Here is a 187453-nt window from a genome sequence, read left to right as displayed (position 1 = left end):
CAATCGAGGACACGTGACTACTCCCGGCAACGCCGTTTCTTATGTGGGGTGTTAAAGCGAAGTTAACCCGATCGGCTTCACAAAAGCCAATAGGCACAAGGGTTTGACGCGAATTTGTTAGGTGTCTATGTTACCGGCGTTTGGGCCCGCGTTCCCGGGTCAGCCAGAGACCGACATCTGATGCTCAATTCCGATCAAGGCCGCGCACGCAAGCAGCGCTTCCAGGAACGACTCCATGTCCTGCACGACAACGCCCTGCACCGGAAGCTGAGGCAACACCTCCCCACTGCGTTCAATGAACGCTGGACAAGGCGTCATTGGATGCACGCCAGCCTGTTTGTGACCATCGGCGCACTGGTGGCCACGATCGTGCCAGGCTTCTCGCACACCATCGATGCCCCCTACGCCGACAGCCACACCAGCCTGGCACTGCCGTTGCCTCCGTTGGCAATGGCCCGCCAGCAGCAGATCCCCGGTGACAGCTGGCAGGTGCTGCGGGTACAGCGCGGGCAGACCCTGAGCGATCTGTTCGACAAGGCCGGCATCTCGGCAACCACCCTGCACCGGGTGCTGGACCATCCGGGTGCGCGCGAATCGTTGACCAAGCTGCGCCCGGGCGCCGAGATCGCCTTCGACATGCCGCTGTCCGGTGACCTGCGCAGCATCCGCTTCGACCGCGACGCCGACAACCGGGTCGAACTGAGCCTGAGCGGCGATGACATCAAGGAAAAGGTGACCAAGCGCGAGACGTCCACGCGGACGGTGGTCACCAGCGGCGAGATCATCAGTTCGCTGTATGCGGCTGCACGCCGCGCAGGACTGTCGCCATCGGCAATCGCGACGATGACCGACGACATCTTCAAGTACGACATCGACTTCTCCAAGGACCTGCAGCCGGGCGACCGCTTCAGCGTGGTGATGGATGAGACCTGGCGCGAGGGCGAGAAGGTCGATACCAGCAAGATCCTGGCAGCGACCTTCACCACCGGCGGCAAGACCTATTCCGGCTTCCGCTTCGACCGCAACGGCAAGTCCGAGTACTACGACATCAGCGGCCGTTCGCTGAAGAAGAGCTTCATCCGCATGCCGATCCCGTTCGCGCGCCTGAGCTCGACCTTCGGCGCGCGCAAGCACCCGGTGCTGGGCAAGATGCGCATGCACAAGGGCGTGGATTACGCCGCGCGCACCGGTACCCCGATCATGGCCGCCGGCGATGCGCGGGTGCAGTTCGTCGGCGTGCAGCGCGGTTACGGCAATGTGGTGATCCTCGACCACGGCCGTGGCCACACCACCCTGTACGGCCATATGTCGCGCTTTGCCGGGATCAAGAATGGCCAACGCGTGGCCCAGGGCACGGTGATCGGCTACGTCGGCTCGACCGGCCTGGCGACCGGCCCGCACCTGCACTACGAATTCCGCGTCAATGGCGAGCACCGCAACCCGCTGACGGTGACCATGCCGCCGCCGGAGCCGCTGAAGGGCGCCGAGCTGGTGGCCTTCCGGGCGCAGACCGCGCCGGCGATGGCCCGCATCCAGGGCATGGAGAAGCTGATCTACGCCGACGCCAGCCCCGCCCCGGCCGCCGAAAGCGCGAGCACCGAGGTAGCCGGCGCCAAGGACAAGGCACCGGCAGGCCGCAAGCGCGGCTGAGGCCTGCGTTGACGAAGGAGGACACGGCAGCACAAGCTTGCCGTGTCCTTTTTTTATGCCCGCCATGAACCCCACTGCCGACCCGTCTCTTCCCCTCTACCTGGGCCTGATGTCAGGCACCAGCGCTGACGGCATCGATGCCGCGCTGGTGCAGTTCCCGGCCGACGGGGGGTGCCGCTTCGTGCATGGGCTGACCGCCCGTTGGGAGCCGGTACTGCGGGCGCGGCTGGTGGCCCTTGGCGAGGGCGGCCCACTGCAGTCGCTGGAGGAGCTGGGCGAACTGGACGCGCGGATTGCGATCAACTTCGCCGCCGCCGCCAACCAGTTGCTGGATGAAGCCGGTGTCGACCGTTCGCAGGTACGAGCCATCGGCTCGCACGGGCAGACGGTGCGCCATCGACCGCTGGCCGACCCGGCCTTCACCCTGCAGCTGGGCGACGGCAACCGCATCGCCGAACTGACCGGCATCACCACCGTGTGCGATTTCCGTCGCCGCGATGTTGCGGCAGGCGGCCATGGCGCGCCGCTGATGCCGGCCTTCCATCTGGGCATGCTGGGTGCGGCCGATGAAGACCGTGCGGTGCTGAACCTGGGCGGGATCGCCAATCTGACCCTGATTCCGCGCGAAGGCGTCGTGCGTGGCTTCGATACCGGCCCAGCCAATGCGCTGATGGATGCCTGGTGCCAGCGCCATACCGGGCGCAGCTTCGACGCTGACGGTGCCTACGCGGCCAGTGGTGCGGTGGATGACAGCCTGCTGGCCGGCTGGCGCGCCGACCCGTGGTTTGCGCTGCCACCGCCCAAGAGCACCGGGCGCGAGCAGTTCCACCTGCCGTGGGCTGAAGCGCACATGGAGGAAGGCCAGTTTGCCGCCGCCGATGTTCAGGCGACGCTGCTGGAGCTGACTGCGGCGACAGTGGTGGATGCGCTGCTGGCCCAACAGCCGCACACCCGACGGGTGCTGGTGTGCGGCGGTGGCGTGCACAACGCACAGCTGATGCGGCGGCTGGTGGCGCGACTGCCGGGCGCGGTGGTCGAGTCCACGGCGCTGCACGGACTGGACCCGGAGTATGTGGAGGCGATGGGGTTTGCCTGGCTGGCACAGCGGACGATGGACGGGCTGCCGGGCAACCTGCCGGGCGTGACCGGGGCGAAGGGGCCGCGGATTCTCGGGGCGATCCATTTGGCGTGAGGGTAGGCGCCATCCACGCACGGCGTGGATCTACTGGGCAGTCGCGGGGGCTAATCGAAGCCTTGGCCGGCAGGGAGGGCCTGCAGTGCGGCGATCGCATCGGACAGGGCGTCGACTTCGGGGTCGCCGAAACCGGAGCGGACTTCCAGTTCACTGCTGAACAGGCCCTGCTCCAGCAGGACCGCGCAGGTTTGTTCATGGGTCCAGCCTCGGGCAACCGAGACCCGTTTGATGCGTTCCAGCAGCAGCGGGTCCAGGTCCCGCAGCACTACGTCGGCCATGCTCACTTCCCCGTTCGCAAGGCACCGCCCCCTCGGCGCGTCGGGGCGATCATCCCGCACGCCGAGGGCGCCGGCAACTGTCAGGTCACGGCGCGCCGGCGCTGCTGCACAATCAGCATCGCGCACAGGATCACCACCGGGATCGCCACCAAGGCAGTACCGATGAAGAACAGCGCATAGCCTTCCAGCAGCGTGCGGCCCTGTGCGAGGGTCTGTACCGACCAGCCGGAAAAGCCCTTCAGCGCCTTGCCGGGCATCGCGTAGAACGAGCTGAGCAGGGCGTACTGGGTGGCGGTATAGCCGATGCTGGTCAAGCTCGACATGTAGGCGATCAACGCGGTACCCGCGAAACCGCTGGCGAAATTGTCGATCGCCATCGCGACAGCAAAGTGGGTGGTATCCGGCCCTGAATAGGCCAGCCAGGCGAAGGCGAGGTTGGAGGCCGGGCCAAGCACGGCGCCAGCCAACAGCGCTGCCAGCACCCCCCAGCGTACGGACACCAGGCCAGCAGCGGCGATGCCGATGAAGGTGGCCACCAGACCGACCGAACCACGCACGGCACCCACAGTATCCTCGTCCAGGCCGAGATCGACGTAGAACGGATTGGCCATCGGCCCCATGACGAAGTCGGCCATTCGGTAGACGCTGATCGCCACCAGGATCAGGATCGCGCCACTGCGATGCTCACGTACGAACGCTACGAACGGGCCGACCACAGCATCAAACAGGCCGCGCGGTGTCCACAACGAGGCGGCCTGCGCCTGCACTGCCTGGATCTCGCGGGCCGGCTCGCGGGCCATGACCACCGCCACCACGCCCAGCGCCATCAGCGCGGCCATCAACTCATAGGACACCTGCCAGCCGACGCGGGCAGCGATGATCAGGATCAGGGCATCAGTGACCAGCAGCGCGGTGCGATAGCCCAGCGCCGACGATGAAGTCAGCAGGCCAAGCTGCTCACTGTTGTCGGCGCTCTCGATGCGCCAGGCGTCGATGACGATGTCCTGGGTGGCGGAGGCGAAGGCCACCACCACGGCCATCGCGCCAAAGACCACCACATGTTCCCAGGCGATTCCCAGCAGCAGCAACTGGCCGCCCTTGGGCTGTATCAACGCCATGCCGACCAGGCCCACCGCAGCGACGATCTGCGACAGCAGCATCCAGCCGCGACGACGCCCCAACCGCCCGAACAGTGGCACGTCGGCCTTGTCGACGATCGGTGCCCACAGGAACTTCATCGTGTAAGCAAGACCCACCCACGACAGGAAGCCGATGGTGCTCAGCTCGATGCCTTCCTTGCGCATCCAGAAGCCAAGCGTGTTGCCCACCAGATAGATCGGCAGACCCGAACTGAAGCCCAGCAGCAGCATCGCCAGCACCTTGCGCTGGCGCAGGTTGGCCAGCACCTGCCGCCAGGAACGGCGCGGCTTGGCAGCCTCGGTCACAGGTCGTAGTCCACGATGAACGGTGCGTGGTCGGAGAAGCGCTGGTCGCGGTAGATCGAGCAGCTGCGCAGGCGGTCACGCAGGCCCGGGGTGATGAACTGGTAGTCGATGCGCCAACCCACGTTGTTCGCGCGGGCGGCACCACGGTTGCTCCACCAGGTGTAGTCCTCGCCGGTCGGGTTGAGCAGGCGGTAGGCATCGGCCCAGCCGCGACCGGCGCCCACATCGGTGGCCTGGCCATGGTCGGCACACAGCGCATTGAGCCAGTCGCGTTCCTCGGGCAGGCAGCCGGAGTTCTTCTGGTTGGACTTCCAGTTCTTGATGTCCAGCGCCGAGCGGACGATGTTCCAGTCGCCACACAGCACGTAGTCGCGGCCGCTGCGCGCCCATTCCTCGAGGATCGGCCGCAGCCACTCCATCACTTCGAACTTGAAGCCCTGGCGCAGGTCGCCCGAACTGCCGGACGGGATATAGAAGGAGACCACGCTGAGGTTGCCGAAGCGGGCCTCGATGTAGCGGCCTTCGTCGTCGAACGGGCCCCAGCCCAGCGAGGTGATGACCTGGTCCGGTTCGCGCCTGCTGTAGATCGCCACACCGCTGTAGCCCTTCTTGGTGATGGCATCGCGGTAGAAGCAATGGTGGCCGTCCGGGCGGAACATCGGGTCGGTCAGCTGGTCTTCCTGGGCCTTGGTCTCCTGAATGCAGAGGACGTCGGCGTCCTGGCCACGGAACCAGTCGAGGAAGCCCTTGGTTGCGGCCGAGCGGATGCCATTGGCGTTGAAGCTGATGATGCGCATGCGGAAGAACCTACGGCGGGAAACCGGGCAAGCATACCGGTTGCCTGCCGGGCTGAGCAGCCCGCGGGGCCGCCCCGGATACCCGCGTGAAGGGGCTGGACGAGCGCAGAAAGCCCAGCTGGATTAGGATTTGCGCTCCAAATGAAGATGAATCGAGTTTTGATGAGCGACCACCGTCACCGTTTCCTGCAGCTGGCCCTGACCGCCGATGCCCTGCGCTTCGGCCAGTTCACCCTCAAGTCCGGCCGGCTGAGCCCCTATTTCTTCAACGCCGGCCGTTTCGACTCCGGTTCCCTGCTGTCGCAGCTGGGCGCGTGCTATTCCGACGCCATCGACGCCACCGGGATCAAGTACGACGTGGTGTTCGGCCCGGCCTACAAGGGCATTCCGCTGGCCACCGCGATGGCCTGCGAGCTGGCCCAACGTGGCCGAGACCTGCCGCTGTCGTTCAACCGCAAGGAAGTGAAGGACCATGGTGAAGGCGGCCAGTTGATCGGCGCCGACATGACCGGCAAGCGCGTGCTGATCGTCGACGACGTGATCACCGCCGGCACCGCCATCCGCGAGGCGCTGGCGATCATCCGCGCTGCGGGCGGTATTCCGGCCGGCATCGTGGTGGCCCTGGACCGCCAGGAGATCGCCTCGGACACTGACCATCGCTCCGCCGCACAGGCCGTGGCCGAAGAGGCCGGCATCCCGGTGATCGCCGTGGCGACGCTGGCCGACCTGCTTGATTTCGCGTCCGGAAATCCGGAACTTGTAGGCTACCGGCAGCCGCTGGAGGCCTATCGCGCCCAGTACGGCGTCCGTTCCACGCGCTGACCATCAGGGGGAAGGTCGCATGTTCCGAGTTCCTGCCATCGTTGCTGCCAGCCTGCTGCTGGCGATGCCGCAGACGCTGCTGGCACAGTCCAGGGGCAAGGCCGCAGACAAGAAGCTGTACTGCTGGAACGAGGGCAAGGAGCGGATCTGCAGCGACGCGCTGCCGGCCGATGCGGTCAACCACGCCCGTGATGAGTTCAGCGCCAACAGCGGCCTGCGCAATGCGCAGGTGCAGCGCGCGTTGAGCGATGAGGAACGCGCTGCCGCCAGCACGGCGGCAGCGCAGGCCCAGCTGGACCAGATGGCCGAGCAGACCCGGCAGCGCACCGAACAGGCGATGCTGACCACCTACGGCGATGAGAATGTGCTGCGGCGTGTGTTCGCCGAGCGCCAGGAAGTGCTCGACAACAACCTCAAGACGGCCCAGTACAACGTGGCCAGCCTGCGCGAATCACTGGTGGCTCTGCTTGCTGCCGCCGGTGACCGCGAACTGGCCGGCGGCAAGGTGGCCGACAAGCAGGCCCAGGCGATCGCCCAGCGCCATGCGCAGTTGAAGTCGCAGCAGCGGCTGCTGGCCAGCTTCGAACAGCAGCAGCAGGCATTGAAGATCGAGATCGAAAGCAGCCTGCAGCGCTATCGGCAGCTGAAGGGATTGGCGCCGGGGACGGCTCCGGCACAGACCCCGGCGGGTTGAGCGCCGCGCTGCTCGCTGGGCATGGCCCGGCGCTACCGCATGCCGGGTTACGGCCTGGACCCTGGAATTTATGCACTCTTTACGCGTCGGCCCTGTCCGGCGCGTAGTGCGTTTATGGGGGTCGGGACGACGATGACGGCCTGAGGTGGAGGGGTTCCACCAGGTCTCAAATTCCATGTCCCCCTGGTTGTCGTTGCTGTGTGGCGTGCTGGTGCTGGTTGCCGCCGCCTATCTACTTTATGTCGTGCTGCGGCCCGAGTCGTTCTGAGCGGAGCCTGCCATGACTGAAATTCTTGCCATTCTTGCCGCCAGCCTGCTGCTGGCATGGCCCTTGGGCCTGTACCTCGCCCGGGTGATGCGCGGCACGCCGATGAAGGTCGACGTGCTGTTCCACTGGATCGAAAAGCCGTTGTACAAGGTGCTCGGCGTCGATCCCTCACGTTCGATGTCCTGGCGGGGCTACGTGCTGGCGTTCGTGCTCAGCAACGTGGTGATCGCGGTGCTGACCCAGACCGTGTTCATGACCCAGGCGTGGTTGCCGTTGAACCCGGACCAGATCCCGAACATGCGCTGGGACACGGCGCTGCACACGATGATCTCGTTCCTGACCAACACCAACCAGCAGCACTATTCAGGCCAGGCACAGCTGTCCTACTTCTCGCAGATGACCGGCATCACCGGCCTGCAGGTGGTGACGCCGATGATGGGATTGGCGCTGGCCGTGGCTACATTGCGTGCGTTGTTCTCGCGTGCGCCGAAGACCGCCACTGCACCGGCCGCGGGCGATGACCGGCAGGTGGCGGTGGGTAACTACTACGCCGACGTTGTGCGCCTGTGCGTGCGCTTCATGTTGCCGCTGTGCCTGCTGTGGGCGCTGCTGCTGACCAGCCAGGGCGTGCCCTCCACGCTGGCCGGGGGCCCGCAGGCCACGCCGATCGATGCCAGCGCCGGCATGGCGCAGCAGAAGCTGCCGCTGGGCCCGGTTGCGGCGATGGTCGCGGCCAAACAGCTGGGCGCCAATGGTGGCGGCTGGTATGGCCCCAACAGCAGCTTCCCGCTGGAGAACCCGACCCCGATATCGAACATGCTGGAGGTGATCGGCATCCTGATGGTGCCGATGGCGGTGATCTTCATGATCGGTGCGTTCACCGGGCGCCGTCGTTTCGGCGCGCTGGTGTTCAGCTGCATGCTCGGCATGTCGCTGCTGTCCACCGGTGCGATGGTGTGGAGCGAGGGCCATAGCGCCAGCGCGGCTACGCCGCTGTTGATGGAAGGCAAGGAAGTACGCTTCGGCGCCGATGGCACCGCGCTGTGGGCGGCGGTGACCACCCAGGTCTCCAACGGTTCGGTCAACGGCATGCACGATTCGCTGAGCCCGCTGTCTGGCGGCCTGGCGATGGTCAACATGCTGGTCAGCGCGATCTGGGGCGGCATCGGCTGCGGTCTGCAGCAGTTCATCGTGTACCTGCTGCTGGGTGTGTTCCTGGCCGGGCTGATGACCGGCCGTACGCCGGAACTGTTCGGCCGCAAGCTGGAAACGCCACAGGTGCGCCTGCTGGCCCTGCTGGTGCTGCTGCAGCCGATCACGCTGCTGCTGTTCACCGCGATCACGCTGGCCGTACCGGGTCTGGCGGGTACCTCCAATCCAGGCTTCCACGGCATCAGCCAGGTGTTCTACGAGTACGTCTCGGCCTACGCCAACAACGGCTCGGGCTTCGAGGGCCTGGGTGACGCCACGCCCTGGTGGAACCTGAGCTGCTCGCTGGTGCTGCTGCTGGGACGCTTCCCGCTGCTGATCATCCCGCTGGTGGTGGCCGCGCAGCTGGGCGCCAAGCGGCAGGCCCCTGAATCGGCTGGCAGCCTGCAGATCGAAACGCCGACGTTCGCCCTGACCCTGGTCTCGGTGATAGTCATCCTGACCGTGCTGCAGTTCATGCCGGCGCTGGTACTCGGCCCGATCGCCGACCACCTGAGCCTGGGACTGCACTGAGGACACCCCATGAGTAGTCACGCAACCGCAAACCGTTCCTCCTCCGTGGCGTCCCGCCCGGCCCTGCTTGATGCCGCCGGCCTGCGCCGCGCGCTCATCGAGGCCGTACGCAAGCTGTCGCCGATGCATCTGGTGCGCAGCCCGGTGATGGCCGTGGTGATGGCCGGCACGATCGTCGCCGCAATCATCACCCTGACCGGCAATGCGCCACTGGGCTTCGGCCTGGCGGTGACGGCGATCCTGCTGGTCACTGTGCTGTTCGGCAATTTCGCCGAAGCCGTGGCCGAAGCACGTGGCCGTGGCCAGGCCGCCTCGCTGCGCCGCGCCCGCCAGGACCTGGTGGCGCGTCGTCTGGCGTCGGCGCAGGCCGGTGCCAGCGAAACCCAGGTGCCCGCTGCCGAACTGCGCCCCGGTGACCACGTGATCGTCAGTGCTGGCGAGCTGGTGCCGGCCGACGGCGAGATCGTGCAGGGCCTGGCCACCATCAACGAAGCGGCGGTGACCGGCGAGTCGGCACCGGTGCTGCGCGAGGCGGGTACTGATCGCTCCGGCGTGATCGGCGGCACCAAGGTGCTGTCCGACCAGATCGTCGTACGCATCACAGCCGAGCCGGGGCACAGCTTCCTGGACCGGATGATCGCGCTGGTGGAAGGCGCCAACCGGCAGAAGACGCCGAATGAGATCGCGCTGACCCTGCTGCTGGCGGCGATGACGCTGACCTTCCTGGTGGTGGTGGCGACACTGCCGGCGATCGGTGCCTCGGTGGGCGTCAAGGTGGATCCGCTGCTGCTGATCGCGCTGCTGGTGTGCCTGATCCCGACCACCATCGGTGGCCTGCTGCCGGCCATCGGCATCGCCGGCATGAACCGTGCGCTGGCGGCCAACGTGCTGGCCAAGTCGGGCAAGGCGGTGGAAGTGGCTGGTGACGTCGACGTGCTGCTGCTCGACAAGACCGGCACCATCACCTACGGCGACCGCCAGGCCAGCCACTTCCATGCACTGGCCGGGATAGACGCCGACCAGCTGCGTGAGGCGGCGCTGCTCTCTTCGCTGGCCGACCCGACGCCGGAAGGCAAGTCGATCGTGCGCCTGGCCCGCGAACAGGGCTGCACCACCGCCGAGCCGGACCAGGCCGACTACCTGGCCTTCAGCGCGCAGACCCGCATGTCCGGTGTCGACCTGCTGCACGGCCGGCAGATCCGCAAGGGCGCTGCCGACGCGATCCGCGCCCATGTGCTGGCGCTCGGCGGCACCGTACCGGCGGAACTGGCCGGTCGCGTGGATCAGGTCGCACGCAACGGTGCTACGCCGCTGGTGGTGGCCGAGGGTCGCCATGTGCTGGGCGTGATCGAACTGTCCGACGTGGTCAAGCACGGCATGCGCGAGAAGTTCGCACAGCTGCGGGCGATGGGTATCCGCACGGTGATGATCACCGGCGACAACCCGCTGACGGCTGCTGCGATCGCCGCCGAAGCCGGCGTGGATGACTACATCGCCGAAGCGCGGCCGGAGGACAAGCTGGCCCGCATCCGTGCCGAGCAGGCCGGTGGCCGCCTGGTGGCGATGGTCGGCGACGGTACCAACGATGCGCCGGCGCTGGCCCAGGCCGACATCGGCCTGGCGATGAATTCCGGCACGCAGGCGGCCAAGGAAGCCGGCAACATGGTCGATCTGGATTCGGATCCGGCCAAGCTGCTGGCGGTGGTGGAGGTGGGCAAGCAGCAGCTGATCACGCGCGGCGCGCTGACCACGTTCTCGCTGGCCAACGATGTGTCCAAGTACTTCGCGATCCTGCCGGCGCTGTTTGCCGCCACCGTGCCTGCGATGGCCGCGTTGAATGTGATGCAGCTGTCGAGCCCGCGCAATGCGGTGCTGGCGGCGCTGATCTTCAATGCCCTGGTGATTCCGGCCCTGATCCCGCTGGCGTTGCGCGGCGTGCGCTTCCGCCCGGCCACCGCAACGGCGCTGCTGCGCCGGAACATGCTGGTGTACGGCCTGGGTGGCGTGCTGCTGCCGTTCGCGGCGATCAAGTTGATCGACCTTCTTCTTGTCCTGGTATTCGGCGCATGAACCGTTCTGACTCCCCTTCCCTTTCCCGCGAACTGAAAAGCGAGGCGCGCGTGGCCACGCTGCAGGATGGCGCCAGCTGGCGCCCGGCCATCGGCCTGGGCGTGGCTACCCTGCTGCTGGCCGGTGCGGTCTACGCGGGCATTGCTACCGGTTTCGCCGGCCTGTCCTTCCCGGCGCAGGCCGAAGGCAGCCTGCTGCGCGATGGCAGCGGCCAGGTGCGTGCTTCGGCATGGCTGTCGCAGCCCTTCACCGGCGATGGCTACTTCCAGGCGCGGCCGTCGGCGGCCAACTACGACCCGATGGCGGCGGCCGGCTCCAACCTGGCCCGCAGCAACCCGGCGCTGGCCGAGCGTGTGGCGGCTAGTACTGCGGCAGTGGCCGCGCGCGAAGGCGTGACGCCTGCGCAGGTCCCTGCCGATCTGGTCACCCAGTCCGGCGGCGGCCTGGACCCGCAGTTGTCGCCGGCGGCAGCGCAACTGCAGGTGGCCCGGGTGGCGCGTGCGCGTGGCCTGTCCGTCGAGCAGGTGCAGGCACTGGTGAAGGCCAACACGCAGGGCCGGCAATGGGGCGTATTCGGCCAGCCACGGGTGAACGTGGTGACGCTGAACTTCGCACTGGACCACGCGGCACGCGCGCCGTGATGCAGGGCTGCACCCGCTGCGCGCACAATGGCGGCCATGACAGCGGCTCCCATGACTGATCTGCGGACCCGCCAGGCCAACGCCCTGGTGGAAGGACTGCAACGCGAAGCCGGTGGCAAGCTCACCGTGTTCCTGGGCGCTGCGCCCGGCGTCGGCAAGACCTACGCCATGCTGACGCGCGCGCAGGAACAGCTGCGCCGTGGCGTGGACCTGGTGGTCGGGCTGGTGGAGACCCACGGCCGTGCCGACACCCAGGCTCTGCTGGAAGGCCTGCCGCGGTTGCCGCTGAAGGACGTGGCCTACCATGGCCACGACCTGCAGGAGATGGATCTGGACGCCGTGCTGGCACGCAGGCCGGCGCTGGTGCTGGTGGACGAGTTGGCCCATCGCAATGCGCCGGGCAGCCGCCATGAACGGCGCTGGCAGGACGTGATGGAACTGCTGGACGCCGGCATCGACGTCTGGACCACGGTCAACATCCAGCATCTGGAAAGCCTCAACGATGTGGTGATGCGCATCACCGGCGTACGCGTCAGCGAGACCGTGCCCGACGGCGTGCTCGACCGCCTGCACGACATCGTGCTGGTCGATCTGCCACCGCGCGAGCTGATCGCGCGCCTGCAGCAGGGCAAGGTGTACGTGCCCGAGCAGGCCGCGCAGGCACTGCAGGCGTTTTTCTCGCCGGCCAACCTGACCGCGCTGCGCGAACTGGCGATGCAGGAAGCGGCCGACCGCGTCGACAGCAGCCTGCGCGAAGCGCGCGCCGCGCGCGGTGAGAGCAATCTGCCGCTGCGACGTGGTGTGCTGGTGGCGATCGATGGCGGCGGCCAGAGTGAATACCTGGTGCGGGTGGCGCGACGCATCGCCGAACGCCGCGATGCACCGTGGACGGTGGTGACGGTGCAGGGACGCCGCCAGGACGAAGCAACCCGGCGCGAGATCGATGCGGCGTTCGCGCTGGCCCGCCGCCTCGGCGGCGAAGCCGAGCTGCTGCACGGCTCCAGCATCGCCGACGCATTGCTCGACCACGCCGCGCACAACGGCGTATCGACGCTGGTGCTGGGGCGTACCCGCGAACGGCCGCTGGCGCGGATGTTCAACCGTACCCTGACCCAGCAGTTGATCCAGCGCGGCGCGCACTACGAGATCACCATCATCAGCACGCCGCAGGCGCGTGCCCGTTCCCGTCGAGAGGGCCTGCTGCCACCGATGCGCGGTATCAGTCACGAGCCGTTGCAGGCGCTGTTGGCTACTGCGCTGGCCTGCCTGGTGGCGTGGCTGGCCGAACGCTGGGTAGGCATGGCCGATCTGTCGATGGTGTTCATCGTGGCCGTTGTGCTGGTGGCCGCGCGCACACGTGCCAGCGTCGCGGTAATGGCGGCGATCCTGTGTTTCCTCGCTTACAACTTCCTGTTCATCGCGCCGCGCTTCACCTTCGCCATCGGCGCACGGCAGGGTGTGATCACCGTGTTCCTGTTCCTGGCGGCGGCGCTGGTCGCCGGACGCCTGGCGTCGCGCCTGCGCATGCAGGTGATCGCCCTGCGCGCGGCCAACCGCCATGCGCGCGCGCGCCAGCAGCTGGGCCGGCAGCTGGCCAGCGCGGCCGGCAACGGTGAAGTGGCACAGGCCGGCCGGCATGCGCTGGAACAGGCCATGGATGTTCCGGCATGGCTGCGGATCGGCTCCGATATCGCGGCCGGTGGCCGTCACCTGCCCGGTGACACCGACCTGGCGGCGGCCGACTGGGCCCTGCGCCATGGCCAGCCCAGTGGCCGTTTCACCGATACCCTGGCAGGCGCGCAATGGTGGTTCCTGCCACTGCTGGACGGCGAAGACCGTGCGATCGGCGTGGCCGGACTGTACCTGCCAGGTGCGCAGGCGCGGCTGCTGCCCGAACAGCGCCAGCTGGCCGAAGCGATGGTCGATGACATCGCCCAGGCCGCGTTGCGCACGCGCCTGGTGGCCGAGCTGGAACAGGCGCACGTCAGCAACGAGACCGAGCGGCTGCGCTCTGCCCTGCTTTCCTCGGTATCGCACGACCTGCGTTCGCCGCTGGCGGCGATGATCGGCTCGGCCGACAGTCTGGCCAGCTACGGCGCGGCAATGGATCTGACCGATCGCCGGGCATTGCTGGACACCATCCTGGTCGAAGGCGAGCGCCTGGACCGCTACATCCAGAACCTGCTGGACATGACCCGGTTGGGCCACGAGGGCCTGAAGATCAACCGCGACTGGATAGGCGTGGATGAGCTGATTGGTTCGGCCGCCCGCCGCCTGCAGCGTTACCAGCCGAAGGTGCGACTGGAGCTGGATATTCCGGCAACGCTGGCACCGATCTGGGTGCATCCGGCACTGGTCGAGCAGGCGGTGTTCAATGTGATGGAGAACGCCGCCAAGTTCTCGCCAGCCGATGCCGCCGTGCAGGTGCTGGCGCGCGAACTGGATGGTCAGCTGCGTATCGACGTGATCGATGCCGGCCCCGGTATTCCCGACGACGAGCGCGCGCGGATCTTCGACATGTTCTACAGCGTCGAGCGCGGCGACCGCGGCCGCCACGGCACCGGCCTGGGCCTGACCATCTGCCAGGGCATGATCGGCGCGCACGGCGGCAGCGTACAGGCGCTGCCCGGGCGCGACGGTCGCGGTACCCTGATCCGCATCACCCTGCCCCTGCTCAAGCCAGCCTCCCACGATGAGTCCGACCCCGACTGACGCCAGCGCGCCGGCCCCGCGCGTGCTGGTGATCGACGATGAAACCCAGATCCGCCGGTTCCTGGACATCAGCCTGCGCGCGCAGGGCTATCAGGTGCGCCAGGCCGCGACCGGCCAGGAAGGCCTGCAGATGGCCGCCAGCGAGGACATGGACCTGGTGATCCTGGACATCGGCCTGCCGGACATGGAAGGCCACGAGGTACTGGAGCAGCTGCGGCAGTGGAGCCAGGTGCCGGTGATCATGCTGACCGTGCGTGCCGGCGAAACCGAGAAGGTGCGTGCACTGGACAACGGCGCCAACGACTACGTGACCAAACCCTTCGGCACCCAGGAGCTGATGGCGCGGGTACGTGCGCTGCTGCGCACACGCAGCGTACCGACCGATGGCACGCCGCCGGTGTTCGACGATGGCCACCTGCACGTGGACCTGGTGCGCCGCGAAGTGGCGATCAATGGCGAGCTGGTGGCGTTGACCCGCAAGGAGTACGCGCTGTTGTCGCTGCTGCTGCGCAATGCCGGTCGGGTGGTGACGCAACCGCAGATCCTGCAGGAGATCTGGGGACCCACCCATCAGCATGACACCCACTACCTGCGCATCCTGGTCGGCAAGCTGCGGCACAAGCTGGGCGACTCGGCGCTGGATTCACGCTACCTGTTTACGGAACCGGGCGTGGGGTTGCGGTTCAAGGGGTGAGGCGTGCCGACCAACGGTCGGCACCCACCGGACAAGTAGATCCACGCATGGCGTGGATCTACCGTGTCGACCAAGGTCGACACCTACCAAGAGCAGGCCATACCATTCCGACAGATCGCGGAGATCTGTCGAAGGCGGGGTGGGTCCGGTTGCGGAGGCGTGAGCCGCATGGATGCGGCGACCGAGCTTACATGGACGTACTTGCAGCGTCCCCCGCGACCGGACCCACCCCGCCATCCCGCAGGAAGCCAGCGGTTGAATTTGACGTTGACGTGGATTCGGCGGGTGCCGGGCGCAGCCCGGCATCACCTCAGAATCCCAGCGGGGCGTCGCCCAGCACCGGCTGCAGCTGGCTGCGGAACAATGCCTGGATACGTTCCAGTGCCGCTTCGTCGTTGCCTTCGAAGCGCAGCACCAGCACCGGCGTGGTGTTGGACGCGCGAACCAGGCCCCAGCCGTCGGCGAAGTCCACCCGCAGGCCGTCGATGGTCGACAGGCGACCGCCGACATACGGGTTGTCCGGCGACTGCGCAGCGGCCACCAGCATCGCCACCAGCGCGTGCGGGGTTCCCTCGGCCACCGGCACCTTCAGCTCCGGCGTCGCCACCATTTCCGGCAGCTCGGCCAGCACTTCGTCAGGTGTCTCTTCGCGCTGGGCCAGGATCTCCAGCAGGCGCGCAGCGGCGTACAGGCCGTCGTCGAAGCCGAACCAGCGCTCCTTGAAGAAGAAGTGGCCGCTCATCTCGCCCGCCAGTTCGGCGTCGGTCTCGCGCATCTTCGCCTTCATCAGCGAGTGCCCGGTCTTCCACATCAACGGGCTGCCACCATTGCGCAGCACGTGATCAGACAACTTGCCGGTGCACTTCACGTCGTAGATCACCATCGCGCCCGGGTTGCGCATCAGCACGTCGGCGGCGAACAGCATCAGCAGACGGTCGGCGTAGATGATCTTGCCTTCACCGGTGACCACACCGAGGCGATCGCCATCACCATCGAACGCCACGCCGAGGTCGGCGCCGAAGCGCTTGACCGTCTGCACCAGGTCTTCCAGGTTTGCTGGCTCGCTGGGATCGGGGTGGTGGTTGGGGAAGGTGCCGTCGACATCGCAGTACAACGGAATGACCTCGGCGCCGATCGCTTCCAGCAGCTGCGGCGCGAAGGCACCGGCCACACCGTTACCCGCGTCGGCGACCACCTTCAGCGGGCGGTCCAGCTGCACGTCATCGGCAATACGCTGGATGTAATCAGCGGCGACCTCGCGCTGCTGGTAATCACCCGGCTCCGCCGCCTGCACCAGACGTCCTTCGACAATGCGCTGGTAAAGGTCGGTGATCGCATCGCCGGACAGGGTCTCACCACCGATGACGATCTTGAAACCGTTGTAGTCCGGCGGATTGTGGCTGCCAGTGACCGCTACACAGGTACCGGTGCGCAGATGGAAGGCGGCGAAATACACCACCGGGGTCGGCGCCAGGCCGATATCGATCACCGCACAACCGGCTCGCCGCAGGCCTTCGGCCAGCCCCGCCGACAGTTCGGGACCGGACAGGCGCCCATCGCGGCCGATCACCACCTCGCGCAGGCCCTGCTCAAGGGCGACGGTGCCGATGGCCTGGCCGATCAGCGCGGCGGTGCGCGCCGTCAGCTCGCTGCCGACCACACCGCGGATGTCGTAGGCACGGAAGATGCCCGCAGCCAGTTCCTCGGCGGGAACCGGTGGCGGCGGTGGCGGTGCAGCCTCGGCGACCGCCTCGCCAGGCACCGCCGGCGGGACCATCTGCAGGCTTTCACGCAGGGTCGGGCCGTGATCGGTGTCGGCCACCGCGCTGCGCCGGCTGGGCAGCGGCAGTGACTTCGGCAGCCGGCCACGGCCTACCACCAGCAGTACCGCGATGAAGGCCAGCAGCAGGGCGACAATCGCGCTGGCCAGGGCTCCCAGCCCCAGCGGGCCGGGTTCCACATTGGGCACTCCGGCGGCCAATCGCAACGGGGTTCCGGCCACCGGGCGCGCCATTGCTTCGGCGCTCTCGGACAGGCCGGTATCGCCCTGCACCACGATGTTGTGTGCTCCTTGGCGCAGCGCCAGGAAGCCGTTGCCGGGGACGCGCACCTGATCCAACGGCGCGGTCAACCTCAGCAGCGGCTGGCGGACATAGACCAGCGCCGGTCCAGCACCGGCCAGCTGTACCGGCGCGGCCAGACCCAGACGGTTGCCACCGCCATCGCGGACCACGCGCAGGGTTGCCTTGCCCTCGGCCAGCGCCGATTCCAGCAGGGCCAGGCGTGCATATCCAAAGGTGGCCGCATCGGCATAGCCCACGGCCAGGTCAGCGCCCAGCACGTCCACGTGCTCGACGCCGGTCCAGCTCTCCCGCAGCGCCAAGGCAGCGCCGGCGGCATCACCGGCCTGCAGCGCCTGCTGCACGCGGTCACCCTTCAACTGCTGCTGCAGCTGCTGCAACTGGCCGGAGGCAGCCTGCTGCAGCCCTTGCACGGCCTGGTCGCGCGCCTGTTCCAGCGCGTCCCCGCTGGCCGCCTGCCGCCACTGCTGCACCGCGCTCCAGCCGAACCACGCGGCCAGCAGTACCAGCAGCACGCCCAGCAATGGCGCGCTGCGCCCCAACGTCTTGCCCCGCTGTGCTTCCCCGATGCCGCTCATCGATGTCCCCTGTCAACGCACCCCGGTATGGCCGAATCCACCCGTTCCCCGCACGCTGTCGGTGAAAGTATCCACCACCTGCAGGCTGACGCGGGCAATCGGCACGACCACCAGCTGCGCGATGCGATCGCCCGGCTCGATGGTGAAGGCCTCGCGGCCACGGTTCCAGACACTGATCAGCAGCGGCCCCTGGTAATCGGCGTCGATCAGGCCGGTGCCGTTGCCGAGCACGATGCCATGGCGGTGGCCCAGGCCCGAACGCGGCAGGATCACCGCGCACAGATGCGGATCGGCGATATGGATGGCCAGGCCGCTGGGGATCAGTGCGGTGTCGCCCGGCTGCAGGGTCAGCGCGGTTTCCAGCGCCGCGCGCAGGTCCATGCCAGCACTGGCTTCGGTGGCATAGGCCGGCAGCGGCCAGCTGTCGCCGAAACGCGGGTCGAGCAGCTTGACCTGCAACGGTTGCGGGGAGAATACGTGGGTGTTGCTTGCCTGGGTCATGCCTGAAGCCTCCGCGCGATCAGCGCCAGCAGTTGTTCGGCCAGCTCACGCTTGGAAGTAGCCGGGAATACCTGTTCGCCATCCTGCCAGAAGGCCGTGGCGGCATTGTTGTCGCTTTCGAAACCGCCGCCGCTGATGCCCACCTGGTTGGCGATCACCAGGTCCAGGCGCTTGTCGACCAGCTTGCCGCGCGCATATTTCTCCACGTCGTGGGTCTCGGCGGCAAAGCCGACCACCAGCTTCAACGACTGCGTCTGCGCGGCAACCTCGGCCAGGATGTCCGGGGTGCGCACCAGCTCGATCACCAGCGACTGGCTGTCGGCGGTCTTCTTCAGCTTTTGCGCGGCCACCTGGCGCGGGGTGTAATCGGAAACGGCGGCAGCACCGATGTAGATGTCGGCCGGCAGCGCATTCAGTACCGCCTCGCGCATCTGCGCGGCAGAGCGCACATCGATGCGCTGCACGCCGGGCGGCGTCGGCAGCTGCACCGGCCCGCTGACCAGCACCACCTGGGCACCCAGCCCAGCGGCAGCGGCGGCCAGCGCGTACCCCATCTTGCCGCTGCTGCGGTTGCCCACGTAACGCACCGGGTCGATGTCTTCATAGGTCGGGCCGGCGCTGATGAGCAGGCGCAGGCCCTGCAGCGCGTGCGTCTCCGGCGCTGCAGCGACGGCGGCAGCAGTGCCGTTGGCGGCCAGTGCGGCGACGATGTCGGCCGGCTCGGCCAAGCGGCCGGGGCCGGACTCGCCTTCCGCCAGCGGCCCATCGACCGGACCGATCACCTGCGCGCCACGCTGGCGCAGCAGAGCGATATTGGCCTGGGTAGCCGGATGCAGCCACATCCGATGGTTCATCGCCGGGCACACGGTCAGCGGCGCGGTGCTGGCCAGGCACAGGGTGCTGACCAGATCGTCGGCGTGGCCCTGGGCCAGGCGTGCCAGCAGGTCGGCGGTACCCGGCGCGATCACGATGCGATCGGCCCAGCGTGCCAGTTCAATGTGGCCCATGGCCTGTTCGGCGGCGCTGTCCCACAACGTGGTGCGCGTCGGCTGGCCGGAAAGGGCCTGGAAGCTGAGTGGCGTGACGAACTGCTGGGCGCCGGCTGTCATCGCCACCTGCACCAGCGCACCGGCATCACGCAGGCGTCGAACCAGTTCCAGGGCCTTGTAGGCCGCGATCCCGCCGCCGACACACAAGAGCAGTTTCTGGCCTTCCAGCGCGCGGATCCGCGTCGGGGAAGCGTTGGGAGAATCAGCCACCTGGAATTCCTGTGCAAACGAGGGCGTTAGCTTACCCGAAGGCCAGCAACCTCCCGGTGCACGCGGCACATAGCGGGCGGCTATCAGCACATGGACTGCCCCCAGGGAGTTTTCCGGGTTTGCTGCATGCCGATTCGGAACTTTCCTATACCTCTTCGCGTCCCCGCTTTGCAGAATCGTCGCTGGCACACCCAGGTGTGCCGTTCGATTTCCCAGGAGTTCCCCGTGCAACCGCGCATCATCATTGCCGACGACCATCCGGTCGTCCTGCACGGCATCCGAATCGTGCTCGAGCGTCACCAGATGGACGTGGCCGGTGCCGCTGCCGACGGCGCCGGACTGCTGCAGCTGCTGGTGCAGCAGCCCTGCCATGCCGTTCTCACCGACCTGTCCATGCCCGGCCCGGGCCCGGATGGTCCCGAACTGCTGGCCGTGCTGCGCCAACGCCATCCCGAACTTCCCGTGGTGGTGCTGACCGGGGCCAGGCACCCGGGGTTGCTCGATGGCCTGCTACGCGATGGCGTACACGGACTGGTCGACAAGAGCGCCGACTTCGCCGAGCTGCCGCAGGCCCTGCATGCCGCCATGGCAGGGCAGATATTCGTTTCCGATCAGCTGCGGCGCCACCTGCAGGCCCGCGATCTGCTGTTCCCCCATCCACCGGCTGCGTTGTCGATACGCGAACTGGAAGTGCTGCAACTGCTGACCGACGGCCTGAACATCAATGCCATCGCCGACCGCAGCGGACGCAGCCCGAAGACGATCAGCCGGCAGAAGGCAGAAGCCATGCGCAAGCTGGGCCTGCAGAACAACCAGGAGCTGTACGACTACCTGCAGACCCGGCGCGACTGAGGACTTGGCCGACCCACGGGTACGGCAAGCGCTTATGGGAGCGGTCGGCGATGATCGCCATGATGGGCACCATGCCCATCCATGAATGGCCCGAAGAAGAGCGCCCCCGCGAGAAGCTGCTGGCCCGGGGTCCCACGTCACTGTCCGACGCCGAACTGCTGGCCCTGTTCCTGGGTTCCGGCATTGGCGGCCGGGACGCCGTCCAGACTGCGCGTGACCTGTTGCTCGCCCACGGTCCATTGCGGGTGCTGCTGGACCGCCCCGCCCGCGAGCTGTCGAAACTCCCTGGGTTGGGGCCGGCTCGCAGCTGCACGCTGGCCGCCGGGCTGGAGTTGGCCCATCGCTACCTGGCTGCTGAACTGCAGCAGGGTGAAGCCGTCGGCAACAACCCTTCGGCCGTCGGTCGTTACCTGCAGCACCGCCTGCGCGGGCAGGCGCGGGAGCTGTTCGTGGTCCTGTTCCTGGACAACCGCCACCGTATGATCGCCTGCGAGGAACTGTTCGCAGGCACCATCAACGCGGCCCCGGTCTACCCCCGCGAAGTGGTGCGCAGAGCCCTGCTGCACAACGCCGCCGCGGTCATCCTCAGCCATAACCATCCCTCCGGCGACCCGGAACCCTCGGCCGCCGACGCGCAGATCACCGAGGAGCTGCAGCGGGCCCTGGCACTGGTCGACATCCGCCTGCTGGACCACTTCGTGGTGGGCGAAGGGCGTCCCGTTTCGTTTGCTGAACGGGGTCTTCTACCGCCGCTTCAGGCCCGCCTGGTCGGATGAGCCCCGCAGCAACAGGCAGCCACGCGTGCCCTGGCAGGCAGGCCTCGGTCAGCGTTGGGGCCGGCATCTGCGCTAAAATGGGCGATTCCGCCGCTCATTCTCACAGCAGGCCTCGTGAAAAATCTCCTCCGCGCCCTGATCAGCCAAGGCATCGAAGCCTTGCGCGCCAATGGCACCCTGCCCGTCGACTCCCTGCCGCCGGACTTCGTGGTCGAGCGCCCGAAGACCCGTGACCATGGCGACTTCGCCACCAACGCCGCGATGCTGCTGGCCAAGGCCGCGCGCAGCAATCCGCGCGCCCTGGCACAGGCGCTGGTCGAGGCACTGCCGCGCAGTGAAGATGTCAGCAAGGTCGAGATCGCCGGCCCCGGTTTCATCAATTTCCACCTGGCACCGGCCGCGTACCAGCGTGAAGCCGCCACCGTGATCAAGGAAGGCGCCGATTACGGCCGCAACCTGTCCGGCAATGGCCGCACGGTGGGCGTGGAGTATGTGTCGGCCAACCCGACCGGTCCGCTGCATGTCGGCCACGGCCGCGCCGCGGCCATCGGCGATTGCGTGGCACGCGTCCTCGATGCCAACGGCTGGAACGCCAAGCGCGAGTTCTACTACAACGATGCCGGCGTGCAGATCGAGAACCTGGCGCTGTCGACCCAGGCACGGGTGAAGGGCATCGCGCCGGACCAGGAAGGATGGCCGGAAGGTGGCTACCGTGGCGACTACATCGCCGATGTGGCACGGGCCTACATGACCGGCGCCAGCGTCGACCTGGAAGGCACCCTCGTGGTCGGCGCCAAGGACCCGGACGATATGCAGGCGATCCGTCGCTTCGCCGTGGCCTACCTGCGCAACGAGCAGAACCTGGACCTGGCCGCGTTCGGCGTGGATTTCGACATCTACTTCCTGGAAAGCTCGCTGTACGCCGATGGCAAGGTTGCCGAGGCGGTGGCCAAGCTGCAGGCGTCGGGCCATACCTATGAAGAAGGCGGCGCGCTGTGGCTGCGCAGCACCGACTTCGGTGACGACAAGGACCGCGTCATGCGCAAGTCCGACGGCACCTTCACCTACTTCGTGCCGGACGTGGCCTACCACCTGTCGAAGTGGCAGCGCGGCTACGAGCGCGCGATCACCGAACTGGGCGCGGACCACCACGGTTCGCTGGCGCGCGTGCGTGCCGGCCTGCAGGCCATGGAAGTGGGCATCCCGCAGGGCTGGCCGGAATACGTGCTGCACCAGATGGTCACCGTCATGCGCGGCGGCGAGGAAGTGAAGCTGTCCAAGCGTGCAGGCAGCTACTTCACCCTGCGTGACCTCATCGAAGAGGCCGGCCGCGACGCGACCCGCTGGTTCCTGATCGCGCGCAAGCCCGATTCGCAGCTGACCTTCGACATCGATCTGGCCCGTCAGCAGAGCAATGACAACCCGGTGTTCTACGTGCAGTACGCGCATGCCCGCGTCTGCAGCCTGCTGCGCCAAGCGCAGGAGAAGGGTCTGGTCTACGAACAGGGCACCGGCCTGTCCAACCTGGGCCGTCTGGCCGATGATGCATCGCTGGCCCTGATGAACGAGATCTCGCGTTATCCGGAAGTGGTGGAAGCGGCCGGCGTGGCGCTGGAACCGCACCTGGTCGCGCAGTACCTGCGCGAATTGGCGCACGCCTTCCACACGTGGTATCACGGGACGCCGGTGCTGGTGGACGACGCGACCGATCGCAATGCCAAGTTGACCCTGGCCTGCGCGGCGCGCCAGGTGCTGGCCAACGGCCTCGACCTCCTGGGCGTTTCCGCCCCGGAAAAAATGTAAGTCTCAGGAGACGCAGTAGACATGGCAGCACGACGCGGCAAGACACAGGCTCGGCGCAACAGCAGCCAAGGCACGCCCGGATGGGTGTGGCTGGTTGCCGGCGTGGCGATCGCCGCCGTGGTGTTCCTGGCGGCGCCGAACCTGTTCAAGGGCGAGGGCGATGGCTTCCTGCGCGCCGGCCCGCAGCCGAACCCGAACGCGCAGCCGGCGCCGGTGGCCGATGGCGAAGGTGATGTCGGCACCCAGCCGGCCGCACAGCCGGCCACGCCGAAGCCGGCTGAGCCGGAAAAGCCGGCCGCCACCCAGTACGACTTCTACACCCTGCTGCCTGGCAAGGAAGTGGAGATGTCCGACGCCGAACTGGCTGCCAGCGCGCGCGCCGAAGAACAGCGTCGGAGCAAGGCCGAAGCGCAGCGCGCGCAGGCGGCACTGGAAGGCAAGCCAGTGCCGGCGGCGACGGCGAGCGTTGCCAGCACCGCCCCGGTGACCGCCACCAGCCGTCCGCTGCCGACACCGGTAAGTGAACGCCCGGCGGCGCCGGCGCCGGCGGCCAGCACCAGCACCGCTGCCGCCGCTCCTGCGGCACGCAGTGAAGCCGCGCCGGCCGCCGCCAGCGCTGCAGCCCCCCCGGCACCGGCCGACAACGCCCGCTACATCCTGCAGGCAGGTGCGTTCGGCGCCTCCGGCGATGCCGAGGCGACCAAGGCCAAGCTGGCGATGATGGGCCTGGCCGCACGCGTGGAGTCGGCGCAGATCAACGGCAAGACCGTGTACCGCGTACGCATGGGGCCCTATGGCAGCGCTGGTGAACTTTCCGAAGCCAAGCAGAAGCTGGATGGCACCGGCCTGCAGGCGATGGCGATCAAGGCACAGTAAGTCTGCGGGCATGAATGGAAAAAGCCGGGCATTGCCCGGCTTTTTTTTGCCTGCGCAGCGCTGGGCTCGACGCTGCAAAGCGCAGATCAGCCCTCGCGGGCAACCTGGAAGCCGGCGAACGACTGGCTGACCGGCATCAGTTCCAGGCGATTGATGTTCAGGTGCGGCGGCAGGCTCGCCACCCAGAAGATCTGCTCGGCGATGTCCTCGGCGGTCATCGGATTGGCGCCGGTGTACAGCTTGTCCGACGCGACCTGGTCGCCATGGGTGCGGACCACGGTGAACTCGGTTTCGGCCATGCCCGGCTCGATGGTGGTCACACGTACGCCGGTACCGTGCAGGTCCGAACGCAGGCCCAGCGAGAACTGGCTGACGAAGGCCTTGGTGCCGCCATAGGCGTTGCCGCCCGGATACGGATAGACACCGGCCACCGACGAAATGTTGATGATGGCGCCCTTGCGCTCCACCAGCTGCGGCAACAGGCGATGGGTCAGGGTGACCAGCGCGGTGATGTTGGTGTCGATCATCGTCGTCCAGTCCTTCAGGCTGGCGCTCTGCGCCGGCGCGGTGCCCTGGGCGAGACCGGCATTGTTGACCAGCAGGTCGATGTCACCGAAGGCCGGCGGCAGGGCCAGCAGTGCCGCTTCCATCGCAATAGGATCACGCACGTCAAACACGGCCGCGTGCACCACCTCCTTGCCGTAGCGCTCGACCAGCGGCTGCAGGCGTTCGCTGCGACGGCCGGTGGCGATCACTTTCCAGCCCGCCTGGGCGAAGCGGTGTACGGCAGCGGCGCCGAAGCCGGAAGTGGCGCCGGTAATCAGGACGGTTCGGGTCATCAGACAACTCCGTGGGAAACCAGACCGCCATTCTGGCACCGTCGGTCCACGGCTGCGTTGCCTGATCGGCCCGCTGTGGCGCGCGCGGTCAGCGCAGGCGGAACACGCGAGCCTTCGGCAGATCTTCGTCTACCTGCAGGAACCAGCGCCCGGCGATACCCGGAATCACCTCGATCTGCGGTGCCTGCAGGGTCTTGCGCAGCTTCATCTGGCCCTTCATCACCTGCCACTGCTGGCCGTTGTCGAGGCTGAACACCGTGCCCGGTTCCCAGCCCGCAACGTCGCCGACCACGCGGGCGCTGACCGGCCCCTCTTCCAGGCCCAGGTGCATCGCCGCCGGGGCGGGAACGTTGGCTGGCAACGGTGCGCCGGTGCTGGCGGCAACCGGTGCCCGGGTGGAGGCAGGCGTCGATGCTTCGGCCTCGCGCAGCACGCGGTTCAGGGCCTGCAGCTGGGTCGCGTCCAGGCCCACTTCGGCCAGCTGGGCCGCGCTGAGACGCTGCTCCACGGGTACGTAGCGGTCCTGGGCGGTGGCGGCGAAGCTGCTGGCGACCAGCAGAATGGAGAGGAGGTACCGGCGCATCGAAGGGAATCCCTGCAGAACAGCGCTCACGATGCTGCAATCCGGTGACAGTCCGGTTACAGCCGCCGGGCCGCTACAATGGGCCATGATCAATAATGATGTACTGCGCAGCGTGCGCTATTCCCTGGACCTCGGCGACCACCACGTGGTGACCCTGTGCCAGATGGCCGATCCGGCATTCGACGTGGATGTCGAGCAGGCCAAGGCCTGGCTGCTGCGTGAAGACGAGCCGGGTTTCCAGCCGATGAGCGACAGTGCGCTGGCGCACTTCCTCGATGGCCTGATCCTGCACCTGCGCGGTCAGGATGAGGGTCAGGCGCCGCGCCCGGTGGAAACCCGCATCGACAACAACCTGGTGCTGAAGAAGCTGCGCGTGGCCTTCCAGCTGCGCGACGTCGACATGATGGAGATCTTCACCAGCATCGGCTTCAATGTTTCCAAATCCGAACTCGGCGCGCTGTTCCGCCAGCCCGGCCACAAGAACTATCGGCGCTGTCTGGACCAGATGCTGCGCAACTTCCTCAAGGGCCTGAGCCTGCGCCTGCGCGGCTGAGCACGGCATCGACGAAGGCGCGTGCGGCCGGGGTCGGCAGGCGCTGCCAGACCAGATGCACGCGCCGGGTCGGGGTCGGTTGCAGAGGCATCTGCACCACCCCTTCGAAACCGTCGGCGATCTGCACCGGCACGATGCCCACCGCCAAGCCGTGGCGGACGAAGCGCTCGACCAGTTCCATCAGGTTGACCTCGAAACGCACCTGATGCGGCAGGCCCGCTACGGCGAACGCATCATCGGTCTGCCGGCGCGCGCCGGTACCCCGCGGGAAATCGACCAGGGCCTCCTCCTGCAGCGCCGCCAACGGCAACCGACGGCGCCTGGCCAGCCGATGCTGCGGTGACAGCACGGCCACCAGATCCTCTTCCTGCAGCATCTGGTGACAGACGCCTTCAAGATCGGCCGACGGTACCAGCCCCACCAGCGCCACGTCCAATGCACGTGACTGCACCTGCTCCAGCAGGGTCTCGCTCTTGTCCACCCGCAGCTGGAATTCGACCTGCGGGTGCTGCTGCTGGAAGGCCGCCAGCAACGCCACCACGTCGATGCCGGTCAGCGACGATATCTGCCCGATCGCCAGCAGCCCGCGCACCTCACCACTGACGGCAGCGACGTCTGCACGCAGGTGGCGCAGGCTGGCCAGTACCTGTCGCGCGTGCACCAGCAACGCTTCGCCCGCGGCCGTAGCGCGCACCTGGCGCGGCAGCCGCTCGAACAAAACCGTACCCAGCTCCTGCTCCAGATGGGCGATCTGGTGGCTCAAGGCGGACTGCACCACGTGGCAGCGCGCGGCGGCACGGGTGAAGTTGCCCTCTTCCGCCAGGGCCACGGCGAACTCGAGCTGCTTGAGGTTCACACAGGTATCTCAATTCCAGATGACAGGGATGATGATGATTCATTTCCATCATGCCCGCAGCAGGCGGACACTGTGCTGCCCTGCTTCAACGGAACATCGCGTGTCCCCTTCCCTTCCTCCCCTGCAGCGCTGGCAGATCCTGCTGATGGCGGTCGCCACCGGCGTCGCGGTAGCCAGCAACTACTACGCGCAGCCATTGCTGCATACCATCGCCGATGCCTTCGGCGTGCCGTTCGGCCAGGTCGGCATGGTGGTCACCGCTGCCCAGTTGAGCTACGCGGCCGGCCTGATCCTGCTGGTGCCGTTGGGTGATCTGTTCGAGCGCCGCCGGCTGATCGTGGTGATGACGTTGTTGTCGGCCAGCGGACTGGTGATCAGCGCGTGCGCGCCGTCGTTGCCGTGGCTGCTGGCCGGGACCGCGATCACCGGCTTGTTCTCGGTGGTGGCGCAGGTACTGGTGCCGTTCGCCGCCACCCTGGCCGCACCGGAGCATCGCGGCCGCGTGGTCGGCACCCTGATGAGCGGACTGCTGCTGGGCATCCTGCTGGCACGCACCGTGGCCGGGCTGCTGTCGAGCCTGGGCGACTGGCGACTGGTCTATGCGATCGCCGCAGGTACGCTGGTGCTGACCGCACTGGCGCTGCAGCGCGGCCTGCCGCGTTTCCACCACACCGCCGGGCTCGGCTACTTCGCGTTGCTGCGCTCGATCGGCACGCTGTTCGTACAGGAACCGGTGCTGCGCCAGCGCACACTGCTCGGCGCGTGCAGCTTTGCGATGTTCGCGATCTTCTGGACGCCACTGGCCTTCCTGCTGGCGCAGCCGCCGTATGCCTACAGCGACGCCACCATCGGCCTGTTCGGGCTGGTCGGTGCCGCCGGTACGCTGGCCGCCGGCCTGGCCGGGCGCATGTCCGACCGTGGCCAGAGCGGCCGGGCCACGGCCATTGCACTGGTGCTGTTGCTGCTGTCCTGGCTGCCGCTGGGGCTGTCGGCGCACTCGCTGCTGGCGCTGCTGGTCGGCGTGGTGGTACTGGACCTGGCCGCGCAACTGCTGCATGTCAGCAACCAGAACCTGATCTACGCACTACAGCCCGAAGCACGCAACCGCCTCAATGCCGGTTACATGACCGGCTATTTCATCGGGGGCTCGCTGGGCTCGCTGCTGTCGGCCCAGGTCTACCAGCGCTTCGGCTGGACCGGCGTGTGCGTGGCCGGTACCGCGGTGGCGGTACTGGCCCTGCTTGTGTGGCTGCCCAGTGCCTGGCGTACCCACCAGGCAGCATCGGCCGACTAGAAGCTGCCCTGCAGCGCCAGTTCCCAGCGTCCACCGGCATTGCCCGGGAACAGCCGCTTGGCGGCGCTGTCGGTGTCATGCACGGTGGCGCGCAGTTCCCAGGCCGGCGTCAACGTGGCGATGGCACTGAGCTGGCCATGCAGGTAGTCCGGCCCCTGCGCGGTGGCCAGCCAGTACTGCCCCACCGCCGCTTCCAACCGCACGCGCTCGTTCAACGGCACCCGCACGCCCAGCTGTGCGTAGGTGCCGCGACGGCCGCCGGCCAGGGCATCGTTGGAGTGGGCGACCTGCAGCCAGGCGCGTTGCTTCCAGGTGGTGGTGACATTGAGTTCGGTCCAGTCCAGCGCGCGGCCAGTGCCCGGATAGACATACCGGGTTAGGTTGGCATCCAGGCTCCAGTCCGGCGACAGCGCGCCCGACCAGCCGGCGACGAGATCGAACTCGCTGCGTGCCCCGCTGTCCGGCGTGAACGAGACATTCGAGCCCCATGCGCTGGCATACCAGCCCGCACCCACCGTCACCTTTGCCCCCACTTGCGCGGCCGGATCGCCGCCGCTCTGCGAGCTGCCGCGCCACACATAGTCGCTGGTCAATGCCGCCGTGCCACTCACCTGCACCTGCGCCTGCACGCTGCCGGCGCACAGCAGCCCCGCCAGTGCTGCCGCGCTGGCCACGATCATCCCCTTGCTCTTCACTGCACTCACTTCTCGTCGAAGGCGGTCTTTCCGCCGGGACGGCAGTGTCGATGGCATGGCCGTAACGGTTCGATGGCGATGTCACCGTGCCAGCGCAAATTCAGCGTAAATCCGCGCCGCAACGAGCGCGGTATCATGCAGGCCTATTTCCAGGAACCAACCACGTGGACGCCATCCTGACCCCGGTATCGATCGGCGAGCTGATCGACAAGATCACCATTCTCGAGATCAAGGCCGAGCGCATCGACGATGCGACCAAGCTGGCCAACGTGCGCACCGAGCTTGACGGCCTGCTGCCGCTGCTGCAGCAGCAGCTTGACGCGCAGCCGGCACTGGCCGCGCTGAAGACGCAGCTGAAGGCCATCAACGAGCGCATGTGGGAGATCCAGGACCAGCTGCGCGACAAGGAAGCGGCGCAGGTATTCGACGAGGCGTTCATCCAGCTGGCGCGCGGCGTGTACGGCACTAATGGCGAACGCGTGCAGGTGAAGAACGAGATCAACCGTGTCGCCGGTTCGGCGCTGGTCGAGGAAAAGCAGTACCAGGGCGAGTAAGCGCGCTCGTCAGCCACACTCCAGCAGGTGGCGGATGCGGAACAGTTCGACATCGCTGCGGATGCCAAGCTTCTGGTAGGCCGCTTTCTTCTGCGTGCTGATGGTGCTGGCCGAGCGCTGGAAGCGCCGGGCGACTTCGCCGGTGCTGCAGCCTTGCAGCACCAGCCGCAGCACTTCGCTTTCACGCCGGCTCAATGGCGCCAGGGTGGGCGCCAACATGCGCCGCGAGCGTGATCGATTCAGCTGCGTGCGCAGATCCGGGGGCACGAAACGCCCACCGCGGGCGACCACGTCCACCGCGCGCAGCAGCATTTCCGGCGTGGTCGCCTTGGACAGGAAGCCGCGTGCACCGGCCTGCATCGTCGTGGCCACGGTGCTGGCATTGCAGTGCGCGGACAGCACCAGTATCGGCACGCTGGGCCAGCGCCAGGACAACCCGCGCAGCAGCTGCAGGCCATCGCCAAGATCGCCCAGCGGCAGTGCGTCGATCACCAGCAGGTCAACGCAGCCCGGTTCGCTTTCCAGCAGTTGCAACAGGTCACGTTCGTTGGCGTAGCTGCCCCGCACGTGCACGCCGCTGTGTTGGCGCAGCAATACTTCCACCCCCAGCCGCAGCACCGGATGCGGATCCAGCAGTGCCAGCCGGCGCGGCCGATCGGGGAGCAGCGGTGGGAGTACGGGCGGCATCGCGGTGTATCCGGCAGCACGGGATATCCACCGTAGGCGGCCACCGGCGGTGGCGGAATCCAATTCATTGCAATGCAACATGACGCCACGCATCGCAGTCAGGCTCTGTTTTGATTCCCCACAACGCAACAGGCCCGGCAATGCCGGGCCTGTTGCAGCATGAACAGCGCGCGGGCGCGCCGTGGATGCAATTACCAGCTGAAACGCGGGCCGACGGTGTATTCCTTGTCGCCGTGGCGGTTCATCTTCAGCTCGCCGTTCAGGCCCCAGTTCTGGTTCAGCTTGACCTGACCACCCAGACGGCCGTACCACTGGCTGTCGATGTCGACGCCGTGCTTCTTCGAATAGTCTTCGTAACCGACCAGGCCGTAGACCTCAGCGTGGGCACCGAACGCGGTACGGATACCGGCTTCAGCGCTGTAGCCGTTGAAATCCAGGCCGTGCTTCTGGTCGAACTTCTGGTAGGCAACGCGGGCAACGAAGTCGGTCGACGGAGCGATTTCGACGTTGTAGCCGGCACCGACCTTCCACTGGTCAACCTTGATGTTGGTGTGGTCGACTTCCTGACGGCTGTATTCGCCGAACGCGTGGAAGTTCGGCAGGAAGCCGTAGGAACCCTTCACGCCCCAGCCATCAGCCTTGATGCCGTCAACGTCGGTCTTGGCGTAATCAGCCTCGGCGTAGTTGTAGGACAGGTTCTCGGCGGCCGAAGCGGTGAACGGCAGGGCAGCGGCCAGAGCCAGAGCAATCAGCGAATTCTTCATGGGGGTACACCTTTACTTTCTTATGGTGTGCAGCAGCGCCAGGGCGCCATCGCATCGGGAATGTAAATTCTCCGTTATTCGCCACAACGCTCCCTGAAAACAGCGGTCTTCGCATTGCTGAATTTTTTGCATTGATTCAGCAAGGCTCAGGCATACGCGCGCGGTACGCGCACGCGCTTCGATTCAACGGTGCGGCAATCGATGTCGATTTCCCGCGCCCTGAAGCGTCGACTCAATGAAGGCCGTGCACCTGGCATGGTCCATTCCGGAGGCAAGCGATGAGTTACATCGATGGTTTCGTACTGGCGGTGCCTACCGCCAACAAGGAGAAATTCCTCGCCCACGCCCGCAGCGCCGATGTGGTGTTCCTGGAATACGGGGCGCTGCGGGTGGTCGAAGGCTGGGGCGATGACGTGCCGCATGGCAAGACCACCGACTTCTTCGGCGCGGTGAAAGCCACGGCGGAGGAAACGGTGGTGTTTTCCTGGATCGAGTGGCCGGACAAGGCCACCCGCGATGCAGGCATGCAGAAAATGATGGAAGACCCACGGTTGGACCCGACGAAGAATCCCATGCCGTTCGACGGTGCGCGGATGATCTACGGCGGATTCGAGCCGATCTTCGAACTCAAGCGCTGACCCGGGCGGGCGTCCTCAGCGGGCGCCCGCTTCATCCTCGCCGGCCGCATGGCCGGCACCCAACGCAGCACCCGCGCCAACACCCAGCCCGCCCATTCCGGCGCCCATGCCACCGCCACCACCACCGGCGCGACCGCCCTTGCCTTCGCCCTCGTTGCGGCCCTTGCCACTTCCGCCACCGCTGCCTGCGGGGCGGGTAGGTCCCTGACGCGGGATCTCCAGGTCGGCCGGCACCGGCGCAAGATCCAGCGCCTCGCGGACGAAGTCGCGCAGCGAGATCACCAGTTCGTGTGTGTGCACCGGACGGCCCTGCGCCAGTTCACTGGCAGCGCGCGCAGCCAGTCGTACCTGCTCGTCGGTCCCCAGCAGCAGAATGTCCGACAGGGCCGCTTCGACCGCATCGCGGATGCGCCTGGCCCGATCCGAGCCCGGCTCGGCGATGCCTTCTTCGTGCGCGCGCTGGCGCAGGTCGCGCAGATGGGCCGGATCGACCCCCAGCTCACCGGTGAAGGAACCACCCAGCGTCTTGTAGGCCGCCATCAAGGTACGCAGCCGCTCGTTGATCTGGCGGTTCTCGCGTTCGCGGCGCTGCTGCAGGGTCTGCATCACCAGCAGGCGGATACCCACGCCCAGCAGGGTGATCAGGACCAACCCGGCCAAGGTGGACAGCACGCCCTGCCAGGAACTGAAATCGATGCCGCGCATGGTCACAGCTCCTGCGGAAGACCTTCATCTTGCCCCAGCCTGCGGCCGCAGATCCACGTCAGGCGCGGATGAGCGCCCCCGAAAACGCAGAAGGCCCTCCCGCCCGATGAGCGGAAGGGCCTTCGAACCACGCGCGATTACTTGCGCTTGGCAGCCTTGCGCACGGCCTTCTTGGCCGGAGCCTTCTTGGCCACGGCCTTCTTCAGCGGTGCAGCCTTCTTGGCCACGGTCTTGCGGGTAGCGGCGACCTTCTTGCCGACAACCTTCTTGGCGACGGCGGTCTTCTTGCCGACGACCTTCTTGGCAGCGGCAGTCTTCTTGCCGACGACCTTCTTGGCAGCGGCGGTCTTCTTGCCGACAACCTTCTTCGCAGCGACGGTCTTCTTGCCGACAACCTTCTTGGCGGCGACGGTCTTCTTGCCGACGACCTTCTTGGCAGCGACGGTCTTCTTGCCGGCGACCTTCTTGGCAGCAACAGTCTTCTTGGCCACAGCCTTCTTGCCGACAACCTTCTTGGCGGCCACAGTCTTCTTGGCTACAGCCTTCTTGGCGGTCGCAACCTTCTTGCCGACAACCTTCTTGGCAGCAGCGGTCTTCTTGGCCACAGCCTTCTTGGCGGTCGCAACCTTCTTGGTGGCGGCCTTCTTCACGGTGGCGACCTTCTTACCGGCAGCCTTGGTGGTCTTCTTGGCAGCAGCAGCCTTCTTGGTCACGGTCTTGCCGGCAGCCGCCTTCTTCTTGGCCACTTCCTTCTTCAGGGCAGCAGCTTCGGCCTTGGCGTTCTTCTTGGCCGTTTCCAGCTTTTTCTTGGCGTTGGCAACGGTCTTGCCGACCGACTTGGCGGCCTTCTCGGCCTTCTTGGCAACGGTCTTCTCGACCTTGGCCACGACCTTCTTGGCCTTGGCGACGCGGGTGGTGGCAGCCTTGCGGGCGCGCTTGACGGTCTTCTTGACCGACTTCACTGCGTCTTCGGCGGCGTGGGCGATGGTCTCGCCGACGTTGGTGGCGGTTTCTTTCACGTTCTCGACGGCGTCGGTCACGACCGACACACCATTACCGTTGCTCATGTTGCCCTCCTAGGGGCCTGGATTGTCAAAACGGGGCGATGCTATACCGACAATGGCTATCGTGGAACGGGCACGGCCGGTCAATCGCATCTGCTGCGACGCAACTGATGTAAGCGATGGCGGCGACTGACGCGCCCCGCAGTCAGGAAATCCCTTTTTTTAAGCAGTGTGCTGCGCAGCCCGCCTGCTGCCGGCCTGCCGGTGCAGGCACTGGCAGCAGCAACGCATCCGCGCAGCAATGAACGTCATCGCAAGGTCAGGATGCGCGGAACTGCGCAAGTGTCCTGGTGTATCCCGGCGCTGTCGGCCTGCCTTGCGGCGCTCGCGCGCGGCTGTCGCGAACAGCGGCACGACGCGCGCGCCACCTTTCCGGCGCCCTCGGCACGGGTCGGATTTTCATGGGGCATTTATCCAGATCGCGACACACTCATTCAGCTTGTTCTACCGTATACGTCAACGGCCCCCATCCCAGCCTGCGAACCGACTCCCATGCGACCGCTTCCCACCCTGCTTACGCTCGCAATCGCTGCTGCCTTCGGCGGCTTCGTTGCCACTGGCCTCAACGCGCATCTGGACAACCGAGCCGACGCCGCTCCACTGCCGGCGGTGTTGCCCACCAGCGCAGCACTGCCGGCATCGGTTGCCGGGCAGGCAGTGCCATCGCTTGCACCGATGCTGGAAAAGGCGATGCCTGCGGTGGTCAGCGTCAACACCAAGCAGGTGGTGCGGGTGCGCAACCCGTTCTTCAACGACCCGTTCTTCCGCCGCCTGTTCCCGGACATTCCTCAGGAGCGGATCAACGAGTCACTCGGTTCGGGTGTCATCATCGATGCAACCGAAGGCCTGGTGCTGACCAACCACCACGTCATCGACAACGCCGATGACGTGCAGGTGACACTGGCCGATGGGCGCACGGTCAAAGCCGAATTCCTCGGCTCGGACCGCGACACCGACATCGCGCTGATCCGCATTCCGGCGCAGAACCTGACCGACATCAAGTTGGGCAACAGTGACCAGCTGCGGGTGGGCGACTTCGTGGTCGCCATCGGCAATCCGTTCGGTTTCAGCCAGACGGTCACCTCGGGCATCGTCTCGGCGGTGGGCCGCAGTGGCATCCGCGGGCTGGGCTACCAGAACTTCATCCAGACCGATGCATCGATCAATCCCGGCAATTCCGGTGGCGCGCTGGTCAACCTGCAGGGGCAACTGGTGGGCATCAATACCGCCAGCTTCAACCCGCAGGGCAGCATGGCCGGCAACATCGGCCTGGGCTTGGCGATTCCATCGAACCTGGCCCGCAGCGTGGTCGACCAGCTGGTCAAGCATGGCGTGGTGGTGCGTGGCACGCTGGGCATCGAAAGCCAGAACCTGAGCGCGCAGATCGCACAGGGCCTGGGCCTGGGCGAAACCCGTGGCGCATTGGTGACCCGCGTGCTGGCCGGCTCGGCCGGTGCCGCCGCAGGGCTGAAACCGGGCGACGTGGTGGTCTCGGCCAACGGCCAGCGTGTGGACAGTGCCGAAGCACTGCACAACGTGGAAGGCCTGGCGGCGGTGGGCAGCGTGCTGACCCTGGACGTCCGCCGCGAAGGCAAGCCGCTGCAGATCAAGGCAACGCTGAAGGAACAGGCGCGCGTGGTCAGCGGCGAGAGCCTGGACCCGCGCCTGACTGGTGCCAGCTTCGTCGACCTGCCCGAATCGCTGCGTCAGTCCGGCGTGGGCGGCGTGCTGGTCAGCGAGGTCAAGCGCGGCAGCCGCGCAGCCGACAATGGCCTGCAGCAGGGTGACATCATCACCGATGCCACGGTGGGCGAGTTCGCCGACCTGGCCAGCTGGCGCGCCAATTTCCAGCAGCGCCCGCCGACCCTGGTGCTGCGCGTCCTGCGCAACAATGGCCAGCAGCAGGGCCAGTTGGTGATGCGGTGATCGCCTGGCCGTAACGCCCCCTATACCCGCGTGATGCTATCTCTGTATGTCCAGGTCGGCTGAGCCGATCGCCCGTTTCCCCATCGCAACAGGAGTGATTCGATGAGCCCCACCAATACCGAAAACCTGAAGGACCACCTGGGTGAAGCCGGTTCCCACCTGAAGCAGGCCGCCAGCGCTGCCGGCGGTGCGATCAAGGGCGCTACCGGCGCCGCGACGGACGAACTGCGCATCGGCAAGGCCAACGTCAAGGCTGAACTGTCCGACAGCGCGCTGTCGGGCCTGGCGGCTGCCGAGTTCGGTGGTGCCGCCGCCAAGGAACAGGTCGACGCACTGATGGACAAGGGCAAGGACCTGATCGACAGCGCCGCTGAACTGATCCGCGAGCGTCCGCTGGCCTCGTTCGGCGTGGCCTTTGCTACCGGCTGGATCATCGCCAAGCTGGCCCGCGGCAGCGACAAGTAAGCTGCGGCGTGAGCGAAGACACCACGCAACGTCCCGATCCGGCGGCCACGCCGCCGTTGGACGAGAGCATCCGCCAGGTCGGCGCTGCCGGCCGGGCGACCGTCGATTCGGCCAAGCACTCGCTGCGTTCGCTGCGCCGGTTGGCGTCGGCGGACTTCGCGCTTGCACGCAGTGCGTTCGGGCGTGCGTTGGCCTGGGCGGGCGTCGCCATTGTGTTCGGCGCCTCGGCCTGGTTGTTGATGGCCGCCACCCTGATCGCCCTGCTGCAGAGCTTCGGCCTGAGCTGGCTGCAGGCGCTGCTGATCACCTCGTTGCTGAGCCTGGCCGTCACCGGCTATGCAATCTGGCGGGTTTCGTACTTCTTCCACCACACCGGCATGCACGCCACCCGGCGCCAGTTGTCCCGGTTGGGCCTGTTCGATGAGCCCACCGATGATGATCCCGATGCCGGCGTGCAGATTCCGGAGGGCAAGCCATGAAGTTCGGTGCACTGCAGCGGCGGGTGAAGCGCTGCGAACAGGTGATGGCCGTGCGCATCGGCGAAACCCAGGGCAACTGGGGCGTGCTCAGCCAAGTCTGGCGACAGGGCTGGTCGCCACTGCGCATCGTGGTGGTCGGCCTGGCCGGCGGTTTCATCGCTGGCAAACTGGAGGTTCCGGGCAAGGTCAACGGCGCGCGGTGGCTGCAGATGGTGGGTTCGGTGTCCAGCCTGTTCGCCAGCGCGCAGGCCGCGTTTGCCACCGTGGTGGCGGCGCAGGCAGCGGAAACCGCAGACGATGCCGCCGACCAGGCGGATGAGGCCACCGTGCAGCCACCACCCGCAGCTGCACGACCGGCAGCCCAGCCGGCGCCGGCGCCCGAGCCCGACTCGGAGCTGCGTGGGCCGCGTCCGGCCGAAGCGGCCACCGAGATGTCCGAACGTTGACGATCCTTACCCGCCGCGTTGATCGCGGCGGGCCGATAATGGGCTTCTTTTCCCGGTCGGTGCGTCGATGAGCGAGCCCCTGTTGTCCCCGTCGTCGCCTGCGCCGGACGCCCCCGCACCGCTACCTCCCGCACCGCGCCCACGTGGCCCGATGTCGCTGGTGATACTGGCGACCCTGGCCGTGGCGTTCACCCTGTGGGCGGCGCAGGACATCATCCTGCCGGTCCTGCTGGCGATGTTCTTCGCCCTGGTCGGCAACCCGATCCTGCGGCTGCTGCAGAAGCTGTGGATTCCGCGCGCGCTCGGCGCTCTGCTGGTGCTGGGCGCCGGACTGGGCGTGACCGGTGCATTGGCGGTGCAGCTGATCGGCCCGGCGATGGACTGGGCACAGGAAGCACCGCAGCAGCTGCGCAAGGTCGCGCGCCAGGTGCAGGACCTGACCAAGCCGGTGCAGCAGGCCAACCAGGCAGCGGAGAACTTCGCGCGTGTAGCCGGTGGCGACGGCAACCGCAAGGTGCAGGTGATCCGCACCCAGCTGGACGATCCGTACCGCATGCTGACACGCGCGCCGCGGCTGGCCGCCTCGGTGCTGGCCGTGGTGCTGCTGACATTGTTCTTCATGATCTATGGCCAGAGCCTGCAGCGCGCGGCGATCGCCCTGTTCCCGAACCGGCAGCAGCAGCGATTCACCAGCGATATCCTGCGCTCGATCGAACATGAGGTATCGCGCTACGTGTTGACCATCAGCGTGATCAACACCGTGGTCGGCCTGCTGTTGGCCGGCGTGCTGATGCTGCTGGGCATCGGCCTGCAGGAGGCCCTGCTGTGGGGCACCGTGGCGGCGCTGCTGAATTTCGCTCCCTATGTCGGCCCGCTGCTCGGCGTGGCGTTGATGCTGCTGATGGGCTTCGTCGAGTTCCGCGACCCGCTGCAGGCGCTGCTGCCTGCGGCCGCCTATCTGACCCTGCATACCCTGGAAGGGCAGCTGGTGACGCCGATCGTGCTTGGCCGGCAGATGAAACTGTCACCGCTGGTGCTGATCCTGGCGCTGATGGTGTTCGGCTGGGCCTGGGGCATGATCGGCCTGCTGCTGGCGGTGCCACTGCTGGTCTGCATCAAGCTGGTGCTGGCACGACTGGAAGGCATGCAGGGCTGGGCGCGCTTGCTGGAGTGAGCCGGCCAGGACAATGATCGCGCCGATGGCAGGGCCGGAAACAAGGGCAGAACTGGCAGAATGGTCCCCCTTTTTTCGGATGGATCCGTTCGGATGACCTCGTTCGCCACACGTTGCCTCGCCCTCGCCGGCCTCGTCACCCTCTCGGCCCCGGTGCTGGCCGCCCCCCTGCCGAGCGCCGACGCGGCCGGCAGCCAGCTGGTCGAGGCGGTCACCTGCAAGCGCCACCTGACGCCGGCGCAGTTCGCCACCCTGGTGAAGGTGCTCAAGCCCACCGAACTGCAGGCTTACGACCAACTGTCCGATGGCGATTATGCGTTGACCACGCCGCTGGTCGTACTGGGCCAGCCGGTGAACCGCCTGTATCTGCACGACGGCGACAGCGGCGAGGACGGCATCGACAGCTACACCGCGTACTTCAGCACCGCCGGTATCGACCAGATCGCGGCGCTGGCGAAGATCCCGCGCAACGAAGCCGACGACTACACCCTGGAGGTGGGCCGCCATGACCTGAGCGTGCGGCTGGAGGATGGCCAGGCAACCATCAGCTGTTCCTACGACCTGCGCTGAGGGGCGTTAACCCACTTGTCTGCGCGCGCCATGAAAGCGCGCGCGGGCAGGCGTAGAATGGCGGGGTGAAATTCCCTGTCCTTGCCATTACCCTCGACCTCGACGATACGCTGTGGCCGTTCGCTCCGATCGGCGCCCGCATCGACCAGGTCCTGTTCGACTGGATGCGTGAACACAGCCCCGCCACCGCCGCGATGTATCCGGTGGCGGCCATGCGCGAACTGCGCGAGCGCTCGTTCCGCGACAACCCCCACCTGCATTTCGACCTGAGCGCGCTGCGCCGGCTGACGATCCAGGAGGCGCTGGAAAACAGTGGCGCCAGCCTGGACCTTCTGGAACCGGCGTATGAAGTGTTCTATGCCGCGCGCAACCAGGTGGAGTGCTACCCGGATGCGCTCGACGCTCTGGCGCGGATCGCCGCGCGGGTGCCGGTGGCCGCGTTGAGCAACGGCAACGCCGACCTGGAACGGATCGGCCTGGCCCATCACTTCAGCTTCCAGCTGGGCGCGCGCGAGCATGGCGCGGCCAAGCCCGAAGCAAGCATTTTCCACGCGGCCTGCGACCGCCTGGGCGTCGCCCCCGCGCAGGTGCTGCACGTGGGCGACCACGTCGAGATGGACGTGGCCGGCGCGATGGCTGCCGGCCTGCGCGGCTGCTGGATCAACCGCGAAGCGGCCACCTGGAACCATCCGCAGCTGCAGCCTGACCTGCAGTTCGACACCCTCACCGGCCTGGCCGATTGGCTCGATGCCAACCTCGACGCCGCCGACGCTGACGAATCCCGGAGTACCTGACGCATGAGCGAGATCACTGGTTTCACCGCCGACACCACCGCCGCGCTGCCGTTGCACGTGCTGGACCGCAGCCAGTTCGAGGCGTGGAAGAACAGCCAGTCCGCTGCGACCCAGGCGTGGTTGAAGTCGCAGGGCTTCACTGCCGGCGCGCATTCGGTTGCGCTGCTGCCCGGCGCCGATGGCCTGGCGGGCGCGGTGATCGGCGTCGGCGATCGTGCCGATGCCTACAGCTACGCCCATGCACCGCATGCCCTGCCGGAAGGCAGCGTGTGGCAGCTGGCCAGCGAACTGCCGGCCGCCGAACAGGCGCTGCTGCAGCTGGGCTGGGGCCTGGGCAGCTACCGCTTCGACCGCTACCGCAAGCGCAACCGCACGCCGGCCCAGCTGATTGCGGCACCGACCGGCGAGGTGGCCGCCCTGATCGCCGCCAGCCTGCGCGTGCGTGACTGGGTCAACACGCCGACCGAAGACATGGGCCCGCAGCAGCTGGAAGACGCCGCGCGCGCCCTGGCTGAAGCGCATGGTGCGCAGGTTGAAGCCATCACCGGCGACGAACTGCTGGCGCAGAACTTCCCGGCCATCCATGCGGTGGGCCGTGCCTCGCACCGCGCGCCGCGGCTGATCGTGCTGCGCTGGGGCAAGGAGTCCGACCCTGCGCTGGCGCTGGTCGGCAAGGGCGTGTGCTTCGATACCGGCGGCCTGGACATCAAGCCGGCCGATGGCATGCGCAACATGAAGAAGGATATGGGCGGCGCCGCCCACGCGCTGGCACTGGCCGGGCTGGTGATGGCCCAGCAGTTGCCGGTGCGCCTGACCCTGCTGGTTCCGGCGGTGGAAAATGCGATCGGCCCGGATGCCTTCCGTCCGGGCGAAGTGATCGCCACCCGCAAGGGCCTGAGCGTGGAGATCGACAACACCGACGCCGAAGGCCGGGTGATCCTGTGCGACGCGCTGACCTTCGCCGGTGAGCAGAAGCCGGACCTGGTGCTGGACTTCGCCACCCTGACCGGCGCGGCGCGCATCGCACTGGGCCCCGATCTGCCAGCGCTGTTCAGCAACGATGACACGCTCGCCCAGCAGTGGCTGCAGGCTGGCGACGCCACCCGCGATCCGGTGTGGCGCATGCCGCTGTGGCGCCCGTACCTGCGTTATCTGAGCAGCGGCATCGCCGACCTGGCCAACGCCGGTTCGCGCATGGCCGGCTCGGTGACCGCCGCGCTGTACCTGGAACGCTTCCTGGAAGATGGCCAGCGCTGGGCACATCTGGACGTGTATGCCTGGAATGATGGGGAACGCCCGGGCCGCCCGGCCGGTGGCGAAGCCCTCGCCCTGCGTTCGGCCTGGGCAATGCTGAAAGCGCGGTACACCTGATGCAGCCGCCGGGCATGGCCCGGCGCTACCGATGCCGGTGCGGGTACTGATCCGCAATTCCGGTGGGTGCCGACCTTGGTCGGCACTGCATCGCGGGGCAGATTTGACGAAAATTTGAATACCGGGCCTGGAAGGGTTCTGCGAGGATGTGGTGGTCGCCCCCCCACACGTCCGTGAAGGCAGGACTCCGACCATGTCGCTCTTCCGCTACACCCGCGCCGGCCAAGGGCCGCAGTCACCGCGCAAGCATTCACCGCTGCCCTGGATCGCCCTGATCGCACTGATCCTGGGCCTCGTCGCCCTCGCTTTCGCCTGGTTGGCCGGCTGGATCGGCCGCGACCGGCTGACCGCGCAGCGCTTCACCGACACGATCGAGGCCACCGGCCCTGCGCATCCCGGGTTCCGCCGCGCGCACAGCAAGGGCGTGTGCGTCAGCGGTTGGTTCGAACCCAGCGCGCAGGCGCCAACACTCTCCAGTGCACGGGTGTTCTCGCAGTCCAAGGTACCGGTGATGGGCCGGCTGTCGATCGGCGGCGGTGACCCCTACGGCGCCGACAACACCGCACGGGTACGCAGCATCGCGGTGCAGATGGTCAGCGATGACGGCCAGGAATGGCGGATGGCGATGAACAGCTTCCCGTTCTTGGCCGTGCCCACTGCCGAGGCCTTCTACGAGCAGACCCGCGCGCAGATTCCGGACCCGGCCACCGGCAAGCCCGACCCGCAGAAGATGGCCGCCGTGCTGGCGAAATACCCCAGCGCGCAGGCCTTCCAGCAGTGGGCCAAGAGCGCACCGTGGACCAGCAGCTGGGCCAACACCACCTTCAACAGCGTCAACAGCTTCTGGTTCACCAACGCGCAGGGGCAGAAGCGCGCGGTGCGCTGGCGCTGGCAGCCGCATGCACCGGTGGTGGAAATGGATGCAGACGCACGCAAGCAGGCCAACGTCGATTTCCTCAGCCAGGAACTGCAGCAACGCCTGGCCACCGGGCCGGTGCGCTGGAACCTGGTGGTCAGCCTGGCTGCACCCGGCGATGCCATCGATGACCCCTCGGTACCGTGGCCGGAATCGCGCGATCAGGTGGTGGCCGGTGTGCTCAGCCTCGACCGCATGCAGTCGCAGGAAGAGGGTGCCTGCGGCCAGCTCAACTTCGATCCGCTGATCGTGCCCAGCGGCGTGCGTGGCAGTGATGACCCGATCCTGGCCGCGCGCTCGGCGGTGTATTCGCAGTCGTTCAACCGCCGCGAACGCGAACGCGCCAGCGGCAACGTCGAGCAACCGAAGGAGGCTGCGCAATGAACACCGGCAACGGCCACTTCAACCTGCTCGCCCGGGTGCTGCACTGGTCCATGGCGCTGATGATCATCGCCATGCTGTTCGTCGGCGTGACCATGGTCGCCTCGCTGCATCTGCGGCCCCTGCTGATCGACCTGCACCGGCCGCTGGGCATCGCCATCCTGCTGCTGGTGGTGCTGCGCCTGTACAACCGCCTGCGCCACCGTCCACCACCGCTGCCAGCGGATCTTCCCGCGTGGCAGGTGCTGGCGGCGAAGGCTTCGCACTGGATGCTGTACGCGTTGATGCTGGCGATGCCGCTGATCGGCTGGGCGATGCTGTCGGCGGGCGGCTACCCGATCGTGCTGGGCGGTGGCCTGCACCTGCCACCGATCGTGCCGCACACTCCAGCGCTGTACGCCGCGCTGCGCAATGCGCACAGTCTGCTGGCCTACGTTCTGTTCGCCACGGTATTGATGCACGTGGGTGCGGCGCTGTTCCACCTGTGGGTGCGGCGCGATGGCGTATTCCAGGCGATGGCGCGCGGGAAGGATTGATTGGGTTCGCCGGTTGTTCCCGGCGGGTCATTTCCGCGACTGCGCAGGGGTGTCACTTTCTTGCTCGTGCAAGAAAGTAACCAAAGAACACGCCGCCAGGTCGCGAGCCGGTGCTGCGCACCGGTGCCCTGCGCTTCTCGGCGAATCAGGGGACGGCGCCGAACTCGCTGCGCTCAGACATCGGCGCCTCTGCGCCCCTGATTCCCCTGCGATGCTCGGCTCGCTGGAAGGCGGACCCAACGTCAAACGCCACACCTGCACCCAGTAGGTCCACGCCATGCGTGGATGCTTTTGTTGTTGATCTTGACCTTCCAGTCCGCCTTGAACGAGCCGAGCACCGCAGGTCCGGCGAGGGCGAAGAGGCGCGGGTGTCTGAGCGCAGCGAGTTCCCGCGCCGTCCCTCGACGGACCGAGGAGCGCAGGGCACCGGCGTGCGAAGCACGTCGGCTCGCGGCCGGCGGAGCGTTTCTTTGGTTACTTTCTTTGCGCGCAAAGAAAGTGACACCCCCCCGCGGTCGCGGAAATGACATCACCGGGAAAAGCAGGCCGCCGCTACAACCACCCCTTCTGCCGCGCCAGCCGATACGCCTCGATCCTGTTGGCCACGCCCAGCTTGCCGATGCATTCGGACAGGTAATTGCGCACTGTGCCGTGCGACAACCCCAGCTGCTCGGCGATCTCGCTGGCGGTACGGCCTTCGCCCGCCAGGCGCAGCACGCGGCGCTCGCGGTCGGTCAGCGGGTCGGCCTGCGACCAGGCATCCAGGGCCAGTTGCGGGTCGATCGCACGGATGCCCTGCTTCACCTTGCGCAGCGCCTCGGCCAGGTTCTCGGCCGGTGCATCCTTCAACAGATAGCCCAGCACGCCCGCTTCCAGCGCACGGCGCAGGAAACCGGCGCGGGCGAAGGTGGTCACGATCACCACCTTGATCGGCAGTTCATGGCGGGCGATGCGCTGGGCAAGTTCCAGTCCGCTCAGCCCCGGCATTTCAATGTCGGTGACCAGGATGTCCGGCTGCAGCTGCTGCAGCATGCGCCAGGCGGCTTCGCCATCAGCGGCACTGCCAAGTACCTCGATATCCGGCTCCAGACCCAGCAGCGCCGACAATGCGCCACGCACCATCGCCTGATCCTCGGCCAGCAGTATGCGGATCATGCCGCGCCTCCCTGTGCCAGCGATGCCGGCGACAGCGGCGTAGTCGCGGCCGCCAGGGGAACGCGCACGGTCAGCAGCGTGCCTTCCCCGCGCGGCGACTGCAGCGTCAACTGGCCACCCAGCGCCGCTGCCCGCTCACGCATGCCACACAATCCATTGCCCTCGGCCTGCACGCCACCACGGCCGTCGTCGCGTATCTGCATCGCCAACTGTCGGTCCTCAAGCATGAAATCCACCTGCACCCGGGTCGCCTGCGCGTGGCGCACGATGTTGGTCGCCGCCTCGCGCAGCAGCAGTGCCAGCCCACGCTCTACCTCCACCGGCATCGGCGGCGGCGGCATGTACTGCAGGTGTACCTGTTGGCATTCCAGCAGCAGGCGAGCCGAGGCCAATTCGCCGGCCAGGTCACTGGCACGGATGCCGGTGACCGCACTGCGCACCTGCGCCAGCGCCTCGCGGGCAATGTCCTCGGCCTCACCGATTTCCTGCCGGGCACGCGCGTCATCGCGGTCGTACAGCTTGCGCGCCAGTTCCAGCTTCAGCGTGATCAATGACAGCGTATGCCCCAGCAGGTCATGCAGATCACGGCCGATGCGCTCGCGCTCGGCGGTGGTCGCCAGGCGCCGTACCTCATCCTGGGACAGCTGCAGGGCGACGTCGCGCTGCTGGCTCAAGGCCTCCACGTTCACCACCAGCCCGACAATGAACGACACCGCCGGCATCCACACCATAGCCTGCCACGGATAACCGAAGTAGAGCGCGGTGCTGCAGAACAGGAGATTCAGACCAGTGAGCTGCAACAGGTACACCCACCAACCGCCGCGGCTGCTCATGCGGATCATCACGCAGCCGAACACGAAGTAGCTCAGTCCCGACGGATACCACGGCAGCAGTACCAGGGCCATCGCAATCATGCCCAGCGCGTAGCGCCAAGCGTGGTGCCGTGGCGCCAGCATCACCTTGGCATAGAACAGCAGGAACAACGGATAGCTGGCCAGCGTCAGCAACAACCAGCGCAGCGTGAAGCCATTCCCGAGCACCGGGGTGAGGAAGATCCAGACCGACCACAGCAGGTGGATCGCACCACTCCAGGGCGACTTGCCACGCCGCAGCAGTTCGGCCACCGCCGAATCCGGTGCGGGGCGCAGCAGGGACGCAATCCAGCTCGACGACACGGAAGATTCCAGGCGGGGACGATCGCTGCCGATCATGCCAGTTCAGCCGACCCGGCGCAGGCGGCGGCGCGCCTGCGCCACCAGTTCATCCACCTGCAGCATCGGCGGCAGGCTGGTGCTCTGCAGCATCACGCCGAGGCCGAGCCGATGATCGCGTTGCTGCGGATCACCGCCCAGCAGCTCGACCTGGCCGCCGTCGGCGCGACGCAGGCCCAACAGCACGCTGATCGCGGTACTCTTGCCGGCACCGTTGCGGCCCAGCAGGGCCAGTACCTGGCCAGCGCGGACCTGCAGGTCGATGCCGTGCAGGGCGGTATGGTCGCGGTAACGCACCTGCACCTGCTGCAGGCGGGCCAGCGACGGGGCGATCGGATCCATGGGCAGTACCGGTAGCGGGGACGTTGCCATCCTGTGCCGCCGTGGTCACATTTCGCAGTTGCCGCCGTCAATGACATCGGATGACAGCTGTCACTGCCATCGCCGATGCACCTGCCTTCATGCTGTGCCGCACGCTCCACCGCCGGAACCGCCGCTGCTTGCCCTTCCGGTCACACCCGCCCGAACGCCTGTGATGGAACGAATGAACGCTTCTGCCGAGCTGTTGAAGGAACTCCGTATCGACCGCAAGTCGCCGCCGCCTGCCTCCAGTGGTGGCAGTGGTGGCCGCCGCTGGCTGTGGATCGCCGTGGTCGTGATCATCGTGCTGCTGGCCGGCGGTGCGTTCGCACTGTTCGGCCGTGCGCCCACCGTGGAAGTGGACACCGCACCCGCCGTGGCCATCCAGCAGGGCAGCGCCAGCAGTTCGGTGCTCGATGCCAGCGGCTACGTGGTCGCCCGGCGCATGGCCACGGTGTCGGCCAAGATCACCGGCAAGGTGCGCGAGGTGATGATCGAAGAAGGCATGCGGGTGGAACAGGGGCAGATCATGGCCACCCTGGACCCGATCGATGCCGACGCGCAGCGCAGCCTGTATGCCTCGCAACTGCAGGCCGCGCGCAGCCAGGTGGTCGGTCTGGAAGCCCAGCAGAAGCAGGCCGCCGCCGAGGCCAGCCGCCTGCAGGCACTGGTCGGCCAGCAGCTGGTCTCGCGTTCGCAGTACGACCAGGCCGTGGCCCAGCGTGACAGCCTGCGTGCGCAGCTGGAAACCGCACGGCGCAACGTCAAGGTGGCCAACGACCAGCTGTCCATCGCCGATCTCGGCGTGGACAACAACATCGTGCGCGCGCCGTTCTCCGGCGTGGTCACCGCCAAGGCCGCGCAGCCCGGCGAGATCGTCTCGCCGCTGTCGGCCGGCGGTGGCTTCACCCGTACCGGCATCGGCACCATCGTCGACATGGAATCGCTGGAGATCGAAGTCGAGGTCGGCGAAGCCTTCATCGGCCGCGTGCAGCCGAAGATGCCGGTGGAAGCCACGCTCAACGCCTACCCGGACTGGAAGATCCCGGCCGAGGTGATTGCCATCATTCCCACCGCTGACCGCGGCAAGGCCACGGTGAAGGTGCGGGTGGCGCTGAAAGTGAAAGACCCGCGCATCGTGCCGGAGATGGGCGTGCGGGTCAGCTTCCTGGAACAGGCGCAGCCGCAGGCAGCCAGCAAGCCGCAGGGCGTGCGCGTGCCGGGCGGTGCCGTGGTCCAGCGCGAGGGCGTCTCGGTGGCTTTCGTGCTGGGTGACGAGAACCGCGTGCAGCAGCGTACGGTCGAAGCCGGCCAGGCGATGGGCAAGGACCGCCAGATCCTCAAGGGCGTGAGCGCGGGAGAGTCGGTGGTGGTCAACCCGCCGGACACCCTGCGCGATGGCGCCAAGGTGCAACAGAAACAAGCGCAGTAACGGCCTGGCGCCCACGGGCGCCGCCGGCAGCACCGCTCGACGCACGCCCGCGGCCTCCGCCGGTGCGCTTCCCTGTTTCCCGCCTCCCGTGGAGAACCACCCATGTCGACCCTGGTTTCACTGCGCAACATCACCAAGACCTACCAGCGTGGCCCCGAAAAGGTGCAGGTGCTGCACGGCATCGACCTGGATATCGCCAGCGGCGATTTCGTCGCGCTGATGGGCCCGTCCGGTTCCGGCAAGACCACCCTGCTCAACCTGATCGGCGGCCTGGACAACCCCACGGGCGGCGAGATCAGCATCGAAGGCGAGCGCATCGACCAGATGAGCGGCGGCCAGCTGTCGACGTGGCGCAGCCATCACGTCGGCTTCGTGTTCCAGTTCTACAACCTGATGCCGATGCTGACCGCGCAGAAGAACGTGGAACTGCCGTTGCTGCTGACCCACCTCAGCGCGGCGCAGCGCAAGCGCAACGCCGAGATCGCACTGACCCTGGTCGGCCTGGCCGACCGCCGCAGCCATCGCCCCAACGAACTGTCCGGTGGCCAGCAGCAGCGCGTGGCGATCGCCCGCGCGATCGTCTCCGACCCGACCTTCCTGATCTGCGACGAACCGACCGGCGACCTCGACCGCCAGTCCGCCGAAGAGATCCTGGGCCTGCTGCAGCAGCTCAACCGCGAACACGGCAAGACTATCATCATGGTCACCCATGACCCGAAGGCCGCCGAGTACGCCACCCACACGGTGCACCTGGACAAGGGCGAGCTGGCCGACGCGCCGCTGGCCCACTGAAGGAGGCCACAGCGATGAAATACTTCTCGTTGGTCTGGGCGCAGCTGTTCCGCAGCCGCACCCGCACCCTGTTGACCCTGCTGTCGGTGGTGGCCGCGTTCTTGCTGTTCGGCATGCTCGACTCGGTACGCGTGGCGTTCTCGTCCGGTGGCAGCGTGGAAGGCGCCAACCGGTTGGTGGTGGCCTCGCGCCTGTCGATCACCCAGTCGCTGCCGATCCGCCTGGAAACGCAGATCCGCCAGGTCAGCGGCGTGCGCGATGTCACCTACGGCATGTGGTTCGGCGGCATCTACCAGGACCCGAAGAACTTCTTCCCCAACTTCTCGGTGGCGCCGAACTACTTCGATGTCTACCGCGAGCTGCAGATCGACCCGGCGCAGCTGCAGGACTGGCAGCAGACCCGCACCGGTGCGATCGTCGGCGAGACGCTGGCCAAGCAGTTCGGCTGGAAGGTCGGCGACACCATCCCGCTGCAGGCCACCATCTTCCCGCGTGGCGGCAGCAACGACTGGCCGCTGGAACTGAAGGGTATCTACCGCTCGAAGGATCGCGCGTTGGCAGCCAACGAAGAACGCCAGTTGATGATGAACTGGAAGTACTTCGATGAATCCAACGACTACATCAAGAACCAGGTGAGCTGGTACACGGTGACGCTGGACAACCCGGAGCAGTCGTCGCGGGTGGCACAGGCCATCGATGCGATCTCGGCCAACTCCGACCACGAAACCAAGACCCAGACCGAATCGGCGTTCCAGCAGGCGTTCGTCAAGCAGTTCGCCGACATCGGCATGATCGTCACCTCGATCATGGGTGCGGTGTTCTTCACCCTGCTGCTGTTGACCGGCAACACCATGGCCCAGGCGGTGCGCGAGCGCGTTCCGGAACTGGCGACGCTGAAGACGCTGGGCTTCAAGGACAGCACGGTGCTGACCCTGGTGATGGTCGAATCGGTGCTGCTGATCGGCCTCGGCGGACTGATCGGCATGGGCCTGGCGGCGCTGATCCTGCCGGCCATCAGCCCCAAGAGCATGGGCATGCTGCCGCCGCACGTACCGACGCCGACCTGGCTGGTGGGCATCGTCCTGATCGTGGTGATCGGCATCGTGGTCGGGCTGCTGCCCGCACTGCGCGCCAAGCGCCTGAAGATCGTCGACGCGCTCGCCGGCCGCTGAAGAGGACACCGACATGAACAAGCTCAAGAAGTGGCTGGGAAACGCGGTGACCGTGCTGTTGCTGGTCGTTGGCCTGGTGGTTTGGATCGGCCTGCCGTGGATCGGCGTCGCTGCCATCGCGGTACTGCTGGGGCTGTGGCTGGCGCTCACTCGCAGTGGCCGGCTGGCGCTGGCCGCCACCCGCATCGGTGTTGCCAGCCTGCCGCAGCGCTGGGGTGCGTCCTCGGTGATCGTGGTCGGCATCGCCGGCGTGGTCGGCGTGCTGGTGGCCATGCTGGCGATGGGTGAAGGCTTCCAGGCCACGTTGAACAACACCGGCAATGACACCACCGCGATCGTGCTGCGCGGCGGCTCGCAGGCCGAAACCAACTCGGTCATCACCCGCGAACAGGTGCCCACGCTGTCCACCCTGCCCGGCATCAGCCGCGATGCGCAGGGGCGGCCGCTGCTGTCGCCGGAGCTCTCGCAGGTGGTCAACCTGGTGTCCAAGGCCGATGGCACCGACGTCAACGCGCAGTTCCGCGGTGTCGGCCCGCAGGCGTGGGCCGTGCATGACAAGGTCAAGATCGTCGAAGGCCGCCGGTTCGCCGCCGGACTGCGTGAGATCGTGGTCGGCCAGGGCGCCAAGAGCCAGTTCCGCGACATGGACGTTGGCAAGACGCTCACCCTGGGCAACCAGACGTGGACCGTCGTGGGCGTGTTCGCCACCGGCGATGCGCATGATTCGGAACTGTGGACCGACGCCGACACGCTGGCCACCACCTACCAGCGCAGTGCCTGGCAGTCGATCAGCGTGCGCACCGACGGCAAGGCCGGCTTCGAGCAGTTCAAGGCCGCCGTCGCCGCCGATCCGCGCCTGAAGCTGGACGTGGAAACCACCCGCGTCTACTACAGCAAGCAGGGTGGCGGTCTGACCAAGCTGATCGACATCCTCGGCAAGGTGATCGGCACCATCATGGCGGTGGGTGCGGTGTTCGGCGCGCTCAACACCATGTATGCCGCCGTGGCCACGCGTGCACGCGAGATCGCCACCATGCGTGCGATCGGCTTCCGTGGCCTGCCGGTGGTGACTGCGGTGTTGCTGGAAACCATGCTGCTGGCCCTGCTCGGTGGCCTGCTCGGCTGTGCGGTGGCATGGCTGCTGTTCAACGGCTACAGCGTGTCCACCATCGGCAGCAATTTCAGCGCGGTGGTGTTCAAGTTCCATGTATCGCCGGAACTGCTGTGGAGCGGGCTGAAGTGGGCGCTGGGCATCGGCCTGGTCGGTGGATTGTTCCCGGCGCTGCGTGCGGCACGGCTGCCGATCACCACGGCGCTGCGCGAGACCTGAGCATCACGCAGCGATACAACGCGCATCCTGCAGGGGACGGAGCGAAGGCTCCGTCCCTTTTTTTGTTTGCGCGCCATCCACGCATGGCGTGGATCTACCGATCTGGCGCGTGCGGGATCCAGCAGATCCACGCCATGCGTGGATGGATGCGTGTACGCACACAACAACGATTACAGATTGCGCAAACACCGCCGCTATCGATGCCTCTGCCCATCGCATGCGCAACGCGCGTGACGTTGCGCACAGTGCACCTGTGGATTGTTGGTTGCGATTCATTTTCGCGGCGTTACAGCGCGCGCGGACAAACAGTTACCAATGAAAACACTCTAGAATCCGGCCCCCACGTTGGTTTGCAGCACCCCACGCGTCCATAGAACGGACGCATGTTTTTTCTGAAACACGAGATTTCACGGATGTCCCTGAAGACCACCCCGCTGCGCAACGCGATCGTCATCGCGCTGGCCGCCAGCTGCACCACGCCCGCTTTCGCACAGGAAGCCGGCGATACCCCCACCAACCTCGACCGCATCGAGATCACCGGCTCGCGCATCCGCCAGGCCAGTGTCGAGACCGCGCAGCCGGTGGTGTCACTCAACCGCGCCGATATCGAGAAGAAGGGCTACGTCAACGTTGCCGACATCCTGCAGGACGTTACTGCAGCCGGCTCACCGAGCCTGAGCCGTTCGTCCTCACTGAGCTCCTCGCGCGATTTCGGCGGCATGTATGTCAGCCTGCGCAACCTCGGCCCGGAACGCAGCCTGGTGCTGATCGACGGCCGCCGCATGGGCGTCAGCGCCGGCGGTTACTCCGACCTGGCCTCGATTCCGTCCGCCATCGTCGAGCGCGTGGAAGTGCTGACCGATGGCGCCTCGGCGCTGTACGGCTCGGACGCCATCGCCGGCGTGGTCAACATCATCACCCGCAAGAACTTCGACGGTGGCGAAGCCAGCGTCTATGTCGGCCAGTACGGTGAAGGCGACGGCCAGAAGCGCTCCTACAGCGCTACCTTCGGCAAGACCTTCGACCGCGGCTGGTTCAGCGTCGGCGCCGAGCGCACCAAGGAAGACGAAATCCTTGGCGATGCGCGCGAGTTCAGCCGCTACCCGGGCGGCCCGCGCCATGCCGACGACGTCGACGCGCTGAGCCCGACCACCCAGTGGGGTACCGTCACCGTCGGTGGCAAGCCGCTGACCGTCGGCCCGGGCGGCGACCCGAGCAGCGCTGGCAACTTCCACACGCCGAACCCGGCCGACGGCGCCAACGCCAAGACCAACATGAGCCTGCTGAGCGGCCTGGAGCGCACCTCGGTGTTCGCCAACGGCGGCTTCTCGATCACCGACAACCTGCGCATCGTCGCCGACGCGCTGTACAGCAAGCGCGAGTCGACCAAGCACCTGGCCGGCTACCCGTATTCGGTCTCGGCTGCGCAGTCCCGCAACGGCACCCGCGCTGCGTTGTCCAAGGACAGCACCTTCAACAAGTGGGGCCAGGACGTGCTGTTCTCGCACCGCACCGAAGAGCTGCCGCGCGGTACCGAGAACACGCTGGAAACCAAGCGTGCCAGCCTCGGCCTGGAAGGCAGCTTCGAAACCGGTTCGCGCTACTGGGACTGGAACGTCAGCTACATGTACAACCGCAATGAAGGCGAGCGCGTTGGCACCGGCAGCATGTACCAGCCGAACGTCAACCTGGCCGTCGGTCCGTCCTTCATGGACGGCGACGTGGCCCGCTGCGGTACGCCGGGTGCGGTGATGGCCGGCTGCGTGCCGTGGAATCCGGCTGCGCCGATGGGCTACACCGGCCCGGGCTCGCTGGGCAACCAGGACGTGCAGGACTACCTGTTCACCCGCTTCGTCGACAAGATGCGCAGCACCACCAAGGTCGCCAGCGCCAACATCTCCGGCTCGCTGTTCACCCTGCCGGCCGGTGACATCATGGGCGCGATGGGCTTCGAGCACCGCAGCGAAGAAGCCAGCTACACCCCCGACCTGATGGTGCAGAAGGGCCAGATCGCCGGTACCACCGGCCAGCCGACCCGTGGCGACTACTCGCTCAACGAGGTCTACCTGGAAATGCAGGTGCCGCTGCTGGCCGACATGGCCTTCGCCCGCGAGCTGTCACTGGACCTGGCCGGTCGCTACACCGACTACAACACCTTCGGCTCGACCACCAACAGCAAGTTCGGCCTGAAGTGGAAGCCGATCGACAGCCTGCTGGTGCGCGCCACCTACGGCACCGGCTTCCGTGCACCGACCGTGGACGATCTCTACGGCGGCGCAGTGTCCAGCCGCGATTCGTTCACCGATCCGTGTGATACGAAGTTCGGCATCGCCGCCAGCAGCCCGACCGTGGCGGCACGTTGCCAGGCGCTGAACGTGCCCGCCAACTTCCGTCAGCAGACCGGTTCGGACGGCAACCTTGCCAACCGCCCGGGCCAGCAGGCCACCTCCGATTTCAACTCCGGCTCCAACCCGGAACTGAAGCCGGAAACCGCCAAGACCTGGACCGTCGGCCTGGTCTACAGCCCGGAATTCGTGCAGGGCCTGGACGTCAGCCTGGACTGGTGGAAGATCCGCATCGACAACGCCATCGTGGGCGAGTCGGCCACCGACATCCTCAACCAGTGCTACGTGCAGGGCGTGGATTCGGCCTGCGGTCGCTTCACCCGTTCCACCGCTGCGGCCACCCGTGGCCAGGTTTCGGCGCTGGATCGCTCGCTGGTCAACGCCGGCTACCGCGAAACCGCCGGCTATGACATCGGTGTGCGTTACCGCCTGCCGGAAACCGCGTACGGCAAGTTCGCCATCAACTGGAACACCACCTACACCGACTACCTGGAGCGGCGCAACGACAGCGCCGCCACCACCCCGGTGGAACAGCGCGTGGGCTGGGCCGGCGACTTCCGCGTGCGTTCGACCGTCAACCTGGATTGGCAGTACGGCAACCTGGGCATCGGTTGGACCGCCCGTTACTACTCGGGCATGAAGGAAGCCTGCTCGTACGATCTGGGCGGTGGCCCGGACTGCAACATGGCCGACTTCTCCTCGCCGTATACCGATGCACAGCCGAGCCGCAAGGTGGGTTCCAACACCTTCCACGACCTGCAGGTGCGTTACAGCCTGCCGTGGGATGGCACCGTGTCGCTGGGCCTGAACAACGTGTTCGACCACCAGGGTCCGATCATGTACAGCCAGCCGAACAGCAGCTTCACCTACTACGGTGGCTTCGACATCGGTCGTTTCATGTACATGAAGTACCAGCAGCGCTTCTGAGCCTGCAACCGCGTTCCCGCCCCGGCCAACTCTCTCCTGGCCGTGGATGGAAGCAGAACGGCGCTCCTCGGGGCGCCGTTCTTTTTTTGCGGGGTCGGATCCCTTCGCTCCGCGAAGGGCTCTGACCCCATCGCTTTTCCAGGGTTCGGGGTCAGAGCCCTCCGCGTTGCGCAGGGATCCGAGCCCGCGCCGCGCGCATCGCACGCACGTTGTCTGCGACGAACAGGATCAACCCGGCCCAGATCGCCGCAAAGCCGATCGCCTTGCCGGTGTCGAAGGCCTCGTGGAAGAAGAACACGCCCAGCAGCAGCTGCAGGCTCGGCGCGATGTACTGCAGGATGCCGACCAGCGACAGCGGAATGCGCTTCACCCCGTAGGCGAAACCGATCAGCGGCACCGCCGTGACCACGCCACCGAAGATCAACAACAGATCGTTGCCCCAGCCCCAGCCACCGATGAAGCCGCCGCCATGGCCGTTCTCGGCCCACAGCGCAAAGCCCAGCGCCGGCAGGAACAGGTACAGGCTTTCCACGCCCAGCCCCGCCACTGGGTCGACCGACACCAGCTTGCGCAGCAGGCCGTACAGCCCGAACGAGCAGGCCAGGCCCAGCGCGATCCACGGCGGCGTACCCGCATCGATGGTCAACCAGGCCACGCCCACCGCAGCGATGGCCACGGCCACCCATTGCACGCGGCGCAGGCGCTCTTTCAGCACCAGCACGCCCAGCAGCACGTTCACCAGCGGGTTGATGAAGTAGCCCAGGCTGGTCTCGATCACATGCCCTGCGTTGACCGCCCAGATGTACAGGCCCCAGTTGAAGGCGATGGTCAGGCTCGACACCGCCAGGATCGGCAGCGCGCGCGGCTGCGCGGCGATCTTCTTCCACCAGCCCAGCCGTGAGGCGATCAGCAGCCAGGCCACCACCAGCACCGTGCTCCAGATGATGCGGTGGGCGATGATCTGGAACGACGGCACTTCGTTCAGCAGATGCCAGTAGACCGGCACCAGCCCCCACAGCACGAAGGTGGACGCGGTGACCAGCAGGCCCCGGCGTTGTTCTTTCTCGTCCATGCTCATCGCTTGCGTGTCCTTGCCATCGTCAGTACCACCACACCCAGAAGTATCACTGCCATGGCCAGGAAGTCGCGCCAGCCGAAACGTTCGCCGTTCAACGCCGCCCCCAGCAGCACCGCAATCACCGGATTGACGTACGCATAGCTGCCGGCCAGCGCCGGGCGCACGTTCTGCAGCAGCCAGACGTAGGCGGTGAACGCCACGATCGAACCAAACACGCACAGATAGGCCATCGCCAGCAGGCCACCGGTATCAGGCAGGGTGGTGGGGCGCTCGCCGACGATCAGGCCGATCAGCACCAGCAGCACACCACCGCAGATCATCTGCCCGGCGGCCGTCATGAACGGGCCCGGCAGGTCCTGCCCGCGTGCCCACACCGAACCGAACGCCCAGCCGACCGGCGCGATCAACAGCAGCACCAGCCCGCTGGGCGAGGCAGCCAGGCTGCTGCCCGCGTTGAGCCAGACCACGCCGACGAAGCCGACGGCGATGCCCAGCCATTCACCCTTGCTGGCGTGCTGGCCGCGCAGTGCGGAGAACAATGCCATCCACAGCGGCACCGAGGCCACCGCCGTGGCGGCCAGGCCGGATGACACCTCGCGCTCGGCCAGCACCACCATGCCGTTGCCCAGCACCAGCATGGTCACGCCCATGATGGCCAGGTTGCGCCACTGCCGCAGGGTGGGCCTGGGCATCTTCCAGAACAGGCGCAGCGCCAGGTACATCAGGCCGCCGGCAATGATGAACCGGCTGCCGGAGACCATCGTCAGTGGCAGCGCGCCGCCATGCAGGGCCTTGGCGATACCCAGGTAGGTCGAGCCCCAGACCACGTAGACCAGCAGCAGCGCCAACGCGACAAGGCCACCCCGGGGGGCAGCCGCAGACGGAACGGGGGGAGCCGACATGACACACCAGGGAGCCGGGGGAAGACGGATTTTAGGACGTTTTGGTTATGGTCCGGCAGCCCATGTGGTGGCACGCTGTCATCCATCCATGTCCCGCCCGCCCTTCCGGCACCCGGCGTTGACGTGGGATGCAGTACCCAGGAGGCTGGCCGGCAGCGCAGTGCGCTCCCCTGGCACCGATCTTTCCCGCATGGACGCACCGCATCGAGGATCCCCACCCGGATGAGCACCACGTCCCAATCCGCTGTCCCAAGTACCGACGGCGCCGCACTGCGGCGTTCCATCTCCAACACCCTCAAAGGCTCCGCCGGCAATCTGGTGGAGTGGTACGACGTCTACGTGTACTCGGTGTTCGCCGTGTACTTCGAATCGCAGTTCTTCTCACCGGATGACAAGAACTCCACGATGTACGTGTGGGCGATCTTCGCCGCGACCTTCCTGATGCGCCCGATCGGCGCATGGTTCTTCGGCCGCTTCGCGGACCGTCATGGCCGTCGCCTGGCGTTGACCGTGTCGGTCACGCTGATGGCCTTCTGCTCGTTCATCATCGCCATCACCCCCACTGCTGCCAGCATCGGCATCTGGGCGGCGATCATCCTGTTGTTCGCGCGTCTGCTGCAGGGCTTCGCCACCGGTGGCGAGTACGGTGCCAGCGCCACGTACATGTCAGAGGCCGCCATTCCCGGTCGCCGCGGCTTCCTGTCCTCGTTCCACTACGTCACCCTGGTAGGCGGCCACGTGCTGGCCCAGCTGACCCTGCTCGTGATGCTGACGTTCTGGGCCAAGCCGGAAATCTCCGAGTGGGGCTGGCGCATCGCCTTCGGCATCGGTGGCATCGCCGCCGTGGTCGTGTTCTGGCTGCGCCGTGGCATGGACGAGTCGCTGTCGGAATCCTCCATCGAAGCCGCGCGCGAGGGCAAGGACAAGAAGTCCGGCTCGATGTACGAACTGTTCGTACACCAGTGGCGTCCGCTGCTGCTGTGCTTCCTGATCACCGCCGGTGGCACCATCGCCTTCTACACCTATTCGGTGAACGGCCCGAAGATGATCCAGAGTGCGTTCGCCGGCAACGATCCGATGACCGGCACGCTGATCAACCTGGGTGTGTTGGCCTTCCTGATGGTGTTGCAGCCGGTGGGCGGTTGGCTGTCGGACATCATCGGCCGCAAGAGCCTGCTGGTGTTCTTCGGCGTGGGCGGTGTGCTGTACAGCTGGTACCTGATCACCCAGCTGCCGCACCAGCACGATGCCACCCTCGCCTTCCTTACCCTGGCACTGGGCTTTGTCATCCTCACCGGCTACACCTCCATCAATGCCGTGGTGAAGGCAGAGCTGTTCCCCACCCACATACGTGCGCTGGGCGTGGGCTTCGGCTATGCATTGGCCAACTCGCTGTTCGGCGGCACCGCGCCGCTGCTGTACCAGGGCGCATTGAAGACCGGCCACGTGGACTGGTTCGCCATCTACGTCACCGCAACGATCGCGGTATCGTTGGTGGTCTATGTGTTCTTCCTCACCAACAAGGGCCCCAACTGGCTCGACGGCACTCGCAAGTAAGCGCGCCGTAGTGATCGCGGCCACCGGTGCAATGCCGGTGGCCGTTTTGTTTTCCGCCTGGACGCTGCAGCGGCAGCACGGCTGAGGACGTGGTAGTGCCGGCCGCTGGCCGGCAACTGCGCATCCCTTCGGAAGGTTCATGAGGTTGCCGGCCAGCGGCCGGCACTACCCGTGCGTTCAGAGGTTGTCGGCCAGCAGAGGCCGGCATTGCCGTGCGCTTACCGGCGGGCGGCTTCGCTCTTCTCGCGGGCGCCGTGGAATTCCGATTCCTTTTCCCACTGCGGCCAGCGACGGCTGTTGGCCAGCTCGGCGCCCAGGTCGTAGACCAGCAGGGTATCGGCCGCGTGACCTGCCGGGTCCCAGCTAGGCGTCCACGCATCGCAGGCCTGGTGGTAGCAGTCGGCGAAGTACTTTTCGCGCAGCGCACGGCCAGCGTCGACACCGCCGTCCAGCTTGTCCAGGCCCGGGCCGATGGTGATCGCCGGCACGCCCAAGCGGGCGAAGGCGAAGTGGTCGGCACGGTAGAAGAAGCCGGCTTCCAGGTTCGGATCCGGGCTGTAGCTGCGGCCACGGGCCTTGGCCACGCGTTCCAGGTCGCCTTCCAGCGACACCCGGCCCTTGCCCCACGACGCGATGTCACGGGTGGCACCATCCGGACTGAACATCTCGATGTTCAGCACAGCAGCCGTCTTGTCCAGCGGCGCCAGCGGGTGCGCAGCGTAGTAGCTGGCGCCCAGCAGGCCCTTCTCTTCGGCGGTCAGGGCGACGAAGTACAGGGTGCGCTGCGGCTGCGGACCGGCGGCGAACACCCGGCCCAGTTCCAGCACGGTGGCCACGCCGGTGGCGTTGTCGATCGCACCGCGGCGGATGCGGTCGCCCTTGGCGTCGGCCTGGCCGATGCCGAAGGCATCCCAATGCGCCGAGAAGATCACCGCCTCATCGGCGTGCTCGCCGCCGGGCAGCTTGGCCACCACGTTGCGGGTCACCACCTGCTCGCGCTTGAGCGCGAAATCGACGCTCAGCTTGGCGTTGTCCAGCGCAACCGGACGGAAGTCCGCGCTCATCGCCTTGCGCTTCTCGGCATCGAAATCCAGGCCGGCGTCGGCGAAGATCTGTTCGGCCAGCTCACGTTGCATCCAACCACGCAGCGGCGTGTGCTGGGCCATCGCTTCAGCCTGTCCACGCTCGATATCGAACAGCGGCGAGGTGCCCGAACTCTTCACCGTAGCCCAGCCGTAGGCGGCCGGTGCGGTCTCGTGCACGATCAGCACGCCTTCGGCACCACGGCGCGCGGCTTCCTCGAACTTGTAGGTCCAGCGGCCGTAGTAGGTCACCGCCTTGCCATCGAACGCACCTGGCGCGTCGGCTTCAAAATCGGCGTCGTTGATCAACATCACGGCGATCTTGCCGTGCAGGTCCACGTCCTTGTAGTCGTTCCAGTGGCGCTCGGGCGCGTCGATGCCGTAGCCGACGAACACCAACGGCGCCTCCTTGATCTGCACGCGCTTGCGCGGCTGCAGGCTCTGCAGGGTCACGTCCACGCCATTGGCCAGCGCCCGCTTGCCGCCCTTCAGGGCAAGACTGGCCTTGGCCGGGCCATCAAGCTGCGCGCGCACCAGCGGCACCGGCTGCACCCAGCTGCCGTCCACGCCACCCGGCTGCAGGCCGTAGCTGCGGAACTGCTCGATCAGGTACTGCACGGTCCGTTCTTCGCCTTCGGTGGCCGGTGCACGGCCTTCGAATTCGTCCGATGCCAGCACGCGCACATGACGCGACAGCGCCTGCGGATCGATGCCGCCGCCGGGCAGGTCATTGGCCGCATGGGCCAGGCCACCGACGAACAGGCAGGACGACAGCAGCAACACGCGCATCGGGTTCACGGCAGTACCACGGCAGGCTTGGGAATAGCCAGAGTGTAACGTGACAGTGCAATGACGGCGCGGGTCGCGCACGGCGTCATTCACGCGTGGCGTGGATCTACCGCGACGCGCGGTCCAGCCAGCAGGCCAGGCCCTGCGCGTTGAGCTCGATATCCATCGCCAGCACCTCGGTTACTGCAGCCTGGTCCAGTGCGCAGCCATGCTGCTGTGCACGTTCCAGGTACAGCGCCTGCAGCGCGGCCAGCAGGCAGCGATGACGGTCGGGACGGCCGTCGCACTGGCGGCCGATTGCCGTCATCGCATCGATCTGTTCGAACAGATCCTCGGCCAGCTTTTCGACCTGTTCGACACGACCGTAGTGGGTCAGGTACATCGCCTGTGGTGCGTAGCCGAGCATGCGTTGGATCGACGCCTTCATCGCGTCCGGGTCGAACTGCACCGGCGATGAGGTGGGGAAGATGAAAGCGCCCTGCGCACTGTCCAGTTCGCGGTAGGAGATACCGAAGGTATCGCCGGTGAACCAGCTGCGGCTGCGCGCATCCCATACGCAGTAGTGGTGCAGCGCGTGGCCCGGCGTATGCAGCAGCACCAGCTCGCGACCTGCCAGGTCGATGCGCTGGCCGTCCTCGGCCACCACCACACGATGCTCGGGAATTGCTTCGATGCGGCCATAGCTGCGCGCGATTTCCTCGGCGCCATAGACGGCGGTGGCGCCAGCGATCAGCCGGGTCGGATCGATCATGTGCGGCGCGCCGCGCGGGTGCAGCACCGCACGCGCACTCGGCAACTGCTGCATCAGCAGGCCAGCGCCACCAGCATGATCCAGATGCACGTGGGTCAGCAGCAGCCAGTCCACCGCCTCCACGCCCAGCCCGTTGTCGGTCAAGGCCTGCAGCATCGCCGGCAGCGACAGGCCGGTACCGCAGTCGACGAACGCGGCGCGACCGTTTTCGATGATCAGGTAAGCGGCATCGAAATCAGGCCGTTGGAAACCGGTATCGATGGTGTGGATGCTGGGATCGGCGGTCATTGACGCGCACCTGGCAGAATCGGGAACAGACGCCCATGGTAGGCGCGCCGGCAGGGCGTGATCGATGCGGCTTTGGTCGGATGGTGCCGGCCGCTGGCCGGCAACCCCGGTCAGCCTCAGCGCAATGCGAATCGCGGGCGCAGCAACAGGGCCATCACCAGCACTGCCAGGAACGCGCCATAGGCATACAGCACCGCCAGCACCTGCGGCCAGATCGGTCCGGCGCCCGGCTGTACCAGACCGATGTGGTGGCCCCACAGCATCGCCACGATGCTCAGGGCGAGCGCAAGCGCCAGGGTGGCGCCATCGAACAGGCGTCGCCGCGCGGTACGCGGCTGGCGCGGGAACAGCCAGTACAGGCTGCCGAGCAGAATGAACCAGGGCAGGAACAGCAGCAGCGACAACCAGGCCATTGCAGACTCCATGTCATCGCGCCTGAGGCGCGCGGACATCATGCCATGGCCGCTGTTCCCGGGTAGTGCCGGCCGCTGGCCGGCATCCCCAGGCGCGCCGGGTGATTGCAGTTGCCGGCCAGCGGCCGGCACTACCTTTTTACGCTTCGCGCAGCACGGCCAACGCCGCCAGCACCGCATCGACCTCGGCTTCCAGCTTGAACAGATCGCTCTGCAGCTGGTCGCCCTGCTCGGCCTGCTTCAGCACGGCGATCAGCTGGCCGGCATCGCGCGGCGAGTCGAAGCCTTCGCTCTGGATCAGCAGCGTGCCGTCACCTGCGGTCAGCTTGAAGTAGAAACGGCCGTCCTTCTCGCGGTACTGCTTGAACAGCGGCGGAGCGGCGCGGGCTTCACCGGCATCTTCGCTGGCGATGTCGCCTGCGTCGGACAGATCACGCAGGCCTACCGCATGGCGCAGCTCTTCCAGCAGCGGAGCCGCCAGCTGCTCACGCAGCTGCTGGCCACGGCGCTTGAGCAGCGCTTCGATCTTTTCCGGCTCGGCCATCAGCGCGTTGTAGCGCTCGCGCAGCGGCGACAACTCGCTGTCGATGCGCTCGAACAGCTGCTGCTTGGCATCGCCCCAGCTGATGCCGTCGGCGAAGGCCTTGGCGAATGCGGCGGTCTGTTCCGGGGTGGCGAATGCCTGGTACATCTGGAAGAGCGCCGAACCTTCGGTGTCCTTCGGCTCGCCTGGGGCACGCGAGTCGGTCAGGATCGAGAACACCAGCTTCTTCAGCTCCTCGCGCGGCACGAACAGCGGAATGGTGTTGTGGTAACTCTTGCTCATCTTGCGGCCATCAAGGCCCGCCAGGGTTGCCACCTGCTCATCGATCACCACGTCCGGCAGCGGGAAATACTCCTTGCCGTACACGTGGTTGAAGCGCTGGGCGAAGTCGCGCGCCATCTCGATGTGCTGGATCTGGTCACGGCCCACCGGTACCTGGTTGGCCTTGAAGATCAGGATGTCGGCCGCCATCAGCACCGGGTACATGAACAGGCCGGCGCTGACACCTGCGTCCTCGTCCTGGCCTTCCTCACGGTTCTTGTCCACCGCCGCCTTGTAGGCATGGGCGCGGTTGAGGATGCCCTTGCTGGCGATGGCGGTCAGGAACCACATCAGCTCGGTGGTCTCGCGGATGTCACTCTGGCGGTAGAACCACACGTGTTCCGGGTCCAGGCCACAGGCCAGCCAGCTGGCGGCGATCTCCAGGGTCGCGCGCTGGGTGCGCTGCGGGTCCTGCGACTTGATCAGGCTGTGCAGATCGGCCAGGAAGAAGAAGCTCTCGATGTCCGGCGCGCGGCTGGCCGCGATGGCCGGACGGATGGCGCCAACGTAGTTGCCCAGGTGGGGCGTGCCGGAGGGGGTGATGCCGGTAAGGACTCGGGTCGTCATGACTGCGTACGGAAACCTTCTATGAACGGCGCCAGTTTACCGTGCACACGGTCAACCCCGTCAGGGCCCCCGGCACGTTCATTCACCCAACCCCGCTGGAGACGCCCGATGAAATGCCTGCTGCCCCTGCTGCCCCTGCTGCTGATCCTGCCCCTGGCCGGCTTCCGCCCGGCCCCCCTGCCCCCGCCGATGCCGCAGGATGGCCCGGTGCGCGTGGCCTTGGTCGACCGCGACCGCGGCACCGAGCTGCGCAGCTACCCGGCCGACGGCCAGCGCTGGGTGGCCGGTGAGCGCGGCCACCGCTATGCGGTGCGCCTGTACAACGACAGCCCGCGCCGGGTGCTGGTGGTGCTGTCGGTGGACGGGGTCAACGCCATCTCCGGCGAAGATGCCGATCCCTCGCAGACCGGTTACGTGCTCAACCCCGGCCAGCGCGCCGACATCACCGGTTGGCGCAAGACCCAGGACGAAGTGGCCCAGTTCGTCTTCAGCAGCCCCAGCGGCAGCTACGCCAGCCGCACCGGCCGCCCGGACAACGTCGGCGTGGTCGGCGTGGCGGTGTTCGAGGAAGCGCGTCGCTGGTATCCGCGTGCCGAGCCGATCCCGCGGGGGCGCGCCGGGCCGGCACCGGCGGCGGCTGAAGCCTCGGCTGCCGCCGACGCCAGCGCCAGCCGTATCGAAGGCTACTCGGCCAAGTCGCAGGCACCTGCGCTGGGCACAGGCCACGGTGCACGTGAGAGTTCATCGGTGCGCGATACCAATTTCGAACGCGCCACCCGCAGCCCCGCACAGGTGATGCAGCTGCGCTACGACAGCGCCCGCAACCTGCGCGCACGCGGCATCCTGCTCGATTCGCCCTGGCGCCTGGACCGCCAGCCGCAGGCCTTCCCCAACCGTTACGTGCCCGACCCGCCGACGCGTTGATCTGCAAACAACAACACCCGCACCTTTCCGGCGCGGGCGTTGTCCATGCGGCAGAGCGTGGCCGTGCAACGCTCGGTTACTTGTAGTCCGGATAGTCCTTGCGCACGCTGGCCTCGAAGTCGCGGACCTCACTCTCGGCACGGTCCTTGGCCCAGCCGTAACGTTCCTGCAGGCGGCCCGCCAGGTACTCGGCATTGCCCTCTGCAACATCGAAGTCGTCGTTGGTCAGATCGCCCCACTTGGCCTGGGCCTTGCCCTTCAGCTGCGACCACTTACCGGAAATGATGTCTTTGTTCATTGCTGAGGCTTCCTTGGAATGCAACGGCGTTGTTACCGTGCATGCAGCTTCCCGTACCAGCTGTTGAAGCACGGTCAACCGACCATGAAAACGCTGCTCACCTGCTTGAATGGTTCACGACGCATCGACATGCTGCGTCCACACCCAGCAATCGCGCATGAAAAAAGGCCGGGAAGATCCCGGCCTTTTCCGTACTGCGCACCACCTCAGGCTCAGTTGCCCTTGGCAGCATCCTCAACCTTCTCACCAGCCTTCTGCACGTCCTTGCCGGCACCGGCAACGGTATTGCAACCGGCCAGCAGGGCCACCGAGAACATCGACAACAGCATCAGGGCAACTACGCGCTTCATGGGCTTCTCCTTGGGTTTGCCGCTACACCGCTCAATCACGGGGTTCGGTTGTAGTGATCGGGGCGGCAGGCTGGTGCGAAGCCAACACTGCCGCGTGAGGTGCAATCTGGCGGCAGGGGCGTGGAGCGCGTGTGAACGGTTCGTCCAACCGTTCAGGCTGGGCCGTCTCAGTCGCGCATCAGGGTCGATTTCCCGAACAGGCTTTCCACCAGGTCCACGGCCAGTTCGGCGGTGCTGTTGTGGTTGTCCAGCAGCGGATTGAGTTCGACGATATCCAGCGAGCCCATGCGGCCGCTGTCGGCGATCATCTCCATCACCAGCTGCGCTTCGCGGTAGTTCACCCCGCCCGGCACCGTGGTGCCCACGCCCGGGGCGATGCTCGGGTCGAGGAAATCGACATCGAAGCTGACGTGCAGGTGGGTGTTCTCATCGATGCCGGCCAGCGCCGCTTCCACGGTGCGCTTCATGCCGTTCTCGTCGATGTAGCGCATGTCGTAGACATCGACCCTGTGGGTCTTGATCAGGCGCTTTTCTTCCGGGTCCACCGAACGGATGCCGATCTGGTGCATCTGCGAAGGCTTGATGGCCGGCGAGGTGCCGCCCAGCTTGGTCAGCGCATCCGGGCCGAGGCCGCACAGGCAGGCCACCGGCATGCCGTGGATGTTGCCCGACGGGGTCACATCACTGGTGTTGAAATCCGAATGCGCATCCAGCCACAGCACGCGCAGGTCCTTGCCCTGCTCGCGGCACCAGCGCGCGACGGCAGTGATCGAACCGATGCCTAGGCAATGGTCGCCGCCGAGCATGATCGGCATGCGTCCGGCCTGCAGTTCGGCGTAGCTGGCTTCCATCAGCGCGTGGTTCCACGCCACCACTTCGTCCAGATGCCGGTAGCCTTGCACCGGCGCGGTCCACGGATTGCGTGGGCCGTCCAGGTTGCCGAGGTCGCGCACGTCCACGCCACGCGCTTCCAGTGCTTCAGGTAGGCCAGCCACGCGCAGGGCTTCCGGCCCCAGCCGGGCGCCGCGATGGCCCGCCCCGATGTCGGTGGGGACGCCGATCAGGGTAACGGTGGGATGATGGGCCATGGGTGCCTCCTGCGAACGAAAAAGAAGCACAGTCTAGCCAGACGCATGTGACACCACTCGCGGCGGTGCAGCAGGGCCATCGCATGGCATGATGCCGCGCGGACCCGACCGCCCCTCATGGAAGATTGCGATGTCGCCCTTCATCAACACCGGCTGGCCGCGCTTTTTCATCGGGGCGCTGCCCATCGCCGTTTTTGCGATTCTGTTGAGCAGCTCGATGGATGCGTCGCCGAATGGCTGGCTGATGCAGGCGACGCTCCTGCTGGTGCCGTTCTCGACCCTGGTATTCCTCGGGTTGGGTTGGCAGCGTCTGCGCAAGGCACACGCCGAATATCCGATTCTGAAAAGCGAGCTGCACCGTATGCTGACGGCGTTGATCGGCAACGTTAAGCTGGCGGCGCTATGGTTCGGCCTGACCTTCGTCGGCATGCTCGCCCTGATGCTGGCGTGGGTACTGCTGCTGAAGATCGGCGGCTGACATTGAAAGTCACCGTCAAAAAATAGCCGACGACCACTTTTCAATTCGGAACGGGCGCTTCTTCAACACGTCGATACGCCACTTTCCCCCCACCGGCTTGAGTACGAACAAGTGCTCGTAACGCAGTGAACGCGACTTCTGAGGGTTGTCGCGTACCAGTACTTCCGCCTTCGAGGCCCCGGGCTTCGCAATTGCCACCAGTAGGTCCTCCGGCATGTACCGTCGAGGACTCCCGACCGAAACACCAGTTGAGTAGACTCGTTTGCGATCGGTACACCAGGCCGCCAGAATGTCCGCTTTCTCCTGTCGGAAGCCTGAGCTGCGCAGAAGGTTGCCGCCGGAGCGGGAATCCTTGTAGCCACGCGTTTCCCACTCGTGATAAGCCAACAGGTAGCCGCGCACTACTGACGCGGGTTCACCTCCCGCATCTGGCTCGGGCCACTCAAGCGCCGGCGCCTCTACCAACACCGGCGGCAACCGCGCCCCCGCCACCTTCAAACGCGCTACTACGTCCTCGTGCTTGCGGGTATCGGCAATGGCGAGTGCGTTTCGCCCCTCGAAATTCAATGGTGCGATGGCAGCTCCACTGTCCAGCAATAGCTCGACCATCGCCAGATGCCCGCCCGAAGACGCCAACATAAGCGGCGTGTACCTCGATTGCGGCGAAGCGACATCCAGCAATGCGCCGCGTGCAATCAGCATGCATCCGATTTTGGTGTCGCCCGCATAGGCAGCCCAACCCAACGCGGTGTAACCCAGTGCAGCGCAGGCGTGCTGGATGTTGGCGCCACGGTCCAAAAGCCGCAACACCGAGTCAGCCTTTCCGGCGATCACAGCCGAAAGCAGCGAAGTACGTCCGGTGCCCTTGTGCTGCCACTCGATATCGCCACCCGCATCCAGCAATGCGTCGATTCGGTCAAGATCCTGTTTCTCGGCTGCCTTGGCCAGAAGATGGGACATGGTGGTGCCGCCAGACGGGTGTAAGGGGGGTCACCTTAGGGCTGCAGGCACGATGAGCTCAACCCCCGCGACGCCCTATCGGCGTCACGCTCTGCACCTGGCCGTTGTTGCGCATCATGCACAGGAAACGTCCATCGGGGTAGTCGATGATGAGTTCTTTGTAATCGCTGCCCACCGGCACTTGGGTCACCACCCTGCCCTGCGCACCCTTGCGCACGTTGCAGGCCTCCAGCGCATCGTCACCGCTGGGAGCCGTATACGACAGCGATGTGCGTTTCCCGCGCCTGCGCTCGTTGTCGATCTCCCCCACAGAACCGGCCGACCACAACATGTCGCTGGTGCAGCGCGCGGGCCCCATCATGGAAGAAGACGGCGAGATCGCCCGCTTCGTTTCCAAGGCGCCGCACCTGGGCGAGCTGGTGGTGCCGAATGCACCGGACACCGCGTTCTTCGAGGTGCCTCTGCCGCACCTACACAGCCTGCGCATTGGCGGTGGCTCGGACACCCAGCGCTTCATCGACAACCTCGCCGCATCACGCAACCTGCCTGCCTTGGGCCTGCTGGATTTCACCGAATCGACGGAGCTGCAGTTCGTCTGGGCTGATGCGCGCGACGCTGATGTGGTTACGCCTCTCGCGGCCTATGAGCACTTGTTTGCCAGCCATGCCTTCGATGCGCTGCACACTTTCCGGCTGCGCAACAGCGCGTTGGATGTGGCGCAGCTGCAGACGCTGCAGGCCATGCGTCCGCGGTTGTCGTTCATGGTCATCCAGGCAGCAACGGGGGGCTACGTCAGCCATTTCGCCAAGGATGTGTTCCCGTGGCGGCACCTGGTGCCGGGTGACCCGGGGCGGCGTTGATCGCCGCGCGGGTGCGTATGATGGTTGAGTGGATTGCTTGGTGACGTGGTTAAGCTGGCTTGACACGCCGAGTTGACTTTGCGCCGCACGATAGCGGCGCTACAGCCTGTTTCAGGCTCCAATAGCACGCCGCGCAGAATGTCGTTTGTGCCTTGGGATTGGCCACGACAAGCCAATTGCGATAGTTCATTTTCCCTTTCAAACAGCGCGATGCCATCGGAATAATCGACTGGCAGCGCGTGATTCTGCGTGCGCATGATGAATTGCCATCGACAACGGATGGCCGGGGCTTCCAACCCTGAGTGCTTGATGTATTTACGCTTGCCAGCCGGCGTCGCTGCTTCTTGAACGGCGCCGGCTGGCAATCCGTCTGCTGCCTTATGGCGGGCTGTGCGTGGGGGCCTTGTGCCCGCCGGTTTCATCAAGCGCCGGATTGGAAACCACGCATCGCCCGCCACCCTCTGCCGGTGGCGCCTCTGCTGCACCCGAGGATGCCCACATGTCCGCCCCTGACTATCCCTATCTGACCGCCACGCTGGGCGACGCCGCCGAACGTCTGCCCCCCGAGCTTGCGCAGCCACTGGAGGCTGCGTTCGCCGCTACCGTCGATGTGCCGGACCCGATCACGTTGCAAGGCTGCCTGCAGCGCATCCGCAGCGGCGATGGTGCCGACGGTCAGCCGTGGCGCGGACCAACGCTGACACCCGGCCAGGGCATGGCCATGGCACGCGCCAACCGTGCAGCTACCGGGCTGACCACCTTGCTGGAAATTTTCCACGCCGCCGAACGCGTGCGGGTGGATGGAGACGACGGCCAGCAGATCGGCGACGGAACGCGCGAGGGGCTATTGCTGGCGTGTCGGGGATTGGCGGAGTACGTCGAGCTGCAGCTGCAGTCTGCGTGACAGGGCTGCGGAGCGCGCCGGCATAGCACCGCCGGTGCGCTGTCTTACGCCGCGCTGGCGTGCAACTGGACGCCCAGTGCCCGCATCACTTTGAGGATAGTCGCGAAGTCAGGACTGCGCTCGCCCGACAGTGCGCGATACAGGCTCTCGCGTGACAGACCGGTCGCGCGCGCGACTTTGCTCATTCCCTGCGCGCGCGATATCACCCAGCGCCTTGGCAATGAATGCCGAATCACCGTCGCTTTCAGCGATACAGGCGTCGAGATAGGCCGCCATTTCTTCGGGAGTCCGAAGGTGCGCAGCCACGTCAAAATCTTCGAGTTCGATCTTCTTCTTGACGGCCATGGTTGTGCTGCTCCGGTACTTCGTGACTGGATAGGTTCGTCGTTGGCGAGCTCAACTCCTTAAAGCGCGCGCCAATTCTCTGGCCTTTTCGATGTCGCGCTGCTGGGAACCCTTGTCTCCTCCGACCAGCAGAATCACCACCCGCCTGCCTCGTTTCGTGTAGTACACCCGGTAGCCAGGGCCTACATCAACGCGCAACTCCGAAACTCCGTCCGTCAGGTTCCGATGATCACCCGGATTGCCATCGGCGATGGCGACCAATGCGGGCCAGGATACGGACGCGCGCGGTCACATCCCTGAGAGCGTCAATCCATGTCGCGAACTGACGAGTACGCTTGATCTTCATGGCGGAATGTAGCCTACAGGCTACACCCTCTCAAGAGATCCGACGGACAGCGGACTAAAGGCTGATGGCTGAAGTGAAGTGAAGTGAAGTGCCCACAGGAACAGACTGCGCCCGCCGCGAGGGCGACGATGAAACTGAAATGAGGGGAAGGCTGCTGATCCATGGGTTCGGAGGAGCCTGCCTGGCGTGCTACCTCTCGCCCCCTGCTTGGCAGAGATGTCGGCAATTGGTTGATGGTGCCGCTTATCCGAATCGAACGGATGACCTACTGTTTACAAGACAGTTGCTCTACCAACTGAGCTAAAGCGGCACGGGGTGAAACGCCGACGGCAGCGCCGTGGTTTGGGAATTCTAGCGCAGTCGCGTGCATTCCAGCGACCGTTGCTGCGCGGCGCCACTGCGCTGCTGCGCCTGGGCCGGTTCGCTGCCGGTGGCCAGCTGCCCTTCCAGCCACCATTGGCCGGCATCACCACTGGCCACCAGACGCGGCTGGAAGCCGGCGGCCTGTACCGCGGCCATGCGCCGTTCGGCGCCCTCGCGGTTGCGGTACTGGCCCAGCGCAATGGCGTTGGTCTCTTCGCCCTGGCTGATGATGTAGTAATCGCTGAGGCCGGCGGCGACGATGCGCTTGACTGTGGCCTGCGCGTCATCGCGGCTGGCGGCGGCGGGCAGCAGCACGCGGTAACGGGCGCTGCCGCTGGCGGCGGGCTGCTCGCGCAGGCGCACTTGGCTCAGCAGGTTGCCGGCACGGCCTTGTGCGGCGGTGGCGGCGGCACGGTCGGCGAACGGCCCCAGTGCCAGGCAGCGCGGCGGTGCAGCCGGGGCCGCGGGTTTCTCGGCCACCGGTTCCGGCGCTGGCTTGGCGATGGCGGCGACCGGCTCAGGCACCTTCACCGGTTCGGCTGGCTTGCTGGATGCTGTTGGCGTCGCCGCTGCCGGTGCGGGCGCAGCGGCCACTGCAGTAGCCGGCGCGGCCTCACGCTCCACCAGTGCTTCCGTAGGTGCCGCCGCCGAGGCCTGCGCGGCCACGGCCGCATCGGTCCCGCCGGGCAGCCAGCGCAGTTCGGCCACGCCGGTCGGGGGCGGCGGCAACGGCGCACGCGCCGGCTCATCGCGCAGCAGCCACCAGGTGGCGACACCAAGATTGAGGATCGCCAGCACGACGATCAAGGCACGGGTCAGCATGCGCCGATACTAGCCTGCGGGCTGGTGCACCGCCCAGCGGGCGAGGCCATCCAGCACCAGCGACGGGTGGTAGTCAGCACCGTCCAGCAGCGGCATCAGCGCGGGCGCGCCACCGCCATGCACCAGCAGCGACGGCATCACGCCCAGCAGCGCCTGTGCCTGGCGGGCACTGCGTTCGACCAATGCGACGGCGGCACCATCGCAACCCGACGCCAACGCATCAGCGGTGTCGTTGGCGAATTCGCTGTAGTCACCACCGCTGGCCGGCAGCTGCACCGCGCGCGCGTGCAGCGCTTCGCGCATGGTGGTCGGCGAGGCGGAAATGCGTCCGCCGTGATGTTGTCCAGCGGCATCAAGCAGGTCGATGGTCAGGGCCGTGCCGACACCGACCACCAGCACCGGCCGTTGCGCCTTGGCGGCAGCCAGCAGGGCCAGGAAACGGTCGACACCGAATTTTTCCGGCTTGGCGTAGGCAATGCGTACGCCTGCACACTGAGCGCTGGTGCGCACCACATGCACGTGCTCGAAGCGGCGCTGCAGCTGATCCAGCATGGCGCTGGTCAACGATGGTGCGGCGACGCTGGCGACAAACGCGGTTTCACCACTGGGCAGGCTGTGCGGCGGTTGCCCGGCCATGCCTTCGGCGCCATGCGCCCAGGCCTGCACATCACCGGCACGGTCGCCATGCAGGGGAGCAAACTTGAAACGCGAATTGCCCAGGTCGAACAACCAGTCGCTCATGCTTCTCTCACACTGACTTCGCCGGCATGCAGCAGGCGCTCGCGGCCATCGATGTCCACGCGCAGCGCGCCATCGTCGGCCAGGCCGAGCGCGGTACCGTGCTGCCACTGGCCATCCAGCTGCACGCGCACTTCGCGTCCGGCCAGCATGTCGAACGCTGCATAGCGCGGCAGGAACGGCGCCAGCCCTTCGCGATCGAATTCTTCCAGCGCCGGCAGCAGGCGTGCCAGCACCGCGGCCACCACCGTGTTGCGATCCACCGATGCGCCGGCCAGCGTGTCCAGGTCCACCCAGGGCTGGGTGATCTGTTCGGCGAAGGCCGGCGGCATGTGCACGTTGATGCCGATGCCGATCACTGCACGCGCCGGGCCGGCGTATTCGCCACCACCCTCGGCCAGCAGGCCCACCAGCTTGCGGCCATCGACCAGCACGTCGTTCGGCCACTTCAGCTGCGCCTGCGTATAGCCCAGGTCGTGCAGCGCTTCGGCCACGGCGACGCCGGCGACCAGGCTCAGCCCGGCCAAGCGGCCGAGGCCACCCTCGAACAGGCGCAGCACCGACAGATACACATGCGCGGCCAGCGGCGACGCCCAGGTGCGCCCGCGACGGCCACGGCCGCCGGTCTGGCGCTCGGCCAGCAGGACGCTGACACCGCGCTGGGGCGCGCTGCAGCGCAGCAATTCGGCGTTGGTGGAGTCCACCGTCCAGGCCACCTGCAGGTCGTGCAGCAGTGCTGCGGCCTCCTTGGGCAGGCCGGCGCGGATGGTCTTGGCCTCCAGCAGGTCGACCGGCCGGGTCAGCCCGTAGCCCTCGCCTGCGCGTCCTTCAACCTCGACACCGGCGGCCCTAAGCCCTTGAATACGCTTCCAAATGGCGGCCCGGGTCTGGCCCAGCTCACGGGCCAGGGCGTCGCCGGACAGGCGACCGGCAGCGAGTTTGGCCAGCAATTGGCGATCGTCCACGGCAGCTTCCACAAGGTCAGAACGGAATTATGCGGGAAAGCCGCCAGCGACGCCCGCTGGGCCTGGTTCCGGCGGGCTTCCAATCTGGCGCCGGGTTCGGGCTAGAATCGAGAGCTCACCTTCCCTTAACGTGGATGTCGTCAATGCGCCGTTATGCCCATTGCCTGATCCTGCTGACGATGCCCTTCGCGGCGTCTGCCACAGCAGCGCTTGATGACAGCCGTGGCGCCTGCGTCTACTCGGCGAGCGATGCGGCCTCGCAGCGCACACCGACCACGGCGCCTGCCGCAGCTGCCGCCAAGCCGGCACCGGTACGCCCGGCCGCCACGACCAGCAGCGGCGGTGGCGGTGACGACGATGTACTGCAGCGCATCCGCGCGCCGAAGTGGCACAGCTACCTGCCGGGTATGTTCCGCTGATCAAGTCGTTGCTGCAGTGGCTGCGGCCTGCGCCGCGGCCGATTGAAGACGAACACTGGAACGATGCCCTGCGCCGTGCAGCCTGGCTGCGCGGACTGGATGATGCGCGCCGTGCGCGGTTGCGCACGCTGGCCACGCGCTTCCTGCACGAAAAGACCATTACCCCGATTGGCGAGCTGCAGCTGCAGGTGGCCGACGGCGTGCTGCTGGCTGCCCTGTGCTGCCTGCCGCTGATGGAGTTCGGCGAGGTGGGGCTGGAGGGCTGGTCGCAGCTGATCGTCTACCCCGATGCGTTCCGCGTGCAGAACAGCCACATGGACGCAGATGGCGTGCTGCACGAATGGAATGACGAGGTGATTGGTCAAGCGTGGGACAGCGGTCCGTTGATCCTGTCCTGGGCCGATGTGCAGTCCGAACTGGCCTCACCACATGATGGGTTCTGCGTGGTGGTGCACGAGATGGTGCACAAGCTGGATGCGCTGGATGGCGCAATGGACGGCACGCCGCCGTTGCCGCGCGCATGGCAGCGCGAGTGGGCAGCGGACTTCCAGCAGTCCTACGATGCGTTCTGCGCGCAGGTGGATGCAGGCGTGGAAACAGGGATCGATCCGTATGCGGCCGAGGCACCGGAAGAGTTCTTTGCGGTCGCCAGCGAGTACCACTTCTCTGCGCCGGATCTGCTGGCCGAAGCGCTGCCGGAAGTGGCTGCGCATCTCAGGCGGTTTTACGGCGAGCCGCCGGTGATCGAAATACGGTAGTGCCGGCCGCTGGCCGGCAACCTGGCAATGACACCGAAGATCATGAGGTTGCCGGCCAGCGGCCGGCACTACCGATTGCGGAGGCTTACGGCCCCGGCGGCAGCCGCACTTCGAAACGGGCGCCGCCCAGTTCGCTGGAACGGGACACCTGCAGCTCGCCGCGGTAATCCTTGATCAGATCCTGCACGATCGACAGACCGATGCCGTGGCCCTGCACGCGCTCATCGCCGCGCACGCCACGCTGCAGCACCTTGCCGATATCCTCCGGTGCGATGCCCGGGCCATCGTCATCCACTGCCAGCAACAGACCGGCGCGACGCGCGTTCGGCGCTGGCAACGGCTGCGCGGTCAGCAGTACGCGGCGCTTGGCCCACTTGAACGCGTTCTCCAGCAGGTTGCCCAGCAGCTCCTGCAGGTCGCCCGGTTCGCCGTGGAAGCGCGCGGCCGGGTCGATGTCGAATTCGCACAGCACGCCCTTGGACGCATAGACCTTCTCCAGGCCGCGCACGATTTCCTCGGCGTTGGATTCGATCGGCAGCGGCGCCGAGAACAGCTTGTGGCCCGACGAGGCCGCGCGTGCCAGTTGGTAAGACACCAGGTTGTTCATGCGCTGCAGCTGCACGTCCAGTTCTTCGCGCAGCGCGCCATCGCCGGCGCCGCTGTCCATCTGCGTACGCAGCACCGCAATCGGCGTCTTCAGGCTGTGCGCCAGGTCGGCCAGGGTATTGCGCTGGCGCTCGAGGTTCTCACGCTCACCTTCGATGAAGGCATTGATGCTGTCGGTCAACGGCTCCAGCTCGCGCGGGTGGCGCTCGCTCATGCGCTCGGTCTCGCCGCGCTGGACCTTGGTCAGCTCGGTGATCACCCGCCGCAACGGGCGCAGGCTCCACTGCAGGATGACCGTCTGCAGCAGCAGCAGGATCAGGCCGATGCCGCCCAGGTAGAACCAGACCCGGCTGCGGAACACGCGCAGCTGCGCACCCAGCGCGCGCGAGTCTTCCATCACGTAGATGGTGTACGGGAATTCGGTGGCCGGGTCGGCGTCGGCATCCCACACCAGGCCCAGGCCGTATCGATACACCGAGCCCTGGCTGCCGTCGATCTGGATCATCGGCAGCGGGCCTTCGAAGACTTCCTGGCGCGGAGCCAGCAGGCCACCGCCGATGGTGGGCAGCATTGGGCCTTCGGCGGACATTGAATTGCCCTTGCCGTCAGGCATCACCACCTGCAGATACAGGCCACTGCCGGGCACGTCGAAACGCGGATCCGGTGGCTGCTCGCGGATGTACAGCGAGCGGTCGCGGGTGAAGTCGATGCCGGCCGCGTAGGCGGTAGCGTAGTTCTTCAGGCGCTCACGCAGATTAGCCTTCGCCGTATCGGCGAAGGCGGCATCGAGCGCGTACCCGGCCAGCGCCAGGAACGCGACCAGACCCACGGACGCGGCGAACATCTGGCGCGCCTGCAGAGAGCGCGGCCGCCAGCGTCGGAAGAACCACAGACGGCCGGACATCGTTTATCGCCTGCTGAAGGCCTCAGCCCTCGTTGCGCGGAATCGCGAAACGGTAGCCACGACCGCGCACGGTCTCGATCGGCTTCAGTTCGCCATCCGGGTCCAGCTTCTTGCGCAGGCGGCCGATGAACACTTCCAGCACGTTCGAGTCGCGGTCGAAGTCCTGCTGGTAGATGTGCTCGGTGAGGTCGGCCTTGGAGACCAGTTCACCGGCATGCATCATCAAGTACTCCAGCACCTTGTACTCGTAGCTGGTGAGGTCGACATTGCTGCCGGCCACGCTGACGGTCTGCGCTGCCAGATCCAAAGCAACCGGACCGCATTCCAGGGTCGGCTTGCTCCAGCCTGCGGCGCGGCGCAGCAGCGCGTTGACGCGGGCCAGCAGCTCTTCCACATGGAACGGCTTGACCAGGTAATCGTCGGCGCCCTGCTTCAGGCCCTCGACCTTGTCCTGCCAGCTCGAACGCGCGGTCAGGATCAGCACCGGGAACTTCTTGCCTTCGTCGCGCAGGGCCTTGATCAGCTCCATGCCCGACATCTTGGGCAGGCCAAGGTCGATGATGCCGACGTCGAACGGGACTTCGCGGCCCATGTACAGGCCTTCTTCGCCGTCCTGCGCTGCATCGACGGCAAAACCTTCGCGCTTGAGCCGGGCTGCCAGGGTCTCACGCAGCGGGGCTTCGTCTTCGACCAGAAGGATACGCATGAACTCTCCCTAGTGTGCTGGGTGCGGCCCGGAGGCCTGTGGGTACGGGTTGATAGCGACAACTATCCCTGTTCAGGGGTTATCGCCGCGTAGTGATGACATATCCGACCGCGGCGTGCGCGGCTGTGAACGTGCCGGAGCGGGGTCGTCCATGTAGCGGACCCGACCGCGGTCGTCCATGTATTTGACCCGGTTGATGTCACGACCATCGAACGGCACCCGCTCGGCGCCCAGGATGTGGCCACCGGTGGTGCGCTGCACGCGGCGCACGGCATCGGACAGCGAGCGCTCGTTGTTGGCCGCACGGCCCCCGCGCTCCATCATTTCTGCGCGCCCCTGTTCCCGCTGCGGGTCCTGCGCCAGCGCCGAAGACAGCGGGGCAGCCGCCAGGACCACGCAGGTGGCCAGGGCAATACAGCGGTGGAAGGGAGCGGAAGACATCGATGCGATCCTAGCCGAGCACGGCGATTCGTTCAAAAGTCGTAAATCCGGGCACCGGAATGGAACCCGGCGTTTTACAAATCTTTTGCAAATTCTTGGTTTCGGGCAGTGAATCCGGTCTGAACTTTTCCAGATGCTCCAGACCGTTGTTCAGCTAAGTGAACATTCGGGACGAAATGGCCGCGCTTGTCAAGCCAGGAATGTGACTGACGTCACGCAGCGGCGCGGTCGGTTTCGCGTTCGATGACGGACAGTGCCTGCTCGATCAGCGTCCAATCGGCGCCGGGGCGGTGTGCGCCCTCGCTCAGCACTTGGCGGAATGCGCGGCCACCGGGCTGTCCGTGGAACAGGCCGAGGATGTGGCGGGTGATGTGCTTGAGGGCCAGGCCCTCGCCCAGGCGGGCGTCGATGTACGGGCGCAGGGCGCGCAGCAGCTCACCGCGCGGACGCAGCGGCGCGCCAGTCTGCAGCGCTTCCAGCTGATGCAGCAGGTAGGGGTCGTGGTAGGCCGCGCGACCGAGCATCACGCCATCGACGTGCGCGGCCTGCGCCTGCACCGCCTCGATGCTGGCCAGGCCACCATTGAGCACCACCGGCAGTGCTGGGCGCTCCTGTTTCAGCCGGTAGGCCCAGTCGTACTTCAACGGCGGAACCTCGCGGTTCTCCTTCGGCGACAGGCCCTTCAGCCAGGCATTGCGGGCGTGCACCACCACCATCGCGGCACCGGCATCGACCTGGCGGTCGACGAAGCTGGCGAATACGTCGTAGTTGTCGTCCTCGTCCACGCCCAGGCGGCACTTCACCGTCACCGGGATGTCCACCGCCTCGACCATGGCCGATACGCACTCGGCCACCAGCGCCGGCTCGCGCATCAGGCAGGCGCCGAAACGCCCGGCCTGCACGCGGTCGGACGGACAGCCGCAGTTGAGATTGACCTCGTCGTAGCCCCAGTCGGCGGCGATGCGCGCGGCCTGCGCCAGCAGGGCCGGATCACTGCCACCGAGCTGCAGCGCCAGCGGCTGTTCGCTGCCATCGAAACCGAGCAGGCGCTGGCGATCGCCGTGGATGACCGCATTGGCGTGCACCATTTCGGTGTACAGCCGCGCACCTGGCGCCAGCAGGCGGTGGAACACCCGGCAATGGCGATCGGTCCAATCCATCATCGGGGCGACGGACAGGCGCAGGGAATCAGCGTAACGGGCGGTGGCGGACGTCATCGGGCGGTTGATCGTGGAGACTGGCATTGCCAGTGAGATCAATAGTTTACACCGGGCGGATGAATGCGCCCGGTCAGCCGCGCTGCGAGCGCCGGTTGGGCCCGGTTCCGGCTGGCGGCCGGGGCGGGCTGGGCGGCGGCGGCGGGCGCTTCCCGCCCTCGGGGAGCTTGGGGTTCGCGTTCTCCATGGATGCGACCAACTGGTCCAGTGGCGGGTTGGAGCCCTTCCTCAACTTGTCCATTGCCTGTCTCCTGGAGAATCTCGACCCGGTGGGTGATGTTGATCACTTCCAGGGCCCGTACCGGTGGCACGCGCGCCCGGAAATGGCAGGCACCTGTTCTACCCTGAGCGCTCCCTATGCAATCCGTACGTGCCATCCATAGTCGGTCTGCCGCCAGTGCGCGTCCGGACCATCTCCGGTCCACGCGAACGTCCAGGTCTCGCTCCCGCATCCCTGAAGATCGTTGGTGATGGTGATCTTGTCGCCGGGCGAACCGTCGCGGGGCAGCTCGAGGGGGCGGGCGTTCGCGGACGAATGTGGATCCTGCAGCCGATCGCAGCGATGTCGAACGGTCAGTTTTCCGAACGCAAGAGTCCTTCGATGAGCGTCCTTGTGTGAATCCAACCATTGGGCAACTGCGACCGTCTCAGCACTCCCAGCGCGATACGTCATGGTTCGCTCCACGGCGGCAGAGAGGCGATCCAACGCCGCCAATCCAGGCCATGTCGTCGAGCCGAGCGCCAGCGCAAAGGTCAGCAGGCACTTGAATGACAGCGGAAACTTCGACTTCATCGACGCAACTTCCCCTGAAGAACGCAGAATCGCGCGTCTTCAATCTGCTTCTATCCCAAAGTATTGGCAATGAGAAAAGCTGCAATCTGCATGATGCAATCCGGGCTATACCGCAATCCACGAATCGGTACATAGCGGCCACAAGACTGACGACAGATGTGACATGTCCCGGCGCCAATGCCAATTGTCCCTTCCACTTCAGTCGATAAGCTCAGCATCTCGCCGTAGCACACCAGTTCTGACGTTCTCCACAATCGGCACACGCAGTGAGGTCCTGCAGGCTCAATGCCCGCCGCCGCGCCCTCCCACCTGTTCGATCAGCGTCTGGCTGGCGGCGTTGAGGCCGACAGCGCTGACCTCGGCACCGTGCGCGGCCAGTTTTTCCTGCGCGCGTTGCAGCGCGGCGACGGCAGTCAGATCCCACAGGTGGGCGTCGCGCAGGTCGATCTCAACCTTCTGTGCCACGCGTTGGTAATCAAACGCCGCACCCAGCTGTCCGGCGGAGGCGAAGAACACCTGGCCGCGCACGCGGTAGACCTGCGTATCACCGGCCTCCTCGCACTGCACGTCGAGCATGCGGCCCACCTTGCGGGCAAAGAACAGCGCCGACAACAGCACGCCGCTCAGCACGCCCTTGGCCAGATCATGGGTGGCCACGGTGACCACCACGGTCAGCAGCATCACCGCCGACGAACTGCGTGGATGCGTGCGCAGGTCGCGCAGCGAGCGCCAGCTGAAGGTGCCGATGCTGACCATGATCATCACCGCCACCAGCGCGGCCATCGGAATCTGCCGCACCAGGTCGCTGCCGTACACCACCAGCACCAGCAGCAGTACGCCGGCCACCAGGCAGGACAGGCGCCCGCGGCCACCGGAGGTCACGTTGATGACCGACTGGCCGATCATCGCGCAGCCGGCCATACCACCGAGGAAACCGGTGACCGTGTTGGCCACCCCCTGGCCGACGCATTCGCGGTTGCGTTCGCTGGGCGTCTCGGTGATGTCCTCGACGATCTGCAGGGTCATCATCGATTCGAGCAGGCCGACCACCGCCAGCGTCGCCGATACCGGCAGCAGGATGCGCAGGGTGTCCCACGTCAACGGCACGTCGGGGATGAAGAAGTACGGCAGGCTGTCGGGCAGCTGGCCCATGTCGCCGACGCTGCGTACGTCGATGCCGAACCCCATCACCACCGCTGTCAACACGGCAATGGCCACCAGCGGCGAAGGTACAGCGCGGGTAACCCGTGGCAGCAGGTAAATGATCGCCAGCGCGGCGGCGCACAGGACGTAGACGGTGGGGCCGCGGCCGATCAGTTCCGGCATCTGCGCCAGGAAGATCAGTATGGCCAGTGCGTTGACGAAGCCGGTGATGACCGAGCGCGATACGAAGCGCATCAACGAACCGAGTTTGAACACGCCGGCCACTACCTGCAGCAGGCCGGCCAGGATGCTGGCGGCGAACAGGTACTGCAGGCCGTGATCACGAACGAGATCAACCATCACCAGCGCCATCGCACCGGTGGCGGCGGAGATCATTCCCGGACGGCCGCCGGCGATGGCGGTGATCACGGCGATGGAGAAGGCGGCGTACAGGCCGACCTTGGGATCGACGCCAGCGATCAGCGAGAACGCGATGGCTTCGGGAATCAGCGCCAGGGCAACAACGGCACCGGACAGCAGATCACCACGGACGTTGCCGAGCCATTGCTGGCGCAGGGGATAGGACGTTTGCATGGGAAAACTCCGCGCACACACGGGCGGGGCCACGTGGCGCTGCAGTGGAAAGACACGGATTTCCTGAGCCGGATGGGCCGGCTGCCGATGGGCGGCAAGGGTCAGGGTGGCGTGATCACTGCAGTGCGTCGTCGGGGAGCTTGGGAGGGGCGGAGTTTACTGCAGCCGGTGACCCGGCGGTAGGCCAGACTGCGTGAAAGGCAGCGGTGCATGGCTCCGCTCTACAATGCTGCATGGTCACGGTCCCGCCCCGCTTCTTCGATCCACGCACCGAACAAGGCGTTCTGCGCCTGTCCATCGTCGGCTCGCTGCTGTTGGCTGCAGCGGCGGTGGTGTTCGGCCTGCTGGCCAATTCTTCGCTGATCATCTTCGACGGCATCTACGGCCTGATCGACGTGGTGATGACCTGGTTGTCGCTGCTGGTCGCGCGGCTGATCGCGCTGTCCACCCAGACCGACGCCCTGCAGTCGCGCCTCAACCAGCGCTTCACCATGGGGTTCTGGCACCTGGAACCGATCGTGCTGGGAGTGAGCGGTACGTTGATGATCGGCGCAGCGCTGTATGCACTGGTCAATGCGGTCGATGCGCTGATGTCGGGTGGGCGGCAGATCGCGCTTGGCCCCGCGATCATTTTCGCGGCACTGTCGATCGTGGCCGAGAGCGCGCTGGCCTGGTTCGTGCTGCGTGCGAACCGGCGCATCGGCTCGGAGTTCATCGCACTGGATGCGAAGAACTGGGTGATCGCCGCGAGCATGTCGGCCTGCTACCTGGCGGCCTTCCTCGGCGGTGTGCTGGTTCGCGGCACGTCATGGGCATGGGTCGGGCCGTACATCGATCCGGCCATCCTGGCGTTCGTCTGCGTGCTGGTGATGATCGCGCCGCTGGGCACGGTACGGCGCGCGCTGGCCGGCATCCTGCTGGTCACGCCGCCGGAACTGCAGGCACACGTCGATGCGGTGGCGCGGGTGATCGTTGCAAAGCACGGCTTTGTCGAACACCGCAGCTACGTGGCCCAGGTAGGCCGTGGCGAACAGATCGAGCTGTTCTTCGTGGTGCGCGAGGACGACCCGCCGCGGCCCCTGCTGGAGTGGGATCACCTGCGCGACGAAATCGGCGATGCGCTCGGCGAATCATCGCCGGACCGCTGGCTGACCATCATGTTCACCACTGACCGGGAATGGACGATCTAGGCCGACAGGACGTTGAATCAAGTTTTTAGGACGTGTTGTAACCCAACGTGTGCAGAATCCGGGCAAAGTAGGCTCCAACGCACCACCCACCCACTGACCAGGAGCATCCCGATGTCCATCGAAAAGGTTCTGTACACCGCCCAGGCCACCTCCACCGGCGGCCGCGAAGGCCGTTCCGTGTCCTCCGACAACGTGCTGGACATCCAGCTGTCGACCCCGCGCGAGCTGGGCGGCGCCGGCGGCCCGGGCACCAACCCGGAACAGCTGTTTGCTGCGGGCTATTCGGCCTGCTTCCTCGGCGCGCTGAAGTTCGTCGCCGGCCAGGCCAAGGTCGCGCTGCCGGCCGACACCACCGTGACCGGCAAGGTCGGCATCGGCCAGATCCCGACCGGTTTCGGCATCGAAGCCGAGCTGACCATCAACGTGCCGGGCGTGCCGCGCGAGCAGGTGGAAGAGCTGGTGCAGAAAGCGCACGTCGTCTGCCCGTACTCCAATGCTACCCGCGGCAACATCGACGTGACGCTGATCGTTGCCTGATGCAACGAGGGGGTCAGAGCCCTTTCGCGTTGCGAAAGGGATCCGACCCCGGGGATCTGACCCAAAAAAATGGGCGGATGCCGGTCGAAACCGGGCATCCGCCCATCCCACCCCGGGTGGGCCCCGGCACGTGGCCGGGGACGCATTCGTTTATTTCTCGCTCGTGATCAACTGCACGACGCTGGAGAAATCCAGCTTGCCGCGCCCGGCCTGGTGGTTCATCGAGTACAGGTTGCGGGCCACTTCACCCAGCGGGATCGAGGCGCCGACACTCATCGCCGCTTCCACCGCCAAGCCCATGTCCTTCAGCATCAGGTCGCTGCCGAAGCCGCCGCTGTAGCCGCGCGACGCCGGTGCGTTTTCCAGCACGCCCGGCCACGGGTTGCACACTTCGGTGGCCCAGCTGCGGCCGGTGCTGACCGCCATCATCTGCGACAGCACCTTGGGGTCCAGCCCGTGCGCCACGCCAAGCGCGATGGCTTCGCCGGTGACGGCCATGATCACGCCCAGCGCCATGTTGTTGCACAGCTTGGCGACCTGGCCGGCGCCACTGGCGCCCACATGGAAGATGTTCTTGCCCATCGCCTGCAGCACCGGGCGGGCACGTTCCAGCGCGTCCTCTTCACCGCCGACGATGAAGGTCAGCGTGCCGGCCTGTGCGCCAGCAGTACCGCCGGACACCGGCGCGTCGATCATCTGCAGGCCACGTGCGGCGGCCGCTTCGGAAACCTTGCGCGCGCTGGCGGGCGCGATCGTGCTGCAGTCGATGACCAGCGCTCCGGCGGGAATCGCGGCAAGGATGCCGTCGTCGCCCAGGTACACGCCTTCGACGTGGCGGCTGGCCGGCAGCATCGAAATCACCACCTCGGCATCGGCCAGGGTTTCACGTGCCGACGGCGCGGCGCTGGCGCCTGCATCGACAGCAGCCTGTACAGCGGCCGGCACCAGATCGAACACGCGCACGGTGTGGCCGTTCTTGACCAGATTGGCGGCCATCGGGCCACCCATGTTGCCCAACCCGATGAATGCAATGCGGCTCATGCAAGGCTCCTTTCAGCAATGGAGGTGCCTAGGTCGGCCAGCGGATGCGCGGCGTCGGCCCAGGGAGAAGCGAAGAACGTATCGGCCCATGCGCGGTTGGCCTCGACCAGCGTGGCCGGGTTCCACGATGGAGTGCGGTCCTTGTCGATCAGCAGCGCGCGGATGCCTTCGGCAAAATCGCCATGCGCAGCACAATGCAGGGCCGTGATGTATTCCAGCCGGTACACGCTCGCCAGGTCCTGGCCGGCGCAGCGGCGCTGCAGTTCGAAGGCCAGCCGTGCCGAACCCGGCGCACCAGCGGCGAGCGTCTTCTGTGCGGCCTGCAGCCAGGCATCATCGGTCTGCAGGGTACTGATGCGTTCGACGATGGCGGCGAGATCATCGCCTTCGCACAGGGCATCGACCTGCGCGGCATTGGCCAACAGCGGGCCGGTAGCCGCGTCGCTGGCGAACGACAGCAGCAGCTGTGACAGGCGTTCGTGGTTGCGTGCGGCATCGGCCGACCACGCCACCTGCAGCAGCGCATCGAACACCGCACTGCGACGCTCTTCGGCCACGTGCACATCGGCCAAGCCGGCATAGATCGCATCGCCGGGGTTGAGCAGCGCACCGGTCAGGGCCAGGAACAGGCCGCCCTTACCCGGTACGCGCGGCAGCAGCCAGCTGCCGCCCACGTCAGGGAACAGGCCGACAGTGATTTCCGGGAACGCCAGCTTGGAGCGCTCACTGACCACGCGATGGCTGGCGCCGGACATCAGGCCGATGCCGCCGCCCATCACGATGCCGTGGCCCCAGCACAGGATCGGCTTGGCGTAGGTATGGATCAGGTAGTCGACGCGGTACTCGACGTCGAAGAACTCGGCGGCGTAGTCGTTCTCGCGGATGTCCGTGCGGCCGGCCTCGCGGTAGGCGAGCATGCTCTGGTACAGGCTGTGCAGGTCACCGCCGGCACAGAATGCCTTCTCACCGGCGCCCTGCAGCACCACCATGGCGATGCCGTCGTCGTCGGCCCACGCGTTGAGCTGTTTCAGCAACAGGTGCGCCATCGGCAACGAGAAGCCATTGAGCGTGCGCTGTGCGTTGAGCGTGGCGATGCCGATGCGCGTGCCGTTGCCGGCCACGCGCTCTTCGAACAGCACCGGTGCGTCGTCGGCAACGGTGTCGGTGCTCATGCGTTCTTCCACTGCGCGGCGCGCTTTTCAAGGAAGGCACTCACGCCCTCGACCTGATCGGCAGTGTCGAACAGATCGACGAAGGCCTCGCGCTCGGCCACCAGTGCCGATGCATGGGTACCGGTGCGGGTGGACTGCACCAGGGTCTTGCAGGCGGCGATGCTGGTCGGGCTCTGCTTGCCAGCCTTCTTCGCCCATTCCAGTGCCAGCGCCTTGGATTCGCCCTTGCCGACCTTCTCTTCAGCAAGACCAATCCGCACCGCGGTCTCGGCGTTGATGCGCTCGCCGAGCAGGATCATGCGCTTGGCCCAGCCTTCGCCGACCAGGCGCGGCAGGTTCTGGGTGCCACCGGCGCACGGCAGCAGGCCAACGGTGGCCTCCGGCAGCGCGACCTGAGCATGGTCTTCGATGATGCGCAGATCACAGGCCAGCGCGCATTCCAGTCCGCCGCCCATGGCGTAGCCGTTGATCGCGGCAATCGATACGCCACGGAACGCGGACAGCGCCTCGAAAGCTTCACCGAAACGGCGCGCCGCTTCGCGTGCAGCGGCCTTGTCACCGGAAGCGAACTGGTTGAGGTCGGCACCTGCGGAGAAGAACTTCTCGCCGTCACCGGTGATCACCAGCGCGTAGATGTCGCGGTCTGCGTTCAGCGCGCCCACGAGGTCGCGCAGCGCCGACAGGCTGTGCACGGTCCAGGTATGCGCCGGCGGGTTGTGCAGGGTGACCACGGCGGTGTGGCCATCGGCCTCGACCTTCAGGCCCACGTGCTCCTGGGTACGCCAATCCTTCATCGCAGTTCCTCTTCGGTGTTGAGCAGGTGACGGGCAACGATCACCCGCATGATCTCGTTGGTGCCTTCCAGGATCTGGTGCACGCGGCTGTCGCGCAGCAGGCGCTCGATCGGATATTCGCGGATGTAGCCGTAGCCACCGTGGATCTGCAGGGCTTCGTTGCAGATGTTGAAGCCGGCATCGGTGGCGAAGCGCTTGGCCATCGCGCACCACACGTTGGCATCGCTGGCACCGGCATCGAGCTTGCGCGCGGCGGTATGCACCATCTGCCGTGCCGCGACCAGCTCGATGGCCATGTCGGCCAGCTTGAACTGCAGTGCCTGGAATTCGGACAACGCCTTGCCGAACTGACGGCGCTCGCCCATGTAGCGGCGCGCTGCATCCAGCGCACCCTGCGCAGCACCCAGCGAGCAGGCGGCGATGTTGATACGGCCGCCATCGAGCCCCTTCATCGCCAGCTTGAAGCCGCCGCCTTCCTCTCCCAGAAGGTGGCTGACCGGCACACGGACGTTTTCGAAGGTGATGCCGCGGGTGGGCTGGCTGTTCCAGCCCATCTTCTCTTCCTTGCGGCCGTAGCTGATGCCCGGCAGGTCGGCCGGCACCGCGATCGCGCTGACCCCGCCTGCACCGGCACCGCCGGTGCGTGCCATCACCACCAGCAGTTCGGTGGCACCGGCGCCGGAAATGAAGGCCTTGGAGCCATTCAACACGTAGAACTCGCCATCGCGCACGGCGCTGGTCTTCAGCGAGGCCGCATCCGAACCGGCGCCGGGTTCGGTCAGGCAGTACGAGGCCAGCTTGCTGCCCGATGACAGGTCATTGCCCCATGCATCGCGCAGGGCCGGCTGGCCCCACTTGGACACCATCCACGACGCCATGTTGTGGATGCTGATGTAGGCCGCGGTCGACGGGTCGACGTTGGCGAGCTCCTCGATGACGACGGCGGCGTCCAGTCGGCTCAGGCCGCTGCCGCCCACTTCCGGGTCCATGTACAGACCACAGAAGCCCAGTTCACCGGCCTTGGCGATCGCCTCGCGCGGAAAGATGCCCTCCGCATCCCATCGCGCGGCGTGCGGCGCCAGTTCGGCCTGTGCGAAGTCGCGCGCCGCCTCGCGGTACGCCTGCTGCGCTTCTTCCTGTTCCGTCGTCATCGAGTGGCTCATGGCTGCTCCCTGCTGTTACTTCAGGCTGATCGTGGTGTTGACGCCGTGGCTCAGCGTCTCGTCGTCGAACCAGCGCGCGGTGACGGTCTTGGTCTGCGTGTAGAACAGCACCACCTGCTTGCCGTACGGACCCAGGTCGCCGAGTTTGGAAGCGCGCGAACCGGTGAACGAGAACAGCGGCACCGGCACCGGGATCGGCACGTTGATGCCGACCTGGCCGACGTCGATGTCTTCCTGGAAACGGCGTGCAGCAGCGCCGGACTGGGTGAACAGCGCAGTGCCGTTGCCGTTCGGGTTGCTGTTGACCATGGCGATGGCCTCATCCAGCGTTTCCGCTTCGAGGATGACCAGCACCGGCCCGAAGATTTCTTCCTGGTAGATGCGCATGTCGGTGGTGACACCGGCAAAGATGGTCGGGCCAACGAAATTGCCCTTCTCGAAACCATCGACCTGCGGCTTGCGGCCATCCAGCACCAGCTTGGCGCCCTGCTCCACGCCCGAAGCGATCAGGCCTTCGACGCGATCACGCGCGCTGCAGGAAATGACCGGGCCGACGTCGGTGCCGGCGACAGTGCCACCGCTGACCTTCAGGGTCTTGGCCTTTTCGACCAGGTCCTGCACCCAACCGCGCGCTTCACCGACCAGCACCAGGGTGGAGGCGGCCATGCAGCGCTGGCCTGCCGCACCGAAGGCCGCGCCGACCATCGCGTTGAGGGTCTGCTCCTTGTTGGCGTCCGGCAAGACCACGGCGTGGTTCTTGGCGCCCATCATGCACTGCACGCGCTTGCCGGCCAGCGAGGCGCGGTTGTACACGTGGGTACCGACGCGGGTGGAACCGACGAACGAAACGGCCTTGATATCCGGGTGGTCGCAGATCGCGTTGACCACTTCCTCACCGCCGTGGACCACGTTCAGCACGCCCTTCGGAATGCCCGCTTCCAGCGCCAGTTCGACCAGGCGCATGGTGACCATCGGGTCCTGCTCGGACGGCTTGAGGATGAAGGTGTTGCCGGTGGCAATGGCCATCGGGAACATCCACAGCGGGATCATCGCCGGGAAGTTGAACGGGGTGATGCCTGCGCACACGCCCAGCGGCTGCATGATCGAGTAGGTGTCCACGCCGTTGGCCACGTTGTTAGCCAGTTCGCCCAGCTGCAGGTTGCCGATGGCGGCCGCATGCTCGACCACTTCCAGGCCGCGGAACACATCGCCTTCGGCGTCCGGCAGGGTCTTGCCCTGTTCGGCGGTGAGGATGTGCGCCAGCTCGCTCATGTTTTCGCGGATCAGCTGCTGGTACTTCAGGAAGATGCGCGCGCGAGTACCAATCGGGGTCTTGCGCCAGGTCTTGAAAGCTTCCTTGGCGGCAGCCACGGCCGCGTCGACTTCACCCGTGGTGGCGAACGGCACCTGGGCCAGCACGTCCTGGGTGGCCGGATTGATCACGTCCTGCCAGTGGGAGGTGGCCGATTCAACGAACTGGCCATCGATCAGCATGCGGATACGGGGCGCTGCAACAGTCATGACGACAATCCACGGGGTGCGAAAGATGCTTGGCATTATTCACAGCACCCGCCTCGATTTCCGGGCTGAATCCGCTTAATCTGGCCAATGCCCGCCACGATTCCTGTTAATTCTGTGAATTATTCAGCCCCCCAGCGCCAACTCGGTCTGCGTCTGCTGCGCCTGCGCGAGCAGCGCGGCTACAGCCAGGCCGACCTTGCCCGCGCACTGGGGCTGTCGGCCAGCTACCTGAACCAGATCGAGCGCAACAAGCGCCCGCTGACGCCTGGGGTGCAGAAGAAGCTGGGCGAGGTATTGGGCGATGTTTCCGCCCTGTTCGACGACAATGAACCCGCCGCGCTGCAGGAGTCGCTGGGCGAGACCCTGCGCGACCTGGGTCTGGCCGACGTCAGCGCCACGGAACTGCGCGCGCTGGCCGGCAACCTGCCGCAGGTCAGCCGCGCGCTGCTGGACCTGCACCGCCGCCACCTGGCATTGCGCGAGCATGCCGCCGCGCTGGAATTCCAGTTGGGCGAGCCAGGCGCGGGCAGCACGCTGCCGGCCGGTGACCAGGTGCGCGAGTTCTTCAACCGCATGCACAACCACATCCCCGAACTGGATGAACTGGCCGAGCAGCTGTTCGCCGAATGGGGGCTGGCGCCGGGACACGTGGCACCACGGCTGCGCCAGTTGCTGGCCGACCGCCACGGGGTGCTGGTGGAAGTGGCCGCGCTGCAGGCCGGGCGCGAGAAGCGCCATTACGATGCCGGCAGCCGTACGTTGTGGCTGCCCGACTACCTGGAGCCGGGCCAACAGGCGTTCCAGATGGCGGTCGAGCTGGCACTGCGCGGCTACCTGCCGCAGATCGATGCGGTGATCGCGCGCACCGGCTTCACCGACGAAGCCCGCATCGCACAGGCGCGCATCGGCCTGTCCAACTATTTCGCCGGCGCGCTGGTGATGCCGTACATGCGCTTTCTGCGCGCGGCGGAAGCAAGCAGCTATGACATCGAGCTGCTGGCGCATCAGTTCGGCGTGGGATTCGAGGCGGTCTGCCATCGCTTGAGTACGCTGGCACGCCGCAGCGCACCCGGCCTGCCGTTCTTCTTCATCCGCGTGGACCGCGCCGGCAATGTGTCCAAGCGCCATTCGGCTACCGATTTCCACTTCTCGCAGGTGGGTGGTTCGTGCCCGTTGTGGATCGTCTACGAGGCGTTCAACCAGCCCGGACGCATCCTCACCCAGACCGCACGCATGCCCGATGGCCGCCGCCATTTCTGGCTGGCACGGCAGGTCAGCAGCGGCCCGGTGGGCCACGGCCAGCCACGCAAGACCTTCGCGGTGGCACTGGGCTGTGACCTGCAGCATGCCGACAGGCTGGTGTATTCGCTGGGGCTGGACGTGCAGAGCCCGGGTAACTCGGTGTCGATCGGGCCGGGCTGCCGGGTGTGTCCACGCGAGGACTGCATGCAGCGAGCGTTTACCCAGTTGCCGGGAAGATAGGGTTGGGTTCGGCAGGGCTGCGCCCTGCCCCTGCGCGTGGGAAGGCGGGGCGGCGGCCGGTTCGCGCCGCTGTTGGTGGGTGTCGACCTTGGTCGACACGATGGATCCACGCCATGCGTGGATGCGTCCGCTCAATAGATCGGCGTCACCTTCATCTGCGGCAACGGCCGTGGTGAGCCGTCGGTGAGGTCGGGACCAAGGTCATCCCAACTGCGGCCCTGCTCCACCATCAACCCCCACAGCTGCTGCGATGCCAGCCGCTTGTCTTCCGAGCCCAGCTTGTAGGACGGCGGTGGCGGCGTGCCGGTGGCCACCATCGCATAGGCCGCGCGATAGGCCAGCACCTGCTGCGCCGGATCATCGGTGCGCGATATCTCCAGCGTGTAGCGCTGGTAGGCCGAGGCCAGGTTGCGCCAACGGATCCAATAATGGTTCTCGAACGAGAACGAACAGAAGCGTGCACCGGCCAGACTGCCCTTGTCGGCAATGCGGGTCAGCACTTCCTGTGGCATGTCCAGGTTCATGCCCCCCTCGTCGCCCTGCAGGCTCACATGCACGATGCGGTCGCGATAACCGGGCGCACGCGCCTGCAACAGGTCGCGCCAGTTCTGCATGGTGGCCACCACCGCAAACAGGAAGCGGCTCAGTTCGCCAGCCGCCAATGGCGTGGCAATGGACTGGTAATGACGCTGCCATCCATGGCGGTTCTCGGTGGGCAGGAACACCGAGCGTTCCAGCGCCTGGCGGCTGTCGCTCTCGAGCAGCACCGGCTCGGGGCGTTGCGGATAGACCAGATTGATGGCGAAGGTGGGCCAGCGCGGCAGCGCGGCATCGAACAGGTGGATCGGGAAGTTGCTGCTGATGCCGCCATCGGAGAACCAGCACACCCGGAAAGCGGTGATCACCGGGCCGCAGGCCTGGCCTGCGCTGGTCAAGCCTTCCATGCTGTCGGCTACGTTCTGCCCAGCCTCACCTGCAACCGTCGATGTCGGCTCGCAGCGACGCTCGCGACGCGAGGGCTCGTGCAGCGGCACTGCGCTGATCAGCAGCGGGAAGCTGAGGCTCATCCGCGTGGCCACCAGTACCGGCAGCGACGCGCCCTGCGGCAGGTGGTAATAGTTGCGGCCTTCAACCTCGCGCGGCGGACCGGCATGGTCGACCATCCACTGCACCACGCTGGCCGGAAACAGCTGCTCGAATTCCTCGCGCAGGAACCAGAACTGCGCGCCGCCCAGCGGCAATGTGCGCGGTTCATTGTGCGACACGCAGGTGGTGATCATCTGCAGGGTGATCGCATGCGGACTGTGCGGCTCGCCTGCATAACGCGGCGCGTCGTGCAGATCGGCGAAGGTCAGCGGTGCATCCATCGGTTTGCCTGACAACTGCTGCAGGCTTTCATGCAGCCACTCGGTCAGCGCTGGCGTGCCTGCGTTCCGGCTCAGTCCACTGCAAAGCCCCAGCAGGTTGCGCCGCGCCACCCGTGCCACGCGCAGCGCGGCGCCGGCTACACCTGCGCCATAAGCACACAACAGCGACGGCAGCAGGGTCGCCGCCACGCCGCTCCAGCCACCGCCCCACCAGCCCAGGCCGAGCAGTAGTGCAAGCGACACCAGCACTTCCAGCGGCGCGATCTGGAACACCGCGATGGCCAGGCACAGCAGTTTGCGCGGCCAGCCGGCGTTGCCGGTCAGCACCACCAGCAGCCGATACGCCGCGCGCGCGCCAGCGGCCGGCTGGAACAGGCTGTAGATGAACCCGCGCCGCGACAACTGTGCCGACACCGCCGACAAGCCACCGTACCCGGCGTCACCGGGCAGGGTTTCGCCTGCCTGCTGGCGCCGGTCGCCGTATGCCGCAGCGGCCGCCACGGCAGCGGCGATCGCACCGGCCGAGGTGCCGCCGATGCTCTTGAAACGGTATTCGCGGGCCAGTGCGAGCACCGCGTTGGGATACACGATGCCGCTGGTGATGCCGCCTTTCATGACCAGATCGCAGTACTTCGCCGCCACGAGCCACCTCCCATCTGTTGATGCCGAGTATGGCAAGACACGCTCTCACAGCCTGAGAAAGCAGCCACAGCTTCGGCGCGTGATGGTGTCCCTTGACCATTACCGCCAACGGGTCCACCTTGCACCTGCCGAAGGTATCCATCCTGGCGTTCACGCGAGGGGATGGATTTAAACGGGAATCCGGTGAAGGCGCCTCGCGCGCCCATTCCGGAGCTGCCCCGCAGCGGTGAATGGAAACGAATCCTGCCAACAGCACTGGGCTCGCGCCTGGGAAGCGGCAGGTAGTAGGTAGGCTGCGGCCCGTGTCCATCAGCCCGAATACCGGCCCCGGCCGGGGGACTCGACCGTCCCCTGATTCGACCTGGAATCTCCGCGGGGAGGTTGCCGGGGCCATCGTCGTCCTGCGCGCGCAGGTGGCGTGGTCGCGCGCGTCCTGTTCACGGTTTCCGGCCAGACCCGCTGCTGCCCACGCCCAGATGCACCCGACGATGACCGAGCTCCAACGCCCCACCCTGACCCTTCCCGACAACGGCCAGCGCCTGCTGCTGCACTCGTGCTGCGCGCCATGCTCGGGCGAAGTGATGGAGGCGATCACCGCCTCCGGAATCGACTACGCGATCTTCTTCTACAACCCCAACATCCACCCGGTGAAGGAGTACGAGCTGCGCAAGCAGGAGAACATCCGCTTCGCCGAGCAGCACGGCATTCCCTTCATCGACTGCGACTACGACACCGACAACTGGTTCAGCCGTGCGCGTGGCATGGAGAATGAACCCGAGCGCGGCATCCGCTGCACGATGTGCTTCGACATGCGTTTCGAGCGCACCGCGCTGTACGCGCACGAACACGGCTACGACACCATCAGCTCCTCGCTGGGCATCTCGCGCTGGAAGAACATGGCGCAGATCAACGACTGCGGCGTGCGCGCCGCCTCGCACTACGAAGGCTTGCAGTACTGGGACTACAACTGGCGCAAGGGAGGCGGTGCCAGCCGCATGGTCGAGATCAGCAAACGCGAGCAGTTCTACCAGCAGGAATACTGTGGCTGCGTGTATTCGCTGCGCGACGCCAACCGCCACCGTCGTGAGAACGGCCGCGAGCGCATCAAGATCGGCCTGCTGTATTACGGGCAGGACAACGACGCCGCCAGCAGCGATTGACGTGCGCGCGAGTGGCGGCCACGCTGGTCGCCCTTCTTCCGTTGTGCCGGACCTGCCATGACCGCCCTGCCCGCTGATGTCGCCCTGCTGGTGATCGACCTGCAGCCGGACTTCATGCCTGGTGGCGCCCTCGCCTGCGACCAGGGCGATGCGCTGGTGACACCGATCGCGGCGTTGCTGGCCGAGCGCCGTTACCGCACCGTGGTTGCGACCCAGGACTGGCACCCGGCCGACCATGCCTCGTTTGCCAGCCAGCATCCGGGGCATCTGCCGTTCGAAGCGATCCTGCTGCACGCGCAGCCGCAGACGCTGTGGCCGGACCACTGCGTGCAGGGCAGCGCGGGCGCCGCACTGCACCCCGGCGTGGACTGGACCGTAGCCGACCTGATCCTGCGCAAGGGCACGCGCCAGCAGGTGGATTCGTACAGCGCCTTCCGCGAAAACCACGGCCCCGACGGCACCCGCCCGGCGACCGGACTGGCCGGCTGGCTGCACGAACGCGGCATCCGCGAGGTGCACGTGTGCGGGCTGGCCCGCGACTACTGCGTGCTGTGGAGCGCGCAGGACGCGGTGAAGTCCGGCTTCCGGGTGAAATTCCTGTGGGAGCTGACCCGCCCGGTGACCGAGGCCAACGACGGCATGGTGCGCGAGGCCCTGGCGAAGGCGAAGATTGCGGTCGCCTGACGCGTGGCGGTAGTGCCGGCCGCTGGCCGGCAAACCCTGGATCCCCGCAGTTGCCGGCCAGCGGCCGGCACTACCGGAATACGACCGTGCGGTGCCCGTTGAGCAGGATGCGGTGCTCGACATGCCGGCGCACGGCACGCGCCAGCACCTGCGATTCGGTATCGCTGCCCAGCCGTACCAGCTCGCGCGGCGTCATCGCGTGGTCCACGCGGGCCACGTCCTGTTCGATGATCGGGCCTTCGTCCAGGTCTTCGGTGACGTAGTGCGCGGTGGCGCCGATGATCTTGACCCCGCGCGCGTGCGCCTGGTGGTACGGCTGCGCGCCCTTGAAGCTGGGCAGGAAGCTGTGGTGGATGTTGATCGCCCTGCCCGCCAGCGCACGGCACAGCGTGGGCGAGAGAATCTGCATGTAGCGCGCCAGCACCACCAGGTCGATGCACTCGCGCTCGACCAGATCGATGATCTGCTGTTCCTGCGCCGCGCGCGTGTCGGCGTTCACCGGCAGGTGGTGGAACGGCACCTGGTAGGACGCCGCCAAGGCGGCGAAGTCCGCGTGGTTGGAGGCCACCGCTGCGATGTCCGTCTTCAGCTGGCCGCTGTGTGCACGGAACAGCAGGTCGTTCAGGCAATGGCCCTGCTTGCTGACCAGCACCAGCAGGCGCGGCCGGCGGCGGCCATCATGCAGCTGCCAGTCCATGCCGAAGTCCGCGGCCAGTGCGGCCATCGCGGCGTGCACGGTGTCCAGCGGCAGGCCCGCATCGCGGTCGAAGTGCACGCGCAGGAAGAAGCGACCGCTCTCCTCGTCGCCGAACTGCTGGGCGTCGAGGATGTTGCAGCCGTGGTCGAACAACAGGCCCGACACGCGGTAGACGATGCCGGTACGGTCGGGACAGGAGAGAGTGAGGATGGAATCGGGGCGCATCGCCGGAGTGTAGGGCAGCACCGCTGCGCGGTGGACGATGGTCACCGATGCAACCGACTGCTTGGTACAGACCCAAGCGATACTTGGCCTTCCGCATGGCAAGCTGGTCGGTCATGAACCTGTTGCAGCTCATCCGCAGCTTCACCCGCACCGCAGAGACCGGCAGCATTGCCGCTGCGGCGCGCACCCTTGGCATCAGCGCCACCGCCGTGGGCCAGAACATCAACCGGCTGGAGGCCCACCTGGGCGTGCGCCTGCTGAACCGCAGCACGCGCCAGCTGGCGCTGAGCGAGGCCGGCACGGTGTACCTGGCGCAGGTGCGGCATATCGAAGCCGACCTGGCGCGCGCGCAGGCGATGATCACCGGCGATGTCGAACCGGCCGGCCCCCTTCGCATCGCCAGCAGCAGCGCGTTCGGCCGACACGTGCTGGCACCGCTGCTGCCCTCGCTGCAGCAGCGCTACCCGCAGCTGCAGCTGGAGCTGCGCCTGACCGATCGCGCCGTGCAGCACGGTGCCGAGGCGGTGGATGCCAGCATCCGCATCGGCGCGCAGCTGGAGGACGGGCTGGTGGCGCGCCCCTTAGCACGTATCCCGTTCGTGTTCTGCGCATCGCCGGACTACCTGCAGGCAAACGGCACGCCGCTGGAGCCGGCGCAGCTGGCAACCCATCGCGGCCTGCTGCACCGCTTCCCCACCGACGGCCGGCCACTGCGCTGGGGCCTGCTGAAAGATGGTCAACGCGTGGACGCGGTGCTGCCGCCGAGCATGGTCTGCGATGACATCGATGCGCTGGCCGAACTGGCCGCTGCCGGTGCCGGTGTCACGCGGCTGGCGGCGTTCGTGGCCGAGCCGTATCTGCGTGACGGTCGCCTGCAGTGCGTGTTCGGTTGCGGCACCGACTGGCAGCCGGAACCGATGGACGTCTATTTCTGCGTGAGCGACCGCCGCGATTTCACCGCCAAGATCCGCGCGCTGTTCGAGCACCTGCAGGCCGGCCTGCCGCCGGCCTGGCAGGTGTAGTGCTCAGCGCGGACTGAACACGCCGCGTGCGTCGCGCGGTTCGCAGCGCAGGTACTGCGGTGCCGGCACCACGCTGTCGCCCAGTGCAGCAGCGGCGTGCCACGGCCAGCGCGGGTCGTACAGGATGCCGCGGGCCAGCGCGATGGCATCGGCCTGGTTGTGGCGCAGGATCGATTCGGCCTGCTCGGGCTCGGTGATCATGCCCACCGCGATCACCGGCATGCGCACCTTCTTGGCCTTGATCGCCGCCGCGAACGGTACCTGGTAGCCCGGGCCGACGCTGATCTTCTGGCGCTCGTGCAGGCCGCCACTGGAGACGTGCAGGAAATTGCAGCCACGCGCGTCCAGCACCTGTGCCAGTGCCTCGCTCTGCACGATGTCCCAGCCACCCTCGACCCAGTCGCTGGCGGAGATGCGCACGCCTACGGCGACCTTGTCCGACACTGCTGCACGCACCGCATCGAACACCTCCACCAGCATCCGCAGGCGGTTCGGCAGCGAGCCGCCGTAGCCATCGGTGCGGCGGTTGCTCAGCGGCGACAGGAACTGGTGCAGCAGGTAGCCATGTGCGGCGTGAATCTCGATCAGCTCGAAGCCCAGCCGCTCGGCGCGCACCGCGCTGGCGGCGAAGGCAGCAACGATCTCGGCGATGCCGACCTCGTCCAGTTCCTGCGGCGCCGGGTCGGTGGCATGGAACGGCAGCGGCGACGGTGCGACCGTGGCCCAACCGCGCGCATCGTCGGCGGGCAACTGGCCGCCGCCATCCCACGGGCGCGCCGTAGAGGCCTTGCGGCCGGCATGGGCCAACTGCACACCCAATGGCATCGGCGACCAGCGGCGTACGCTGGCCAACACCTGTGCCAGTGCCGCTTCGGTGCCGTCATCCCACAGGCCCAGATCGGCCCAGCTGATGCGGCCGCGCGCTTCGACCGCGGTGGCCTCGAGGATCAGCAGGCCCGCACCAGACTGCGCCAGGTTGCCCAGATGCATGGCGTGCCAGTCGCTGGCGCGGCCGTCTTCGGCGGAGTACTGGCACATCGGCGCGACGACGATGCGGTTGGACAGGGTCAGGGGGCCCAAGGAGATCGGCGAAAACAGCTGGCTCACGGCAGTGGGGGTGTACCAAAGGGGGTGCGTATTGCACCGCTGTGCGGCCGATAGATCAACCGTGTGGGTGGATCGCTGTTTCGTGGGAAGTCCAGACGGTCAGCGCACCCAGCCGGCCAGCGCCTCGGCGCAGTCGCGCTCGTCCTTGAACAGCAGCAGGTCGTCGGCACGGGTGCGGCCACGGTTCAGCGCGGCCACCGGCAGACCCGCCTTGGCCGCGGCCTGCACGAAGCGGAAGCCGGAATAGACCATCAGCGAGGAGCCCACAACCAGCACCGCATCCGCCTGCTGCAGGTGGTCGTGCACCGCATCCACGCGCTCACGCGGCACGTTCTCGCCGAAGAACACTACGTCCGGTTTCAGCAGGCCGCCGCAGTGCGCGCAGTCCGGCACCGCGAACGCGGAGAAGTCGGTTTCCAGGTCGGCGTCGCCGTCGGGCGCGATACCCGCCTGCAGCGATTCCCAGCCGGGGTTGGCCTGCAGCAGCCGCTGCTGGAACGCCTCACGCTCGCTGCGGCGCTCGCAGCCCATGCAGCGCACCAGGTCCAGGCGGCCATGCAGGTCGATCACGTTCTGGCTGCCCGCGCGCTGGTGCAGGCCATCCACGTTCTGGGTCAGCAGCACCTGCAGCTTGCCGCAGTCCTCCAGCGCGGCCAGCGCCTGATGCGTGCCGTTGGGCCGGGCCTGGCCGAAGCGCGGCCAGCCCAGCAGGCTGCGCGCCCAGTAACGCTGCCGGGTGGCCGCCTCGCCCATGAAGGCCTGGTAGGTCACCGGCGGCGTGCGCTTCCACTGGCCGTCGGCATCGCGGTAATCGGGGATGCCCGAGGCGGTGCTGCAGCCGGCGCCGGTCAGCACGAACAGGCGTTGGGCGCGGTCGATGAAGTCGGTGAGCGGCAGGGTCATGGCAGCCAGATGGGGGCGCGCGGGCGCCCCCGCAAGCACGGGCTCAGGCCGCCGGCGCGCCGGGAAGCTGCGGCACGGTCACCGGGTGACCATCCTCGCCCAGCGCGATCATCACGAAGTGGCCGCGGGTGCACAGCTTGCGCTCGCCGCTGTGCAGATCCTCGGCGATCAGCTCCACCTCGACCTTCATCGAGCTGCGACCGACCTCGACGATGCGGCCGATGGTCTCGACCATCTGGCCGATGCGGATCGGCAGCTTGAAATCGACCTGGTCGCTGCGCGCGGTCACCACGGTGCGGCGCGAATAGCGGGCGGCGGCGAGGAAGGCTGCCTTGTCCATCCATGCCAGCGCCTGGCCACCGAACAGGGTACCCATGTGGTTGGTGTGGTTGGGAAAGACGATTTCGGCCATGCGCACTTCGGTCGGCGGCACGGTCTCGGGAATGGGGGTCATGGGGGCGGTTCGGGTGTGGGGTAGGACGGATTTTAAGGCAGGTGGCGTGCAGGCGGCGCTACACTTCGGCACCCCCACTGCGTGAACCCGCCATGCCCGCTACGTCCGACCTGCTGGCCTTCGCCCTTGTCTCGCTGGCCATGGTGCTGACACCCGGGCCGAACATGATCTACGTGATCTCGCGCTCGATCTGCCAAGGCCGCGTGGCCGGGCTGATTTCGCTGGGCGGGGTGGCGCTGGGCTTCGTGTTCTACATGCTGTGCGCGGCGCTGGGCATCACCGCGCTGCTGATGACCGTGCCGTTCGCCTACGACGCGCTGCGCATCGGCGGCGCGCTGTACCTGCTGTACCTGGCCTGGCAGGCACTGAAGCCGGGCGGCCGCTCGCCGTTCGCGGTGCGTGACCTGCCGGTGGACGGCCCGCGCAAGCTGTTCGCGATGGGTTTCCTGACCAATGTGCTGAACCCCAAGGTAGCGGTGATGTACCTGTCCCTGCTGCCGCAGTTCCTGCACCCCGACAGCGAAGGCGGCGTGCTGATGCAGTCGCTGGTGCTGGGCTCCACCCAGCTGCTGGTCAGCGTGAGCGTGAACGGCATCATCGCGATGATGGCCGGCAGCATCGCCGGCTTCCTGGCGGCACGTCCCACCTGGCAGGCGGTGCAACGGTGGTTCATGGGCACGGTGCTGGCCGGGTTGGCCGTGCGCATGGCGGTGGATGGGCGGCGGTGATGACCCTTCCGATGCTGCAGCGATACTCCTATCTCAAGATCGATGGGCCGTCCTGCGTTTGAACATGCTGTGCCGGCTGTAGTTCAAGGATCGCTGCTTGCGATTGAGTCAATGCATCAGCACGATGCAGCGACTCCGCTTCAGGCGCACGAAGCGCATCCATCGTATTCATGTGTCCTCGGCGATGGGCTGGATCATCCATTGCTCCCTCCACTATGAAGACCCTCTCACCCCGAGCCAGGCTTTCTGTCGGGTTGTTCAACACAACATGGTCAACCCGCGAAAGCCCCTGCTCCTTCGCCAGTACCAGCAGGCTTGCGGACATGCGCTGACTCGACTCGTCCCACGGCTTCCCATGCTCGGTGTCCAAGCGTTCCACACCAGCCCTGATCTGCATATGGAGAGCACGGTCTGCATCGCCAAGTTCAGCTGTTGAAGAAGGCACTCGATGCAGCGACGGTGAGTCGTCGGCGGGAGTGCCAACTCTCTCCGCAACTGCGGTGCGCTCGGCGTCAAGTTCTGGCTCTGGCCTGCGTCGTCGCTGCCGCTGCGAGGGCGCTATGTGCTGGTCATAATATGCGCCGTAGTAAAGCTCGTAGTTCGCATGAGGACCAACAGACGGAGTCTCCGTCTTGAAAACCTCGGCGATCTGATCTAGTGCTTGGCTACGGTTGATCCGTCCGGCCTGGAGTTCCGCCGCAATGGCTCCATATTGTTGTGGCCGGTTACCTGTGCCGGAAACGCCAATGTCCGGACCACCAGCGGCGACAATTTCGCGCTGGATCTGGACATTGCTGAGCGTCGCGGCGGCTTCTCCTCGCAACATGCTGTTTACATAGGATTGCTTGGAAGTCCGATCCGGGCCTTCGGTGAAGAGATGGTGTCCAACTTCGTGAGAAAGTGAACGTGCGATTCGGGAGCCTTGCCCAATCGCGTTTTCGTCAATAACGATCTTCTCACGGGGAACAAGATAGGTGCCCATACCGGCTTGTCCCCAGACGTTATCAAGATCGTCGCGTTCGGCCTGTGCGAGACCCGCTCGGAGTGTTGGGGATTTCGCCAGAAGCGGCGCCAACGAGGGGTCGGCCGATGGCGATGCTGGACGACGTGCGGCGCCAGGGCGCCCCCCCTCCTGCGACTGTGGCAGTCCAACTTCTTCAGTACGCTCCATGGCGCGGCTCCTTCGCAATGACAGGGGATCAGCGGTGACTGATCAGTACGCGGGTCAGTGTCACGTTGTCTGGGGCGAGACTGAGGACGACCTCAGCACCGTTCACCTTCGCGGACCAGTAAGGGCGGGAGCCAGGCGCATCGGGGTGAGGGGGGTATAGGGTGGAGTCCTCCCAGATGATCTCCTCGAGCAGAATGCTGGGTGGCGCGACATCAAATGTCAGCTTCGCATGCGCAGGATCGTCGGGAACACTTCTCAGGGTGATGTTCCGGACCTCAAGGTCGCCCAACCTTCCGCGTTCTGCGGTCCGCTCGTCCCGCAGGCCCTGTCGCGTCGGTGCACCCAGGTGCGTGTGAAGTTGTTCATTCAATGCGTCGACATCATCAAAACGCACGCCTGCCAAACGCTCGATGTCGTACTTGAATCGCTCCATACCAATTTCACTCCCTGATTTGACGGACTGTCTTTGATTCAAATGATGCGAGGGGGTTGGGCGTGCACCGCTCGAACACGCTGACAGTACCAACGCTGCAATAGTGATTGTGAGGCAGCGATACCCTGCTACCCAGGGGCGGCGCCGAAGTCCACCTTTTGATGAAGAAGCGCATTTCTCGACCGATGCATCCATGAAAGTACCTCTCGCGGGAGTCCCACTTTCGCGAATCTAGCACGACGTCGGAGTCAAGCAGGTCACTGGCCGTGGGCACTCAAGCGCCGATGTGGCACGTCGGCTCGGTATATCGATCCACAGTCTTCAAGGCTGACGATAATGGCATGTGAATCCATAATCCACGCGCCTGGTGGCAACGGCTCGGGCAAGGGCATGGGCATGCGTCCATGAAAAAACCTTCCGCGCTGCGCGCTCGCCGGGCGTGGCCCGGCGCTACCGTAAAAACGAAAAACCCCGGCGTTGGCCGGGGTTTCTCGTTGCGACAGACCTGACCGGATCGATCAGAAGTTCATGTCGAAGGCGACTTCGCCCTTCACGCCCACCTGGTAGGCCGAGGCGCGGCGTTCGAAGAAGTTGGTCAGTTCCTGCACGTCCTGCAGTTCCATGAAGCTGAGCGGGTTGCGCACGTTGTACTTGCGCTCCATGCCCAGGCGATGGAAATGGTTGTCGGCGCAGTGCTGCAGGTACTGGCGCATGTCACGGGTGGAGATGCCTGCCACGCCACCGGACAGCACGTCCTCGGCGAACTGCACTTCACACTCGATGGCCTCGGCCAGCATGTCATAGACATCCTGCTTCATCTTGTCGTCGAACAGGTCCGGCTCTTCCTCGCGGATCACGTCCACGCACTCGAAGGCGAATTCCATGTGCGCGCTTTCGTCGCGGAACACCCAGTTGGTGCCCGAAGCCAAGCCGTTGAGCAGGCCGCGCGAACGGAAGTAGTACACGTAGGCGAACGCGGCGAAGAAGAACAGGCCTTCGATGCACGCGGCAAAGCAGATCTGGTTCAGCAGGAACTGGCGACGCTCTTCGCGGGTCTCGATGCGCTTCAGGTCCTGGATCGAGTCGATCCACTTGAAGCAGAAATCGGCCTTCTTCTTGATCGAATCGATGTTCTCCACCGCAGCGAAGGCTTTGACGCGCTCGTCCGGATCCGGCAGGTAGTTGTCCAGCAGGGTCAGGTAGAACTGCACGTGCAGCGCTTCTTCATACAGCTGGCGCGACAAGTACATGCGCGCTTCGGGTGCGTTCAAGTGCTGGTACAGGTTCAGCACCAGGTTGTTGGACACGATCGAATCGCCGGTGGCGAAGAAGGCGACCAGGCGGTGGATCAGGTGGCGCTCGCCCGGCGACATCTTGCTGTGCAGGTCGCTGATGTCGATCTGGAAGTTGATCTCTTCCACCGTCCAGGTGTTCTTGATCGCGTTCCGGTACATGTCATAGAACTGCGGGTAGCGCATCGGGCGCAGGGTCAGTTCAAAACCGGGATCGAGCAGCATCTGCTTGGGCTTGTCGGCCATGGGTGTTTCCTTGAATTCTCGGGTCAAAACGCCGGGCGTGGCCCGGCGCTACCTTGGTATTTTCTGCAGTCGAGCAGCAGTGCCGACCAACGGTCGGCACCCACCGCGCGTTAATCCACCGCGCGGTATTACTGGCAGGCTTCGCAGGCTTCCGGGTTCTCCAGCGAGCAGGCGATGGCCTCCTCCGGGCTGAACACCTTTTCCGGCGCAACGCTGGCCGTGTGGCTGACGGTGGTCTTGGCGATCTTGGTGGCCGGACGCGAACGCAGGTAGTAGGTGGTCTTGATGCCCTGCTTCCAGGCGTACATGTACATGGACGACATCGCGCCGATGCTCGGGCTTTCCATGAACAGGTTGAGCGAGGCGGACTGGTCGATGAAGGCACCACGGTCGGCGGCCATGTCGATCAGCGAACGCATCGGCAATTCCCATGCGGTGCGGTAGACGTGGCGCAGCGTTTCCGGAATCTGGGTGAGGGCCTGGATCGAGCCGTCGGCCAGCTTGATCGCATCGCGCATTTCCGGGGTCCAGTGGCCCAGCTTCTTCAGCTCGTTCACCAGGTAACGGTTCACCTGCAGGAAGTCACCGGACAGGGTCTCGCGCTTGAACAGGTTGGACACCTGCGGTTCCACGCACTCGTAGCAGCCGGCGATGGAGGCGATGGTGGCGGTCGGGGCGATCGCGATCATCAGCGAGTTGCGCAGGCCGTGTTCCTTGATGCGTTCACGCAGGGCGTCCCAGCGCGCGGCATCTTCCGGCACCACGTTCCAGGCATCGAACTGCAGCTCGCCGCTGGCCGCACGGGTGTCGGCGAAGGACGGGTGCTTGCCGCGTTCCTGGGCCAGTTCGACCGAGGTTTCCAGCGCGTGGAAGTAGATGGTCTCGGCGATCTTCTTCGACAGCGCGCGGGCTTCGGCGCCATCGAACGGCAGGCGCTTGCGGAAGAACACGTCCTGCAGGCCCATGCAGCCCAGGCCGACCGGACGCCAGCGCAGGTTGCCGCGGCGCGCCGATTCGATCGGGTAGAAGTTCAGGTCGATCACGCGATCCAGCTGGCGCACGGCCAGGCGCACGGTGTCGGCCAGCTTGTCGAAATCGAATTCGCCGTTGCCGTCGAAGTGGTTGCCCAGGTTGATCGAACCCAGGTTGCACACCGCGGTCTCTTCAGCCGAGGTGACTTCCAGGATTTCGGTGCACAGGTTGGACAGGTGGATCACGTTGCCGGCGCGCAGGGTCTGGTTGCTGGCGCGGTTGCACTTGTCCTTGAAGGTCATCCAGCCGTTGCCGGTCTCGGCCAGGGTGCGCATCATCCGCGAGTACAGCTTGCGTGCGGAGATGGTGCGGTTGGCCTTGCCCTGTGCTTCGGCCTGCAGGTAGGCAGCCTCGAAGGCTTCGCCGAACAGGTCGGTGAACTCGGGCACCACGCGCGGATCGAACAGCGACCATTCCTGGTCCGATTCGACACGCTTCATGAACAGGTCCGGGATCCAGTTGGCCAGGTTCAGGTTGTGCGCACGGCGCGATTCGTCGCCGGTGTTGTCACGCAGCTCGAGGAAGTCCTCGATGTCGGCGTGCCAGGTTTCCAGGTACACACAGGCCGCGCCCTTGCGCTTGCCGCCCTGGTTCACCGCAGCCACTGACGAATCCATGGTCTTCAGCCACGGCACGATGCCGTTGGAATGGCCGTTGGTCGACTTGATCAGCGAGCCACGCGAACGCACGCGGGTGTAGCTGACGCCGATGCCGCCGGAGAACTTGGACAGCTGGGCGATGTCGCCGTACTTGGAGTAGATCGATTCCAGCGAATCCTGCGGCGAGTCCAGCAGGAAGCACGAGGACAGCTGCTCATGGGTGGTGCCGGAGTTGAACAGGGTCGGGCTGGACGGCAGGTAGTCCAGGTTGCCCATGCGCTTGTACAGCGCCAGGGTTTCCGGCACGTCCTCGCTCAGCGCGCTGGCGATGCGCAGGAAGAACTGCTGCGGGGTCTCGATCACCTTGCGGGTGTGCGGATGGCGCAGCAGGTAGCGGTCGTACAGGGTACGCAGGCCGAAGTAATCGAAGTTCAGGTCCAGCGAGATGTCGATGGCATCGTTGAGCTTGCGTGCGTTGGTCTGCACGAAGTTCAGCAGGCGGTCGTTGATCAGGCCCACTTCGTGGCCACGACCCACCGACTGCGAGAACGCGTGGATTTCCTGGTTGGACACTTCCTTGGCGATGAAGTTGGCCAGCAGGCGCGCGGCCAGGCGGCCGTACTCGGGTTCTTCGCCGATCAGCAGCGCCGCGGTGCGGATGGACAGTTCGTCCAGCTCCTGGGTAGTGGCGCCGTTGTACAGACCGGAAATGGTGCGGGTGGCCACGCGCATCGGATCGACGGCGTGCAGGCCTTCAGAGGAACGCTGCACCGCGCGGACGATCTTGTTCAGATCCACCAGCTCGGTCGTGCCATTGCGCTTGGTCACACTCATCGCGTTGGACGTCGGCGGCGACGTCAACAGGAACTCGCTTTCCTTCTCGATGGTGGCGCTGGTCTCGGTGGTCACGGCGTGTGTCCTCTTGGCGTGATGGATGGTGGCTCGGTGCATCGGATGACGCGGCCCGGGACGTGACACCCCAGGGTGGCAGGCCGGTGTCGCAGGAAGTGAGACCCTGCGCCTGTGGCTGCCGCTGGCAGTGCTGACCGGTGCCGCTGCGGGCATGGAGGGCGTATCACCGGATGGTCCGGCGATCCATTCCATGGACCCGGCGGCTTGGGGTCCCCACAACCGACAGCCACAAGATAGTGGGGGTAGTTGGGTCCGTCAACGCCAAATGTAGTGAAATTTGGCAATCCCTTGCGCCGCAAGGATCGTGCCATCGGCGCCCGGTTTGGACGCTTTGGACCTGCTGGATCGGGCTGCGCAGTCAAGCCCGAAAAGCGTCGTGGTGGCGGTAATCAGCGCCCCACCAGCGGAACAATGACAGCTTCACATGACAGGGCCATGCAGGCGAGGGACAACTCTGTGGATAGGTGGTGGGCAGCCAGTGGGAATCCGGTGGACGGGATGACTTCCGACCGGTGACGCCCACGCACAGGCAGCGGATGCTGGTCTTCCGGTTCCGGAGAAGGATGTTCCGATTCGCCTGCGCCTGTCCGCTCTGGCCCTGCTGCCCGCCCTGTTCATTGCTCCGGCGCTGGCCGCCGACGGGCCGGACCTGCGTTCGGACCAGTGCGGTATCCGTACCGACTACGACGTGCTGGTGGACAGCGGCGGCATCTGGCTGCGGCATGGCCCACAGGCGCCGCATGAGGTGGTGTTCCACGACGGCGAGCTGAGCCTGGACGGCACGATGGTGACGGTCAGTGCCGCCGACGCCGCCCGCCTGCGGCAGCTGGAGGCCGGTGCCCGCCAGCTGATGCCGGCCGCCACCGCGCTGGCCCACGAAGTCTCCGGGGTCACCTTCGATGCGCTGGACGCCGCCTTCGAGGCCATCACCGGCAAGTCCCGCAACCGCCAGATGCGGGCGATGCGTGGCGAGATGCAGGGCTGGATCGACGCCAGCCTGGGCCGCGGCTACTGGGAACAGGAGACCTTCGGCGATGGCTTCGACGCGCATATCGAGCAGATGGCCGAGACGATGGCCGGGTCGATGACCCGCAGCGTGCTGTGGCAGGTGTTCACCGGCCGCGCCGGAGCCATGGAGCGCCGCGCCGACCGTCTCGACGCCGAGGTCGACCGCCGGATGGAAGCGCGCAGCCAGCAGCTGGAGGCCAATGCGATGGCGCTGTGCCCGCTGGTGCAGTCGCTGGCGGCGGCCCACGACGCGCTGAAGGTGCGCTACCAGGGACAGCCGCTGCGGCTGCTGGGGGAGCACAGCGATGGCTCGGGCCTGCATGTGTCGGCCGGGCCGGATGAGCGGCCACGTGGTAATGCGGTGGCGCCGACCCGGTAACCACGTTGTGCTGTTGTAGCGCCGAGCCCATGCTCGGCTGCTTTTCGGCACATCCTTTAGAAGCAACCGAGCGTGGGCTCGGCTCTACAGTAAACCGCCCTCACGCCCGGTGCGGGGTGCCCAGGTACTCGGCACTCTGCATTTCGATCAGGCGCGAGGCCGTGCGCTCGAAGGCGCCTCTTACTCATGTTCTGCGCGAGCCCGAATTCTCAGACAGCCCAGCTGCCAGAAAAATCTGGGGCTTCTACAGATGAGCACACTACGCTTCGATCAACCCCAGCGCTTCGCCCAAGCCTTCAACAAACCCTGCCTGCTCACCTGAATATTCCATTGCGATGCTTTCAATCTGCACGCACAAAGCTGATTTGGACTCCAAGTCCATCATTTGCAATGTGGAAGCCAATCGTTCGAGCCCCTGCACCGCAGCATCTGGATCCAATACATCATCCATCGAAAACTCGAGAAAGATGGCAAGCTCAACGATGGCTCGCGCAACGTGCTTGTTGATTTCCTGGCTCACGAATCACCTTTGCTTGTACAGGCACTTCCCAGCGCGCAGTTGAGTCCTTCTGGACCTGGCATGTCAGGTAGAGCCGAGCCTACGCTCGGCAGCCTTTCGGCGCACCCGGCAGAAGCAGCCGAGCATGGGCTCGGCTCTACAACCAGCGGCACCCCTCACGCGCGGTGCGGGGTGCCCAGGTACTCGGCGCTCTGCATTTCGATCAGGCGCGAGGCCGTGCGCTCGAACGCGCCCTGCAGGCGGGTACCGGTGTACAGCTCGACCGGCGAGGTGCTGGCGGTGCAGACCAGGTTGACATGGCGGTCGTACAGCTCGTCGATCAGGTTGACGAAGCGGCGCGCGGCATCCTCGTTCAGCCGATCGAAGGCCGGAATGCCCCCCAGCAGCACGGTGTTGAACTCGTGCGCGATCTCGATGTAATCCGACGGCCCGCGCGGGCCTTCACACAGGGCGGCGAAGTCGAACCAGGCAATGCTCTTGCCACGCGCGCGCACCGGGATCTTGCGGCTCTCGATCTCGATGTTGCCCGCCTTGGCTGGTTGGCCGCCGCTCAGTTCGTCCCAGCGCGTGGCCAGCCAGGTGTCACTGTCGGCGGCCAGCGGCGCGCGGTACACCGGCGAACGGGTCAGCGCGCGCATGCGATAGTCCTCGGTGCCTTCGGCGTACAGCTCCACGCAGTAGCGCTGCAGCAAGCCGATGGCCGGCATGAAGCTCTCGCGCTGCAGGCCGTTGAGGTACAGGTTTTCCACCGCCGTGTTGGAGGTGGTGACCAGGGTCACGCCCTCGGCGAACATCCGCTCCAGCAGGCGCGCCAGCAGCATGGCATCGCCGATGTCGGTGACGAAGAATTCGTCCAGCACCAGCACGCGCAGGTTGCTGCGCCATTCCTGGGCGATCTTCGCCAGCGGGTCGCTCTGGCCCTGGTGCTCGCGCAGGCGCTCGTGGACGCTGCGCATGAAGCGATGGAAGTGGGTGCGGTATTTCTGCTTGATCGGCAGGCCGTCGTAGAACAGGTCCACCAGGAAGGTCTTGCCGCGGCCGACGCCGCCCCAGAAGTACAGGCCCTTGACCGGCTCGGGTTTCTTCCAGAACGAGGACAGGCGGTCCAGCCAGCCGTCCTCGGCGCTGTCCACCAAGGCCAGATGGATCCGGTCCAGCTCGGCCAGGGCCGCATGCTGGGCCGGGTCGTTCTGCCAATCGCCGCGTTCCACCCCGGCCGCGTAGCGCTGCGTCGGGGTCAGTTCCACCTCGCTCATGCCGCCGTGCCCAGCCAATGCTTGACGCCGTGGGTGAGCGCGCCGCGCAGGTCGATCAGCTTGCGGTGGAAGAAGTGGCTGGTGTCCGGCATGCGCACCAGCTCATGCGGCGCATCGAGGGTGTCCAGCCACTGGTAGACAGCCTGCGGGTCGACGATTTCATCCTGCTCGCCCTGGATCAGCAGCCAGCGCGCCGGCGGCGCGATGCCGCCGAAATCCCAACGACCCGCCGGCGGCGCGATCGAGATCAGCGCTTCGGGCTGCAGCTCGGCAGCGGCCTTCAGCGAAACGAACGCGCCGAAGCTGAAGCCGGCCAGCCACAGGCGGTCGTCCGGGCGCTGCTGGCGGACCCAGGCGGTGACGGCCTTCAGGTCCTCCTGCTCGCCCACGCCATGGTCGAATTCACCGGCAGAACCACCGACGCTGCGGAAGTTGAAGCGCACCGTGGCGATGCCCAGCTCGCGCAGGGTGGTGGCGGTCATGGTGACCACCTTGTTGTGCAGGGTGCCGCCTTCGGTGGACAGCGGATGGCAGATGACGGCCACGATCGGCTGCACCGGCACATCGGCCTTGGGCAGGTCGACGAGCACTTCCAGCGGGCCAACCGGGCCTTCCAGTGAGATGCAGGCGGTTTCGCCGGGGGCGACGGGGAACGAGGGCTTGTGCATGGCACCATGATAGCGTCCCCCGCCGCTGCCCTGTGCCCGCCCCATGCTCTACCTGTCCCTGGCCGTGATCTGCAGTGTGCTGGTTTCGGTGTTGTTGAAGCTGGCTGGCCGTCGCCAGCTGGATGTTGCGCAGATGGTGACCTGGAACTATCTGGTCGCCGCGACGATGACGGCGGTGGTGCTGCAGCCGCCGCTGGACGCCTTGCGCGCACCGCATGCACCGTGGGTTTCACTGCTGGCGCTGGCGGTGGTGCTGCCCTCGATCTTCCTGGTACTCGGCCGTGCGGTGGCGGTGGCCGGCATCGTCCGCAGTGACGTGGCACAGCGGTTGTCGCTGCTGCTGTCGCTGGCGGCGGCGTTCCTGTACTTCGGGCAGACCGCCACGCCGTGGAAGCTGGTCGGGCTGGGCCTGGGCCTGCTGGCGATGGTGGCCATCAGCCTGCGTCCACGCGGCCCCGCAGTGGCCGCTTCCGTCGGCGGCTGGGGCTGGTTGCTGGGCGTGTGGGCGGGCTTTGCGGTGGTGGATGTGCTGCTGAAGCAGGTGGCGCTGTCCGGCACGCCGTCGATGGCGGCGGTGCTGGCCAGTTTCAGCGTGGCTTTCGTACTGATGCTGGCGCTGCAGTTGTGGCGGCATTTCAGTGGGCGCAGCCGCCTGGCCTGGCGCAACCTCGGTGCAGGCGCGCTGCTGGGCCTGCTCAACGGCGGCAACATCCTGTTCTACGTGCATGCGCACCAGTCGATGCCGGACAGCCCGGCCACCGTGTTCGCCGGCATGAACATCGGCGTGGTGGTGCTGGGTGCGCTGGTGGGCGTGTTCGCCTTCGGCGAGGCAACCACGCGCTGGAACCGCGCGGGTCTGGCGCTGGCGGTGCTGGCGATCGGTTTGATCGCCTGGGGGTAAGTGATGCCTGGGGTCAGAGCCCATTCCGTGGGAATGGGATCCGACCCCGGCGCTGGGTTATCTGTCGAAGCCCAGCAGCAGCGGGTCATGGTCGGAGCTGCGCCACGGGCCCTGCACGTTGCGGCCCTGGTAGCCGCTGGCGTCCTGCTCGTCGGCGTTGCTGTGCCACTCGGCGGCGCCACGCAGGCGCTTGGCCATCGTCGGGCTGAGCAGCGCGTGATCGAGGCGACCGGTATAGCCGTTGTAGACGTAGCTGTAGGGCTGTTCGACCTTGGCCACCTTGAAGGCATCCTGCCAGCCCAGGTCGTGCAGGGTGCGGATCGGATCTTCCATGGCGTAGGCGTTGAAGTCGCCCATCAGCACCACGTCCTTCACCTTCAGGCGCGCGGCTTCGGCCTGCACCCAGGTATTGAGCTGCCTGGCCGATTCCACGCGGGTGGCGTTCCAGCAGCCCTGCCCGTCATTGCGGTCGGCGTCGGCGCCACTGGCCTCGCGGCAGCCCTTGGACTTGAAGTGGTTGGCGACCACCATGAATGGTGCGCCCTTGCCCTGGAACGCCTGTGCCAGCGGCGCACGGCTGTGTTCGACGAAGGGACCGTCGAGCTTGGTCAGCGGCGTGCCGAGCGGTTTGAATTCGCTCCTGCGGTAGATGATGCCGACGCGGATCGGATTGCTGCCAGGACCTTCACCGGCATCGACGAACGCCCACTGCTTGTCGGCCGCGAGACCGACATTGAGTGCGTTTACCAGTTCAGCGATGGCCGACTGCGGGCCGTAGCCGTCGTTCTCCAGTTCCATCAGCGCGGCGATATCGGCGCCCAGCGCGTTGACGGTGGCGACCAGCTTGCCGACCTGCGCCTTGTGCTCGTCCAGCGTGCGCGCGCCGCGCAGGGTCGGGAATCCGCCGCCCTGGCCGTCACCATTGAAGAAGTTCTCCAGGTTGAAGGCGGCGATATGCAGGCTGCCGGGTACGCTCGGCACGGCCGGCCGCTGCAGTTCCGGCAGCTTCACTGTGCCGTCGACCTGCAGGCTGGGGCGACCCTGCGCATCGACTCGCACGGTGCCTTCCACGTTGCGCAGCTGCATTCCGGTACGCAGCACCGGGTTGCCCGGCAGATAGGCGACGCTGGCCGGGTCACGTGCATCGCTGCCGTCGTCCAGCAGCAGGCGGCGGCGTTGGTTGTCGGCCATTACCTGTTCGATACCGGCGCTGCCGGGCACGGCCACTTCGGTCGGCTGCCAGAGGCGGCCATCGAAGGCGACGGTGAGCTGGCCGAAGCGTTCCAGGCCATCGGTGCCGGCCAAGGTGAGCGGCGCAGCGATGCGCACATGCTGGCCCTCCAGCGCACGCCAGTCGGCCGGCGCGGCGGCCAGGGTGACGGTGGCCGGGCTGCGCGGCGCGGTCGCCGAGGTCGGCGCAACCTGCGGCTGGGCCTGGGCGAAAGCGGATGTCGGCAGCAGCAGGGACAGGGCAAGGGCGAGGGAACGGCGACGCATCGACAGACGACTCCACGGAAGAGGCGCACAGACTAACCCTGAAATGCGAAACCCCGCCTGCGCGGCGGGGTTCCGGCCTCGGTGGGCAAAGGTAGTGCCGGCCGCTGGCCGGCAACCTCAGGACCTCTGCGCGATGCGTGGTTGCCGGCCACCTGACCGGGCACGCGTATCCGCAGTAGATCCACGCCATGCGTGGATGCGGCGCCCGCTATTTCAGATTGCCCAGCATCCAGTCCACCGTGGCGTGGATCTGCTCCTCGGTGAGCGCCGGGTTGCCGCCCTTGGGCGGCATGATGCCCCCGTCCGGGCCGGTGTAGCCCTCGACGGCGTGCTTGTAGAGGGTTTCCTTGCCCTGCGCCAGGCGCTTGTCCCAGTGCGAGTGGTCGAGCGTCGGCGCCATGCCCACCCCGGTGGTATGGCAGGCGGTGCACAGGTTGTCGAAGATCACCTTGCCGTCCTTGGTACCCCCGTAGGCCACCTGCGAGGCGGCCTTGGCCAGCGCGGCGGCATGCGCTGCAGCCTGCGCGGCGGCGCCGGTGCTACCGGCGTATACCGCGCCAGTGGGCGAAATGCGCTGTTCGGTGCGTTTGGCGGCGGTAGGCGACACCTCGGGCGGAATCCGGGTGTGGATGAACGCGGCCAGGAGGATCAGACCGAGAGTGATGGCCATCAACAGCGCGATCACCATGGAGAAGCGTTTCAGGAACTCCAGATCGTAATTCCGCACTCTTCGTTACCCCTGGCTGATAGTCGTTGGACCACGGCTGAGCGACTGCGTGATGGACCGAGTATAGAACGCACGCCGCGCCCGACAACAGGCGTCAGGGCTGGTGCGGCGCAGCATATGGAGAGGGGTCAGATCCCTTTTGCAACGCAAAAGGGATCTGACCCCGCAAGGATGCCGGCCAGCGGCCGGCACTACCGGATGACGGGGGCGCCAACAGCCCGCAGGCAGAAACTGCAGATGGCCTCGACCAGTGCGCCTTCGTCGCGGTGCGCTTCGCGGCTGGGCGCGGTCGGGCCGACCATGGCTTCGGTGAAGGCCCCCACCAGGCAAGCGGCGGCAGCATGCGCGTCCTGCGCTGGCAGCTCACCGGCCGCCACGCCCTCTTCCACCAGGCGCAGGAACACGTCACCGAAGGCACGGCGGCCGCGCATGCGCTCGGCTTCCACATCCGGATCCACCGGCTCGACGATGAAGGCGTGGGCCAGGCCCGGGCCGGCAAGGGCACGGCGGACGAAGGCGGTGATGGCCTGGCGCAGGCGCACGCTGGCCGGCTCCGGTGCGCTGGCGATGCGCTCCATGATCGCTACCTCGTGGGCCACGGCCGCATTGAGCACTTCCACGAACAGCTCGGCCTTGGACGGAAAGTGGCGGTAGATCAAGCCGGTGGAGACCCCGGCCTGGGTGGCCACGGCGGTTACCGGCGCGTTGCGCCAGCCGCCGGTGGCGACCAGTTCGCGGGTGGCCAGCAGGATCCGTTCACGGGCCCCGGCCAGGCGTTCTTCCATCAATGCTGAGCGTTTGTAGGCCATGTCCTGAGTCTAGTTTCAATTTTTGAATTTGTATTCACTTCTTACCCGAACCCCGCTACGCTGGGGTCCAATCGCCCGCGCGGGCCGCTGCTGTGAACAGCTGCCCGCTTCCCCCTTCCGGGTGCGTCCATTCCCCACCTTCCCTCGTGGAGCCATCGCAATGCACGTGCCATCCCTGAACTTCGACCTCGGCGAAGATATCGACCTGCTGCGCCAGAGCGTGGCCCATTTTGCCGCTGCCGAGATCGCGCCGCTCGCGGCCGAGACCGATGCGACCAACCAGTTCCCGTTGGCACTATGGCCCAAGCTGGGCGAGCAGGGCCTGCTGGGCCTGACCGTGGAAGAAGAATACGGCGGCACCGGCATGGGCTACCTGGCCCACGTGGTGGCGATGGAAGAAGTCTCGCGTGCTTCCGGCGGCATCGGCCTGTCCTACGGCGCGCATTCGAACCTGTGCGTGAACCAGCTGCGCAAGAACGGCACCGAGGCGCAGAAGCAGCGCTTCCTGCCGGACCTGTGCAGCGGCGCAAAGATCGGTGCGCTGGCGATGAGCGAACCCGGCGCGGGTTCGGACGTGGTGTCGATGAAGCTGCGCGCGGACAAGCGCGGCGACCGCTACGTGCTCAACGGCAACAAGATGTGGATCACCAACGGCCCCGACGCCGATGTGCTGGTGGTGTACGCCAAGACCGATGTCGAGGCCGGTGCCAAGGGCATCACCGCCTTCCTGGTCGAAAAGGGCATGAAGGGTTTCTCCACCGCGCAGAAGCTGGACAAGCTGGGCATGCGCTCCTCGCCCACCTGCGAACTGGTGTTCCAGGACTGCGAGATTCCCGAAGAGAACGTGCTGGGCGCGGTCGGTGGCGGCGTGCGCGTGCTGATGTCCGGCCTGGACTACGAGCGCGTGGTGCTGTCCGGCGGCCCGCTGGGCCTGATGGCTGCTGCGATGGACGTGGTGATGCCGTACGTGCACGAACGCCACCAGTTCGGTGAGCCGATCGGCAGCTTCCAGCTGATCCAGGCCAAGATCGCCGACATGTACGTGGGCCTGGGCGCCTGCCGCGCCTATGTGTATGCCGTGGCACGCGCCTGCGACCAGGGCCGCACCACCCGCCAGGATGCAGCCGGCGCGATCCTCTACGCCGCCGAGAAGGCGACCTGGCTGACCGGCCAGGCGATCCAGATCCTCGGTGGCAACGGCTACATCAACGAATACCCGACCGGCCGCTTGTGGCGCGACGCCAAGCTGTATGAAATCGGCGCCGGCACTTCGGAGATCCGTCGCATGCTGATCGGCCGCGAACTGTTCCAGCGCACCCTGTAAGGCACCCCATGAGCATCCTAGGCAGCCAGCTGCAACCGGGCAGCGAAACGTTTGAAAGCAACCGCGCGGCGATGCAGGCCGTAGTCGACGACCTGCACGCCACCCTCGCCCGCACCGCCTTGGGCGGCAGCGAAGCGGCGCGCGCCAAGCACACCGCGCGCGGCAAGCTGCTGGTGCGCGACCGCATCGATGCCCTGCTCGACCCGGGCAGTGCGTTCCTGGAAATCGCGCCGCTGGCCGCGCACGGCATGTATGACGACGCCGTGCCCGCCGCTGGCGTGGTCGCCGGCATCGGCCGCGTGAGTGGCGTGGAGTGCGTGATCGTGGCCAACGATGCCACGGTCAAGGGCGGCACCTATTACCCGGTGACGGTGAAGAAGCATCTGCGCGCGCAGGAGATCGCCGAGCAGAACCACCTGCCGTGCATCTACCTGGTCGATTCCGGTGGCGCCTTCCTGCCGCTGCAGGATGAGGTGTTCCCCGACCGCGACCATTTCGGTCGCATCTTCTACAACCAGGCCAACCTTTCCGCGCAGGGCATTCCGCAGATCGCCTGCGTGATGGGCAGCTGCACCGCCGGTGGCGCCTATGTGCCGGCGATGAGCGACGAGACGGTGATCGTGCGCGAGCAGGGCACGATCTTCCTCGGTGGCCCGCCGCTGGTGAAGGCAGCCACCGGTGAAGTGGTGACGGCCGAAGAACTGGGCGGTGCCGATGTGCACACGCGCATTTCCGGCGTGGCCGACCACATGGCAGACAACGACCTGCAGGCACTGGCACGGGTACGCGCGATCATCGCCCAGCTCAACTGGCGCAAGCCCGAAGCAGCGATGGCGCTGCAGCCGGTGGAAGAACCGCTGCTGCCGGCGGACGAACTGTACGGGGTGATCCCGGCCGATACGCGCAAGCCCTACGACGTGCGCGAAGTGATCGCGCGGCTGGTCGACGGCTCGCGCTTTGACGAGTTCAAGCCGCGCTATGGCGCAACGCTGGTCACCGGCTTCGCCCATCTGCATGGCTATCCGATCGGCATCATCGCCAACAACGGCATCCTGTTCTCCGAGTCCGCACTGAAGGGCGCGCACTTCATCGAGCTGTGCACCCAGCGCAACATTCCGCTGCTGTTCCTGCAGAACATCACCGGCTTCATGGTCGGCCGCAAGTACGAACAGGGTGGCATCGCCAAGGACGGGGCCAAACTGGTGATGGCGGTGGCCTGCGCCAAGGTACCCAAGTTCACCGTGGTGATCGGCGGCTCGTTCGGTGCCGGCAACTACGGCATGTGCGGCCGCGCGTACTCGCCCAACTTCCTGTGGATGTGGCCGAACGCACGCATCGGCGTGATGGGGGGCGAACAGGCGGCCAGCGTGCTGGCCACGGTCAAGCGTGATGGCATCGAAGCCAAGGGCGGGCAGTGGCCGGGCGAGGAAGAGGATGCGTTCAAGGCACCGATCCGCGACCAGTTCGAACAGCAGGGCCACCCGTATTACGCCAGTGCGCGGCTGTGGGACGACGGTGTGATCGATCCGGTCGATACCCGCCGGGTACTGGCCCTGGCCCTGTCGGCCAGCCTCAACGCTCCCCCGCAGCAGACGCGCTTCGGCGTGTTCCGCATGTGATCTGTGCCATGACCGAGTCTGTTGCCATGTTCAGCAAAGTCCTGATCGCCAACCGCGGCGAGATCGCCTGCCGCGTCATCGCCACCTGCCGTCGCCTCGGCATCGCCACCGTGGCGGTGTATTCCGATGCGGACCGCAATGCACGCCATGTGCGCCTGGCCGACGAAGCCATCCACATCGGCCCGGCTGCCGCGCGCGAGAGCTACCTGCGCAGCGATGCCATCCTCGACGCCGCACGCCGCACCGGCGCACCGGCCATCCATCCCGGCTACGGCTTCCTGTCCGAGAACGCCGACTTCGCCGACGCCTGCGTCGCGGCGGGGATCACCTTCATCGGTCCGCCCGCCAGTGCGATCCGCGCGATGGGCGACAAGAGCGCGGCCAAGGCCTTGATGGCCAAGGCCGGCGTGCCGCTGACGCCGGGCTACCACGGCGACCAGCAGGCGCCGGAGTTCCTGCGCACCCAGGCCGATGGCATCGGCTACCCGGTGCTGATCAAGGCCAGCGCCGGCGGCGGCGGCAAGGGCATGCGCAAGGTCGAGCGCAGCGAGGACTTCGTCGACGCGCTGGCCAGCTGCCAGCGTGAGGCGGCCTCGGCGTTCGGCAACGACCACGTGCTGGTCGAGAAGTATGTCGAGCGCCCACGCCATATCGAGATCCAGGTGTTCGGCGGCGGTCATGGCGAGGCGGTGTATCTGTTCGAGCGCGACTGCTCGGTGCAGCGCCGCCACCAGAAGGTGCTGGAAGAAGCGCCGGCCCCGGGCATGAGTGCCGACCGGCGCGCAGCGATGGGCAAGGCCGCGGTCGATGCCGCGCGCGCGGTGGGCTACGTCGGTGCGGGCACGGTGGAGTTCATCGCCGGCCCGGAGGGCGATTTCTACTTCATGGAAATGAACACCCGCCTGCAGGTCGAACACCCGGTCACCGAGTTCATCACCGGCACCGACCTGGTGGAGTGGCAGCTGCGCGTTGCCGCCGGCCAGCCGCTGCCCAAGCGCCAGGACGAACTGGCCATCCACGGCCATGCGCTCGAAGCGCGCCTGTACGCCGAAGATGCCGACCGTGGCTTCCTGCCGTCCACCGGCACCCTGCGCCGCCTGCGCCTGCCGACTCCATCGGCGAACGTGCGGGTGGATACCGGTGTGGAAGAAGGCGACAGCATCACCCCGTACTACGACCCGATGATCGCCAAGCTGATCGTCTGGGACGTGGACCGCGATGCCGCGCTGCGGCGCATGAGCCAGGCCCTGGCCGATTGCCAGGTGGTGGGCGTGACCACCAATGCCGGCTTCCTGCGCCGCCTGCTGCACACCGATTCGTTCGCCAACGCCAAGCTGGATACCGCGCTGATCGAGCGTGAGCAGGCCGCACTGGCGATGACCGGTGACGGCGAGCAGGCGCTGTGGGAACTGGCAGCGATCGCTGCGGTAGCAAGCACACCGGCCGCTGCCGCCGATGTGCGCGACCCGCATTCGCCGTGGCAGGCGCAGGATGGCTGGCGGCTGGGCGCGCCTGCCGCACGCGTGGTGCCGCTGCAGCAGGGAGAGCGGGCACACACGCTGAAGGTGTGGGCCACGGCCGATGGCTGGCGTGTGCAGTGCGATGACGCCGCACCGAAACAGGTCGTCGGCCATGCCGATGGCCACACCTTGTCGGTGCAGCTGGACGAGCGTCGCTGGCGTTTGCAGCTGCAGCGCGATGGCGACCAGTTGTACCTGTTCGGCGACGATGGCCAGCACCGCTTCACCCTGCACGACCCGGTGGGCGAATCGGAACAGGCCAGCGCCGACGCCGGCAGCCTGCTGGCACCGATGCCCGGCAGGATCGTGGCGACACTGGTGGCGGCAGGCACGCAGGTGAAGCGCGGCACGCCGCTGGTGGTGCTGGAAGCGATGAAGATGGAGCACACCCTGCAGGCACCGGCCGATGGCACGGTGAAGGGTTATCGCGCCAAGGCCGGTGACCAGGTGGGTGATGGTGCGGTGCTGGTGGATTTCGAAGCGGTGTGATGCATGGTGAGCCGGGCGCTGCCCGGCTCACCTGTTGCCCCGAGGTCAGGGTTGCGAAGCCGGATTTCCGCGCCAGACCTGCTGCAGTGGGTCGAATTCACTGGTGACCTGGGCGTCCGCGCGCCACCCCAGGCCACCTATCATCACCGGGCTGGCGTCGATGCCGTCCAGCCCCAGCGCCCTCTCCACATCGATCTCGTTGATCGCCGCGGTCACATAAGCGGCCAGCCCGAGTTCGGTAGCTGACAGCATCCATTGTTGCGAAAGGTGCCCCGCATCGATCAGCACGGCCCGGTAGGCCTTTGGATGGTGGCGATATTTCCAGAAACTGCGCGGGAAGCGTGCCACCTGGATGATGTGCAGCGGGGCGTCGGCGAACCAGTCCTGCCCGGAAACAAAACCCAGCACCATGGCGCGCAGGTCATCCGTGGCAACGGCAACCGGCCGCAATGCGTGTTCCATCGGATGATAGTGATAGACGCCCGGCGCAAGACCGTCGACGTCCAGGGCGACCACATAGGTTTCCAGCGGATGCAGACCGCCGCCCGAAGGAATGTTCTTCTTAAGGAACTCCATGCCATCCTCCGGCCGCAGTGCAGCGTGCGCCTGCACGGTCCGCTTGAGTACCTGCGCCAACAGCGGCAGCGCCAGCGCACGCTGCGCATCGAAGTTGCGGCAGGTTGCACGCTTTCGCAGCAGCTCGTCGCGCGCATCGTCAGGCGTATCGGGCAGCGCCACGGGGGCGGTGTCGGGGGCGTCGACCGCGACGGGCGGTGCACCGAACCTGGCATGCAGATCCTGCGCCGTGACCAGCTTGCCCTCACGCATCTCGCGCGCGCTGTTGATGCCACCCCAGCGCCCCATCCGATGCTGCAGCGCCGACAGAGGCCACCAGTTGGCGTCGCGCAGGCGCTGGTCGCGGTCCCGATGCGCTGCCTCACCAGGCTCCTGGCTGATCAGCAGACCAACCTCCAGCAGCCGTGCCAGCACGGCATCTTCGATGCCGACCTGTGCAGACTCCACCCAGCGATCCGACTCGATGCGGCCCAGCACGTCGATTTCCTCGATGCTCACTTCCACGGGTGCGCCCAGGTGGGCAGCAAGGGCCTGCCAGTGCATGCGCGTGGCCAAGCCCGCCTGGCCCTGCAACAGCAGGGAGAGGTCCAGCGAGACTTCGCTGCGGGGTTCGAACATCACGATCGCGCAACGTCGGATCTGCATCTTTCGTCATCCACCAGTGGAACCCGTAGTATGCGGGTTGCCCACACCGGCTGCGGTACTGCGGCGGTGTTCCTGTGCAATGCACAACGCTCTAAATGCCGAGCGCTGGTGGCCGATACCGTAAGTTCAACTCTGGATGATCGACATGGCTACCGACCCTCGCCTTTCCGCTGAAGACGCCGGCGTACTGCTGGACAACCTCATCAACGATGCCGCGTTCCGCGAACGCTTCGCCGAATCACCGGCTCAGGCCCTCTCCAGCATCGGCCTGGACGCCGCCTTCGGTGAGAAGGACTGCATGAAGATCGAGTCGCTCGCCTCGGTGGAGGAACTCACCCACGTTCGTGACGGCCTGCAGAAGCACCTGGCCAGCTCGCTGACCGCGATGAATGTGGTGTTCTGCTTCGAAGCCGGCAAAGTCGACGAGCGCATCGGCGGCTGATTACCGCCTCAGGGCGCGCCGACCGCTTTGGCCGGTGCGGCCCAGGTCGACACATCGTGCACGTTCAGCGGCTGCCAGACCTGCATCGCCGTGATTTCGGCAATGGCCTGGCCACGGTGGCGGGCCAGCCATTCCTGCTCGCGGCGCACGCCTGCTTCATCGCTCTGCGCACGTAGCGCATGCAGCAGTACGACGTGCGCCTGCACCGGCTCGCTGCCATCGAGCATCGGCTCGATCAGGGCCTGCGCAGCGTTCGGCCGTTGTCTCTGCAGTTCGCCCATCGCCGCAACCACGCGCATCCATTTACCGACCATCGGGCTGCGCTGAGCGCGCAGCAGCGCCTCGTTGGCATGCAGCCAGCCTTCGGCGACATCGGCCTGCCCCTGCCGCTGGGCCAGATAGACAAGGGCCAGCCACTGCAGGCTACGGGCCTGCTGCATGGGATCGTCGCGATCTTCCAGCAGCGGCTGCAGCTGCGCTGCGATGGCCTGCAGCTCAGCTTTGTCGCCCGTTGCGCACAACGTGGTCACGCTGGCGTGCTGCAATCGCTGCTGCACCTGCATGTCCGCAAGCTCAGGTGCCGGCGCGTCCTCGCGCACGGCTGCCTGCATCGACGCGCAATCACCCTGGTCGGCAGCCAATAGCAGCTGTGCGCGCAGCCGCATCCGCTGCGCCAGTGCATCACCGGTGCCCAGCTTCACAAGCAGCTGCCCGGCCTGCACATAACGGCGCTGCGCTACAAATACATCGACCCCGGTGTCATCGGGATCATTGCGACCACGCAGCCCTTGTGCCTGCAACAGCGTTTCGGCGGCCAGCTGCGGTTGGTTGTGCGCGATCTGGATGCGTGCCAGCTGCACCATCGGATACAGCCGCAGCGGATCCTGCGGTACGGACGCCGCATGTGCGTAGGATTCGGCTTCGCTGAAACGATTGTCCTGCAACAGGAGCCAGGACGTATTGGACAGCCCGGCGAAGGAATCGGGATAGACCTTGGCCAGCGTCCGCCATTGCTCCAGGGCCCAGCCGCCCGGTTCCAGTTCTTCCTGCCAGGCCTTCAGGTACAGGCGCTCGCGCGGTGGCAGGCGTTCCTGCTGGGCGAGCGCATGCTGCATCGCCTCGCGGGCCTGCCGCCCTTCTTCGGTGCGGGCCAGCAGCTTGGCCACGCCCATGTAGGCCAGCGCGAAACCGGGATCGATGTCGATCGCAGCCTGGTAGAGATTGCGTGCTTCCTCGAAGCGGCGCTGGCCCAGGGCATTCTCGGCCAGGGCATAGGCGCGCAAAGCGCGAAGGTCGCGGGTGGAGGCCTTCGGCAGCGGCAGGGACTGTTCCAGGCTGGCCACCGATTCGCCCAGGCCGCGGCGCAGACGACCGACCACATCGTCCACCGCGAACATCATCTGGTCAGGGCCGTCGGCGGCGACGGTGAAGCTGCGCACCACCTGCCCGCTGCCGGGTGCCACCACATCGATTCCCAGCTGATAGCCGCCTGCCTTGGGGCGTACGGTCGGCAGCAGGACAGCTCGTGCGCCTTCGCGCATGGCCACATCGATCGCTGCACCGCGGTTCAAGCGGGTATCGCCGGACAAGCGCGCCATTTCCAGGCTTTCGCGGATCTTGCCTTCGGACAGCACATTCACGTAGCGCGACTGTTCCAGTGCGATCAGGATCGCGTGGCGTGTCGATTCATCGAACACCGGCTCACTGGTGAAATTCTCAAGGTCGGCCAGCACCACCCAATCGCGCTCTGAGAATGCGATAGCCGGCTCCGGGCGCAGCAGGAACCAGCCCCCCACCACCACAGACGTCAGGATCAGGCTTTCCGCCAGCAGCACCACGGGCTGCCGCCACAACGGCAGATCACGCCGCGCCTTGGCGTTGGCGCGCGGCAGGCGCAGCGGAGCAAAGCCGATCTCGCCAACTTCAATCACTTCCTGGACGGTCGGCATGCCTTTGAACCGCCAACGCCCGTGCGACTTCCATAGCAAGCGTTGGCCACGCTCGCCCAAGGCATCGGTGGCGCGTCGGGTCAGCGACTCGGCAACCGCCGACATCAGGATCTGGCCCGGACGCGCCAGGGTCATCAGGCGCGCGGCCATCGGCTTGGCCAGGCCTTCGACTTCCATCGACTTGGCGCCGACCTTGACCGCTTCGGGACTGTTTTCCCAGGTCAGCACATCACCCACATGCAGACCCGCTCGTGCGCGCAGCTCAACCCTGCGCTGTTCGCCCAGTGCCTGCAGGTCGCGCTGGTAATCCAGTGCAAACCCGAGCGCATCCACCGGGCGTTCGAACAGCAGGAACAGACCGTCGGAACGGTCGATCAGCTGCCCGTTCCAGCGATGCTGCAGCACCAGCACCAGACGGTCGTGTTCCTGGAACAGGGTGGCGGCGGCAGCATCGCCGATACGCTCCACCAGTTGCAGCGAATCGCACAGGTCGGTGAACAGCAGCGCCCGCAGCTGGGCGTTATGCGGGGTCGACGTTCCGTTGTCGCCATTCATCGCCTGGATCTCCGCTCATTGTCCATCCGGACCATCGGTCCACCGCAGGCAGTTGCCGCCTGCGCGCTTGGCTTGGTACAGCGCACGATCAGCGCGAGCGTACCACTCGCTCCAGTCCGCGTCAGGGGCCAGCAGGCTGGCCCCGATGCTGGCCAGGCTGACGTGCGGGGTGCCATGGCTGCGCTCGAGCAGGCCGTGCACCGCACTGAGGATGAACTCGGCGGCGTGCTGCACGATCTCGGTGTTGCCCCGGCGCAGGATCAGGCAGAACTCATCTCCGCCCAGCCGGCAGGCCAGGTCATGCTCGCCAGCCATCGAGCGCAGGATGTTGCCCATGCTCTGCAGCACCCGGTCACCGGCCTGATGGCCGTGGCGGTCGTTGATCTGCTTGAACCGGTCGCAGTCGATCAGCAGCAATGCCTGCGGCGGCCCTCCTTCCTGCGTTTGGCATTCCTGCAGGTACAGGGCCAGGCCGCGGCGGTTGTGCAGGCCGGTCAGTTCGTCGGTGCGCACCAGCTCACGCGTGTGGGTCAGCTGGTGGGTGGTGATGTACAGGTTGTCCAGCGCGGCTTCCAGGTCATGGTTGCGCCGCCGCAGCTGGCTGATCAGGGCCTGCTCGTTGGTCAGCACGCGCAGGATCGTACGCCGCAGGAAGTAGGCCACCAGGCCCGGATCGGACTCGACCAGGCGATGGAAATCCGCCGGCCCCAGTTCCAGCACGTGGCAGTCGGCCATCACACACGCGCTGGCGCTGCGGGGATGGTCGCCCATCAACAGGCCGAGCTCACCGAAGAATTCATGCCGGCCGAGTGTCTTGAGTACCAGATCCTCGCCGAAATCGAGTTCGATCAGGCCTTCGAGGATGATGTACATGCACTCGCCGCGATGGCCGCGCTGGAACAGCCACTGGCCCGCTTCCAGCCTGCGGGGCCGGGCGAAGCGGGCGAACAGGGCAACCTCTTCTTCGGAAAGCAGCGCGTGCACGATCTCGGCCATCGCCACCTTGGCGATACCGGTTGTCGTGTCGATGTTCTCGGCCGCACCCCTGCCGGTCATTCCCTGCACCCGCCGCCAGCGTCCCCTGGTGAGCCGCGGAGCATAACAGTGAATCAAACTGTGCGCCGCATCTCATTTTTGTGAAGACGCGGTGCCCCGCCATACCTGTGGTAAAGACACCCGTTCACATGCGTTGGTGACAGGCGGAAAGCAAGTGATATCAATATCTTGCGGTGACCGCGACGCCGATTGTCGCAGCAGCCGCAGATACAACGACGCCGGCAGATCCCCCGATCTGCCGGCGTCGTCTGGCCCTTCCCTGGCCACCCTGATCGGATCCGCAGCCCGATAGAGCCGGCCCCTGGCCGGCTGCCACGCAGCGCCCGGAGCATCGTGTGGTTGCCGGCCAACGGCCGGCACTACCGGATCACGCGGCGCGTTCGCTGCGCTCGCCGTGGAACTGCTCTTCCTCGGTCGAGCCGGTCAGTGCGGTGGTCGAGGACTGCCCCTGCTGGATCGCCTGGGTGACCGCATCGAAGTAGCCGGTGCCGACCTCGCGCTGGTGCTTGACCGCGGTGAAGCCGCGCTCGGCCGCTTCAAACTCGGCTTCCTGCAGTTCCACGAAGGCGCTCATCTGCCGGCGCGCATAGCCGTGGGCCAGATTGAACATGCCGTAGTTCAGCGCATGGAAACCGGCCAGGGTGATGAACTGGAACTTGTAGCCATAACTTCCCAGTTCCTTCTGGAACTTGGCGATGGTGGCGTCGTCCAGATTCTTCTTCCAGTTGAAGCTGGGTGAGCAGTTGTAGGCCAGCAGCTTGCCCGGGAACTTCGCATGAATCGCCTCGGCGAACTTCCGCGCGAATTCCAGGTCCGGCTTGCCGGTCTCGCACCACACCAGGTCGGCATAGGGCGCGTATGCCAAACCACGGCTGATGGCCTGGTCCAGGCCATTGCGGGTCTTGTAGAAGCCTTCCACGGTGCGCTCACCGGTGGCGAACGGGGTGTCGTTCGCATCGATGTCGCTGGTCAGCAGATCGGCCGCTTCGGCATCGGTCCGCGCCACCAGCAGGGTCGGCACGCCCAGCACATCGGCCGCCAGTCGCGCGGCGTTGAGTTTCTCGATCGCCTCGCGGGTCGGCACCAGCACCTTGCCGCCCATGTGGCCGCACTTCTTCACCGAAGCCAGCTGGTCTTCGAAGTGCACACCGGCCGCACCGGCTTCGATCATCGCCTTCATCAGTTCGAAGGCATTGAGCACGCCACCGAATCCAGCCTCGGCATCGGCCACGATCGGCTGCAGGAAGTCGATGTCATCCTTGCCTTCTGCGTGGTGCAACTGGTCAGCACGCAACAGCGTGTTGTTGATGCGCTTGACCACTGCCGGCACCGAATCGGCCGGATACAGCGACTGGTCCGGGTACATCTGCCCCGCCAGGTTGGCATCGGCCGCCACCTGCCAGCCGGACAGATAGATCGCCTTCAGCCCGGCCTTCACCTGCTGCATGGCCTGGTTGCCGGTCAGCGCGCCGAGCGCGTTGACGAAGTCGCGCTCATGCAGCGACTTCCACAGCTTTTCCGCGCCCAGCCGGGCCAGCGAATGCTCGATATGGACGGTGCCGCGCAGGCGCACCACGTCGGCGGCGCTGTAGTTGCGCTGGATGCCTTCCCAGCGCGGATTGGTGTCCCAGTCGTGCTGGATCTGTTCGGCAGTGGGCAGCGTGCTCATGTCTATCTCCAGTTCGGTTCGTGCGGATGCAGCGGGGAAGGAAGCGGCGAGGAAAGTGGCGTGCAGCGATCAGTCGATGCGCGCGTACGCCGGCAGGGTCAGGAAATCGGTCAGTTCGTTGCTGCGGCTCAGCTCGGCCAGCAGGGTGATGGCTTCTTCGATGCGGCCGCCACCGGGCAGCGCGGAGGTATCGCCAAGGCGCGCGGGCAGCTGCGCCAGGGTGGTATCGAGCAGTGCCAGATCAATCGCGGTGCCGTCGTCCAGCTGCTGGCCCGGCGTGTGCAGCCACTGCCACAGCTGGCTGCGGCTGATCTCGGCGGTCGCTGCGTCCTCCATCAGATGGTGGATCGGCACGCAGCCGTTGCCATCCAGCCACGCGGCCAGGTAGCGCACGCAGACTTCGACATTGCCTTCGAAGCCCGCGCGGGTGATCGTGCCCGGCGGGCGCGCGATCAGTTCATCGCGGCCCACGCGCACGTCCTGGCGCAGCACGTGGTGCTGGTTGGACGTGGGCATGTGTTCGTCGAAGATCGCCATCGCCACCGGAATCAGCGCCGGATGCGCGACCCACGTGCCATCGTGGCCGGCGGTCACTTCGCGCAGCTTGTCGGCACGCACCCGCGCCATCGCCTGCTCGTTGGCGGCCGCATCGTTGTTGATCGGAATCTGCGCGGCCATGCCACCCATCGCATGTGCGCCGCGGCGATGGCAGGTCTGGATCAGCAGTTCCGAATAGGCCTTCAGGAACGGCTGGGTCATGGTCACCTGGCCGCGCTCGGGCAGCACGCGGTCAGCGTGGCGGCGGAAGGTCTTCAGGTACGAGAAGATGTAATCCCAGCGCCCGCAGTTGAGGCCGACGATGCGATCGCGCAGGGCATGCAGGATCTCGTCCATCTCGAACACCGCCGGCAGCGTTTCGATCAGCACGGTCACCTTGATCTGCCCGTGCGGCAGGCCGAGCATGCCTTCGATGTGCGACAGCGCGGTCTCCCACAGCGCCGCCTCTTCCATGCTCTGCAGCTTGGGCAGGTAGAAGTACGGGCCACGATCCCTGGACTGCAGCGCGCGCGCATTGTGGAAGGCGAACACCGCCGCATCGAACAGGCCGCCGGCGAGGAACTGGCCATCGACGCGCACATGCTTTTCGTCCAGGTGCCAGCCGCGCGGACGCACGATCAGCACCGCCTGCTCGTCGTAGGGACGCAGCGCGTAGTGCTTGCCCGCCTTGCCGTTGGACGCCGGTGCGGTGTACTGCAGGTCGCCGCGCACCGCGGCAGCCAGCGACTGCTGACCGGCCAGCAGGTTGCGCCAGGTCGGCGAGGTCGAATCCTCGAAGTCGGCCATGAACACCTTGGCGCCGGAGTTCAGCGCGTTGATGACCATCTTCGGATCGGTCGGCCCGGTGATCTCGACGCGGCGGTCCTGCAGCGCGGCCGGCAGCGGCGCCACGGTCCAGTCACCGCTGCGGATCGCGGTGGTGTCCTGGCGGAAGTCCGGCAGGCCACCCTGGTCGAAGAACGCCTGGCGCTCGCGGCGGGCCTGCAGCCGCGCCTGCCGGCCGGGTTCCACTGCCCGGTGCAGGGACACCAGCAAGGCCAGCAACGGCGCCGGCAGCACGGTGGCCTGGCCCGCCACCTGGGTCGCCAGGGCGATGCCCGGCGTGGCCTTGGCGGTGGTGGAGGGAACAGCGGAAGCGACGGCGGACATGGGAGGACTCCAGCGTGGGGAACGACTCCACCGTGCGGCTGCGACCCCGTATTTGGCAAAACAGTTTTTGCAATGCTTTACATAAATTGTGCTAATACTTGTGACGCCATGACCACGCGTGCCTCGCCAAGTCCCCGTTTTTCCTACAAATCCGATCGGCTGAAGCCGTTGCGTGCGTTCTGTCAGACCGTGCGGCTGGGCTCGGTCTCACGGGCGGCTGAGGCGCTTTTCGTCAGCCAACCGGCCATCAGCCTGCAGTTGCAGGCGTTGGAGCGTGAGCTGGGGGTACCGCTGTTCGAGCGCAGCGGCCGGCGCTTGGTGCCCAGCCGCGAGGGCCAGCTGCTGTATGAAATGGCGCAACCGCTGGTGGAGAGCCTGGACGGCCTGGAAGCGCGCTTCCGCGACAAGGTGCGTGGGCTGGACGCGGGCGAGCTGAACATCGCCGCCAACAGCTCGACCATCCTGTACCTGCTGCCGAAGATCGTCGAACGCTTCCGCCAGCATTACCCCGACGTGCGCCTGACCCTGCACAACGCCATCAGCGCCGACGGCACCGACCTGCTGCGCGAGGATGCCGCCGACCTGGCAATCGGCTCGATGACCGATGTGCCGGCCGACCTCAGCTACGCCCCGGCCTACCGTTTCGAGCAGGTGCTGATCGCCCCGCATGACCATCCACTTGCCAGCGGTGGCGAGCTGGAACTGGCCGACATCGCCCGTTACCCGCTGGTGCTGCCGCCGAAGCGGCAGATCACTTACCGGCTGGTGGACCAGGTGTTCCAGCGCCACCGCATCGCCTACACCGTTGCGCTGGAAGTGGGCGGCTGGGAAGTGATCAAGCAGTACGTGGCGATGGGCATGGGCATTTCCATCGTGCCGGCGCTGTGCCTGAACGATGCCGACCGCGAACGGTTGGCCGCACGGTCGATGAAGCGCTGGTTCCCGGAGCGGAGTTATGGGGTGATCGTGCGCCGCGGCAAGGCGTTGTCGGCGCAGGCGCGGGCGTTTGTCGAGCTGATCCAGCCGGAGTTGTTCAGTCCGCGCGATTACGACCAGAGCGGGCATTCGGAGCGGTGAGGGTTTGCCGGCAGGGCTGCGCCCTGCACCTGCCGAATCAACGGCAACGGCAACAGCGGGGATTCCATGGGATGGCGGGGCGATGTGGGTGGGCCGGACACGCCGTAAACCCGTCCTTGGGGGCTCGATGGCGCCATCCATGGCGCCAACGGTCCTGCCCACCCACACCGCCCCGCCTCTGACGGATTTCCGCGATCTGTCGGGGTCGGATCCCGTTGCTGCGCAACGGGCTCTGACCCCTGCCTCGTTCTGTGCTGCTGTTGGTGGGTGTCGACCTTGGTCGACACGGTAGATCCACGCCATGCGTGGATGGGGACTCGTGGGGTCGGGCTGGATAGACTGCATCCATGTCCATCGAACTTCGCCACCTGCGCTACTTCCTTGCCGTTGCCGATACCCTGCACTTCGGCCAGGCGGCCGAGCGGTTGGGGATGTCGCAGCCGCCGCTCAGCCAGCAGATCCGGCAGCTGGAGGAACTGATCGGTGCGCGTCTGTTCGTGCGCAGCCATCGGCGCGTGCAGCTGACGGCCGCGGGGGAACTGCTGCAGGAACGTGCGCGCGGCATCGTGCAGCAGGTGGAATCGGCGGTGGATGAAGTGCAGCGCGCGCAGCGTGGCGAGCAGGGTGAGCTGCGTATCGGCTTGACCCGGGCCACGCCGTTGTCGCCGCAGATTCCGCGTTCGATCCTGCAGTACCGCCAGCAGTATTCGCAGGTGCGCCTGCAGCTGAGCGAGATGAATACCCTGCAGCAGATCGATGCGCTGCTGGATGGTTCACTGGACGTGGGCATCATCCGCAAGCGCACGCTGCCGGCCGAGCTGGTGGCGCACAGCCTGTTCGTCGATCCACTGGCGTTGATCGTGCATGCCGGCCACCCTGCCCTGCGCCGACTGTCGAAAAGCGGCACGCTGGCGTTGCGGGATCTGGCGCAGGAACCGTTCGTGGCGTTCCGCCGCAGCGCCGGGGCAGGCATCCATGACCACATGATCGCGTTGTGCGCGGCGGCGGGCTTCACTCCACGCATCGTGCAGGAGGCCGGTGAGGCTTCGACGTTGATCAGCCTGGCTGCAGCCGGCCTCGGTGCGGCGATCCTGCCTTCGTCGTGCGACCACATCCGGGTGGAAGGTGCGCGCTTCGTGCCGCTGGCCGATGCCGGCGCGCATTCGGAAGTGCAGCTGGCGTGGCGCCGCGAGGGTGTGACCCCGTTGATCCGCAATTTCGCCGGGCTGCTGCGCGAGGCGTTTGCCGAAGAGTGAGCTGCATCGCACCCGGTAGTGGCCAACCTTGGTTGGCCCAGGAGCACAACGCCGACCAAGGTCGGCATCTACCAGAGCAGGATCAGGCCGTCACCGGCTGCGGCGCGCGCTGCTGCAGCGCCCAGACGATGCCACCGCCGATCAGGGTCAGCAGCGCGGCGAACGCGCACACGCCCAGCCAGTCCCACGCGGCATAGGCCAGGCCGCCCACGCCGCCCAGCACGCTGGAACCCAGGTAATAGGCGAACAGGTACAGTGCCGACGCTTCCGCACGCATCGAACCAGCACGGCTGCCGACCCAGCTGCTGGCCACCGAATGGCCACCGAAGAAACCGAACGTCACCAGCGCGATACCCACCGCCATCGCCGACAGCCACGGCATCGCCAGCAGCACGATGCCGGCGGCGATCAGGCCGAAGGAGATCGACAGGATGCGACCGCGCCCATGGCGCGTGGCCTGCTGGCCCATCCACGCCGAACTGAAGGTGCCGACGAGGTACACGCTGAAAATCAACCCGACCACGGTCTGGCTGAGGTGGTACGGCGGCGCCAGCAGGTGGTAGCCGAGGTAGTTGTAGAGGGTGACGAACACGCCCATCAGCACGAACGAAGTAGCGAACAACCACGGCAGGCCTGGGTCGGCGAACAGCGTGCGCCAGCGCGCGGGCAACTGGCGCAGGCCACTGCGGCTGGGCTGGAAGTGGCGCGACGGCGGCAGCTGCAGCCACAGCAGCACGGTGCTGGCCACGGCGATGATCGAGACCACGCCGATGCCCCAGCGCCAGCCCCAATGGTCGGCGATGATGCCGGCCAGCAGGCGCCCGCTCATGCCACCGATGGCATTGCCGCCGATGTACAGGCCCATCGCCAGGCCCAGCGCGCGGCTGTCCATTTCCTCCACCAGGTAGGTCATCGCCACCGCAGGTACCCCGCTCAGCGCCAGCCCCAGCAGGGTGCGCAGCACCAGCAGGGTGGTCCAGTCGTCGACCAGCGCGGTGCACAGCGACAACGTGGCCGAGGCCAGCAACGCAACGATCATCAGCGGGCGCCGGCCAACCGCATCGGACAGCAGGCCCGCCAGCAGCATGGCCACTGCCAGGGTGCCGGTGGTCAGCGACAGCGACATCGCACTGCCCGCAGCGGACACGCCGAAGTGGCGGCTGAACTCGGGCAGCAGCGGCTGCACGGTATACAGCAGGCCGAAGGTCGAAAAGCCGGCCAGGAACAGCGCCAGCGCGGTGCGGCGGAAGGCCGGCGTTCCCTGCTGGATGCGGGTGTCGGCGGGAGCGTGGTCAGTACGGGGACGGTCGACGAGGGCCGCCGGAGTTTCGCCAGTCATGGGGGCGGTGGGCCGTGGGGGCGGCCGGAATGGAGGGGACGGGCCTCAGACTAGGCCCGTCCATCCAGTCGATCCATAACCTGATAAGTCAGGATCGATACGCCTGCCGTATCGATTCAGTTTACAGCCGCTGCCACTCGAACCCGTCGCCACGGCGGTAATAGACCGCCACCGCGCGACCGTAGATCTTGCCCGCATCGACGAAGCCGAAGAAGCGGCCATCGAAGCTGTTGCCGCGATGGTCGCCCAGCACCAGCACCTTGCCGGCGGGCACCTGCAGATCCACGATGTCCGGGCCACCGCCCCTGTCCAGGTCGAGGCTGGCACGGCGATCACCGAAGGCTTCGGTGTCGGCCAGGTCAGCGATCTGCAGCGGCTGGCCGTTGATGCTCAGGTGACCATCGTGCAGTTGCACGTGGTCGCCGGCCACGGCGGCGACGCGCTTGATCAGGCGGGTGCCGTCGGCCGGTGAATCGAACACGGCCACCTCACCACGCTGCGGCGTGCCGGTACCCAGCAGTTCCTTGCTGGTGAACGGCAGGCGCAGGCCATAGGCACGCATGTCCACCACCACCCGGTCGCCCGGTTGCAGCGTCGGTTGCATCGAGCCGCTTGGCACGACGTAGTGGTTGGCGAGGGTATCGCGGGCGGCGGCGAGCAGCCCCAGCATCACCAGCAGCGGCAACGCCTCTTTCTTCAGCCAGGCAAGCGTGCGCTGCGAAAACGGGGGGCGGGCAACAGCATCCATGTCAGGCTCCGGGTGGTGGTAGCTGCATCTGACCACATCCGGGCTGAAGAGGTTCCCGGTAGCGCTGGGCCGTGCCCGGCGAGCGCACAGCGCGGCCGCTTCGACGTGTCGCCGGGCATGGCCCGGCGCTACCGATGCAGGGTTACGCAGGTTTTACGCCCAGGCCCGGCACGGGGCATCGCACCTTTACGGCCACCACGCGCATCGTGTGCCTACCGCGCCGCAGGGCGCTTTGCGCAAGGTGTTGTATGACCCTCCTGGTGATCCGGCATGCGTCGCCGTCGGTGCCGCGTCCGCTGCTGCCGGCCGAGTTGTCCGGCCATCCGGTGCTGTGCACCGACTGCGCCAGCCTGGCCGATGTGCGCCAGTGCCTGTGCCAGCCGCAGGCGCGCAGCGCGGACTGGGTGCTGCTTGATGTCGGCGTCGCCGACGAAGCGCAATGGCGCGCCGAGGGCGGTGCGCTGCAGGCGGCGCTGGACGGTCTGCCGGCGGAGTACATCGAACTGCAGTCGCCGCATCAGCCCGGCCTGGAAACACGCCTGCGCCTGCAGCACGGCCCGGCTGCCGTGGTGGTCGACCAACGCAGCCAGCAGGCGGGCTATCCGCTGTCATTGGCCATCGTCAGCCGTCGCCTGGCACGGGAGGGCTGAGCCATGTCGATCTTCATCATCCGTGGCCCGGAAGCGGCTGGCGCGTTGATCCGCACCGCCGCGCCGCTGCCGGCGCCGGTACTGAAATCACTGGTGCACCGTGCGATCGATGCAGGTACCAGCGTGGCAATCCGCGCCTGCGGTTCGGAACAGGAACTGCTGGACGCGCTGCGCGTGGCCGACCACAGCCGTGGCGAGGTGACGCTGCTGGATCCGGGCGCGTGTGCCGACAGCCTGCGCCTGCAGCGGCTGCTGCCCTACCTGCACAACGCGTACGTGGAGGTGCATGACGACGGCGCGGTGGCCGAGCCGTGCCTGCCGGCTGGCGTTGGCCAGCGCCTGGGGATCGCGGCCGGATATGGTGCGCAGAGCTATGTGCTGGCGCTGGATATCGCGCTGGATCACCTGGGGTTGGCCGAGCAGGCGAACCGGGTGCATGTAGGGACGTGATGGCCGGGCTGCGGCCGGCACCCGGTAGTGCCGGCCGCTGGCCGGCAACCTCAACAGCAACAGCCAAAGCCGGTTTCCTGTGGGATGGCGGGGTGGGTCCGCCTTATCTGTCGAGGGCATCGACGCAAAAAAAACGGCGGGGTCGCCCCCGCCGCTTTTTCTTTCGTACTTCAGGCCGCGCTTACTTCAGGCCGCGGAACTTCAACAGCGGTTCCACCGACGGATCCTTGCCGCGGAAATCGCGGTACAGGGTCGACAGCTCCACGCTGTTGCCGCGCGAGAGGATCTTGTCGCGGAATTCCTGGCCGTTGGCGGCGGTCAGGCCACCGTGTTCGGTGAACCACTGGTAGGCGTCATGGTCCAGCACTTCCGCCCAGAAGTAGGCGTAGTAGCCGGCCGAGTAACCGCCACCCCAGATGTGGTCGAAGTAGGTGGTGCGGTAACGCGGCGGCACCTGCGGCAGGTCGACCTTGAACTTCTTCAGCGCGCTGGCTTCGAAGGCGCCGACATCCTGCAGCGGGGCATCGGCCTTCTGCGTGTGCCAGGCCAGGTCGAGCAGTGCGGCCGACAGGTACTCGGTGGTCGCGTAGCCCTGGTTGAAGCTGCGTGCCTTGAGGATCTTGTCGACCAGTTCCTGCGGCATCGCTTCGCCGGTCTTGTAGTGCTTGGCGTAGTTGGCGAACACCTTCGGGTCCAGCGCCCAGTGCTCGTTGAACTGCGACGGGAACTCGACGAAATCGCGCGAGGTGGCGGTGCCGGCGATCGACGGATACTTCACGTTCGAGAACATGCCGTGCAATGCATGGCCGAACTCATGGAACATCGTGGTGACATCGTCGAAGCTGATCAGCGCAGGCTGGCCAGCGGCCGGCTTGGTGAAGTTGCAGACGTTGTAGACCACCGGCTTGGCACCGGTCAGGCCGTCCTGTTCGACGAACACGTCCATCCAGGCGCCGCCGGACTTGCTGTCACGCTTGAAGTAGTCGGTGTAGAACAGGGCCAGCGAAGTGCCGTCCTTGTCGAACACTTCGTACACCTTCATGTCCGGGTTGTAGGTCGGAATGTCGGTGCGCGGCTTGAAGGTGATGCCGTACAGCTGGGTGGCGGCGTAGAAGACGCCGTTCTGCAGCACGTTGTCCAGCTCGAAATACGGCTTGATCTGCGACTCGTCCAGATCGTACTTGGCCTTGCGCACCTGCTCGGCGTAGAAGTCCCAATCCGAGGCGGCTACCTGGAAACCGCCCTTCTGGGCGTCGATCACCTTCTGGATCTCACCGGCTTCGGCGCGGGCCTTGGCGGTGGCGGCCGGCACGGTGTCGGTCAGCAGCTTGAGTGCGGCGGCCGGGGTCTTGGCCATCTGGTCGCCCAGCTGGTAGTCGGCGAAGGTGTCAAAGCCGAGCAGCTTGGCCTTCTGCGCACGCAGCTGGGCCAGGCGCTGCACGGTCTGCCGGGTGTCATTGGCATCGCCGCGCTCGGCGCGGGTTTCCGAAGCCTTCAGCACGGCGGCGCGCTGGTCGCGGTCGGTCAGCGAACCGAGCACCGGCTGCTGGGTGGTGTTCTGCAGCGGCAGCAGGAACTTGCCATCCAGCTTGCGGTCCTTGGCAGCGGCGGCGGCATTGTTGACCGCGCCCTCGTCCAGGCCGGCCAGCTTGGCCTTGTCGTCCACCACCACCGCGGCAGCGGCGGTTGCCGCCACCAGACGGGTGTGGAACTGGGTGGACAGCGTGGTTTCTTCCACGTTGAGCTTGCGCAGGCTCGCCTTGTCGGCGTCGGACAGCTGTGCGCCCGAGCGCACCAGGCCGTCGTAGTAATGCTCGACCAGGCGCTTCTGCACCGGATCCAGGCCCAGCGTCTCGCGCTGGTCGTACAGCGACTTCACGCGCGCGAACAGCTTCGGATCGAGGTTGATCTCGTCCTGGTGCGCGGCCAGCTTCGGCGCCACTTCTTCCTGGATCTTCTGGCGGGCATCGTTGGTATCGGCCTGGACCAGGCCGAAGAAGATGCGCGACACGCGGGTCAGGGTCTCGCCGCTGCGCTCCATCGCCACGATGGTGTTGTCGAAGGTGGCCGGTTCGGCGCTGTCGGCGATCTTGCGCACGTCGGCCAGATGCAGGCGCATGCCTTCTTCGAAGGCCGGCAGGTAATCGCTGTCCTTGATCTTGTCGAACGGCGGTGCCTGGAACGGCAGGCTGCTGGCGGTCAGCAGCGGGTTGGTGGAGGCTTCGGCCGGCTGCTGGGCCGGTGCATTCTGGGCTTCGGACACGGGGGTGGACTCCTTGCCGGAACAGGCCGCCAGCGCCAGGCTGATGGCGGCGGCCAGGACTACGGTACGCGACATGTAAAACGCTCCTTGGGCAGACGGTACGGGATGGCAGCCGTCCACCCTACTCCTGTCACGGGCGCCCGGCATGTGCCGGACGTGGCGTCTACGCTGCCGGCAGCGATCGGCTCAGACCGTGCCGCGGGTCTTGCCGATCCACGGCCGGTAGAACTCGCGGATGGCGGCCATGTCGGCGGCGTCATCGCCGGTCGGCGTGAACACCGGACCGATGCCGATGATCTTCTCCGGGTAGTGGAAGTACGCCGCCAGGATCGGCACGTCGGCCATCCGCGCGATCTTCAGGAAACCGGCCTTCCATTCCTTGACGGCCTTGCGGGTGCCTTCAGGGGTGATCGCGAACCACATCTTCTCGTTGTCGCGCAGCAGATCCACGGCCTGGCCGACGGTGCCCTGCGGCGAGCTGCGATCGAGCGGGATCACGCCCAGCTTGTGCAGCAGCGGACCCAGCGGCCACCAGAACAGCGAGGCCTTGCCCAGCACCTTCACCTTCATGCCCAGCGCGATCTTCGCCGCCATGCCCCACAGGCCGTCCCAGTTGGAGGAATGCGGGGCGATGATGAACACCAGCCTCGGGATGTCCGGCAGGGTGCCGGTCACCTTCCAGCCGCCCATGCGCAACGTGCAGCGCGCCAGCCAGCGCAGGAAACGGTTGGGTCTGACCTGCGGCATGTTCGGCGGAATGGCCGGCAGCAACGGCGTCGGGTTGTTCAAGCAATCACTCCCAGTCACGTGATGAGCGCCCGCGCTTGATCTGCGCGCGCCCGCGTTTGGCGTCCAGACGACGCAGTTTCGACCCGAAGGTCGGCTTGGTGGCCTTGCGTGGTTTGGGCACGCTCAGCCCGGCCTGGATGAAGGCCGCCAGCCGCTCGCGCGCATCCTCGCGATTGCGATCCTGGGTCCGGAAACGTTGCGCGTCGATGACCAGCACACCTTCGCCGGTCATTCGCCGGTCGCGCCGCGCCAACAGGCGCTCGCGCAACGGTTCGGGCAACGAGGGCGAACCGGCCACATCGAAACGCAGTTCCACCGCGGTGGAGACCTTGTTGACGTTCTGGCCACCGGCACCACTGGCGCGCACGAAACGCTCGACGATCTCGCCGTCGGGGATTTCAAGCTGCGCGCTGATGGTGACCGGTCCATTGCCCATCCGCGCATTGTAGCGGCAGGCGCGTTGCCGTGGCTGCCATCGCGCACCGTATGCCGCCGATCAGGCACCGAACACGCCGCCTTCGCCTTTGCCGGGGGTATGCTTGCCGTCCCGTGTACTGCAGGACGCTCCGCATGATCCGCTTCGTTCCCTCCGTGTTGCACCGCGCAACCCTGCTGCTGGTGCTGGCCGCAGCAAGCGCGCCGGTGCTGGCCGCAGCCCCCACCGATGGCGACATCAACCGCCTGCTGTCGGCCTCGCGTGCGCAGAGCATGATCGACACCATGCTGCCGCAGATCGAAGCGATGCAGCAGCAGCAGTTCCAGCAGGTGGCCGCACAGCGCCAGCTCAATGACCAGCAGCAGGAACAGCTGCAGCGCATCCAGGCCCGTACCAGCCAGACCCTGCGCCAGGCACTGTCGTGGCAGCAGCTGCGGCCGATGTACGTGGACCTGTACAAGAAGACCTTCAGCAAGGAAGACGTGCTGGCCATGGCCGAGTTCTACGAGAGCCCGGCTGGGCAGAGCCTGCTCGACAAGACCCCGGCACTGATGCAGAACGTGATGGTGGCGATCCAGACGCGCATGCAGCCGCTGTTCGCAGATCTGCAGAAGGATCTGGAAGTGATCGTCAACGAGCCTGAAAAGAAGTGAGGCGGTAGCGCCGGGCCATGCCCGGCGAGCGCGAAGCGCGGCCGTTTCATCGCAGAAGCCGCCGGGCATGGCCCGGCGCTACCGCTACGGCACCTGCCAGCCGAACAGGTCCAGCGCCTTCTGGAATTCACCATCAACCGGGGCGCGCACGTCCACCGTGCCGCCATCCGGATGCGGGAAGCGCAGCCGCTCGGCATGCAGCAGCATGCGGTGCACACCCTGCATGCGGAAGTTGCGGTTGTGCCGGCCATCACCATGGCTGGTATCGCCGATCAGGTGATGTGACAGGTGCTTCAGATGTCGGCGGATCTGCCGGAAGCGCCCCGTCTGCGGCTGGCAGCGCAGCAGCGCGTAGCGCGAACTGGCGAACTCACCCACCGGCACCGACAGTTCGCCGGCAGCCAGACGCTGGAAGTCGGTGACCGCCGGCTTCTTCACCGGCTTGCCCGGACCGCCGTCCAGATCATGGTCGACCTGCCAGGTCTCCTCGGCCGGCCAGCCGCGGCAGATCGCCAGATAATCCTTGCTCACCTCGCCGCCCATCAGCGCCTTGCCCAGCATGCTGGCGGCGTCGCGGTCGAAAGCCAGCAGCAGGCAGCCGCTGGTGGCGCGATCCAGACGATGGACCAGGAAGATCGGCCGACCCAGCTGCTCGCGCAGGCGATCGGCGAGGAAATCATCTTCGCCACGGGCCAGCTTGCTGTCGTGGACCATCAGCCCGGCCGGCTTGTTGACCACGGCCAGCCGTTCATCCAGGTGCAGCAGCTGCAGGGGCGCGGTTTCAATCTCGACCGCAGCGAGGGTGTCAGGTTCGGTACTCACCGCGCGATTATCCGGATGGCACGCTGAATAGGGTAGTGCCGGCCGCTGGCCGGCAACGTTGGGGTCACACGATGAAAGCGATTGCCGGCCAGCGGCCGGCACTACCGGAGCAGGCGAGCGGCCGGCCGTTGGCGGGGCGACGCCAGGTCAGGCGCTACGCAGCGCCAGCAGCTCGCCATTGCCCATCGGCACCAGACTGGTGGTGAACGCCGCATCGACAGCCAGCAGCGCGCGCAGCGGCTCCATCTGCTCTGCATGCGAGGTGGCGTTGTCGACCACCAGCAGACCCCCGGGACGCAGTACACGGCGCAGCTGCGGCCACCAGCCTGCGTACTGCGCGCGATCCGAATCCAGGAACAGCAGGTCGATGCAGCCATCGGCCGCCTGCGCCAGCCACGGCCCGGCATCAGCGTGGACCAGGTCGATGCGCTCACCCAATCCACTGCGGGCGAAATTCGCGCGGGCCATCGCCACCTTGTCGGCGGCGAACTCCAGCGTGGTCACCCTGCCATCAATGGCAGCGGCGGCCTCGGCCAGCCACAACGTGGAATAGCCATTGGACGTGCCGATCTCCAGCACGCGACGGGCATTGCCGAATCGCACCAGCACCGACAGCAGTTCACCGGTATCGGCGGTGATGTTCAGCATGCGCCGGCCACGCTCGGTTTCGCGCGCATCGTTGTCGCTGCCGAACTGCGCGAGCTCGTGTTTGAGCGCGCTCAGCGCATCACTCATCGCCACCACGCGCGTGCCAGTGCGAACACGCCAACCGCACCGGACACCCAGCTCCACGCCGGCACCTCGCCCCAGTACCAGCCCGGCGGCTGCAGCACGTACATCAATGCGGCGATCGCCAGCAGGCCGACGCCGGTGATCGCACCGACCGCATGCTTCTGCAAGCGCTGCACGCTGGCGTCCAGCGCAACCAGATCACGCGAGCGCATCGCCAGTTCATGGCGACCTTCCACCTGCTGGGTCAGCCAGGCGTGCACCAGGCGCGGCATGTCCGGCGCATGGGTCATGATTTCCGGCAGGCGCTTGCCGATCTCGCGCACGACACGGCGCGGGCTGTAGCGCTCGCGCAGGATCTTCGCCAGCACCGGCTTGGCCACCGCCCAGATGTCGATCTGTGGATCGAGCTGGCGACCGACGCCTTCGATGTTGAGCAGGGTCTTCTGCAGCAGGATCAGCTGCGGCTGCAGCGTCAACTGGTAGCGCTGGGCCACGCGGAACAGCTTCATCAGCACTTCGGCCAGCGAGATCTGCGACAGCGGGCGGGTGAAGTACGGCTCGCACACCGAACGCACTGCCGCTTCCAGATCATCGATGCGTACGTTGTCGGGCATCCAGCGCGCCTGCACGTGCAGTTCGGCGATGCGGCGGTAGTCGCGGTTGAAGATGGCCATGAAATTCTCGGCCAGGTAGTACTGATCTTCCTGCGAGAGCTGGCCCATGATGCCGAAGTCCAGCGCGATGAAGCGCGGGTTGTCGCGGCGTGCCGGATCGATGTCGACCCAGATGTTGCCGGCGTGCGCGTCGGCATGGAAGAAGTTGTCGCGGAACACCTGGGTGTAGAACACCCGCACGCCCTTGGCGGCCAGCGCCTTGCGGTCGATGCCGGCTTTGTCCAGCGCGGCGATGTCATCGGAGGGAATGCCCCACACGCGCTCCAGGGTCAGTGCACGCTCGGCGGTATGACTCCAGATCACTTCCGGCACGTACAGGTCGTCGGAGTTCTCCCAGAAACGGCGCAGCACGCTGGCATTGGCGCCTTCGCGCTGCAGGTCCAGCTCGGCCGCCAGGGTGTTCTCCACCTCGGCGACCACTTCGCGCGGGCGGATCTTGTCGGCGCGCGGATGCGTGCGTTCGACCAGCGTTGCCAACGAGTTGAGCAAGGCGATGTCGGCGTCGATCTGCTTCTCGATACCTGGGCGCAGCACCTTGACCACCACCTGGCGACCGTCGGCCAGGGTGGCCGCGTGCACCTGCGCGATCGACGCCGAGGCCAGCGGCTCGGTATCGAAACTGGCAAAGGCTTCGCTGACCGGCAGGCCGAGTGCTTCCTCGACGATGCGGCGCGCCGCGTCACCGTCGAAGGGCTTGACCCGGTCCTGCAGCAGGGTCAGCTCATTGGCCACGTCCGGCGGCACCAGGTCGCGGCGGGTGGACAGGATCTGCCCGAACTTGACGAAGATCGGCCCCAGGTCCTGCAGCGCCAGGCGCAGGCGCGCACCGCGCGACTGTGCGGCGATGTCGGCCGATGCGCGCGGCACGAACGGCTTGGCCAGACGCAGCCAGCGCTCTGCAGGCGTGTCCTGCAGCAGATCGTCGAGGCGGTAACGCAGGATCACCCGGCCAATGCGGCTGGCCCGCAGCAGCGCCTTCATGCGGCACCCCGCAGGCGCTGCACGCGTGCGCCGAGGCGCTCGACATCATCGCGCAGCACGTCCACGTCATCGTGGAAGGCATCCAGTTCGGCACGTGGCACCACGTCGCGCGATTCCTCGGTGATGAATTCAGCGGCGCTGTGCGCCAGATCGATCGCGCCCTGGCGGGCGTGCTGCAGGGCGCTGCGCAGGGTGTTGGCCACCTGCACGCCCAGCACGTCGCCGAACACGCTGACGAACGGCTGCTGCCAGTCCGGGTCGAAGCCTTTGGCCAGCTGCTGCAGGCGGCGCGCCAGCTCGGCGTCGCCGGCCACGCGTACGCGGCCCTTGCCATTGTCAGCGCCTTGGCGGGCGCGCGCCAGCAGCGGCAGCTGCGCCAGCACGCCGGCCAGGCTGCTGCGCACGGCCAGGTCGGCTTCCTGTGCATCCACCGGGCCCACCCGCAACTGGCTGCCGTCGACGCTGATGCGCATCGCCAGCGGCGGTGCGTCCAGGGTCAGGTCGATATGGCGACCGTCGAGGCTGGCCAGTGCATGGCGGGTATCCGGATCCAGCGCCAGCGCGCGGTTCAGGGCGATCTGCAGCGCGCGGCCAGCGACCGGCTTGAGGGACTTGAGCAGGGAAAGAGCCATGTGCGCATTCTACCTGCGTGGGTGGTGAGCTTGGGCCGGGCTGCCGCCCGGCACCCGCAGATGCAAGGTCAACGTCAGAAGCAGTCTGCTGAGGGAGTCGGGGTGGGAGGGGCAGGCGGGACACGCCGTAAACCCATCCATGGGGGCTCGTAGGCGCCATCCATGGCGCCTGCGATCCCGCCTGCCCCTCCCACCCCGACTTCGACAGTTCTCCGCGATCTGTCGGAACGGCACGGGGTCGGCTGCTGTTGGTGGGTGTCGACCCTGGTCGACACGGTAGATCCAGGCCATGCGTGGATGACACGCGCGACTGGATTTCTGGTTCATCTGTGCCTCACGCGGAAGGCCGATGAAGGTTCATGCTATGCAGCCACGCAACGCACAGGACATCGCACTTCCATGGCACGGACCCGGGTCGGCATCATCTTCGGTGGCAGGTCTTCCGAACACGAAGTTTCGCTGCAGTCGGCGAAGAACATTCTCGATGCGCTCGATCGGGAGCGCTTCGAGCCGGTGCTGGTCGGCATCGACAAGCAGGGCCAGTGGCACCTGAGCCAGCCGGACACCTTCCTGCTCAATGCGGATGATCCGGCGCGCATCGCCCTGCATGCTTCCGGTACCGCGCTGGCGGTGTTGCCTGGCACCGAGCAGGCGCAGCTGCAGCCGACCGATGCGGGCAGCGCGCTGGGGCAGATCGATGTGGTGTTGCCGATCGTGCACGGCCCGCTGGGCGAGGACGGTGCGCTGCAGGGGCTGCTGCGCATGGCCAACCTGCCCTTCGTCGGCTCGCCGGTGCTGGGCTCGGCGGTGGCCATGGACAAGGACGTGACCAAGCGCCTGCTGCGTGATGCGGGCCTGCAGGTGGCACCGTGGGTGTGCATCCGTCGCCATGAAGCCGGTGCGGTCGATGTCGCGGCGCTGATCGAAGCGCTTGGCCTGCCGCTGTTCGTCAAGCCGGCCAACCAGGGCTCATCGGTGGGCGTGAGCAAGGTCAAGGATGCAGAGGGTTTCGCCGAGGCATTGCAGACCGCGCTGCGCTACGACCACAAGGTCCTGGTGGAATCGGCCGTGGTCGGCCGCGAGATCGAATGTGCGGTGCTCGGCAATGAGCGGCCGCAGGCCAGCGTCTGTGGCGAGGTCGTACTGCACGACGAGTTCTACGCCTACGACACCAAGTACATCAACGAAGACGGAGCTGAAGTGGTGGTGCCGGCCGCAATCGATGCGGCAACGCAGGCACGTATCCAGCAGATCGCGTTGCAGGCCTATCAGGCGCTGGAGTGCGCTGGCATGGCACGGGTCGATGTGTTCCTTACCGCCGATGGCCAGATCGTCATCAACGAAGTGAACACACTGCCGGGCTTCACCCGCATCAGCATGTATCCGAAGTTGTGGGGTGCCAGTGGCGTGGACTACACCACGCTGATCACGCGCCTGATCGAACTGGCGCTGGAACGGCACCAGGCCGATCGCGGGCTGCATAGCGCGGTGCGGTAACAGCCCGCTGGTAGTGCCGGCCGCTGGCCGGCAACCCGGTAACTGTCGAGGTTGCCGGCCAGCGGCCGGCACTACCATTCAAGCGATCATGTGCGCTTGCGGAACATCGAGATCACGGCCAGCACCAGGAACACCACGAACAGGATCCAGGCGATGTTGCTGGCGGCGCCGGCAATGCCGGAGAAGCCGAGCACGGCGGCGATGATGGCGATGACAAAGAAGATGACGGCGTAATGCAGCATGGTGCTCCTCGCAGGTGGTCGGCCGTGGGTGGCGTTGTGTCCATCCTGCGCATCTGCCGGTGTGCAACCGGTGATGGCGATCTCTGTGCGTAATGAAGGCTTCAGCGCGGTGATGCCAACGTCATGATGCAGCCTTCAGCCGTCGCAGTCCTTCTTCGATGCTGACCTGCGGCACGTAGCCGAAATCACGGCGTGCCGGTTCCATGCTGTACCAGTGCGGCGTGCACAGCTGCTCGGCCAGGAAGCGCGTCAGCGGCGGCTCGCCACGCAGGCGCAGCAGCGGCCACAGCCGCTCGCAGATCGCGCCGATGCGATACGCCGTCTTGAAGCTGATCGCCTTGTCCACGGTGGGAGCACCCACCGCCTGCAGCAGCTTGTTGACCAGCTCGCGCATCGGCAGCGGCTCGCCATTGGAAATGAAGTACGCCTTGCCGGCGCAGGCCGCGCCCGGTGCCAGCGCCTCGAAGGCGAGGAAATGCGCCAGCGCGGCATTGTCGATGTAAGTGGTATCGACCTTGTTGTTGCCATCGCCCACCAGGCGCAGGCGGCCAGCGCGTGCACGCTCGGCCAGGCGCGGCACCAGCTGCTGGTCACCCGGGCCCCAGATCAACCGCGGACGCAATGCCACGGTTGCCAGGGTCGCATCGTTGGCGGCCAGCACCCGCTGTTCGGCAATGGCCTTGGTCGCTGCATACGGCGCCTGGAAGTCCTCGCCATAGGGGACTTCGTCCGCACCCAGTCCTTCCACCGGGTGCGTGGCACGATGGGTCACGCTTGGCGTGGAGGTGTAGACCAGCTTGCCGATGCCATGGGCGCGGCAGGCCGCGATGACGTTGTCGGTACCGACCACGTTGGCCTGGTGGTAGCTGTCATAGCTGCCCCAGGCACCGGCCTTGGCACCGTTGTGGAACACCGCATCGACGCCGGCCACTGCATGCAGCACCGCCTGCGGGTCGGCCAGGTCGCCGCGGATCTGGCCCACGCCCAGCGCCTGCAGTTCCGGGTAATGGCTGCGGTTGAACGCCAGCACCTGGTGGCCACGTTCGACCAGGCCACGGCACAGCGCCTGGCCAAGGAAACCACCACCACCGGTGACCAGGATCTTCATGCGCGCTTCTCCAGTTCGGCGCGTGCCCAGACGGCGAGCTTCTCGCGGCCGATCTTGGCGTTGTGACGGATATCGACGGGGAACGCCGGATGCATCAGCACGTGTTCCAGCTTCAGCTCGGGCAGCCGCGCGGCGGCCGTGGCATGCAGCGCCTCGCGCAAGGCAGGGCTGTCGGACTGGCCACGCTGCAGCTCCACGCACAGCACCGGCACCTGCGCACCGGCTGCGCCGACGCCGACCAGCGCCGTGCGTGCCACCCCGGGCACGGCGTTGAACACCGGCTCGACCTGTTCGGTGTACAGCGGCCCGTACGCGGTTTCCACGCGATGGGTCTTGCGGCCACAGAACCACAGCCGCCCCTGCGCATCGAAGTAGCCGACATCACCCATGCGATGCACGATGCGGACGCTGCCATCGGCCAGGGTTTCGCTGATCTTCGCCGCCGCCGTCGCCTGCGGACGGTTGAAGTAGCTGTCGGTGGCGGTCGGCCCGGCCACGGTGATCTCGCCGACTTCGCCCACGGCCAGCACGCGCGCCTGCGACCAGTCCGGCAGCGGCGCGTCGTCGATGGCGATGATGCGTACCTCGTTCGGTGCGACCACGCTGCCGACGCAGGTGCCGGCGCCGCCCTCGGTGGCCGCGCGCGTACGCTCCAGCTCACGCCCCTCGACCACCGCCACCGGCAGGCACTCGGTGGCGCCATACGGTGTCCAGAACTGGGCATCGGCCGGCAGCAGACTGCGGATGGTGGCGACCACGTCCGGCGGCACCGGCGCACCGGCGGAGGTCACCCGGGTCACCGACGGCAGCGGCCGCCCATGCCGCGCCAGCACCCGCATCAGCGCAGGCGAGCCGAACAGCTGGGTCACCCCGAAACGCTGGATGGCGTCATGCAGGCGCGCCGGGTCGGCCTGTGCCGGCCGGGTCGGATCCATGTCCGGAATCACCGAGGTCAGGCCCAGCGCGGGATCGAACAGGGCAAACGGCGGGAAGGTCGGCAGATCCACCCCACCCGCCTCCATGCCGAATGCGCTGCCCAGCAGCTCGATCTGGCCGACGAAGTGGCGGTGGCGGTAAACCACGCCCTTGGGCACGCCGGTGGAGCCGCTGGTGAACAGGATCGCTGCCGTGTCCTCGCCATCGGTATCGGCCAGCATCGCGCCGCTGTTGGCGCCGGCACGCTCCAGTGCGGCCAGGGTGGTACCGCCCCAGCCCAGGCGGCGGCCGACCGTGACCAGGCGGGTCGCCGAAGGTGCCCAGCGCAGCGCCAGCCGTGCCACGTGGGCCAGCGGGATGCCGATGAAGGCCTGCGGCTGTGCCTCGTCCAGGCACTGCTTCAGCGCGCGCTTGTCGATGCCCGGATCGACCAGCACCGGCACCGCGCCCAGCTTGAACAGGGCGAACATCAACAGGAAGAACTCCGGCGACGGCCGCACCATCACCACCGTACGCACCCCGCGGCCGATCCCGTAGCCGGACAGGCCGGCCGCCATCGCATCGCTGCGGGCGTCCAGCTGGCGGTAATCGAGGGTCACGTCGTAGGCCGCCATGCCGTTGCCGGCGCCGCGGCGGCCCGGGCAGCGGATGGCGATCTGGTCGGGGCGTTCACGCGCCAGCTCGGGCAGCCGCGCGGCGATGTTGCAGGATCGGTTCATCCGTTCATTGTCGCCGCTTACGGAATTTCTTGCGCGGCGGCCGCCAGCGTGGAAAATCCGCATCCTCGTCCCTTTCCCGATGCCGCCCGAGGCGGCTTGCCCATGCAACATCCCTGCATGACCTGCGGCGCCTGCTGCACCCAGTACCGCGTGGCCTTCCACTGGATGGAATCGGACGAGGTCACCCCCGGCGGCGTGCCGCACCAGCTCACCGAGGTCCTCGACCCGCATCGCCTGTGCATGCGCGGCACCCATTCCAAGCCGGTGCGCTGCGTGGCGCTGGATGCGCAGATCGGCGTCTATTCGCGCTGCACGATCCACCCCAACCGGCCCAGCGTGTGCCGCGAAGTGGATGCGTCATGGGAGTACGGCAAGGCCAGCCCGCAGTGCGACAAGGCGCGCATCGCCTATGGCCTGGATCCGCTGACCCTGGCCGACTGGCGCTGGCGCGATGGCGCGGACAACGACGACGACCACCCCGACGACAACGGCAACAGCCCCTCGCCACAGGCCCCGATCGCGGCGTAGTGGTAGTGCCGGCCGCTGGCCGGCAACCTCATGAACCCGGCGCGCATTGCGCGCTTGCCGGCCAGCGGCCGGCACTACCGGGATCCGACCCCGGATCCGGTTACATCGGGTTCGCGTCCAGGAACGCCCGGATCTCCGGCACCAGCACTTCATGCTTGTCTTCCAGCACGTAGTGGCCGGCATCCTCGAAGGCATGCACCTGCGCCTTCGGCAACGCCGCCTGGAAGCCCTTCAGGAAATGGTGGTCGAACACGAAATCGCGCAGGCCCCAGCCGAGGAAGGCCGGACGATCGGCGAACGACGGCAGCGCCTTGCCGGCGCGCTCCAGCAGTGACCACGCCTTGTCGGCCGGCGACAGCGGGATGTCCTGCATGAAGCGGATGGTGCTGATGCGGTTGGCGTAGCTGTTGTACGGCGACACGTAGGCGCGACGCACATCGGCCGGCATCTTCCGCTCCACGCCCAGCCACGATGCACCGGAGGAGAACGCATTGAAGGTGCGGATGATCCACTCGCCGATCTTCCAGTGCCGCCCCAGCGCGATCTGCCACGGCATCTTCTTCGCCGCCGGCATCGGGAACGCGGCGGTGTTGAGCACCACCAGGCGCTTGACCTGGTCGTGGTGCGACAGCGCCCAGCCGAAACCGATCATGCCGCCCCAGTCGTGCACGGCCAGGGTCACCGGGCCGGTGATGCCCAGATGCTTCAGCAGCGCATCCAGATCATCCACGCGCGACTGCAGCGTGTATTCGTAGCGGCTGTCGTCGGGCTTGTCCGACAGGCCCATGCCGATATGGTCCGGCACGATGCAGCGGTAGCGGTCCGACAGGCCGGCCACCAGCGTGCGCCAGTAATAGCTCCACGACGGGTTGCCGTGCACCATCACCACCACTTCGCCATCGCGCGGGCCTTCGTCGAGATAGTTCATCGACAGGCCGGGGCGAACCTCGAAACGTTGCGGGTGGGCGGGGTAACCGGGAAGCTGGGACATCGGATCGCACCTGTAGAAAGGGCCGGTAGAACCGGCCCTTGGACACTTGGAAACATCATCGCTGTCCGTCGCGAGCGATTGGCTGGCACGTGCGGACGGCGCGCAGCAGGTCAGCGGTGACTTTTTTACCAGACCACTTCGGCCATCGAGCAGTTCAGGCCCGAGCCGATGCCCAGAAGCGCGATGCGATCGCCCTTCTTCAGCTTGCCCAGCTGCTTGAGCTTGCTCAGCACGATCGGCACCGAGGCCGGACCGATGTTGCCGTGCTCACCGAAGATGGTCATGACCTTCTTCGGGTCGATGCCGAAATTCTTGATGAACGCCGCGGTGTGCGGCTGGCTGACCTGGTGGATGACAAACTGGTCCAGCTCTTCCACGGCCCAGCCCAGTGCGATCTTGGCGGCGGTGAAGGTCTTCTGGGCCAGCTTGATGCCCTCGATCAGCAGCATGCGGGTGTCGGTGACCATGCGGTCCAGGTTGCCCAGGCACAGCTGGTTCCACTCGGTGGCCGAGCGGGTCACGCCACCCTTGTAGCGCGGTGCGTCGGGCACCAGCTCCGAACGGGCCATCACCATCGCGGCCGCACCGGAACCGGTGGTCAGCGCCGCCAGCTCGTTGCGGAAGTCGTCGGCGGTGACGTCCGGCGCGGTCATCCGCTCCAGGGTCTTTTCGTACACCAGGTTGGCGGTCTCGCCATCCACCACCAGCGCGTAGTCGATCTCACCGCGCTCGAGCATGCGCGCCGCGATGTCCATGCCGTTGATGAAGGCCAGGCAGGCATTGGCGACGTCGAAGGTCATGCACTCGTCGCTGACGCCGAGGTTGCCGGACACGATGGACGCGGTGGACGGCTCCAGGTAGTCACGGCTGACCGAGGTGTTGATCAACAGGCCCACCTGCGTCGCATCGATGCCTGCGTCTTCCAGTGCCTTGCGGCCGGCCATGGTGGCCGCATCGGACGCCAGGACACCGTTGTCCCACAGGCGGCGCGCGTGGATGCCGGCGATGTCACCGAGGACATCGGTACGGATACCAAGGCGATCCAGCGTCGGCTGCAGCCGTTCGTTGATTTCCTTGGTCGTCAGCGTGTGCGGCGCATCAACGTGAGCCAGGCCGGCAATCGAGACATTCTTGAAGAGCATCGAGGTTAGCGCCAAGGCTCAGGCAAAGGGGGCGCTATTCTATAACCCCCCGGGCCTTCACCGCATCTTTACGAATTCAGCCTTGGCCGTATGGTGAAGGATTCAGCGCGGCGGGCACTGGAAAGCGGCGAAGCGCTGGCTGCCATCGGCCGGGGCCGCAGCGGCCTGCACGGCGTTGGCGCCGGTGGTCGGGGCTTCATTGCGGGCCAGGGTTTCCAGCTCTTCCTGCACGCGCAGCGGGTTGCGGTTGTAGAAGCCGACCTTGCTCTTCACGGTCACCACCACTTCGCCCTTGGAGATGCAGCCCGCCGGTACCGGGCCTGCCGGCAGCACGCGGGTCGCCTTGCCGGCCGGTTCGATCGGCACCCAGGTACAGGCGGTGACGGTGAGCAACAGGGACGACAGCAGCAGAACGCGCATGGGCAGGATCCTGGAAGGGAATGACAGGAGTGTGCCTGAACCGTCTGAATCAGGGATAGCCGGGGCGGGGTCGGATCCCCCGCAGGGGGCTCTGACCCCAGAGCACGACGGGGTCGGAGCCCTCCCGAGGGGAGGGATCCGACCCCTGGCCGGCGCATTGCCTTATTTCTTGACCGGGTTGCCTTCGGCATCGATCACGGTCACTTCGCCCAGGTTCAAGGCGCGTACGGCCGCTTCGGTCTGCTTGAGATCACCCACCACCACCCAGGTCAGCGCCTGCGGCTTGATCTCCGCCGCCGCCTGCTGCACCTGTGCCGGGGTCATCGCTTCGATCTCGGCCTTGCGGCGCAGCACGTAGTCGTCCGGGCGCTTGAACTGCACGATCGTGCCGATGGTCGAGGCCACCGCGCTGGCGGTCTCGTAGGCGCCGGGCAGGCTCAGGGTCTGGATGTTGCGGATGCGGTTGACCTCGGCCTCGGTGGCCGGCTTGCTGCCATCGGCAAATGCAGCGATCTCCTTGCGCATTTCCGCCATGGCCGGGCCGGTCTTGTCGATCTGCACCGGTGCCATCGCCATCCACGGGCGCTGGCCCACGGTGTTGCTGGCGCTGGTGCGGGCGCCGTAGGACCAGTGCTTGTCCTCGCGCAGGTTCATGTTCAGGCGCGAGGTGAAGTCGCCACCGATCACACCGTTGGCGATGTCGAAGCGGGTCGAGCTGGCGTCGCTGGACGGCGGCACGACCTGGCCGGCGAACAGGTTGGCCTGCACCGCGCCCGGCTGGTCGATCAGGAACACGCGCGGGCTCTTCGGCAGCGCCACGGCGGTGGTGGCCTTGATCGTCGGCGCATCACCGGTGGCCTTCCAGTCGCCCAGCTGCTTGTCCAGCAGCGGCACGATTTCGGCCAGGGTGGTATCGCCGACCACGATCAGGGTGCCGTCCTGCGGACGCAGCCAGTCGCGGTGGAAGTCGACCAGGTCCTCGCGGCCCAGGCTGCTGATCGCCGCTTCGTCACCGCTGCCGGTGAACGGGATCGCATAGGGGTGGCCCTTGCCGTACAGCAGCGGCGGCAGCACGCGCATCGCCACCGCACCCGGGTTGACCTTCTCCTGCTGGATGCCGGCGATCCAGGTCGCCTTGACCCGGTCGATCTCGCTCTGCTCGAAGCGCGGCTCGCGCAGCAGGCTGGCATACAGCGCCAGCGACGGCACCAGGTTCTCCTTCAGCGCGGACAGTTCCACGTCCACCGAATCCAGGCCGGCGGACGCATCGAGGTCCGCACCCAGCGCGTCGGCTGCATCGGCGAAGGCCAGCGAGCCCAGCTTGCCGGCGCCTTCGGTCATCAGGCTCATGGTGAAGTTGGCGGTGCCCGGCTTGCGCCCCTGGTCAGCGGTGAAGCCGCCCGGGAACTGGTAGCTGAACTGCACCACCGGAATTTCATGGCGTTCGGCCAGTACCACCTGGGTGCCGTTCTTCAGCGTGGCGCGCTGCAGTGCCGGGAACTTCAACTGCGGGAATTCGCGGGTCTGCGGCACGCCGGCCTTGCGGTCCACCTGCTCGGGCAGGGTGCTGTACCTGCTGTCCACCGCCGGCACGTTGAACGGCTTCGGCGCCTGCGAGGGATCTTCCTTCAGCGCAACGCGTTCACCCGGCTCGACCACCAGGGTGTGGCTGCCCTTGTCCAGCCACTGCGCGCCCAGGCGCTTGAGGTCGGCAGCGGTGGCCTTGTCGATGTTGGCCAGCGAGGTGCGGAAACAGCCCGGGTCGCCGGTGTAGACCGTGCATTCGGCCAGCGCGTCGGCCTTGCCGCCGAAGCCGCCGATGCGCTCGATGCCGCGGATGAAACCGGCACGGGAGCCGGTCTTGGCGCGTGCCAGCTCTTCGGCGGTCGGGCCCTCCTTGAGCAGGCGCTCGATTTCCTCATCGATGATCTTTTCGACCTTGGCCGGATCCTGGCCCTGCTTCACCGTGGCCATCACCATGAAGTTGGAACCCAGCTGCGAGGCGTAGGCGCCGGCGCTGATGTTGTCCACCAGCTTGTCCTGGTGCTGCAGGCGCTGGCTCAGGCGCGAAGACTTGGCGCCGCCGAGCACATAGGCCAGCAGCTGCAGCTGGTCGACGTCGGTGGTGCCAACCTGGGCCACGTTCCAGGCGCGGTAGATGCGCGCCTGCGGCACCTTGTCGGTCATCACCTCGCGGGTGTCGGCCGGGCGCTTGGCCACGTCCACCTTCGGCTGCGCCATGCTCGGGCCGGCCGGGATGCTGCCGAAGTACTTGGCGGCCTTTTCCTTGGCGGTGGCCAGATCGATGTCACCGGCCAGCACCAGCACCGCGTTGTTCGGGCCGTACCAGGTGCGGAACCAGGTCTTGACGTCATCCAGCGAGGCGGCATTGAGATCGTTCATCGAGCCGATCACGCTGTGGTGGTACGGATGGCCCACCGGATACAGCGCGCGGTTGAGCTGTTCCCACACCTGGCCATAGGGCTGGTTCTCGCCCTGGCGCTTCTCGTTCTGCACCACGCCACGCTGCTCGTCGAGCGCGGCCTGGTCGATCGCGCCGACCAGATGGCCCATGCGGTCCGACTCCATCCACAGCGCCATGTCCAGCGCGGTGGTCGGCACGTTCTCGAAGTAATTGGTGCGGTCGGTATTGGTGGTGCCGTTCTGGCCGGTGGCGCCCACCTGCTTGAAGGGCTCGAAGTACTCGCCGTCGTGGTTCTCGCTGCTCTGGAACATCAGGTGTTCAAACAGATGCGCGAAGCCGGTACGGCCGGCGGGCTCGTCCTTGCTGCCAACGTGATACCAGATGTTGACCGCAACGATCGGTGCCTTGCGATCGGTATGCACCACCACCCGCAGGCCGTTGGGCAGGGTGAACTGCTCGAACGGGATGTCGACCTTGCTGGTCGCGGCCGGCTTGGCCGCCAGCGCGTAGGTCGGCGCGAGCGTGCCGAGAGCAGTACTGAGAGCAACAGCGAGCAGCGCGGCGCGCGGGCGCAGGGTGAGCGACATATCCGGGTCCTTGGTCACATAGGTGAATCCCGATCCTAGCGCGGGCGTGCGGCCACCGGTATCGGCCACCAGTCACTGGGGGTGATTGGCCGCATCGGCCATCGCGATCGACTTTTCGGGGTCACGAACCGCGGTGATTCACGTCCGGACAGTGTCCGCAGCCCCCCGAATGGACAGGTGTCCGCCCTGCGGACACTTTCGGCGAGCCATAAAACCCTTATGAATCAATGATTAAAAGTTGGCACGGGGATTGCTCTGTCCTTCCTGCGCCAGCAAGGGCTTCAGACAAAACCTGACTGAAGACTGAACAAAAGCCGGAAATCGAAAATTCCGCTTGCATCCCCAGAACTGGTGTTCTACCTTACTACCACACCACTGCTCACCAACACTAAACAGGCCCCGTCATGAACGCCAAGACCATTGCCATCGCCATCGCCCTGATTGCCGGCACCGCGGTTGTTTCGTCGGTGCAGGCCTCCGAATCCATCAAGACCCTGTCCACCGTGCAGGTCCGCCCGGCCGCCGACCAGCGGGTCCAGCAGGCCTGGGAACAGGCCAGCGGCATCCCGACCCTGGCCACTGTCGAAGTGCGCCCCAGCGTCGACCAGCTGGCCGAGCGCGACGGCTTCATCGCCGCCCCGGTCAACGCCGCGCTGCCGATCACCACCCTGGCCTCGGTTGAAGTGCGCCCGAGCCTGGAGCAGCGTGTCGCCCTGGCTGCCGAGCAGGAAGCCCAGCGCTACGCCGCCACCCTGGCCGCCGCCGCCACCAGCGTCGCCAACCAGGTGATCGTCAACCTGCCGGCCCTGCAGGTGCGTCCGAGCGCCGCCCAGCTGCAGGCCTTCGCTGCCGAAACCGCCCAGGTCCTGCTGCGCCCGTAAGCGACGTCCGCCCTGCCCCGCGCAGGGCGTGCGTCGTAAAGGCGGCGGCCGTCGCAGGTACACTGCGCCGATGAATGCCGCGCCCCAGTTCCACGTGATCCTGTTCCAACCGGAAATCCCGCCCAACACGGGCAATGTGATCCGGCTCTGCGCCAACACCGGCGCGCAGCTGCACCTGATCGAGCCGCTCGGCTTCGCACTGGAAGACAAGCAGCTCAAGCGCGCCGGCCTGGACTACCACGAGTACTCGCGCCTGCAGGTGCATCCCGACCTGGACACTGTGCTGGCGCGGATCGCACCGAAGCGTTTGTTCGCCCTGAGTACGCGTGCCAGCGTCCGCTATGACAGCGTGGCGTTCGAAGACGGTGATGCCTTCCTGTTCGGCCCGGAAAGTCGTGGCCTGCCACAGGACGTGCTCGATGCCCTGCCCGATGGTCGCCGCCTGCGCCTGCCGATGCGGCCGGACAACCGCAGCCTCAACCTGTCAAACACCGTTGCGGTTGTGATGTACGAAGCGTGGCGCCAGCACGGGTTTGCTGGCGGCCAGTAGATCCACGCCCCGCGTGGATGATCGTCTGGTAGATGCCGACCTTGGTCGGCACGGGAGCGCCAACCAAGGTTGGCGACTACCATCATCCCGGTAGATCCACGCAATGCGTGGATTCCTGTCAGAACGCGTTGATGCCGGTCAGCTCACGGCCGATCACCAGCTGGTGCACGGTTTCGGTGCCTTCATAGGTGATCACCGATTCCAGGTTCAGCGCATGGCGGATCGCCACGTGCTCGGTGGTGATGCCGGCGCCACCCAGCAGATCGCGACACTCGCGGGCGATGTCGATCGCCATGCGGCAGTTGTTCCACTTGGCCAGGCTGACCTGCTGCGGCTGCACCTGCCCGGCGTCCTTCAGTCGGCCGAGCTGCAGCGCCAGCAACTGCGCCATGGTGATGCGCCGGGCCATCTCGGCCAGCTTGATCTGCGCGCTCTGCGTGGCGGCCAACGGACGGCCGAACAGCACGCGCTCCTTGGCATAGCCCAGCGCTTCGTCCAGGCAGGCGATGGCCGAGCCGATCGGGCCCCAGCTGATGCCGAAACGCGCCTGGGTCAGGCAGCCCAGCGGCCCCTTCAGCCCCTTCACGTTCGGCAGGCGGTGGCTGTCGGGCACGCGCACGTCGTCGAAGAACAGCGCGCCGGTCAGCGACGCGCGCAGGCTCATCTTGTGCTTGATTTCCTGGGTGGTGAAGCCGGGCATGCCCTTCTCCAGCACGAAGCCCTGGATGCCGTCTTCGGTCTGCGCCCAGATGATGGCCAGGTCAGCCACCGGGCCGCTGGTGATCCACATCTTGCTGCCGTTGATGCGCCAGTCGCTGCCATCGCGCACGGCGCGGGTCTTCATGCTGGCCGGGTCGGAACCACCATGCGCCTCGGTCAGGCCGAAACAGCCGATCAGTTCGCCGCGCGCCATCGCCGGCAGCCACTGCTGGCGCTGTTCCTCACTGCCGTACGCGTAGATGGGATACATGCAGAGCGAGCTCTGCACCGACACGAAGCTGCGCAGGCCTGAATCGCCGCGCTCCAGCTCCTGGCAGATCAGCCCGTAACTGACCGCGCCCAAGTCACCGCCGCCGTACTCAGCCGGCAGCGTGGCGCCGAGCAGACCCAGCGAAGCGATCTCCGGCACCAGTTCCGACGGGAACCGCGCCTGGTCGAAGGCATCGCCGATGATCGGCAGCACGCGCTCGTTGGTGAAGCGGGCCACGCTTTCCTGGACTGCGCGCTCTTCCTCGCTGAGCAGGGAACGGACATCGAACAGGTCGTACGGATCCAAGGCCATGGCACTCACACGCAGTCAGGACCCGGCCATTGTCGGTCATCCGGGTGGGTTTGGTGTGCCGGTAGAGGCCGACCTTGGTCGGCGCTGGTGTTTCCGCTCACGCCAACCAAGGTTGGCGGCTACCGAAGCCACGTACGCTGCATTGCAGCAATCACGGTGTGAACATCGCCGATCTAGCTCGATCACGCGCGTCCCGGTACCCTGACAACATTCAAACAACCGTTTCGCCCGTGGCTGCACGCGCGATTCCCAGGCAACCGCCGGTGGCCCCGATGCCGGCACTACCCACGAGTCATGCAATCGATGAGTGCTGAAGCCAACGCCCTGCCCCCGCGTGAAGTCATGGAATTCGACGTAGTCATCGTCGGTGCCGGCCCGGCCGGCCTGGCCACCGCGATCCGCCTGCGCCAACGCGCGATCGAAGCCGGTCGTGAACTGTCGGTCTGTGTGCTGGAGAAGGGTTCCGAGCCCGGCGCACACGTGCTGTCCGGTGCGGTGATGGACCCGCGCGCACTGACCGAACTGTTCCCGGACTGGGCCGAGCGCGGCGCACCGCTGAAGCAGAAAGTCACCCGCGACGAGTTCCTGTTCCTCAGCGAGACCGGCGCGCGCACCACCCCGCACGCGCTGCTGCCCGAGTGCTTCCACAACGAAGGCAACTACATCATCAGCCTGGGCGAGGTCACCCGCTGGCTGGCGCAGCAGGCCGAGGCGCTGGAAGTGGCGATCTTCCCGGGCTTCGCCGCCGCCGAAGTGCTGTACGGCGATGATGGCGCAGTGATCGGCGTGGCCACTGGCGACATGGGCATCGAAAAGGACGGCAGCATCGGCCCGGCGTTCGAACGCGGCATGGCGCTGCAGGCGAAGTACACGATCTTCGCCGAAGGCGCGCGCGGCCATCTCGGCCGCCAGCTGATCAGCCGTTTCAAGCTGGACGAAGGCAAGGATCCGCAGGCCTACGGCATCGGCATCAAGGAACTGTGGCAGATCGACCCGGCCAAGCATGAGCCGGGCCTGGTGGTGCACGCCGCCGGCTGGCCGCTGGACACCGATACCTACGGCGGTGCGTTCCTTTACCACGCCGACGGCGGCAAGGTCGCCATCGGCTACGTGGTCGGCCTGGACTACAAGAACCCGTGGCTGAGCCCGTTCGAGGAGTTCCAGCGCTTCAAGACCCATCCGTCGATCCGCAAGCATCTGGAAGGTGGCACCCGCATCGGCTACGGCGCGCGTGCGATCACTGCTGGCGGCCTGATGTCGCTGCCGAAGACCGTGTTCCCCGGCGGTGCACTGGTCGGCTGCGAGGCCGGCTACCTCAACGTCAGCCGCATCAAGGGCAGCCACGCGGCGATCAAGACCGGCATGCTGTGCGCCGATGCCGCCTTCGACGCGCTGGTGGCCGATCGCCAGCACGACGAGCTCAGCGCCTACCCGGCCGCCTTTGAAAGCAGCTGGCTGCACGACGAACTGAAGCTGTCGAAGAACTTCAAGCAGTGGTTCAAGAAGGGCCAGACCGTGGCCACGCTGATGACCGGCGTCGAGCAGTGGCTGCTGCCGAAGCTGGGCGTGCGCAATCCGCCGTGGACCCTGCGCCACAGCATCCCGGACCATGCCTGCCTGGAGCCGGCTTCGAAGCACACGCGCATTGCCTATCCCAAGCCCGATGGCGTGCTGACCTTCGACCGCCTCAGCTCGGTGTTCCTGAGCAGCACCAACCACGACGAGAACCAGCCCAGCCACCTGACGCTGAAGGATGCGAGCATCCCGGTGAAGGTGAATCTGGCCGAGTATGCCGGTCCGGAAGCACGCTACTGCCCGGCAGGCGTGTACGAGTTCGTCGGCGACGGCAACGATGCGCGGCTGCAGATCAATGCGCAGAACTGCGTGCACTGCAAGACCTGCGACATCAAGGACCCGACCCAGAACATCGTCTGGGTGACCCCGCAGGGCGGCGGCGGACCGAACTACTCCGGCATGTGACCGGTGATGGGGCTGCGACGGCCGGTCGCAGCCCCACGTTGCGTGCGACCGTTATCCTGCCCGCCATGCGCGCCTTTCATCTGCTTCTTGTTGTTGCCATGACCCTGGCCACCAGCGCGTGCCAGCGCCCACCGGCTGCGCCCAGCACGCCGGAACAGGCGCGCCGGCAGGCGATGCAGCAGGCGTTCGAACTGTGTGCCGGCTGCCACACCGTCAAGGCCGGCGGCATCCACCGCTACGGACCCAACCTGCATGGGGTGATCGGCCGCCGTGCGGGCAGCCTGCCCGATTACGGCTATTCCCAGGCCATGCGCCGCGCCGACATCGTGTGGAGCGCGCAGACGCTGGATACGTTCCTGCAGTCACCCACCCATCTCGTGCCCGGCACCCGCATGTACAACGCATTTCCCAGCGCGGAGCGTCGCGCACTGGTGATCGCCTACCTGCAGGAATGCGCGGCTCAGTGAGCCTGGCGCTGCAGCTGGTGCTGCAGATGCTCCACGAACTGTCCGGCATCAGCGATCGCCGCTGCGATCTCGGCATCACCTGCGGCCTGCAGCCGTTCCACCAGCGCGTTGGCACGATCGGCCAGGCCCCGTGCACCCACTGCGCCCAGCGCGCCCGCCTGCCGATGCAGATGCAGCGCGGCCGTCACCCGGTCGCTGTCCTGCAGCGCGCGCTGCAGGGCCGCGATGTCCTCGTTGCTGGCCTTGATCAGGCTGTCATGCAGCTGCCGGGCGATCTCGCGCGAACCGAAGCGCCGCTGCAGGGTCGCCAGGTCGGGGAGTTCCTCATCACCATCTGACTCATCGTCGTTGTCCACGACAGTCTGGTCATCCTCCATACCGCCGGCGCACGGCAGCCAGCGCAGCAGCGCCTGTCGCAGCGTCGCCAACGACAACGGCTTGGCCAGCACGTCATCCATGCCGGCTTCGCGGCAGCGGCGTGCGTCGTCGTCAAGCACGCTGGCGGTCAGCGCCAGCACCGGCATCCGCGGCTGGCCGTTGCGGCCCTCGCGCTCGCGCAGCAGGCGGGTGAAGCCGAATCCATCCAGCACCGGCATGCGGCAATCGGTGATGACCAGATCGAAGGATTCCGACGCCTCCGCCAGCCGGTCCAGTGCCTGCTGCCCGTCGTCGACCAGCACATGCGGCACGCCCAGCTGCTGCAGGCGCCAGGCCATCATCGCCTGGTTGGTGGGATGGTCTTCAATGACCATCACCCGTGCCTGGCGCAGACCAGGGGGCAGCAGCGCGATCTGCTGATGCTCGGCCTGCAGCGCCAGCACATCCTCGCTGCGCGCCTCCACCAGCGACAGCAGCACCTCGACCCGCGTCCCTTCGCCCAGCGTGCTTTCCAGCTTCAGTTCGCCATCCATCTTCTGCACCAGGCGCCGGCAGATGCTCAGGCCCAGCCCGGTGCCCCCATGGTCGCGCTGGATGTACGCACCGGCCTGGGTGAAGGGTTCGAACAGGGTCGGCAACTGCTCCGGTGCAATGCCGATGCCGGTATCGGTCACGCTCAGGCGCAGCGGCTGGCTGCCATCCTCCGCAGTGGGCCCCAGCACCTCCAGCTGCAGATGCACCGAGCCCTTCATGGTGAACTTGATGGCATTGCTGACCAGGTTGAACACGATCTGTCGAAAACGCACGCCATCCACTTCATGGGCCTGGGCCAGCTGTTCGTCGATGTCCAGCTGCAGGTCCAGGCCACGTGCCGTGGCCTGCGGCAACAACAATCGATGCACCCCCTCCAGCAGTGGCCGCACCGGCAGCGGTACCGGCTCCAGCCGCAGCGCGCCCGCTTCCATCCGCGAATAGTCGAGGATGTCGTCCAGGATCTGCCGCAGCATCTGCGCCGAGTCTTCGATCACGCCAAGGATGCGTTGCTGTTCGGCGTCCAACGGCGAATGCGCCAGCACTTCCAGCATGCCCAGCACACCACTCATCGGCGTGCGGATTTCATGGCTCATGGTAGCCAGGAAACGCGATTTCGCTGCCGCTGCCTGTTCGGCTTCGACCATCGCCGCGGCCAGCGCGTCGGCCTGCGCGCGCGCCTGGCTCACGTCCACCCAGTAACCACTCCAGGTCACCGCGCCCGCTTCGGTGGAATACGGATGGGCCTGGCTGCGCACCCAGCAGGGCGCGCTGCCGTCGCGATGGATACGGAACTCGAAGGAAAGCGGTGCGAAATTGCGCGCCGCCCGTTCCATCGCACGCAACACCTTTTCGCGGTCATCGGCATCGATGCACGCCAGCAGCGCCTGCCCGTCCGACTCCGCCTGCTGCCGGCTGATACCGAACATCGACTGCACATCGCCGGCAATGAAGGGAAAACTCAAGGTACCGTCCGCTTCACGGCGGGCCTGGTAGACGATGGCAGGCAGGTTGTCGGTCACCTCGGCCAGGCGCTGCTCCAGCTCACGGCGGCCGGCCACTTCGCGGCGCAACCGCCAGTGGCCCAGCCCGTGCACCGCCACCGCAGTGGCCAGCACCAGCAGCAGGGGAAGGCCCCAACGCAGCAGGGTGCGCCAGTCCACCCCATCGCGGTATTCCACCGCCAGCCAATCGCCGCGCAGGGCCTCGCGCTGGCGCGGCCCCATCTGCAGCAGCAGGCGGTCGAAGGTGGTGGCCAATGCCGCATGGCGGCGCTCCACCGCCAGCGCCAGCTGGTCGTTGAACCCGGCTGGGGCGGCCAGTTGCAGGCGCCCCGGAAAGCGGTTGCGCAGCAGCTGGTCGACCAGCGCCAGGTTGCCCACGTAGGCATCGGCCTCGCCATCAGCAAGACGCTGCAGGGCCTGCTCGGCACTGCGCGCGGCGACGATCTTCACCGACGGCGCCTGCTGCTGCACGTAGCCACGGATGCGCTCCGGATCGGACAGCAGCACGCGTTTGCCGTCCAGGTCCGACAAGCCCAGCATCGACGGACTGTCAGTGCGGGTGACGATCACGTTGGGCACGGTGATGAAGGGCTGGCTGAACACCCATTCCGGCCCCAGATAGCGCGAATCGGCAGGAATGCCGATCACCGCCTGCAGTTCCCCGCGACGTGCCTTCTCGCGCACCTCGTACCAGTCATGGCTGTTTTCAACCTGCAGGTTGGCACCCGCCTGCAGCAGGCGCTGCAGGTATTCATTGGTCAGGCCACTGGGCTTGCCAGCTCTGTCGGCGAACGACAGCGGCGCGGCGTTGGGCGCAAAGCCGATCTTCAACGGCTGCTGCAGCACGCGTTTCTCGGCCTGGCTCAACGCCAGCTGCGCCGACGCCGACCACTGCGGCGGTGGCAGCCAGCGCTGCGCGAGGGCGTCGCGCTGTGCTTCGCTGACAGCGGCAAGCGCCAGATCCAGCGCTTCGGACAACGGTTGTTTGCTGTTGGGCACACCGAAATGCAACTGCTCGGGGGGCAGATCGCTGGGCCGCAGCAACACCACACCCTTCAACTTGGCGGCGGCGATCAGTTCCGTTGCCACGTAGGCATTACCGATGAAAATGTCGGCTTTGTCGTCTCTGACCATATTCAAGGCGGTCAGCGTGTTGTCTGCGACAAGTTGTCGTGCCCTTGGGAATCGCGCACGCACCTGCGGCCCGGTCATGAAGTCCTGCTCGACCACAACGCGCAGGCCATCCAGATCGGGGGCCTCCGAAGCACGCAGGTCCTGGGGACGCCCGACCATGGCCAGCGGTGCTTCGGCATAGGCGGCGGTGTAGACCATGCAACGGGTACGCTCGGCGCTGAGCGCGATGTTCATTACCACGTCGATCTCGCCGCGACATGCCGCATCCAGCACCGAGGGCCAGTCTGCAAAGCGGCGCGTCTCCACCTTCAATCCAAGCTGACGGGCCGAAAGCGTCAGGTAGTCCGGGCCGAGGCCCACCTGCTTCCCGTCCTGGATCGACTCAAAAGGGGGCCAGCCACTGTCATACTGTCCAACAACGACAACAGGATGTGCGGCCAGGTATTCGCGCTGCAGGGGACTGAGCGGCAATGGTCCCGGGGCGGACGCGGACTGGGCCAGCGCCGGCAGAGCCAGCAGGGTCGTCAACAGGATCAGTCCACGAGCCGCCCAGCTGCGCATCTGCAACGATCTCCTGGAAGTCCTGCCAAGGACCGCGATAGTCGCGGTCCGGCGTGCCGGTGGCCATACTAGAGCATGACCTTGCGCATCATCATCGCAGACGATCACCCCGTGGTCCGCATCGGTACCCGCGCCGTCATCGAGTCCAGCGGCGTTGGCAAAGTCGTTGGCGAGGCCGACAACGCCCAGGCGCTGATGACCCTGCTGACCACCCAGCCCTGCGACCTGCTGGTCACCGACTATTCGATGCCCGGCAGCCCCCAGGCCGATGGCTTCGCCATGATCGGCATGATCCGCCGCCGCCATCCCGACCTGCCGGTGCTCATGCTCAGCGTTTCCAACAACCTGGCGATCCTGCGCATGGTGCTCGACAGCGGCGTGCTCGGCCTGGTCGACAAGAGTTCGTCGATGGATGAACTGCCGCAGGCGATCCAGGCGGTCTACCGCGGCCAGTCCTACATCAGCCGAAGCCTGCGCGAGCGGGTGGAGGAAGCCGGCAGCTGGCGCATGCGCGAGGGTGACGGCAAGCCGTTGTCGCCGCGCGAAGTGGAGGTGCTGCGCCTGCTCGGCACCGGCATGACGGTGAAGGAAATCTCGCTGCAGCTGCACAAGAGCGTCAGCACCATCAGCCGCCAGAAGGGTGATGCCATGCTCAAGCTGGGGCTGAAGGGCGATGCGGAACTGTTCGACTACCTGCGCGACGGCAGGATCTGAGACGCCGTTCACAGCTCTCTGGGGGGAGCCTCCCCCTGCCCCCCCTGTGATCGCCGTCGCATCTGTGCCATCATCCGTCCCGATGAGTTTTCCTATGCGAGGTCGAAGGAATCGACCGGCTCATCACGACGTTCCCCCTCATCGAGGGCGGGGCGTGTTCTGCGTTGGCCTTCCTGCCCGACGCCCGCAAACCATGGAGAGGTGCATGAAGATCCTTCCGCAATCCCGCTTGGCCCGTGTCCGCCCACGCCTGTGTGCGACGTTCGCTGGCCTGCTCGTTGCGTTGCTTGCCAGCGCCTGCACCCCCTCGACTTCGACCGCGTCACCACAGGGCGCCACCGCGCCACGACAGGATGTTGCCCCGATGCAGAGTTCCGCCACACCCGCCACCACGGCTACCGCCACGCCCCCCGATGCCGGCAGCGTGCTGTATTTCATCTACGACGTCGACGGCGATGGCGCCGTTTCGTATGAAGTAGCCAATGGCAGTGTCGCCACCTTCTGGTTCGGCCATGCATTCGAAGTGGCCGGCACCCGCTATTACACCGGCTTTGCCTGGAGCACGCCGCAGAAGTACGGCAAGCCCGGCGAGGACGATGTCGGTCCGGACAGCCAGGTCACCCTGACCGAGGCCACCTTCACCCTGACCGGCGACAAGCCGGATCGGCCGTGGGTGTTCAAGGGTGCCGAACCGTGGATCGGCACCGTCGGCGCCTATGGCACCGCACCGGACATCGACAGCAAGCGCAAGCCGCTGGAGTACCGCACCCCGGCTGGCAAGCTGGTGCTGGCGGTGCCGACCAGCACCTTCGCCACCGGTACCAGCATCGAAAGCTACACCGTGCTGGTGTTCAACCCGGACTACGAGAAGTCCGAAGACGGCCAGGTCTGGGCCAGCCTGGGCACGGTGATCACCGGCGAAGACAATTCGGCCGCCTGCGACGATGGCCAGGTGATGCCGTGCGTCAGCAACAAGGGCGTTCTGGCCTTCAACGCCGTCGCCGGCAGCGACCTGCCCAGCATCAGTGTCACCGCCACCGGCACCACCATTTCCGGCCCGGGCCAGACCCGTGCGCTGGGTGCGGCCGATGCACGCCAGTACAACTACGACGCCGCCCGCAAGGCCTACGTCGAAAAGTAAGACGCACCACCCCGCAGCACCTGTTGACCGACATGTTGAAGACTCACGGATGAGTCCGGTTGGCGTATCGCGGCAAAGGCCGCACCATCAACCCCAGAGGAAGTGTCATGGCACAACGTGACTACAGCAAAAAGGAAGTTCTCGACATCATCGAGCAGGTGGCACAGCGCAAGGGCATCGCCAGCGAAGACTTCCTGCGCTTTGCCCACATCGAGACCGGTGGCCGCTTCAACGAGCGCGCGCACAACGACAAGACCGATGCCAAGGGCCTGTTCCAGTTCCTGCCGTCGTCGGCCAAGCAGTACGGCCTGACCGGCCACGAGTACGACCCGACCCGCAACACCGAAGCGGCAGCGGAGATGTTCAAGCGCAATCTGGTGGACATGGAAAAGCGCCATGACCGCACCGGCCACCCGTACCTGTCCGGCGATGACAAGCCGAGCGGCCTGGACCTGTATCTGGCGCACCAGCAGGGTGCGGCCGGCTACGGATCGATCCAGACCGCGATCGCCACCGGCACGTTCGGCCTGGTGCGCGACGGCCACGGCGATCCGATCAACATGCGCCCGCGCATCATGGGCCAGATCGGTGGTGACGTGGAAGCGCTGACCGGGCATACGCGCGCCGAGATGCGCACGATGAACGATCGTGATCTGGCCAGCACCTTCGCCCAGTACTACGACCGCAAGTACGACGCGATCAGCATCCCGGAAAAGAACATCGCACCGATCACCGAGGCCCAGGCACGTCCGGCACCGGTGCAGGCCGCACCGACGCAGACCGTGACCCCGGCCGCGCAGGCAGCTGTTGCCGCCGGTGCCGCGACCATCGCCGCCACCGCCACGGCTGTCGCAGCCAAGCCGGATGCACCTGGCATTTCGCTGGATGCGGCCTACAACGCCGGCGTGAAGTACGACAACGTCAAGTACGCGATCAACATTGAATCCAGCCAGTACTACCGTGGCAAGGGCGTCACCGGCAAGAACGTCGACCAGGGCTACATCGACTGCTCCGGCTGGGTCGGCACGATGCTCAACAAGACCCAGGACGAGATCAACCAGAAGGCCGGCCACGCGGTGTTCGCCGACGCCGACAAGATCAAGCTGGGCTTCGCCGGCTCCGGCGGTATCGTGCACGAGGCCTACAAGGACTCGGGCGTGCTGCTCAAGCGCGACGACATCCTCAAGCCCGACGCGCTGAAGGAAGGCATGGTGATCGGCCTGGATACGGCCAAGACCAAGCACGAGCACTGGAATGGCATCGACCACATCGTGATGGTGGTGCGTGACCCGAACACCGACAAGCTGCTGATCAGCCAGTCCACTGGCAAGCTGGGTGTGCACACGATGCCGGTGGAGGATTACCTCAAGCAGGTGAAGGACCACCCGAACTGGAAGCTGTTCGCCTCCGATCCGCTGCACCAGGCACGCGACCTGCTGGAAAACCGCAGCCAGACGCATGCGCAGGCGCAGGCCAAGAGCACGTCCGAGCCGAAGCCGGCAGCGCAGGAAAAGCCGCAGACCAGCAACGAAGTGCATAAGCAGGGCGCGCACGGCGAAGGTGTGCGCAGGGCGCAGGAACAGCTGGGCCACCTGGGATATGTGGGTGCCGACGGCAAGCCGCTGGTTGAAGATGGAAAGTTCGGTCGCAACACCGAGGCTGCCGTGCGCCAGCTGCAGAAGGACAACGGTCTGGCAGTGGACGGCATCATCGGCCCGAAGACGCTGGATGCGATCAAGGACGCGCGCGAGCGCCCGCTGCTCAATGACGAGCGCCATCCGCAGAACCCGATGTACAACCAGGCCGTGAAGGGCATGGAAGGCCTGCCGGCAGGCACCTTCAAGGACCGCCATGCACTGGAGGCCGCCGCCGCCGCACTGACCAAGGAAGCACAGGCCAGCGGCATGCAGCGCATCGACTCAGTGGTGCCCAGCACCAACGGCGAGCGCATGTTTGCCGTACAGGGCACCGCCGGCGACCCGGCCGCCTGCCGCGCGGCGGTGGAGACCCGCGCTGCCAGCGAGCAGAGCATGGCCCTCAGCAGTGGTGCGGTGCACGGTGCACCGAATGTCCTGCAGCAGCAGGACGCCCAGCAGGAGCAGGTGAAGCAGGCCCAGCGCGCCATGGGCCACTGAGCCAAGCCGGGGGAGACCGGGGGAAAGGGCCGCGTACTGCGGCCCTTTTCCTTTCTGGCAGCTGAGCGGCCGCAGCGCTTTCAGCCTCGCTTCATGCCGCCTGACGCTAGATGAATGCGCAAGCCGCACGGGGATCGCGCGCAATGTTCCGGCAATGTCCGGGCACCAGCGTGGTCCCTACGGCAGCCGGGGCGCCCAGCGTCCTCCCTGCCCACCGTGGCATGCACCTCACAGGAGAACCCAACATGCTCAGCACTTCCGCACTCAGCTTCCGTGGTCTGGCGATGGCCCTGGCACTGCTTGCCGGCGTGGCCGTGGTCAGTGATGCCAGCGCGATGTCGAGGAAGGACAAACGCACCGTGGTCGGTGCCGTCGTCGGCGGCGTGGCGGGTCACCTGATCTCCAACGGCGACCCGGCCGCCACCGTCGGCGGTGCGGTTGCCGGCGGCGCCATCGGCAACCTGACCACCTCCGACCGCCATGATCGCCGCTACGACGGACGCTATGACCGCCGTTACGACCGTGGCTACGACCGCCGTTATGACCGGGGCTACAACCGCGGTTATGGCTACGACCGCCGCGATGACCGTCGCTGGCAGCGCGAGCGCCATGACAACCGTTACTACCACGACCGCGGCCGCCATCGCGGCTGGTAAACGCGCCGGCCGCAGGCCGCACATGACGTCCCTGACGGGCGGGTCGATGACCCGCCCGTTTGCGTCTGCGGCGCCCATGGCGTTGAATGCGCAGCCTTGGATGTTCCTTTACTCACCAGCGGCCGTGGCATGACTTCTTCCCCCCATCGCGTGCAGGGCCTCAACAACGACGAGGTCGCCGCCGACTGGCCGGCGATCGACGCGCAGGAGATCACCTGGCTGCGTGGTCACTTTCCGCAGCTGGGCGCAGACAGCACGCTGCGCTGGCACAGCCCGCGTCCGTTGTCGGCCGCGGCCATCGTCGACGGCACGCGCGGTCCGGTCTTCATCAAGCGCCACCACCACAGTGTGCGCAGCGCGCGAAGCCTGGAAGAAGAACACCGTTTCATCGCACATCTGGCGACTGCCGGCATGCCGGTGGTGCAGGTGCTGGCCAGCAACCACGGCCGCACCGCACTCGAACACGGCCAGTGGACCTACGAACTGCATGCGGTGGGCGCCGGCCAGGACCTGTATCGCGAGCTGCCGTCATGGTCGCCGTTGACCGACGTCGCCCAGGCCCGCGAGGCGGGCCGCATGCTGGCCACGCTGCACCGCGCCGCGGCCAGCTACCACGCCCCGCAACGCAGCACCCATCTGCTGGTGGCACGCGACGACCTGATCCGCGCCCATGACCCGATCGCCGCGCTGAAGGCCGACCTCGGCAACCGCCCCGGGTTGGCCCGCTACCTGGCGCGCATTCCCTGGGAAGATCAGCTGCACCGCGACGTGCTGCCCTGGCACCACGGCCTGGCCGCGCGCCTGCAGGACGAACCACGGCTGTGGGCGCACAACGACTGGCACGTCTCCAACCTGCTGTGGAACGACGACGGCACGATTGCCACGGTGCTCGATTTCGGCCTGGCCTCACCGACCAGCGCGCTGTTCGACCTGGCCACCGCCATCGAACGCAACGCAGTGGCCTGGCTGCAGCTGGAGCGCGGCACCGACGCTGTACGCATCGATATCGCCCTGGCCCTGCTGGACGGCTATCGGCAGGAACTGCCGCTGGCGCCCGCGCGCGTGCACCTGCTGGCCGACCTGCTGCCGATGGTGCATTTCGACTTCGCTCTGTCCGAAGTGGAGTATTTCGAGGGCGTCACCGGCTCCACCGCGAATGCCGACGTCGCCTGGCAGCCTTTCATGCTCGGTCATCCGGCCTGGTTCGCCACCGTCCCCGGCCAGACCCTGCTGGCGGCCCTGCACGCCGCCGCGTGAGCCGCGAGCCACCAAACACGCCGGGTATTCAGTAGATCGACGCCATGCGTCGATGATGCGCTCGGCCGGGGTCAGATCCCTTTGCGCTGGAAAGGGATCTGACCCCGGCTGAAGGGCGGTGGCTCGCAAATCCGTACCATTTGTAGTGAAATGGTCACCTGAAGCGGGGGTGCCTGGATCTGCCAGGCTGAGAGAGTCCCTTGGAACCTGATCCGGTTTGCACCGGCGTAGGGAGCTTTGAGCCGCAGCCACACCCCCGTCATGGGCCGGTGCACCTGCGCGCCGTCGCTTCGTCTCCCTTGTTGTCTGAAGACGAATCGAATGAACCGCTGCCTGCGCCCCACCCTGCTCGCCCTTGCCCTCTGTGCTGCCCTGCCGCTGTACGCCAGCGAGGCAGGCACCGACGCCGTTGATGCTCCGCCGTCCTCGCCCACCGAGCTGGCGGCGGTACGCGTGCAGGCCGGCAAACCGGTCACCGACACCTCGCGCGTCAACGCATTCGGCGGCGGCTCCTGGAAGGACACCCCCGCCTCGGTGAACGTACTGGAGCGCGACTACCTCGACCGTCGCCAGGTGCGTTCGCTGTCCGAGCTGGCCAGCAACGATGCCTCGCTGGGCGATGCCTATGCGCCGGTGGGCTACTACCAGAACATCGCAATCCGCGGCTTCGCGCTGGACGCGGCCACCGGCTACCGCTTCAACGGTATGTCCACCGCCGGCGAACAGCGCCTGGCGCTGGAGAACATCCAGGAAGTGCAGATCCTGAAGGGCGAAGCCGGCTTGGCGGCTGGCGTGATGGCGCCCGGCGGCATCATCAACTACGTGGGCAAGCGCCCGGCCGAAGTACGTACGGTCACTCTGGGCACCGATTCTGAGGGCTCGCGCTATGCCGCCGTGGATGTCGGCCACTGGCTGACCCCGCGCTTCGGCGTCCGCTTCAATGCCGCCTGGGATGCCAGTGACTCCTACGTCGAGCATGCCGACGGTCGCCGCAACTTCTATTCGCTGGCCACCGACTGGCTGATCGGCGAACACGGCAAGCTGGAAGTGGATGCCAACTACCAGACCAGCGCGCAGCGCTCGGTGTCCGGCTTCCAGCTGCTGGGCGCGCGCGACCTGCCACGCGGCGTCGACCGCGAGCGCCTGCTCGGCTACCAGCCGTGGCAGCAGCCGGTGGACATCGCCAGCACCAACATCACCGCGCTGCACACCTATGACTTCAACGATGCGTGGCAGTCGCGGCTGTCGATCGGCCACAGCCGTTCGGTGATCGATGACAACGTCGCCTTCGCCTACGGCTGCTACTACACCGCAGGATGCGCAGACGGCAGTGTGCCGGGCAACTATTTCGCCCCCAACGGCGACTACGACATCTACGACTACCGCAGCCCGGATGACACCCGCCGCAACCAGCAGGCGCGTGCCGAACTGCGCGGCCGTTTCGAGACCGGCAGCGTCGGCCACCAGCTGAGCATCGGCGCCGACTACTTCCGCCGCACCGTCGACAAGCGCCCGAGCGTCAACGAGTACGTCGGCACCAGCAACATCCACGACGTGCAGGTGCCGGTGTTCGAGCCCTCACCGAAGATGCCGGGTGCATCGGCACGACGCCTGGACAGCCGCCAGACCGCATTCTTCGCACTGGACCGGATGAGCTTCGGCGATGACTGGCAGTGGCTGGCCGGTGGCCGCTTCGTGCGCCTGGACGAGCGCGCCTACGACAAGCGCGGCACGCCGCAGCGCCACAGCCGCCTGTCGCGCTTCCTGCCGCAGACCGCGCTGGTGTGGAAGGCCACCGACCAGCTCAACGCCTACGCCAGCTACGTGCGCGGCATTTCGCTGGGCCAGGAAGCACCGTTCTGGACCTCCAACGCCGATACCTTCCTGCCGTCGATGCAGTCGCGGCAGCTGGAAGTGGGTGTGAAGTACGTGCCGGTGGATGCCCTCACCCTGGGTGCCGCGGTGTTCCGCACCACCCAGCCCTACCAGTACGCAAAGCCGGACGGCAGCGACGTCGGCTACACCTTCGTCGAAGAAGGCCAGCAGACCCATACCGGGCTGGAACTGACCGCCAACGGCCAGCTGACCGACGCGCTGCAGATCGTCGCCAGCGCCAGCGTGCTGCAGGCGCGCGCCCGCGACACCGGCACCCCGGCCTATGAAGGCCATCAGCTGGTGAACGTGCCGAAGGTGCGCGCCAGCGTGCACCTGGCCTACGCGCTGCCGTTCGTTGAAGGCCTGGATGTGACCGGTGGCTGGCGCTATGCCGCCGCCAACGTCGCCCGCGCCGACGGCGGTGTGCGCGCACCGGACTACTCGGTGTTCGACGCCGGCCTGCGCTTCCAGCATCGCCTGCACGACCGCGCGGTCAGCTGGAACCTGTCGGTGGACAACCTGTTCAACCGCTTCTACTGGCGTGACACCGGCAGCAGCGGCGGTGACTACTACCTGTTCCCGGGTGCGCCGCGACAGGCCCGCCTGTCGGTGACGTTCGCGCTGTGAGCGGCGTGGCGCTCGAGTGGACTGCGGCCCTCTTCAGCATCCTCGGGGTGTGGCTGATGGCAAAGCGGCGGCTGGCCGCATGGCCGGTCGGCCTGCTGTCGGTCGCGCTGTACGGCGCGGTGTTCGCCGAGGCCAAGCTGTACTCGGACACGCTGCTGCAGGTCGCCTTCGGTGGTTTCCTGGTCTACGGCTGGATCAACTGGCGCCAGCACGCGGCCGATGAAGGCAGCATCCGCATCGTGCCGCTGGCACGCGGCACGCTGCTGCGCGACCTCGCCATCGGCCTGTGTGGCGGCGTCGCGCTTGGCGCCGGCATGCATACCTTCACCGACGCGGCGCTGCCGTGGCTGGACGCGATGCTGACCGCGCTGAGCCTGGTCGGGCAGTGGTGGCAGGCACGCCGACACGCCGCCTGCTGGTGGGTGTGGATCGTGGTGGACGTGGTCTACGTTGGCGCGTACCTGTTCAAGTCACTGCACGTGACTGCTGCGTTGTACGTGTTCTTCCTGGGCCTGGCATTGTTCGGGCTGCGGGCGTGGCGCGCCGCCGCACGGGAACCGCAGGTGGCAACGCAGTAGAGCCACGCCATGCGTGGCTGGCGGGCATCGGTAGACGCCAACCTTGGTTGGCGCGTTCCCGCCGACCAAGGTCGGCATCCATCAGGCTCATCCACGCATGGCGTGGATCTACCGGGGTTGCAGCACCAGCCCCAACCGCAGCGGTTGGCGCATGTCCTTCGGCGGTGCCGCCGGCAACGCCGTGGCCTGCAGCCGCGCGGGAACCGCAGGTTGCAACGCGGTAGAGCCACGCCATGCGTGGCTGGCGGGCATCGGTAGACGCCAACCTTGGTTGGCGCGTTCCCGCCGACCAAGGTCGGCATCTACCAAACGCAGCCACGCATGGCGTGGATCTACTGGGTAAGCACCAGCCCCAACCGCAGCGGTTGGCGCATGTCCTTCGGCGGTGCCGCCGGCAACGCCGTTGCCTGCAGCCGCACGGGAACCGCAGGTGGCAACGCAGTAGAGCCACGCCATGCGTGGCTGGCGGGCATCGGTAGACGCCAACCTTGGTTGGCGCGTTCCCGCCGACCAAGGTCGGCATCCATCAGGCTCATCCACGCATGGCGTGGATCTACCGGGTAAGGACCAGCCCCAACCGCAGCGGTTGGCGCATGTCCTTCGGCGGCGGCGCAGGCAACGCTGTGGCCTGCAGCGTCGCGCGCAGATCGGCATCCACCTGGACATCACCCAGACTGTCGAATTCCAGTTTCGAGATGGCGCCATCGCGGGCGATCCACACGCTCACCACCAGCGGTGTCGGCGTATCGGGATGCTCCTGCAGCCAGGCCAGCAGGCGCTGGGCGCGTGGATTCTGTTCCTGCTGAAGGCGCTGCTGCAGTTCGCCGCTGACGGAGGCGGCATAGGCCATCCAATGCGCAGGCGCGTCCTGTGCGGACACGCTGGCGCTCCCCAGCGCCAGCAGGCCCAGCAACCATGCCAACGGGTGCCAGCCACGGCGCGTGCTACGCCTGTTGCCTGCAGAATCCATCACCCACGTCTCCACTGCTGTCCAACGCATCATGGTCGGCGCTGTAGATGACAGGCAGATGGCGGCGCAGTAGAGCCACGCCATGCGTGGCTGTTCTGGGCAACCGGTGATCCATCCACGCATGGCTTGGATCTACCGGGCTGCCCCACCCGGCGTGATCAGTCGCCCAGGTCGGCCAGCACCTTGCGCGAGGGGGCGAAGAAGGTGACGCCGGTGGTCGCGGTGGAGAAGTCGAGAATGCGGTCGTGCAGCGGCGCGGGATTGCCGATGAACATCCGCTCCAGCATCTTCTCGATCACCCACAGCCGGCGCGTGTAGCCGATGAAGTAGGTGCCGTACTCGCCGCGCCCCGGATTGGCGAAGGGCATGTTGTCGCGCAGGATCTCGTGCTCGCCGTCGGCATCCTCGATGGTGCACAGCGTCTTGTGCGACTTCTGCGCGTCGGCCGGTGCGTCGTCCAGCTCGATGTTGTCGTGCTTGGTGCGGCCGATGATCGCTTCCTGCGCCTCGGTCTTCTGCGCACGCCAGGCATCGAGGTTGTGCAGGTACTTCTGCACCACCACATAGCTGCCACCGGCATGGTCGGGGTCCTCGTCGCCGACGATGGTCGCCTCCGGCAGTGACAGACCCTCGGGGTTGGCGGTACCGTCGACGAAATCGAGCAGGTCGCGGCCGTCGAAGTAACGGAAACCGGCCACGTCATCCACCGCTTCCACGGCATCGCCGAAGGCCAGCAGCAGGTTCTTCTCGAACGCCACGATAAGATCCATCGTGCGTGCACGGATGTGGTACAGCAGGTCACCCGACGTGGACACGGCCGTATGGGTAGCGCCCTTCACTTCCTGGAACGGCTTCAACTCGCGCGGCGGCGTGCCGCCCACCAGCGGTTCCCACACGCGGTGGCCGATGGCCACGTTGCAGGTGAAGGTGCGCTCGATCTCGCGGATGGCGGTGTTCTTGATCAGGTCATCGGTGCTGGCCAGCACCTCGCGCACTTTCGCCAGCGACGCCTCATCGTCCTTCACCGTCAGCACCAGGAACGCGGCCGAATGGGTCAGCGGCGCGGTGATCTGCTGCGGCTCGTTGTCGAGCGTGTGGTTGAGGGCGGTGATGGGTGCGGGCTGGGCGTTCACGATGGTTCCTGCTGGCTTGAGGCGGGCACATCGCATGCGGCGATGTGCGGGCGATCATAGCGGAACGACCTTGCCTGCGACGGAGCGCTTCTCAGTTCGCGGCGGTCAGCCGGCGGGCGCCAGCCACTCATCGGCAAGCACCTGTGCCTGCTGCCCGCTGTCGGTGATCGAGCGCTCCGGTTGCTGCAACCACCACTCCCCGTGCCACTGCGGCCGCATGTGGCCGCGCAGAAACGCTCGACGCGGAAGCGCTGCCCGACACGAAGGATGCAGGCAAGCCGCGTGCGGTCCTGCGAGACGGCCGAATCCAGCAGCTGCCAGTCATCCGCTGTATCGCGCAGCAGATGCGCCCCGGCGATCTCGATCACGTCCATGCTGTGCGGCTACGCCGCGGTCACGGTGAACTGTTGCGGCGTGCGCCACGCAACCCGGAGGTAGGCGCCATGCAGCAAGCCGCCATCGCGAAAGTGTTCGAACACGTCGGCCGGGCACCACTCCCTGCCCGCCGAGAAGGCAACGCCGAGGTCACGCAGGCGGATGAAGACGGCGGCCTTGGCTGCATCGTCGGAGACCGGCAGGGTGAGGGCATCTCCCTCGCCAGCGCTGAATCCCAGCGCCTGCAGCGGGGCCCGCGGGCGGCCGTTCAACAGCATCACCTTGATGCAGTTGCAGTCGGCCTGCCTCACGTAGGCGTCGATGTGCGTTTCCATTGGCGGATTGTAGAGGCAACGCGACCCCACTTGCAGCGTGCTGCTGGTCGATCATTTGAGGCCTGGCCATGACACTGCTAGCCTGCGGATGTGCGGCCTGCAGAGGCTCGCCATCCACACACTTCACGGAGGAAGCAGTCGATGGTCCACTCACCGATGCAATGGAGGCATGGGCCCGTTGCTGCAGCGCTGGCGTTGCTGCTGGCCACTCCGATGCAGGTTCGAGCCGGCAACGAAGGCCCCTTCTTCAGCGCACTCGAGCGCTATGGTGCCGATGACTTCAGCGGGTGTGCGCGCCTACTGGATGACCTGCTGCAACGTGGAGGCCATTTTCCCGAGGGTGGCGAACTGCTGCTGGTTGAATGCACGGCAGCGGCCGGCGACCTGGGAAAAGCGATGGACCATGTGGCCACGCTGCTTCCCAGCGGCAGGCTGTCGGCCGATGACCTGCTGCACAAGGATCGGCCAGGATTGAATGCGCTGCGCAACGGCCCGGCGTGGCCGGACATGCGCAAGCGCGTGCTGGCCGCCGAGCAGCAGCGCCTCGCATTGCTGGACGCGCCCCTGCGCAGGGAACTGCTGGAGCGCGCCGAGCGCGACCAGGCGGCACAGCATGCGGCTGTCGACGCTGGTGGTGGCGAGGCATTCAAAGCGACAGCTCCAGTGATCAAGGCCAACGCCGATTGGCTGAAATCGGTGGTAGCCGACAAGGGTTGGCCGACGTATGCCCTGGCCGGACATGATGGTGCCAAAGCCGCGTGGCTGCTGGTCCAGCACGCCGATCACGATCCCGTGTTCCAGGCCGAGATGTTGCCGTTGATCGAGAAGGCCGCCAAAGCCGGAGAAGCTGATCCCGCCGATCTGGCACTGCTGACTGACCGCGTGCTGCTGGCGCAGGGCAAGCCGCAGCGCTATGGCAGCCAGTTCACACAGGCCGATGATGGCGCGATGGAACTCCGCCCTACTGAAGACATGGAAGGCCTGGATGCGCGCCGCGAGGCGATGGGGCTGCAGCCACTGGCGCAGTACAAGGCCACGCTTTCAGAGATGTATGGCAAGCCGGTCCGATAGCACGGCGCTTGCCGAGGCTTAGTCCCGGTCGCTCCACACCGCCAACACATAGCCGTCCAGATCGCGGAAGTGGAAGCGACGGCCGCCGGGGAAGGCGAACACGGCCTGCACGATTTCGCCGCCGGCGGCGAGGATGCGCTGCTGTGCATCTGCCAGATCCGAACAGTAGAGAATCACCAGCGCGCCTCCCGTGGCTGTCACCGCCTCGTCAGCGACGAACCCCCCTTTGAGACGACCATCATCGAACTCGGTATAGGCCGGGCCGTAGTCGGTGAAGGACCAGCCGAAGACCTGTCCATAGAACTGCTTGCTGCGGGCGATGTCGGCGACGTTGAATTCGATGTTGTCGATGCGGCGTTCGGCAGTGGTGGTGTCTGCGTGGCTCATGGTGCGGCTCCGTGGTTGGAGCGCACAGCATCGATCAGGGTTGAGCCGGCGTCTTGAACGAAACGGCCATCAACGCCCCCACTCCTGGCGCAGCGCACTCGCCGTCAGGCCGGACAGCTCGCGGGCCTCGCGGCTGAGGTGCGCCTGATCGGCATAGCCCGCCTCTACGGCCAGCATCGCCAGACTGTGCGCGGGCTGCGCCTGACTGCAGCGCAGGAACCGCTGCAGACGCAGGATCCGCTCCAGCGACTTTGCGCCGTAACCGAACTGCGCTTGGCTGAAGCGACGCAAGGTGCGCGGGCTCATCGCCAGGTGTTCGGCGAGTGCATCGAGGCTGGCATCGCCTCTGGCAGCATGCGCGAACAGCACATGCGCACGCCGGGTGTGTTCGTCCGCCACGGCCGCAGGCATGTTCTGTTGCAGGCAATCGGCCAGGCGTTGCAGACGCTGCTCAGGCGCGGCATCACCAATCGTGGCCGCAGCCTGCGTTGCCCATCGGGCATTGAATTCAATCAGCAGCACGGCCTGACCGACGATGTCGGACAAGTCGATGCCAAGCGCAGCCGATGCCTGCCCGGGCCGAAAACGCGCGCCCAACACCTGCGCACCGGGCGCCAGTTGCGGGTGTGCGGCGGTCCGGTCCGGCCCCACCACGAACAGCGCGCCATCACGCCAAAGGATATCCACGCAGCCATCCGGCAGCACGGTGATGCTGCCGCTGGCGTCGGCCGACAACTGGCTCTGCCAGAGCTGGCCGAACTGGCCACGCAGTGATGCAGGCGCCAGGTGTTCCTGGTAGGCCGTGCCGGTGCCAGCGAGAGTGGAAGGTTCGCCCATGCCCCATTGTGGCAAAGCGAAACCGGAAAAAGAGAAGCCCGGCACGAGGCCGGGCTTCGCTGGCGTGTGGGAGAGAGGTCACACGCCAGTTACACGCACTAACGACAGGCGTTTGTTACCAGCTGAAGCGCGGGCCCACGAACCACTCGCGGTCGCCGGCCTTGGCCAGCTTCACTTCGCCACTCAGGCCCCAGTTCTGGTTGAACTTGGCGGTGGCGCCGACGCGGCCGTAGAACTCGCCGTCCGGGTTGATACCGTGCTTCTTGCTGTAATCCTCGTAACCGGCCAGCGCATAGCCTTCCAGGTACGGGTTGAACGCGGTGCGCACGCCCACTTCAGTGGAGTAGCCGTTGAAGTCCAGGCCGTGCTTCATATCAAACTTCTGGTACGCAACACGAGCCACCAGGTCGGTGTTCGGTGCGATGCCGTAGTTGTAGCCGGCACCGATGCGCCACTGGGCGACATCATTCTTGAAGGTGTCGGTTTCCTGCTTGCTGTAATCACCGAAGACGTGGAAGTTCGGGTGCACGGCAACCGAGCCCTTCACGCCCCAGCCATCAGCGTCGCCGCCCTTGGCATCGGTGTTCACGTAGCCGCCTTCAACGTAGTTGTACGACAGGCCATCGGCAGCCGATGCGGCGAACGGCAGCGCGGCCAACAGACCCAGGGCAAGCAGCGAATTCTTGATCATCGGGATACACCTTTCATTATTTTGGTTTCGTCGAACGCCCCTCGGGAGGGGGAGAGAGAAGGGGCGTTCGACAGGTGTGAATTATCCGTTTGTTGATGAAATCGGCCCTGAATATTGAACTGACCAGTACATGAATTAGGTTCCTGTTCAGGGAACTCTCGATACGCCATCAGCAGAGCGCTACATGGCTTTTCAAAAAATCCTTATATCCACAAGGATTCTTCGTACGTTCTGTTTCTTTTCAAAGAAATCCTGACTTTCTTGAGGATTTTTCGGGAGTCGAGCATCTTTCTAAAGAAATCCTCACGATGATAAGGATTCTAGTGAAAGCAATGGGATTCGACGCAAAATCCTTTCGATCATCAGGATTCAAGGGTATAGACTGCCGCTGGATACAGAAAGTCACCCGCTCATGAGGATTTCCCCTTGAAGATCAGGTTGGAGAACGCTGAAGCACTGGGGCCACTGGTCAGGGCTGCGCGCAAGCACCAAGGCCTCCGCCAGGACGCAACTGCAGAGGGCATCGGTGTCAGCGAGAATTTCCTGGCCAAGATCGAGCGCGGCACCACCACGGTGCAATGGGGCAAGCTGTTCACCGTGCTCCATGAGCTGGGACTGCATGTCGAAATCGACGTCCCGGAAGAGGCGATGGCCGCCCCGGACAAGCGTCGCAAGAAGACATCCCGATGAGCGCCTCCCACATCGATCTCAAGGATGTTGTGAAGGTGACCACGCTGCCTGGGCTCCACTATCCGCGCCAACTGCAAGTCAGCATTGACGACACACCGGTAGGCGTCCTAGCCGAGGCCGCCAATCTCTGGCGCTTCACCTACTCATCCCAGTGGCTGACCAACGCGAGCGCCTTCTCGCTGGCGCCCGCGTTGCCGCTGCAGGACACCGCGATCATCGATGGCGGCAGCGAGCGCCCAGTGCAGTGGTACTTCGACAATCTTTTGCCAGAAGAGCAGCAGCGCATGCTGATGGCAACGGACGCCCACCTGGACAGTGCCGATGCCTTCGCACTGCTGAAGCACTACGGCGCAGAGTCTGCGGGCTCACTTACGCTGCTGCCACCCGGTCAGACCCTCCCCCCAGGCGGTCTTGCGGACCTCCCCGATGCGGAGCTCTCACAACGCATCCAGGGGTTGCCCCATACATCCTTGGCCGCAGGTGCCGCCAAGCGCATGTCGCTGGCCGGCGCCCAGCACAAGCTGGCAATCATCGAGCGCGCGGGACACATCTACCAACCGCTGGGCACCCAGCCCTCGAGCCATATTCTCAAGCCAGACAGCACCAGCGCGGGTTACCCGCACAGCGTGGCCAATGAATGGTTCGTGATGCGCCTTGCGCAGCGCATGGGCCTGCTGGTTCCGCATGTGGAACGGCGCTACGTGCCGGAGCCGGTCTTCATCATCGAGCGCTTTGATCGTGTCATCACCCCCAGCGCCATTCATCGCCGGCACGCGATCGATGCATGCCAGCTGCTGAACCTGGCCGGCAGCTTCAAGTACGCGCTTGGCAGCATCGAGACATTGGCCGCTATCGTCCAGCAGTGCAGAAGCAAGCTGAGAACACGCATGCGGCTGTTCGACTGGCTGGTCTTCAATGTACTCACCGGCAACAACGATGCCCACCTGAAGAACCTGAGCTTCTTGGTCGACAATGCGGGCATCGAGCTGGCGCCGCACTATGACCTGCTCTCCACCGCATGCTATGAGAGCGGCGCATACGAGGGTGAGGGCGCCCGCTGGCCCGAGAGTTCGGAGTTGGCATGGCCCATTCTCGGCATTAGGCATTTCCGCGACATGCGCTTCCAGCATCTGCTGGAAGCAGGGGAAGCGTTGGGCCTGACACGACAGGCAGCCACCAGGCAGTTGATGCGACAGCTTCAGCACATTGCCGGCGAAGCCCGGTCGCTGTATGAGCAAACACAGAGAGAGAACGAGCAATGGCTGCACCGATTCGACATCGGTGCAACCGTGGAGGGCGAAGCGCGGTTCCTGCGTACGCTGACGCACGTGATCATCAATGAAATGGTCGGACAGCTCGCACCGGCGTGAGGTGGAAATCAGGGCCGGATACCAGTGCCGACAACGCTGGCCCCGCCCTCGTGTTGCGCCATGATCATCTGCCCCCCATGAGAGGGACACCATGAGTCGGCTTCAGGCTGATGAATTGGAGATATCGAAGTGGCACAAGGACATCAACCGGTGCAGCAGAGCTCGCTTGTTCCCGCTTGTTAAGGTTTGCTGATTGCCCGACCTTCACAGCACATCCACGTCTTCCAACTGCAGCTGAAAGCACTTCGCAGCGGCGGGAACAAACGCCGCTATATTCCAGACTCCCCAGACGAAGGAGGGAGTGGAATGTTCCTGACCAAGCAGCAAATCAACGCGGCACGTGCCGTCACCGTAGCCATCGTTGCTACCGTAAGCCTCGGTGCTTGCGCCACCTACAAAGATGAGTTCGCATCGATCAATTCACGTCTCGACCAGCTTGACGTGAAGGTGCAGGGCGCGGCGCAGAGCGCCGAATCCGCCAACCAGTCTGCACAGCAGGCCAACCAGCGTCTGGATCAGATCGAAGGCCGCGTCCAGCAGCTCGAAAGGGTCCCGGGCCGCAAGCCGCGCGGGTAACCGCTCTCCCACCCACTTTGATGAACGCTTGAACCAGACACCAGTGGCCTTCGCCGGCCACTGGTGTCTTTCAGCCTCTCGGTCGTCATCCGAAGGAGCCGTCCCATTCGTACGTACTCATTCCCTGCTCGCCGGGCCGTATCGGCCACGCTGGCCATCGCGCTGGCATTGGCAGGCACCAACGTGGCCAGTGCCAAGAATGCCAAGGAAGCAAAAGAGGCACCTGCCGCAGAAACGGCGAACGCCGCCGATGAACTTCCGCAGGGCCAGGAAGTATCCGAGACGGTGATTGAACTGGCCGGCTGGGTCGTGGCCAGCAAGGACAACCAGGGCTATCCGTTCGCAATCATGGACAAGGCTGCTGCGCAGGTCCTGGTCTTCGGCGGTGACGGCAAGCTGCGCGGCGCAGCGCCAGCGCTGTTTGGTTCGGCCATCGGCGATCACTCGGCACCCGGCGTCGCCAAGCTCGCACTGAGCGCGATTCCCGGCCACGACCGCACTACCCCGGCTGGTCGTTTCATTGGCGCCTATGGCCCGTCCGAGGACGCCGGACGCGTGCTGTGGGTGGACTACGATTCCGCCGTGTCGATGCACCCGCTTCCCCCGGGCACCCCGAAAGAGAAGCGCAGCGAACGACTGGCATCAGCGACGCCGGACGACAACCGTGTCACCCACGGCTGCATCAATGTCTCGCCCGGGTTCTACGAGCAGATCGTGCATCCCACGTTCGAGAAGGGTGGCGTGTTCTACGTGCTGCCGGACAAGGACTCGATCGAAGAAACGTTCCCGGAGTTCGCGCAGAGTCGCGCGGCTGCGAAGGACGTGGATGAAAAAGGCGAGCGGCACGCCCGCAAGTGATGGGCACGGCGGCCTATTGGCTCTGCTCCGCGGCGCAGTGAGGTGCGTTCCCTATTCTCCACCCCGGGATGACAGGCTGTCCCAGATCCGCCCATTCCGTTGCTCGGGGGTGGTGACATTGATGACCGCCTGTTCGCCCAAGCGATCACGCAACTGCTGCAGATACAAGCTGCGTGGCGTAACGACCTGCCCCACCGATTGCACGATGCCGGCCGGCTCCTCTGGCGGGAACTTGCCGGCGGCGATGGAGCCGACCTGTCCCACACTCCAGTTCATCGCGAAGGGCGGCGCCTGCACGACGTAGATGTCGTGCTCGGTGTTCCAGAACATCTGTTGTGCACCTGCCCAGCCGTGCCCCGATCCACTGTATCGCCGGTTCTGGGCGCGCAGCATGTAGCCCTTGGTGTTGTCATATAGGATGCCGGTAGACCAGCGGTGATGCGGACCGCTGTCGTTGCTGTCGCCTACAGCGAGACAATCGAGGAATACGTTGGGACCAGGTACCCGCGCGCCGATGACGAAGGTATGTCTACCACCTTGGTTGTAGCAGCGCTGGATGAGGTCCCATGAGGCAGATCTCGACGCTCCTACTCGCACTTGCTCCAGCCGGTCCGGCTGCAGCCGCGGCCAATGGTCCTTTTGCCCGTGCCGTCGGCGGGGACAGAACAATTCGCGCCAGTGCCACGCACTTGGCAATCGCGCCGATCCGGTCAGGGACTCCTCCGCCATCCGGCCTCAGCTCAATGCAATCTTCTCGGAACTCGAGTCCGGGTTCTCACTCTTCAGGCCGTGGGTGCTTCTCCACTTTGGTCCAGTCGAGTAACAGATCACTCCTGTTCGACCGGGGTCCGGCCCAATATTTCACTCCGGCTCAAGCCGTTTCATGGTTCGGCGTGATTCTGAATTAACGAACGCTCGCTTCTGGCCGGAAGCAAACATTGAGCTCGTACAGGTGCTTTGCGATGATGCATGCCACAGGGCACGTGATCCAGGGAAGACTCATTTGAACAGCACCCCGACAGCGAAGGTCCTGTTCCGAGTGCCTGACGGCGATGGCGGCGTCATCGTCGAGACGCTCTGGGCTATCCCGATTGGCGAAGATCGCTATCAACTGGACAACTCCCCCTTCTTCGCTTACGACGTTTCCTGGGAGGACATCGTCTTTGCGCCCTTCAACGATGCGGAGGGGATGCCAACCTTTGAATCTGTGGTTCGGCCATCAGGTAATCGTACTATTCGCATCATATTTGACCTGCCCATCTTTTCAGGTAACTCGTCTGACGCCGTAATCCAAGGTCTGATAGCACTGGGTTGCAGCTATGAGGGCGCCAACGACCGCTACATATCCGTGAACATTCCCGCCACGGTGGACCTGCAAGCCGTGTGCGCGTACCTCATTCATCATGAGGCGCACTGGGAGCACGCGGACCCGCGTTACGTCGCGATCTACCCGGACGGCGACAACGCAACCTGAAGCAAGCACCGTCGGCGGCACGCCTGCATCAGCGTGCGGCGGGGATCCGCTCTTGGCCGGAAGGACACGGACCACCAGATGCGCCATAGATGCGCCGTTTGTTCAATCCAACTTGTCCTCGGCCAGACATGATCTATCGGTCCCAATGCAATCTCGCACCGATGACAGATTCCGACCCGTGCCGTTCGCCAGTCCAAAGTACCTTTCGACGTTGTGTCATCGGCGGAGAACGAAAGGACAGATCGGCCCCACCGCAGGTTACGGATGGGGCGATAGCCTTCTCGACCCTGTCTTCCCTGGCCGCAGTATTGAGCGATGAGAACCGCCGGCTGTTGCGCCTGCTACGCGAACTTCAACCCAAGTCCCTCACCCAGCTGTCTGAGCACTGCGGGCGCAAGGTTCCGAGCCTTTCTCGTACTCTTCGGATGATGGAAGGCTATGGACTGGTTGAACTGAAGCGGGTCGGGGCGTCTGTCGTGCCATCTGCCATGGCCACGCGCTTTCTCATAGAGCTCGACTAGAACCACGTTGTACCGCCCAATCGCGGAGCTCTGTCGTCATTGCCTCGCTGAGGTGACAGCACACTACGCAGGCAACCACGACGCATATCGCATATTCCCCGATCGTTTAGGGCCCTTGCGCCATCGGCGTCTGGGGTGACTTAACAGCATGCAAGAATGCCGAAAGCGTCTTGCATCAAGCGTTGAATGCAACTCTTCTGATTGGCACTCCGCGTCGGCACAGGTACAGATGACGGGCCATCAAGAAAAGATGGCCGGGCCTCGAAAACCCGTGCTTCTGTTTGATTACGCTTGCCAGCCGGCGTCACCCCGTGTGGCGCCGGCTGGCAATCCGTCTGCCGGCTATGGCGGGCGGAGCGTGGAGGCCTTGTGCCTGCCGGTTCAACAGGAGCCCGGTTTTCGAGCCACGTCTCCGCCCGCCACCCTTATGTGGCGGCTACCGTCTGTCCTGCACGGAGCTCCAGCCATGACTACACCGGAATTCCCTCGCCCCCACCCCTATCGCGTTGCGGGCGATGAGGTATCAGAGCAACCACCTGCGCTCGACCCCACGGCTTTCATTGCCACCCTGACGCGGATTGGAAAAGGCGCAGCCGCCGACGGCCAGCCGTGGCCGGAGCGTCATCAGATGCCCGGCCGCCGCATGGCGCTGGCCGATGCGGACTGTGCACTGGCGGGCCTGCGCGTAGCACTGGAAATGCTGCTGGCGGCCGAGCGGGTCCGCCAGAACGGCCCGGACGACGAATACGTGGGCGATCGGGTGATGGAAGGCCTGATGATGGCGTGCCTGGCGCTGACCGCGCAGGTCAGCGCGCGGATGCGGCCGGAGGAATAACGCCGGCAACGCTTCCGGCGTTACCGCCCATCATTCGCAGGGATCGCCTTCTTCCTTCAGCATCGCCTCGTCCACCGGCCGCTCGCGCTCGATCAGGGCGCGCTGCTCCGCAGTCGGCTCGCCCAGCCACCACACTTTGCAGCGGGCGGTAAGGCGACCGACCATCTTCGATTGCGTCGGCGAGTACAGCATCGCCAACGCGGTGGTCGGGCACTGGTGCGCCTGGCAGGCGGTGTAGAGCCACCACGGCTCGCCCTGCAGCACCATCAGTTCGCCGGGTCCGCTGGGACCGCTCAGCAGGCGTTCGCGCAGGGAGGGGATGCTCTTGTCGGGCGATTCGGCCGCCGCAGTGTTCTTCATCAGGGCGTCGAACGCGGCCAGCACCTTCGGGTCCTTGCGGCCGCAGTCGTCCACGGTGTTGCCGCCGACCAGGGTGAAGAAATAGGTGGCCAGCGGATTATCCGCGCAGGTGAGTTCGGCGCCGGGGGTCTCTCCTTCTGGCTCACCTTCGTTGTCCCACACCGAAGGGTCCACGCCGTCTTCGATGGAAGGCTCGCTCTCAACCACTGCGGCGGTGGCGGCTGGGGCGTCCGTTGCCGCTGCAGCGGCAGCGGCGGGCGCGGCAGCTGTGCCTGCGCCCGGTGCGGGTGCCGGCGTCTGCGTACACGCGGCCAGCAACGCGACCATCGCCGCCATTCCAATCATTCGAGACCTCATTCCCTGTCCTGTGTCCGTTCGCCCAGCCAGCGACCGCGTGATTCTACCCGCCGGCCAAGATGGATACTCTGGCAGCCACGCCTTCCATCACCGCCAGGATGCAGACGCATGCGCCGCTCGACACTTGCCGTGATTCTCATCAGTGGCCTGTTGATGGCTGGGCCCGTCATTGCGCAGGAGTCCGCTGCGCCCTCGCCCGCCGCACGTGTTGCCGATGTCACCCTGCCCGCTGCGCTGGATCGCGTGCTGCGCGATTACGAACAGGCGTGGCGCACGGGTGATACGAAGGCATTGGCCAGGTTGTTCGCCGAGGACGGCTTCATCCAGCAGAGCAACCAGCCGCCTGTGCGCGGGCGCGCGGCAATCGAGGCAGCGTATGCCGGCCAGGGAAGCAGCCCGTTGCGGCTGCGCGCGCTGGCCTATGCCGCAGAGGAAACCACGGGCTACATCGTCGGTGCCTATACCTACGGCAACAACGTGGGCGATACCGGGAAGTTCACGCTGACGTTGAAGCGGGTAGCGGATGGGCCGTGGATGATCTTTTCGGACATGGACAACACCAACGCGCCGCCGCGGCCGCGATGATGGGCGCTACGGGTTCCACAGTAGATCCACGCCATGCGTGGATGGGTTTCGCGCACGCACAAAAAAAACCCCGGCGCTGGGCAGGGGTTTTTCGATTCACTTGAACAGCGTGTCCGGATACTCCGGTTTCTGTTCGCGTGCCAACAGCGCACGCAATCCTTCTTCCGGGGTCTGCTCGCCATGCAGCACGGCGCGCACGCGGTCGGAGATGGGCAGGTCGATGCCATGACGGCGCGCCTGTCGCATCACTTCGTCGGCGGTCTGCACCGATTCAACCACCTGGCCGATTTCGCGGATGGCGTCCTGCAGCGTCTGCCCGCGGCCAAGGGCCAGGCCCAGGCGACGGTTGCGTGACAGGTCGCCGGTGCAGGTCAGCACCAGATCGCCCAGGCCAGCAAGGCCCATCAGCGTTTCCGGCTTGGCACCGATCGCTGCGGCCAGGCGCAGCATTTCGTTGAGGCCGCGGGTGATCAGGCCGGCACGGGCGTTGAGGCCCAGCTGCATGCCATCGGCCACGCCGGTGGCCACGGCCAGTACGTTCTTCATCGCACCGCCCAGCTCGGCACCGACCATGTCGTCGCCGGTGTAGGCGCGGAACGCCGGACCATGCATCGCCTCGGCCACCGTCTGCGCGAACTCGGGCACGTCGCCGTGCACGGTGATCGCGGTCGGCAGGCCCAGGGTGACTTCCTTCGCGAATGACGGCCCGGTGACAACGGCCAGTGGCACGTCCTCACCCAGCACTTCGCGCGCCACTTCATGCAGGAAGCGGCCGGAGCCGGGCTCGAAGCCCTTGGTGGCCCAGGCCACGCCGGCACCGGCCGGACGCAGCGGTGCCAGCGCGCGCACGGTTTCACCGAATGCATGCGACGGGGTCACCACCAGGATCCAGGCGGCACCTTCCACCGCCGACGCCAGGTCGGTGGTGGCGCGCAGCGATTCGGGCAACGGAATGCCCGGCAGGTAGCGCGGATTCTCGTGGCGCTGGTCGATGGCTTCAACCACGGCGGCATCGCGCCCCCACAGCACGGTCTGGCGACCGTGGCGGGCGAGCAGCGTCGCCAGCGCGGTTCCCCAGGAACCGGCGCCGAGTACGGCAATCTTGTCAGCGGTAGTGCTCATCCGTGACGTCGCGGCCGGGATCAGGCGTTGCCGGCCGGCTCGGAGTCAGCCAGCGACGGTGCGTCGCCCTGCTCCTGGCGCTGGCGCAGGGTTTCTGCGTACAGGCCTTCGAAGTTGATCGGCTGCAGGAAGAACGGCGGGAAGCCGCCGGCCTGGATCAGGTCGCTGACCAGCTGGCGCACGTACGGGAACAGGATGTTCGGGCACTGGGTGCCGAGCAGCACGTCGATCGACTGCGGGTCCAGGCCGACCAGGCCGAACACGCCAGCCTGCTTCACCTCGGCCACGTACGCCGTGCGCTCACCGGCCTGGCAGGTCAGGGTCACGGCCAGCACGACTTCAAAGGCATTCTCGCCCAGACGCTGGACCTGCTGGTTCAGGTTGAGCTGCAGTTCCGGCTGCACCTGGTCGTTGAAGATCGACGGGGCATTCGGCGACTCGAAGGAAACGTCCTTGACGTAGATCTTCTCGACGGTGAACGCGGGGCCGGTGGCGGCATCGACCGGCGCGACAGCGCCGTTGGTGGTCTCTTCGGACATTTCCAGTAACTCCAGTGAATGCAATGAAAACGATGGTCGAATTACTGCGATGGGGGCGGCGGAGGGCGCAAACAAGGCCACATCCGCCACCGCCTGCGATCAGTTGCGGCCCTTGACCAGCGGAAGTTCTGCCTGCTGCCACGCGGGGATGCCGCCGTCGAGCACGAAGACCTTCTCGAAGCCGGCCTTCTTCAGCGCCTTGGCGGCGGTCTCGGACGCGTTGCCGCTGCGGCACACCAGTACCACCGGGGCCTGCTTGGCGTTGGCCACCAGCTTGTGCTCGGGGCCGAATGCACTGGCCTGGGCACTGCGGCTGCCGGCGATATGGCCCTTTTCGAAATCGGCGCTGGGCGACAGATCAACCACCACCGTGCCGCCCGCGTTGATCAGCTGGGTCAGTTCGGCGGGCTTGATGCCCTTGAAGCCCCGGAACAGGCGGCGGATTTCGGTGACGATGAGGGCCACGGTCAGGCCGACCAGGGCCGCGGACAGCATCGGGTTTCGGCCTGCGAAGGCCAGCAACTCTTCGTAATTCACTCAGGTCACGGGTCGATTAAGCGGGCGCCGATTGTCGCACAAGCCGGACGCGACCCGTCACTGCCCCTGCCAGAGGTCCGGCAGGCCCGCACTCTGCCACCAGCGCTTGGCTTCCGGATCCCAGCGCCAGCGCTCGGTCACCACCACGGTGCGCTCGGCCTGGGTGTTCTGGTTGATCACCCCGATTTCGACCCGGCGCTCGACCTGGCCGCCTTCCAGCGATGCGCTACTGCGCTCGCGGTAGGACGACACGCGCAGTTGCGCATAGCGGTTGAGCTCGAATTCGGTCGGCGGCTTGGACTTGCGCAGCTGCGGGTCCAGATAGGCGATGGCGTCGTCCATGCTGCCCCAGCGGATGGTGGCGCCGTAGGCGATCTGGGTCTCTTCCAGCAGCTTGCGCTGCTTGCGGCTGAGGTCGTCGGCGGCAGCACCGGCGGCGGCGCTGAGCAGTAGCAGGGAACACAGGAGGATCTGGATGAGGCGGCGCATCGGTGGGTTCCGCAGGGCGTCAGCCTGCCATCCTACCCTTTGGCGAAGGCAACGAAACGACCGCTGAATTCGGCCGCGGCCTTGCCATCGGCGCCGGGCTGGGTGGCGACAATGCTGATGCGGGCCTTGCCGCGCTGGCGGAAGGTGGCCAGGAAGGTGTCCCAGGCGCCGCTTCCGGTGGCTTCGGCGTGGGCATGCAGGTCTTCATAGACCGGCGCCAGATAGCGCAGGTTGCTGTCGGCCACGTAGACCTCGGCGTCGTGGCCGGCCAGGCGCAGACGCAGGCTGACCAGTGCCCAGCCGGACAGGGTCAGCACCGAGGCCAGGCTGCCGCCGAACGCGTTGCCTTTGTCATTGACGTTTGCCACCAGCGGCGCGGTGATGCGCAGCACGCCATCGGCATAGCCGTCCAGGCGGATCTGCATCGCGCGGACCGCCGGCATGCAGTCCAGTACGTCCTGCAGGGCAGCCAGCGAAGAGGTCAGGGCATCAACAGCCATCAGCAGCAACCACGACAACAAAGGGCCCGCATAATGACGGGAATGGCCAACCATACGATACCCACTGGCTGGACCCTGATCTCACTGCGCCCGCAGGGTCAGCAGGCGGCGCTGCGCCACGCCGCAGCAGGGCTGGGAGGCCGTACCGTCGCGCTTTCGCCCTGGCGGCTGCAACGTCTGCATGGCACCGTTGCATTGCAGCAATTACAACGGGCGCTGACCAGCGATCGGGTGGTGTTCACCAGCCCGGCGGCCGTCGCGGCGGCGGCCAGCCTGCTACCGCTGGCGCCGGCGCAACGCAGCCCGTGGCTGACCGTGGGTGAAGGCACCGCGCGCGCGCTGCTGGCGCATGGTGTCGCCGACGTCCATGCGCCCCAGCGGATGGACAGCGAGGGCCTGCTGGCAATGCCGGTGCTGGGCGATGTGCGGGGCATGCAGATCGGGCTGGTGACCGCACCGGGCGGCCGTGGCCTGATTGCTGCCGAACTGCAGGCCGCAGGCGCACAGATCATCCGCGCCGATGTTTACCGACGGCTGCCGCTACGTTTGTCGCGGCGCATGCTGGCGCGTTTGGCCCGCTCTCCAACGCCTTGGCTGTTGGCAGTCAGCAGTGGCGAGGCCTTGCAGCGTTTCTGGCAGCAGCTGCCTGCACACTGGCAACAGCGGCTGCAGGCGAACGCGATCGCGCTGGTGGCCAGCGAGCGGCTGGGCGCGCAGGCGGAGGCGCTAGGGCTGACCCGGGTGGTGCGCAGCGAGGGCCCCACCCATCTTCAGTTGATCGCCGCTGCACACACGGCGCTCACCGGCCCGGCAGCGACCTGAACAGGCACCCGGCCGCGGCTTGCCGGTGTCGTCGGCAACAGTGATGCTGTGCACAACGCTGCCTGCCGGATCGGTTCCGGCGTTGCCGCCGACAAGGAAGCCCGATGAACGACACTCTGCCGCCCACTCCATCGCCCCATCGCCCCATGCGCTGGCTGCTGCCGCTTGCCGTGCTGGCGGTGCTGGGCGCGGGCGGCTATGCCGGCTACCACTATTGGCAGAAGCAGCAGAGCGACCAACTGGCGCAGGCGCAGACCACCGCCGTGCAACTGAAGGGGCTGGAGGCTACGGTCGAGGCCCTGCGCCGCGACCAGCGCGCTGCCAGCCAGCGCTTGCAGGATGCGGCCACCACCAACCGGGTGCTGCGCGACGAAGTGCTGGGCCTGTCGCAACGCAGTGCCCTGCTGGAAGAAAACCTGGCCAAGCTGGCCGACAGCGCCAACCAAGGCCGCCAGGCGGTGCAGCGCGATGAGGCCGAACTGCTGCTGACCCAGGCCGCACAGCGGCTGGCCTTTGCCGATGATGTGGAGGGCTCACGCCGGCTGTATGCGCTGGCCGCCACTGCATTGGCCGATCTGCCCGACAGCGACGGCCTGAACCTGCGCCAGGCACTGGTGCAGGAACGCAACGCGCTGGATGCGTTGGGCGCTGGCCCGCGCGTGCTGTCACTGCAACGCCTGGACGCACTGGGCAAAGCCCTGCAGGGCCTGCCTTCGCAGATCGCGCAGGCGCCGGCCAGCAACACCGCAAAACCGTGGTGGCAGGCCGCGCTGGCGCCCTTCGTGGACATCACTCCGAGCCGCCTGAACGGCCCGCTGACGTCGGCCGAGCGCGCCACCATCGATACGGCGCTGCAGCTGGAACTGACCCTGGCCCGCGCAGCGATCGAGCGCGGCGACGGCAGCGGCCGCGATGCCGCGCTGAACAGAATCGATCACTGGGCGCAGCGGCGCTGGCCTGATTCACCGGACCTGCGCGCGCAACGTGCTGAACTCCATGCCCTGCGCTCGCTGCCATTGCAGGCCGATGACACCGTGCTTGGCAGCACCCTGCAACAACTGCGTACCCAGACCGACCGGAGGTAAGCCCGTATGAAACCCCTGCAATCGCTGGTCGTGCTGTTGCTGGCAGTGGCCATTGGCGTAGTTGCCGCGCAATGGCTCGGCACCGATGACCTGAACCGCTACGGCGAAGTAACCCTGCGCTACGCCGGCTACGACTACCACAGCAACCTGCCAAAGGTGGCGCTGCTGTCGGTGATCGGCGTGCTGGTGCTGTGGCTGCTGTGGAGCCTGATCGCCGCACCGTTCCGTGCCTGGGGCCGCTACCGCCGCAAGCAGGGCCGGGTGCGCCTGATCGATGGTCTGCTGGCCTACGAGCATGGCCAGTGGCAGCGCGCCGAGAAGCTGCTGGACGGCGCTGCCAAGGATCCGGAAGTCAGTGGGGTTGCGCTGGCCAATGCCGTACGCAGCGCGCAGTTGCGCGCCGATGCACCCGCTGCCGAGGCACTGCTGCAGCGTCTGGGCGAAAGCGATGCGACGTTGCAGGCACTGCTGCGTGCCGAACAGTTGCTGGCCAACGATCTGCCGGTGGATGCGATCAACGCGCTGGATGTGGCGGCGATCCAGCCGCTGCCGCCGCGCGGTCTGTGGCTGCGCACCGAAGCGCTGGCACGTGCTGGGCGCGCGCACGAGGCGTACGGCCAGCTGGGCGCACTGCGCCAGACCAAGGTGCTGCCGACCGAGGCAAGCAGTGAGCTGGAAGCACGCCTGGCTGCGCAGGCACTGCTGGAAGCGGGCGACGTCAACGCACTGGCTGCACAATGGGAAGCCACGCCGAAGGCGCTGCGACCGACCCCGGACGTGGTTGCCGCCTACGCCACCCGTGCGGTTGCACTGGACTGGGACGAACCGGCACTGCTGGCGCTTGAACAGGCGCTGGACCATCGCTGGGATGACGAACTGGTGGCGCTGTATGGCCGTCTGCCGGCCGAGCGTCTGGCTACACGCCAGGCCAACCTGCAGCGCTGGCGCAACGTGCACGACGATTCGGCAGCCCTGCGCCTGGCCCAGGGCCGCATCGCGCTGGCGCAGCAACAGTGGGACACCGCCGACGCGTTCCTGCATGAAGCCATCGCCGCTGGCGCCGGCGCCCCTGCGTGGGAAGCGCTGGGCGAAGCCTTCGCGCAACGTGGCGAGCATGTGCTGGCCGCGCAGTGCCTGACCAACGCACTGCGCCTGCAGCGCGGCGAAGACAGCGTAGCGCTGGTGCGTGCACCGGCAGCGGTGGTCGACCCGCCGCTGCATGCGACCGTCGAGGAGCAGTCGATTGCGCCGCTGCCGCCGGTGTACGACGCCAATGAAGAGCGCGACGCGTTCGGCAACCCGCGGTTGCCATGACCCTGGCTGAAGGTGTGCCGACCAACGGTCGGCACCCACCAGAGAATGTAATCAACGAAAACGCCGCCCATTGGGCGGCGTTTTCAATTCCAACGTTGCCGGCCAGCGGCCGGCACTACCGTGGTGTTCAACGTTCGACGATCGCAACCACGCCCATGCCGCCGGCGGTGCAGATCGACACCAGTGCACGGCCACCGCCGCGCTCGGCCAGCTGCTTGGCCGCCGTGGCGATCACGCGTGCACCGGTGGCGGCGAACGGGTGCCCGGTGGCCAACGACGAACCCAGCAGGTTGATCTTGTCAGGGTCGATGCGGCCCATCGGCGCATCCAGGCCCAGGCGATTGCGGCAGTAGTCCTCGCTCTCCCACGCACGCAGGGTGCACAGCACCTGTGCAGCGAACGCTTCGTGGATCTCGTAGATGTCGAAGTCCTGCAGGGTCAGGCCGTTGCGCTTGAGCATCTCCGGCACGGCCACGGTCGGCGCCATCAACAGGCCTTCGCCGTGCACGAAATCGACGGCCGACACGTGTGCGTCGCGCAGGTAGGCCTGCGGTTCGTGGCCATGCGCCCGCGCCCACTCTTCGCTGGCCAGCAGTACGGCAGCGGCGCCATCGGTCAGCGGGGTGGAGTTGGCAGCGGTGAGGGTGCCGCGGCCGGACACCTTGTCGAACGCCGGCTTCAGCGTCGCCAGCTTCTCCAGCGAGGTGTCGGCACGCAGGATGTTGTCGCGCTCGACGCCGCGGAACGGTGCGATCAGGTCGTTGAAGAAGCCACGCTCATAGGCGGCAGCCAGCTTCTTGTGCGAGGACACCGCCCACTCGTCCTGCGAGTCGCGCGAGATGTTCCACTCCTTGGCCATGTCTTCGCAGTGGTCGCCCATGCTCTTGCCGGTACGCGGCTCGGCCACGCCCGGGAACTCCGGCTTGAGCTCGGCGAACTTGAAGCCGGAGGTCAGCGCGCGGATCTTGTCGCCGGTGCTCTTGGCCCGGTTGGCAGCCAGCAGGCGCGCGCGCAGCTTCTTTCCGTACACGATCGGCACGTCGGACGTGGTGTCCGAACCGCCGCCGATGCCGGACTCGATCTGACCCAGGGCGATCTTGTTGGCAACCGTGATGATGCTGTCCAGCGAGGTACCGCAGGCGCGCTGCAGGGTGATGCCGGGGGTCAACGGCGACAGGCCCGAGGACAGCGTGGCTTCGCGGCCCAGGTTCCAGTCGCTGGAGTGCTTGATGACCGCACCCATCGCCACTTCGCCCAGTTGCTGGCCGTGCAGGCCGAAGCGCTCGACCAGCGCTCCCAGCGTGCGCACCGACATGCCGAGGTTGCCGACATCCGAATACGCGGTGTTCTGCCGGCAGAACGGAATGCGGACGCCACCGAGGATGGCGACGGGACGAGCGTTGGGCATGGAGATACCTGGCATGGATGAGGGTGTCTGCAACATGGCCTGCACGACAGAGCAGGCATAATGGGGCCAAGTGTAGCTGCCGCCCTGTGATGGGCCAACCGTGGAACCATGAGCAAACCCGACCCTGCGATGAATGCCCTTGGCGTGCTGGCCCTGGAACTGGCCGGCGGCGAAATCCCCCGCCAGGCGGTGCTCAGCGCTGAACAGGCCGGTGAACTGGCCGAACGCGTCGGCCGCGACCTGTCCAAGCTGGTGCCACACGTGGCCGAGCTGGATCTGGTGTTCGCCGCCGCCCATTTCGATCCGGCCGAAGTCCTTCGCCCGGGCTGGCCGATCCATCGCCGCCTGGAAGAACTGCAGATGCGCGCGCCCGGTCGCAACCAGGGCCCGCGCGTACTGGCCTTCGGCACCGATGCCAGCGGTGATGTACCGCTGCCGTTCCAGGCCGACGCGACCTTGGTCGGCGGTGGCCTGCGGGTGGTGCCGTTCCTGCTGACCGGCAGCGAGGTGGCAACCACGGCGGCCGTGGCCGATGCGCTGGAAGAGGTGCTGCTGGCTAATGGCATGGCCCATGCCGATACCGCGCTGATGGCCCAGAACGCGTTCGGTGCGCGCGTCGAGCACGCACGCTATTTCACCGTGAACGACCTGGCCGCGATGATGTCGATGCAGTACGACAACCAGGGCCTGGCCGCGCTGTGGCCGCTGATTGAAACCGCGATCATGGCCCCAGGTCAGGACGAGTGGCTGAGTGACGCGCCCGAGCCGTTGCTGCGCTATACGCAGGGCGAAGCACGCATGGCGCTGTTCGACCCGGCCGGCTGGTGCGCGCACTACAACCACGGCACGGGCGACTGCGAGCGTCTGCAGGGCATCTACGAGCAGTTCCTGATGCGTCAGCGGCAGATGGCCGCGGTGCTGGAAGCGCACGGTGTACCGGTGCTGTTCGTGCATTGCGAAGCCGGCCAGGACGCACGCGAGCTGCTGGCGCGCTGATCTGGTGATGCCCATCCGCCGGGCGATGTGTGTCCGGCGTCGATACCTGTTTATAGAGCCGGGCAATGCTCGGCCCAGAACTACCGAAGCGCGGCCGGGCGTGGCTCGACTGCGCGGAAGTGCGGCTGCCGGCTACCTCAGGAGATTTCCGGATGACCCTTGCTGTTTACCGCGGTGCCTTCTGCCTGTTGTGCCTTGCACTGTCGGGCCTCACCCATGCGGTTGCCCCAGTGCGCGGCGGCGATGACAGCCAGCCGCTGGAATACGCCAACGTGGCCGCATTCGTTGAACAGCTCCCCAAGCGCAAGGATGTCGAACGACTGCCGTTGCCGACGCCGCCTGGCATGAGCCTGCTGCAAACCAGCAAGGAAAGTGTGGAGAACGATCCGGACTACACCGCCACCACCTGGGTGCTGTTCACCGCGCCGCATGCGCT

180 protein-coding genes, 1 tRNA gene, 2 pseudogenes and 2 riboswitches (2 of these 185 only partly in view) are annotated in these 187453 nt (G+C 66.4%); of the genes and pseudogenes, 85 read left to right on the top strand and 98 right to left on the bottom strand.

What is annotated here, in order from left to right:
* On the bottom strand, positions 1–13 hold the start of the coding sequence (tyrS, locus tag ACEF39_RS01610; protein ID WP_032977018.1) for a tyrosine--tRNA ligase. It extends 1196 nt beyond the left edge of the window; only the first 13 of its 1209 coding nucleotides appear in the window; the start codon lies at positions 11–13; its stop codon lies beyond the left edge, outside the window.
* A gap of 167 nt (positions 14–180) precedes the next feature.
* Between tyrS and ACEF39_RS01605 the strand changes: the two genes are divergently transcribed.
* Together ACEF39_RS01605 and ACEF39_RS01600 are read left to right on the top strand one after the other, a co-directional pair.
* Positions 181–1650 carry a M23 family metallopeptidase gene (locus ACEF39_RS01605; RefSeq protein ID WP_500286728.1) on the top strand — a complete coding sequence of 490 codons (1470 nt, stop codon included), beginning with the start codon at positions 181–183 and terminating at the stop codon, positions 1648–1650.
* A 64-nt stretch (positions 1651–1714) separates the two neighbouring features.
* Positions 1715–2842, top strand: a complete 1128-nt coding sequence (locus ACEF39_RS01600) for an anhydro-N-acetylmuramic acid kinase (protein WP_500286727.1) — start codon at positions 1715–1717, stop codon at positions 2840–2842.
* Between the two features lie 50 nt (positions 2843–2892).
* Here the strand turns inward: ACEF39_RS01600 and ACEF39_RS01595 are convergent, their stop codons facing one another.
* From ACEF39_RS01595 to ACEF39_RS01585, 3 genes are all read right to left on the bottom strand, one after another.
* Positions 2893–3123, bottom strand: coding sequence for a hypothetical protein (locus ACEF39_RS01595; RefSeq protein WP_025879428.1), 231 nt, complete (start codon positions 3121–3123; stop codon positions 2893–2895).
* Positions 3124–3203: 80 nt separating this feature from the next.
* A complete protein-coding gene (locus ACEF39_RS01590) occupies positions 3204–4568 on the bottom strand; it encodes an AmpG family muropeptide MFS transporter (RefSeq protein WP_500286726.1) in 1365 nt (454 codons plus the stop codon).
* A complete protein-coding gene (locus ACEF39_RS01585; protein ID WP_500286725.1) occupies positions 4565–5365 on the bottom strand; it encodes an exodeoxyribonuclease III in 801 nt (266 codons plus the stop codon). The genes ACEF39_RS01590 and ACEF39_RS01585 overlap by 4 nt, the downstream gene beginning before the upstream one ends.
* 162 nt (positions 5366–5527) lie before the next feature.
* Between ACEF39_RS01585 and pyrE the strand changes: the two genes are divergently transcribed.
* The 8 genes from pyrE (at position 5528) to ACEF39_RS01545 (ending at position 14988) form a co-directional block, all read left to right on the top strand.
* Complete coding sequence (gene pyrE / locus ACEF39_RS01580; protein ID WP_089241329.1) at positions 5528–6187, top strand: orotate phosphoribosyltransferase; 660 nt, start codon at positions 5528–5530, stop codon at positions 6185–6187.
* Positions 6188–6206: 19 nt separating this feature from the next.
* Entirely contained in the window at positions 6207–6881 is a 675-nt protein-coding gene (locus ACEF39_RS01575; RefSeq protein ID WP_500286724.1) for a hypothetical protein, read from the top strand.
* Between the two features lie 175 nt (positions 6882–7056).
* Positions 7057–7149 (top strand): potassium-transporting ATPase subunit F, encoded by a 93-nt coding sequence (locus ACEF39_RS01570; RefSeq protein ID WP_005407770.1) that lies wholly within the window; start codon positions 7057–7059, stop codon positions 7147–7149.
* A gap of 12 nt (positions 7150–7161) precedes the next feature.
* Entirely contained in the window at positions 7162–8871 is a 1710-nt protein-coding gene (gene kdpA / locus ACEF39_RS01565) for a potassium-transporting ATPase subunit KdpA (protein WP_500286723.1), read from the top strand.
* Positions 8872–8880: 9 nt separating this feature from the next.
* Complete coding sequence (gene kdpB, locus ACEF39_RS01560; protein WP_230110296.1) at positions 8881–10941, top strand: potassium-transporting ATPase subunit KdpB; 2061 nt, start codon at positions 8881–8883, stop codon at positions 10939–10941.
* A complete protein-coding gene (kdpC, locus tag ACEF39_RS01555; protein WP_500286722.1) occupies positions 10938–11582 on the top strand; it encodes a potassium-transporting ATPase subunit KdpC in 645 nt (214 codons plus the stop codon). The genes kdpB and kdpC overlap by 4 nt, the downstream gene beginning before the upstream one ends.
* Positions 11583–11633: 51 nt before the next feature.
* Positions 11634–14294, top strand: a complete 2661-nt coding sequence (locus ACEF39_RS01550; RefSeq protein WP_500286721.1) for an ATP-binding protein — start codon at positions 11634–11636, stop codon at positions 14292–14294.
* A complete protein-coding gene (locus tag ACEF39_RS01545) occupies positions 14275–14988 on the top strand; it encodes a response regulator transcription factor (protein ID WP_500286720.1) in 714 nt (237 codons plus the stop codon). The genes ACEF39_RS01550 and ACEF39_RS01545 overlap by 20 nt, the downstream gene beginning before the upstream one ends.
* Positions 14989–15298: 310 nt before the next feature.
* Here ACEF39_RS01545 and ACEF39_RS01540 read toward each other — a convergent pair whose 3' ends face one another.
* The 3 genes from ACEF39_RS01540 to coaBC are packed head-to-tail and all read right to left on the bottom strand — an operon-like array spanning position 15299 to position 19407.
* Positions 15299–17647, bottom strand: a complete 2349-nt coding sequence (locus tag ACEF39_RS01540; protein ID WP_500286719.1) for a phosphomannomutase/phosphoglucomutase — start codon at positions 17645–17647, stop codon at positions 15299–15301.
* A 12-nt stretch (positions 17648–17659) separates the two neighbouring features.
* Entirely contained in the window at positions 17660–18148 is a 489-nt protein-coding gene (gene dut / locus ACEF39_RS01535) for a dUTP diphosphatase (RefSeq protein ID WP_500286718.1), read from the bottom strand.
* The gene (gene coaBC, locus ACEF39_RS01530) at positions 18145–19407 is read right to left on the bottom strand and encodes a bifunctional phosphopantothenoylcysteine decarboxylase/phosphopantothenate--cysteine ligase CoaBC (protein ID WP_500286717.1); all 1263 of its coding nucleotides are present in this window, start codon (positions 19405–19407) and stop codon (positions 18145–18147) included. Before coaBC ends, dut begins: the two co-directional genes overlap by 4 nt.
* A 225-nt stretch (positions 19408–19632) precedes the next feature.
* On the opposite strand from coaBC, the gene ACEF39_RS01525 reads away from it, so the two are divergent.
* The 4 genes from ACEF39_RS01525 to ACEF39_RS01510 all read left to right on the top strand — a co-directional run bounded on the left by ACEF39_RS01525 (position 19633) and on the right by ACEF39_RS01510 (position 23714).
* The gene (locus tag ACEF39_RS01525) at positions 19633–20259 is read left to right on the top strand and encodes a response regulator (RefSeq protein WP_500286716.1); all 627 of its coding nucleotides are present in this window, start codon (positions 19633–19635) and stop codon (positions 20257–20259) included.
* Positions 20260–20330: 71 nt separating this feature from the next.
* A complete protein-coding gene (gene radC / locus ACEF39_RS01520) occupies positions 20331–21035 on the top strand; it encodes a RadC family protein (RefSeq protein ID WP_500286715.1) in 705 nt (234 codons plus the stop codon).
* 114 nt (positions 21036–21149) lie between these two features.
* The gene (gene argS / locus ACEF39_RS01515; RefSeq protein WP_500286714.1) at positions 21150–22838 is read left to right on the top strand and encodes an arginine--tRNA ligase; all 1689 of its coding nucleotides are present in this window, start codon (positions 21150–21152) and stop codon (positions 22836–22838) included.
* A gap of 21 nt (positions 22839–22859) precedes the next feature.
* Positions 22860–23714 (top strand): SPOR domain-containing protein, encoded by an 855-nt coding sequence (locus tag ACEF39_RS01510; protein ID WP_500286713.1) that lies wholly within the window; start codon positions 22860–22862, stop codon positions 23712–23714.
* 86 nt (positions 23715–23800) lie between these two features.
* On the opposite strand, the gene ACEF39_RS01505 is transcribed toward ACEF39_RS01510, so the two are convergent.
* The gene (locus ACEF39_RS01505) at positions 23801–24553 is read right to left on the bottom strand and encodes an SDR family NAD(P)-dependent oxidoreductase (protein ID WP_089241353.1); all 753 of its coding nucleotides are present in this window, start codon (positions 24551–24553) and stop codon (positions 23801–23803) included.
* Positions 24554–24641: 88 nt separating this feature from the next.
* Positions 24642–25136: a hypothetical protein gene (locus ACEF39_RS01500; RefSeq protein WP_500286712.1), complete on the bottom strand. Its 495-nt coding sequence runs from the start codon at positions 25134–25136 to the stop codon at positions 24642–24644.
* 85 nt (positions 25137–25221) lie between these two features.
* Here ACEF39_RS01500 and ACEF39_RS01495 point away from each other — a divergent pair, with 85 nt between their 5' ends.
* Positions 25222–25689 (top strand): YehS family protein, encoded by a 468-nt coding sequence (locus tag ACEF39_RS01495; protein ID WP_340571024.1) that lies wholly within the window; start codon positions 25222–25224, stop codon positions 25687–25689.
* Here ACEF39_RS01495 and ACEF39_RS01490 read toward each other — a convergent pair.
* Complete coding sequence (locus ACEF39_RS01490) at positions 25658–26545, bottom strand: LysR family transcriptional regulator (RefSeq protein WP_500286711.1); 888 nt, start codon at positions 26543–26545, stop codon at positions 25658–25660. The genes ACEF39_RS01495 and ACEF39_RS01490 overlap by 32 nt on opposite strands.
* 145 nt (positions 26546–26690) lie before the next feature.
* On the opposite strand from ACEF39_RS01490, the gene ACEF39_RS01485 reads away from it, so the two are divergent.
* Positions 26691–27839, top strand: coding sequence for an MFS transporter (locus ACEF39_RS01485; protein WP_500287950.1), 1149 nt, complete (start codon positions 26691–26693; stop codon positions 27837–27839).
* Here ACEF39_RS01485 and ACEF39_RS01480 read toward each other — a convergent pair.
* Positions 27836–28534, bottom strand: a complete 699-nt coding sequence (locus ACEF39_RS01480) for a TorF family putative porin (protein ID WP_500286710.1) — start codon at positions 28532–28534, stop codon at positions 27836–27838. The genes ACEF39_RS01485 and ACEF39_RS01480 overlap by 4 nt on opposite strands.
* Positions 28535–28698: 164 nt before the next feature.
* Here ACEF39_RS01480 and ACEF39_RS01475 point away from each other — a divergent pair, with 164 nt between their 5' ends.
* The gene (locus ACEF39_RS01475; RefSeq protein ID WP_025878366.1) at positions 28699–29088 is read left to right on the top strand and encodes a DUF6165 family protein; all 390 of its coding nucleotides are present in this window, start codon (positions 28699–28701) and stop codon (positions 29086–29088) included.
* A 9-nt stretch (positions 29089–29097) separates the two neighbouring features.
* Here ACEF39_RS01475 and ACEF39_RS01470 read toward each other — a convergent pair whose 3' ends face one another.
* Complete coding sequence (locus ACEF39_RS01470) at positions 29098–29775, bottom strand: response regulator (RefSeq protein ID WP_500286709.1); 678 nt, start codon at positions 29773–29775, stop codon at positions 29098–29100.
* Positions 29776–29966: 191 nt separating this feature from the next.
* Positions 29967–30539, bottom strand: a complete 573-nt coding sequence (locus tag ACEF39_RS01465) for an OmpO family porin (protein WP_025878364.1) — start codon at positions 30537–30539, stop codon at positions 29967–29969.
* Positions 30540–30817: 278 nt separating this feature from the next.
* Here ACEF39_RS01465 and ACEF39_RS01460 point away from each other — a divergent pair, with 278 nt between their 5' ends.
* Positions 30818–31177 (top strand): DUF1428 domain-containing protein, encoded by a 360-nt coding sequence (locus ACEF39_RS01460; RefSeq protein ID WP_165376044.1) that lies wholly within the window; start codon positions 30818–30820, stop codon positions 31175–31177.
* Positions 31178–31192: 15 nt separating this feature from the next.
* On the opposite strand, the gene ACEF39_RS01455 is transcribed toward ACEF39_RS01460, so the two are convergent.
* Together ACEF39_RS01455 and ACEF39_RS01450 are read right to left on the bottom strand one after the other, a co-directional pair.
* Complete coding sequence (locus tag ACEF39_RS01455; protein ID WP_500286708.1) at positions 31193–31882, bottom strand: hypothetical protein; 690 nt, start codon at positions 31880–31882, stop codon at positions 31193–31195.
* 137 nt (positions 31883–32019) lie between these two features.
* A complete protein-coding gene (locus ACEF39_RS01450) occupies positions 32020–32949 on the bottom strand; it encodes a histone (RefSeq protein WP_500286707.1) in 930 nt (309 codons plus the stop codon).
* A gap of 489 nt (positions 32950–33438) precedes the next feature.
* Here ACEF39_RS01450 and ACEF39_RS01445 point away from each other — a divergent pair, with 489 nt between their 5' ends.
* The 10 genes from ACEF39_RS01445 to ACEF39_RS01400 all read left to right on the top strand — a co-directional run bounded on the left by ACEF39_RS01445 (position 33439) and on the right by ACEF39_RS01400 (position 42004).
* Positions 33439–34872: a Do family serine endopeptidase gene (locus ACEF39_RS01445; RefSeq protein WP_500286706.1), complete on the top strand. Its 1434-nt coding sequence runs from the start codon at positions 33439–33441 to the stop codon at positions 34870–34872.
* Between the two features lie 102 nt (positions 34873–34974).
* The gene (locus tag ACEF39_RS01440; RefSeq protein ID WP_025878359.1) at positions 34975–35337 is read left to right on the top strand and encodes a hypothetical protein; all 363 of its coding nucleotides are present in this window, start codon (positions 34975–34977) and stop codon (positions 35335–35337) included.
* 8 nt (positions 35338–35345) lie between these two features.
* Complete coding sequence (locus ACEF39_RS01435; protein WP_089241379.1) at positions 35346–35816, top strand: phage holin family protein; 471 nt, start codon at positions 35346–35348, stop codon at positions 35814–35816.
* Positions 35813–36262 carry a protein sip-5 gene (locus ACEF39_RS01430; protein ID WP_500286705.1) on the top strand — a complete coding sequence of 150 codons (450 nt, stop codon included), beginning with the start codon at positions 35813–35815 and terminating at the stop codon, positions 36260–36262. Before ACEF39_RS01435 ends, ACEF39_RS01430 begins: the two co-directional genes overlap by 4 nt.
* Positions 36263–36329: 67 nt before the next feature.
* Entirely contained in the window at positions 36330–37436 is a 1107-nt protein-coding gene (locus tag ACEF39_RS01425) for an AI-2E family transporter (RefSeq protein ID WP_447933869.1), read from the top strand.
* A 93-nt stretch (positions 37437–37529) separates the two neighbouring features.
* A complete protein-coding gene (locus ACEF39_RS01420) occupies positions 37530–38006 on the top strand; it encodes a hypothetical protein (protein WP_500286704.1) in 477 nt (158 codons plus the stop codon).
* A 65-nt stretch (positions 38007–38071) separates the two neighbouring features.
* The gene (locus ACEF39_RS01415) at positions 38072–38800 is read left to right on the top strand and encodes an HAD family hydrolase (RefSeq protein ID WP_089241387.1); all 729 of its coding nucleotides are present in this window, start codon (positions 38072–38074) and stop codon (positions 38798–38800) included.
* Positions 38801–38803: 3 nt separating this feature from the next.
* Positions 38804–40171: a leucyl aminopeptidase family protein gene (locus tag ACEF39_RS01410; protein ID WP_500286703.1), complete on the top strand. Its 1368-nt coding sequence runs from the start codon at positions 38804–38806 to the stop codon at positions 40169–40171.
* A 193-nt stretch (positions 40172–40364) separates the two neighbouring features.
* A complete protein-coding gene (locus tag ACEF39_RS01405; protein ID WP_500286702.1) occupies positions 40365–41471 on the top strand; it encodes a catalase family peroxidase in 1107 nt (368 codons plus the stop codon).
* Positions 41468–42004 carry a cytochrome b gene (locus ACEF39_RS01400; protein WP_500286701.1) on the top strand — a complete coding sequence of 179 codons (537 nt, stop codon included), beginning with the start codon at positions 41468–41470 and terminating at the stop codon, positions 42002–42004. Before ACEF39_RS01405 ends, ACEF39_RS01400 begins: the two co-directional genes overlap by 4 nt.
* Positions 42005–42556: 552 nt before the next feature.
* On the opposite strand, the gene ACEF39_RS01395 is transcribed toward ACEF39_RS01400, so the two are convergent.
* The 3 genes from ACEF39_RS01395 to ACEF39_RS01385 are packed head-to-tail and all read right to left on the bottom strand — an operon-like array spanning position 42557 to position 44712.
* Positions 42557–43159 carry a response regulator transcription factor gene (locus tag ACEF39_RS01395; RefSeq protein WP_025878350.1) on the bottom strand — a complete coding sequence of 201 codons (603 nt, stop codon included), beginning with the start codon at positions 43157–43159 and terminating at the stop codon, positions 42557–42559.
* Positions 43156–44370: a sensor histidine kinase gene (locus tag ACEF39_RS01390; RefSeq protein ID WP_500286700.1), complete on the bottom strand. Its 1215-nt coding sequence runs from the start codon at positions 44368–44370 to the stop codon at positions 43156–43158. Before ACEF39_RS01390 ends, ACEF39_RS01395 begins: the two co-directional genes overlap by 4 nt.
* A gap of 6 nt (positions 44371–44376) precedes the next feature.
* Positions 44377–44712 (bottom strand): ATP-binding cassette domain-containing protein, encoded by a 336-nt coding sequence (locus tag ACEF39_RS01385; RefSeq protein WP_500286699.1) that lies wholly within the window; start codon positions 44710–44712, stop codon positions 44377–44379.
* Between the two features lie 202 nt (positions 44713–44914).
* Here ACEF39_RS01385 and ACEF39_RS01380 point away from each other — a divergent pair, with 202 nt between their 5' ends.
* The 5 genes from ACEF39_RS01380 (at position 44915) to ACEF39_RS01360 (ending at position 52728) form a co-directional block, all read left to right on the top strand.
* Positions 44915–46162: an efflux RND transporter periplasmic adaptor subunit gene (locus tag ACEF39_RS01380; protein WP_500286698.1), complete on the top strand. Its 1248-nt coding sequence runs from the start codon at positions 44915–44917 to the stop codon at positions 46160–46162.
* A gap of 102 nt (positions 46163–46264) precedes the next feature.
* Complete coding sequence (locus tag ACEF39_RS01375; protein WP_025878346.1) at positions 46265–46954, top strand: ABC transporter ATP-binding protein; 690 nt, start codon at positions 46265–46267, stop codon at positions 46952–46954.
* A 14-nt stretch (positions 46955–46968) separates the two neighbouring features.
* Positions 46969–48126: an ABC transporter permease gene (locus ACEF39_RS01370; RefSeq protein ID WP_340570991.1), complete on the top strand. Its 1158-nt coding sequence runs from the start codon at positions 46969–46971 to the stop codon at positions 48124–48126.
* A gap of 13 nt (positions 48127–48139) precedes the next feature.
* Positions 48140–49456 carry an ABC transporter permease gene (locus ACEF39_RS01365; RefSeq protein ID WP_500286697.1) on the top strand — a complete coding sequence of 439 codons (1317 nt, stop codon included), beginning with the start codon at positions 48140–48142 and terminating at the stop codon, positions 49454–49456.
* Positions 49457–49869: 413 nt separating this feature from the next.
* Positions 49870–52728 (top strand): TonB-dependent receptor plug domain-containing protein, encoded by a 2859-nt coding sequence (locus ACEF39_RS01360; RefSeq protein ID WP_500286696.1) that lies wholly within the window; start codon positions 49870–49872, stop codon positions 52726–52728.
* A gap of 151 nt (positions 52729–52879) precedes the next feature.
* Here ACEF39_RS01360 and rarD read toward each other — a convergent pair whose 3' ends face one another.
* Together rarD and yedA are read right to left on the bottom strand one after the other, a co-directional pair.
* On the bottom strand, positions 52880–53806 hold the full coding sequence (gene rarD, locus ACEF39_RS01355) for an EamA family transporter RarD (protein WP_500286695.1): 927 nt from the start codon (positions 53804–53806) through the stop codon (positions 52880–52882).
* Positions 53803–54708, bottom strand: coding sequence for a drug/metabolite exporter YedA (gene yedA, locus ACEF39_RS01350; protein ID WP_500286694.1), 906 nt, complete (start codon positions 54706–54708; stop codon positions 53803–53805). The genes rarD and yedA overlap by 4 nt, the downstream gene beginning before the upstream one ends.
* Before the next feature lie 222 nt (positions 54709–54930).
* Between yedA and ACEF39_RS01345 the strand changes: the two genes are divergently transcribed.
* Positions 54931–56265 carry an MFS transporter gene (locus ACEF39_RS01345; RefSeq protein WP_500286693.1) on the top strand — a complete coding sequence of 445 codons (1335 nt, stop codon included), beginning with the start codon at positions 54931–54933 and terminating at the stop codon, positions 56263–56265.
* A 218-nt stretch (positions 56266–56483) separates the two neighbouring features.
* Here the strand turns inward: ACEF39_RS01345 and ACEF39_RS01340 are convergent, their stop codons facing one another.
* The 4 genes from ACEF39_RS01340 to ACEF39_RS01325 all read right to left on the bottom strand — a co-directional run bounded on the left by ACEF39_RS01340 (position 56484) and on the right by ACEF39_RS01325 (position 61020).
* On the bottom strand, positions 56484–58136 hold the full coding sequence (locus ACEF39_RS01340; RefSeq protein ID WP_500287949.1) for a M28 family metallopeptidase: 1653 nt from the start codon (positions 58134–58136) through the stop codon (positions 56484–56486).
* Between the two features lie 106 nt (positions 58137–58242).
* The gene (locus tag ACEF39_RS01335; protein ID WP_500286692.1) at positions 58243–59175 is read right to left on the bottom strand and encodes an MBL fold metallo-hydrolase; all 933 of its coding nucleotides are present in this window, start codon (positions 59173–59175) and stop codon (positions 58243–58245) included.
* A 116-nt stretch (positions 59176–59291) separates the two neighbouring features.
* Complete coding sequence (locus ACEF39_RS01330; RefSeq protein WP_100554469.1) at positions 59292–59588, bottom strand: hypothetical protein; 297 nt, start codon at positions 59586–59588, stop codon at positions 59292–59294.
* 139 nt (positions 59589–59727) lie between these two features.
* Complete coding sequence (locus ACEF39_RS01325; protein WP_105163278.1) at positions 59728–61020, bottom strand: tryptophan--tRNA ligase; 1293 nt, start codon at positions 61018–61020, stop codon at positions 59728–59730.
* A gap of 117 nt (positions 61021–61137) precedes the next feature.
* On the opposite strand from ACEF39_RS01325, the gene ACEF39_RS01320 reads away from it, so the two are divergent.
* Positions 61138–61944 carry a hypothetical protein gene (locus ACEF39_RS01320; protein ID WP_500287948.1) on the top strand — a complete coding sequence of 269 codons (807 nt, stop codon included), beginning with the start codon at positions 61138–61140 and terminating at the stop codon, positions 61942–61944.
* Between the two features lie 76 nt (positions 61945–62020).
* Here the strand turns inward: ACEF39_RS01320 and ACEF39_RS01315 are convergent, their stop codons facing one another.
* From ACEF39_RS01315 to rocF, 3 genes are all read right to left on the bottom strand, one after another.
* Positions 62021–62242 (bottom strand): CsbD family protein, encoded by a 222-nt coding sequence (locus ACEF39_RS01315; RefSeq protein ID WP_117309302.1) that lies wholly within the window; start codon positions 62240–62242, stop codon positions 62021–62023.
* Between the two features lie 212 nt (positions 62243–62454).
* Positions 62455–62592, bottom strand: coding sequence for an entericidin A/B family lipoprotein (locus ACEF39_RS01310; protein ID WP_019661832.1), 138 nt, complete (start codon positions 62590–62592; stop codon positions 62455–62457).
* 167 nt (positions 62593–62759) lie between these two features.
* Positions 62760–63680, bottom strand: a complete 921-nt coding sequence (gene rocF, locus ACEF39_RS01305; RefSeq protein ID WP_500286691.1) for an arginase — start codon at positions 63678–63680, stop codon at positions 62760–62762.
* 130 nt (positions 63681–63810) lie between these two features.
* Between rocF and ACEF39_RS01300 the strand changes: the two genes are divergently transcribed.
* Positions 63811–64158, top strand: a complete 348-nt coding sequence (locus tag ACEF39_RS01300; protein ID WP_500286690.1) for a hypothetical protein — start codon at positions 63811–63813, stop codon at positions 64156–64158.
* Positions 64159–64173: 15 nt separating this feature from the next.
* Here the strand turns inward: ACEF39_RS01300 and ACEF39_RS01295 are convergent, their stop codons facing one another.
* Entirely contained in the window at positions 64174–65118 is a 945-nt protein-coding gene (locus tag ACEF39_RS01295; protein WP_500286689.1) for an ankyrin repeat domain-containing protein, read from the bottom strand.
* A 58-nt stretch (positions 65119–65176) separates the two neighbouring features.
* Positions 65177–65449 carry a hypothetical protein gene (locus tag ACEF39_RS01290; RefSeq protein WP_500286688.1) on the bottom strand — a complete coding sequence of 91 codons (273 nt, stop codon included), beginning with the start codon at positions 65447–65449 and terminating at the stop codon, positions 65177–65179.
* Between ACEF39_RS01290 and ACEF39_RS01285 the strand changes: the two genes are divergently transcribed.
* Together ACEF39_RS01285 and ACEF39_RS01280 are read left to right on the top strand one after the other, a co-directional pair.
* Positions 65448–65978: a hypothetical protein gene (locus tag ACEF39_RS01285; RefSeq protein WP_500286687.1), complete on the top strand. Its 531-nt coding sequence runs from the start codon at positions 65448–65450 to the stop codon at positions 65976–65978. The genes ACEF39_RS01290 and ACEF39_RS01285 overlap by 2 nt on opposite strands.
* 499 nt (positions 65979–66477) lie before the next feature.
* Complete coding sequence (locus ACEF39_RS01280; protein WP_500286686.1) at positions 66478–66882, top strand: hypothetical protein; 405 nt, start codon at positions 66478–66480, stop codon at positions 66880–66882.
* Positions 66883–66926: 44 nt separating this feature from the next.
* Here the strand turns inward: ACEF39_RS01280 and ACEF39_RS01275 are convergent.
* The 6 genes and pseudogenes from ACEF39_RS01275 to birA all read right to left on the bottom strand — a co-directional run bounded on the left by ACEF39_RS01275 (position 66927) and on the right by birA (position 70461).
* A pseudogene (locus ACEF39_RS01275) lies at positions 66927–67227 on the bottom strand (addiction module antidote protein).
* Between the two features lie 51 nt (positions 67228–67278).
* Positions 67279–67573, bottom strand: a pseudogene (locus ACEF39_RS01270) (type II toxin-antitoxin system RelE/ParE family toxin).
* Between the two features lie 234 nt (positions 67574–67807).
* Positions 67808–67883: transfer RNA gene (locus tag ACEF39_RS01265), tRNA-Thr, on the bottom strand.
* Positions 67884–67924: 41 nt separating this feature from the next.
* Positions 67925–68758, bottom strand: a complete 834-nt coding sequence (locus ACEF39_RS01260) for an SPOR domain-containing protein (RefSeq protein ID WP_500286685.1) — start codon at positions 68756–68758, stop codon at positions 67925–67927.
* Between the two features lie 9 nt (positions 68759–68767).
* Complete coding sequence (locus ACEF39_RS01255; RefSeq protein ID WP_500286684.1) at positions 68768–69499, bottom strand: type III pantothenate kinase; 732 nt, start codon at positions 69497–69499, stop codon at positions 68768–68770.
* Positions 69496–70461, bottom strand: a complete 966-nt coding sequence (birA, locus tag ACEF39_RS01250) for a bifunctional biotin--[acetyl-CoA-carboxylase] ligase/biotin operon repressor BirA (RefSeq protein ID WP_500286683.1) — start codon at positions 70459–70461, stop codon at positions 69496–69498. The genes ACEF39_RS01255 and birA overlap by 4 nt, the downstream gene beginning before the upstream one ends.
* Positions 70462–70604: 143 nt before the next feature.
* Here birA and ACEF39_RS01245 point away from each other — a divergent pair, with 143 nt between their 5' ends.
* Positions 70605–70880: a hypothetical protein gene (locus ACEF39_RS01245; RefSeq protein WP_099819617.1), complete on the top strand. Its 276-nt coding sequence runs from the start codon at positions 70605–70607 to the stop codon at positions 70878–70880.
* Entirely contained in the window at positions 70847–71638 is a 792-nt protein-coding gene (locus ACEF39_RS01240; RefSeq protein WP_500286682.1) for a M90 family metallopeptidase, read from the top strand. The genes ACEF39_RS01245 and ACEF39_RS01240 overlap by 34 nt, the downstream gene beginning before the upstream one ends.
* A gap of 85 nt (positions 71639–71723) precedes the next feature.
* On the opposite strand, the gene ACEF39_RS01235 is transcribed toward ACEF39_RS01240, so the two are convergent.
* From ACEF39_RS01235 to ACEF39_RS01210, 6 genes are all read right to left on the bottom strand, one after another.
* Positions 71724–73148, bottom strand: a complete 1425-nt coding sequence (locus tag ACEF39_RS01235; RefSeq protein ID WP_500286681.1) for an ATP-binding protein — start codon at positions 73146–73148, stop codon at positions 71724–71726.
* A gap of 22 nt (positions 73149–73170) precedes the next feature.
* The gene (locus ACEF39_RS01230) at positions 73171–73854 is read right to left on the bottom strand and encodes a response regulator transcription factor (protein ID WP_004136763.1); all 684 of its coding nucleotides are present in this window, start codon (positions 73852–73854) and stop codon (positions 73171–73173) included.
* Positions 73855–73926: 72 nt separating this feature from the next.
* Complete coding sequence (locus ACEF39_RS01225) at positions 73927–74295, bottom strand: hypothetical protein (protein WP_229979095.1); 369 nt, start codon at positions 74293–74295, stop codon at positions 73927–73929.
* A gap of 212 nt (positions 74296–74507) precedes the next feature.
* The gene (gene dusA, locus ACEF39_RS01220) at positions 74508–75539 is read right to left on the bottom strand and encodes a tRNA dihydrouridine(20/20a) synthase DusA (protein WP_500286680.1); all 1032 of its coding nucleotides are present in this window, start codon (positions 75537–75539) and stop codon (positions 74508–74510) included.
* A 328-nt stretch (positions 75540–75867) separates the two neighbouring features.
* Positions 75868–76305, bottom strand: coding sequence for a hypothetical protein (locus tag ACEF39_RS01215; RefSeq protein WP_500286679.1), 438 nt, complete (start codon positions 76303–76305; stop codon positions 75868–75870).
* A 282-nt stretch (positions 76306–76587) separates the two neighbouring features.
* Positions 76588–78042 carry a SulP family inorganic anion transporter gene (locus tag ACEF39_RS01210; protein ID WP_500286678.1) on the bottom strand — a complete coding sequence of 485 codons (1455 nt, stop codon included), beginning with the start codon at positions 78040–78042 and terminating at the stop codon, positions 76588–76590.
* Positions 78043–78275: 233 nt separating this feature from the next.
* Here ACEF39_RS01210 and ACEF39_RS01205 point away from each other — a divergent pair, with 233 nt between their 5' ends.
* On the top strand, positions 78276–79232 hold the full coding sequence (locus tag ACEF39_RS01205) for a cation diffusion facilitator family transporter (protein ID WP_500286677.1): 957 nt from the start codon (positions 78276–78278) through the stop codon (positions 79230–79232).
* A 111-nt stretch (positions 79233–79343) separates the two neighbouring features.
* The gene (locus ACEF39_RS01200) at positions 79344–79769 is read left to right on the top strand and encodes an organic hydroperoxide resistance protein (RefSeq protein WP_061478828.1); all 426 of its coding nucleotides are present in this window, start codon (positions 79344–79346) and stop codon (positions 79767–79769) included.
* Positions 79770–79919: 150 nt separating this feature from the next.
* Here ACEF39_RS01200 and mmsB read toward each other — a convergent pair whose 3' ends face one another.
* From mmsB to ACEF39_RS01175, 5 genes are read right to left on the bottom strand one after another with little or no spacing between them, the layout of a single operon-like run.
* Positions 79920–80810 carry a 3-hydroxyisobutyrate dehydrogenase gene (gene mmsB / locus ACEF39_RS01195; RefSeq protein WP_312108051.1) on the bottom strand — a complete coding sequence of 297 codons (891 nt, stop codon included), beginning with the start codon at positions 80808–80810 and terminating at the stop codon, positions 79920–79922.
* On the bottom strand, positions 80807–81982 hold the full coding sequence (locus ACEF39_RS01190; protein ID WP_500286676.1) for an enoyl-CoA hydratase/isomerase family protein: 1176 nt from the start codon (positions 81980–81982) through the stop codon (positions 80807–80809). The genes mmsB and ACEF39_RS01190 overlap by 4 nt, the downstream gene beginning before the upstream one ends.
* Complete coding sequence (locus ACEF39_RS01185) at positions 81979–82776, bottom strand: enoyl-CoA hydratase (RefSeq protein WP_482996106.1); 798 nt, start codon at positions 82774–82776, stop codon at positions 81979–81981. The genes ACEF39_RS01190 and ACEF39_RS01185 overlap by 4 nt, the downstream gene beginning before the upstream one ends.
* Positions 82773–83939 (bottom strand): acyl-CoA dehydrogenase family protein, encoded by a 1167-nt coding sequence (locus ACEF39_RS01180; RefSeq protein WP_500286675.1) that lies wholly within the window; start codon positions 83937–83939, stop codon positions 82773–82775. The genes ACEF39_RS01185 and ACEF39_RS01180 overlap by 4 nt, the downstream gene beginning before the upstream one ends.
* 15 nt (positions 83940–83954) lie before the next feature.
* On the bottom strand, positions 83955–85460 hold the full coding sequence (locus tag ACEF39_RS01175) for a CoA-acylating methylmalonate-semialdehyde dehydrogenase (protein WP_025875748.1): 1506 nt from the start codon (positions 85458–85460) through the stop codon (positions 83955–83957).
* A gap of 114 nt (positions 85461–85574) precedes the next feature.
* Between ACEF39_RS01175 and ACEF39_RS01170 the strand changes: the two genes are divergently transcribed.
* Positions 85575–86942, top strand: coding sequence for a helix-turn-helix domain-containing protein (locus tag ACEF39_RS01170; protein ID WP_500286674.1), 1368 nt, complete (start codon positions 85575–85577; stop codon positions 86940–86942).
* A 131-nt stretch (positions 86943–87073) separates the two neighbouring features.
* Here ACEF39_RS01170 and ACEF39_RS01165 read toward each other — a convergent pair whose 3' ends face one another.
* A complete protein-coding gene (locus tag ACEF39_RS01165; protein ID WP_500286673.1) occupies positions 87074–88924 on the bottom strand; it encodes an RpoH suppressor in 1851 nt (616 codons plus the stop codon).
* Positions 88925–89066: 142 nt separating this feature from the next.
* Positions 89067–89295: riboswitch (cobalamin riboswitch) on the top strand.
* Between the two features lie 144 nt (positions 89296–89439).
* Between ACEF39_RS01165 and ACEF39_RS01160 the strand changes: the two genes are divergently transcribed.
* Both ACEF39_RS01160 and pncA read left to right on the top strand, forming a co-directional pair.
* Positions 89440–90111, top strand: a complete 672-nt coding sequence (locus ACEF39_RS01160; protein ID WP_500286672.1) for an epoxyqueuosine reductase QueH — start codon at positions 89440–89442, stop codon at positions 90109–90111.
* A gap of 57 nt (positions 90112–90168) precedes the next feature.
* Entirely contained in the window at positions 90169–90795 is a 627-nt protein-coding gene (gene pncA, locus ACEF39_RS01155) for a bifunctional nicotinamidase/pyrazinamidase (protein ID WP_500286671.1), read from the top strand.
* Between the two features lie 70 nt (positions 90796–90865).
* Here the strand turns inward: pncA and purU are convergent, their stop codons facing one another.
* A complete protein-coding gene (gene purU / locus ACEF39_RS01150; RefSeq protein WP_500287947.1) occupies positions 90866–91717 on the bottom strand; it encodes a formyltetrahydrofolate deformylase in 852 nt (283 codons plus the stop codon).
* Between the two features lie 113 nt (positions 91718–91830).
* On the opposite strand from purU, the gene ACEF39_RS01145 reads away from it, so the two are divergent.
* A complete protein-coding gene (locus ACEF39_RS01145) occupies positions 91831–92739 on the top strand; it encodes a LysR family transcriptional regulator (protein WP_500286670.1) in 909 nt (302 codons plus the stop codon).
* A gap of 3 nt (positions 92740–92742) precedes the next feature.
* On the opposite strand, the gene ACEF39_RS01140 is transcribed toward ACEF39_RS01145, so the two are convergent.
* From ACEF39_RS01140 to ACEF39_RS01130, 3 genes are all read right to left on the bottom strand, one after another.
* Positions 92743–93846, bottom strand: a complete 1104-nt coding sequence (locus tag ACEF39_RS01140; protein ID WP_500286669.1) for an NADH:flavin oxidoreductase/NADH oxidase — start codon at positions 93844–93846, stop codon at positions 92743–92745.
* A 99-nt stretch (positions 93847–93945) separates the two neighbouring features.
* Positions 93946–94749 carry an NAD-dependent protein deacetylase gene (locus ACEF39_RS01135; RefSeq protein ID WP_500286668.1) on the bottom strand — a complete coding sequence of 268 codons (804 nt, stop codon included), beginning with the start codon at positions 94747–94749 and terminating at the stop codon, positions 93946–93948.
* 43 nt (positions 94750–94792) lie between these two features.
* Positions 94793–95203 carry an acyl-CoA thioesterase gene (locus tag ACEF39_RS01130; protein WP_089241503.1) on the bottom strand — a complete coding sequence of 137 codons (411 nt, stop codon included), beginning with the start codon at positions 95201–95203 and terminating at the stop codon, positions 94793–94795.
* Positions 95204–95295: 92 nt separating this feature from the next.
* On the opposite strand from ACEF39_RS01130, the gene ACEF39_RS01125 reads away from it, so the two are divergent.
* Positions 95296–95931, top strand: coding sequence for a LysE family translocator (locus tag ACEF39_RS01125; protein ID WP_089241505.1), 636 nt, complete (start codon positions 95296–95298; stop codon positions 95929–95931).
* Between the two features lie 28 nt (positions 95932–95959).
* On the opposite strand, the gene ACEF39_RS01120 is transcribed toward ACEF39_RS01125, so the two are convergent.
* The 4 genes from ACEF39_RS01120 to ACEF39_RS01105 form a co-directional block, all read right to left on the bottom strand.
* On the bottom strand, positions 95960–97102 hold the full coding sequence (locus ACEF39_RS01120; RefSeq protein WP_500286667.1) for an XVIPCD domain-containing protein: 1143 nt from the start codon (positions 97100–97102) through the stop codon (positions 95960–95962).
* Between the two features lie 28 nt (positions 97103–97130).
* Entirely contained in the window at positions 97131–97535 is a 405-nt protein-coding gene (locus ACEF39_RS01115) for a hypothetical protein (protein WP_500286666.1), read from the bottom strand.
* A 518-nt stretch (positions 97536–98053) separates the two neighbouring features.
* Positions 98054–99073: a ribonucleotide-diphosphate reductase subunit beta gene (locus tag ACEF39_RS01110; protein ID WP_025875781.1), complete on the bottom strand. Its 1020-nt coding sequence runs from the start codon at positions 99071–99073 to the stop codon at positions 98054–98056.
* 128 nt (positions 99074–99201) lie between these two features.
* Positions 99202–101613, bottom strand: coding sequence for a ribonucleoside-diphosphate reductase subunit alpha (locus ACEF39_RS01105; protein ID WP_500286665.1), 2412 nt, complete (start codon positions 101611–101613; stop codon positions 99202–99204).
* A gap of 574 nt (positions 101614–102187) precedes the next feature.
* Between ACEF39_RS01105 and ACEF39_RS01100 the strand changes: the two genes are divergently transcribed.
* A complete protein-coding gene (locus ACEF39_RS01100; RefSeq protein WP_500287946.1) occupies positions 102188–103003 on the top strand; it encodes a DUF2884 family protein in 816 nt (271 codons plus the stop codon).
* A 259-nt stretch (positions 103004–103262) separates the two neighbouring features.
* Here ACEF39_RS01100 and ACEF39_RS01095 read toward each other — a convergent pair whose 3' ends face one another.
* The 3 genes from ACEF39_RS01095 to ACEF39_RS01085 form a co-directional block, all read right to left on the bottom strand.
* The gene (locus ACEF39_RS01095; protein WP_500286664.1) at positions 103263–103523 is read right to left on the bottom strand and encodes a hypothetical protein; all 261 of its coding nucleotides are present in this window, start codon (positions 103521–103523) and stop codon (positions 103263–103265) included.
* Positions 103524–103678: 155 nt separating this feature from the next.
* Complete coding sequence (zapE, locus tag ACEF39_RS01090) at positions 103679–104779, bottom strand: cell division protein ZapE (protein WP_500286663.1); 1101 nt, start codon at positions 104777–104779, stop codon at positions 103679–103681.
* Complete coding sequence (locus tag ACEF39_RS01085) at positions 104776–105447, bottom strand: alpha/beta hydrolase (protein ID WP_500286662.1); 672 nt, start codon at positions 105445–105447, stop codon at positions 104776–104778. The genes zapE and ACEF39_RS01085 overlap by 4 nt, the downstream gene beginning before the upstream one ends.
* Positions 105448–105490: 43 nt before the next feature.
* Between ACEF39_RS01085 and ACEF39_RS01080 the strand changes: the two genes are divergently transcribed.
* On the top strand, positions 105491–106348 hold the full coding sequence (locus ACEF39_RS01080; protein ID WP_500286661.1) for an EamA/RhaT family transporter: 858 nt from the start codon (positions 105491–105493) through the stop codon (positions 106346–106348).
* 57 nt (positions 106349–106405) lie between these two features.
* On the opposite strand, the gene ACEF39_RS01075 is transcribed toward ACEF39_RS01080, so the two are convergent.
* From ACEF39_RS01075 to ACEF39_RS01065, 3 genes are all read right to left on the bottom strand, one after another.
* Positions 106406–107845: an ExeM/NucH family extracellular endonuclease gene (locus ACEF39_RS01075; RefSeq protein WP_500286660.1), complete on the bottom strand. Its 1440-nt coding sequence runs from the start codon at positions 107843–107845 to the stop codon at positions 106406–106408.
* A 208-nt stretch (positions 107846–108053) separates the two neighbouring features.
* Entirely contained in the window at positions 108054–108572 is a 519-nt protein-coding gene (locus ACEF39_RS01070; protein WP_500286659.1) for a c-type cytochrome, read from the bottom strand.
* Between the two features lie 191 nt (positions 108573–108763).
* Positions 108764–109381 carry a TetR/AcrR family transcriptional regulator gene (locus tag ACEF39_RS01065; RefSeq protein ID WP_230110220.1) on the bottom strand — a complete coding sequence of 206 codons (618 nt, stop codon included), beginning with the start codon at positions 109379–109381 and terminating at the stop codon, positions 108764–108766.
* A gap of 160 nt (positions 109382–109541) precedes the next feature.
* Here ACEF39_RS01065 and ACEF39_RS01060 point away from each other — a divergent pair, with 160 nt between their 5' ends.
* Genes ACEF39_RS01060 through ACEF39_RS01050 form a run of 3 tightly spaced genes read left to right on the top strand, consistent with a single transcriptional unit; the run spans position 109542 to position 114333 of the window.
* Positions 109542–110705 (top strand): isovaleryl-CoA dehydrogenase, encoded by a 1164-nt coding sequence (locus tag ACEF39_RS01060; protein WP_089241527.1) that lies wholly within the window; start codon positions 109542–109544, stop codon positions 110703–110705.
* An 8-nt stretch (positions 110706–110713) separates the two neighbouring features.
* Positions 110714–112324: a carboxyl transferase domain-containing protein gene (locus ACEF39_RS01055; protein WP_500286658.1), complete on the top strand. Its 1611-nt coding sequence runs from the start codon at positions 110714–110716 to the stop codon at positions 112322–112324.
* A 26-nt stretch (positions 112325–112350) separates the two neighbouring features.
* Positions 112351–114333: an acetyl/propionyl/methylcrotonyl-CoA carboxylase subunit alpha gene (locus ACEF39_RS01050; RefSeq protein ID WP_500286657.1), complete on the top strand. Its 1983-nt coding sequence runs from the start codon at positions 112351–112353 to the stop codon at positions 114331–114333.
* A gap of 45 nt (positions 114334–114378) precedes the next feature.
* Here the strand turns inward: ACEF39_RS01050 and ACEF39_RS01045 are convergent, their stop codons facing one another.
* On the bottom strand, positions 114379–115554 hold the full coding sequence (locus ACEF39_RS01045; RefSeq protein ID WP_500286656.1) for a putative peptide maturation dehydrogenase: 1176 nt from the start codon (positions 115552–115554) through the stop codon (positions 114379–114381).
* Positions 115555–115699: 145 nt separating this feature from the next.
* Between ACEF39_RS01045 and ACEF39_RS01040 the strand changes: the two genes are divergently transcribed.
* Entirely contained in the window at positions 115700–115996 is a 297-nt protein-coding gene (locus tag ACEF39_RS01040) for an NHLP-related RiPP peptide (protein WP_500286655.1), read from the top strand.
* Positions 115997–116004: 8 nt separating this feature from the next.
* On the opposite strand, the gene ACEF39_RS01035 is transcribed toward ACEF39_RS01040, so the two are convergent.
* From ACEF39_RS01035 to aceB, 4 genes are all read right to left on the bottom strand, one after another.
* Positions 116005–118500: a putative peptide modification system cyclase gene (locus ACEF39_RS01035; RefSeq protein WP_500286654.1), complete on the bottom strand. Its 2496-nt coding sequence runs from the start codon at positions 118498–118500 to the stop codon at positions 116005–116007.
* Between the two features lie 15 nt (positions 118501–118515).
* The gene (locus ACEF39_RS01030; protein ID WP_500286653.1) at positions 118516–119556 is read right to left on the bottom strand and encodes a GGDEF domain-containing protein; all 1041 of its coding nucleotides are present in this window, start codon (positions 119554–119556) and stop codon (positions 118516–118518) included.
* Between the two features lie 367 nt (positions 119557–119923).
* A complete protein-coding gene (gene aceA / locus ACEF39_RS01025) occupies positions 119924–121225 on the bottom strand; it encodes an isocitrate lyase (protein ID WP_180164504.1) in 1302 nt (433 codons plus the stop codon).
* 69 nt (positions 121226–121294) lie between these two features.
* Positions 121295–122932: a malate synthase A gene (gene aceB, locus ACEF39_RS01020; RefSeq protein WP_500286652.1), complete on the bottom strand. Its 1638-nt coding sequence runs from the start codon at positions 122930–122932 to the stop codon at positions 121295–121297.
* Between the two features lie 108 nt (positions 122933–123040).
* On the opposite strand from aceB, the gene ACEF39_RS01015 reads away from it, so the two are divergent.
* Complete coding sequence (locus ACEF39_RS01015; RefSeq protein ID WP_500286651.1) at positions 123041–124009, top strand: LysR family transcriptional regulator; 969 nt, start codon at positions 123041–123043, stop codon at positions 124007–124009.
* Positions 124010–124356: 347 nt separating this feature from the next.
* Entirely contained in the window at positions 124357–125265 is a 909-nt protein-coding gene (locus tag ACEF39_RS01010) for a LysR family transcriptional regulator (protein ID WP_500286650.1), read from the top strand.
* A gap of 82 nt (positions 125266–125347) precedes the next feature.
* On the opposite strand, the gene ACEF39_RS01005 is transcribed toward ACEF39_RS01010, so the two are convergent.
* Both ACEF39_RS01005 and lepB read right to left on the bottom strand, forming a co-directional pair.
* Positions 125348–126604, bottom strand: a complete 1257-nt coding sequence (locus ACEF39_RS01005; RefSeq protein ID WP_500286649.1) for an MFS transporter — start codon at positions 126602–126604, stop codon at positions 125348–125350.
* A 121-nt stretch (positions 126605–126725) separates the two neighbouring features.
* A complete protein-coding gene (lepB, locus tag ACEF39_RS01000) occupies positions 126726–127352 on the bottom strand; it encodes a signal peptidase I (protein ID WP_500286648.1) in 627 nt (208 codons plus the stop codon).
* Positions 127353–127600: 248 nt separating this feature from the next.
* Between lepB and ACEF39_RS00995 the strand changes: the two genes are divergently transcribed.
* Together ACEF39_RS00995 and ACEF39_RS00990 are read left to right on the top strand one after the other, a co-directional pair.
* On the top strand, positions 127601–128002 hold the full coding sequence (locus ACEF39_RS00995) for a hypothetical protein (RefSeq protein ID WP_500286647.1): 402 nt from the start codon (positions 127601–127603) through the stop codon (positions 128000–128002).
* Positions 128003–128005: 3 nt separating this feature from the next.
* Entirely contained in the window at positions 128006–128452 is a 447-nt protein-coding gene (locus ACEF39_RS00990) for a hypothetical protein (protein WP_025875822.1), read from the top strand.
* Between the two features lie 181 nt (positions 128453–128633).
* Here the strand turns inward: ACEF39_RS00990 and dcp are convergent, their stop codons facing one another.
* The 3 genes from dcp to arfB form a co-directional block, all read right to left on the bottom strand.
* Positions 128634–130790: a peptidyl-dipeptidase Dcp gene (gene dcp, locus ACEF39_RS00985; protein WP_500286646.1), complete on the bottom strand. Its 2157-nt coding sequence runs from the start codon at positions 130788–130790 to the stop codon at positions 128634–128636.
* Between the two features lie 111 nt (positions 130791–130901).
* The gene (locus tag ACEF39_RS00980; RefSeq protein ID WP_099819569.1) at positions 130902–131504 is read right to left on the bottom strand and encodes a lysophospholipid acyltransferase family protein; all 603 of its coding nucleotides are present in this window, start codon (positions 131502–131504) and stop codon (positions 130902–130904) included.
* Positions 131505–131508: 4 nt separating this feature from the next.
* Positions 131509–131940: an alternative ribosome rescue aminoacyl-tRNA hydrolase ArfB gene (gene arfB, locus ACEF39_RS00975; protein ID WP_089241560.1), complete on the bottom strand. Its 432-nt coding sequence runs from the start codon at positions 131938–131940 to the stop codon at positions 131509–131511.
* A gap of 134 nt (positions 131941–132074) precedes the next feature.
* Between arfB and ACEF39_RS00970 the strand changes: the two genes are divergently transcribed.
* A complete protein-coding gene (locus ACEF39_RS00970) occupies positions 132075–132593 on the top strand; it encodes a DUF2059 domain-containing protein (RefSeq protein ID WP_500286645.1) in 519 nt (172 codons plus the stop codon).
* Positions 132594–132677: 84 nt separating this feature from the next.
* Here the strand turns inward: ACEF39_RS00970 and ACEF39_RS00965 are convergent, their stop codons facing one another.
* The 4 genes from ACEF39_RS00965 to ACEF39_RS00950 all read right to left on the bottom strand — a co-directional run bounded on the left by ACEF39_RS00965 (position 132678) and on the right by ACEF39_RS00950 (position 136434).
* Positions 132678–133415, bottom strand: a complete 738-nt coding sequence (locus ACEF39_RS00965) for a pseudouridine synthase (protein WP_346586798.1) — start codon at positions 133413–133415, stop codon at positions 132678–132680.
* A gap of 147 nt (positions 133416–133562) precedes the next feature.
* Positions 133563–134150: an O-methyltransferase gene (locus ACEF39_RS00960; protein ID WP_500286644.1), complete on the bottom strand. Its 588-nt coding sequence runs from the start codon at positions 134148–134150 to the stop codon at positions 133563–133565.
* Positions 134147–135802 (bottom strand): ubiquinone biosynthesis regulatory protein kinase UbiB, encoded by a 1656-nt coding sequence (gene ubiB / locus ACEF39_RS00955; RefSeq protein WP_500286643.1) that lies wholly within the window; start codon positions 135800–135802, stop codon positions 134147–134149. Before ubiB ends, ACEF39_RS00960 begins: the two co-directional genes overlap by 4 nt.
* Positions 135799–136434 (bottom strand): ubiquinone biosynthesis accessory factor UbiJ, encoded by a 636-nt coding sequence (locus tag ACEF39_RS00950; RefSeq protein WP_500286642.1) that lies wholly within the window; start codon positions 136432–136434, stop codon positions 135799–135801. Before ACEF39_RS00950 ends, ubiB begins: the two co-directional genes overlap by 4 nt.
* A gap of 399 nt (positions 136435–136833) precedes the next feature.
* Between ACEF39_RS00950 and ddlA the strand changes: the two genes are divergently transcribed.
* On the top strand, positions 136834–137931 hold the full coding sequence (gene ddlA, locus ACEF39_RS00945; protein WP_500286641.1) for a D-alanine--D-alanine ligase: 1098 nt from the start codon (positions 136834–136836) through the stop codon (positions 137929–137931).
* 86 nt (positions 137932–138017) lie between these two features.
* On the opposite strand, the gene ACEF39_RS00940 is transcribed toward ddlA, so the two are convergent.
* The 3 genes from ACEF39_RS00940 to oleC form a co-directional block, all read right to left on the bottom strand.
* Positions 138018–138173 (bottom strand): DUF1328 domain-containing protein, encoded by a 156-nt coding sequence (locus ACEF39_RS00940; RefSeq protein ID WP_025875842.1) that lies wholly within the window; start codon positions 138171–138173, stop codon positions 138018–138020.
* A 121-nt stretch (positions 138174–138294) separates the two neighbouring features.
* Positions 138295–139281 carry a 2-alkyl-3-oxoalkanoate reductase gene (gene oleD, locus ACEF39_RS00935; RefSeq protein ID WP_089241578.1) on the bottom strand — a complete coding sequence of 329 codons (987 nt, stop codon included), beginning with the start codon at positions 139279–139281 and terminating at the stop codon, positions 138295–138297.
* Positions 139278–140936: an olefin beta-lactone synthetase gene (oleC, locus tag ACEF39_RS00930; protein WP_500286640.1), complete on the bottom strand. Its 1659-nt coding sequence runs from the start codon at positions 140934–140936 to the stop codon at positions 139278–139280. Before oleC ends, oleD begins: the two co-directional genes overlap by 4 nt.
* A 102-nt stretch (positions 140937–141038) precedes the next feature.
* On the opposite strand from oleC, the gene ACEF39_RS00925 reads away from it, so the two are divergent.
* On the top strand, positions 141039–141464 hold the full coding sequence (locus ACEF39_RS00925) for a YkgJ family cysteine cluster protein (RefSeq protein WP_025875849.1): 426 nt from the start codon (positions 141039–141041) through the stop codon (positions 141462–141464).
* Positions 141465–141564: 100 nt separating this feature from the next.
* Here ACEF39_RS00925 and ACEF39_RS00920 read toward each other — a convergent pair whose 3' ends face one another.
* From ACEF39_RS00920 to ACEF39_RS00905, 4 genes are all read right to left on the bottom strand, one after another.
* Positions 141565–142455, bottom strand: coding sequence for an alpha/beta fold hydrolase (locus tag ACEF39_RS00920; protein WP_500286639.1), 891 nt, complete (start codon positions 142453–142455; stop codon positions 141565–141567).
* Between the two features lie 125 nt (positions 142456–142580).
* Entirely contained in the window at positions 142581–143597 is a 1017-nt protein-coding gene (locus ACEF39_RS00915) for a 3-oxoacyl-ACP synthase III (protein ID WP_025875853.1), read from the bottom strand.
* Between the two features lie 102 nt (positions 143598–143699).
* Positions 143700–144017 (bottom strand): DUF4156 domain-containing protein, encoded by a 318-nt coding sequence (locus tag ACEF39_RS00910; protein WP_025875855.1) that lies wholly within the window; start codon positions 144015–144017, stop codon positions 143700–143702.
* Positions 144018–144179: 162 nt separating this feature from the next.
* Entirely contained in the window at positions 144180–147029 is a 2850-nt protein-coding gene (locus ACEF39_RS00905) for a M16 family metallopeptidase (RefSeq protein WP_500286638.1), read from the bottom strand.
* A gap of 404 nt (positions 147030–147433) precedes the next feature.
* Between ACEF39_RS00905 and ACEF39_RS00900 the strand changes: the two genes are divergently transcribed.
* Positions 147434–147910, top strand: a complete 477-nt coding sequence (locus ACEF39_RS00900; RefSeq protein WP_500286637.1) for an XAC0231 family protein — start codon at positions 147434–147436, stop codon at positions 147908–147910.
* Between the two features lie 70 nt (positions 147911–147980).
* Positions 147981–148460, top strand: a complete 480-nt coding sequence (locus tag ACEF39_RS00895) for a tRNA (cytidine(34)-2'-O)-methyltransferase (RefSeq protein ID WP_500286636.1) — start codon at positions 147981–147983, stop codon at positions 148458–148460.
* Positions 148461–148578: 118 nt separating this feature from the next.
* Here ACEF39_RS00895 and ACEF39_RS00890 read toward each other — a convergent pair whose 3' ends face one another.
* Complete coding sequence (locus tag ACEF39_RS00890) at positions 148579–149742, bottom strand: acyl-CoA dehydrogenase family protein (RefSeq protein ID WP_500286635.1); 1164 nt, start codon at positions 149740–149742, stop codon at positions 148579–148581.
* 303 nt (positions 149743–150045) lie between these two features.
* Here ACEF39_RS00890 and ACEF39_RS00885 point away from each other — a divergent pair, with 303 nt between their 5' ends.
* Positions 150046–151722 (top strand): electron transfer flavoprotein-ubiquinone oxidoreductase, encoded by a 1677-nt coding sequence (locus tag ACEF39_RS00885; protein ID WP_500286634.1) that lies wholly within the window; start codon positions 150046–150048, stop codon positions 151720–151722.
* 65 nt (positions 151723–151787) lie between these two features.
* Positions 151788–152189 carry a c-type cytochrome gene (locus tag ACEF39_RS00880; RefSeq protein WP_500286633.1) on the top strand — a complete coding sequence of 134 codons (402 nt, stop codon included), beginning with the start codon at positions 151788–151790 and terminating at the stop codon, positions 152187–152189.
* Here the strand turns inward: ACEF39_RS00880 and ACEF39_RS00875 are convergent.
* Positions 152183–155797, bottom strand: coding sequence for an ATP-binding protein (locus ACEF39_RS00875; RefSeq protein WP_500286632.1), 3615 nt, complete (start codon positions 155795–155797; stop codon positions 152183–152185). The two genes, ACEF39_RS00880 and ACEF39_RS00875, sit on opposite strands and share 7 nt — an antisense overlap.
* Positions 155798–155872: 75 nt before the next feature.
* Between ACEF39_RS00875 and ACEF39_RS00870 the strand changes: the two genes are divergently transcribed.
* From ACEF39_RS00870 to pnuC, 7 genes are all read left to right on the top strand, one after another.
* Positions 155873–156511: a response regulator gene (locus ACEF39_RS00870; protein ID WP_100554383.1), complete on the top strand. Its 639-nt coding sequence runs from the start codon at positions 155873–155875 to the stop codon at positions 156509–156511.
* 205 nt (positions 156512–156716) lie between these two features.
* Entirely contained in the window at positions 156717–157652 is a 936-nt protein-coding gene (locus ACEF39_RS00865) for a hypothetical protein (protein ID WP_500286631.1), read from the top strand.
* Positions 157653–157759: 107 nt separating this feature from the next.
* On the top strand, positions 157760–159787 hold the full coding sequence (locus ACEF39_RS00860; RefSeq protein ID WP_500286630.1) for an XVIPCD domain-containing protein: 2028 nt from the start codon (positions 157760–157762) through the stop codon (positions 159785–159787).
* 245 nt (positions 159788–160032) lie between these two features.
* A complete protein-coding gene (locus ACEF39_RS00855; RefSeq protein WP_059063181.1) occupies positions 160033–160443 on the top strand; it encodes a glycine zipper 2TM domain-containing protein in 411 nt (136 codons plus the stop codon).
* A 129-nt stretch (positions 160444–160572) separates the two neighbouring features.
* A complete protein-coding gene (locus ACEF39_RS00850) occupies positions 160573–161700 on the top strand; it encodes a phosphotransferase enzyme family protein (protein WP_500286629.1) in 1128 nt (375 codons plus the stop codon).
* Positions 161701–161855: 155 nt separating this feature from the next.
* Positions 161856–161951: riboswitch (TPP riboswitch) on the top strand.
* 70 nt (positions 161952–162021) lie between these two features.
* Positions 162022–164202, top strand: coding sequence for a TonB-dependent siderophore receptor (locus ACEF39_RS00845; protein WP_500286628.1), 2181 nt, complete (start codon positions 162022–162024; stop codon positions 164200–164202).
* 56 nt (positions 164203–164258) lie between these two features.
* Entirely contained in the window at positions 164259–164780 is a 522-nt protein-coding gene (pnuC, locus tag ACEF39_RS00840) for a nicotinamide riboside transporter PnuC (RefSeq protein WP_500286627.1), read from the top strand.
* A gap of 553 nt (positions 164781–165333) precedes the next feature.
* On the opposite strand, the gene ACEF39_RS00835 is transcribed toward pnuC, so the two are convergent.
* The 3 genes from ACEF39_RS00835 to ACEF39_RS00825 all read right to left on the bottom strand — a co-directional run bounded on the left by ACEF39_RS00835 (position 165334) and on the right by ACEF39_RS00825 (position 167593).
* Positions 165334–165750 (bottom strand): TonB C-terminal domain-containing protein, encoded by a 417-nt coding sequence (locus ACEF39_RS00835; RefSeq protein ID WP_500286626.1) that lies wholly within the window; start codon positions 165748–165750, stop codon positions 165334–165336.
* 158 nt (positions 165751–165908) lie between these two features.
* Positions 165909–166883, bottom strand: a complete 975-nt coding sequence (locus ACEF39_RS00830) for a Dyp-type peroxidase (protein ID WP_500286625.1) — start codon at positions 166881–166883, stop codon at positions 165909–165911.
* 383 nt (positions 166884–167266) lie between these two features.
* Positions 167267–167593 (bottom strand): hypothetical protein, encoded by a 327-nt coding sequence (locus ACEF39_RS00825; protein WP_500286624.1) that lies wholly within the window; start codon positions 167591–167593, stop codon positions 167267–167269.
* Between the two features lie 141 nt (positions 167594–167734).
* Here ACEF39_RS00825 and ACEF39_RS00820 point away from each other — a divergent pair, with 141 nt between their 5' ends.
* The gene (locus ACEF39_RS00820) at positions 167735–168664 is read left to right on the top strand and encodes a DUF6624 domain-containing protein (RefSeq protein ID WP_500286623.1); all 930 of its coding nucleotides are present in this window, start codon (positions 167735–167737) and stop codon (positions 168662–168664) included.
* 18 nt (positions 168665–168682) lie between these two features.
* On the opposite strand, the gene ACEF39_RS00815 is transcribed toward ACEF39_RS00820, so the two are convergent.
* The 3 genes from ACEF39_RS00815 to ACEF39_RS00805 form a co-directional block, all read right to left on the bottom strand.
* Positions 168683–169051, bottom strand: coding sequence for a VOC family protein (locus ACEF39_RS00815; RefSeq protein ID WP_500286622.1), 369 nt, complete (start codon positions 169049–169051; stop codon positions 168683–168685).
* A 69-nt stretch (positions 169052–169120) separates the two neighbouring features.
* Positions 169121–169888: a DUF6597 domain-containing transcriptional factor gene (locus ACEF39_RS00810; protein ID WP_500286621.1), complete on the bottom strand. Its 768-nt coding sequence runs from the start codon at positions 169886–169888 to the stop codon at positions 169121–169123.
* Positions 169889–170003: 115 nt separating this feature from the next.
* Positions 170004–170576, bottom strand: coding sequence for an OmpO family porin (locus tag ACEF39_RS00805; RefSeq protein WP_176022450.1), 573 nt, complete (start codon positions 170574–170576; stop codon positions 170004–170006).
* Between the two features lie 429 nt (positions 170577–171005).
* On the opposite strand from ACEF39_RS00805, the gene ACEF39_RS00800 reads away from it, so the two are divergent.
* The 4 genes from ACEF39_RS00800 to ACEF39_RS00785 all read left to right on the top strand — a co-directional run bounded on the left by ACEF39_RS00800 (position 171006) and on the right by ACEF39_RS00785 (position 174073).
* A complete protein-coding gene (locus ACEF39_RS00800; protein ID WP_500286620.1) occupies positions 171006–171269 on the top strand; it encodes a helix-turn-helix domain-containing protein in 264 nt (87 codons plus the stop codon).
* Positions 171266–172639 (top strand): HipA domain-containing protein, encoded by a 1374-nt coding sequence (locus ACEF39_RS00795; protein ID WP_500286619.1) that lies wholly within the window; start codon positions 171266–171268, stop codon positions 172637–172639. The genes ACEF39_RS00800 and ACEF39_RS00795 overlap by 4 nt, the downstream gene beginning before the upstream one ends.
* A gap of 306 nt (positions 172640–172945) precedes the next feature.
* Positions 172946–173215, top strand: coding sequence for a hypothetical protein (locus ACEF39_RS00790; RefSeq protein ID WP_089241667.1), 270 nt, complete (start codon positions 172946–172948; stop codon positions 173213–173215).
* A gap of 156 nt (positions 173216–173371) precedes the next feature.
* Complete coding sequence (locus tag ACEF39_RS00785; RefSeq protein ID WP_500288068.1) at positions 173372–174073, top strand: hypothetical protein; 702 nt, start codon at positions 173372–173374, stop codon at positions 174071–174073.
* 51 nt (positions 174074–174124) lie between these two features.
* Here the strand turns inward: ACEF39_RS00785 and ACEF39_RS00780 are convergent, their stop codons facing one another.
* Positions 174125–174403: a hypothetical protein gene (locus ACEF39_RS00780; RefSeq protein ID WP_500286618.1), complete on the bottom strand. Its 279-nt coding sequence runs from the start codon at positions 174401–174403 to the stop codon at positions 174125–174127.
* 673 nt (positions 174404–175076) lie between these two features.
* On the opposite strand from ACEF39_RS00780, the gene ACEF39_RS00775 reads away from it, so the two are divergent.
* From ACEF39_RS00775 to ACEF39_RS00765, 3 genes are all read left to right on the top strand, one after another.
* Complete coding sequence (locus ACEF39_RS00775) at positions 175077–175547, top strand: DUF4265 domain-containing protein (protein ID WP_500286617.1); 471 nt, start codon at positions 175077–175079, stop codon at positions 175545–175547.
* 89 nt (positions 175548–175636) lie between these two features.
* Entirely contained in the window at positions 175637–176068 is a 432-nt protein-coding gene (locus ACEF39_RS00770) for an HVO_A0114 family putative DNA-binding protein (RefSeq protein ID WP_500286616.1), read from the top strand.
* Positions 176069–176534: 466 nt separating this feature from the next.
* A complete protein-coding gene (locus ACEF39_RS00765) occupies positions 176535–176903 on the top strand; it encodes a hypothetical protein (RefSeq protein WP_500286615.1) in 369 nt (122 codons plus the stop codon).
* 30 nt (positions 176904–176933) lie between these two features.
* Here ACEF39_RS00765 and ACEF39_RS00760 read toward each other — a convergent pair whose 3' ends face one another.
* Positions 176934–177620, bottom strand: a complete 687-nt coding sequence (locus tag ACEF39_RS00760; RefSeq protein WP_500286614.1) for an Ivy family c-type lysozyme inhibitor — start codon at positions 177618–177620, stop codon at positions 176934–176936.
* A 108-nt stretch (positions 177621–177728) separates the two neighbouring features.
* Between ACEF39_RS00760 and ACEF39_RS00755 the strand changes: the two genes are divergently transcribed.
* The gene (locus tag ACEF39_RS00755) at positions 177729–178205 is read left to right on the top strand and encodes a YybH family protein (protein ID WP_500286613.1); all 477 of its coding nucleotides are present in this window, start codon (positions 177729–177731) and stop codon (positions 178203–178205) included.
* A gap of 96 nt (positions 178206–178301) precedes the next feature.
* Here ACEF39_RS00755 and ACEF39_RS00750 read toward each other — a convergent pair whose 3' ends face one another.
* From ACEF39_RS00750 to ACEF39_RS00730, 5 genes are all read right to left on the bottom strand, one after another.
* Positions 178302–179327 (bottom strand): NAD(P)H-dependent glycerol-3-phosphate dehydrogenase, encoded by a 1026-nt coding sequence (locus tag ACEF39_RS00750; protein WP_025875929.1) that lies wholly within the window; start codon positions 179325–179327, stop codon positions 178302–178304.
* A 20-nt stretch (positions 179328–179347) separates the two neighbouring features.
* Positions 179348–179866, bottom strand: a complete 519-nt coding sequence (gene secB, locus ACEF39_RS00745) for a protein-export chaperone SecB (protein ID WP_025875931.1) — start codon at positions 179864–179866, stop codon at positions 179348–179350.
* Between the two features lie 99 nt (positions 179867–179965).
* Positions 179966–180403, bottom strand: a complete 438-nt coding sequence (locus ACEF39_RS00740; protein ID WP_025875933.1) for a rhodanese-like domain-containing protein — start codon at positions 180401–180403, stop codon at positions 179966–179968.
* Between the two features lie 57 nt (positions 180404–180460).
* A complete protein-coding gene (locus ACEF39_RS00735; protein ID WP_025875935.1) occupies positions 180461–180892 on the bottom strand; it encodes a hypothetical protein in 432 nt (143 codons plus the stop codon).
* Positions 180893–180924: 32 nt separating this feature from the next.
* On the bottom strand, positions 180925–181392 hold the full coding sequence (locus ACEF39_RS00730; RefSeq protein WP_089242022.1) for a YiiD C-terminal domain-containing protein: 468 nt from the start codon (positions 181390–181392) through the stop codon (positions 180925–180927).
* Between the two features lie 33 nt (positions 181393–181425).
* Between ACEF39_RS00730 and ACEF39_RS00725 the strand changes: the two genes are divergently transcribed.
* From ACEF39_RS00725 to ACEF39_RS00715, 3 genes are all read left to right on the top strand, one after another.
* A complete protein-coding gene (locus tag ACEF39_RS00725) occupies positions 181426–182214 on the top strand; it encodes a uroporphyrinogen-III synthase (RefSeq protein WP_500286612.1) in 789 nt (262 codons plus the stop codon).
* A gap of 104 nt (positions 182215–182318) precedes the next feature.
* A complete protein-coding gene (locus ACEF39_RS00720; RefSeq protein ID WP_500286611.1) occupies positions 182319–183299 on the top strand; it encodes a uroporphyrinogen-III C-methyltransferase in 981 nt (326 codons plus the stop codon).
* Between the two features lie 6 nt (positions 183300–183305).
* Positions 183306–184613 (top strand): heme biosynthesis HemY N-terminal domain-containing protein, encoded by a 1308-nt coding sequence (locus ACEF39_RS00715; RefSeq protein ID WP_500286610.1) that lies wholly within the window; start codon positions 183306–183308, stop codon positions 184611–184613.
* Between the two features lie 127 nt (positions 184614–184740).
* Here ACEF39_RS00715 and ACEF39_RS00710 read toward each other — a convergent pair whose 3' ends face one another.
* The gene (locus tag ACEF39_RS00710) at positions 184741–186036 is read right to left on the bottom strand and encodes an acetyl-CoA C-acetyltransferase (RefSeq protein WP_088100805.1); all 1296 of its coding nucleotides are present in this window, start codon (positions 186034–186036) and stop codon (positions 184741–184743) included.
* A gap of 93 nt (positions 186037–186129) precedes the next feature.
* Between ACEF39_RS00710 and ACEF39_RS00705 the strand changes: the two genes are divergently transcribed.
* Both ACEF39_RS00705 and ACEF39_RS00700 read left to right on the top strand, forming a co-directional pair.
* A complete protein-coding gene (locus tag ACEF39_RS00705) occupies positions 186130–187017 on the top strand; it encodes a hypothetical protein (protein WP_500286609.1) in 888 nt (295 codons plus the stop codon).
* Positions 187018–187169: 152 nt separating this feature from the next.
* A protein-coding gene (locus ACEF39_RS00700; protein WP_500286608.1) for a hypothetical protein crosses the window boundary here: on the top strand, positions 187170–187453 show its 5' portion. The gene runs 157 nt beyond the window's last position; only the first 284 of its 441 coding nucleotides appear in the window; its start codon is at positions 187170–187172; its stop codon lies beyond the right edge, outside the window.

The organism is Stenotrophomonas indicatrix (genome assembly GCA_041545745.1).
Taxonomy (GTDB): domain Bacteria; phylum Pseudomonadota; class Gammaproteobacteria; order Xanthomonadales; family Xanthomonadaceae; genus Stenotrophomonas; species Stenotrophomonas indicatrix_A.
This window is presented reverse-complemented; position numbering and strand designations above follow the sequence as displayed.

Bases quoted from the DNA above. Each gene is read 5' to 3' on its own strand.
- ACEF39_RS01545 (WP_500286720.1), top strand. From the start codon at position 14,275: ATGAGTCCGACCCCGACTGACGCCAGCGCGCCGGCCCCGCGCGTGCTG.
- ACEF39_RS01210 (WP_500286678.1), bottom strand. From the start codon at position 78,042: ATGCAAACGTCCTATCCCCTGCGCCAGCAATGGCTCGGCAACGTCCGT.
- ACEF39_RS01205 (WP_500286677.1), top strand. From the start codon at position 78,276: ATGGTCACGGTCCCGCCCCGCTTCTTCGATCCACGCACCGAACAAGGC.
- ACEF39_RS01460 (WP_165376044.1), top strand. From the start codon at position 30,818: ATGAGTTACATCGATGGTTTCGTACTGGCGGTGCCTACCGCCAACAAG.
- ACEF39_RS01115 (WP_500286666.1), bottom strand. From the start codon at position 97,535: ATGGAGCGATTCAAGTACGACATCGAGCGTTTGGCAGGCGTGCGTTTT.
- ACEF39_RS00995 (WP_500286647.1), top strand. From the start codon at position 127,601: ATGACCCTCCTGGTGATCCGGCATGCGTCGCCGTCGGTGCCGCGTCCG.
- ACEF39_RS01160 (WP_500286672.1), top strand. From the start codon at position 89,440: ATGACCGAGCTCCAACGCCCCACCCTGACCCTTCCCGACAACGGCCAG.
- ACEF39_RS01280 (WP_500286686.1), top strand. From the start codon at position 66,478: ATGTCCGCCCCTGACTATCCCTATCTGACCGCCACGCTGGGCGACGCC.
- ACEF39_RS01135 (WP_500286668.1), bottom strand. From the start codon at position 94,749: ATGACCCTGCCGCTCACCGACTTCATCGACCGCGCCCAACGCCTGTTC.
- ACEF39_RS01175 (WP_025875748.1), bottom strand. From the start codon at position 85,460: ATGACTGTTGCAGCGCCCCGTATCCGCATGCTGATCGATGGCCAGTTC.
- ACEF39_RS00920 (WP_500286639.1), bottom strand. From the start codon at position 142,455: ATGTCCCAGCTTCCCGGTTACCCCGCCCACCCGCAACGTTTCGAGGTT.
- ACEF39_RS01360 (WP_500286696.1), top strand. From the start codon at position 49,870: ATGTCCCTGAAGACCACCCCGCTGCGCAACGCGATCGTCATCGCGCTG.
- ACEF39_RS01380 (WP_500286698.1), top strand. From the start codon at position 44,915: ATGAACGCTTCTGCCGAGCTGTTGAAGGAACTCCGTATCGACCGCAAG.
- purU (WP_500287947.1), bottom strand. From the start codon at position 91,717: ATGCGCCCCGATTCCATCCTCACTCTCTCCTGTCCCGACCGTACCGGC.
- ACEF39_RS01505 (WP_089241353.1), bottom strand. From the start codon at position 24,553: ATGACCCGAACCGTCCTGATTACCGGCGCCACTTCCGGCTTCGGCGCC.
- ACEF39_RS01045 (WP_500286656.1), bottom strand. From the start codon at position 115,554: ATGCAGATCCGACGTTGCGCGATCGTGATGTTCGAACCCCGCAGCGAA.
- rarD (WP_500286695.1), bottom strand. From the start codon at position 53,806: ATGAGCATGGACGAGAAAGAACAACGCCGGGGCCTGCTGGTCACCGCG.
- ACEF39_RS00860 (WP_500286630.1), top strand. From the start codon at position 157,760: ATGGCACAACGTGACTACAGCAAAAAGGAAGTTCTCGACATCATCGAG.
- ACEF39_RS01300 (WP_500286690.1), top strand. From the start codon at position 63,811: ATGTCGCCCTTCATCAACACCGGCTGGCCGCGCTTTTTCATCGGGGCG.
- ACEF39_RS00895 (WP_500286636.1), top strand. From the start codon at position 147,981: ATGAATGCCGCGCCCCAGTTCCACGTGATCCTGTTCCAACCGGAAATC.
- arfB (WP_089241560.1), bottom strand. From the start codon at position 131,940: ATGGGCAATGGACCGGTCACCATCAGCGCGCAGCTTGAAATCCCCGAC.
- ACEF39_RS01330 (WP_100554469.1), bottom strand. From the start codon at position 59,588: ATGGCCTGGTTGTCGCTGCTGCTGTTCCTGCCCTGGTTCATTCTGCTC.
- ACEF39_RS01065 (WP_230110220.1), bottom strand. From the start codon at position 109,381: ATGGCCTACAAACGCTCAGCATTGATGGAAGAACGCCTGGCCGGGGCC.
- radC (WP_500286715.1), top strand. From the start codon at position 20,331: ATGCCCATCCATGAATGGCCCGAAGAAGAGCGCCCCCGCGAGAAGCTG.
- ACEF39_RS00780 (WP_500286618.1), bottom strand. From the start codon at position 174,403: ATGTTCTGGAACACCGAGCACGACATCTACGTCGTGCAGGCGCCGCCC.
- ACEF39_RS01425 (WP_447933869.1), top strand. From the start codon at position 36,330: ATGAGCGAGCCCCTGTTGTCCCCGTCGTCGCCTGCGCCGGACGCCCCC.
- ACEF39_RS01420 (WP_500286704.1), top strand. From the start codon at position 37,530: ATGACCTCGTTCGCCACACGTTGCCTCGCCCTCGCCGGCCTCGTCACC.
- ACEF39_RS00820 (WP_500286623.1), top strand. From the start codon at position 167,735: ATGGTCCACTCACCGATGCAATGGAGGCATGGGCCCGTTGCTGCAGCG.
- pncA (WP_500286671.1), top strand. From the start codon at position 90,169: ATGACCGCCCTGCCCGCTGATGTCGCCCTGCTGGTGATCGACCTGCAG.
- ACEF39_RS00900 (WP_500286637.1), top strand. From the start codon at position 147,434: ATGAACGCCAAGACCATTGCCATCGCCATCGCCCTGATTGCCGGCACC.
- ACEF39_RS01050 (WP_500286657.1), top strand. From the start codon at position 112,351: ATGTTCAGCAAAGTCCTGATCGCCAACCGCGGCGAGATCGCCTGCCGC.
- ACEF39_RS00725 (WP_500286612.1), top strand. From the start codon at position 181,426: ATGACGGGAATGGCCAACCATACGATACCCACTGGCTGGACCCTGATC.
- ACEF39_RS01285 (WP_500286687.1), top strand. From the start codon at position 65,448: ATGTCGCTGGTGCAGCGCGCGGGCCCCATCATGGAAGAAGACGGCGAG.
- ACEF39_RS01390 (WP_500286700.1), bottom strand. From the start codon at position 44,370: ATGATCGGCAGCGATCGTCCCCGCCTGGAATCTTCCGTGTCGTCGAGC.
- ACEF39_RS00855 (WP_059063181.1), top strand. From the start codon at position 160,033: ATGCTCAGCACTTCCGCACTCAGCTTCCGTGGTCTGGCGATGGCCCTG.
- ACEF39_RS01410 (WP_500286703.1), top strand. From the start codon at position 38,804: ATGAGCGAGATCACTGGTTTCACCGCCGACACCACCGCCGCGCTGCCG.
- ACEF39_RS00755 (WP_500286613.1), top strand. From the start codon at position 177,729: ATGCGCCGCTCGACACTTGCCGTGATTCTCATCAGTGGCCTGTTGATG.
- ACEF39_RS01030 (WP_500286653.1), bottom strand. From the start codon at position 119,556: ATGACCGGCAGGGGTGCGGCCGAGAACATCGACACGACAACCGGTATC.
- pnuC (WP_500286627.1), top strand. From the start codon at position 164,259: ATGGCAAAGCGGCGGCTGGCCGCATGGCCGGTCGGCCTGCTGTCGGTC.
- ACEF39_RS01225 (WP_229979095.1), bottom strand. From the start codon at position 74,295: ATGTCTTCCGCTCCCTTCCACCGCTGTATTGCCCTGGCCACCTGCGTG.
- ACEF39_RS01075 (WP_500286660.1), bottom strand. From the start codon at position 107,845: ATGCGTCGCCGTTCCCTCGCCCTTGCCCTGTCCCTGCTGCTGCCGACA.
- ACEF39_RS00750 (WP_025875929.1), bottom strand. From the start codon at position 179,327: ATGAGCACTACCGCTGACAAGATTGCCGTACTCGGCGCCGGTTCCTGG.
- ACEF39_RS01605 (WP_500286728.1), top strand. From the start codon at position 181: ATGCTCAATTCCGATCAAGGCCGCGCACGCAAGCAGCGCTTCCAGGAA.
- yedA (WP_500286694.1), bottom strand. From the start codon at position 54,708: ATGTCGGCTCCCCCCGTTCCGTCTGCGGCTGCCCCCCGGGGTGGCCTT.
- ACEF39_RS01540 (WP_500286719.1), bottom strand. From the start codon at position 17,647: ATGAGCGGCATCGGGGAAGCACAGCGGGGCAAGACGTTGGGGCGCAGC.
- ACEF39_RS01035 (WP_500286654.1), bottom strand. From the start codon at position 118,500: ATGAATGGCGACAACGGAACGTCGACCCCGCATAACGCCCAGCTGCGG.
- ACEF39_RS01450 (WP_500286707.1), bottom strand. From the start codon at position 32,949: ATGAGCAACGGTAATGGTGTGTCGGTCGTGACCGACGCCGTCGAGAAC.
- ACEF39_RS01310 (WP_019661832.1), bottom strand. From the start codon at position 62,592: ATGAAGCGCGTAGTTGCCCTGATGCTGTTGTCGATGTTCTCGGTGGCC.
- rocF (WP_500286691.1), bottom strand. From the start codon at position 63,680: ATGGCCCATCATCCCACCGTTACCCTGATCGGCGTCCCCACCGACATC.
- ACEF39_RS00770 (WP_500286616.1), top strand. From the start codon at position 175,637: ATGCGCCGTTTGTTCAATCCAACTTGTCCTCGGCCAGACATGATCTAT.
- ACEF39_RS00735 (WP_025875935.1), bottom strand. From the start codon at position 180,892: ATGCGCCGCCTCATCCAGATCCTCCTGTGTTCCCTGCTACTGCTCAGC.
- ACEF39_RS01485 (WP_500287950.1), top strand. From the start codon at position 26,691: ATGGCGGTCGCCACCGGCGTCGCGGTAGCCAGCAACTACTACGCGCAG.
- pyrE (WP_089241329.1), top strand. From the start codon at position 5,528: ATGAGCGACCACCGTCACCGTTTCCTGCAGCTGGCCCTGACCGCCGAT.
- ACEF39_RS01200 (WP_061478828.1), top strand. From the start codon at position 79,344: ATGTCCATCGAAAAGGTTCTGTACACCGCCCAGGCCACCTCCACCGGC.
- ACEF39_RS01445 (WP_500286706.1), top strand. From the start codon at position 33,439: ATGCGACCGCTTCCCACCCTGCTTACGCTCGCAATCGCTGCTGCCTTC.
- ACEF39_RS01145 (WP_500286670.1), top strand. From the start codon at position 91,831: ATGAACCTGTTGCAGCTCATCCGCAGCTTCACCCGCACCGCAGAGACC.
- ACEF39_RS01550 (WP_500286721.1), top strand. From the start codon at position 11,634: ATGACTGATCTGCGGACCCGCCAGGCCAACGCCCTGGTGGAAGGACTG.
- ACEF39_RS00720 (WP_500286611.1), top strand. From the start codon at position 182,319: ATGAACGACACTCTGCCGCCCACTCCATCGCCCCATCGCCCCATGCGC.
- ACEF39_RS00765 (WP_500286615.1), top strand. From the start codon at position 176,535: ATGACTACACCGGAATTCCCTCGCCCCCACCCCTATCGCGTTGCGGGC.
- ACEF39_RS01585 (WP_500286725.1), bottom strand. From the start codon at position 5,365: ATGCGCATCATCAGCTTCAACGCCAATGGCATCCGCTCGGCCGCAACC.
- ACEF39_RS01005 (WP_500286649.1), bottom strand. From the start codon at position 126,604: ATGACTGGCGAAACTCCGGCGGCCCTCGTCGACCGTCCCCGTACTGAC.
- ACEF39_RS01315 (WP_117309302.1), bottom strand. From the start codon at position 62,242: ATGAACAAAGACATCATTTCCGGTAAGTGGTCGCAGCTGAAGGGCAAG.
- ACEF39_RS00825 (WP_500286624.1), bottom strand. From the start codon at position 167,593: ATGGAAACGCACATCGACGCCTACGTGAGGCAGGCCGACTGCAACTGC.
- ACEF39_RS01430 (WP_500286705.1), top strand. From the start codon at position 35,813: ATGAAGTTCGGTGCACTGCAGCGGCGGGTGAAGCGCTGCGAACAGGTG.
- ACEF39_RS01290 (WP_500286688.1), bottom strand. From the start codon at position 65,449: ATGTTGTGGTCGGCCGGTTCTGTGGGGGAGATCGACAACGAGCGCAGG.
- ACEF39_RS00790 (WP_089241667.1), top strand. From the start codon at position 172,946: ATGTTCCTGACCAAGCAGCAAATCAACGCGGCACGTGCCGTCACCGTA.
- ACEF39_RS01385 (WP_500286699.1), bottom strand. From the start codon at position 44,712: ATGGATCCGATCGCCCCGTCGCTGGCCCGCCTGCAGCAGGTGCAGGTG.
- ACEF39_RS01235 (WP_500286681.1), bottom strand. From the start codon at position 73,148: ATGTCCGGCCGTCTGTGGTTCTTCCGACGCTGGCGGCCGCGCTCTCTG.
- ACEF39_RS01110 (WP_025875781.1), bottom strand. From the start codon at position 99,073: ATGGCCGACAAGCCCAAGCAGATGCTGCTCGATCCCGGTTTTGAACTG.
- oleD (WP_089241578.1), bottom strand. From the start codon at position 139,281: ATGAAGATCCTGGTCACCGGTGGTGGTGGTTTCCTTGGCCAGGCGCTG.
- ACEF39_RS01595 (WP_025879428.1), bottom strand. From the start codon at position 3,123: ATGGCCGACGTAGTGCTGCGGGACCTGGACCCGCTGCTGCTGGAACGC.
- ubiB (WP_500286643.1), bottom strand. From the start codon at position 135,802: ATGAAGGCGCTGCTGCGGGCCAGCCGCATTGGCCGGGTGATCCTGCGT.
- aceB (WP_500286652.1), bottom strand. From the start codon at position 122,932: ATGTCCGCCGTCGCTTCCGCTGTTCCCTCCACCACCGCCAAGGCCACG.
- ACEF39_RS01085 (WP_500286662.1), bottom strand. From the start codon at position 105,447: ATGCACAAGCCCTCGTTCCCCGTCGCCCCCGGCGAAACCGCCTGCATC.
- ACEF39_RS00905 (WP_500286638.1), bottom strand. From the start codon at position 147,029: ATGTCGCTCACCCTGCGCCCGCGCGCCGCGCTGCTCGCTGTTGCTCTC.
- ACEF39_RS00970 (WP_500286645.1), top strand. From the start codon at position 132,075: ATGATCCGCTTCGTTCCCTCCGTGTTGCACCGCGCAACCCTGCTGCTG.
- ACEF39_RS00960 (WP_500286644.1), bottom strand. From the start codon at position 134,150: ATGAGTGATGCGCTGAGCGCGCTCAAACACGAGCTCGCGCAGTTCGGC.
- ACEF39_RS01335 (WP_500286692.1), bottom strand. From the start codon at position 59,175: ATGACCGCCGATCCCAGCATCCACACCATCGATACCGGTTTCCAACGG.
- ACEF39_RS00730 (WP_089242022.1), bottom strand. From the start codon at position 181,392: ATGGCTGTTGATGCCCTGACCTCTTCGCTGGCTGCCCTGCAGGACGTA.
- ACEF39_RS01245 (WP_099819617.1), top strand. From the start codon at position 70,605: ATGCGCCGTTATGCCCATTGCCTGATCCTGCTGACGATGCCCTTCGCG.
- lepB (WP_500286648.1), bottom strand. From the start codon at position 127,352: ATGGATGCTGTTGCCCGCCCCCCGTTTTCGCAGCGCACGCTTGCCTGG.
- ACEF39_RS00835 (WP_500286626.1), bottom strand. From the start codon at position 165,750: ATGGATTCTGCAGGCAACAGGCGTAGCACGCGCCGTGGCTGGCACCCG.
- ACEF39_RS01180 (WP_500286675.1), bottom strand. From the start codon at position 83,939: ATGAGCCACTCGATGACGACGGAACAGGAAGAAGCGCAGCAGGCGTAC.
- mmsB (WP_312108051.1), bottom strand. From the start codon at position 80,810: ATGAGCCGCATTGCATTCATCGGGTTGGGCAACATGGGTGGCCCGATG.
- ACEF39_RS01400 (WP_500286701.1), top strand. From the start codon at position 41,468: ATGAACACCGGCAACGGCCACTTCAACCTGCTCGCCCGGGTGCTGCAC.
- ACEF39_RS00890 (WP_500286635.1), bottom strand. From the start codon at position 149,742: ATGGCCTTGGATCCGTACGACCTGTTCGATGTCCGTTCCCTGCTCAGC.
- aceA (WP_180164504.1), bottom strand. From the start codon at position 121,225: ATGAGCACGCTGCCCACTGCCGAACAGATCCAGCACGACTGGGACACC.
- ACEF39_RS00950 (WP_500286642.1), bottom strand. From the start codon at position 136,434: ATGGCTCTTTCCCTGCTCAAGTCCCTCAAGCCGGTCGCTGGCCGCGCG.
- ACEF39_RS00705 (WP_500286609.1), top strand. From the start codon at position 186,130: ATGAGCAAACCCGACCCTGCGATGAATGCCCTTGGCGTGCTGGCCCTG.
- ACEF39_RS01375 (WP_025878346.1), top strand. From the start codon at position 46,265: ATGTCGACCCTGGTTTCACTGCGCAACATCACCAAGACCTACCAGCGT.
- ACEF39_RS00845 (WP_500286628.1), top strand. From the start codon at position 162,022: ATGAACCGCTGCCTGCGCCCCACCCTGCTCGCCCTTGCCCTCTGTGCT.
- ACEF39_RS00865 (WP_500286631.1), top strand. From the start codon at position 156,717: ATGAAGATCCTTCCGCAATCCCGCTTGGCCCGTGTCCGCCCACGCCTG.
- ACEF39_RS01080 (WP_500286661.1), top strand. From the start codon at position 105,491: ATGCTCTACCTGTCCCTGGCCGTGATCTGCAGTGTGCTGGTTTCGGTG.
- ACEF39_RS01015 (WP_500286651.1), top strand. From the start codon at position 123,041: ATGACCACGCGTGCCTCGCCAAGTCCCCGTTTTTCCTACAAATCCGAT.
- ACEF39_RS00870 (WP_100554383.1), top strand. From the start codon at position 155,873: ATGACCTTGCGCATCATCATCGCAGACGATCACCCCGTGGTCCGCATC.
- ACEF39_RS00715 (WP_500286610.1), top strand. From the start codon at position 183,306: ATGAAACCCCTGCAATCGCTGGTCGTGCTGTTGCTGGCAGTGGCCATT.
- ACEF39_RS00880 (WP_500286633.1), top strand. From the start codon at position 151,788: ATGCGCGCCTTTCATCTGCTTCTTGTTGTTGCCATGACCCTGGCCACC.
- ACEF39_RS01500 (WP_500286712.1), bottom strand. From the start codon at position 25,136: ATGCGCCGGTACCTCCTCTCCATTCTGCTGGTCGCCAGCAGCTTCGCC.
- ACEF39_RS01255 (WP_500286684.1), bottom strand. From the start codon at position 69,499: ATGAGCGACTGGTTGTTCGACCTGGGCAATTCGCGTTTCAAGTTTGCT.
- dcp (WP_500286646.1), bottom strand. From the start codon at position 130,790: ATGTCGCGTACCGTAGTCCTGGCCGCCGCCATCAGCCTGGCGCTGGCG.
- ACEF39_RS01465 (WP_025878364.1), bottom strand. From the start codon at position 30,539: ATGAAGAATTCGCTGATTGCTCTGGCTCTGGCCGCTGCCCTGCCGTTC.
- ACEF39_RS00940 (WP_025875842.1), bottom strand. From the start codon at position 138,173: ATGCTGCATTACGCCGTCATCTTCTTTGTCATCGCCATCATCGCCGCC.
- ACEF39_RS00850 (WP_500286629.1), top strand. From the start codon at position 160,573: ATGACTTCTTCCCCCCATCGCGTGCAGGGCCTCAACAACGACGAGGTC.
- ACEF39_RS01470 (WP_500286709.1), bottom strand. From the start codon at position 29,775: ATGCCGCCCGTACTCCCACCGCTGCTCCCCGATCGGCCGCGCCGGCTG.
- ACEF39_RS00885 (WP_500286634.1), top strand. From the start codon at position 150,046: ATGAGTGCTGAAGCCAACGCCCTGCCCCCGCGTGAAGTCATGGAATTC.
- ACEF39_RS00795 (WP_500286619.1), top strand. From the start codon at position 171,266: ATGAGCGCCTCCCACATCGATCTCAAGGATGTTGTGAAGGTGACCACG.
- ACEF39_RS01120 (WP_500286667.1), bottom strand. From the start codon at position 97,102: ATGGAGCGTACTGAAGAAGTTGGACTGCCACAGTCGCAGGAGGGGGGG.
- ACEF39_RS01340 (WP_500287949.1), bottom strand. From the start codon at position 58,136: ATGCGCGTGTTGCTGCTGTCGTCCTGCCTGTTCGTCGGTGGCCTGGCC.
- ACEF39_RS00710 (WP_088100805.1), bottom strand. From the start codon at position 186,036: ATGCCAGGTATCTCCATGCCCAACGCTCGTCCCGTCGCCATCCTCGGT.
- ACEF39_RS01575 (WP_500286724.1), top strand. From the start codon at position 6,207: ATGTTCCGAGTTCCTGCCATCGTTGCTGCCAGCCTGCTGCTGGCGATG.
- ACEF39_RS01345 (WP_500286693.1), top strand. From the start codon at position 54,931: ATGAGCACCACGTCCCAATCCGCTGTCCCAAGTACCGACGGCGCCGCA.
- ACEF39_RS00810 (WP_500286621.1), bottom strand. From the start codon at position 169,888: ATGGGCGAACCTTCCACTCTCGCTGGCACCGGCACGGCCTACCAGGAA.
- ACEF39_RS01405 (WP_500286702.1), top strand. From the start codon at position 40,365: ATGTCGCTCTTCCGCTACACCCGCGCCGGCCAAGGGCCGCAGTCACCG.
- kdpA (WP_500286723.1), top strand. From the start codon at position 7,162: ATGACTGAAATTCTTGCCATTCTTGCCGCCAGCCTGCTGCTGGCATGG.
- ACEF39_RS01600 (WP_500286727.1), top strand. From the start codon at position 1,715: ATGAACCCCACTGCCGACCCGTCTCTTCCCCTCTACCTGGGCCTGATG.
- ACEF39_RS01260 (WP_500286685.1), bottom strand. From the start codon at position 68,758: ATGCTGACCCGTGCCTTGATCGTCGTGCTGGCGATCCTCAATCTTGGT.
- ACEF39_RS01395 (WP_025878350.1), bottom strand. From the start codon at position 43,159: ATGATCCGCATACTGCTGGCCGAGGATCAGGCGATGGTGCGTGGCGCA.
- ACEF39_RS01190 (WP_500286676.1), bottom strand. From the start codon at position 81,982: ATGAGCACCGACACCGTTGCCGACGACGCACCGGTGCTGTTCGAAGAG.
- ACEF39_RS01365 (WP_500286697.1), top strand. From the start codon at position 48,140: ATGAACAAGCTCAAGAAGTGGCTGGGAAACGCGGTGACCGTGCTGTTG.
- ACEF39_RS01495 (WP_340571024.1), top strand. From the start codon at position 25,222: ATGATCAATAATGATGTACTGCGCAGCGTGCGCTATTCCCTGGACCTC.
- ACEF39_RS00915 (WP_025875853.1), bottom strand. From the start codon at position 143,597: ATGCTCTTCAAGAATGTCTCGATTGCCGGCCTGGCTCACGTTGATGCG.
- ACEF39_RS01295 (WP_500286689.1), bottom strand. From the start codon at position 65,118: ATGTCCCATCTTCTGGCCAAGGCAGCCGAGAAACAGGATCTTGACCGA.
- ACEF39_RS01010 (WP_500286650.1), top strand. From the start codon at position 124,357: ATGTCCATCGAACTTCGCCACCTGCGCTACTTCCTTGCCGTTGCCGAT.
- ACEF39_RS01185 (WP_482996106.1), bottom strand. From the start codon at position 82,776: ATGAAGGATTGGCGTACCCAGGAGCACGTGGGCCTGAAGGTCGAGGCC.
- ACEF39_RS01370 (WP_340570991.1), top strand. From the start codon at position 46,969: ATGAAATACTTCTCGTTGGTCTGGGCGCAGCTGTTCCGCAGCCGCACC.
- ddlA (WP_500286641.1), top strand. From the start codon at position 136,834: ATGGCACGGACCCGGGTCGGCATCATCTTCGGTGGCAGGTCTTCCGAA.
- ACEF39_RS00910 (WP_025875855.1), bottom strand. From the start codon at position 144,017: ATGCGCGTTCTGCTGCTGTCGTCCCTGTTGCTCACCGTCACCGCCTGT.
- ACEF39_RS01440 (WP_025878359.1), top strand. From the start codon at position 34,975: ATGAGCCCCACCAATACCGAAAACCTGAAGGACCACCTGGGTGAAGCC.
- ACEF39_RS00925 (WP_025875849.1), top strand. From the start codon at position 141,039: ATGCAACATCCCTGCATGACCTGCGGCGCCTGCTGCACCCAGTACCGC.
- ACEF39_RS00760 (WP_500286614.1), bottom strand. From the start codon at position 177,620: ATGAGGTCTCGAATGATTGGAATGGCGGCGATGGTCGCGTTGCTGGCC.
- dusA (WP_500286680.1), bottom strand. From the start codon at position 75,539: ATGCCAGTCTCCACGATCAACCGCCCGATGACGTCCGCCACCGCCCGT.
- kdpC (WP_500286722.1), top strand. From the start codon at position 10,938: ATGAACCGTTCTGACTCCCCTTCCCTTTCCCGCGAACTGAAAAGCGAG.
- dut (WP_500286718.1), bottom strand. From the start codon at position 18,148: ATGACCCAGGCAAGCAACACCCACGTATTCTCCCCGCAACCGTTGCAG.
- ACEF39_RS01125 (WP_089241505.1), top strand. From the start codon at position 95,296: ATGCCCGCTACGTCCGACCTGCTGGCCTTCGCCCTTGTCTCGCTGGCC.
- ACEF39_RS01570 (WP_005407770.1), top strand. From the start codon at position 7,057: ATGTCCCCCTGGTTGTCGTTGCTGTGTGGCGTGCTGGTGCTGGTTGCC.
- zapE (WP_500286663.1), bottom strand. From the start codon at position 104,779: ATGAGCGAGGTGGAACTGACCCCGACGCAGCGCTACGCGGCCGGGGTG.
- ACEF39_RS01230 (WP_004136763.1), bottom strand. From the start codon at position 73,854: ATGCGTATCCTTCTGGTCGAAGACGAAGCCCCGCTGCGTGAGACCCTG.
- oleC (WP_500286640.1), bottom strand. From the start codon at position 140,936: ATGAACCGATCCTGCAACATCGCCGCGCGGCTGCCCGAGCTGGCGCGT.
- kdpB (WP_230110296.1), top strand. From the start codon at position 8,881: ATGAGTAGTCACGCAACCGCAAACCGTTCCTCCTCCGTGGCGTCCCGC.
- ACEF39_RS01455 (WP_500286708.1), bottom strand. From the start codon at position 31,882: ATGCGCGGCATCGATTTCAGTTCCTGGCAGGGCGTGCTGTCCACCTTG.
- ACEF39_RS00875 (WP_500286632.1), bottom strand. From the start codon at position 155,797: ATGCGCAGCTGGGCGGCTCGTGGACTGATCCTGTTGACGACCCTGCTG.
- ACEF39_RS00990 (WP_025875822.1), top strand. From the start codon at position 128,006: ATGTCGATCTTCATCATCCGTGGCCCGGAAGCGGCTGGCGCGTTGATC.
- ACEF39_RS01060 (WP_089241527.1), top strand. From the start codon at position 109,542: ATGCACGTGCCATCCCTGAACTTCGACCTCGGCGAAGATATCGACCTG.
- ACEF39_RS00815 (WP_500286622.1), bottom strand. From the start codon at position 169,051: ATGAGCCACGCAGACACCACCACTGCCGAACGCCGCATCGACAACATC.
- ACEF39_RS01325 (WP_105163278.1), bottom strand. From the start codon at position 61,020: ATGACGACCCGAGTCCTTACCGGCATCACCCCCTCCGGCACGCCCCAC.
- ACEF39_RS01510 (WP_500286713.1), top strand. From the start codon at position 22,860: ATGGCAGCACGACGCGGCAAGACACAGGCTCGGCGCAACAGCAGCCAA.
- ACEF39_RS01165 (WP_500286673.1), bottom strand. From the start codon at position 88,924: ATGAAAGGCGGCATCACCAGCGGCATCGTGTATCCCAACGCGGTGCTC.
- secB (WP_025875931.1), bottom strand. From the start codon at position 179,866: ATGTCCGAAGAGACCACCAACGGCGCTGTCGCGCCGGTCGATGCCGCC.
- ACEF39_RS01055 (WP_500286658.1), top strand. From the start codon at position 110,714: ATGAGCATCCTAGGCAGCCAGCTGCAACCGGGCAGCGAAACGTTTGAA.
- ACEF39_RS01040 (WP_500286655.1), top strand. From the start codon at position 115,700: ATGGCTACCGACCCTCGCCTTTCCGCTGAAGACGCCGGCGTACTGCTG.
- ACEF39_RS01130 (WP_089241503.1), bottom strand. From the start codon at position 95,203: ATGACCCCCATTCCCGAGACCGTGCCGCCGACCGAAGTGCGCATGGCC.
- ACEF39_RS01215 (WP_500286679.1), bottom strand. From the start codon at position 76,305: ATGAAGTCGAAGTTTCCGCTGTCATTCAAGTGCCTGCTGACCTTTGCG.